Origin of the sequence: Actinoplanes missouriensis 431 (assembly GCF_000284295.1) — a bacterium.
Lineage (GTDB): Bacteria > Actinomycetota > Actinomycetes > Mycobacteriales > Micromonosporaceae > Actinoplanes > Actinoplanes missouriensis.
In genome coordinates, this window is record NC_017093.1 from 4,131,237 (window position 1) to 4,361,922 (window position 230,686).

Sequence of the window (230,686 nt, forward strand, 5' to 3'; positions counted from 1 at the left end):
TCGGTGGCGGGCCGGTGCTGGTGGTCGTCGACGACCTGCACCTGTTCGACCCGCTCTCCGTGCGGATCGTCGCCGCGTTGGTGAACGAACCGCCGCGCGGGCCGGTGATGATCCTGCTCGGCGTACGCCGGCACCGGGCCGAAGGGCTGCTGCCGGCCGGGATCCCGGTGGTGCCGCTGGAACCGCTGCCGGACGCGGCGGCCGCCCGCCTGCTGGCCCGGCAGCCGGGTGCGCCGGCCGGGCGGGAGCGGCTGCGGCTGCTGCGCCTGGCGCGCGGCAATCCGCGGGCGATCGTCGAGCTGGCGCGTTCCGGGGCGATGACCTCGGCGCTGCGCCGGTACGCCGCCGTCACCGCCGACCCGGACGTGCTGTCGCTGGCCCGTCTGGTCAGCGTCGCCGGGGCGCTGCCCATCACGGCCGGGTCCCTGCCTGTCGTCGCCGGGACGCTGCCCACGGCCGCCGGGGTGTCCCCGCAGGTGCTGGCCCGGGCCGTCGCCGACGGGCTGCTGGAGACCGGCGAGGACGGCGTGCGTTTCACCGACCCGCTGGCCGGAATCGCCACCTACTACGCCTGCCCGGCCGCCGAACGCGACGCCCTGCACCGCAGGCTCGCCGCCATCCTGCCGGACGGCGCCCGGCACCTCGCCGCCGTGACGGCCACCCCGGACGACGCGCTGGCGGCCGCGCTCGAAGAACTCGGTCACGACCCGGAACTGCTGGAACGCGCCGCCCGGCTCTCCGCAGACCCGGCCGCCGCGGCCCGCCGGCACACCGCGGCGCTGATGCGGGCCGGCGCGATGGGACAGACCGGCTGGGTACGGGGCCTGTACCTGGCCGCCCCCGACGTCCCGCAGGTCGCCGCCGAGGAGACCGCTCTCGCCCTGTGCCGGGCCGGCCGCCAGCGCGAAGCCATGGACGTGCTGCTCGACAGCGCCCGCCGGCACCCGCCGTCGTCGCGTCTGGACCGGCTGGCCCTGGCCTCGGCGGCGGCCTACGTGGCCCGGCTCTCCGGCCTGGAACAGCACCGGATCACCGCCCGTGGCCTCTACCGGGACGTTCCCGGCGACGACCACCCGGCGATCCGGGCCGCGATCCGCGGGTCCGCCGATCCCTACGGTGACCAGCCGCCGGCGGTGGCCGCGCCCGGCTATGACCGGTCCGCGTTCCGGGCCCTGCTGCTCGCCCACGCCGCCGAGATGGCCTGGCAGTCGTCCGCCGCCGACGCGCTGCGGCCGCCTGCCCGGGACGCGCTGCGCGACCGGGACGACGACGTCGCCGGGATCGCCGAGCTGTGCCTGCCGCTCACCTCCAGCCTGATCGACGCGGGGGAGTGGGACGAGGCGGAACGGCTGCTCGACGACGCGCAGGCCCGGTGCGACCGTGCTGACCTGCCACTGCTCGAAGTGGAGATCGCCGCGATGCGGTCCCGGCTGGCCGGGCTGCGCGGCGACGGCACGGCCGCCCGCGAGCTGGCCGAGACCGCGTGGTCACGGGTCGACCTGCACCAGAACCTGCGGGCGCACGCGCACCTGCGGCAGGCGCTCGGCATCGCGGTCTACGCCGAGGGCAACTACGAGATGGCCTACCAGCATCATCGGAGCCTGTTCGGTGCGGACGGGCGGCCGCTCTACCCGGATTTCACGGTCACCCTGCTGCTCGGGGCAGCGCTCACCGCGTACCGGGCCGGTCGGGTTGCCGAGGTCCGGCCGTTCCTGGCGGCGGCCACCGGGCCGGACAGCCCGCGGCGGCGGATCCGGCTCGCGCACATCAGCGGCCTGCTCGCCGACGCCGACGCGGGCGCCTTCTTCGCGCAGGCCGTCGACGACCCGGCCGGGGACACCTGGACTCTGGAGCGGGCCATGTCGCGGCTCTTCTACGGCACGTGGCTGCGCCGGCAGCGGCGGCCCGCCGAGGCCCGCTCGCAGCTCACCGCGGCCCTGGAGACGTTCGAGCGGCTCGGCGCGCAGGGGTTCGCGGCGAGCACCCGGATCGAGCTGAGCGCGGCCGGTCAGTTCGCCGGGCCGCCGGGCCGGGAGTCGCCGCTGCTCGGCCGGCTCAGCCCGCAGCAGCGCCACGTCGTGCTGCTCGCCGCGGAGGGCCTGCGCAACTCCGAGATCGCCGAGCGGCTGCAGGTGTCGCCGCGCACGGTCGGCACGCACCTGTACAACGCGTACCCGAAACTCGGCATCAGCGGCCGGCGCGAGCTCGGCAGCGTCCTCGCCGGGTAGCGGCGGCCCAGCGCCGTGGGGACCATGGACAATGCCTGGTCAGCTTAGTTGATCACTCCGATGACGTGCTGCTTCGCTCGCCTGGGTGGAACGCCGCCCGGACCGTCGCGTCGACCGGCCGCGCCGCAGTCGCGTGTTCCGGTCCGAGACGCCGCGGCGCCAGCGGCGGCGACGTGGACGAGGCCACACGCAGCGCCGACGCCGCGGGGATGAGGTCACACGCAGCGCCGGCGCCGCATGGACGAGGTCACACACAACGCCGACCCCGCAGGGACGAAGTCACACGCAGTGTCGGCGCCGCATGGACGAGGTCACACACAACGCCTGCGCCGCGGGGATGAGGTCACACGCAACGCCTGCGTGGCGATTCATCAATGCCAGGGCGGGGATGAGGGCACACGAACCGTTTGCGTGCGACCTCATCGCGGCCGGCGTGAGCTTCGGTGTGCCGCCGCCCCCGCGACAGGGCCGCATCGTGAGCCGCCACCCACGCGCGAACTCACCGTGGGCCGCCACCCACGCGCGAACTCACCGTGGGCCGCCACCCACGCACGAACTCACCGGATCCCCCACCCGGGCACGAGCTCACCGTGGGCCGCCACCCACGCACCAGTCCACCGTGGGCCGCCCTCTCGTTCACCGCCCGAACTGGAGATCAACTTACGCCAAGTGGCATGGGGGCCATGGCGATCAGGTTCCCCGGCTCTGGACGACGAGGATTGTTCCGGATGGTTGTCGAGTGGTCACCCGGAGGCCGCCGCCCGGCAGCTTCTCGTGGACCGGGGGTAGTGGGTCGGCATCGACTTCCTCCCTGTTTCCTCGATCATGCGTGATGTTCTCCGGAAACAGGGAGGACGCGATCCTCTCCTCCATTCCTGTGAACACCTGTGTATTGGCATGAACCGGATCGATGACCCATCTGCCTCGGTATTCGACATCTCTGAAAGGATGAGTGACAAGACTTCCGGTGAGACCGCGGAGGGTTGAACTCTCATTCTTCCATCGAGATTGGTCGGCATGGGATTCGAGAATCGCCGAGGTTGATACGGGGATACCGGAAAAGGTGAGCAGGCCGGCGTCTCGAATCAGCGGGAGATTCACCGAGATGCCGTTGGGAGGAATGATTTCCTCAGTGTTGTTGTAATCTGCCAGGGCGGCAGCATCTCGTCGGAGGACATCCTCCCAGAAGAAATAACGGTCTTCAATCGGTAAGCGTTGCGCGAAGGCCACTTCTTCTACGAAACGGCCGCTCGCCAGTGCCGGATGCAGTTCCACCGCGTAGGACCTGAGAACCAGGTTCGTGATCGACGTGGCCACGGCGATGCCCCTATGGAGGTGCTTGGCGACCGAGGGGGTTGCCATCAGTTGCTGGACGGCCCGGGCGAGTTGCCGGACGGAATTTGAGCGCCCACCGACGTTGCCCTTGGCCTCGATCGCGATGACCTGCGGGCGTCCGTTCGCGTTCGTGGTGAAGGTGAGATAGTCGGGTCGCTCCATGCCGAACGCGGGAAGCGGCGCGCCTGATCCTGGAACCGAAACGGCTGTATCGACGTCGACCGTGATCGGCGCTGTGGTCGGGTTGGCCACGTGCTGTTCCACGAGATGGACGGCGAGGGCAATCCCGAAGTGTTCGCTGAACAGCGCACGAGATCGTTTCTTGAGTTCGTCGGTTATTGTCGAGAAGCGCAGTTGCGCAGGGTTCACGCTCGGGGCGTCGAATGCCCACAGGTATCGAATGATCGCCCAGACCGAGGCGAAGTTCAACGCGATATGACCGGAGAGTCCCGCCGCGCCGGCATGTTGCAGCGTCGGCAGATAGCTGGAGACCCGGCCGAGTTTGTGCAGTAGTTCTATCGGCGTCGCCGCCATGGGCGAGGTGGAACCCGGCGCCCAGGTGACCGGCCGCACTGCCCCGATGGGGAGACAGGCACGGTTGGCGACGTCGTTGGCGAGGCTCGGGTACGTAGCGACCGAGAGATCTCCCGCAAGGCCGAGGTTGGCGATACTCACGCCTTCGTTGTACCCCAGTGCGCAGCCGGAGGAAGGAAGACCGGGTGGCTCTCCCTTCCTCCGGCTCGGTCACGCCACGCGGACCCGGACTATCCGGTACGGCGGACGCCGGTCGTCCACCCCGTTGTTGAACAGCGGTGTCCGGGGCAGCTGATTGACGCTCATGTACAGATACCCGTCGGCGGCGAGCGCCAGGGTGTCCGGCCAGAGCGCGTCCGGCGCGTGCAGCACCGTCGACCAGGTGCCGTCGGCGGCCCGGCGGAGCACCGCGCTGTGCTCGTAGGCGGTCGCGTACAGCGCACCGGACGCGTCCATCTCCAGGCCGTCGGAGGCGCCCTTGTCACCGTGGTCGGTCACCTGCGCGGCCACCTGCTCCTCGCTGAGCGTACGGTCGAGCAGCGCCGCCGTGGGAATGCTGTAGAGCCTGCGGCTGGACAGCGGGCAGTACCAGAGGCGGGTGTCGTCGGCGCTCAGCGCGATGCCGTCGGCTCCCACCACGTACCCCTCGCGCACCTCGCCCTGCACGACCGCCCGGAAACCGTCCTCGGCCCGGGTGCTCACGTGCCCCCGCAGCCGTGACCAGCTCTCGCCGGTCTCCAAGTCCACGACGATCAGGGCGCCTTCGGCCTGCGAGTCGGTGACGAAGGCGTACTTTCCCGACCTGTCGAAACGAACATCGTTAAGGTACGTCGTGGGCGTGATCGCCGCCGGCCGGATGACCCGGAGCACGGTGTTCGTCGCCAGGTCCACCTCGACCAGCTTCGGCCCGTTCTCCACCCACGGCGCGAACGCGAGACTGCCGGTGTCCAGCAGCCACAGCCTGCCGCGCGGGTCCACCACGACGCTCTGCACGCTCACCAGGTGCTCGTCGTTGAACTCCCGGCTCGGGTACGGCACCGGCGTCCCGTCGACGACCTCGGCGACCGTGAACGCCACGTCGTCGCCCCACCGGGGGAAGCAGACGAACACCCGCCCGTTCCCGTCGGCCGTGACACCCGTCGGCATCAGGTCGTCGAAGGCGGCCACCGTCTCGTAGTCCGGGGCGGCCCACGCCCCCAGCGGCCGGTTCACTGCTCGTAGTACGGGGTCAGCACGGCACGGGCCAGGGTGTGCCCGCTCAGCGCGAAACCGACGAAGGCCGGCGTCGACTCGCGGTCCACGCCGATCGCGGCGACGCTCTCCACGTCCACGGCGTGCACCGCGACGTAGTAGGTGTGCCGGCCGTCCCCGGCCGGCGGGGCCGCGCCGATGTACCGCCGCAGCCGGGCGTCGTTCGCAACGTGCCAGGCGCCCTCGGGAAGCGCCGCGTCGCCCTCCGCGCCGGCGCTGGTGGCCAGCTCGGTGACCGACGCCGGGATGTCGGCGACCGCCCAGTGCCAGAAACCGCTGCCGGTCGGGGCGTCCGGGTCGTAGGCGGTGACGACGAAGCTCAACGTCTCGGCCGGGAAGCCGCTCCAGCTCAGCTGCGGCGACACGTCCTGGCCGCCGGCGCCGAACACGCCGCTGGCGTGACGCAGCGCCATCGGCTCGCCGTCACGGACGTCGGTGCTGGTGACGGTGAATCCCGGCACCTTCGCGATACGGTCGTACGGGGTGGTCATGGTTCCTCCTCGTTCGTGTTCTGTCCCGAAGCTAGGAGCGATCCCCGCCGCCGCCATGCGTATGACGACTGGCACAGCGCCGGCCAGTCGTTGTACTTATCCCGCGTCCCCGGCGCGGGCCCAGCATCGAGGCATGCGCATTCCCCTCAACACGTTCGCCATCGCGTTCGGCCTGTCCGGCCTCGCCGAGGCGTGGACCGCCGCCGCGCGGGTGCTGTCCCTGCCGTCCTGGCTGCCGCACCTGTTCTGGGCCGTCGCGGCGATCGCCTGGGTGTGGCTGATCGCGGCGCACCTGATCGCCGGCGCCCGCGGCGACCAGCGGCTGCGCGACCAGCTGCGGCACCCCGCCCAGGGCCCGCTCGCCGCTCTCGTGCCGGTCACCGGCATGCTGCTCGGCGCCGAACTGGCGCACTTCCAGCACCGGGCCGGCGAGATCGTGGTGCTCGCCGCGATCACGGTGGCCGCGCTCTTCGCCGGCTGGCTGATCGGCACCTGGTTGGAGGGCCGCCTCACCCTGGAGGCGGTGCACGGCGGCTACCTGCTGCCGACCGTGGCCGGCGGGCTGGTCGCGGCGGACGCGGCAGCGGCGGTGGGTCATCCGATGGTCGGCTGGGCGGCGTTCGGTGTCGGCGTCTTCTTCTCGATCGTGATCACCACGCTGATCCTGCTCCGGCTCGTCGTGCGGCCCAGCCTGCCGGACCCGCTCGTGCCGACCGTGGCGATTCTCCTCGCGCCGCCCGCGGTCGCCGGGCTGGCCTGGTTCGCCCTGGCCGGCGATGCGTTCGGCCCGGTGCCGGCCGCGTTCGCCGGCCTCACGGTCGTGCTGACCCTCGTCGAGCTGGCGTTCCTGCCCCGCTTCCTGCGGCTGCCGTTCTCGCTCGGTTTCTGGTCGTTCACGTTCCCGGCCGGCGCGGTGACCGCGTTCACCGCCGAGGCGAGCGGCAACCGCGCCGTCACGGTCGTGCTGCTGACCGCCCTGACCGCCGGACTGGCCGCCCTCGCGGTCCGGTCGCTGCCGATCGCCGGCCGCCGCCGCGAACGCCGTCACGCTCTGGACACCCTGACCGCGGCCGACGACGCCGACGCCCGCAAGGCGGCCCGGGGTTTGGTGGGGCACTCCGCCGGGTAGCCACGGCGCCGTGCTGACCGTCGGTGTCGAAGAAGAGTTCCTGCTGCTCGATCCGGATACCGGCGCCAACGCCCCGGTCGCCGAGAAGGTGCGGGCCGCGCTGCCCGAGCAGGCGCGCCGGCAGAGCCGGGCGGAGGTGCGCCGCAGCATGCTGGAGATGGTCACCGGCGTGTGCACGGATCTGCGCGACGTGCGCGATCAGCTGGGCTCACTGCGGCGTGCCGCCGCGATTGCGGCCGACGACGCGGGGGTACGCCTGACAGCGGTCGCCGCCACCCCGGTGTCCGAACCCGACCGCAGCGTGCCGGACGACCCCCGGTACCACACCATGATCGACCGGTTCGGCCCGCTCGCGCAGGACCCGGCGCTCTGCGGGATGCACGTGCACGTCGGCGTCGACGACCGGGACCTGGCCGTGCAGGTCTGCAACCACCTGCGGATCTGGCTGCCGGTGATCCAGGCGCTCACCGGGAACTCGCCGTTCTTCGAGGGCGCGGACACCGGGCACAGCAGCTGGCGCAACGTCCAGTTGCGCCGGTGGTTCAGTGTCGCGCCGACCCCGTACCTCCGCGACGCCCGCGAGCACGACCGCACCGTGGACGACCTGATCGCCACCGGCATCATGATCGACGAGGGAATGGTGCAGTGGTACGCCCGGCTCTCCCCGCGGTACCCGACCGTGGAGATCCGGATGGGTGACGTCTGCGCCGACGTCGACGACGCGGTGCTGGTGACCGCCCTGGTCCGGGCCGCGGTCGACACCGCTCTCGGGGAGGCCCGTGCCGGGCGGGCGGCGCCGGACCCGCGGGACGCCGTGGTGTCCGGGGCGCACTGGCGGGCCGCCCGGGACGGTCTCGGCGGTGACCTGGTCGACCTGCGCGACGGCCGGGCCCGCCCGGCGTGGGAGCTGATCGGCGAGTTCGCCGCACTGGTGGACCCGTCCCTGCGGCGATCCGGCGACCGGCAGCTCGTGCGGGACGGGCTGGTCCGGCTGCGCGAGACCGGCTGCGGCGCGGATCGCCAGCGCGCGGTCCACCGCCGAACCGGCGACATCCGGGCGGCGCTGGAGGCAGCCGCCCTGTGGACCCGCACTACCTGACCGGGCGGCCGCAGCCGGGACTCCGGGTCAATGCGCTTCGAGGACGAAGAAGATGAAGGAAAGGAACGCCGTGCGGTCCACCAGGTGTGGAGGCAGCAGCTCGCGCGGAGTGTCCGGAGACATGGGCGGCTCGCTGATGACCGAGATGCGGAAGCCCGCGTCGGTGAACGCATCCGTCATCGCGTGCAACGGCCGATGCCAGTAGGTGAGCTCCACGCGGTGCCCGTCGAACGTGCATGCTTCCGACCAGCGCGCGAGGGCGAAGTAGTCGCCGTCCGGGTGCACGACCTCGTAGGCGATCGGGTGCTTCACCGACAGGAGGAGGCGGCCACCTGGCCTCAGGACTCGTCGCAGCTCAGCCAGGGGCCCGGTCCAATCCTTCAGGTAGTGCAGGACCAGGGAGACGATGACGTCGTCGAAGGCGCCGTCGTCGAAGGGCAGCGGCTCGCTGAGGTCGGCGACCAGCAGCGTGGCGTCCTCACCCAGCCGCCGTTCGGCCAGCTTGACCATTGCGGGGCTGGAGTCGAAGGCGGTGACGACGGCCCCTCGCTCGCGAAGAGCTGCGGACAAGGGCCCTGAACCGCAGCCGGCGTCGAGGACCCGTCGGCCGGTCACGTTCCCGGCTAGCGTGAGCATCGCCGGCCGCTCGTAGTAGCCGTTCATCAGGTTGGATTCGTTGGCCGCGGAATAGCGCTCGGCGAAACTGTCGTAGTGATCGGCCTTCACCAGGGTGTCTCCTCAGCATGCTCCAGGTCGAGCGCACGATCCTGCCATGGAATGCTCCGCGCGTCCGTCTGCGCCGTGCCCGCGGACCGGCGTGGTCGGGACTGTCGGGGATCGGGTCGCCCGCGCGGGTCTCCCCGCGCCCGTCGCCGTAGCCCGCGCAGCGGCCCGGCGTGGGCAGCCTGGTCGCGCGGCTTCTCGGGGACTCTGTCAGGCCGTACTGGAAAAGGTCTTCTATGCGGCCAGGCGGTGGGCCCGGTCGAGGAGGGCGTCGATCTCCTCGGGCGGGAGCGGGCGGGCGAAGTGGAAGCCCTGCGCGTGCCGGTAACCGAGCTCGAAGAGGCGTTGTGCCTGCTCAGGGGTCTCCACGCCCTCCGCGACCGTGCGCAGGCCCATCGTCTCGGCGATGCCGGTCAGCGCGATGGCGATCGCCTCCTGCTGCGGCGTGCCGTTGAGGCCGTCGACGAACGACTTGTCCACCTTGATGGCGTCCACCGGGCAGGTGCGCAGCAGGCCGAGCGAGGAGTGGCCGGTGCCGAAGTCGTCGAGCGCGATGCTCACGCCCAGTGACGACAGCGCGGTGACCGTGTTCAGCGCGCGACCGCCGCCGAACACCGCGGTCTCGGTGATCTCGACGGTGAGCTGCGAGGCGGGCACGCCGTGTCGGGCCAGGGCGGTCGCCACGACGTCCGGCAGGCTCGGGTCGAGCAGCTGACGGGCCGACACGTTGACCGCTACGGATTGCAGCGCGCCGGGGCCGTGGCGGTGCCGCCAGGCGGCCGCCTGCGCGCAGACCGTGTCGATGATCCAGGCGCCCAGCTCGACGATCAGGCCGGTGTCCTCGGCGACCGGGATGAAGTCCGCCGGCGAGACCGTCGCGCCGTCCGGGCGACGCCAGCGGATCAGCGACTCCACGCCGACCATACGGCCGCCGGGCAGCTCCACGACCGGCTGGTAGAGCAGGTGGAACTCGCCGGCGCTCAGCGCGCGCCGCAGGTCCGCGGCGATCGTCGCCCGCTGGTTCAGCCGGCGTTCCAGCGAGGCGTCATAGCGGACCACGGCCTGACCGGGATTGACCGTCGCCTCGCGCAGCGCGATCTCGGCGCGCCGGAACAGGTCGTCGTCACCCTCGGCAACGCCGATGGAGAGGTCCACGATCACCTCGTGACCGTCCGCATGCAACGGCTCGTCACCGATGGTGACCGCGGTGGTGCCGGGCAGCAGCAGCCCGAACTCGTCGCCGCCCAGCCGCGCCACCACGGCGTCCGCGCCGACCAGACCGGAGAGCCGGGCGGCGAACGCGATGAGCAGCGCGTCCCCGGCCGCCGGCCCGAGGCTGTCGTTGATCGACCGGAAGTCCTTCAGGTCGACCAGCATGACGGTGTGCGGGCCGGACGCCTCGGCCACGGCCGCGGTGAAGTACCGGCGGCTGTACAGACCGGTGAGCTCGTCGTGCATCGCGTAGTGGGCGACCGTGTCGAGCAGCGTGGAATTCTCCGACAACGCCATCGCCTGCCGGGCCACCACCAGCAGCAACAGCAGGGTGGTGCCGCCGACCTGGACGGTGCTCAGGTGGCCGGTGCGCAGGTACACGGTCGCGACCAGCACACTTGCGAGTCCGGTGGCGACCAGCGGGACCGCGGTGCTGCGCCGGTAGAACGACGGGTGCAGCGTCGGCGCCGCGTGGCCGCCCGGACGCTGCTGTGCGAACGCGGCGAGCGTGCCGAACAGGCCGACGAACGGCAGCACCGCGGCGCTGCCGTTGAGGTGCGGCCACGAGTTCAGCAGCGTCATCAGGACCGTGGAGATCGGTCCGGCCAGCCCGATCGGCGCGAGCCACCAGAGCGCGGCCCGCGGCACCGGGCTCTGCCGCGCCGCCATGATCTTCACGACCACCACGACACCGGCCACCGCGATCGCCATCATCGCGATGTTTAGCCACCACGCCGAGGTGCTCACCCCGAACCGGTCCATGAACCAGCCGACGTACTCGGACGCCGCGATCCCGGCCGTCACGGCCACCACCGTCACGTCCAGCACGGCCGTGGTCAGCTGCCGCCAGCTGCGCCCGCCGCCGGGCAGCCGCAGCATCGCCGAGATCGCCAGGACCGTGCCGGCCACGTAGAGCAGCAGCGTCCGCGACCCGATCGGCGGCATCCCCGCGGACCGCACGGTCATCACGTCGACGGTCTGGCTCAGCGCCGCGACCAGCACGAACGCCATCGCGACGGTGAGTCGGCGCCAGAACGTGCGCAGCTGCCCGGTGGTGCCGCGAGCGGCGGCGGCGAAGTTCGCCACGGCCATCGCGACGCCCAGAACGGCGGGGACCCAGACGAGGAGATTCGAGAACACGGTACGGGTGCCGAGCACGATCAGCGCAACGTCGGCGACGGCCATCACGACGGCGATGGGGAGGTACCAGGCGCGCCAGCGCGTGACCACAGCCCCTCCTCCCGCGTTGCAGCACCCGTCGCCGTGGACATCGGCGCGCACGCCCGCAAGTTGAGGTTCTATGGTTCGGATCATGATCCGTGCGGTGGCCATCGACGTCGACGACACGCTCTGCATGACCGAGGAGGCGTCGTTCATCCTGGAGAACGAGGTCCTCACCGCGATGGGGCGTCCGCCGATGCCCCGCTCCCTGCACCTGCAGACCTGGGGCGAGCCGCTGCTGCAGGCGATGCCGAAACGCTCACCCGGCCTCGACCTCGACCGTTTCGGCCCACTCTTCCACGACGCGATGACCCGCCACGTGTCGGACGGCCTGCTCGACGTGATCCCGCCGGAGAACCTGCACGCCCTGGATGAGCTGCTGGCCGAGGGCTTCCGCTTGATGCTGCTGACGTCCCGTACCGGCCCGGAGATCCGCCACATGCTCGAGCCGGATCACGCCCTCTCGTCGCGGATAACCGCCGCATACCACCGCGACAACACCCGTTTCGGCAAGCCTGACCCGCGCGCGTTCGACGAATTGCTGTCCCAGGCGGGGCTGGCGCCGCCGGAGTGCGTCTATGTGGGTGACTCGCCGGGTGATGCGCTGGCGGCGGGAGGGGCGGGGGTGGCGTTCATCGCCTGCTTGCAGAGCGGGGTGAGGCGGCTGTCCGACTTCGATCCGCGTTACGTGACAGCGTCGATCTCGGCGTTCCCCGAGGTGGTGCCCACCATCAAAACCCTCCCGGGGTACGGCGGTTAGCCGCCCCGTGCCGCCCCGTGCCGCCCCGTGCCCCGTGCCGCCCCGTGCCGACGCTGTGTACCGGCCGGTCCGGCTGGTACACAGTGCTGTCCGAGACGCTGCTGACAGCACTGCTGACCAGCTCGCCTCGCCCGGCTGGTCAACAGTGCTGTCGCGCGCCCGTTTTGTCCACACTGAGTGCCAGCCGGCATAGGCGTTTCCAAGATCTGCGACTCGGCTGACGCGATACGAACTCCGGCGACGGCGACAGCGACGGCGACGGCGACGGCGACGGCGGGGCGCGTGACGTGACCGCTCAGCCGTCGATCTTTTTGACCGCCTCGCACAGGTCACTCATCGGGTCACGCTCCTGCGCGCTGCACGCCACCCTCTGCAGCAACCCTCGCAGCGTCTCCGCCGCCTCCGGCTCCAGCGACGCCAGCACATGCGCCTCCACGTGCTCCAACGCCGCCCGATGCGCCTCCCGCGACGCCCGCCCGGTCTCGGTCGCCACGATCAGGCGGCTTCGCCGATCAGCCGGGTCCGGGCGCCGCACCACGAGATCACGTTTCTCCAGGTCGTCGATCAGGTACGTGAGGATCGTCCGGTCGATGCCCAGATCCTCGGCGATCGCCCCCTGGTTCCGGGGTGGCGAGCCGACCGCCGCGGTCAGCACCTGATAACCACGCGGCCCGCCGGGCAGATCACGCAGGGCGTGCTCGGCGGCTTTCGCGTACGCGCGGAACACCACGCCCAGCATCCAGCCGAGATCACCTTCGAGGGGGGTCGTCACGTCCGCCACAATACATGACGTCACAGATCTTCTGTTTGACAGAACATCTGTAAAGCGGCACAGTTGGATCATGCCCGACTACGGCCACTCTCTCGAATTCGGCACCTTCATCACGCCCGCCGCCACCGATCCCGACCGTGTGGTCGCCCTCGCCGTGCTGGCCGAACAGGCGGGACTCGACCTGGTCACGTTCCAGGATCACCCGTACCAAGCGGGGTTTCTCGACACCTGGACTCTGCTCAGCTTCGTCGCCGCCCGTACCCGGAATGTGCGGATGTCGGCGAACGTCATCAACCTTCCGCTGCGGCCGCCCGCCGTCCTGGCCCGCAGCGTCGCCAGCCTCGACCTGCTCAGCGGCGGCCGGATCGAGCTCGGACTCGGCGCGGGCGCGTTCTGGGACGCGATCGAGGCGATGGGCGGCGAGCGTCTCACCGCCGGCCAGGCCGTGCAGGCGCTGGAGGAGGGCATCGAGATCATCCGGCAGATCTGGGACGCGGAGACGCGTGGGGGAGTGCGGGTCCACGGCGACTTCCACCGGGTCTCCGGCGCCAAGCGCGGCCCGGCCCCGGCGCACCGGGTCGGCATCTGGCTGGGCGCCTACAAGCCGCGGATGCTGGCGCTGACCGGCCGGCTCGCGGACGGCTGGCTGCCGTCACTCGGCTACCTGAAACCCGGTGACCTGGCGTCCGGCAACGCGATCATCGACGAGGCCGCGCTGGCGGCGGGCCGCGAACCGCGGGACGTGCGGCGGCTGCTCAACCTCGCCGGTCCGTCCCACGGCGCCGAGGAGCTGGCCGAGCTGGCCCTGACCGAGGGGATAAGCACGTTCATCCTGGCCGCGGACGAGCCGGACGTCATCCGGGTCTTCGGGGAGGAGGTCGCCCCGGCGGTCCGCGAGCTCGTGACCGCGGAGCGATCAGGGCAAGCGGCCCAGCTATCAGACAAGGAAACACCGAAGACCCCGATCAAAGCGACGAATCTCGGCGTCACCCCCACCCCCGACACCGGTGTACGGCGTAGCACCCGCACCCCCTGGGACGAGTCCACCCGCCCGACCGGTCCGGCACCCGACCCGGCCCGCACCTACACCCCGCACGAGCAGGCCTCCGGCCGTCACCTGGTCGAGATCCACGACCACCTCCGCGCCGAGCTCGCCCAGATCCACGACCTGATCGACCAGGTCGAGGCCGGGACCATGGACGTCGGCGCGGCCCGTTCGCACATCAACACGATGACCATGCGGCAGAACAACTGGACGCTCGGGACGTTCTGCGAGTCCTACTGCCGGATCGTGACCACCCACCACACGATCGAGGACCGTTCGCTCTTCCCGCACCTCAAGCGCAACGACCCCCGCCTCGCCCCGGTGATCGACCGCCTGGAGCAGGAGCACCACGTCATCCACGACGTGCTGGAAGGCGTCGACAAGGCCCTGGTCGCGCTGGTGACGACCGACGGCGGGGGTACGGCCGGTCTGCGCGCCGCCGTCGACCTGCTCAGCGACACCCTGCTGTCGCACCTGGCCTACGAGGAGCGGGAGCTCGTCGAGCCGATTGCCAGGCTCGGGGTGCAGTAGGCGCGGACCAGTCCCTTGCCGGCGGCCTTGGCCGCGTAGAGAGCGGTGTCCGCCTCGTGCAGCAACTCGTCCAGTGACCGTCCCGGCACCGACGACACGGTCACACCGACGCTGCCGCGCACTGCCGCCCCGGCGAATTCGCGGAGGATCCGGTCACCCACGGCGACGGCGTCGCCGAGGTCCTTCACAGCGGGTACGACCACCGCGAACTCGTCCCCACCGAGACGAGCCGCCGTGTCGCCGTCGCGCAGGGCCCGCGTGATCCGGCCGGCGGCGGTCCTCAGCAGCGCGTCGCCGGCGGCGTGGCCGTGGGTGTCGTTGACCGTCTTGAAGCCGTCGAGGTCGATCAGCAGCACGCCGGTGACCGTGCCCGGCCGGATCGTCGTGAGGGCCTGCTCACCCCGTACCTGAAAGGCGGTGCGGTTGGGCAGGCCGGTCAGCATGTCGTGGTGCGCGAGGTGGTCCAGCCGCCGCCGCTGGTCCTCCAGGTCGAGCACGAGACCGCGCACCACCAGCGAGTTCAGCAGCTGCCGGACGACCGCGAGGACCGACGTGCTGAGCAGCGTGCCGAGCAGCACCGGGCTGAGCGTCGCGTCCCGCACGTAGGGCACGATCACCGACACCAGCGCGACGATCACCGGCAGGTGCGGCAGCGTGCTCCACATTCCGCTGAACTGGCTGCGGGTGCCGCTCTCGTCGGTCTCCAGGGTGCTGCGGCTGGCGACGGCGATGACCAGCCCGGCGATCAGGTAGACCGCGCCGAGCCCGTGCGCGTACCAGGCGTCCCCGTCCGTGTGGTTGTGCACGCTGATCAGCGCGGCGAGCGCGAAGAGGGCGAGTCCGGCGGCGAGCACGCGCATGGCCCGGTACCGGCCGGCGTCGGTCCGGGAGATCAGCATCAGGGCCAGCGCCGCGGCGAGGATCTCGGCGCTCACGGTCAGCCCGAACTGCGCGCGAGCGCCGGGCAGCAGTGCCTCGGCGGCCGGCCGGAGCGCGAACTGCCAGGCCGTCGCGAAGATCGCTCCGGCGACGGTGGCGACATCGATCAGGTACGTGCCGCGGGCCAGCCAGTTCGCGAACGGCGGCACGGCGATCAGGATGGCCGGCACCGCGACGACGGCCGCCGCGATGCTGGTGACCGAGGCCAGTGTGTTCAGGTGAGCTTGGGCGCCGGTCAGCGCGTCCACGGTGTAGAGCGTGTAGGAGACACCGAGCAGCCCGCCGGAGACCGCGCCGAAGGCCATCCCGAGGCGTTGCCGTCCCCGGTGGGAGCGGGTCTGCCGGGCGAACCCGGTGGCGGCGTACCAGCCGGCGGCCGCGATCGGCGCGCAGGCCAGCACGAGTCCGGCGGTCTCGGACAGGTGCGGCAGGAGCAGTTGCAGCACGAGGCCCGCGACGGCGATCACGCCGAGCCTCGTCAGCAACCGGTTCCTCACGGCCTTTCCATCGGCAGCCGGCCGCCGCGATCAACGGTTAGGCGAGGCCGGTGATGCCGACCAGGATCAGGTCGAGGCCGGCGACGAACTGCTCGCGGTCGTCGTGCTCGCGCATCTGCCCGGCGACGTGCCGCAGGAACGGGAAGCCCTCCGGGTCCAGGCCCTCCCAGGCGGCGGCCTGGGTCGCCAGGATCGCGGCCCGGTCGGCGCCGGGCGGGTTCATCCGGGCGTTCGCGGCGTTCTGGCGCGCGGCGCCGAGGATGTAGAGCATCACCGCGGACGCCGCCATGAACTGCTCGGCGCCGGGCACGCCGAGCCGCTGGATCTGCTGCCCGATGCGCTCGCAGATCTGCAGCGTCACCGATCTCCACGGCCCGTCGGAGAGCTGGGCGCCGACCCACGGGTGCTCGTCGATCGCGTCGAAGAGCACCAGCGCGATCGCCCGGATCACCTCCTGCGGCGTGCCGGTGGCGGCCTCGCCGGTCATCCCGCGGGTGAGCACCGCGTCGGTGGCCGCGTCGAGCAGCTCACCCTTGTTCGCGACGTGCCAGTAGATCGCGCCGGGCCCGGTCCGCAGGTGCGCGCTGAGCGCCCGGAAGGTCAGCCCGTCCTCGCCGGTGGTGTCGAGCAGCTCGACGGCGGCCTCGACGATGCGCTCCCGGGAGAGCCGCTCTGTGTTCCGCGTCCTAGTCGCCATGGACCCATCTTGACATGTCTGGAACGGCGTTCCAAGCTGATCCGTGTGGAACGCCGTTCCAGAAAGCGAGGTCCCCCATGACCAGCACCGTTCTCGAGGCGCGCGCGACATCGCCCGCCACCTCCCTGCGGGCCGTGTGGCCCGCCATCCTCGGGCTCTCCGTCGTCTTCCTCGTCGAGATGCTCGACAACTCCGTGCTCACCGTCGCGCTGCCGACCATCACGCGTGAACTCGGCGCCTCCGCCACCGACCTGCAATGGATCACCTCCGGGTACTCGCTGCTCTTCGGCGGCCTGATGATCGCCTTCGGGGCGATCGCCGACCGGTACGGCACCCGCCGGATGATGCTGCTCGGCCTGAGCCTGTTCGCCCTGGCCAGCCTCGCCGTCGTGGCCGTTCGCACCCCGGGCGAGCTGATCGCGGTCCGCGCCGCGATCGGGGTCACCGCCGCGATGACCGCGCCCGGCACCATGGCCCTCTGCTTCCGCCTCTTCGACCAGGAGAACCTGCTGATGCGGGCCACCTCCCTGATCGCCACGGTCGGCCTGGTCGGGATGGCCGTCGGGCCGACCGCCGGCGGCCTGATCCTGCAGGTCCTGCCATGGCAGACGCTGCTGGTGATGAACGTGCCGATCGCCGTCCTCGCGATCGTCTGCATCCGCCGCGGCATCCCGTCCGACGACCCGGCGAAGCGCAACACCACGCCGCTCGACCTGCCCGGCGCCCTGCTCGGCACGGTGACCCTGATCCTCACCCTGTGGACCGCCACGCTCGCCGTCGAGGACGGCTGGGGGCAGGCCGCGCCCTGGCTGGCCGGCGCAGGCGCCATCCTCAGCGCCGCCGCGTTCGTGGTCCGCGAGCGGCGCACCGCCCACCCGATCTTCGACTTCGCCCTGATCAGGCGGCCGACGGTCTCGGCCAGCCTCGCCTACGAGGCCGCGATGGGCCTCGGGATGGCCGCCCTCGCGTACAGCGTCTCGCTCCAGCTGCAGCTGGTCTGGGGCTGGTCGCCGGCGCAGGCCGCGCTCGGCAACCTCCCGCAGGTCGTCGTCCTGCTCGCGGTCGGACCGTTCGTGGAGAAGTTCGCGAAGAGGCTCGGCACCCAGCGGGCCGGCGCCCTCGGCGCGGCGGCGGTCGTCGCCGGCCTGCTCGTCTACGGGCTCCTCGGCCGGTACGACTACGTCTGGATCGCCGTGGCCCTGGCGCTCACCGCGGCCGGCATGCGGGTGGTCTCCACGATCGCCGGCGTCACCGTGATGCGCGGCCTGCCGGAGGACCAGACCTCCACCGGCGCCGCGCTCAGCGACACCAGCCAGGAGGTCGCCGGCAGCATCGGCATGGCCGTGACCGGCACCATCGTGGCCGCCGCCATCGCCGGCTCGCTCACCGAGATCGGCACCACCGGCACCGGCGCCTTCGAGAACGCGGTCACCACCGCCACCCTGGTGCTCACCGCGATCTGCGCCGCGCTCGTCATCTGGGCGGCCCGCCGCGGCAGCTCGGTCAGGGACGCCTCATGAGGGGACCAACGGCCCTTCTTCCCGTGCCTGCGGGGGAGTCTCGTGGAGGCATGGAAGCCACACGTCTCGTCCCGCCGTCGCGTCAGATCCTGCTCGACTGCGTGCGTGCGGCCGCCCGCGCGCCGTCGCTGCACAACAGTCAGCCCTGGCTGTTCCGGGTCGATCCGCCCGCCGTCGAGGTGTTCGCCGATCCGGCGCGCCGCCTTCCGGTGGTCGACCCGGTCGGCCGGGAACAGCTGATCAGCCTGGGCGCGGCCGTCGTCACCCTGCGCATCGCGATGCGCAAGGCCGGTTATCGGGTACGGGCGGAGCTGTCACCCGCACAGCCCGACATGTCCCCGGTCACCCGGTCCGTCGCCTCCCCGGTGACCGGGACCGTCGCCTCCTCGGTCGCTTCCTCGGTCGCCGGGAACGTCGCCTCCCCGGTCGCCCGGATCATCGCCGACCGTCCCGCCCACGCCGACGCGGTCACCGAGTCCCTGGCCGCCGCGATCCCGCACCGGCACACCAATCGCCGGCCGTTCGCCCAGGTCGCGGTCCCCGCCGACGCGATCGCCCAGCTCCAGGACGCGGCCCGCCAGGAGGGCGCCACCCTGACCGTGGCCGACCCGACCGGCCGGGACGCCATCCTCGGGCTGGCCCGGGAAGCCGACCGCTGGCTGCACGAGCGCCCGCACTACGCCGAGGAGATCGCCCGCTGGACCGGCCAGAACGCCCGCCACGACGGGGTGCCCGAGTGGGCAGCCGGGCCGTGGGACGCCCTCGAGGTGATGCCGGTCCGCGACTTCGCCGGTGCCGGCGGGCCACGGGAGCCGTTCGAGCCGTACCCCACGATCGTGGTTCTCGCCACCGACGGCGACACCCCGCTCGACTGGCTGCGCGCCGGTCAGGCCCTGCAGCGAGTGCTGCTCACCGCCACCTGGCTCGGGCTGGCGACCACCCCGATCAGCCAGCCGGTCGAGGTGCCGGCGGTCCGCGCGAAGCTCACCCGGCGACCGGCGCAGATGGTGCTGCGGGTCGGGTACGGCCGGGTGGCCGGCCAGACCCCGCGCCGCCCGATCAGCGAGATGCTGCTCTGACACCGGCCGTGGATTCCCGGACCGCCGCCGTCACCCGGGCCCTGTCACCGACGACGGGAAGGCTTGCTTGACCGCCGCCGTCACCCGGGCCTCGTCGCCGGTGGCGAGCAGGTCCAGCAGCGCGCCACGAAGGACGGCCAGGGCCAGGGTGCGGCGCGCGACGCCCGCGGCGGTGTCCCGCTCGGCCGGCGCCTGACACCCGGCCAGCACGGTGAGCCAGTCGTCGACGGTGGTCTTCGCGAACCCGGCCCACGCCCCGTCCGGCTCGGTGAGCGACCGGGCGTAGGCCTCCGCCCACAACCGCAGCAGCGGCCGGTGCTCCTCGGCGGCCAGCCACGCCCAGATCCGCTCGATCGCGTTCGGCAGATCCTCGGTGGCCTCGTCACCTTTCTTGTCGCCCAGCATTGCCAGCTCGTCCGTGCGTGCCCGGCTGAGCAGCGCCTTGACCAGACCCTCCTTGCTGCCGAAGAGGAAGAGCAGCACCCGCGGGCTGGACCCGATCGCGGTGGCCAGCGGCCGCAGCGAGAGGTCCGCGAGCCCGTTGGCGAGCGCATACCGGTAGGCGGCTTCGAGAAGTTCGGCTTGCCGTGCGCTCATGGCGGTACTCTATCCTGACTGAAACAGTCGTTTCAGTAGGGAGTTCGTGATGTCGCTGCGCAGGGCCGACCAACCCGGTGACCTGGACTGGATAGTCACCGCACACGGCGAGGTCTACGAGAGCCAGTTCGGCTGGGACACGTCGTTCCGGAAGCTGGTCGCCGAGATCGTCGCCGACTTCGCCGCCACCTGCGACCCGTCCCGTGAGGCCGCCTGGATCGCCGAAGCCGACGGCCGGCGTGCCGGTTGCGTGATGCTCGTGGCCGGCGCCGAGCCGGGCGTCGCCCAGCTGCGGGTGCTGCTGGTCACCGGGGCCGCGCGGGGCCTCGGCCTGGGTGGCAAGCTGGTGGCGGAGTGCCTGGCGTTCGCGCGCGAGGCAGGCTATCGACGGGTGACACTCTGGACGGTCGACGAGTGCGTGTCGGCGCGCCGGATCTACGAGGGCGTCGGCTTCACGCTCACGGCGGAGGAGCCCCATCCCGGGTTCGGTCACCCCCTCACCGGCCAGACCTGGACCCTCGACCTCTGACGGCGGGCGTGTTGCCTTCTGGTGCGGAGCGCGCCTCAGCTCCCACGCAGAGCGCTGAATCGGCGGGCGTGCGGAGTTCCGGCGCGGTGACGGCTCCCCGCAGCCGTGGATCGGTGGAGAGTCGCGGGCCGGCTGGTGCTCAGTGTCGTTCCAGCGGCCCGGCGACAGCACTGTGCACCAGCCGGACCGGCTGGCGCTCAGCGCGCTGCACTGGCGACCGGCTGGACCGCCCGGTGCTCAGCGCGGCGGGTGTGGGGAGTTCCGGCGCGGAGGACGGCCCGCACCCCGCGCGCGCGGGAGAGGATGTAACTGTCAGGAACCCGTCCGGATACGCGGTGTTGACATTGAAAGAGGGGTCACGTCTACTTTGACAGCGCCGTTCTCAGCACCCGGGGGGCCTGGTCACACGCTGGGAACGTGCACAGGACATCGCACGAGGGGGAGCGAGTCGATGACCGGAATCGCGAAGCAGCTCACCCCGGCCGATGTGGACGGCGCCGCGTTCCGGCGGGCCGCACCGGGGTCACGTGGGTACCACGAGGGGGAGGTGGACGCGTTCCTCTCCGATGTCGCCGGGGAGATGCGTCGCCTCGCGGCCGAGAACCGGGCGCTCCGCGATCGGCTCGGTCCGGATGATCCCCATGCCCGGTTGCACGCGCTGGAAGCGGAGTGCGCGCAAGCGCAGGAGCGGGTGCGGGCGCTGGAGGCGGAACTCTCCACGATCAGCGAGCCGGGGCCCGGTGCGGCGGGTGTCGTGAAGCTGGCCGCGCGGACCGCCGACGACTATCTCGCCGACGTGCGCCGGGAGGCCGCGGATCTGCTCGGCAAGGCGACCACCGAGGCGGACCGGCTGATCAGCGACGCCGAGCTGCGGGCCTCCACGATCGTGGCGGACGCCCGGCACCGGCACGCCGAGCTGATGGCGGCGCTGCCGGGCAAGCGGGCTGCCGCGCTGGACCGGATCGACGCGCTGCGGGCCGAGGCCGACGAGCGCCGGGAGTCGATCACCGGTGAGGTCAGCGGACGCCTGCAAAATTTGATCGGAGCCTGACCAGCGCCCGCAGAGCCCGATCAGAGTCTGGAACGATCAAGGCCCTCCCGCCCGAGCGGAAGGGCCTTGTCCCGTGCTACCTCTTCTTGACCGACACCTTCACGTCGTCGGTGACCGTGACGTGCCCTGACGAGTCGACCACCCGCGCCTCGATCGACACCTTCTTGCCGGCTTGCTTCGCCGTCGGCGTCCACGAGAACCGGTACGGCGACGTGGCGCTGGTCGCCACCTTCTTGCCGTCGACGACCAGGGTCACCGACGTGACGCCGAAGTCGTCGGACGCCCGGATCACGACGTCCACGCTCCGGCCGGGGCTGGTCGTGCTGGTCCGGCTCGGCGAGGCCACCTCGGCGGACGGCTTGTGGTCGGTCACCCGGCGCACCGAGGTGGGCACCGACTTCGGCGCTGACGACAGCGGCTTGCTGACGATCACCGAGCCGCCGCCGGAGACGACCGGCTTGCCCTTGCCGAACCAGCTCTTCGACACCGTGATCGGGGTGGCGGGGGAGTCGTTCGCGACCGCCTGGCCGCTCCCGGTGAACACGTTGCCGGACGCGGTGACCGGGCCGGCGTCGGCGAGCAGCAGACCCGTCGCGCCGCCGGTGATCCGGCTGGAGCGGACGTGGCCGTCCACCCCGCTGGTGAACTTCACCCCGGTAGACGAGCCGGTCCCGGTCACCACGGTGTCGTCGACGTGACCGTGGTAGCGGATCCCGCTGCGGACCAGGTTCTCCGGGGCGCCGTCCCGGCCACGGGCGCCGTCGAAGAGGATGCCGCCGGACTGGTATCCGGTCACCACGCTGCCGGTCACCGACAGTTCGCTCTCCACGGTTCCGATGCCCGTACCCTGAATGTTGCCGGTTTTGATGATGCCCCAGCCGTGCGGATGCGCGGCCAGCTCGGAGCCGGTGGACGCGGTCTTCAGCGGGCCCACGACGCTGTCGGCGACCCGCCCGGCCGCACCGAAGTACGCGATGCCCGCCTCGGCCCAGACGTCACCCGACGTGACGGTGACACCGGAGATGTCGACGAACATCTCGTTGGTGTCGGTGGAGCCGAGCGACTGGCGGGACACCGTGATCACGTTGCCGCCGCCGTCGCGCAGGTAGGGCGCGGTGCCTTCGAGGGTACCGAGCGACTGCACCGGCTCGATGGTGACCCTGTCCGCCCCCGTACCCTTGATGGTCAGGGGTTTGGTGATGGTGAGGCCGTTCTTCGCGCCGGTCTGCACCGGATTCGCGTTGTGGTTGAGCGGCGTGGATTGTTCCTGGTAAACGCCGTCGCAGACCAGGATCGTGTCCCACGGCGCGGCCGCCTCGACCGCCTTCTGGATCGAGGAGAACTGCGCGTTCGGGCACTGCTGGAGGTCGTCGTCGACGGTCCAGACGTTGCCGGTCGCCGCGGCTGTCGACGCCTTGACGCTGTGGTCGAACCGTCCGTAGCCGGCGCCGTCGGCCTTGAACGTGCCGTCCGACTGGATCTGCTTGCCGGACGCGGACTCCTGGAACCGCACGTCCGCCATCTGGATCGCGCCGGACGCCGGCATGCCCGCGCCACCGAAGCGGAACTCCAGCGAGGACAGCGAGCGGACGTCGACACCCTGCCTCGCGAACTCGGTCAGCGGCACCCGGATCTGGTCGAGCACGATGTGCGTGTTCGGGGTGTTGGTGCCGGTCGACATGTGCAGGGCGTTGCCCCAGCGCGGGTCGCCGGCCTGGACCGTGGCCTCGTTGCCGTCCGTGTCGGTCAGCGCGATCACGAAGTTCTGGCTGGTCGAGGCGGGGTCGTAGGACGTCGGCTTCTCGTTGGGCCAGGCCGGCGAGGCCGGCGTGCCATCAACGGTCGTGTCACGGGTGTTGTCGCCACGGTTGTCGGCACCCGGATTGCGGGTGTCGAAGAAGTTCACCGCGGCGCTCAGCGCGAGCGCCTCCAGGCCGGACATGTCGCGGGAGGCGGCCGGGATCTCCGCGGTCAGCGTCGCGGCGCTCGCCGGCTCCCAGGCGAGGGTGAGCTGCGGCCCGTAGGAGTGGTTGATCGGCGCGTTCTCCCGGGTCCCGTTCTGGCCGCCGAGCGCGGCCGGGGCGGGCAGCGGGCACTGCTTCGCGGCCGCCGGCAGCCCGGTCTTGCCGAGCTGTCCCGGCGCGAAGTCCTGCGGTTCCGGGTTGCACCAGTCGAAACCCTGCGGTGTCGCCGGCGGCTTCGGGGTGGTTCCGCTTGCTTGACGGTACGGGTCAGCGAAGCCGTCCCCGGAGAGCGAGCCACCGAGCGCGTTCATGGTGAGCGGGTTCTCCGGCTGCAGGGTGATCACGTCCACCCGGGCGCCGGCGCCCGCGTAGTAGCTGGTGTTGACCCGCTCGCCGCACGGGATCCGGGCGCCGGACTCGCTGGTCGGGCAGGCCGACGCCGGCACCTGCAGGTTGCCCGGCCGGTTGGCGAGTTCCCCGGTCATGTACGCCTCGAACGCGCCCTCACCGCCGATGTAGCGCCGGAAGAACGCGGCCATCGTGGCGAGACCGAGCTTCTCCTGGTCGCCCATCCGCTCCGGGTCCCCGGAGATCTTCGTGTTGACCTCGGGGTTCAGCGGGTCGGTGTTGCCGATCCGGTAGTTCCGCGCCTCGTCGGTGGAGCTGGCCGCCCCGGACAGGCGCAGGTTGTTCGGGTGCACGTTGTTCGTCGCGAACGGCGCCGAGTTGCCGCACGCCGCGTCGTTGTTCGCCTGGCCGTCCGCGCCGCCGTCGGCGTACCAGACGGTGTTGTACCAGTTGTGGATGGCGCCGAGGTGCTCCACCTGGATCTTCGGGAACGGGTCGTCCGAGTTGATCGTCTGGCCGCGCTCGAACTGGCGGGCACCCATCAGGTTGGACACGTCGCCGTCGCACATCGGCAGGATCGTCATGAACGGCATCCCGTACGGCGCCTTGCGCTCGTAGTCGGTCGGCGCGAGCGAGATGACGCCGCTGATCGGGTAACGCGGCCCGTCGGTGCGGATCCGGTTGTAGTCGATGAAGTTGGTGACCGCGTCACCGCCGCGCGAGTGGCCCATCATGCCGATCCGGCTCAGGTCGAGCCGGCCGGCGAGCGTGGTGCCGATCGTGGTGTGCTCGTCGACCGGCAGACCGGCCTTCCGGTTGGCTGCCGTGATCGCGTCCAGGGTGGCGGCCAGCAGCATGCGGCGGTTGTGCATGCCTTTGCCCTTGGCGTTGTCCTGCCGCATCATCAGCTGGTCCTGGGAGAGGGAGAAGGTGGTGTATCCCCAGGTCGCGAGGTTCTCGGCGAGGTAGGCGTACCCGCTCTCGTTGTGCTTGAACTCGGCGCACGTGAGCGCCGCCGAGTTCTGGCCGGAGTCGCAGGAGCCGTGGTTGCCGTGCACCAGGACGATCAGCGGCGACGGCTTCGTGCGCTTCGCGTAGTCCGGTGTGTAGAGCTGGCCACGGATCTCCACCTGCTCGGCGGCCTGGGCGGTGCCCGCCGTGGGCGCGGTGCCGTCCGAGTTCGGTTCCTGGATCGTGGCGAGGCCGAACTTGGCCTCCTGGATGACCCGGTGACCGTACGGGCCACGGGCGGTCGGGTCGGGAAGCGCCTGTGCCGCCGCCGCTGTCGTCGGGGGTGTCGCGCTCGCCGGGGCGGAGACGCCGACCGGGATCGCGAGCGTGAGGACTACGGAGAGGAGTGATCCGCCTATTTTCATACAACGCTCCCTGGAAACAGGAGTTGAATGATCAACTAGGCGGGGACGCTAAACACCAGGTGTTTCCCAGCTGTTTCTGATCAGATTCCAAGCAGGCATGATCATGGCGTGCGCCCCCACCCCCGTGCCGACTTCTTCGTCGTCGGCGTCGCCGTCACCATCTTCGCGCTGATCATCTTCACGACGCCGGATCCACCCTGCTCAGTGGCGGACGCCTGCGACGCGGAACCCGTCACATCGATCGCGGTGAGCCTGGTCGCCGCCGTCGCCGTGATGTCCTTCCTGCACCGCTGGTCGGCGGTGGCCGCCGCCGTGGCCTGCGTGGTGATGTGGCCGATCGCGGACCGCGTCGACGACGTGGGGATGGGCTGGCGGGTGACGCTTCCGCTCGCGCTGCTCGCCGTCACCGTCGCGGTGGCGCGGCTGCGGTTCCCGCCGTACTCGCCGTCGCCGGATCTCGTCGCCTTCGTCGCCTCCCTCGACGAGGACGTGCGGCCGGCTCTCGTGCCCCCCGCTCCGCCGCGAGCGCCGGCCCGGCCGGTGCTCGGCACGCTGCTGCTCGTCGCCGGTCTCGCCGGGGCCGGGTGGACCCTGTGGCATCAGGCGCGGGTCACCGCGCAGGAGGCGTCCGCCAGCGCCGTCCCCGCCGTGGTCCGGGAACACCGGGAGGACGCCGTGATCGGGGTGGACCTGGTGAACGGCGACTCGTTCTACATGGAGGTGCTGGACGCCGCGGACTATCCGGTCGGCAGCCGGGTCGAGGTCCTCATCGACGACACCCGAATGCGGCAGCTGCGGACCGAGCCGTACGACATCACGATCCTGCTGCTGCCCACGATCACCGCGGCCGGGGCCGGCGCAGCCCTGCTGACCGTCGTTCGGCAGAGTGTCAGGGGTGACAACACTGACCGGTCCTGACAGCCGCGTGGAACTGCGCCGATGGCTGCCGAGCTACCTGGCGCTCGCCGCTATCTGGGGCACCAGTTTCCTGTTCATCAAGGTCGGTGTCCGGGAGCTTCATCCGCTGTGGCTCACCTTCGGCCGGGTCGCCGCCGGGGTGCTGATCCTGCTCGTCGTCCTGGCCGTGACCCGGGACCGGCTGCCGCGCGACCTCCGCCTCTGGGGGCACCTCATGGTGGTCGCGCTGCTCGGCGTGGTCCTGCCGTTCACCCTGTTCGGGTACGGCGAGCAGCGGGTCTCCTCGGTGCTCGCCGGGATCTGGAACGCGGCCACGCCACTGGTCGCGCTGCCGCTGGCGGTGCTGCTGTTCCGCACCGAGCGGATGAGCGCCCGCAAGGCGGCCGGCATCGGTGTCGGGTTCGCCGGGGTGCTCGTGGTGCTCGGCGTGTGGCGGGGTCTCGGCGGCGCGCAGTTCACCGGGCAGCTCATGTGCTTCGGCGCCGCCATGTGTTACGCGGTTGCCATCCCGTACCAGAAGAAGTTCATCGCCGGCCGGGCCGGCAGCGGCGTCTCGATGGCCGCCGCGCAGCTGATCGCCGCTCTCGCCCAGCTCACCCTGGTCGCGCCGCTGCTGGCCGGCGCGCCGCCTAACCCGGCGGATCTCTCCGGTCAGGTGCTGCTCTGCGTGCTGGCGCTCGGCTCGCTCGGCACCGGGATCGCGTTCGTGCTGAACTTCCGGGTCGTCCGGATGGCCGGGGTCAGCACGTCGACCTCGGTGACCTACCTGATGCCGGTGGTCGCGACAGTGGTCGGCGTGCTGGTCCTCGGCGAGCATCTGCACTGGAATCAGCCGGTCGGCGCGCTGATCGTCCTCATCGGTGTGGCGGTGTCCCAAGGGCTGCTGCGGCCTCCGCGACGGTAGCCGGCTGCCAGCGCGGCCGCCGGTCCTTGTCGATGATCTGCGCGCGGATCCCCTCGGCCAGGTCCGGCAGCCGCAGCATGAACGCGCTCAGCCGCAACTCCGCGTCCAGCGCCGCCCGCAGATCCGGCAGCCCCGCCGCCTCCCGCAGCGATCGCAGCGTCAGGACCAGGGACGTCGGAGATTTGGTGGCGATCTCCTTGGCGGCGGCCTGCGCGGCCGGGTGCGGATGGCTCGCGAGCCGGTCCAGGATCACCGCGACGTCGTCACCGGCGTAACACTCGTCGATCCAGGCGCGGTCCAGGTCGGCCGGCGGCGGCGCCTCGGCCACCCGCGTGACGTCACCGTGCTCAAGCAGCTCCGGCAGCCGGCCCGACGGCACGTAGTGGTCGGCCAGCCCGGCCGCGATCCCGTCGCCCGCGCCGACCGCCGAACCGGTCAGCGCCAGGTGGGTGCCGATCTCGCCCGGCGCACGGCTGAGCAGCCACGATCCGCCCACATCCGGGTGGAAGCCGATGCCGACCTCGGGCATCGCCAGCCGGGAACGCTCGGTCACCACGCGCACCGAGGCGTGCCCGGAGATCCCGATCCCGCCACCCATCACGACACCGTCCATGCAGGCGACGATCGGTTTCGGGTACGCCGCGATCGTCGCGTTGAGCCGGTACTCCCGCGCCCAGAAGTCCAGCGACGCCGTCCCGCCGGAGACCGCATCGGCGTGGATCGCCCGGATGTCGCCGCCGGCGCAGAGCCCGCGCTCGCCCGCGCCGTCGATCACCACGGTCCGGATCCGATCATCAGAGACCCACCCATCGAGGGTACGGGCGACGATCGTCACCATCTCCGCGGTGAGCGCGTTGATGGCCGCCGGCCGGTTGAGCGTGAGACGGCCGAGTTGCTTTTGTTGTCTGACGATCACCGATGGTTCGCTCATCCCGTGATCTTGCCGCGTTCCCGGCCCCGGGGGCAGCGCGGCAGTAGATTTACCGATGACGAACCGTGCGCCGCGGTGGACCATGAGTCGCATGATGCGTGAGCGACTCCGGCGCCTCGGGTGGGTGGCTGTGCTGGCCATCGGCCTGGCCCTCTACTTCCTGGTGCTGCGCACCCTGGTGCACACCCAGAACCCCAACCTCGTGCCCGCCGTGATCCTGCTCGGCGCGTGCACCGTGCCGGCCGCGTTCCTCACGTTCGCCCAGGCCCGCACCGGCCAGTGGCAGGTGCCGGCCACGGTCCTGCTGGTCACCGCGTTCTTCGGCGGCGTGGTCGGCCTGGTCGTCGCCGGCACCCTCGAGTTCGACGCGCTGCGCGACCTCGGCACCCTGCCGATGCTCTTCGTCGCGCTGATCGAGGAGACCGCGAAACTGGTCGTCCCGCTGCTCGTGCTGGTCACCATCCTCATCCGGCACAAGCGCCGGCTGCCGTCGGACGGCCTGGTCATCGGCGTCGCGAGCGGCATGGGTTTCGCCGCGCTCGAGACCATGGGGTACGCGTTCACCGCGCTCGTCTCCTCCGGCGGCAACGTCGGCGCCCTCGAGGAGACACTGCTGATCCGCGGCCTGACCGCCCCGGCCGGGCACACCGCGTGGACCGGCCTGACCTGCGGCGCGCTCTGGATGCTGGCGAGCGCCCCGGGCGTGCGCAACGCGGTCGTCTTCCTGCTGACGTTCGCCGGGGCGGTGGCCCTGCACACCGCGTGGGACACCTTCGGGACCGTCTGGGCGTACGCGATCCTCGCGGTCCTGAGCCTCGGCTGGCTGGTGCTGCGGCTGCGCGGGTACCGCGCTTTCCACCCGCTGCCCGCCGAGCCGGCGGCATAGAGTGGTCGCCCACGCCCCGTCCGGCTCTCGTCCCGTCCGCTCTCGTCCCGTCCGCTCTCGTCCCGGCCGCCCTCGTCCCGGCCGCCCACGTCGCGGCCGGTTCTGGTCCCGTCCGGCTCTCGCCCGTGTCCTGCCCACGTCCCGGTCGGCTCTCGTCCCGGTCGGCCGTCGTGCCGCGTCCCGCCCACATCCCGGTTCCGCTCCCTGGATCTTGGAGCGTTCGGGGCCGGCCGGCTCTCAGCGCTGACGCGACAGGCATGCGAGAGCACTCTGAGCCAGCCGGCCGGGACGAGCTGGCTCAGATTGTTGCCCACAGACCGTTTCAGCAGCACTGGGAGCCAGCTGGTCCGGCCGGTCGTCAGTGCCGCCTGGTCAGTGCTCCCGGAACGGTCTGTCCGCCGGCGTCAGGCGAGCCGTAGCCAGCGCAGGGAATCGAGCCCTTGATCACCGGGCTGGGCTACGGCTGGGCCGCTGGCGTTCTACGATCGGCGGGCTCAGGACGCACACAACGGTTGCGTGTGCCCGCATCCCTGCCAGGGCAGCGATGCCGGCACACGAACGGTTTCCGTGCGCCCTCGCCTCTGCTGGCGCGGTCTTGTGTGCCCTCGTCCTGTCGGTGCGGTTGTGCGTGTGCCCTCGTCCCGCGCCGGGCGGCCCGGAGCCGACTCGTCAGAACATCACCGTGACGCCGGCGGCCTTGCACGCCGTGGTCAGGTCGTTGCCGAGTTTGTCGAAGTCGGAGTCGGCCGCGCTGCCGATCGGGTCGGCGGATTTCGCGGCGGCGTCCAGCTCGTCGGCGATCGCCTTGGCGGCGGTGGTGACGTCGCTGGCCGGGGCGAACGCGAGCGCCTCGGTCACCGTCGTGTGGAACGCGATGAACGTCTTCTTCGCGTCGGCGGCCCGGACGCCACCGCCGTCCTGCTGGGCGTTCGTGATGCCGTTGCGCAGCGCGGTCGCCGCCGTGTTCAGCGTCTTGCACAGTGCCTTGTCATCGGGCGCGACAACAGCGGCCGAGGAGCCGGCACCCGCTGCTGAGCCGGCACCCGTCGAGGAGCCGGCGGCGGCCGGGGCAGCGGGCGCGGAGGAGGCCGCCGAGGGGGAGTCGTCGTCACCGCACGCGGCCAGGGTGGCCAGGCAGGCGCCGAGCAGGACGACGGGCAGGATCCGGGAACGCATCACGAGCACGCACGGTAGCCGACGTTCCTGAGCGCCCGCTCTCAGGCCGCCACCGGGCGTCCCCGGCCCGCCGGGCGTCCCCGGCCCGCCGGGCGTCCCCGGCCCGCCGGGCGTCCCCGGCCCGCCGGGCGTCCCCGGCCCGCCGGGCGTCCCCAAGCCCGCAGCCCGGCGCCGGACGTGCGGGAGATCCTTGCCCGCGCAGCTGTTCGTCGGTCATGGTTATCAGAACCGGTCGCGGTGACCGGCCGGCCGTCCGTCAACCGACTGATCGCGAGCGCCCCGGTCCGGCCAGCAGTCGTTTGACGGATGCATGCGTACGCCGCCGCCGCAAGGATCTCGGGGTATGACAGACGCGACAGCGCTTCGGCGCCACTGGGGCAACGCGGAGGACGTCGGCATCCGGGCGGCACGCACGCCGGACGTCGCGATCCAGGATTTCGAGATCGCGGGTCGGGTGCGGGTCCGGCTGGTGCGTCCGGCGGGGGAGGACGGCGTGCTGCCGGTGGTGCTCTTCACCCACGGCGCCGGCTGGATTCTCGGTGAGGATTTCACGTACGACCGGATGACCCGTGAGCTGGCATTGCAGGCGCGGGCGGCGGTGGCGTTCGTGGACTACCACCACTCGGCGGAGAACCGCTTCCCGGCGGCGGTGCAGGAGTGTTACGCCGCTCTGGAATGGCTGGCCGCGCAGGCGGAGCAGCTCGGTGTGGACGCCGGGCGGATCGCGGTGGCCGGTGACTCGGCGGGCGCGGCGATCGCGGTCGCCGTCGCCGTGGCGGCCAAGGAGCGGTCCGGTCCGGCCATCACCGGGCAGGTGCTGCTCTACCCGATGATCAGCAGCAGTTACGCCGGCGCGTCCGCCTTCGACGCGGTGTCGTACCACCGGCGGGCCACCGAGCACTGGATCATGCGGCAGTCCGGGATGTGGTCCACCGGGGCGCGGGCGCAGGTCGCCGAGCCGGTGGTGACGCACCCGGCCGACGAGCGGTTCACCGGGATGCCGCCCACGCTGATCGTCGTGGCCGAGGCCGATGTGCTGCGGGAACAGGGCGAGGGGTACGCGGCGGACCTGCGTGCCGCGGGTGTGCCGGTGATCGTCGAGCGGTACGCCGGGGTCATCCACGATTTCGTGATGGTGGACGCCCTCGGCGACACCGCGGCCGTCCGGGAGGCAACCGGCCACGCCGGACGGTACCTGCACTACGCGCTCGGCTGAAGAGCGAAGTTGACCCCGTACCTCTGAAGTTTGTCCTTGCCTGTGAGCGATCCCTCGGTGACATTAAGTGCGCCGGGCTCTGGGTTTTTCACGCTGTACCGCCTAGCCTCCCTACTGGCGAGTAACAAGCGTTGAACCGACGACCCACGCCTCACGTTGTCTTGGTCAACTTCAAACCGGGAGTCAATGATGATCATCGGTGTACCGCGTGACCCCCAGCCGGGTGAGCGGAGGGTCGCGGCCACACCTGTCACCGTGGCGCAGCTGGTCAAACTCGGCTATGACGTAGTGGTGCAGTCCGGCGCGGGTGCCGGCTCATCCTTTTCGGACGAGGCGTACGCCGACGCGGGCGCCGCGATCGGCGACCCGTTCGCCGCCGACATCGTGTTCACGATCAACCCGCCCCCCGCCGAGCAGCTGGACAAGCTGACGCCCGGCGCGACGCTGATCGGCATGCTGAACCCGCGTCTCGACCGCGAGCTGGTCGGCGATCTCAGCCGCCGGCCGATCACCGCGCTCTCCATGGACGCGGTCCCGCGGATCTCCCGGGCCCAGTCGCTCGACGTGCTGTCGTCGATGGCCAACATCGCCGGATACCGCGCGGTGGTCGAGGCCGCGCACGCGTTCGGGCGCTTCTTCACCGGCCAGGTCACCGCCGCCGGCAAGGTCGCGCCGGCCAAGGTCCTGGTGGCCGGCGCCGGCGTCGCCGGGCTCGCCGCGATCGGCGCGGCCGGCAGCCTCGGGGCGATCGTCCGCGCCACCGACCCCCGGCCCGAGGTCGCCGACCAGGTGCGCTCGCTGGGTGGCGAATACCTCTCGGTCGAGGCCGCCGACGTCGAGGTGTCGTCCACCGGGTACGCCAAGGAGATGTCCGACGACTACAACGAGCGGGCCGCCCGGCTGTACGCCGCGCAGGCCGCCGAGGTCGACATCATCATCACCACCGCGCTGATCCCGGGTAAGCCCGCGCCGCGGCTGATCACCGCCGCGATGGTGGCGAGCATGAAACCGGGCAGCGTGATCGTGGACATGGCCGCCGCGAACGGCGGCAACGTCGAGGGCACGGTCGCCGGGGAGGTGGTGGTGACCGCCGGCGGCGTGACGATCATCGGGTACACCGATCTGCCGGGCCGGCTGCCGGCACAGGCCTCACAGCTGTACGGCACGAACCTCGTCAACCTGATGAAGCTGATGACACCGGAGAAGGACGGCCGACTGGTCGTCGACTTCGAGGACGTGGTGCAGCGGTCGATGACCGTGGTCCGAGACGGTGAGCTGACGTGGCCGCCTCCGGCGGTGTCCGTGTCGGCCGCGCCAGCCCCGTCGGCGGTCGCCGTGGCGTCGCCGTCGGTCGCTGCGCCGGTCGCGCCGTCGTCGCGGAACCCGCTTCCGCTCGTCGGCGTCGCCGCCGTCGCGCTGTTCCTGATCACGGCGCTGGCGCCGGCCGCGTTGCGGGGTCATCTGACCGTCTTCGCGCTGGCCATCGTGATCGGCTACTACGTGATCGGTCATGTGCACCACGCGCTGCACACCCCGCTCATGTCGGTCACCAACGCGATCTCCGGGATCATCGTGGTCGGCGCTCTGCTCCAGATCGGCCACGGCGACGCGGTCGTGACCGCGCTCGCCTTCGTGGCGACCCTGCTGGCCAGCATCAACATCTTCGGTGGCTTCGCGGTGACCCGCCGCATGCTCGCCATGTTCTCGAGGAGCTGACCGATGACCGTGGAGACGTCCGCGCAGGCGGCCTACATCGTTGCCGCGCTGCTGTTCATTCTCGCGCTGGCGGGACTGTCCAGACATGAGACGGCGAAGGCCGGCAACACGTTCGGCATCGCCGGCATGGCGGTCGCGTTGATCGCGACGATCGCGTTGGCGATCACGTCGGAGATCAGCAGCACCGGGTTGATCCTGTTGATCGTCGCAACGTTGATCGGCGCCGCTGTCGGTCTGTACCGAGCCCGCCAAGTCGAGATGACCGGCATGCCTGAGTTGATCGCGTTGTTGCACAGTTTCGTCGGCCTGGCCGCCGTGCTGGTCGGCTGGAACGGATTCCTGCACGTCGAGGCGGATCTCGACGGCGCGGAGGCGGCCTTGCTGCGCGGTGAGGAGATGCTCGGCATCCACAGCGCCGAAGTCGTGATCGGTGTGTTCATCGGCGCTGTCACATTCACCGGCTCGATCGTCGCGTTCCTCAAGTTGTCAGCACGAATCAAGTCAAGTCCATTGATGCTGCCCGGCAAGAATGCCATCAACATTGCTTCAGTCATCATGTTCGTCGTGTTGACTGCATGGTTTGTTGTCAACCCGTCAACATGGATCCTGATCGTCGTCACAACCCTGGCATTGCTGCTCGGCTGGCATCTCGTCGCGTCAATCGGCGGCGGCGACATGCCCGTCGTCGTGTCGATGCTCAACAGCTACTCCGGCTGGGCCGCCGCGGCGGCAGGCTTCCTGCTGGAGAACGATCTGCTGATCGTCACGGGTGCACTCGTCGGCTCGTCCGGCGCCTACCTGTCGTACATCATGTGCAAGGCGATGAACCGCTCGTTCCTGTCGGTGATCGCCGGCGGTTTCGGCATCGAGGCCGGCCCGGCCGGTGACAAGGACTACGGCGAACACCGCGAGATCAACGCCGACGGCGTCGCGGACCTGCTCACCAGCGCCGACTCGGTCATCATCACACCCGGGTACGGCATGGCGGTCGCCCAGGCGCAGCACGGCGTCGCCGAGCTGACCCGCGTCCTGCGCGAACGTGGCGTCACCGTCCGCTTCGGCATCCACCCGGTGGCCGGCCGCCTGCCCGGCCACATGAACGTGCTGCTCGCCGAGGCCCGCGTCCCCTACGACATCGTCCTCGAGATGGACGAGATCAACGACGACTTCGTGGGCACCTCGGTCGTCCTGGTCATCGGCGCGAACGACACCGTCAACCCGGCCGCCACGGACGACCCGTCCAGCCCGATCGCCGGCATGCCCGTCCTCACGGTCTGGGAGGCCGACCAGGTGATCGTCTTCAAGCGCTCGATGGCGTCCGGTTACGCCGGGGTCCAGAACCCGCTCTTCTTCCGGGAGAACTGCGCGATGCTCTTCGGCGACGCCAAGGAGCGGGTCGACGACATCCTCCGTGCGGTCACCGCCTCGGCTCCGGCCGCGGCGGCCCGCTGAGTCCGGGCATTTCGGGGTACGAGTGGAGCCCGCGACCGTGGCGGGGGTGCGAGCGGCTCCACTCGTGGACGCCGGGGTGTGGATCGGCCGGACCAGCGGGGCGTCAGTGTCGCGTCGGATTTGCGAGGTTCACCCTCGCGAACATGACGGCCTATAGCATTAGGGGGCGTTTTATAGCGATGGAAGCGGGAGGTCCTGATCGACTACCGGCTGCTGTTCTGCGCCGCCCCGATCCCGCTCCTCGTCCTCGACCCCGAGCTGACGATCGTGGAGGTCAACGACGCCTATCTCGCGGGCGTGCTGCGTCACCGTGACGAGTTGATCGGACGGAACGTCTTCGACGCGTTCCCGGACAACCCCGACGACCGGGAAGCCGACGGCGTGGACAACCTCCGCGCCTCACTTCACCGGGTGCTCCGCCTCCGGGTCTCCGACGTGATGGCGATCCAGAAGTACGACATCGAGAAGCCGAGCGGCTTCGAGATCCGCTATTGGGCGCCGGTCAACGCGCCGGTTCTCGACCCCGACGGTGAGGTCGAGCTGATCCTGCACCGGGTGGAGGACGTCACGGCGTACGTTCAATCGCAGCAGCCTGAGCTGCACGCGAAGATGGAGGCCGAGGTCTTCGCCCGGCACCGCCTGCAGGAGCGCAACGTGGTCCTCCAGGCGGTGGCCGACAGCCTCGACACCGTCGTGATCGGCTGCGACGCCGCGGGCCGGCCGACGATCTACAACCAGGCGGCGCGCGAACTCGCCGGCGACCGGCTCGACGGCCGTCCCGCCGACCAGTGGCCGCGGCTGCTGCACCTGGAGAACGCCGACGAGCCGCTGCGCCAGGCCATGCGCGGCATTCCGGTACGCGACTCCGAGGTGATCCTGCGCCCGCCGGGTCAGGCCAGGCGGATCTTCCGGATGCACGCCTGCCCGCTGACCGGCCTGCCCGGCCTCGCCGTCGTGGTGGCGCTCGACGACGTGACGGTACGTCGCCGCGTGGCCCGGCTGCAGGCGGGTGAGCTGGAGGTGGCGGACCTGATCGGCCACCCGGAGGGCAACCGTCTCGCCGAGGTGATGCGGACGGTCGGCACCGCGGCAGGCTGGTCGGCCACGGAGTTCTGGACGGTGGACGACGTGACCCGCTTGCTGCACCGGGAGGCGCGCTGGCCCGAGTCAGGCCCTTCGGTACCGCCGGACCCGCCCGCGGAATCCCGACCCGTGCCGTCGGATTCGCCGAAAACGGGCGCGCCTGATTCGCCTGCCGGGAGCAGGCTGCTGTCCGGGCCGGTGACGCTCGCGTCGGGCGAAGGACTGCCGGGGCAGGCCTGGGAGGCCGCCGAACCGGTGTGGACGACGGGTCTGGGGGAGCCGTTGCGGGCGGCCCTGGCGATCCCGATTCCGGCCGGACCGAACCCGCTCGGGGTGCTCGTGTGTTACAGCGACACCGAGGAGGTCCCGGAAGGACTGCGCACCGCGGTGATCACCGGCATCGGCGCCCGGCTCGGCGAGTTCCTGGAGCGGCGCCGCGCCGAACGGCTCGCCGCCGAGCTGGATCGGACCCGTGACGAGTACATCGCCCTGGTGGGCCACGAGTTGCGGACACCGTTGACGAGCATCCAGTCGTACACCGACTTGATGCTCGGCGAGCCGGACCTCGACGAGGAGCATCGCAGCGCCCTGGAGGTGATGCGGCGCAACACCGCCGGACTGCACGGCATCGTGATGCGGCTGCTGGACGTGGCGGGCATGCGCTCGGGTCGCATCGACCTGAGGACGACGTCGGTGGACCTTGCCGAGATCGTGCGCGCCGCCGCCGCGCGACGACCCGGCGTCCAGTTCGACGGCCCGGCCTCGATGATCGTCGACGGCGACCCGGAACGGCTCAGCGAGGTGGCCGACGAACTGCTCGCGAACGCGGCGACCTGGGCGGCCGAAGACTCCACGATCCGGATCGGCCTGCGACCCGGCGACCGCGTCGTCGAGCTGTCGGTCTCGAACACCGGAGAACGAATCAAGGCGCACGAGCAGGCCGATCTGTTCGATCCGTTCTTCCGCGGCGAGTCGGCCCGGCACAACGGCATTCCGGGCAACGGCCTCGGATTGACGGTGGCTCGCGCGATCGTCGAACAACACGGCGGCACCCTGTCCGTCAGCGGTCCCGACGACGACGAGACCACATTCACGGTACGTCTACCGGCGCGTTCACTGGCGAGCACCGGCACGCCGCCGCGAGGCTGACGACCACATGACCGTCATGACCGGACGGATGAGTCGACGTGATGACTCACGTCAACTCAGCGCCCGCGTCAAGGTGACTGCACTTGAGTCAATGCGTCCCTCAGCCGGCTGATCAACGCGTCGCCGACCCGTGCCGTCTCACGTTGGTACGGCGTGTCGGACAGGACGAAATGACTGATCCCCAGCTCGGCATACTTCACCAACGCCGCACTGACCTCGTCCGCCGACCCGACCAGCCATGTCGTCCCGGCGCCACCGCCGCCGTACCGGCCCGGCGCCGTGTACAGGCAACTGTCGAGCACGTCCCCGCGTGCAGCCAGATCAAGCAATCGTTGCTGCCCTATCGCCGGTCCATGTTGATCGAACTGCCGGTCATGCCGGGCCTCAACCTGATCAGCCATGGCGTCAACACGAGCCTCCGCGTCGCGCCACGCTTCCGCGCTCGTCTCCCGCACCACCGTCGTGATCCGCAGACCGAACTCCAGCCCCGGCAGATCCCGATCCAGATCATTCGTCAGCTTCCGCAGCCGATCGATCCTCTCCGCGATCCCCTCCAGCGGCTCACCCCAGAACAGTTGCACGTCAGCCTCGGTGGCAGCGACCTTCTCCGCGGCCGCCGACGCCCCACCGAAATACAGCCGCGGCCCGGTTCCCTCAACCCGGGGCGCCGCCGTCGACCCCTCGACGCGGAAGTGCGAACCCGCGAACGTCACGTTCTCCTCTGTCCACAGCCGCCGGACCAGACGCATGAACTCCTTCGTACGCCCGTACCGCTGTGCTTGATCTCCTTCGACGTCACCGTAAGCGGCGAGATTGTCCTTCCCGCTGACAATGTTGATGAGCAGCCTGCCCCCGCTGAGGTGATCAAGCGTGGCCGCCGCGCTGGCGAAATGGGCCGGCTGCCAATAGCCGGGCCGGATCGCCGCCAGCGGCCGGAACGTCGTGGTCCGCGCCGCGATCGCGGTGGCCACCGTGAATGTGTCGGGCCGTCCCCACCCGGTGCCGATGAGCGCGCCCTCCCAGCCGTGCTGTTCGGCGGTCAGCGCCAGTTCGGTCGAGTGGTCGAGCGTGCCGTACCCGTCGACGGCGTCGTCGCCGCGGTGCCCGGGCTGGACGGTGTTCGGGATGTACCAGAGGAATGTCACCTGTAGCCCCGATCGCGGACTGCTCCCGCGTGGAGGCGGGACGCGGGGCGCGGCAATCCGTAGTGCTCGCGCAGGGTGGTGCCCTCGTAGTCGGTGCGGAACAGGCCGCGCTCCTGCAGGATCGGCACGACCTTTGTCGCGAACGCCTCCACCCCGGACGGCAGCACCGCCGGCATGATGTTGAAGCCGTCGGCCGCGCCGTTCTCGAAGTACTCCTGGATCGTGTCGGCGACCTGGACGGGCGTACCCGTGAAGGTGCGGTGCCCACGACCTCCGCCGAGCCTTCCGATCAGCTCGCGCACCGTCAGGTTTTCGCGCCGTGCCCAATCGACGATGAGCGTGCGGCGGCTCTTCGCGCCCTCGATCTCCTCCTCCGGCGGCAGGTCCTCAGGCAGGGGCTTGTCCAAGTCGAGCGACTCGGCCGGGACGCGCAGCAGGTGGGCGAGGGTGGCGACGGCGTAGCGCGGGGCGATCAGCCGGTCCAGTTCGGCGTCGAGTTCCTGCGCCTCGGCGGCGGTGTCACCGATGATCGGCACGATGCCGGGCAGGATCACCACGTGGTCCGGGTCGCGCCCGGCGGCGGCGGCGCGTTTCTTCAGGTCGGCGTAGAACGCCTGGCTCTCGGCGAGCGTGGGCTGGGCGGTGAAGACCGCTTCGGCCCACTTCGCGGCGAACTCCTTGCCGTCCTCCGACGAGCCGGCCTGCACCAGCAGCGGCCACGCCTGCGGGGAGCGCGGCAGGTTGAGCGGGCCGTCCACCCGGAAGTAGCGCCCCCGGTGCTCGATGGACCGCACCCGGTCGGCGGCGGCGTGCACCCCGGCCCGCTTGTCGGCCAGCACGGCGTCGTCGGCCCAGCTGTCCCAGAGCTTGGTCGACACGTCCAGGAACTCGTCGGCGCGCTGGTACCGGTCGGCGTGCAGCGGCTGGTCGTCGAGACCGAAGTTGCGGGCCGCGTCCGCGCCGGCGGTGGTGACGATGTTCCAGCCGGCCCGGCCGCCGCTGAGATGGTCGAGCGAGGCGAACCGGCGGGCCAGGTTGTAGGGCTCGTTGTAGGAGGTCGACGCGGTGGCGATCAGCCCGATCCGGCTGGTGCTCGCGATCAGGGCGGCGAGCAGCAGCGTCGGCTCCAGCTTGCCGGACGGCCGGCGGCCCGGGTCGGACCAGAGCACCGGGCTGTCGGCGAGGAAGACCGAATCGAACTTCGCGTCCTCCGCGATCCGGGAGAGGCGCTGATGCGCCTCCAAGGACAGATTCGCGTACGGGTCGCTCTCCGGCAGCCGCCACGACGCCTCGTGATGTCCGGTGTCGTGCAAGAACAGGTTCAGATGCAGTTTGCGGGTCATCGGGCCTCCTCAGCCACACCGAGTTCGTCCAGCAGGAACGTCCGCAGCTCGGCGAATCCGGCGTCGGATCGCGAGCGGCGGTTCAGCTCGACGCGGACGTCGGTGCGCACCACCCCGGCGTCGAGCAGGATCACCCGGTCGGCCAGCACGATCGCCTCGTCGACGTCGTGGGTGACCAGCAGCACGGCCGGCCGGTGCGTCTCGCAGAGCTTGCGCAGCAGCGCGTGCATCCGGATCCGGGTCAGCGCGTCCAGCGCCCCGAACGGCTCGTCGGCGAGCAGCAGCTGCGGCTCGCGGACCAGCGAGCGGGCCAGGGCGGCGCGCTGCTGCTCCCCGCCGGAGAGCTGGTAGGGCCAGGCGTTCTCCCGCCCGGCCAGGCCGACCTCGGCGAGCGCCTGCCGTCCGCGCTCGCCGGCGTCACCGGCGCGCAGCCCGAACGTGACGTTGTCGAGCACCCGCTTCCACGGCAGCAACCGGGAGTCCTGGAAGACAACCGACACACTTTCCGGTACGGAGATCTGCCCGTGTCCGCTGACACCCCGGTCCAGGCCCGCGAGCGCCCGCAACAGGGTGCTCTTGCCGGTGCCGGAGCGGCCGATCAGCGCGACGAACTCCCCGGGCGCGATGTCCAGGTCGAGCCCGTTGAGGACACCGCCGTTCCGGCTGAAACTGCGGTGCAGGTTGCGGACCCGGACCGCGGCCGTCGACTGCACCGGGACGGTCAGTCCTCCAGCGTGCGACGCCATGCCAGCACCTTCCTTCCGGTCAGGCGGACGGCGGCGTCGGCGCAGTAGCCGAAGACGCCGTAGATGACGAGGCCGACCACGATGACGTCGGTCTGCCCGTACTGCTCCGCGAGGGTGATCATGTGACCGACGCCGGCCACCGCGTTGTACTGCTCGACGACGACCAGGCCGAGCATCGAGGAGGTGACCGCGAACCGCATGCCGAGCAGGAAGCCGGGCAGCGCGCCGGGCAGCACGATGTGCCGGACGAACGCGCCGCGCCCGATGCCGATCGTCTCGGCGAGCTCGGCGTACTTGCCGTCGATGCTGCGCAGGCCGTTGTGCGTGTGCACGTAGATCGGCACCAGCGTGATCAGCGCGATGGTCAGGACCTTCATTTCTTCACCGATGCCGAACCAGGCGATGAAGAGCGGGATCAGCGCGAGCGTCGGCACCGACCGCTTGATCTGGATCGGCCCGTCGACCAGGGATTCACCGATCCGGGACAGGCCGGAGATCACCGCGAGGGCGGCGCCGGTGACCACGCCGAGGGCCAGGCCCAGGACGGCCCGTTCCAGCGAGGCCAGGATGTTGCCGAGCAGGTCGTGGTTCACCCACTGGTCCTCGAACGCGATCACCACGTCCCACGGCGCGGTGAGGATCGCCGGCGGGATGAGACCGGTCGCCGAGCCGGCCGACCAGATCGCCAGGATGAGCGCCGGGCCGATCCAGAAGGCGAACGGGATTCTCCGGCCTGGACCGAGCCTCCGGCGTACGACCCGAGCGTCCACGGTCGACACGTCCACCGGGGTCTCCACGATCGTGGCGGTCACGCGGCATCACCGCTGACCACCCGGGCGCCGGCGGTCGCCGCCTGCACCTTCTCGAAGCGGCGGTCGACCAGGGTGCTCACGTCCAGCCTGTCGTGGCCCTGCTCGGCGGCGAGCAGGTCGGCGGTCTCCTGCAGCCGCTGGATCGCGTTGTCCCAGGTCGCCGGGACGGCCTTGGTGCCCAGCGTGGCGACCACGTCCTTCGCGTCGCTCGCGGTGAGACCTTCGACGGCCTGGTAGTAGACCTTGGCGTACTCGTCGCGGTGCTCGTTCTGCCAGAGCAGTGCCTTGGTGCGGACCGCCACGTACGCCTTGAGCGCCGCCGCCTTGTCCGCGTCCTCCACCGAGCTGGTGAGGCAGTAGAGCGTGGACGCGTCGTCGCGGATACCGGCGCCGACGGTGGTCGCCCCCGGGTGCTTCGCCTGAAAGACCTTCACCTGGTGGGCGGCGATCGGGGCCACGTCCACGGCCTTGCCGCCGAGCGCGGTCACGTACGAGTCGCCGGTGCTGGTCAGCTCGATGAGCTGGACGTCCTTCCGGGTGAGGCCGGCCTTCTGCAGCACCCGCAGGACCAGGGCGCCCTGTGCCTGCCCGGCGCTGTAGGCGATCTTCTTGCCGCGCAGGTCGGCGATCGAGGAGACGCTGACTCCGGGGGCGACGCCGAGCTTGTAGATCGGGAACTCCAGCGGGTCGACCGTGACCGACTGGAAGACGATCTTCGTGGAAGTGCCGGTCCACGCCGCGAACAGCGACGGGATGTCGGCGACGGCGCTGCAGTCGAGCTTGTCGGCCCGGAACGCCTGGATGCTCTTCGGCCCTCCGCTGATGTTGGCCCACGAGACTGTCACGCCCGCGTCGGCGAGCTCCTTGTCCAGGCCGCTGGCCTGCACGATCGCCTGGATGGTCGGGTCGCCGACGCGCAACTCGGTGCCGCTGGGCACGCTGTCCGGCAGGGCGGCGGTCAGCTCCAGGTTCGCGCCTGCCTGGTCCTTCGCGCAGGCGGCGGTGACGGCGAGCAGGGCGGCGGCCAGCACCGCGACGAACGGTTTCCGGGGTGGTGTGAGCATGACGTCCTTCCTCTACAGGGCGTGGTAGCTGCCGTCGTGGTAGACCAGCGGGCTGCGCCCGTCACCCAGACCGGCCTCCTCGACCCGGCCGATGACCAGGTGCGACTGCCCGGCCGGGTGGCGGTGCTCGATGGCGATCCGCAGCCAAGCGGCCGCGTCGTCGAGCAGCGGCTCGCCGGTGGGCAGCCGCCGCCAGCGGGTCGGCGCGGCGAACCGGTCGGCGCCGCTGGTGGCGAACGTCCGGGCCAGCGCGGTGTGCCGGGCGTCGAGCAGGTGCACGACGGCGCTGCCGGCGTCGCGGATGTGCGGCCACACCGACGAGGTAGCGGTGAGGCTGAACGACAGCAGCGCCGGCTCGGCGGAGAGCGAGGTGAGCGACGTGACGGTGACCCCGGCGGCGCCACGCCCGGCGTCGGTGGTCACGACGGCCACACCGGCGGCGTGCCGCCGGAACACCTGACGGAACAGCGTGGCGTCGACCGGGGCGGGCCGGGAGGTTGCAATAGTCATCGATGGTCCTCCGTTCTGCTCGTGGAGGAGGGCAGGGGGTATGGGCAGGTCAACCACCTTGTCGCCGGCCCAAATCCATACTAAACCGCTAGGATTAAGAGGCAAGCATGCGCCGTGTTGAATTAAGTAACGGCTGGTTACAGCGGCGCGGCGTAGAGCTGGTCGAGCGCCACCGCACCGCCGGCGGTCGCCAGCACGCGGTCCGGGAAACTGGAGGCGCGCACGGTGGCCGCCACGTCCGGGGACAGCTGCGCCCGCACGGTCGCCAGGCACTCCGGCAGCCGGTTCGCGCCGCCCTCGGCGACCACCAGCACCTCCGGGTCGAACAGGTCGTGCAGCAGCGCCGCGGCCCGCCCGACCAGGCGGGCCCGCTCCTGCAGCAGCACGGCGGCGCCGGGACTGCCGGCGCGCGCGGCGTCCACGATCCCGTGGATGTCCGGCCGCTCGATCAGCCCGGCGGCGACGGCCCGGCGCACCAGCACCCGCTCGGAGACCGCGGCCTGCAGGCAGCCGGTCCGCCCGCACGAGCAGGTCTCGCAGCATCCCTCGACCGGAAGATGTGCGATCGCGCCGGCCGCCGACCGGGGCCCCTGGTGGATCACGCCGCCGGTGGAGAACGCCACGTCGACCACGTTGCCGACGAAGAGCAGCACGGCGCTGCGGCGGGCCTGCTCGGTGGACGCGCCGAACAGCTGCTCGGCGCGGAGCAGGGCGCGGGAGTTGGTGTCGGCGAACACCGGGAGCCCGGTCGCGGCGGCCAGCCGTGCGGCCGCGGGCACGTCACGCCAGCCGAGAGGGGGGTGCTCGACGACCGTACCGCTGACCGCGTCCACCCAGCCGCCGGTCGCGAGACCCAGGGCGAGGATCCGCCGCCTCGCGTGCCGGCGCCGCAACGCCGCGACCCGCTCGGCCAGCGCGGTGAGGACGCTCTGCGGGTCACGGGCACCGTGCAGGTCCTGGCGCTGCGCGAGCACCTGCCCGCGCAGGTCGAGCAGCGCCACGGTGGTCCGCGGCACCGCGATGTGCACACCGAGGACCGCGACCCGGCCTGCCTCGATGTCGAGCGGCACGTGCGGCCGGCCGATCCCCGGCGGACCGGCCGCCTCCCGCGCCTCCCGGATCAGCCCGCGTTCCAGGAGCGAAGCGGTAACGCCGCTGACCGAGGCCGCGGAGAGACGCGTCGCCCGGGCCACCGAACTGCGCGCGATCGGGCCGTGGTCGAGGATCGCGCGCAGCACCGCCCCCGCCGAGTCCGGCGGCCGGCGCCGGCCGGGAACCGGCAGATCACCGCGCCGGGTGGTGCGCGCGGGCGGGTGGATCATTCTCGGAGGCTAACTCCCGCTCCCGTCCGGCGCCGCGCGCGGTAACCGGACGTTTCACGGTCGGTAACACTCGAGCGGGTGGTCACGCCTCGCGGGCGGGTGTGGCGTCCTCGAGGGCCGGTTCTTCGTCCTGACGCGAGGAATCCTGGACCGCGGAATCCTGGAGCGCGGGGGGCGGCGCCATGCAGGAGTCGCCCGTGCAGGCCGCGCCCTCGTCGGTGATGAGCTGGATGAACTTCACGCCCGCTCACCCGCCACCTTGGTCAGCACCCCGGCGAACGTCGACGGGTCCTGCGCCCCCGACACCGCGTACTTGTTCTCGAAGACGAAGAACGGGACGCCGGTGATGCCGTACTCGCCGGCGGTCTTGATGTCGAACTCGACCTCGTCCGCGTACTCGCCGCTCTCCAGTGAGCGGACCACGTCGTCGCGGTCGAAGCCCAGGTCCGCGGCGATGTCGGCGAGCTCGCCGACGTGGCCGACGTTGACCCCGTCGGTGAAGTACGCCGCGAGCAGCCGGTCCTTCACCTCGGCCTGGCGGCCGTGCGCCTTGGCGTAGTGCAGCAGCTCGTGGGCCTTGCGGGTGCGGGTCGGCTGGACCGCGTCGTACTTGAACTCCAGCCCGACCGTGGCGGCGAGCGCGGTGGTCTGCGCCTCCATCTGGCGGATCTGGGCCGGGCCGGCGCCGAGCTTCGCGCCGAGGTAGTCGGCGTGGCTGCCGGCGTACTCCTCCGGGGTGTCGGGGGAGAGCTCGAAGGAGTGGTACTCCACCTCCACCGGCACACCGGAGGCCAGGACCGCGGCCTCGAACTTGCGCTTGCCGATGTAGCAGAAGGGGCAGGCGATGTCGGACCAGACATCCACCTTGATCGGGGTGCTCATGTCACCAGTTATACCGTGTTGAAGTTTCAAATTGCCAGGTCGGCTGTGTGCATGGGCCGGGCCGGCGGCGGCACGTCGCTCAGCTCGGTCTCGCGCATCCTCCAGGGCGATCCGTACGCGGTCAGCAGGTCCAGGAACGGCCGGGGCGGGAGCGCCTCGGGGCCGAGCACGCCGGCGCCGGTCCACGCGCCGCTCGCGAGCAGCTCCAGGGCCACGACCGGGTTGATCGCGGTCTGCCAGACGACGGCCTGGCAGTCGTACTCGGCCATCGACCACTCGTTGTCGACCACGTGGTAGAGGTAGACCTCACGCTCGCGGCCGTCCTTGACACCGCGCACCCAGGTCCCGGCGCACGTCTTGCCCCGCATCCGCGCGCCCAGCGTGGCCGGGTCCGGCAGGCTCGCCGCGACCACGTCCCGCGGGCTCACCGTCACCGGTCCCTGCGGGCCCGGGACGATCACCCCTTCGGTCCGGTCCAGGCCGATCTGATGCAGCGTCTTGAGGGTACGGATGAAGTCCTCGCCCAGCCCGTACTTGAAGGTGACCCGTCGCACGTCCACCCAGCGCGGGATGAGCAGCACCTCCTCGTGCTCCACGTTCACGCACTGGACCGGGCCGATGCCCTCGGGGAAGTCGAACGTCTCGGGCTCGCTGAACGGCGCCGTGGTGAACCAGCCCCGGCCGCGCTCCCAGACGATCGGCGGGTTCAGGCACTCCTCGATCGTGGTCCAGATGTTGAACGACGGCGCGAACTCCAGGCCGTCGACGGTCAGGTTGGACCCGTCCCGGATGCCGATCTCCTCGATGGTGTCGAAGAGCTCGTCGGCGGCGTACCGGGCGAACACGTCGGACAGTCCCGGCTCCACGCCCATCCCGACCAGGGCGAGCCGGCCCGAGCGCTCCCACTGCCCGGCCCGGGCGAACTGCTCGTCGCCGAGCATCACGCCGACCTGTTCGTAGGGTCGCTCGGGATGCGGCCGGGACAGTGACATCGCCATGTCGAGATACCCCGCGCCGGCCTGCTGCGCGGCGCTGAACAGCGGCATGACGAACCGGGGGTCGGTGGCGTTGAGCAGGTAGTCGATCCGGTGAGTGGTCAGCAGCGCGGTGACGGCGGCGGCATCGGAGGCGTCCACCCGGGCGGCGCGGAACCGTGGGTCGCCGGTCGCGGCGGCCGCCGCCTGCGCCCGCGCCGGGTCGTAGTCGGCGACGATCATCTCGTCGAAGAAGGGCCGCCGGGCGGCGATCCGGGTGATGGCCGTACCGACGCCGCCGGCGCCCACCAGCAGGATTCGCATCGAGGTTTCCTTTCGCTCTTGCGTGCGGTCCCTCGATCAAACGTTGTTGTCATCGCTATGGTCAACTGCGTTGGCATAAGATGCGCCCATGCCGAAGATCGTGGTGTCCGAGGAGAAACGCCGTCGCCGGCGGCCGACCCGCGGCGGAACGGTCCTGTCCGAGCAGCTCATCGTCGAGACCGCGCTTCGCCTGCTGCGCGAGCACGGCAGCGCCGGCCTGACCGCCCGCCGGCTGGGTCTCGCGCTCGACTGCGACCCGAGCACGCTCTACCGCTACTTCCGCGGGATGGACGAGCTCACCCTGGCGATCGGCGACACCCTCATCGGTCAGGCTCTGCGCGGATGGTCACCCTCCGGAGACTGGCGACACGACCTTCGTACGCTCGGACTGCGCATCCACGGGGCGTACGTCTCGCATCCTCAGGCAGCGGTCCTGACCACCAGCCGCGTGACCGGCCGGGCCAACGAGCTGGCCGCCGACGAGGCGGTCCTGTCGGTGCTCCGCGGCGCGGGCCTGCCGGTGCGCGACGTGGTGGCGGTCTACCACGCGTTCATCGACCAGACCCTGGCCTTCGCGGCCCTGGACGCGGCGTCGCTGGCGCTGCCCAATGCGGCGCTGCGCTCCGACGAGGAGATGTGGCAGTCGACGTACCGCCGGGTCCCGGCCGCGACCCACCCGCACATCGCCGAGGTGGCGCCGCTGCTCGCCCCGGAGATGGTGGCCAGCGCCTACCCCACGGCCCTGGACCTGCTGCTGGACGGGGTGGCCGCCCGCCTGCGGTGAGCCTCAGGTCGGATTGCGCGGCGGCGCGCCCGCCCCGAGCACCTCGGCCGTCTGCTCCCTGGTGTGGTGGAGCCGGAAGTTGACGAAGTAGAGGGCCATGCCGATCAGCAGCCCGATCGCGTACCAGCCGAAAGCGTCGGTGACGCCGTCGACCGGGAAGAGGGCGGTGACCGCGCCGCCGCCGATCGCGGCCAGCACCGCGGCGAGGTCGGAGATCTGCGCGCCCCGGCTGTTGCGAAGCAGCGTCCGGTGGGCGATGTAGCCGGCCACCAGGCCGAAGCAGGCGGCGCCGATGCTCATCACCAGCGGGCTGTAACTCATGGTCGTCCTTTGCGGTCGTCGGTCAGGGTCGAATCGCCGGTCAGGGTTGAATGGCCGGGCAGGGTCAGGAACGCGTCGCAATGCGGGGTGTAGGCCAGGCCAAGCACGCTGCCCGAGCTCAACAGTTGCCAGCGCACGGCTCGCAGCGCGCCACCGGCGGTGTCCCCGGCCCACATCCGGGCGAGGAAGGCCTCCATGGCGTACTGAGCGGCGCGACTCTCCACGGCGATCTCGGTGGCGATGACGCCGGCGCCGCGCAGCGAGTTGACGAACGCGTCGACGAACCCGGCCAGCAGGTCGGAGAGCGTCTCCCCGGTGCCGCAGCCGTTGAGGATGACCAGCGGCCGGCGGTACCGCCATCGCGCCGTCGCCGACCACGACCCCAACCGGCCCGGCGTGATCCATTCCTCGCTGCCCAGTTCGAGCGCGGGTTGCTGGGTCGGCAGCCCGTCCACCACGGCGAGCCTGCCGTGACCGAAGAAGTAGAGGACGTCGGTTCCGTCGGCGGCGGCCGAGCGCAGCTCCCGCCACGACGTCGTGACGTTCAGGTCCCGGCCGCCGATCAGGGTGGACACCCGGCCCAGGTGGCGCTGATGATCGCGGAGCGTCGGGTTCACCGCCACGACGACGCTGGGTGGCGCCGTGGCGCTGGTGGTCCGGGGCAGGATGCGGTCGAGGCTGCTGGGCGGGTGCTCCAGCACGTTGGCCAGCCCCCAGAACCCGAAGGGACAGATGGTTCCCCGGTCCCAGTCGTGTTTCTCCCGGTGCGGGCACCGGGCCGGCGCGTCGGCCACGGCCGATCCGGGACCCCGCTCCCAGACGCTCGGGCACACGTCGGCCGCGTCCGGGCCGTCGACGAGCGGTTCGGTGTAGAGCGCCTGCCACGGGACCGAGACCCGCGACGTGGCGGAGCGCGCGACCTGGATGACCGGGGGTGCGCCGGTCAGCACGACCTCGGTGTCGAGCCAGTGCCGGAGGCTCTGCTCGTTGCCGTGATCGGAGAGAAGCGCCCGATAGACCGTGGCGCCGGCGCCGGCGAGGCGGCGCAGGTCGTGGAGGTACTCCTCGGCGCTCTTCACCGGCTGCCCGTGCGGGCCGTTCCGATGCTTCGGCGTGGCGTCGGTGTGGAACTGTGTGTCGTAGAGGACATGGCGCAGCGCCGCGGCGGCGGTGTCGCCCTGCCGGTCGGCGAAGGAGACCCGGACCGGCCGGTTGTACCCGTTGTTGACCACGAGCGTGTGCCTGCCGTCCGCCGACGGCCCGACGTGGCAGCTCATCCCGCGATGGTCGTGCATTTCCGGATCCCGCAAGTGCGGGTCCCGCGAGTAGACGATCTCGCCCCGCGGTGGATCCGGATCGGCGCCCACCGGGACGACGATGTCGACGGCCTGCAGCAGGACGGCGCCGTAATACACACGCACGGTGATCCGGGCCCGGCACGGCACGCCGGGGGTCTCCGCGGCCAGGCTCAACCACTCCTGCCGGGCGTCCGGCGGGCAGGAGTGCTCGAAGAGGCTGACCGGGCAGTCGCACGACCAGCTGGTGCCGCGCGGGGGCAGGAACAGCCAGCGCGCGCGGTCGTCGATCGCGAGGTCGTCGCTCGTCGCGAGCGCGACGAGGCCCCACCCCCGATCCGTGCGCGGCAGCTGACCGGCGGGGAAGGCGCGGGTAGCCGGGACGACCCCGGCCGGATGCGGGGGACCGATCCGCACCATGAGCCGGAACGGGGAGCCGACCGGCAGGCCACGGTGCCACGGCGTCCCGTCGGGAGATGTCACGACCACACCGAGGAACCGCCGCTCGTCCACCGGGTCGGAGACCTCAGGGGAGGCCCGCCCGAATGCGCCCGGGCCCTCGATGCCACCGGTGGGAGCGCCTCTGCCGGGGACGGCGTTCGTCCCCGGACGCATGCCCGCGGAGGCCGGCGTCTGGACGGGGGAAACGGTCCCGGATCCCGTATCAGGTCTCTGGCGCTGCGCGAGCCCATCCGCGCGGTACATGTCGACCGCCGCTCCCGCCCGTCGGTGATCGTCGGTCTCCGCCGGGGAGGCGACGGCGTCGTCGCCGGAATCCCGCACCCGATAGCCGCGCAGCAGCCTCGCCAGGTCGAAGAAGTCGTCCAGATCGGCGTGCCAGACGATCAGCGACGTGCGGGTCACGGTGACCAACTCGACCAGGGCGGCATCGCCGGCGAGCCGGCGCAGCTCGCGGAGCGGGGCCTGTGCCACGGCGACCAGCTCGCCGCGCGGCAGACGAGCCAGGCCGGCCCGGAGGCTCTCCGGCGTCAGCACGAGCACGGGCGCCGGCGCGCCGATGGACGCGCCGAGGATCACGATCCGGCCGGCCGCCAGCTGTTCGCGGGTGTGATCCAGCCAGGGGGTGCCCGGTGTGTCGCCGAGGACGGGAGCGGTCAGGGACCGTGGCGCACGCCGGCTGAGGAGCGAGCCTTGCGGGACGGGACCGAACGGACCGGACACCAGCACCGGAGAAGCATGACATGGGCAGGAATCGGTCGCGCTCCACCTTTCGGGCGATCGGCCGTCCCGCACACGACCGTCAGAACAGGCGGTCCAGCTGGGCGTCGAGGGCGGCCAGGGCCTGCTCGTCGGTGTACTGGCCGCCGAGCAGGTAGACGCCGAGGCCCTCCATCAGCGCGAGCAGGCCGGTCGCCGCCGCGGTGTCCGCGCCGGGGAGCAGGCTCGCCAGGAAGCCGACCATCCGGCCGGTGTCCTCGCGCAGCGCCGGCACGGCTGCCGGGCGGACCGCGGTGTAGGCCAGGAACGCGAGAGCCACCCGGCCGTCGGCGCGGGACTCCTCGCCGAGCGGGAGCAGGGTCGCGAGGAACGTGCGCAGCAGCAGCCGCGGCTCGGGATCCGGGCCGAGCGCGGCGAGGGCGGCGGTGACGCGGGCCTCGTTGCGGTCCTTCACCACGTCCATCGCGAACGTCATCATCTCGTCCTTGGTGCGGAAGTAGTGCTGCACCATGCCGGCCGAGACCCCGGCCTCGGCGGCCACGTGGCGCAGGCTCACCGCTTCCAGGCCCTGCTGGGCGGCGACCCGCATCAGCGCGTCGGCGATCCGCGTGCGGCGCTCCCGATGGTCCACCTTCTTCGGCATGGCAGCGATCGTGTCACGCCGCCGTGGTCACGCCGGTCCCGGCCGTGTCGCTGCGCGCCGTGCCCGGCTCGGCGGCGGCGGGCGTGACGGTGCCGGCCGCGCCGTCCACGGTGATCAGCTGCCCGTCGGTGATCAGGGTGGTGGCGTCCCGGACGCTGATCACGGCGGGCAGGCCGTACTCGCGGGCCACCGTGGGCCCGTGCGCCATCACCGCGCCGGTCTCGCTGACCAGGGCGCCCGCGGTGAGGAAGAGCGGCGTCCAGGCCGGGTCGGTGGTGGACACGACGAGGATGTCGCCGGGCTCGATCCGGGCCTGTGCCGGATCGTGGACGATGCGAGCCGGCCCGGTCACCCGCCCGGGCGACGCGGCGACGCCCCGCAAGGATCCGGCGTCCCGCGCTGAGCCGGTGCCCCGCGCCCCTTCGCCGTCCGGCGCCGGGCCGGCGTCCCGCGACGCTTCGCCGTCCCGCGACGCTTCGCCGTCCCGCGGCGTGGCCGGGCCGGCCGTGGACCGGGCCAGGAGGGTCTCCACGTCGGTGCCGTCGGAGAGCAGCGCGGCCGGCACGTGCCGCCGCCGGGACTCGGCGCGGTGGGTGGCGCGGCGATCGGACGCCAGCGAGCGGTGGTCGGCGCCGGCCCGCACCGCCTCGGCGGCCTCGTCGAGGGTCAGGAACATGACGTCGGACGGCTCGCCGAGAAGTCCACGATCGACGAGGTCGGATCCGATCAGGAGCAACTGCCCGCGTACGGCCGACAAGCGGTACAGCCCGGCGAACTTGCCGTACTCCCGTAGCCCGGACAGCGCCCGTGCCCGGCGCAGCAGGAACACCGCCAGTGTGCCGCGGACCGGCCGCCGCCACCGGACCCGCCGGGACAGCTCGCGCAGGGCGGTCTCACCGGCCGCGGCGGCACGGGCGAACCGCACGTCCGGTGCCTGATCCGTGTCGGTCACGCGGAGGTAGTTCGCGATCGCCGCGAAGACCCCGGACGGGTCCTCGCTCCAGCGCGGGACGCCGAGGTCGGCCTCGGCGGGGCCGCGGTGGCCGTAGGTCGCCAGGAACTCGTCGAGGCCGATGTCCGGCAGGTCGCCGATCCGGTGGCGGGCGGCCAGGTCGGCCGGTGACGACCCCAGCAGGAGGTCACGGTGAGCCGGTGCGGCGGACCGGGCGAGCCGCCAGAGGGCGAGGTCCATCTCGATCGTCACGTTGTGCGGCACGCCGCCGAGCACGGTGTGGATCTCGGCCGGGGTGGCGACGCCCTTGAGCAGCTCGGCCGGGAGTGCGGCGGCGAGCAGCCCGGCCACGATGGGCCAGGTCAGGTCGTCCGCGGCCCTCGCGTCCGATGCGCCGGTGCCGGGCAGGTCCGCTCTGACGAAGGCGAGCCGGTCCTCGCTGGTCGTCACGCTGTCCGGAACGGCCGCGGCGAGGCGGAGCCGGTCGACGGCGTCGAGGACGCGCCGGCGGGCCGCGGCGGGACTGGTCAGGGCGCGGAGGATGCCGGTGACCGCGCGAAGACCCGTACCCAAGGCTGGTTTTGATTGTTGGTGTCGGGGTGCGGGAGCGGGGGCGAACCGGGGGTCGGCGAGGACGTGTTCCATGACGGCCTGGGCGCGCGGTCCGAAGTCGACGGCCATCATTTTGACCAGGCGTTTCCGGGCTGAGGGGTGGCGGGCCAGGTCGGAGAGGTCGCCGTAGAGGCGGCCGCCGATGTCGACGATCTCGGCCCGGACGCCGAGCGACGCCATCATCGCGGCGATCATCTGCTGGAGACCGGACATGCCCATCGGGGTGACCGGGCGCAGCATGCCCTGGACGTGACCGAATTCGACATAGATCCGGGGCTGCTTGCCGTCGCGCGGCGGCGGCGCCGGGAAGAGCGTGGTGATCGGCCGGGACTGGAGCAGCCACAGGGTGCCCTCGGCGTCGACGGCCCACTCGGCGTCCTGCGGCGACGCGAAACGCTCCTGGAGGCGGCGGCCGAGGGCGTGCAGCGGGGTGCCGCCGGCGGGGACGTGACGCTCGACTGGCGCGGTCCCGTCGACCACCCCGGCGCCGGGACCGTGCGCGGACTCGACGAGCATCGACGTGCGGCAGCCGGTGACCGGGTCGGCGGTGAAGAGCACGCCCGCCGTGGTGGCGGTGACCATCCGCTGCACGAGGACCGCCATCGACGGCTCGGGGAGGTCGTGCGCCTCCCGGTAGGCGACCGCGCGCGGCGTGCGCACCGATTCCCAGCACCGGGCGATCGCCGCGAGCACACCGTCGAGATCGGTCACGTCCAGGACGGTGTCGTGCTGGCCGGCGAAGCTCGCGCCGGGCAGGTCCTCGGCGGTGGCGCTGGAGCGGACGGCGACCGGGCCGCCGCCGAGCCTCGCGTAGGCGGCGGCCACCTCGTCACGCGGGATCGTGCCCCGCCGGTACGCCGCGGTGGTGACCACGAAGCCGTCCGGCACGGTCTCCCCGGCGCGGATCAGCTCGCCGAGCACGGCCGCCTTGCCTCCGGCGAGGTCGCGCGAGGTGGCCTGAGCGAGCGGGACGACGAGCATGACAAGCCTCCAATACGACTGTATTGCCAAACACCGTAGCGGGTTAGGCAATACAGTCGCAATGGATAAGCGGTCAGAGGTGCGCGGCGCACCGGCGGACGGCGAGAACCGCCAGGGTGCGGGTGGTCCGGATCAACTCGTCGATGTCGACCTGCTCGCGCGGCGCGTGCGCGAACCGGACGTCGCCGGGTCCGTAGTGCAGGGTGGGGATGCCGCCGAGGCCGCTGTAGAGGCGCAGGTCGCTGCCGTACGGCGCGGCCGTCGCCGCCACCTCGCGGCCCTCCGCCGACCGGATCGCGCCGGCCACCTCGGTGACCAGCGGATGCGCCGGATCGATGCGCCCGCTGGCGAACTGCCCGCCCGGCCAGCTCACCGCGACCGGGTGATCGCGCAGCCACGGGTCGCGGCCGCAGGCCTCGGCGACGGCGCGCTCCAGGGCGGCCCGGGCCTGCTCCGGCGGCTCACCGAGCCGGACGCCGAGGCGGCCCTCCGCGACCAGCAGGTCGGGGACGCTGCTCGCCCAGTCGCCGGCCCGCAGGGTGCCGATCGAGATCGGGTACGGCAGCGGGTTGCCGTCGAAGACCGGGTCCGGATTCGCGTTCCGCTCCCGCTCCAGCGCGGCGATCGCGGCGTGCACCGGCAGGAACGCGTCGATCGCGCTGTGCCCGGCGAGCCGGGTGCTGCCGTGCGCCGCCCGGCCCGGCACCCGCAGCGCGAAGGTGAGCGCGCCGGCGTTCGCGACCACGATGTTCCCGCTGGTCGGCTCGGTGAGCACGGCCGCCTCGGCGCGGTGCCCGCGCAGCATCGTGGCGAACGCGCCGAGCCCGCCGTCCTCCTCGCTGACCACGGTGTGCACGCCGAACGGCCTCTCCAGGGTCACGCCGGCGGCGACCAGCGCGCGGGCGACGGCGAGGTTCGCGACCACGCCGGCCTTCATGTCGCAGGCTCCCCGGCCGTGCACCGCGCCGTGGCGGATCGTGCCGCTCCACGGGTCGCGGTCGTCCCACTTGTCCAGGTCACCGGTCGGAACCACGTCGACGTGACCCTGCAGGACGAGCGCGGGCACACCGGCCGGGCCGAGGGTGGCGGCCACCCCGTACCCCTCGGTCCGGGGCGCCTCGGTGCCCGGATGGCCCGGGTGGGCGGCGAGCCCGGCCAGGTCCAGCTTCCACGTGTCGACGTCGAAGCCGAGCGCGGACAGCTGACCGGCGTGCCAGTGCTGCAGCTCGGACTCGGCGTCGGTGCCCGTCACGCTGGGCACCCGGATCATCCGGACCAGGTCGGTGACCAGGGATTGTTCGTCGATGGCGCCGACCACGCGGCTCTCGATGGTGTTCACGGCGCTGACGGTATCCCGTTCCCGGCTGAACGATTCGACCAGCGCCGATACGGCCGGCGGGCCCGCGATCACGAAGTCCGAGCCGGACCGGCATGATCGGATCGGTCCGCTGCGGTCGGGCGGGAGCGGGGCGCTTCCGGCGAGGCTGGTGGTCGAAGGGAGGCCGGGATGATCGCGGCACTCAACCGGATCGTCGACCTCGTCGAGGACGGCGACGTCGACCTCGCCGCGGTGGCGCGGTCGGCCGGCACCACCGAGTACCACCTGCGCCGAATGTTCTCGTCGCTCGCCGGCATGCCGTTGTCGGAGTACGCGCGGCGGCGCCGGATGACCGTGGCGGCCGCCGACGTGATCCGCGCCGAGGACGACCTGCTGACCATCGCGGTGCGGCACGGGTACACCTCGGCCGAGGCGTTCGGCCGGGCGTTCCGGGCGGTGCACGGCGCCGGACCCGGTGAGGTACGCCGGGACGGCGGCCCCCTTCGTACACAACCGCAGATCAGGTTCCGCCTGACCGTTGAAGGGAGCACCCCCATGGACACCCGCCTCACCGACCGCCCCGCGTTTCGCCTGGTCGGGCACGCCACCCGCGTGCCGCTGATCCACGAGGGCGTCAATCCGCACATCCAGCAGCACGTCGCCGCGATCCCCGCCGAGGAGCACGGGCGCCTCAAGAGTCTCGGCGACACCGAGCCGGACGGGATCCTGGCGGTCACCGACGGCATCGAGCAGGAGTCGCCGGAGGGCAGCGAGCTCACCTACCTGCACGGGGTCGCGCTGTCGAGCGCCGCCGCCGTGCCGGACGACCTCGACGTGATCGAGGCGCCGGCCGGGCGCTGGGCGGTGTTCCGCAGCAGCGGGCCGTACCCGCAGACCCTGCAGGAGACGTGGGCGGCGACCGCGACCGAGTGGTTCCCGTCCAACCCGTGGCGGATGCGGCCCGGTCCGTCGATCGTCAGCGTGCTCGATCGGGCCGCGGACCTCAGCACCGCGACCTGCGAACTCTGGCTGCCGGTCGAGCCCGCCTGAGCTAGCTAGCTCAGCGCGGTCAGATGGACGGCGGCGACGGTGACCAGGCCGGCGCCGAAGAGGGTGACGCCGCTCGCCGCGAGCACCGGCGTCACCCTCGACGCCCGGGAGAGCAATGCGTGGGTACGGGCGTTGCGGGTGACCAGCGAGCTTCCCGCGACAGCCAGCACTCCGACGCCGAACAGCACCACGGCCATGCCGGCGCCGAACGTCAGCACGAGCAGCAGGGCGAACCCGGCGCGGCCGAGGAACAGCCCGGTGGCGAGCACGAGGAACGCGGCCGGCGACGGGGTGAGCCCGCCGGAGATCCCGAGAAGCAGCAGGCCGGGCCGGCTCGTGTGGCCGTGGTCGTGGCTGTGGCTGTGGCTGTGGCTGTGGCTGTGGTCGTGGGAGTGGCTGTGGCTGTGGTCGTGGGAGTGGCTGTGGCTGTGCCCGTGCAGGTGGCGGCGCAGCATCCAGACGCCGGTGCCCAGGATGAGCACCCCGGCCGCGACCTGCAGCCACGTCGTCAGCGTCTCCATCCGGATCACGTCGGAGAGCGACAGGAACGTCCACGCCAGGCCGATCACCAGCACCGAGAACGTGTGCATGGCGGCCACCGAGCCGCCCAGCCAGGCCGCGTCCCGGATGCGGCCACGGGAGCCCGCCAGGTACGCGGCGGCCAGGGTCTTGCCGTGACCGGGAGTGACCGCGTGCCACGCACCGGCCAGGAAGGCGAAGAGGAACGCCAGGGGAGTGATGCCGGGAGCCTGGATCAGGTCCTGCATCCGGTCGGCGAAGGAGTTCACGCCGCCACCCGCCGGGCCGCTGCCGCTCGCTGGGCCGCTGCCGCTGGCCGGGCCGCCGTCACTCGCCGGGCCGCTGCCGCTCGCCGGGCCAGGAGGGCTACGAGAAGCAGGATCACGAGGCCGCCGAGGACCGCGCCGATCTGCAGCAGCGCGCTGCCGCTGCCGGGCGGGTCGCCGACGAGCGTCCAGTCGTGGGTGTCGTGACCGTTCTCGTACACCGTGCGCTGCCCGCTCGGACCGGTCGCCAGGGTGCGGTACGCCGGGTTGAGGTCGGTGAGCATCCGGACCGCGACGGTGGCCGTGCGGACCGGGGCCGGGCAGGCGAAGTCGACTGTCGCGCCCTTCAGGGCGAGGGCGCGGACCGGCTGGACGGTTCCGGAGCACGGCGTGGCGCCGGTGGTGACGGTGATCCGGTCCAGCAGGTAACCGGTGAACGCGGGCGAGGAGCCGACCTCACCGGCATCGGTGTAGCGGTAGTCGACCGTACCGTCGGATCGTGCTCGGTTTTTGCCGATGACGTCCAGGGACATGCCGAGCACGGTGAGGTCGTCGGGGCCGCCGACGCGCCACCGGACGCTGACGACGTCGGGGCGACGGGCGTCGTGGGTGATCGCCACGGTCTGCGGATCGCCGAACGGGTGCGCGGATGCCGGGCTGGGGACGAGCGCCGCGATCCCGGCGACGGTCAGCGTCACCAGGGCGCGGTGGGAAAGGGACGACACGGGAACTCGCTTCGGTGCTGATGAACTGCGGTGCGGGGTGAACTGCGGTGCGGGTGAACTGTGGTGCGGGTGAACTGTGGTGCGGGTGAACTGTGGTGCGGGTGAACTGTGGTGCTGATGAACTGCGGTGCGGCGGAAGTCTCCGCGCCGAAGATGATCAACAAGCGGCCGCGGGGTTAACGGTTACCAACTGTGACGAACCTCCTTCGCCCCTGAACGGCGGCGATCTTGATCATTAGCCTGGTTGGGGTGACTGCCCGCAAAACGCACCCGCTCCGCAACGCCGGCGTCCTGGTGGTCTGCGGCCTCCTGGCCGCGCTCGTGGTCGCCGCCGCGTCGTTCCCCGCCGCCGCGATCGCCGGACTCGCCGCGAAGGCCGGCTCCGAGGAGTGGGAGGAGCTGCCCTCGGAGCTGATCACGCAGACATCACCCCAGGTGTCGCGGGTCTACGCCTCCGACGGCAAGACACAGATCGCCGTCATGTACGACGAGTTCCGCAGCAACGTGCCGCTCTCCAAGGTCTCGCAGAACATGCAGGACGCCATCGTCGCCGCCGAGGACCACAAGTTCTACGAGCACCACGGTGTTGACCTGAAGGGTGTTGCTCGTGCATTCGTCAACAACAATCAAGGTGGCGGCCGGCAGGGCGCGTCAACGTTGACGATGCAGTACGTGCGGATGGCGCAGGCGTACTCGGCGACCGATCCGCAGGAGGTTGTGAACGCGACGAAGGACACCGTGTCGCGCAAGCTCAGCGAGATGAAATACGCCATCCAGGTCGAGAAGGAACTGACGAAACAGCAGATCCTGGAGCGCTATCTCAACATGGCGCCGTTCGGCAACGGGGCGTATGGCATCAACGCCGCCGCGCAGGTCTACTTCAGCAAGAAACCGGCCGACCTCACCGTCGCCGAATCGGCTCTGCTGGCCGGCATGGTGAAGGCGCCGACCGCGTTCGACCCCACCACCAAGGCCGGATACCCGCAGGCCCTGGCCCGTCGTGACTACATCATCGGCAACATGCTCAGCCTGGGTCAGATCACCGCCGACGAGGCCACCGCGGCCAAGAAGGTGAAGCTGGGCCGCACCACGAAACGGCCGAGCAGTGGCTGCGTCAACGTCGCGAAGAACCAGTGGGGCTTCTTCTGCGACTATCTCTACCGCTGGTGGCTGGGCCAGGCCGATTTCGGCGCCACCTCGTACGACCGTGAGCGGGTGCTCAAGAGCGGCGGCTACCGGATCGTCACCACGCTCGACGTGGACGCCCAGGCGGACGCCCGCAAGGAGATCACCGCCCGGACCTCGGACAAGAACCGCAACGCGCTGATGCTGGCCGCCGTCGAGCCGGGAACCGGCGCCGTCCGTGCCCTGGCCGCGAACCGCAAGTACAAGATTGACAACGCGGACGACCCGGCGAACCCGCTCTCCTCGAACCCGGCGCTCGCGAAACAGGGCGTCCGGGCGACGTACCCGAACACCACCAACCCGATCATCACGGGCAGCGCCGATCTCTCCGGGTACCAGGCCGGCTCGGTGTTCAAGATGTTCACCATGGTCGCCGCCCTGGAGAAGGGCATGGGACTGGACACCACGATCAACTCGCCGGCGCGGTACACGTCGCAGTACCGCGACTCGTCCTCGTCGTCGTGCGGCGGATACTGGTGCCCGAGCAACGCGTCCGCCAGCGAGGCCGGCAACTTCAACATGTGGACGGCGTTCGGCAAGTCGGTCAACACGTACTTCGTGCCGCTGCAGGAACGCGTCGGCGCGGCCAGCGTGGTCGACGTCGCGAAGCGGTTCGGCATCACGTTCCGCAACTCCGACGACGCGAACATGGCGAAGAACTCGGCGAACGACTGGGGCGCCTTCACCCTCGGCGTCTCCGCGTCCACGCCGCTGGACATCGCCAGCGCGTACGCCACCCTCGCCGCCGACGGCATGTACTGCACCCCCACGCCGATCGCGTCGATCACCGACGCGGACGGCAAGGCGGTCGACACCGGCAAGGCGAACTGCACCCAGGCGACCACGGCGGCGGTGGCCCGCAAGGCGCTCGACGCGGCTCGCTGCCCGGTCGGCGACCGGGCCCAACTGGGTACGTGTGCGGGCTCGACGGCCCCGCAGGTGCGCCGCGTGGTCGGTCACCCGGTGTTCGGCAAGACCGGCACCACCGACCATGACAAGACGGCGGCGCTGGTCGTCGGGACCCGTTCCCTGGTGGTTGCCGGTTACCTGGCCAACCCGGACTGGGCGAACCACACCGACCGGATGTCCCACGACATCGTGAACCCGGCGGTCTACCAGACCCTCGCGGATTACATGGAGGGCAAGCCGGTGGAGGAGTTCCCGACTCCCTGACGCGTTGATCGAAGCGGCGGCCCGGTGGCCGCCGCTTCGGCGCGCCGGGCGGTGGGCTGGGACAGCGGCGACGACCGGCCGGACCGGCCGGACCGGCCGGACCACAGTGTCGGGGCGCCGGTCGCGGCTCGTTGCCTTCACCGTATCGCGGGGTGGTGGGCTTGCGGCAAGGGGCGGGTGACGGCGCAGAATCGGCCACCTGGGGGGATTGTCATGATTGACGTGATCATCGCTGGTGGTGGGCCGACCGGGCTGATGCTCGCGGCGGAGCTCCGGCTGCAGGGCGTGGGCGTGGTGGTGCTCGAGCGCGATCCGGAGCCGACGCCGGTGGTGCGGTCGCTCGGGCTGCACGTGCGCAGCATCGAGGTGATGGATCAGCGGGGGCTGCTGGAGCGGTTCCTCGAGCACGGCACGAAGCACGAGGGCGGCGGGTACTTCGCCGGGATCGTCAAGCCGTGGCCGGAACGCCTCGACACCGCGCACGGGTACATCCTCGGGATTCCGCAGACCGTCACCGACCGGCTGCTGGCGGAGCACGCCGTCGCCGTGGGCGCGGAGATCCGGCGGGGCACCGAAGTGATCGGTATCGGTCAGGACGACTACGGAGTCACCGTACAGACGGCCGGTGGGGCGGAGCTGCGGTCCTCGTTCCTGGTGGGGTGCGACGGCGGGCGCAGCGCCGTGCGCAAGCTGATCGGCGTCGGGTTCCCCGGCGAGCCGAGCCGGGTCGACACGCTGCTCGGCGAGATGCGACTGACCGTGCCGGCGGAGTCGCTGGCCGCGATCAACGCCGAGGTGCGCCGGACCGAGCTGCGGTTCGGCGCGATGCCGCTGGGCGACGGGTTCCATCGGGTGCTGGTGCCGGCCGCCCGGGTGTCGGCCGAGCGGTCGACCTTCGAGGAGTTCACCGAGCAGCTGCGGGCGACGGCCGGAACCGACCTGGGGGCGCACGAGCCGCGGTGGCTGTCCCGGTTCGGCGACGCCACCCGGCTGGCTGACCGGTATCGGTCGGGACGGGTGCTGCTTGCCGGCGACGCCGCGCATGTTCATCCGCCGACCGGCGGGCAGGGTCTCAACCTGGGCATCCAGGACGCGTTCAACCTGGGGTGGAAACTGGCCGCCTCGGTACGGGGGTGGGCGCCCGCCGATCTGCTGGACACCTACGAGTCCGAGCGCCGGCCGGTCGCCGCGGAGGTGCTGGACAACACGCGGGCGCAGATGCACCTGCTCGGCGCCGAGCCGGGTCCGCAGGCGGTCCGTCGGCTGCTCGCCGAGTTGATGGACTTCGAGGACGTGACGCGCTTCCTGATCGAGCGGATCACCGCGATCGGGGTGCGGTACGACATGGGCCCGGGACCGTTTCCGATCGGGCGTCGGCTGCGGGACATGCCGGTCGGGCGGGCGCGGCTCTACGAGCTGCTGCGCGGTGGGCGCGGGCTGCTGCTGGACCGGACGGGGCGGTTGTCGGTGTCCGGGTGGGGCGATCGAGTGGACCACGTCGTGGCGCCGGACGCGGAGATCGAGGCGGCGGCGGTGCTGCTGCGCCCGGACGGGCATGTCGCCTGGGCCGGGGATGACCAGGACGAGTTGGGTGAGCGGTTGTCCCGCTGGTTCGGCTACCCGGACTACGGGCTCCCGTGACCGGTGCCGCGCAAGCGATTTACCAGGTAGTGGGCCTGCTGTGATAGCCGTTACCAAACCGGGGGCGGGCGGAAGAACGCGGTCGCGGAGCAACTTGTCGAAGGGGTGGCAGAGACTCGCACCATCACCCCGCCCGACGACGACCTCACACCCGGCGAGCTGCTCCCGCTCGGTCGCCGCTTCCGGATCGTTCTCGTGCTCGGTTTCCTCACCGCGCTCGGGCCGCTCACCATCGACATGTACCTGCCGTCACTGCCGACGATCACCTCCGACCTGCAGACGACCGCCGCGGCGGTGCAGCTCACGCTGACCGGCACGCTGCTCGGCCTCGGTCTCGGGCAGCTGCTGGTGGGCCCGCTCTCGGACGCGATCGGCCGGCGCAGGCCGCTGCTCGCCGGCGTGGCCGTGCACATCGTCGCGTCGGTGCTCTGCGTGGTGGCCCCGAACCTGGCGACCCTCGGCGCGCTGCGGGTGCTGCAGGGCCTCGGTGCGGCGGCGGCCTCGGTGGTGGCGATGGCGATCGTGCGGGACCTCTTCGACGGCCTGGCCGCGGCCCGGCTCTTCTCCCGGCTGATGCTGGTCGTCGGGGTGGCGCCGATCCTCGCGCCGACCATCGGCGGGCTCGTGCTGAGCTGGACGTCGTGGCGGGGCGTGTTCGTGGTGCTGACGGTGATCGGCGTGGCGTTCCTGATCGCGTCGTCGGTGGTGCTGCCGGAGACGCTGCCACCGGCCCGGCGCCGCAGCGGTGGCGTGGCGGGCACGGTCCGCGACTACGGGCGGCTGTTCACCGACCGGGTCTACGTCGGCCTGATCCTGGTGGCCGGTCTGGCGATGGCCGCGCTCTTCGCGTACGTGAGCGGTTCGTCGTACGTCTTCCAGGACGGGTACGGGATGAGCGAGCAGCAGTTCGCGCTGATCTTCGCGGGCGGCGCCGTCGGTCTGATCGGCGCCACCCAGTTCAACGTGCGCCTGCTGCGCCGCTGGACCCCGCAGCAGATCCTGGCCACCTCGCTGCTGGCCGGCCTCGGGTTCGGCCTGGTGCTGCTCGTGCTCGCCGCCACCGGCATCGGCGGCCTGGCCGGCATCCTGATCCCGCTCTGGCTGGTGCTCACGATGGTCGGCCTCGTCATGCCGAACGCCCCGGCCCTCGCGCTGAACCGGCACGGCGAGGCGGCCGGCACCGCCGCCGCGCTGCTGGGCGCCGTCCAGTTCGGTGTGGGCGCCCTGGCCGCGCCGCTGGTGGGGGTGCTCGGCGTCGGCGCGGTCGCGATGGCGGTCGTCGTCTTCGGCGGCATGCTGGCCGCGACGGTGGTCTGCTTCGTGGTGGTACGGCCGCACCGGCTCCCGGTGGAGCAGGGCCGGACCATCGTGGCGGTCGCCCACTGACACGCTCCCGGAAGCGGGCGCGCGGCCGGGCCGGCTGGCGCGTTCCAGCCGGAGCGTCGCGGTGCCGGCCGGAGATCACGGGAGTGTGACCGGTGTCGCCAGGATGGCTGGGCGGCTGCGGGCGATCGAGCGCCACGCGGCGGAAATCACCCGCCGGATGGCAGGGTCACCGCCGGGCCGCCGGTGTTCCGGCCGTGGACTCCCGGACCACCAGATCGCACGGCTGGCGGTGGACGCCGGGGGACGGCCGCCCGCCGAGCGCCGCGACGAGGTGGCGGACCGCTGTCGCGCCGAGCCGCTCCAGGTTCAGGTCGACCGTGGTGAGCGGTGGGCGGCAGTCCGCGGCGAACTCGGTCCAGTTGTCGTAACCGACGAGCGCCACGTCGTCGGGGATGCGGCGGCCCCGCTCACGCAGGGTCTGCGCCACCCCGGCGGCGATCTGGTCGTTGCCGCAGAAGATCGCGTCGGTGTCCGGGGCGGTGGCCAGCAGTTCGTGAGCGGCGTCCCGGCCCCAGCGCTGCGACCACTCACCGTAACGCGGCCGGCCTCCGGCCGGGCGCAGCCCGTGACCGCCGAGGACCGCCAGCAGGCCGTTCGCCCGCGCGCGGGCGGCGCGGTAGGCCGCCGGGCCGGTGAGATGCGCGATGTGGCGGCGGCCGATGGCGACCAGGTGCTCGGTGGCCAGCCGCGCGCCTCCCTCGTCGTCGGCGACGACCGAGGTGTCGGCGTCGTGGTCGGACTCGGTGTAGGCGTAGACCACCGGCACCGGCAGGTCGCGCGGCAGGGACGGCCGCAGGTCGTTGTCGTAGCCGAGCACGAGGAAGCCCTCCACCTGCCGGGCCAGCACGGTCAGCTGGTCCCGCTGCCGGCCGGCGTCGCCGCGCGCGTCGCAGAGCAGCACCGACATCCGCTCGCCGGCGAGCCGCTCGATCGCGGTCTCCGCGCCGAGCAGGATCGGCATGGCGAAGCGGCCGCCGCGCTCGTCGGTGAGCAGCCCGATGGCCGGGGTGCGTCCGCCGGGGGAGAAGGACAGCTCGGCGGCCGCGCGCAGCACGCGCTCCCGGGTGGCCGCCGCGACCTGATCCCGTGCATTGATCGCCTTGGACGCCGTGGCGACCGAAACACCGGCGCGGCGGGCCACGTCGGCGAGCGTCACCGCCTGGCTGCGCCGTCGTCCCATCGCTGCTCCCAGCAGGTCGGCCGTTTACGGGAATCTATTCGTAACACGATGAACACCTTGCCGAAAACCTTTTCGTAGGGCAGCCTCACCGGCAGGCGGAAGCACCACTTGGGGCACAGGGACGGAGCCCGCCCGGCGATCTCGCACACCCCGATGTCGGCGGGCGCAATCTCATCCAAGACATCGATAGATGTCGATCAAGGAGGTTCCGTGAGGATACGCGTCATGATCGCCGTACTGCTGGCGGTCGTCATGGTCCCGGCCGCCGCACAGGCCGCGCCGCCCACCTGGAGCCCGCCGTCGAACCTGGTCACCCCGCTGCACCAGGTCTGGCAGCACCAGGAGCAGACCTACAACAACGGCAATCTGTACGGATTCCGCAACTACGGCTGGGACCAGATCATGGCCAACCGTGGCTACGTCAACTACTGCGTGCGCTGGGACTCGGCGGCGACCGTGACGGCCGCCCAGCGTGACGCCGTCCACGCGGCCCTGGCCCGGCAGCACAAGAAGTGGATGGACGAGCTGGTCGGGCACAATGCCTGGCCGTACACCGATGTGCCGGTCCGGGTCGTCGGCTGGGCCGTGCGCAACCGTTCCCAGCTGCAGTGGAGCGACACGTCGGTGGACATCTACGTGAACGACATCAGGGAGAACGCCCCGCAGTGCTCGGTGCCGTGCGGGCGCTTCTTCAACCAGAACGGGCAGTACCCGAACTGTCCCGGCGGATACACCCGGCACTACGACCAGTCACTGTGGCTCACCGACGGCTTCGGCGGCGGCGCGGGCGGCGACTGGGGTCAGCGGATGGGCCGCGAGTACTTCATGAACAACATCAACGCGGCGAACATGACCATCCTGCTGCACGAGATCGGTCATACCTGGGGTCTGGACGACTTCTACGACTGGACCCCGAGCGGCGTCAGCAACTTCATCATGCGCGCCGGCAGCTCACCGTCGATCACCGAGTTCGACGCCTGGATGCTCCGGGACTGGTGGCGGCACCTCAAGAGCCGCTACGGCTACTGACCTGTTTCTCCGGGCCCCGGTTCCGGCCGGGGCCGACCCGGTCCGTCGTTTCGTTGTTAAGGAGCGCCATGTCGGTCAGAAAGTGGCTGGCCGGCGCGTGCGGGGTGATCACGGCGATCGCCGTGGCCGCCGTGCCCGTGCACGCCGCCAATCCGATCATCACCAGCATCTACACCGCCGACCCGGCGCCGCTCGTGGTCGGCAACATGATGTACATCTACGCGGGCCGGGACGAGGCGCCGGCCGGCACGAACAACTTCGTGATGCGCGAATGGCACGTGCTGTCGTCGACCGACGCGAACACGTGGACGCATCACGGCGCGCGGGCGAACATCGCGACGTTCCCGTGGGCGGGGGCAGACGCGTGGGCCAGCGAGGTGGAGCCGCGCAATGGCCGGTACTACTGGTACACGTCGGTCAACGGCAACGGGCCCGGCTGGATGAACATCGGCGTGGCGGTCGGTGACTCGCCGCTCGGGCCGTTCACCGACGCCAAGGGCGGGCCGCTGATCAGTGACAGCACGCCGAACTCGTCGGGACTCAACATTGATCCGACGGTGTTCGTCGACGACGACGGCCAGGCATACATGTACTGGGGCGGATATTGGGTGCCGCGTGCCGTCAAGCTGGCCGCCAACATGATCGACACGGTGGGCTCGGTCGTGACGCCGCAGGGCCTCACGAATTACTGGGAGGCGCCGTGGATGTTCAAGCGCAACGGGCTGTACTACATGATGTACGCCGCGAACGACACGAACGGCTGTGTCGTCAACACGAACTACGCGTGCCAGCGGTATGCGACAGCGACGAATCCACTGGGGCCGTGGACGCATCGCGGGATCGTGCTCGGTCAGGTGTCGTCAACGACGAATCACGCCGGGATCGTCGAGTTGAATGGACAGTCGTACATCGTGTACCACACGGCTGACGCGCCGGGTGGCGGTGATTTCCGCAGGTCGGTGGCGGTCGACAAGCTGAACTTCAACGCTGACGGGACGATCCAGCGCGTCGTGCCGACGACCGGCGGCGGCGGTAGTGGTGGCAGTGGCACGAACATCGCGCCGGGTGCGACGTCGTCGACGTCGTATGTATCGCCGTGGGAGAGTCTGGCGGCGATCAACAACGGTGGGACGCCGGTCAATTCGCAGGACCGATCAAGTCAGGTGTACGGCAACTGGCCGCAGCAGGGCACGCAATGGATCGAGTATCAGTGGCCGTCCGCACGGTCCATCAATAGATCGTCGGTCTACTGGTTCGACGACAACCAGGGCATTGACTTGCCGGCATCGTGTCAACTGCAGTATTGGAACGGCAGTCAATATGTAAACGTTGCCGGCCAGTCGACATGTGGAACGACTGCACATGTTGACAACGTGATTACGTTCAACACCGTCAACACCACACGTCTTCGGCTCCAGATCACCGCGCGCAGTGGCTACTCCACGGGCGTGCTCGAGTGGAAGGCGTTCCAGGCATGAACGCGCGATCACTCCGCACGGCCGGTCGCCGGCTCGGTGCGTACACCACCGGTCTGCTCTTGATCGTCGCCGGTCTCACCGTCGCGTCGTCGCCGGCGCAGGCGGCCCAGACGATCGGCTATCCCACGTTCGGCAATGCCGGATCGATTCCGGCGCCGCCGGTCGGCTACTCGACCGGCGACACCATGCGAGCCATCTACGACGCCGAGTCCTCCGGCACCGACTTCTGGATGGACCGCCTCCTCGCCCGCACCGGCAACGACCCGGCCGGCACCTGGCTCATGACGCGCGGCCGCGCCGCGTTCATGTACACCCACAACCCCGCGGTGATCGGCTTCGGCGGCAATGCCGCGTACTGGGACAACATCAGCAGCCAGAACGCGTACGCGATCACTGCCTCGCCGGGCACGTTCACCGAACAGGTCGCGCAGCGACGCCAGACGCCCAGCCACTGGCGCAGTGTGCACACGAGCGGATCAATACGTCTCGACGTCACCAAGTTCATCACCGACAACAACGTGTTGATCACCAATATCGCCGTCGTCAACACGGGCACGGCGTCGGCGACGATCAATATGAACGCGACGTCGCCGTATGCCACCACGGTGAGCGGCAACGAGTTGACCGGCACCCGAGCCGTCAAGAACAACCTGACGACCCTCTACCCGCGCCTGTCCGGCGACGGCTTCACCGCGGCGAGCGGCGCGCTGAGCCGTTCCGTCACGGTGGCGGCCGGGGCGACGGTCACCGTCAAGGTCCAGCTCGGCATGATCACCAACGAGATACCGCAGTCGCGGACCGAGTACGACGCGTACCGGGCGCGGACGGCGGCCGACGCGTTCGCGACGCACGTGCGGGCGTACAACAAGTGGTGGGCCGACAACGTGCCCTACATCGACGTGCCGGACGCGGCGATCAAGAAGAACATCTACTACCGCTGGTGGCTGATGCGCTTCAACCACCTCGACGCGGACATCCCCGGGCAGGACTTCCAGTTCCCGCAGTCGATCGAGGGCGTCACCGGCTATAACAACGCGATCGCGCTGACTCAGCCGATGCACATCGACGACCTGAAGTATCTGCGCAGCCCGGAGTACGCCTACGGGCCCTATCTCGCGGTCGGCCAGTACTCCGCGAACGGCCGCTTCGTCGACAACCCGGGCGACCCGGAGAACTGGTCGAACTCGTACACGCAGTACATCGCGGAGGCGGCCTGGCGGGCGTACCAGATCCATGGTGGACAGCCGGCCATGCTGACGAACTTCGCCCGGTACGCCGAGGGCGACGCGAAGGGGCAGCTCGCGACGTACGACACCAACAACAACGGGGTGATCGAGTACAACTGGGGCGCGATGACGGGCAACGACGCCGACGCGGTGTCGTTCCACTGGCGGGAGGGCAACCTCGACCGGGCCGAGACCGCGTACGTGTGGAGCGCCGCCAACGCCGCGCGGGACGCCTACACGCTGCTCGGCAACACGACCAAGGCGACCGAGATGCAGACCCTCGCCGACCGGATCCGCAACGGCGTGATCACCACGCTGTGGAACCCGTCGCGGCAGCTCCTCGAGCACAAGCACGTGGCGACCAACACGCACGTGCCCTGGAAGGAGATCAACAACTATTATCCGTACGCCGTCGGGCTGATGCCGAACACCGCGCAGTACCGCGAGGCGCTGCGGCTGTTCGCCGATCCCGCGCAGTACCCGATCTTCCCGTTCTACACCGCGAACCAGGTCGACAAGGCCGCCGCGGCCGCCGCCGGGAACCCGGGCAGCAACAACTTCTCGACGATCAACTCGACGGTGCAGTTCCGGCTCTACTCGCAGGCGCTGCGCACGTACCCGAACTCGTGGATGACCGCCGAGGACTACAAGAAGCTGCTCTACTGGAACGCCTGGTCGCAGTACGTCGGCGGCAACACGGCCTGGCCGGACGCGAACGAGTTCTGGGCCGACTGGAACGGCAGCGCGATCAATTACCGCTCGTGGATCCACCACAACATCCTCGGCAGCAGCAACTGGACGATCATCGAGGACGTGGCGGGCCTGCGGCCGCGCAACGACGCGCAGATCGAGCTGTCGCCGATCAACATCGGGTGGTCACACTTCGCGGTCAACAACCTGCGGTACCGCAACGCCGACCTGTCGGTGGTCTGGGACGACCCGGCGGACGGCGTGGCCCGGTACGCCGGAGTGCCGCAGGGCTATTCGATCTTCCTGAACGGGACGCGCGTGGCGACGGTCAATCAACTGGTGCCGTTCACCTACAACCCGGCGACCGGCGCGGTCACCACGAGCGGAACGGTGTCGTACAGCGCGGCGTTCGCCGGCCTGCAGCCGCCGCAGAACGTGGTGCAGAGCAGCGCCCGGGTGGTCGACGTGTTCCGCAAGGCCGGTGTCGACCTGACGTCGACCACGGCGAACCTGGCGTCCGGCGCGACGGCGTCCGCGTCCTACACGGCGTCCGGCACGACGACGGCCGGCGCGATCGACGGGTTGCCGACCACGTCGCCGCTGTGGGGCAGTTACGGCAGCACCAACGCGACCGACTGGTATGAGATCAACTTCGGTACGACGCGAACTGTTGACGAGGCGTGGGTGTACTTCCGCAACGATCGGGCCGGCAATCGATACCGGCCGCCGACTGCGTACACCGTGCAGTACTGGAACGGCTCCGCATGGGTTGACTCGTCAACTCAAGTCAAGTCACCGGCGGCGCCGCAATCCAATTTCAACAGAGTCAACTTCACCGCTGTCACCACGTCGCGGCTGCGGATCGTGTTCACCCAGCCGTCCGGCAGCGCCAAGGTCGGCCTGACCGAGGTGAAGCTGTACAACCGGGGCACCGTCGCGCCGCCGAACCCCAACGTCGCGTCGTCGGCCACACCGAGCGCGTCGTACACCTCGGCGTGGGAGAGCGTCGCGGCGATCAACGACGGCATCGACCCACCGTCGTCCAACGACACCGTCAACCCGCGGTGGGGGACCTGGCCCAACACCGGCCAGCAGTGGGCCGAGCTGACCTGGCCGTCAGCGGTCACGCTCCAGCGGGCGCAGATCTACTTCTTCGACGACGGTCAGGGCATCGACCTGCCGGCGTCCTGGAAACTGCAGTACTGGAACGGCAGCGCCTATGTGGACGTGCCGTCGCCCAGCGGCTATCCGGTCGCCGCCAATCAATACAACGCCGTCACGTTCGGACGGATCAATACGACCCGCCTGCGGGTCGCGCTGACCAGCGGCAGCGCATCCGTCGGACTGCTGGAGGTCAAGGCGTACGCCAGCTGAGACAGCGGCACTCGTGGGCCGGGGGCGACCCCGGCCCACAACGCCGGGTCACGACCCCGGCCCACAACGCCGGGTCACGGCCCTCGGCCCGACGGGCCGGGTCACGACCCCCGGCCCACGGGCTGCGTCACGCCGGCGAGGTCGTCATCGCCAGCTCGCCGTCCGCCGCCGTCACATAGACCGTGTCCCCGGCGGAGATCGCGCCGGCGAGCAACTTCTCCGACAACTCGTCGTCGAGCAGCCGCTGCACGGTCCGGCGCAGCGGCCGCGCGCCGAACTGCGGCTGGTGACCACGCCCGGCGAGCAGGTCGATCGCCGTGTCGGTCAGCTCCAGGTCGACGTGCTGGGCGCGCAGCCGGGCCCGGCTCTGCTCGACGAGCAGCGTCGTGATCTGGCGCAGCTGCGCGGTGTCGAGACCCTGGAAGAGGATGATGTCGTCGATCCGGTTCAAGAACTCCGGGCGGAACCGCTGACCGAGAAGGCCCATCAACTCCTCGCGGAGATCCTCCACGGACAGCCCGCTCGCGGTCGCGCTGAGGATGCGGTCGGCGCCCAGATTGCTGGTCATGATCACAACGGTGCTGGCGAAGCTGACGGTGCGTCCCTGACCGTCGGTGAGCCGGCCGTCGTCCAGGAGCTGCAGCAACGTGTTGAAGACGTCCGGATGCGCCTTCTCGATCTCGTCGAAGAGCAGCACACTGTACGGCTTACGGCGTACCGCCTCGGTCAGCTGACCGGCGTCGGCGTAGCCGACGTAGCCGGGCGGCGCACCCACCAGGCGGGAGACCGTGTGCCGTTCCTGGAACTCGCTCATGTCGAAACGGATCATCCGGTCCTGGTCGCCGAAGAGCGCCTCCGCCAGGGTGCGGGCCAGCTCGGTCTTGCCGACCCCGGTCGGGCCGAGGAACAGGAACGAGCCGTCCGGCCGCCGCGGATCGGCCATCCCGGCGCGGGCCCGGCGCACCGCCCGGGCGACGGCGCCGACCGCCTCGTCCTGCCCGATGACCCGGCCGTGCAGGTGCGCCTCCAGCGTGAGCAGGCGTTCCTTCTCCTCCCGGCTGACCCGGGAGACCGGGATGCCGGTGCGGCGGGCCACCACCTCGGCGATGTCGACGGCGGTCACCTCCGGCACGATCCCGTCGTTCTCGTCGGCGATCCGGGACAGCTCGTTCTGCGCGATCTCCAGTTCGGTGGTGATCCGCGCGGCGCGGTCGTAGTCCTCCGCGGCCACCGCGCTGTCCCGGTTGCGGCGCAGCTCCGACAGGCGATCCTCGACGCGTCTGGCCGCGGGATCCGGGGTGCGGGCCTTGAGGCGTACCCGTGCTCCGGCCTGATCGATCAGATCGATGGCCTTGTCCGGCAGGAACCGCGACGGGATGTATCGATCGGACAGTTCGGCGGCGGCGACCAGCGCCTCCTCGGTGATCCGCACCTGGTGGTGTGCCTCGTAACGGTCCCGCAGGCCGCGCAGAATCGCCACCGTGTCCTCGACACCCGGCTCGGCGACCAGGATCGGCTGGAAGCGGCGCTCCAGGGCCGGGTCCTTCTCGATGCCGGTGCGGTACTCGTCGACGGTGGTGGCGCCGACGACGTTCAGCTCGCCGCGGGACAGGGCCGGCTTGAGGATGGTGCCGGCGTCCATCGAGGAGTCGCCGGCCGCTCCCGCGCCGACGATCGTGTGCAACTCGTCGACGAAGAGGACGACGCCGGACTCCCGTACCTCGTCGATGACCTTCGTGAGGCGTTCCTCGAACTCACCGCGGTACTTCGCGCCGGCCACCATCCCGGCCAGGTCCAGGGCGACCAGCCGCCGGTTCGCGAGGGTCCGCGGCACGTCGCCGGTCACGATCCGCTGGGCGATCCCCTCGACGATGGCGGTCTTGCCGACACCCGGATCGCCGATCAAAACCGGATTGTTCTTGGTACGCCGGGACAGCACCTCGATCGTCTGTTCCACCTCGTCGGCACGGCCGATCACCGGGTCCAGCGTCCCGTGCCGAGCCTCCTCGGTGAGGTCGCGGCCGTACTCGTCGAGCGTCGGCGTGGTGCTCGGCCGCTGCGGCGCCCGGCTCAGCGGCAGCGTCCGCGGATCGGCGCCGACCAGCCGCCGCAGGATCCGCCCGGCCGGGGTCTCCGGGTTCGCGGCCAGTCCCAGCAGCACGTGCTCGCTGCCGATGTACGTGGAACCGGCCTCCCGTGCCTGCCGGTGCGCGTCGAGCAGCGCGCGTTTCGCCGCCGGGGTCAGGGACAGACCCGGCCCCGCCGCCCGCGCCGGGGTCAGATACTGCCGGACTTCGTCGACCAGCCGGTCCGGGTCGGCGCCGAGCCGCTGCAGCAGTTGCCGGCTCCCCGGCAGCTGCGCGGCCGCGGAGAGCAGGTGCTCGGTGCCGAGGTCCGGGTTGCCGGACTTCGCGGCCTGCTCGGCGGCATGGTCCACGAGATCCCGGGCGTCGCTGGAGAGCAGCCGGGTCAGATCCACCCGCTGAACCGGGCGCTCCGCGCCGAAGAACCGGCTGAAAAGATCATCGAATCCGCTCATCGGAGACATCGACATGGCACTTCCCTTCCCGAAGCCAGCCTCTGCGATCGAGGCTGCCCACCCGGGCCGGATCCGCCATCAGTCGGTTTACTGCTCTGCTCCGATCATCGCGGCGATCCGGGCGGCGTCGCCCCAGGAGAGGGTGAAGCCGGCGCCGCCATGGCCGTAGCAGGCGAAGACCGGACGGCCGTGGCCGGGGACCGGTTCGACGCGGACGCTGGACCGGCCCGGACGCAGACCGGCGGCGCGGGACAGGATGGGCTGGCCGGTCAGCTCGGGGACCAGGGCCCGTGCCCGGCGGAGAATGGCCTCCTCGGTCGCCGGGTCGGGCCGGGTGCTCCAGTCGCCGTGCTCGCCGGTGCCGCCGCAGACCACGTCGTCGCGGCGGGGGACCACGTAGGTGAGGCCGTCCGGGTTGTCCTCGTCGGTGATCCAGTCGGTGAGGCCGGGGTTGGCGAGCCGGACCACCTGGCCACGGATCGGGAAGACGCCGGTGTCGCCGAGGAGTTCGGCCGACCGGATGCCGGCCGCCACGACGACCACCTCGTCGTCGGGCACCGAACGCACGGTCGCGGTTCGGACCCGTACCCCGAGATCGTGAATTGCCGTGCGCAGCCAGGTGAGATAGACGTCGGTCTGGATCAGGGGCACCACGCAGCGCACCCCGTCGGGCCGGATCGTGTGGCCGGGGACGGCGCTGGTCCACGACAGATCGGCGTCGGGGCGGCGGGTGATCACCGTTCCGGTGCGCATGTGGACGCCGGTCTCGGGCACGGCGGCCAGCCGCTGGAACCGCTGGTAGGCGACGGACGCCGACTCCAGGACCGCGGGCGAGCGGCGCACGTCGTGCGGGAACCAGATCGCCGCGGCGACCGCGGACACCCCGGCGGTCGCCGGCTCCGAGGCCAGGATCCGCACGCGGTGGCCGGCCGTCGCCAGCTCGTGCGCGATGCTCATGCCGACCACGCCCGCGCCCACCACCGTTACGCTGCTCACAGGCACCAACCATAATGGTCGATGGGGGTGACGAGATTACCGGCGATCAGCTGCGGCGCATCGAAGCGGCGATCCTCGATGCCTATCGCAGTACGGATGATCTTGAGCGTCTCCTGCTCTTCTTCCTCAATCGGCGGCTGTCGCACCACGCCGACCTGCGCCGGCCGCTGCCGATGGTCGTGTTCCAGCTGATCCAGGCGGCGGAGAGCGAGGGCTGGCTGCGGTCGTTGATCCAGTCGGCGGTCGCGGACCGGCCGGGGAACGGGATGATGCAGGCGCTGGCCGAGCCGAGCGGACCGGCGGCTCCGGACGACCACCGGATGCTGGACACCGCGTTCTTCGACCTCGACCCGATCAAACGCGCGATCGTGGCGGCGAAGCGGCGCGACCGCGGACGGGTGCTCGGGTTCGGGCTGCACAGCGCCGAGGAATCGGTGGTCCGGAAACTGTGCTCGTGGTTGCCGCACTGCCTCGGCGAGACCGAATGCAAGTACTGGCTCAGCCTGCGCCCCGACATGGGCACCGTGGACTACCAGCTCAAGCAGATCCTCGACTACCGGCCCGACCTGGACCTGGCGAACGTGGTCTGCCCGATTCTGATCGACGGGGCGAGCGCGCCGGCCGTCGCCGCGTTCTGGGACGGGATCCGCGGGCACTTCGGGGCGCACGAGTTCACGTTCGTCGCGTTGTTCGTCAACGTGGGCGGCCGGCCGGGCGACTATCCGGACGGTGTCGTGGCGCTGCCGGCCCCGGCCGCCGACGAGACCGACCTGACGCTGTGGGCCCAGCAGATCGTGTCCCGCAAGGGCTGGCCGCCGATGCTCGCCGACTTCTGGGCCACCAAGATCGCCGGCCAGTGCGCCAGCGGCGACGACCTCGACATGCGGCGGCTGTTCGAGGCGATGGACCGTTCGATCCGTGACTTCCGCCGGGCGCCGGTGGAGTTCAGGCAGCACCTTGAGGAGTGGGGGAGCCGTGCAGACCCGTCACCGTGTTGACACCTCGTTGTGGTTCAACCCGGACGAGACGCTTCCGCCGTCCCGGACCGTCCAGGGTGTCACGGTCGAGCAGGAGCCGTACCGGTTCACGCCGCAACTCGCCTCGGCGGTGAACCTGGCGATCAGTCTCGGCCGGCCGCTGCTCGTGCAGGGCGATCCCGGTGTCGGGAAGACGCGGCTGGCGCACGCGATCGCGTACGCGCTCGGGCTGCCCCTGGAACAGGCGCACATCAAGTCCACCAGCAGGGGACGGGACCTGCTCTACCAGTACGACGCGGTACGCCGCCTGCACGACGCGCAGCTGCGCCGGTGGGGCGGCAAGGGGAACGACGCCCGGGAGTACGTCCGGCTCGGCCCGCTCGGGCGGGTGATCGCCCGCGCCCACGAGGGCCACCGGTCGGTGCTGCTGATCGACGAGATCGACAAGGCCGACCTGGACTTCCCGAACGACCTGCTGCGCGAGCTCGACGAGCTGGCGTTCACCGTCGACGAGGTTCCCGGCTGGGGGTACGCCGTGCCACGCGACCGCCCGGATCTGCGGCCGATCATCGTGGTCACCAACAACGAGGAGAAGGCGCTGCCCGGCGCGTTCCTGCGGCGCTGCGTCTTCCACTACATCGAGTTCCCGGACGACCCCGCCGACCTGGACGCGATCCTCACCCTGCACGAGGTGACCCGGCCGGACCTGCGGGAGGCGGTGATCGACATGATCGGCCGGCTGCGGCAGATCGACTTCGCGCGGCGGCCGGGGCTCAGTGAGCTGCTCGACTGGGCCGGGTTCCTGCAGGCCGTCGGGATGCCGGCCGAGGAGGTGGCCGGGCTGCCCTACCCGGAGGCGCTGCTCAAACAGCGCGCCGATCAGGCGCGGGCGGCGGAACGGCTCGGCCGGCGGTGAGTGAGCCCGCGGCAGCGCCCGAGTTCGTGCGGCAGCTCGTCGTGCGGCTGCGGCGGCGCGGGCTGCCGATCGGCGTCGACGACTGTCTGACGCTGCGGGCGGCGCTCTGCGCGGGCTTCGGGATCGCGTCGGCGCGCGAGTTCGAGGTGCTCTGCGTCAGCCTGTGGGCGAAATCGGTCAGCGAGCAGGAGACGATCCGGGCGGTGCTGGCCGCTGTGGACGTCCCGCGGTGGGACGACGTGGTGCCGGTGGAGGCTCCCGGCGCGGTGGCCGAAACCGTGAATGCCGGCAAAGACGCGCCGTCCGAACCGATGGCCGAGACCCCGGTGCCCACCGACACGCCGGCACCCCGCGACCTCCCGACCGTCCACCGCATGACCGGCATGTCCCTGATGCCCCCGAGCACCGGACAATTCGACTCCGGGCTCACCGTGGCCCCGCAGTACCCCCTGACCGCCCGGGAGATCGCCCAGACCTGGCGGCGGCTGCGGCGGCCGGTCCGCTACGGCGCCGCCACCGAGGTCGACGTCGATGCCACGATCGACGGGTACAGCCGTACCGGCGTCTTCACCGGACCGATTCTGATCCCGCCGCGCCGCAACACCGCACGGCTGATGCTGCTCGTCGACCGGAACGGCTCGATGACGCCGTACGGGAACTTCGTTCAGCACCTGGTCCGCGAGATCCACCACGCTGGCCGGCTCGAATCCATCGCCACCTGGTATTTCCACAACCTGCCGAGCACCCGCGCCGACACGTCGCTGCTGCGGGAGCTGCCCGACCCGTTCAGCCCGGAACTCGACCCGATCCTGGCGCGGATCGCCCCGTCGGCCGCGGGACGGCTCTACGCGGACCCGGAGCTGACCGAACCCCGTACCCTCGCCTCGGTGTTGGAAGTGACCCCGCCCGGCACGGTGGCGGTGATCATCAGCGATGGCGGGGCCGCCCGCGGCACGCTGCAGACCGCGCGCCTGGTCGGCACGATCGCCATGATCAAGGCGCTGCGCTGCCCGGTCGCCTGGATCAACCCGGTGCCGGCCCATCGATGGCCCGGCACGACCGCCGAGCAGATCGCCCGGCACGTGCCGATGTCCGAACTCACCGCCGAGGGCCTGCACCGGGCCGTCGACGCGCTGCGCGGCCAGCCCCGCCGCACGGAGCGACCGCTGTGAGCACGTGGACCGGCGCCTCGCCGTCGACGAGCCTGCTCTACCAGGCCCGGACCGCGCTCCCGCCGGGCGCCCTCGACCTGGCCTGCCACGCCGCCGTCCCGGCCGTCCTCGACGTCGGGCTGCTGCACCTGCTGAGGATCAACTTCTTCGTCGACCCGCCGACCGTTCTCGGACACGACGTCGAGGCCGAGCTGCTCAACTCCGCGCTGTTCGCCCCGGCCGGCCCGGGCCTCTACCAGGTCGATCCGCAGCTGCGCGGCCTGCTCCTCGCCGGGCTCGACGCGGCCTACGGCATCGACCGCCTGCGGAAGGTCGCGCTACTCCTGGAGCAGTACACCAACCAGGCCGACCCGTGGCAGCCGCGCGAACTGGAGTACGCCCAGCGCCTCACCGCGCTGAGCATCGTCGAACCGTCACGGGCCGCCGACTGGCTGGCGAACGCGCAACAGCAGGCCGCCGGCCGCGAGACCTTCGGCCAGGACTGGTTCGTCGCCATGCGCGAACGCCTCACCGAGTCACCCGGCGACATGGCCGAGACCTACGCCCGCCTCCTCGATCAGCAGCCGACGCCGGACACCGTCCGCGCCCTCGGCCAGCTCGGCCTCCTGCCGGGCGCCCCCGTCGGCGAGATCGTGGAACGCCTGCGCCACCTCGCGGAGAGCGGCGATGCCGCTGTCGCGGCGATGGCGGTCGAGGTCAGCGACACCCTGCGGCCCCTTTTCCGGTACGGGGTTTCACCCGTCCCGCAGAACGAGGACCGTCACGTCAGCCTCCTGAATCTCCTCGCCCTCGATCCGATGGCATTGGCAGACGTGGTGGGCACCGCCTGGCGCCCGCGCACCAACCGTGACTTCCTCCGCGTCCCGATCGGCGAGACGCCCGCCGGCAAGCCCGTGGACCTCGACCTCAAGGAGGCCGCGCAGCGGGGCATGGGCCCGCACGGCCTGGTGATCGGAGCGGGCGGGTCGGGGCGGCACGAGCTGCTGCGCACGATCGTGACCGCGCTGGCGCTCACGCACACCCCGGACCGGGTGAACTTCCTGCTCGTCGACAGCCGCTGGAACACCACCTTCGGCGCGCTGGCCGACTTGCCGCACACCGCCGGCACGGCCACGGCGCTGATCCCCGACCCGTACCTGATCGATCGTCTGGTGGAGGCCCTCGACGGTGAGCTGAACCGTCGCAAGGACCTGCTCCGGGAGGCGGGGAACTTCGCGAGCGCCCAGGATTACGAGCGGTCGCGGCGGGCCGGGCGGGAGCTCGAGAAGCTGCCGACCCTCGTGGTGATCTGCGACGAGTTCACCGAGCTGCTGTCGGCCGGCCCGGAAACCCTCCGGCAGGTGTTCCGCCGCATCGGGCGCACCGGCCGGGCACTCGGCGTCCACCTGATGCTCTCCGCCCGCCGCCTGACCGAGGAGCAGCTCGGTGACCTGGCGACGTACCTGTCGTACCGGATCGCGCTGCGGACCGACGCGGCGTCGGAGTCCCGCCTGGCGCTGGGGACGACTGAGGCCCATGAGCTGCCGGACGAGCCCGGCACCGGGTATCTCAACGCCGGGCCCGGACCGGCGATCCGCTTCCGGGCCGCCCGCCTGACCGGCCCGATCGCGGATTCCCTGGATACGGTCGTCGACATCCTCCGGAACTCCGGACCGCCGGCCCGGCCGGTGTGGCTTCCGCCGCTGACCCGGCAGGCCGCCCTCGACGAGGCGCTCGGCTCGCTCCGCGTGACATCGGAGCACGGGCTGCACGCCGGCGGGCTGCATGGCGAGCTTCTGCTGCCGATCGCGGTGTACGACCAGCCCCGTCAGCAGCGTCAGGACCTGTTCTGGATCGACCTGTCCGGCGACCGCGGCCATGTCGCGGTGGTCGGCGCGCGCCTCGCCGGGAAGTCGCCCGCCATCCGGACGCTCGTCTACGCGCTGGCTCTCACGCACACGCCACGAGAGATGCAGTTCTACTGTCTCGGTGACCTGGCCGGGTCGGCCGGGGAACTGCGCGCCCTGCCGCACGTGGGCGGGGTGGCCGACGACTACGACACGCACCAGGTGCGCCGGACCGTCCTGTTCCTCGAACAGCTGGTGAGCCAGCGGCAGCACGATCGCGACGACGGCGCCTTCGGGATCGTCTTCCTGATCATCGACGACTGCGCCCTCTTCCGGGAGCGGTTCCCGAACCTCCGGGACGCGGTCGCCGGCCTCGCCGCGGAGGGAGCGGGATACGGTGTCCACCTGATCGTCGCCGCGCGGGACTGGGCCGAGTTCTGGCTGCCCGTGGATGACTTCGGATCGCGGCTGGAACTGCGCCTCGACGACCCGACCACGTCGATCCTGGACCCGCAGGCTGCCCGGAGGGTGCCCCGGCAGGTCGGTCGTGGCATCGTCGCCGCGCCGTCCGGTGCGGTCGTGGACTTCCTCGCCCTCCGACCCGGCCTGAGCGGCGACCAGTGGCCGGACCCGCCGGCCAGGGCGGTGGCCGACGCCTGGACCGGCTCACCGGCGCCGCCGATCCCGATGCTGCCGGATGTTCTGCCCTACTGGATGATCCCGGGCGGCTTCGAACGCATGCGGGTGCCGATCGGCATCGGCGACGAGCGGCTCCAGCAGATCCACATCGACTTCCGCCTGAGTCCGCACTTCCTCGTCACCGGTGACCCGGGCCGGGGCAAGACGTCGTTCCTGCGAGCCCTGGCGGCGACCCTGACCCGCCAGGTCCCGGCCGAGGCCGTCCGTGTCATCCACATCGACCCCATGAACGGCAACGCCGCGCGTCTCATCGCGTCCACGATCGGCATCGTCGAGGAACGGCTGCCCGGCCCCGACGGGAGCCGATATCAGCCGGGTCCGGAGGTGTTCGTCCTCGTGGACGACTACCACGTCCTCGCGGGCGAGCGCAGCCCGCTGCGCCCGCTTGTGCAGCACCTGGTGCACGGCCGTGACATCGGGCTGCACCTGGTGATCGCACACAGGTACACCGACCGGTCCGCGGCCGACCCGGTCCTTCTGCGGTTGCGGGAGCTGAACTCCGCCGCCATGGTTCTCCCCGGACCGAGGACCGAGATGTCGATCTCGGCGGGCTTCGCCGGCCCGATGCCGCGAGGCCGGGGCATCATCAGCGTCCGTGACGAGGAGGTGCAGCTCATCCAGCTCTACCTCCCGCCGACCGGCGAGGATTCGGAGACGTGACGTGGCCATCGACGGCGTGACCGCCCGCCTGCTCAGCGAAGCCCTGCTCGACGCGTTCCTGCCGGACCGCCTCGACCAGATGCTGTTCTACCGGCTCGGCAAGCACCGTCATCGGATCACCATGAAGGCCGACCACGAGTCGATCATCTTCGACCTGATCATGGCGGCCGATGCGGAGGGCTGGCTCCCGCGCCTGGTCACGGCGGCCCGTGAGTCCCGTCCCGCCCATCCGGGCCTGGTGGTGGTCGCCGGGCGCCTGCACCTCACCGCCGACACCGGCGGCCATCTGGAGAGCATCCTCGACACCCGCGCCCCGGACATCCACCCGGCGCGGTTCCGGGCCGCGCTGGGCCTGCTCGAAGGTCAGATCTGCCGGATCGAACGCCGCACACCGACCGGCCCGGCGCCGCTCGGTACCGGCTTCCTGATCGGCCCTGATCTCTGCATGACCAGTTACCACGTGGTACGCCCGCTGATCGACGGCCGGATCGGCAGCGATGACGTGGGGCTGCGGTTCGACTACAAGCACACCGCCACGGCGCTGCCCGGCACGGTCTTCGCGCTCGCCCGTGACTGGCTGGTGGCGTCCGCGCCGAACAGCTCCTTCGAGGACCGTGACGGCGAGTCCGCCGAGCTTCCCGAGCCGGGCGAACTGGACTTCGCGGTCCTCCGGGTGGCCGGTGAACCGGGGGAGCAGCCGATCGGCGTGGACGCCGAACCGGGCGCGGCCCGGCGCGGCTGGATCGAGGCCGTGCACCGCGGCCCGTTGCGCGCCGGCGACGACCTGCTGGTCTTGCAGCACCTCATGGGTGAGCCGTTGCGGCTGGCGTTCGGGCGGGTGTCCGAGCTGAACGGCAACGGCACCCGGCTCAAGCACACCGCGAACACCGAGGCCGGCTCGTCCGGCTCGCCGTGTTTCACTCTCGCGCTGGAGCTCGCCGCGATCCACCAGGCCGGCGACCCCAACCGGGAGTCGTGGCACGTGCCGACCTACAACAGGGCCGTCCCGGCCGCGCCGATCTTCACTGCCTGGCGGGGTTGACCAGTGTTGTCAATACGTCGCGTGTCAACACTGGCTCGTCGATATCGGGATTGACAACAACCCGCATCAACACATCCGGCAGCCGCGGTCAACGTTGTCAACACTTGGCAACGGTGACCACCCGGGCCACCCCGGCCAGCGGAATCGTCTCCAGAGTGCCGTCGTCGGCCCGCCGCACCCGCATCGACCCGTCAGCACGCGAGTTCAGCAGCGTGCCGCAGATGATCGTCTCCTCGGCGGTCGACACCTTGACCAGCGGCGCCGCCGGTTTCGCCTCCGGCAGGAACCAGAGCAACCCGGCCGCCACCGTCAGCAGAGCCAGCGCCACACCCGCCATCCGCACAGCGGTCCGCAGCCGGTCGGCCACCGCCGCGGGCAGCGCCTGCTGATCGGCATGCCAGGCCAGAAGCGCCGTGTCGTCCGCGATCGATCGTTGACGAGGCCAGCCGTAGGCGGCCCGATAGGCGAGGGCGATCGCGACGGCTCCGGACAGGATCGCGAGGGCGACCACCGTACCCAATGAAATGCGTCCGGGAACGCCCAGCTTGCGCACCTGCTCGGCGCCGAACCCGATGCCCGCGACACCGAGAACGCCGAGCAGGGCCGTGATCCCGGCGATCCATTTCTCGGCGGCGCCCCGCAGCCGGTCGAGCTGTCCGGTCTGCGCCACGCGGAACGCCTCGGCCGCCTCGACGAGCTGCGGATCGTCGACCGGCGCCAGGCTCACCGCGCCGTCGTCGCCGACCGTCACGGTCGCCGACCAGCTTCGCCCGCAGCCCTGGGGTGGCTCCGGCGGCTGGCCGCGATGCTCCTTGCCGCAGTTGCAGACGAACGCGACGGTCAGCCCGGTGGCCGGCTCGAACCCCTCCAGCGACGTGCTGGTCAGCGACGCGACCACCCGGGTCGGGTGCCGGCAGGCCGGGCACGGGCCGTCGAGCCGCACGGTCGTGCCGACCCTGGCGCCGCGCCACCCGCCCAGCTGCCCGGACGAGACCGGGACACGATCCGATCGATACGGCAGCTGCGCCATCGTCCTCCCTCGTCGCGATGCATCGACAGCCTACTAAGGCTTGCGGGCCCGGCCCGTGTCCTGAGCGACCAGGGGCTATCGCGCGGTCGCCCGGTCCGGGCGTGCGACGACCGTGAGATCTTCAGGAGGCAGGCCGTGACACTCTTTCGGGGCGGCGGTCGGGGCGACCGGATACGCGGGCGGCCGCAGGCCGTCCTCTGCAAACCCAGTCGTTCGTGGACTTCCTGGTCAACGTGCCGAGCGCCCGCTCGTACACGATGACGATCGGGTACGCGAACGGCACCGGCGCCACGGCGACCCACGGTCTCGCGTACAACGGCGGGGCCTGGCAGACCGTGAGCTACTCGCCCACCGCGGCCTGGGGGGTGTTCGGGTCCACGGTGAGCATGAGCGTCACCCTGCGCGCCGGCTGGAACATGATCCGCCTCGCGAAGGGTTCACCGAACTTCGCCGGCGGAACCGGCTACGCCGAACTTGACTACATCAACCTGTCATGACGTCAATCAACCTGCCGTGACGCATTGATCAACCTGTCGTGCAATATTGACGGCGCCGGGCGGTGAGCCCGGCGCCGTCAATGTTGTCAGGCCTTGCAGCCCTTCTTCTTCTGGTACGCCTTGACCGCCGCGACCGGGCTCTTCTGACCGCCCTTGCGCCACGACGTCAGGTACTTCGCCGGCCACACGACGCCCCGGCGGACCTTCCAGTCGCCGGCCTTCTTGCACGTCGGCGAGATGCCGTAGTGCACGTGGCAGACGTTGCTGGCGTTGCCGGTCTTGCCGACCTTGCCGAGCTGCTGGCCGGATTTGACCCGGACGCCCTTCTTGATGCCCTTGCTCACCGAGCTCAGGTGCGAGCCGTAGTAGCGGACACCGTCGTCACCCTTGATGGAGACGAACTTGCCGCCGTTGTACGGCCCGTCCTTCATGCCCTTCTTGTACTTGTCGACCCGGCTCACCTCGAGCACGACGCCGCTGGTGGTGGCCACGAACGGCTTGCCGCAGGCGGCGAAGATGTCGGTGGCCGGGTACCCGGCGTGTGTCTTGTGGAAGGACACGTTCTTCGCCTTGACCGGGAAGGCGTACTTCACCTTCACGGCCGCGGCGACCGGTGTCATGGCCACCGGCTGGACCACCTGGATCTGTTCGACCGGCGCCGGACCTGCCGCCACCGTTGCTCCACTGCCCCCGAAGCCGGTCAGGGCGACGGTCACGGCCGCCACCCCGGAGAGGCTCTTCAGATATCGCATCGGGACACCCTAGCGGGGGTATCGATCGTCCAGGATCCGGAGTGCCAGCTCGCCCCAGCTGATGTTCTCCCGCTCGAAGCTGATGCCCCGCTGCAGCGTCAGGTACGGCCCGATCCGGTTGCCGGTGCGGACGAACTCGGCCTCGCTGCGAGGGCCGAGGATCTCGGCGAGCGAGCTCTGGTAGGCGGCCAGCCGCTCACGGCTCTGCGCGATCTGGGCCGCGATCGACGCCCGGACGCTCGGCACGTCCGCGTGGGCCAGGGCCTCCACCTGCACGAGCAGCTCGTCGCGGACCGTGGTCGGCTTCGGCTCCCGGCGGGTGAACGCGTGCAACGCCGCCCGGCCCTTCTCGGTGACCGAGAAGAGTCGCTTGTCGGGGCGCCGCTCCTGCTTGACGACCCGTGCCGCGAGCAGGCCGTCGGACTCCATCTTGTCCAGCTCGCGGTAGAGCTGCTGCGGCGTGGCCGTCCAGAAGTTGGCGACCGACACCCGGAACTTCTTCGCCAGGTCGTACCCCGAGGACTCCCGGTCGATCAGCGCCGCCAGCAGGGCGTTCCTCAATGCCACGGACGCATCCTACGGGCCCGTGGCCGGAACTGAGGGGTCTGCTTCTTCATCACGGCGCGGCGCAGGATGCCGGTGTTCGGCAGCGCGAGCAGACGGATCTGCTCGCGGCGTTCCCGGCCGAACGTGCGCCGCGCGCTGCCGGTCAGCGCGCCGTCGACGAGCCGTTTCGCGGCGGCGAGCGCGTCCGGGGAGCGGTCCAGCAGGCTCTCCGCGAACGCGGTGGCGGCTTTCACCGGGTCGTCGGCCAGCTCGGTGACGAGGCCCAGCCGGTGCGCCTCGGTGCCGTCGAACCGCTCGGCGGTCATCATGAGTCGCTTCGCGACGTCCGGGCCGACCACCTCGGTGAGGCTGCGGACGCCTGTCATGTCCGGGATGATGCCCCACTTGCCTTCCAGGACCGACCACTGGGAGTCCGGCGTCGCGTACCGGAAATCGGCGGCCAGGGCGATCTGGATGCCGCCGCCGTAGCAGTGACCGTGCACCGCGGCGATCACCGGGACTCCGATGCGCCGCCAGGCCCAGCAGGCCTCCTGGAAACGGTTGGTGCCGCGGAACGGGTTCGGCAGGAACGCGCGCACGACACCGGCGGGCCGGCGCAGGGTGGCGGCGATGTCCAACCCGGAGCTGAACGACGCTCCCTCGCCCGAGATCACCACCGCCCGGAGGGTACGGTCGCGGCGCAGTCCCGCCGCGACGGCGATCAGCTCGTCCAGGGTTTCCAGGGTGAGGGCGTTGAGCTTGTCGGGACGGTTCAGCCGTACCCGGGCGATGTGGTTCTCGATGTCCAGGGACACGTATTTCACGGGACGTCCTTCAGAGGCGAGCGGCTAGTTCGGTGGCCTGTTTGATGGCGCGTTTGGCGTCGAGCTCGGCGGCCACGTCGGCGCCGCCGATCACGTGGACGCGCACGCCCGCCTCCCGGAGCGGGGCCGCGAGATCGGTGACCGATTCCTGCCCGGCGCAGAGCACCACGGTGTCCACCGGGATCACTCCGGTCGCGGTGTGCAGGCCCGCGTCGTCGATCCGCTCGTAGGTGACGCCGCGCAGCATCGTCACCCCGGCGTCCTGCAGCGTCGCCCGGTGCACCCATCCGGTGGTCTTGCCGAGACCCTTGCCGAGCGCGGTCTCCTTGCGTTGCAGCAGGTGGACCTGGCGGCGCGCGGGCACTTTGACCTTGGTGGTGAGCCCGCCGGGCGCGGTCTGCGGGTCGGTGACGCCCCAGCGGCGCATCCAGTCGGCGAGCGGCTCGTCCGGTTCGTGCAGCAGGTACTCGGCCACGTCGAAGCCGATGCCGCCGGCCCCGATGATCGCAACCCGTCCGCCGGCCGGCTCACCTGCCAGCAACTGCTGGTAGGTGAGCACGCTCGCATGGTCGACGCCGGGGATGTCCGGAATCCGCGGGCGCACGCCCGTCGCGAGGACCACCTCGTCGTACCCGGAAAGGTCCTCGATCGTCGCCCGGCGGCCGACGTGCAGGCGGACGCCCCGGATCTCGATCATGTGCTGGTAGTAGTCGAGCGTCCGCGCGAACTCCTCCTTGCCGGGGATCCGCGCCGCCAGCCGGAACTGGCCGCCGATCGCGTCACCGGCCTCGAAGAGGTCCACCCGATGTCCGCGTCCGGCGAGCTCGATCGCTGCCGCCAGCCCGGCGGGGCCGGCGCCGGCCACGGCGATTGTCTTCCGGGTACGGGTCGGAGCAAGCACCAGTTCCGTCTCGTGACCGGCACGCGGGTTGAGCATGCAGGTGGCCCGCTGGTTCCGGAACGTGTGGTCGAGGCACGCCTGATTGCACGCGATACAGGTGATGATCTCCCGCTCCCGGCCCTGCTGCGCCTTGGCGACCCACTCCGGATCGGCGAGCAGCGGCCGGGCCATCGACACCAGGTCGGCCTCACCGGCGGCGAGGATCTGCTCGGCGGCCTCCGGCCGGTTGATCCGGTTGGACGCGACGACCGGAACGTCGGTGTGCGCGCGCAGCTTGGCGGTCACCCAGGTGAAGGCGCCCGGCGGCACCGACGTGACGATCGTCGGGACGCGGGCCTCGTGCCAGCCGATCCCGGTGTTGAAGATCGTGACGCCGGCGTCCTGCAGGGCGAGCGCCAGCTCGACGGTCTCCTCCCAGGTCTGCGCGTTGTCGACCAGGTCGAGCAGGCTGATCCGGTACTGCACGATGAAATCCGCGCCGGCCAGCTCGCGGGTGCGGCGCACGATCTCGATCGGGAACCGCATCCGCTTCGCCGCCGAGCCGCCCCACGCGTCGGTGCGGTCGTTGGTCCGGGCCGCCAGGAACTGGTTGATCAGGTAGCCCTCGGAGCCCATGATTTCGACGCCGTCGTACCCGGCTCGCCGCGCCAGCGCCGCGGCCCGGGCGAAGCTGGTCGCCGTGCGGTCGACCTGCCGGGACGACATGGCGCGCGGGGAGAACGGCGTGATCGGCGACTTGGTCGCGGACGCGCCGAGGCTGAACGGGTGGTACGCGTACCGGCCGGCGTGCAGCACCTGGAGCAGGATCTTCCCGTCGTGCTCGTGCACGGCGTCGGTGACGACCCGGTGCGCGTCCGCGTGCCGGGCGCTGGTCATCTGGCTGCCGAGCGGCGCGAGCCAGCCCCGCCAGGTCGGCGCATAGCCGCCGGTCACCATCAGCCCGACGCCGCCACGCGCCCGCTCGGCGAAATAGGCGGCGAGTTTCGGCAGGTCACGGGCGCGGTCTTCGAGCTTCGTGTGCATCGACCCCATGACCACCCGGTTGCGCAGCACGGTGTGGCCGAGATCGAGCGGGCTCAGCAGCGTCGGATACTCCACGTGTTGCATAGTAAAAAAATTTACTAGTGTTTACAAGTACAGTTAACAGTCCTAATAATTAGCCATGCGTCGATCCCTGATCCTCGCCGTGGCGGCCGGTCTCGCTGCGGCATGCTCCACCGTCTATGTGGCGACCACGGCCAGCGCGGCCGTGGCCTGCGCTCCGGCCTGGTCGGCCGGTGCTGTGTACGTCAAGGACAGCGTCGCCTCGAAGGGCGGCAACAACTACACCGCGAAGTGGTGGACCCAGGGCGAGGACCCGGCCGTCAAGTCCGGGCAGTGGGATGTCTGGGTCAACAACGGGGCCTGCGGGGGAGTGGTGAACCCGTCACCGTCGGTCTCCGCATCCACCTCGGTCTCGCCCTCGACGTCTCCCTCAGTGTCTCCCTCGGCGTCTCCCTCGAGGTCCTCTTCGGCGTCTCCTTCGACGTCCACGACCCCGATCCCGGTCGGCGGGCTGCCCAAACACGCCCTGATCGGCTACCTGCACGCCAGCTTCGCCAACGGCTCCGGATATCTGCGGATGGCCGACGTCCCCGCCGACTGGGACATCATCAACCTGGCGTTCGGCGAGCCGACCAGCGCCACCTCCGGTGACATCCGGTTCAGCCTCTGCCCGGCCACCGAGTGCCCCGGCGTGGAGAGCGAGGCGGAGTTCCTCGCCGCGATCAAGGCGAAACGGGCGGCCGGCAAGAAGGTGCTGCTCTCGATCGGCGGCGCGAACGGTCAGGTGCAGCTCACCACCACCGCGGCCCGGGACACCTTCGTCCGGTCGGTCAGCGCGATCATCGACAAGTACGGCCTGGACGGCGTCGACATCGACTTCGAAGGGCACTCGCTCTCGCTCAACACCGGCGACACCGACTTCCGGAACCCGACCACCCCGGTCATCGTGAACCTGATCAGCGCGGTGAAGTCGCTGAAAGCCCGCTACGGCGCCGGCTTCGTGCTCACCATGGCGCCGGAGACGTTCTTCGTCCAGCTCGGATACCAGTACTACGGGTCCGGGCCGTGGGGCGGGCAGGACCCGCGGGCGGGCTCGTACCTGCCGGTGATCCACGCCCTGCGGGACGACATCACGGTGCTGCACGTCCAGGACTACAACTCCGGCTCGATCATGGGCCTGGACAACCAGTACCACTCGATGGGCGGCGCGGACTTCCACATCGCGATGACCGACATGCTGCTCGCCGGCTTCCCGGTCGCCGGCAACACCGCCAACATCTTCCCGGGGCTGCGCGAGGACCAGATCGCGTTCGGCGCGCCCAGCTCGGTCAGCGCCGGCAACGGGTACGTCGCCCCGCCGGGCGTGCAGCAGGCCGTGACGTGCCTGGTGAAGGGCACGAGCTGTGGGGGGTACACGCCGCGCAGCGGGACCAACCCGAGCTTCCGGGGCCTGATGACCTGGAGCATCAACTGGGACAAATTCTACGGATGGGAGTTCCGGAACAGCCATGAGCCGTTCCTGAACGCGCTCGGCTGACGGGCGTCGCCTGAGCAGGCGTCCGCTGAGCAGGCGGGCTGACGCGTCAACGGATCACTGTTGGTGAGTGGCCGAGTCTCACCCCGTACCCGTGGAGGGAGCGCACGCGGGCAACCAGGGTGAGGAAGTCACACTGACGGTGCAAAAAACTTCGGCTGGTGGGCAACCGTCCGGCCGTCCTCTCCGTACTTCAGGGCAACGGTCCTATTGGCGGATAGGGAGAGTTCGATGAACAAGCGACGTAAGCGGAACGTGGCGACGGTCGGGATCTGCGCGGCGGTGGTGGCGGCTGGAGCCGTGATCACGCCGCAGGCCTTCGCCGGGACGTTGTTCGGTGGGAGGGCGACGACTGCTGCCGGTGACTGTTCCGATGTGGAGCTGGTGTTCGCGCGCGGCACCGGGGAGCCGCAGGGCCTCGGCATCGTGGGGCGGCCGCTGGCCCGGGAGCTCGCGGCCGCGCTGCCGGATCTGGCGGTCGGGTCGTTCGCGGTGGTGTACGCCGCGGCGGGCAACCAGCGCAGCGCCGGGCCCGGCGCGACCAACATGAGCCGGCACATCACCGAGGTGGCGGGGGAGTGCCCGGACACCCGGTTCGTGATCGGGGGCTATTCGCAGGGCGCCAGCGTGACCGACATCGCGATCGGGATCCGGGGCGCGGGCACGGCCGGGGAGGCGATCCCGGAACGGCTCGCCGACCGGGTCGCGGCGGTCGTGGTCTTCGGCAACCCGCTCGGCCTGCAGCGGCGGACGATCGCCGGGAGCAGTGCGGTGTTCGGCCCGAAGGCGAAGGAGTTCTGCAACACCGGTGACCCGGTCTGTGGTGGGGGCGGCAACTTCGCGGCTCATCTGGCCTATCCGCGTAACGGCAGTGTCCAGCAGGCCGCCGCCTTCGCCGCTTCCAAGATCGCCGGCTGACGAGGGCGGCACGTCAGCCGCTTTCGCGGCGCCGGCCCACGTGCGGCCGCGTCTGCGGCGCCAGCTGACGGAGTGGCGCCGGCTGGCGGGCCGGCGTCTCGGTTGAGGGTCCGCGTGGGCCGGCGTCTCGGTTGAGGGTCCGCGTGGGCCGCGTCTCGGCTGAGGGTCCGCGCGGCCCTCAGCCGACCGGCCTTCGCAGATTCGCCACCAGCAGGTCGCGCGTCGCCTCCAAATGGGCGCGCATCGCACCCTCCGCGGCCTCGCCGTCCCGGGCGAGGACCGCGGCCACCACCGGCTGGTGCTCGGCGTGGATCTCCCGCAGCGTGCGGCCGCTGGCCGTCGTCGGCGGCCCGAGCAGCGCGGTCGTGCCGCGCAGCCGCTCCACGATCCCGGCGGTGCGCGGTTTCCCGGCGGCGTGCAGCAGCAGGTCGTGCAGGCTCCGGTCGGCGGCCCAGAACGACGCCTCGTCACCCGAAGCGACGGCGGCCGCCATCGCGTCGAGGGCCGCCCGGATCGCGGCGTGCTGCTCGGCGGCGCCGTGCACGGCGGCCTGCCGGGCGGCCGGCGGCTCCAGGGCCAGGCGGATGCCGATGATCTCCTCGATGTCCTGGGCCTGGGGCGGCAGGACCCGGAAACCACGGTTGCGCCGGATCTCCACGAGGCCCGCCTCGGCGAGGCGCAGCAGGCCCTCACGGGCCGGGCTGCGGGACACTCCGAGCAGGTCGGCCAGCTGGTAGACCGAGTATGTCGTGCCGGGCGCCAGCTCGCCCGTGGCGACGCCGTCGCGGACCGCCTGGGCGACCGCGTCGGCGAGGGAGGGGGCATCCGCAGGGAGCACGAGCTTCGGCATGGGTAACATGTTACTCATGAGCGAGCAGTCGAGCGGTGTGGTGGATGCCCTGGTGAAGGCCGGGCTCGAGGTGCGGTCCGACCCGGGCACCCTGGGGATGTACGCGTCCGACGCCTCCCTCTACCGGATCCCGCCGCTCGCCGTCGTCCGTCCCCGGCACGTCGACGAGCTCGCCGCCGCGCTCGCCGTCGCCCGCGCGACGGGGGTGCCGCTGACCTCGCGCGGCGCCGGCACGTCGGTGGCCGGCAACGCGGTCGGCCGGGGCATCGTCCTCGACTTCTCCCGCCACCTGAACAGGGTGCTCGCCATCGACCCGGAGGCGCGCACCGCCGTGGTCGAGCCCGGCACGGTGCACGCGGTGCTGCAGAAGGCCGTCATGCCGTACGGTGTCCGCTTCGGCCCCGACCCGTCCACCCATCCGCGCTGCACGATCGGCGGGATGATCGGCAACAACGCGTGCGGGTCGCGCTCGCTGGCCTATGGCCGGACCTCGGACAACGTGGCCGGGCTGGAGCTGCTCACGGCGTCGGGGGAGGCGTTCAGCACCGGATACGACGAGACCGGCAGGCCGTACCAGAACGGTCTTGATCTGTCGGGCGTCAATGAGGTCATCGGGAAGAACCTGGCGACGGTCCGGACCGAGTTCGATCGGTTCGGGCGGCAGGTCTCCGGCTATGCCGCGCACCACCTGCTGCCCGAGCGCTTCGATCTGACGCAGGCGCTCGTCGGCTCCGAGGGCACCCTCGCCGTGATCACCCAGGCGACCGTGAAACTCGTCGTCGACTCACCGGTCCGGGTCGTCGTCGTGCTCGGTTTCCGGGACATCGTCGCGGCCGGCGAGGCCTCCCCGGCCGTCGTGGCGCACGGGCCGACCTCCTGCGAGGGCCTGGACTCGCGGCTGCTCGACGTGCTGCGCGCGCGCCGCGGCCCGGACGCCGTCCCGCCGCTGCCGCGCGGTGGCGCCTGGCTCTTCGTCGAGCTCGCCGGCCACGACGCCGGTGAGGTGCTGGACCGGGCGCGGAAGCTGGCCGCCGACGGCATCGGCGAGGACGCGCTGGTCGTCGAGGATCCGGCGACGCAGGCCCGGCTGTGGCGGATCCGCGAGGACGGTGCCGGTCTGGCCGGTCGCGCGCCCTCGGACAAGCCGGCCTGGCCGGGCTGGGAGGACGCGGCGGTGCCCCCGGAGAAGCTCGGTGCCTACCTGGCCCGCTTCGACGAGCTGGTCGCGTCCTACGGCATGACGTCCGCGCCGTTCGGCCACTTCGGCGACGGCTGCATGCACGTACGCCTCGACTTCCCGCTCGACGCGCCGGACGGCACGTCGGTGATGCGGTCGTTCCTGATCGATGCGGCGAAACTCGTCGGCGAGTTCGGCGGGTCGCTCTCCGGGGAGCACGGTGACGGCCGAGCCCGATCGGAGCTGCTGCCGCACATGTACTCCGCCGAGGCGATCAATCTGTTCCGTCAGATCAAGCACGTCTTCGACCCGGAGGATCTGCTCAACCCGGGCGTGCTCGTCGACCCGGACCCGGTGGACGCGGACGTGCGGGCGGCCGGGACCTTCCCGCTGAAGCGGCTCGCGATGGCGTACCCGCACGACGACGGCGACCTGGCGCAGGCCGTGCACCGCTGCACCGGTGTCGGCAAGTGCCGCGCGGACAACTCCGCGGCCGGTGGCGTGATGTGCCCGTCGTTCCTGGCCACCCGCGAGGAGAAGGACTCGACGCGCGGCCGGGCCCGGGTGCTGCAGGAGGTGGTGCGCGGCGAGCTGCCGTTCGCCCACCCGTCCGTGCACGACGCGATGGATCTCTGCCTGGCCTGCAAGGGCTGCGCGTCGGACTGCCCGACCGGCATCGACATGGCGACCTACAAGTCCGAGGTGCTGCACCAGACGTACTCCGGCCGGCTGCGCCCGCGCTCGCACTACTCGCTGGGCAAACTGCCGATGTGGGCGCGGCTCGCCGGCTGGGTGCCGCGCCTGGCGAACCTGGGCACCCGCCTGCCCGGCCTGCGCGGCATCGCCCTCTGGCTGGCCGGGGTCGACAAGCGGCGGTCGGTCCCGGCGTTCGCGAGACGCCCGTTCCGGCGGACGTTCACCCCGGCGGCGGCGTCGGCGCGTACCCCCGTGGTGCTCTTCGCGGACTCGTTCTCGGACGCCTTCTCGCCTGAGGTGGCCGAGGCGACGGTCCGGGTGCTGCGCGCCGCCGGATACGAGCCCCGCCTGCCGTCCGGGAAGGTCTGCTGCGGCCTCACCTGGATCACCACGGGTCAGCTCGATGCCGCCAAGAAGATCCTTTCCCGTACGGTCGAGGCCCTCGCGCCCGATGCCCGCGCCGGAATCCCGATCGTCGGCATCGAGCCGTCCTGTACCGCCGTGCTCCGCTCCGACGTGCACGAGCTGCTTCCCGGCGACGAGGACGCGAAGCTGGTGGCCGGGTCGGTGCACACTCTCGCCGAGCTGCTCGCGAAGACGCCGGGCTGGACCCCGCCGGACCTGTCCGGGGTGGAGGTCGTCGCCCAGCCGCACTGTCACCACCACGCCGTCCTCGGCTGGAAGACCGACGCCGACCTGCTCGCGGAGACCGGCGCGACGGTGAAGCGCCTGGCCGGATGCTGCGGCCTCGCCGGGAACTTCGGGGTCGAGCTCGGGCATTATGAGGTGTCGGTGGCGGTCGCCGAGCAGAACCTGCTGCCGGCCCTGGACGCCGCGCCCGGAGCGGTGGTCCTGGCCGACGGGTTCTCCTGCCGCACGCAGGTCGCTGACCTGCGGGATCGTCCCGCGGTGCATCTGGCGCAACTGTTGGATAGGTGACCGGCGACGGGGTGAGTCGTTCATCTCTGGGAGTTATGTCCGGTTTATTCTGTTTTTTATGAGGAGCGACATGACCTTGGAGCACCTGGATGTCCTGATCATCGGGGCCGGGATCTCCGGCATCGGAGCCGGTCGCTACCTGAAGACCGAACTGCCGGGTAAGAGCTTCGCCATCCTGGAGGCGCGGCCCGCGCCGGGTGGCACCTGGGATCTCTTCCGCTACCCCGGCATCCGCTCCGACTCCGACCTGCACACCTTCGGGTACGAGTTCAAGCCGTGGCGTGACAAGGAATCCATCGCCGACGCGCCGCGGATCCTCGCCTACCTGCGCGAGACCGTCACCGAGAACGGTCTCGACGACCACATCCGTTACCACCATCGGGTGGTCGCCGCGTCCTGGTCCACGGCGGACGCCCGGTGGACCGTCGAGGTCGACGCCGGCGGGCAACGGACCCGGCTGACCTGCCGCTGGATCTTCTCGGCCAGCGGCTACTACCGGTACGACCAGGGCTTCACCCCCGAGTTCCCCGGCCGGGAGCGGTTCTCGGGGCCGGTCGTCCACCCGCAGCAGTGGCCGGACGACCTCGACTACGCCGGCAAACGGGTCCTGGTGATCGGCAGCGGCGCCACGGCCGTCACCATCGTCCCGGCGATGGCGGGCACCGCGAGCCACGTGACGATGCTGCAGCGCACGCCCTCCTACATCCTCCCGGTGCCGCGCCGGGACGGGCTCGCCAACGCGCTGCGCAAGCACTTCGGCCCCGAACGCGGCTTCGCGCTGACCCGCCGCAAGAACATCGCCCAGCAGCGGGCGATCTGGTCGTTCTGCCGGCGCTACCCGAAAGCCGCCCGCCGGGTGATCCGCTGGGTCAACGCCCGCCAGCTGCCGCGCGGCTATCCGGTCGACGAGCACTTCAACCCGCCGTACGACCCGTGGGCGCAGCGGCTGTGCGTGGTCCCCGACGGCGACCTGTTCCGGGTGATCCGGGACGGCGCCGCCTCGGTGGTCACCGGCCGGATCGCCTCGTTCACCGAGACCGGGGTGCTACTGGAGTCCGGTGAGGAACTCGCGGCCGACATCATCGTGACCGCCACCGGGCTGAACGTCCAGGCGTTCGGCGGCGTGCCGCTGAGTGTCGACGGCGAGCCGGTGCGGCTGCCGGACACCGTCTCGTACAAGGGCATGATGCTCTCCGGGGTGCCCAATCTGGCGTACGCGATCGGCTACACGAACTCGTCCTGGACGTTGAAGGTGGGCCTGCTCTGCGAGCATTTCTGCCGGCTGCTGCGCCACATGGACGATCACGGGTACGAGATCTGCCGCCCCGAGGTGAGCGATTCCGCCATGCCGACCCGTCCCTTCCTGGACTTCGAGGCGGGTTACATCAAGCGGGCGGTCGCGAACCTGCCCCGCCAGGGTGACCGGATGCCGTGGCTGACCTCGATGGACTACCTGTCGGACGTGAAACTGCTGCGGGCCGAGGACGTGACCGACCGGGAGCTGCACTTCTCCCGGGCCGCGACGCCGGCGATACCGGAGGCCCGCTCTGCCGCGCCGGGGTCCCGCTCCGCCCAGCCGAAGTCCCGCTCCGCCCAGCCGGAGTCGGGCCGACGGCTTTGACCTAGCCTCCTAGGACGACTTTCGGCGAGTGTCCCGCGGCAAACGCGTTCTCGGCGGGACGAGCCGCACACCGCTTCGAGCGATCGTCGTAAGCCGCTCCCAGCAGCGGAAACGTCCCGCATCGGCCGGATAGACGTTCGACACAACCGGGTCTGTGCGTGAGCTGTGCGCCGTCCGGAGATCGGTGGCGGCATGGAGCAGACACGGTTGACCCGCCCGCCGATGTCGAGACGAGCCGTCGCCCGCCTCGTCCAGGCGGCCGGCGTCCTCGACATTCTCACCGCCGTCGTGCCGCACCGGCCGCGCATGACGGCGACCCTGGACGTCATCCCGGTCGCCGGCGTGCTGTCGGCCCGGGCCGCCACGGTCGTCGCCGGCCTCCTGCTGGTCTACCTCGGCGCCGGGCTGCGCCGCGGCAAGCAGCGGGCCTGGCAGGTCGCGGCGGGTCTCGCGGCCGCCTCGATCGCGCTGCATCTGCTGCGCGACTTCAGCCTGGTGGCGGCCGGACTCGCCACCGCTCTGCTGATCGTGCTGCTGGCGACGCGGGACCGGTTCACCGCGCTGCCGGAGCCGCGCAGCCGGTGGCGGGCGCTGACCGCGCTGATCGGATTCGGCTCGGCCGGGTTCGTGCTCGGGTTCATCGAGATCGCGATCCGGGCGAACCGGCTGGTCGGCAGCCCGGGGGTCGCCGCCTGGGCGAAGGAGTCGGCGCTCGGCCTGATCGGATTCGACGGGCCGGTGCACTTCCAGCATCGGTTCGGCGCGGACGTCGTCGCGTACACCACCGGGGCGTGCGGCCTGCTCGCCGCCGGCACCGCGCTGGTCCTGCTGCTGCGGCCCGGCTCGCGCCGGGCACAACGCCCCGCCGAGAGCGAGGAGCGTCTGCGCGAGCTCCTTTCCCGGTACGGAGGGAGCGACTCTCTGAGCTACTTCGCGCTCCGCTCCGACAAGTCCCTGATCTGGTCGGGCAACCGGGCGGCCGTGATCGCCTACCGGGTGGTGAACGGGGTGAGCCTGGCGGCCGGTGACCCGATCGGACCGGCGTCGGCCTGGCCGGAGGCGATCGGCGCGTGGCTCACCGACGCGGAGCGGCACGGCTGGACACCGGCGGTGCTCGGATGCGGCAATGCGGCCGGTAAGGCGTACCGGAAAGCGGGTCTTGACGTCGTCGAACTGGGGGACGAGGCGATCGTGGAGACCGCCGCGTTCTCGCTGGACGGCCGGCCGATGCGCGGGGTGCGGCAGGCCGTCGGCCGGATGCGGCGGGCCGGCTACCACTGCCGGGTGGTGCGCCAGCGTGACCTGGGCGCGGATGAGCTGCGGGCGGCGATCGAAGCGGCCGACGCGTTCCGGGACGGGCCGGTCGAACGGGGTTTCTCGATGGCGTTGTCCCGGCTCGGCGACCCGAGCGACGCGGACTGCCTGCTGGTGCTCTGCTACGACGAGGGGGAGCGGCTGCGGGGGCTGCTCCAGTTCGTGCCGTGGGGCGCCGACGGGCTGTCGCTGGATCTGATGCGCGGCGACCGGACCGCGGAGAACGGGCTCACCGAGCTGATGGTCACCGCCGTCCTGGAGGCGGCGCCGAAGCTGGGTGTGCGCCGGGTGTCGCTGAACTTCGCGGTGCTCCGGTCGGTCTTCGCCCGGGCCGAGGAGCTGGGGGCCGGTCCGGTGCTGCGGCTGTGGCACCGGCTGCTGCGGGCCGCGTCGCGGCTGTGGCAGATCGAGTCGCTCTACCGCTCGAACGCGAAGTATCTGCCCAGCTGGACGCCGCGGTACCTGTGCTTCCCGGCGGCGCGGGACCTGCCGCGGATCGCGCTCGCCGCGCTGCGGGCCGAGGCGTTCCTGCCCGAGGTCACGGTGCCCCGCCTGCGGGGACGGCAGAATGCGGACGCCGAGGTGGCGGCGTGACTCTCACCGGGACACCGCTGATCCTGCTGGCCGGGGGCGCCACGATCGCGGTCGCCGTGCTCGCGGTGCGGGGGTGGCGGCGTGGCGGGAGGCTGCGGCCGGTCACCCGTACCCTCGGGATCCTGATCTTCGAAGTGCTGACGGTGACGACCGTGGGGCTGATGGTGAACCGGCACGAGCAGTTCTATCCGACCTGGCAGGCGCTGCGCGGGGACACCGGGACGCTCACCGTGACGTCCCCGGTCCGCGCCGGTGAGCTGGGGGACGACGTGCCGGCCGGGCCGTTCGCGTGGCGGCCGGCCGGGGTCGCCGCGTGGCAACTGGCCGGGCCGCCGGTGGTGACGCTGCCGGAGGACTACGCGGCACGGGCCGGCGTGGCGTTTCCGGTGGTCGTCGCCCTGGTCGCGCCGGGGGCGGATAGCCGGCGTACCCCCGGGGCGGTGACCGTGACCATCGCGCCCACCGCGCGCACCACGGTGTCCGCGCTGCTCAGCCTGCCCGCGGCGCTCGGCCGGGACGTGCGGGTCAGCGGCAGCGGCTGGGACGTGACGGGCGGCGGCGCGCTCGGGGTCGCGTTCGTGGGCGCGCTGCCGGCCGGGTTCGCGGAGCACGACCGGCCGCTCGACGCGCTGCCGCCCGCGCTCGCCGCCCCGGTGACGCTGCCGTCATGATCACGAACCTGCTGACCCTGAGCGTGGTGCTCCTGACGGCGGTGCTGCTCGCCGTCTCCTGGAACCGTTTCCGGATCATCGGGCGGTCGCTGCTCGTCCTGGCCGCCGTCGTCAGCGTGGCGGCCGCCACGTTCGTGCAGGTCAACCGGGTGACACAGCTGGTGGCGGCGCCGCCGGAACCGTCGTCGCCGCGTTCCGGCAGCCAGCTGCTGACCGTCACCGTTCCCGGTCGGCTGACCCTTCCCATGTACGTCTATCTGCCGGCCGCCTACCGTACCGGCGAGGGTCGTTTCCCGGTGATCGAGGCGCTGCACGGATTCGTCGGGACACCGCAGTTCTGGATCCGGTCGCTGCACGTGCAGTCGACGCTGGATCGCGAGATCGCGGCCGGCCGGATGGCGCCGACCGTGGTGCTGTTCCCGACGCAGACACCGCAGCGGCTGCTCGACACGGAATGCACCGATCTGCGCGGCGGCCCGCAGGCGGAGACCTATCTGACCGTCGACGTGCCGGCGTTCGCCCGCGCGCATTTCCGGGTCCGCGGCGACCGGGAGTCCTGGGGGCTCACCGGCTATTCGGCGGGCGGTTTCTGCGCGACGAATCTGCTGCTGCGGCACCCGGACCGGTACGCGGCGGCGGCCGGCATGTCCGGATACGCGTCGCCCGGAATCGCGGTCGGCGACGGTTCGGAGAAGACCACCAACAATCCCGGCTGGCGGCTGCGACACCTGCCGCAGCCCTCGGTGGCACTGTGGCTGGGCTGGGCCGACGACGACGCCGCGCCGGCCCGGGACTCCCGGCTGCTGGCGTCGGAATGCCACAGCCCGCTGGCGGTGACCACCGCGGAGGTCGCCTTCGGCGGGCACAGCGGCGCGGTGTGGCGGCAGATGGAACCGCCCGCCTTCGACTGGCTCTCCGCGCATCTGGCCCGGCCGTCGTCGTGAGATTCCCCTTGGCCCCGGCGGCTCTTCTCATGCTGTTGCTGGCGGGATGCGGTGCGGCGGACGCGCCGCGCACGGTGGTGACCCTGGGCGATTCGGTCCCGGCCGGAACGGCGTGCTCGTGCTCGGCGTTCCCGGCGCTCTACGCGCGGGCGCAGCACGCGACCGACGTGAACCTGGCCGTTCCCGGAATGACGGCCGCCGACCTGCTGTCCGCTCTCCCCGCCGCACGGCACGCCCTGTCCACGGCCTCCGAAGTGGTCATCATGGCCGGCGCGAACGACATCGCCGGCGTCGTCGGCCGGCCCGCCGCCTACGCCTCGGTGGTCTCCGCGGTGCAGGACGACCTGGTCGCCACGGTGACCGCCATCGAGAAGATCCATCGGGTACGGGTGGTGGTGCTCGGCTACTGGAACGTGGTCGAGGACGGTCAGGTCGGCACCGCCGCCTACGGCCCGGACGGGATGCGCGACGCGGCCCGTGCCACGGCGGCGCTGAACACGGCGCTGCGGGACGCGGCCGGGCGGACCGGGGCGGTCTTCGTGCCCACGGAGGCGGCGTTCCACGGCACGTCCGGCGACCGAGACCCGACCGGGCTGCTGGCAGCCGACGGCGACCACCCGAACGCGGCCGGGCAGGCGGTGATCGCGGCCCTGCTGCCGCCGCTGCCGTGACTGATCGCGTCCGGTCGCGGGTACAGCGCCGGCATGACCCACAGGATTCGCGTGATGACGTGGAACATCTGGTGGCGATTCGGGCCGCACTGGCAGGACCGGTGGCCGGTGGGGGAGCGGACGACGCGGTCACGTTGCCGTCGACGCATCCCTCGGCGCCGCTGAGGGCCGGGCCACAGCTGATCGACCAGCGGATCGACCAGCGGATCGATCACGTGCTCTCCGGGCGGGGCGGGAGGATCAGCGGGTGATGGTCGAGGGGGTGCGGCTCGCGGGTGATCCGGTCGGTGGAAGCGGGCCGGTCGGGACCGGTTCGGGCGACTGGCGCCGGAGCACTGGTGACCGGCTGGTCCGGCTGGCCCCAATGCCACTTGACTTACGTTGATCATTACGATGACGTGCTGCTTTGTTTGGCTGGGTGGAGCGCCGTGGATCGTCGCATCGACCAGCCGCGCCGCGGTCGTGGGGCCCGGCCGACACGCCGCAGCGCCAGCGGTGGCGGCGGCGTGGCGTGGTGGCGGCGTGGCCGTGGCGGCGTGGATGAGGTCACACGCAACGCCGATGCTGCATCGACAGGGTCACACGCAACGCCGGCGCCGCGAGGACGAGGTCACACGCAACGCCTGCGTGGCGATCCATCAACGCCAGGGCAGGGATGACGGCACACGAACCGCTTCGGTGCGGCCTCATCGCGGCCGGCGCGAACGTCGGCGCGCCGCCGGCTGTGCGGCATCCTGCGAACGGGCTGAGCAAATCCCGCACCCCGCGACGAACAGCCGCAGCTCACCCTGATGATCAACTTAAGCGAACTGGCATTGCGGCCGTCCCGGCTGGCCCGGCTGGTCATGAGTGTTGTCGCGCTGGTGGCCGGCTGGTTGTGAGTGTTGTCGCCTTGTGGCCGCTGGCGGTGAGTGTTGTCGGGGCGCTGGCGGGGAGCACTGGTGACCGGCTGGTCCGGCTGGTGGTCAGTGGTGTTGGAGCGCCGTCCGAGAGCACCGGTGACCAGCTCACCAGGACGAGCTGGTCACCAGGGCTCTCGCGCGACCGTTCCGGCGACGCTGAGGACCAGCCGGCCTCGGGCGCTCCACGATCCACCCCCCCGGAACCGGGCACCCGGCCCTCAAGCCACCCCGCCGCCGCCCAGAAAGTCCTCGATCACCGCGCGGAACAGCTCAGGCTGCTCCACCCACGGACGATGCCCGGACTCGGCGAACACCTCCAGCCGGCTGTCCGGATACATCTGGTGAATCAGCCGCGCCGGCATCGTGCCGATCAACCCGTCCGACGCACCCGCCATCACCAGCACCGGGCACCGGACAGCAGCCAGCCGCCCCAACCGCCCCGGCAGCGTCTCCGCGGTCGCCGACCCCGCGTAGAACGCCGCCCGCAACCACGGCAGCGTCGTCGCATGGCCGGGAACATACTCGGCCCGGCGCCGCTCCGGCGTCCACCGATGCCAGGAGAACGGCACCAGCCGGGCCCGCCCGAGTGGCGACTGCTCGTCGGCCCCGGCCGCCTGCGGGTACCACGGCTCGTCCCGGCGGGCGGCCCGCAGCGCCGCGACCTCGGCCGGATCCGCCTCCCGCCCGGCCCGGCCCACCGGGGTGACGAGGACAAGGCGGCGGACACGGTACGGGTGGACCGCCGCGTACTCCTGCGCCGTCAAGCTTCCCGCCGAGTGGGCGAGCACGTCCAGTGTCTCCAGCCCGAGGTGCCGCCGCAGCTCCTCGACGTCACGGGCCTGCTCCACGAACGACACGGTCGCCGGGTCGGCCGGCACCTCGGAGCGACCGGCCGCCCGGGCGTCCACCCGGATCAGGCGCCGGCCGGCGGACAGCCCGCCGAGGTCCCGCAGGTAGCGCACGTCGGTGCCGGGGCCGCCGGGCAGCACGACGAGCGGCGGACCGTCGCCGACCTGGTCGTAGTGGAGGCGCAGTCCGTCGTAGGAGGTGAAGAAGGGCACGCGGAAGAGTATCGGGATAGTCTCGCAGGCGTGTTCTCGCCGAACGGCCCGTCGCTGCGGGAGCTGTGCGTGCAGGCGCTCTCCTCGGTCGAGCGGGGCTACGACCTGCTGGCGCCCAAATTCGACCACACACCGTTCCGTACGCCGGATCGGATCCTCGAGGTGACCGCTCGCGGGCTGGCGAGCGAGGGACCGTTCCATCGAGGGCTGGACGTCTGCTGCGGGACCGGCGCGGGACTCACCGTCCTGGAGCGGCTGTGCCGGGAGCGGGTCGCCGGTGTGGACTTCAGCTCCGGCATGCTCGGGCAGGCCCGTCGCGCCTGTCCGGAGGCCGATCTCGTCCGGGCCGATGCGCGGGCGCTGCCGTTCCGTGCGGGCTTCGACCTGGCGGTCACGTTCGGGGCGCTCGGGCACTTCCTGCCACGGGAGCGGCCGGCCGTGTTCGCCGGGGTGTTCCGGGCGCTGCGGCCGGGCGGGCTGTTCGCGGTGCCGGTGGGGGAGCTGCCCCCGGTCACGTCGGCGGCGCACTGGGCGGCGCTCGGGTTCGACGTGGTGATGCGGGTGCGCAACGCGCTGATCCGGCCGCCGTTCGTGATGTATTACCTGGTCATGGATCCGGTCGCGGTCCGGCGTGACCTGGCGGCGGTGGGGTTCACGGTGGAGACCCGGGCAGGCATCCAGCTGGCGCGTAAGCCCGGATAGGACTTTGGTCCCGGACGGGACGGGACCTGGTGCCGCTGTCCCCGGCTGATCAAGGGACGAGGGTGAGGGAGCCACCCCGAAGCAAGGAGCGACTCCCGTGTCACTTGAACCCCTCGCGCCCCTGCTTGCCACCCGGCGATTCCTGACCAGGGAGACCGTCGGTGACCACGGCCGCACGGTGCACCAGGTCCGCAACGAGGACTGGGACGCGTTCTACCGTGACCGGTACCGGTACGACAAGGTGGTGCGGTCCACGCACGGCGTGAACTGCACCGGCTCCTGCTCGTGGAACGTGTTCGTCAAGGACGGCCTGATCACCTGGGAGCACCAGGCGACGGATTACCCGACGACCGGGCCGGACGCGCCGGACTACGAGCCGCGCGGGTGCCCGCGGGGAGCGTCGTTCTCCTGGTACGAGTATTCCCCGTCCCGCGTTCGTCACCCGTACCTGCGCGGTGTCCTCGCCGAGATGTACCGCGAGGCGCGGCAGCGCCTGGGTGACCCGGTGGCCGCGTGGGCCGAGATCGTGGAGACGCCGCTGAAGGCGCGGGCCTACAAGGCGCAGCGGGGACGCGGCGGTTTCGTGCGGGCGAGCTGGGACGAGGCGATCGAGATCGTCGCGGCGGCGCACGTCTACACGACGAAGACCTACGGGCCGGACCGGGTGGTCGGGTTCTCGCCGATCCCGGCGATGTCGATGGCCTCGTTCGCGGCGGGCACCCGCTATCACGCGCTGCTCGGTGGCACCCTGCTCAGCTTCTACGACTGGTACGCGGACCTGCCGATCGCCTCCCCGCAGATCTGGGGCGACCAGACCGACGTGCCGGAGGCCGGGGACTGGTGGAACGCGACGTACCTGATGATGTGGGGTTCCAACATCCCGGTCACGCGGACTCCGGACGCGCATTTCCTGGCGGAGGCCCGTTACAAGGGTACGAAGGTGGTGGCGGTCAGCCCGGACTACGCGGACAACGTGAAGTTCGCCGACGACTGGCTGGCGCCGCATCCGGGCACCGACGGGGCCCTGGCCATGGCGATGGGTCACGTCGTGCTCAAGGAGTTCTTCGTCGACCGGCAGACGGACTACTTCACCGACTACGTCCGCAGATTCACGGACATGCCGTTCCTGGTGACGCTGCGCAACACCGGGAAGACCTGGGCCGCTGATCGTTTCCTGACAGCCGCCGATCTCGGGCAGCAGGACGGCGAGCACAAGACCGTCCTGATCGACGAGCGCACCGGCGAGCCGGTCGTCCCCAACGGATCGCTCGGTTTCCGGTACGGCGAACCCGGCCACTGGAACCTCGACCTCGGCGACGTGATCCCGGCCCTGGGCATCACCGGCGACGAGAGCGTCGTGGTGGACCTGGCCCGCTTCGACACCGGCGACACCGAGGGCGGCTCCACGATCCGCCGGGGCGTGCCGATCCGCTGGCTCGGCGGGCACCCGGTCACCACCGTGTTCGACCTGATGATGGCCCAGTACGGGGTACGCCGCGGCGACCTGCCCGGCGACTGGCCGACCGGGTACGACGACGCCGATGCGCCGAACACCCCGGCCTGGCAGGAGCGGATCACCGGCGTGCCGGCGAAGCTGGCCGCCCGGATCGGCCGGGAGTTCGCCCGCAACGCCGAGCGCAGCCGCGGCCGCTCGATGATCGTCCTGGGTGCCGGCGCGAACCAGTGGTTCCACTCCGACATGACTTACCGGGCGTTCATCTCGCTGGTCACGCTCACCGGCTGCCAGGGTGTCAACGGCGGCGGCTGGGCGCACTACGTCGGCCAGGAGAAGGCCCGCCCGGTCACCGGCCAGCAGCACATGAGCTTCGCGTTCGACTGGCAGCGGCCGATGCGGCACCAGGCGTCCACCCCGTTCTGGTACCTGCACACCGACCAGTGGCGCTACGAGCGGGTGCCGGCCGACGAGCTGGCGTCCCCGCTGGGTACCGGGCGGTTCGCGGGCATGTCGTTCGCGGACACGGTCGCGGCGGCGCAGCGGATGGGCTGGACGCCGGGTCACCCGTTCTTCAACCGCAACCCCTTGGACCTCGGTGACGAGGGCGTCGAGGCGGTGATCGCAGGGCTGAGGAGCGGTGAGATCAAGGCCGCCGCCGAGGACCCCGACGACCCGGCCAACTTCCCCCGGGCGCTCACCCTGTGGCGCTGCAACCTGCTCGGCTCCTCCGGCAAGGGCAACGAGTACTTCATGCGCCACCTGCTCGGCGTGGCGAGCGACGCCACCGCGTCCGAGTGCGAGCCCGGCCAGCGCCCGCGCGACGTGACCTGGCGGGACGAGGCGCCGATCGGCAAGCTCGACCTGCTGACCACGCTGGACTTCCGGATGACCAACACCGGTCTGCACTCCGACCTGGTCCTGCCGGCCGCCACCTGGTACGAGAAGAACGACATCTCCACCACCGACATGCACCCGTTCGTGCACGCGTTCAGCCCGGCCGTCGAGCCGCCGTCGGACGCGCACACCGACTACGACGCGTTCCTGGCCCTGGCCGACAAGGTCAGCGAGCTCGCGGTCACCCACCTCGGGGTCCGCACCGACGTTCTGGCGGCGCCGCTGCAGCACGACACCCCGGACGAGCTGGCGATGCCGGGCGGCCGGGTCCGGGACTGGAAGTTCGGCGAGTGCGAGCCGGAGCCGGGCCGGACCATGCCGAAGCTGATCACGGTCCAGCGGGACTACACGCAGATCGGCCGGAAGATGCGCACGGTCGGGCCGCTGCTGGACAAGCTCGGCACCACGACCAAGGCGATCACGGTGGACGTCAACGACGAGATCGCGTACCTGAAGCACCAGAACGGTGTGATCGACGGCCGGCCGTCGCTGGCGACCGCGGACCGGATGTGCGAGGCGATCCTGGCGCTCAGCGGCACCACCAACGGAGCGCTCGCGCTCAAGGGGTTCGAGGAGCTGGAGAAGCGCACCGGGCAACGGTTCACCGACTACATCGAGGGCCACGAGAAGGACCGGATCACGTACGCCGAGACCCAGGACGCCCCGCAGCCGGTCTTCACCAGCCCGGAGTGGTCCGGCTCGGAGAAGGGCGGCCGCCGCTACTCGCCGTTCACGATCAACGTCGAGCGCCTGAAGCCGTGGCACACGATCACCGGCCGCCAGCACTTCTTCGTCGAGCACGACTGGGTCGCCGAGCTCGGCGAGCAGCTCCCGGCGTTCCGGCCGCCGCTGAACATGGCGCGGCACTTCGGCAAGCCCGGCGACGCCGTCGACGGGGGAGTCACCGTGCGGTTCCTGACCCCGCACGCCAAGTGGTCGATCCACTCGATGTACCACGACAACGAGCTGATGCTCGCGCTCTCCCGCGGCGGCCCGGTGATCTGGATGTCCGTGCAGGACGCTTCCAAGATCGGCGTCAAGGACAACGACTGGATCGAGGCGCACAACCGCAACGGCGTCGTGGTGGCCCGTGCGGTCGTCAGCCACCGGATGCCGGAGGGCACGGTCTTCCAGTACCACTCGCCGGAACGCACGGTGAACGTCCCCAAGGCGGAGAAGTCCGGCAAGCGCGGCGGCTACCACAACTCGATGACCCGGCTGCTGATCAAGCCGACGCATCTGGCCGGCGGGCACGCCCAGCTCACCTACGCCTTCAACTACTACGGCCCGATCGGCAGCCAGCGCGACGAGATCACCGTGATCCGCCGCCGCATGCAGGAGGTGGAGTACTGATGCGCATCCGCGCGCAGGTCGCCATGGTGATGAACCTGGACAAGTGCATCGGCTGCCACACGTGCTCGGTGACGTGCAAGCAGACCTGGACCAACCGGGACGGCACCGAGTACGTCTGGTTCAACAACGTCGAGACCAAGCCCGGCATCGGCTACCCGAAGGGCTACGAGGACCAGGAGAAGTGGAAGGGCGGCTGGAAGCTCGACAGCCACGGCCGCCTGCAGCTGCGGTCCGGCGGGCGGCTCAAGCGGCTGTCCCGGATCTTCGCGAACCCGGACCTGCCGACCATCGACGACTACTACGAGCCGGCCACGTTCGACAAGGACATCCTGGTCAACGCGCCGGCCGGGCGGACCGACACCCCGGTGAAGCAGCCCTACTCGCAGCTCACCGGCGAGCCGATGAGCGTGGTCTGGGGCGCCAACTGGGAGGACTCGCTCGGCGGCGCGACAGGCCTGGACGACCCGAACCTGCGGGCGGTGAGCGACAAGGTCAAGTTCGAGTTCGAGAAGACCTTCATGTTCTACCTGCCGCGGATCTGCGAGCACTGCCTCAACCCGGCGTGCGTCTCCGCCTGCCCGTCCGGCGCGATGTACAAGCGCGAGCAGGACGGCATCGTCCTGGTCGACGAGGACCGCTGCCGGGGCTGGCGGATGTGCGTGTCGGCCTGCCCGTACAAGAAGGTCTACGTCAACCACGCCACCGGCAAGGCCGAGAAGTGCACGTTCTGCTTCCCCCGCCTGGAGGCGGGCCAGCCCACCATCTGCAGTGAGACCTGCGTCGGCCGCCTGCGCTATCTCGGGATCGTCTGGTACGACGAGGACGCCGTGCTCGCCGCCGCGTCGGTCCCCGAGTCCGAGCTGCTGGACGCGCAGCGGTCGGCCTTCCTCGACCCGTTCGACCCGGCGATCCAGCAGGCCGCCCGCGACGCCGGGCACCCCGAGGAGTGGATCGAGGCGGCGCAGAGGTCGCCGGTCTGGAAACTGATCAGCGAGTACCGGATCGCGCTGCCGCTGCACCCGGAGTACCGCACACTGCCGATGGTCTGGTACGTCCCGCCGCTCTCCCCGGTCCTGGACGCCGCGGGCGCCGCCGGCCGCGACGACACCGACGCCGACGACATCTTCCACACCATCGACGACCTGCGGATCCCGGTCGAGTACCTGGCGTCGCTGTTCACCGCCGGGGACACCGCGGTGGCCGGCGGGGTGCTGATGAAGCTCGCCGCGATGCGCTCCTACATGCGCGCCCGCACCCTCGACGGCAGCGTCGCGCAGGAGTTGCTCGACGGCATCGGGATGACCGGCGAACAGGTCGAAGCCATGTACCGGCTGCTCGCCATCGCGAAATACGACGAGCGTTACGTGATCCCGGCCGCGCACGCGCGCGACGCGGCGGCCCTCGAGGCACAGGCCGCCGCGCAGACCGACTGCTCCCTCGACTGCGAAGGAGGCCCCGGCATGTCCGACTTCCACCTCCCGCAGCAGCCGACCCGCCGCCGCCTGCCGATCAACCCGATCCGGGGCCGGTCATGAGGGCGAGACTGTTCCAGCTGGTCTCGGTGCTGCTGACCTACCCCGACGACGAGCTCTTCCAGGCGGGGCCCGGCCTGCGGGAGGCCGCCGCCGGCGTGGAGCCTCCGGAGGTACGGGCCAAAGTGGTCACGTTCCTCGACTGGTTCCTGACCGTCACCCCGATGCAGGCACAGCGGCACTACGTCGAGACCTTCGACCTGCGCCGCCGCAGCGGGCTCTACCTGACGTACTACCTGCACGGCGACACCCGCAAACGGGGGATGGCGCTGCTCATGCTGAAGCAGCGGTACCGGGCACACGGCCTGCGCCTCGCCGACGGGGAACTGCCCGACCTGCTGCCGATCGTGCTGGAGTTCGCGGCGGTGGCCGGCCCCGGCGACGGCGAAGCCCCGCTGCGCCAGCACCGGCAGGGCATCGAACTGCTCCGGGCGGCCATCGAGGAGTCCGGCAGCCCGTACCGGATGCTGGTGGAAGCGATCGTGGACGTCCTGCCGCAACTCGGCGACCGAGATCGCGAAGCGATCGAGGCTCTCGCCTTCGACGGGCCGCCGGACCTGGAAACCGTCGGCCTCGGACCTGATCTCATTGAGGTGTCCCGATGAATACCCTGCTCTGGATCGTGCTGCCCTACACCTGCCTCGCGGTGTTCGTGATCGGACATGTGTGGCGCTGGCGGCACGACCAGTTCGGCTGGACCACGCACACCAGCCAGCTCCTGGAGAACCGGCTGCTGCGGCTCGGATCCCCGCTGTTCCACCTCGGGGCGTTCGGGGTGATCGCCGGGCACGCGATGGGCCTGCTCATACCGGAATCGGTCACCTCGGCCCTCGGCGTGTCCGAGCACGCCTATCACCTGGTCTCCGTGACCGGCGGCGTGATCACCGGGGTGATGCTTGTCGTCGGGCTGGCGCTGCTGATCGCACGGCGGTTCGTCAGCGGCCGGATCCGGCGGGTCACCACGACGATGGACAAGGTGCTCTACGTCGCGCTGACCGCGATGGTCGTCCTCGGGATGAGCGGGACCGTCGTGATCAACCTGTTCGGGGAGGGGTACAACTACCGGGAGAGCCTGGCGGTGTGGTTCCGGCAGATCTTCTACTTCCAGCCGGACTCGTCGCTGATGGCGGGGGCGCCGCTGGTGTTCCAGTTGCACGCGCTCGGCGGGTTCCTGTTCCTGGCGTTGTGGCCGTTCACGCGGCTGGTGCACGTCTGGTCGGCGCCGCTGGCGTACCTGTCCCGGCCGTACGTGGTGTACCGCCGCCGTCGCGGCCCGGTCCCGGCCGCCCAGCCGACCCCGGCAGCGGTCCGGGACGCGGGACGCCGGAGGGCCGCGGGCGGCGCGGGTGAGCCCGCGCGCGTGGGCGGGGCGACTCGTGTGGATGGGGCGGCTCGCGCAGACGCAGCCGGCAGATCACCGGTGAGCCGGTAGCCGATCATCCGCTGCCCGGTGCCCGCCGCCCGCTGCCCGCCCGCCGCCGCCCGCGGATCAGCGGGTGGCGGGCGCGGCTGGATCGAGGTGAATTGTGGTCGCGAGGCAGGCACAGCTTGTCAAGATCGGGTCGTGGGCCGGGGCGATCCGCGCACACGGTGGGCGGTGATCGGGGCGGTGAGCGCACACCGATCGGCTCTGCGTTCGTTCAGCGCCGCCTGGTGGGCGGTCAGCTCACACGAACCGCATGTGCGTGAGCTGACCGCCCGCGCCACCGGCTTCCGCGTGCGTTCATTAGCGGCCGTGGAAACAGCGGACGCCGTGCGTGCGATGGCAAGTCGCCCGAGGGCGATGGATGGCGTGTCTTCTGGACGGTTTCCGGCCGGCGTCTGTAGCGATGTGACGGGGTGACGGCGGCCGTGCTGCAATGATCGAATTCCGAACTGGCGTAGACGCAACGTCGTATGTCAATCGATCGCTTCTCGGGAGGCTGTGGATATTGTAGAATCGTGCGTCCATGCGCGCTCCCGGGAATCCCGCACCCAGGACACCATGATTCAAATTAGGGAGCCTGGCGTTGGAGAGTGGGTATGCAGAGGTCAGCTTCACCCGGCGCGGAGGCAACTCGTACGTTGTTCGGATCCGGACGGAGCTGGGCTCGGCAGAGGAAGAATTCGAACTACCCACGCCGGAAGAGCTCGAGGACAAACTGATCGCGGTCGAGTCCGCCATCACTCTGTCGAGTTCGCCGCCGGTACGGCGTGGTCGGCCGACCGCTGTCGAGGTACCAGCTCGCCGGTTCGGTGAATTTCTGTTCAAAAAGGTCTTCAAAGGATCAGTACACGCGCACCTGGAATATTTTCTGCAGCAGGCACGCGACAATGACATCGACGTGATGCTCGGTATTCAATCGTCGAGCACGTACGCTCAGCTCGCCTGTCTTCCGTGGGAATTGATGTTCGATCCCGGGGCCGGTGATTATCTGATCTTCAAAGCCGATATCGTACGTTATCTGGGTGCTGCGGCGGCGCTCCAGTCCGCTGCGGTAGAGCTTCCGTTGCAAGTGCTGGTCGTCGTGGCGAGCCCGTCTGACCAGCAACAGTTGAACGTGGAACGGGAGCGAGCCTCACTGGAGTCGGCCCTGTATCCGCTGGTCGACGAGGGCTTGGTCGAGCTGTCGTGGCTGGAGGAGCCGGACTGGGATCAGCTCAACCGCAAACTCGATGAGCGCAAGTGGCACGTCTTCCATTTCATCGGCCACGGCGGGCACGACATCAGCCGCGGCGAGGGATACATCTACTTGGTCAACGCCGCGACTGGCCGGTCCGACCGGATCACCGCGACCGATCTCGGGCGGCTGCTGATCAAGCAACGGCAGTTGCGTCTTGCGGTTCTCAACGCCTGCGATACCGCGCGCAGTGAACCGGAGGAACACCAGATGAGCGTCTCTGAAACGCTCGTGCGTAACGGTGTGCCCGGGGTGGCCGCTATGCAGTACCCGATCAGTGACAGCGCCGCCAAGGCGTTCACCCAGGTCTTCTACGCTGAGGTGTCGGCAGGTCGACCGGTCAACCGGGCGATGAGCGCGGCGCGGCTGGCGCTTACGAGGCACTACTCCGGAACTCTGGAATGGGCGACACCGGTTCTCTATCTGAAGCATCCGACCTCGGCGGTCTTTTCGTTGCGGCCTCGCGAGCCGGTGAAGATGGAGATCGACCCTGACGAGCCTGAGGTCCCCCGCCCTCGTCAGCCGGTCGAACGCGGCGCGCCTGAACCGGACTTCCTCACAGAGGTGACCCGGTGGTTGGAGCACGACAAGGTCGAGAAGGCGATCACAGTCGTTGGTCGTAACAAGAAGTCGTGGGCCGGCTACGAGCAGGAGGTCGCCGCGCTGTTGGTGCAGGCCGCCGAACGGGCCGCCGGACCTGGCAACCATGTGCTGGCCGAGCGCGCGTATTCCCTCGCGTTGCAGGCCGACCCGCGCGACGTCCGGCTTCGATCGGCGCGCGATCGCGCCCGTCCCAAAGCTGAGGCCCAGCAGCGAGAGCGCGAGGATTTGCTCAACACTGCGGCGCAGGCGGCGCGAGACGGCGACGAGGAGACGGCAGTCCGATGTTACGAGAGAATTTACGCCGTCAACAGCGCCGACGCAGAGGTGGTGGGCCTGCTCAGCGCCGCCCGGATCCGCTTGGCCGTGGCCAATGTGGTAGCCCGCGTAGAAGTCGCGTTCCGGGATTCTGACTGGATGACGGTGATCGACGAGCTGTCGAAGATCCAGTCTCGGAGGAACGTCCCCTGGGACATGGTCGGCAAGCGCGTTACCAGGATTTTCGGCCGTTCAGTCAGCGACCTCGTCAGCGATGCCCGGATGGGACTTCTGCGCGAGAACAAACTACCGCTGAGGCTGCGCTACACAACGGCCGCCCATGGGGCCGAGCGTCTGGTCTACTCACCCGACAGTGAGTGGCTGGCCACCTGGGGACCGACCGGCGAAGCGCGCCTGCTGTACTCCGACGGCAACCTGCTGCGACGCCTGCGGCATCGTAGGGGGTTTCAACGCCCGGTGCTCGCCTCCCTGGCATTCGAGTACAACACTCTGTGGCTGGTCACCGCTTACGGGAAGCCCGAGCTCTCGTGCTGGCGGGTGGTCGGCGGTGTCGCGCGGGTGTTCTCGACCGACCGGACACCTTCGGTGCTCGCGACGCTGATCCATCCCCTGACGGCCGTCAGTGCCGGCACCGTCGTCGATGTGTGGGACGTGGCCGCAGGAGAGCGCGTCCATCGGGGCTTCAAACATGAGCGACGTGTTGTGGATATGGTGACCGCAGGCTCGAGCCGGGAAATCCTGCTGACTGCGACCGAGGACACGGTACACCTCTGGAGTGTCCCTCAGGTGGAGGAGCTGATTACTCGACGCGTGCCCGGCGCGATTGTGCGCCTCGCGGTGGACAGTCAGGCACGGGTAGTGGTGGTGGTTCTGGCCGACGGCCGGGTGGCCTACTGGACAGCGTTTGAACGCGAGACACAGCCGCGTCTGCTGCCGGAGGTGTCGGAGGCCGCCGTCGCCGATGTCAGTCCGGATGGCCGGTTGCTGGCTGTCCTGGATGGCGGCGTGGCCCGACTCTGGGATATCGCCCGTGCCGAGGAGTTGCCTCGGCCGCCTTTCCCGGAAGGCCTCACCGACATTCGTATCGGCCCGGATGGCTGGCACCTGGCCATGGTGAACGCTGAGAATGTGACCGTCTATACGTGTGAGACGCCTCGAAAAAAGTCCCCGATCTCCTTGGAGGATTTGTGAGCCTTTTCCGGCGATCAGCGGTCCCGGTGCTGCCCGACGGTGACTTCCTGCCGGTCGCCATGCCGACCACCGGATTGCGAGCTCTGCAGGTGCTGATCCGCACCGGGCAGGTGCTGCGCCGTTACGGTGAGTTGGAGTCCGTCCTGACCGGTGGGCAGCGGGAGGCTGCTCCACGGGTGTTGGCTGACGAGCGGACCGTCGATGTGCACGGGACGGCGACACGCCGAACGCAGCTCGGAGTGGGACTGGGGATCGTCTCCGCCATCATCCAAGCACTTGGCGGGGAGGCGAACCTGTCGCTGGGTTCCACGACCGCGACGGCCGTCGAGTTCGTCTACTCCGACATGGCCGTTGACCGGGTGGATCTGTCGACGCTGGACCTATGGCTGACGGGCGCTCGGTTTCATCCGCGGCTGCGCAACCTTGCCGAATTACTGGTGGCTGATCACGTGTACGTCGTGGTGGCAGTTCTCAAGGCGAAAGCGGTCCGGATGAGACTACTCGACGACCGCTCGTACGACGTGGCCGTCGATGTGCCAGCGATCCAAGCGTTGCTCGGAGCCTCGGTCACCGTTGAGTCGAGTCGGGGCTCGGACACCTGGCTCACGATCTCCGGCAGCCAATCGATCACCGTTGCTGCTAAAGCGGCTCAGATGCACGTCGATGAGTCGGGATTCTGGGTCTCTGAGTTACCCCGGACCAGCGGCGAGATCCGTAGCATCACTGGCGCCCAGTTCCTGACCGGACACGAGCTGCGAGTCGAACCGGCATGGCCAGTCACGCCCTCATAATCGGCTGCAACAGCTATCGGAGTCTGCCGGGCGGTGACCTCAAGGGCGCTGTTCCCGACGCTATGGCGATCGCTGACTGGCTGACCCGGCCCGGCGGCCCGGTGGCGCCGGAGAACCTCACGCTCCTGGTCTCCGACGTCTACAGCCTCACGCCAGGCAGCCGGGTACACGGCGAGGCCAGCCGACCGCAAGTGGCGACAGCCGTCTTGAGCCTGGTGGAGCGCCGGGACGTTGACGCACGGGACCGGCTCTACGTCTATTTCGCGGGGCACGGGCTGCGGACGGACCCGCTCAACGAAATCTTCTCGCAAGATGTGCTGGCGCTCACGGACTTCACGGCTGCCGACCCGGCGGCGACGACCGTTGCCGTGCACGACCTCGTCAGCAAGCTGCGCCTGTCCTGGTTCGGGATTGTCGTCGTCATCACCGATGCCTGCCGCGATCTGCGTTTTCGACGGCCGTTCCGGCCGGGCACCCTCGGCTTCGATCCGCTGCAACCGGAATACCGCGAACACTTTCCCCGCGTCTATCTGCTGCAGGCAACCGTGCCGGGCGGCGTCGCGCACGGCTCGCAGACCAATGGCCTGGTCCGCGGCGACTTCACCTCGGCGCTGCTCAACGGGTTGCGCGGGGATGCAACAGCGAAGACGTTCGACGAAACCCGGCCGCAGCCTTACGTGGTGCGCTGGTCGACGTTGACCGAATACGTCGAGGCCGCCGCCGCACACCAGCGCCCTCGGCCTTACGGCGAGGGCGACTTCGTTCTCGCATCCTTCCCGGACGGCTGGTTCGACGACGTCACACTGAGCATCACTGCAACGGGCAACGGAGACGGACCGTTGTCGGTCAACGCCCACTATCGTGTTCCGGCGAGCCCGGTTGACGGCGCAGCGTGGGCCACGGGACCGGCACCACTGAAGGTCAGCGTCCCGCCGCGCCGGCACCGGGTCGTCGCCAGCGATGGACACCATAGGGGCTGGCGTTTCGTCGATGCGTACACCGACATGGACATCACAGTGGACCTCGAACCTGAAGCCGCCCCGGGCGGCACGGTGTCGTGGGGGCCGATCCGGCGGGGATCCGGCAGGGGGCAGGTGGAGTTCTACAGCGACGATCCCGCCGACGTCGGCCAGATTTTTTCGATGTCGGGCAAGCAGGTCGGCCGCCTCGTCAGCGGGACTCGCCTGGTCATCCCCGCCGGATCATACTCGGGAGTCTGGCTAGGCCTGGCCGGCCGGCACCGGCAAACGGCGATCGAGGTAGACAGCGGCGACGTAATCGTGTGGCGGCCCGACGCGGAACCCGTAGGGCAGCGACTCAGCGCCGCTGGACTGCTCGTCCGCTCACAGCGCCAAAGGATGGCGCAGCGCTCCGGCGGCGCACGGCTGTGTCTGTCGGGGGCTACCGCCGCTCCACCGGACACGGTGACCGTGCACGGAGCCGAAGGTGAATGGCAATCCGTGCCGTTGCATCGCGATTCGGCCGCCGGAGGTTGGATCGTGTCCGCAGATACTCTGCCCGCCGGGCGCGTGAGCTTCCTTCATGAAGGGCACCGCGTGGTCGTGCCGGTGATGGCCGGGGTGGTCACCGCGGTGGCGCTGGGCCAGACGATTTGCGTTGGACTCTTTGACAAAGCCGTAGTGAGGGCGGACGGTCGTGAGCTCCTGCTGATTGACCGGGTTCAGCGGCTGGTTGCGGCGGGATACCCGGAGGCGGCCGACCTGCTGCTCAGCCAGATCGACCACGGTGTTCAGCGTATTGTGCCGTCCGCCCTGCACGGTGCTGGCGACCTCGCGGACCGGGTTCCACTGCGGGACCGGCCCTACCTGCTAGCCGCCCGGCCGTGGGCGGTCTTCCTGGACCACCCAGCCAACGTCACAGGGTAGTCATCGCACCACGGGGATCAGATCATCGCTGGCGTCACCTTGTTCTTCTGCGCTGGCCGGCCATCCACTGCCAGTAGTGGCGGTCGTTGCGGGCCACGTAGATCCACGACCAGTGGCCGGGGAACTGGTGACCGTCCCGGATCACGTGGTCGTAGAGCGTCACCCGCGCGCCCGGGATCACCTCGGCGGCGTGCACGGTGTTCGGCTGGGGCCCGACGGTGTCGTCGTCGAGCGAGGTGACGAGCCAGGACGGCGTGCGGATGCCGGCCAGCTCAGCGTCGGAGATCAGCCCGGTGACGATGCCGCAGATCGGGATCGAGGAGGCGAAGAGCGACGGGTACGCCACCGTCATCTTCATCGACATGTACCCGCCGTTGCTGCAGCCCACCACGTGGATCCGGCGCGGGTCGACCGGATGCCGGCGGGCCACGTCGCGGATCACCTCGCGGATCAGCGGCGCGAACCGGTCGCCGTCCTCCATCCAGTACGAGAAGCTCTGCGGCGCCACCACGTACGCGTCGTCGAAGATCTGCTGGGCCTCTCGCGTGGCGAAGCCGAGCGCGCCCCGGTTGGCGCGCAGCGTGGTCTCGTTGTCGTAGTAGCCGTCCGGCAGGGACGCGCCCTCGCCGCCGCCGTGCAGCCAGACGACGAGCGGGCGCCGGCCCCGGCCGCGCGGGGCATACAGGCGATATTTCATCCCGGATGCGGATTCGTGGTAGCCGAACGCGTCGACCTCCGGATTCAGCAACCGGCCCTGCGTGAACCCCGGGAATGTCACCGGACGCCCGCCGCGGAGCACAAGAGGCGTGTTCTGCGTGATGGTGTAGACGAGGTCGAGCCGGACATTGCGCCCCCGGCTCAGGACGTACCCGAGCGTGCCGCCGCCGACCTGCCCCTCCCCGTGGGCCAGCTCCAGGACGATGTTGCCGCGCCGGTCGAGGCGGGCCGCGGTGACCGTGCGGTCCACGTCGTACACGCCGAGCGCCGGAAACGGGCTGGTGGCACGGGCGTGCACGGTGAACGTGCCGGGATTGACGCTCGCCGGGTCGACGCCGCCGAGCCGGGCGGTCCGCAGGATGACCGCGGTGACCTGCTCACCGCCGTCCAGCGTTTCCGCGAAAAGATCAAAACCCGCATCATCGGGTACGGGCGACGCGCTCGCAGAAACACCCAGGCCGGCGCCGATTCCGGCCCCGATCCCTGCTCCGAGGCCGGCGGCGAGCGCGGTGCGACGACTGATCGGCATGGTAACCCCCACGGACGGCAAGGAATCGACGAGCATCGCTGTCTGCAACGTACTGTCGGGGAAACGCCCTCGCAACAGCACCGAAATCGCTTACGATCGCGGCCGGGGGGTATACGCAGATGTCGATTCGCCGCGCCGTCGCCGTGATCCTGTCCACCGTTCTCGCCGGTACCGCCGGAACGCTGGCGGCCCCGCCCGCGTACGCCGGAGGGGGTCATCTGCCCGCCCGGCACGCGCTGCGCGGGCCGGTCACCGACGAGAACTTCTACTTCGTGATGGCCGACCGGTTCGCCAACGGGAGCACCGCGAACGACCGGGGCGGGCTGCCCGACGATCCGCTGGTGAGCGGGTTCGACCCGACGCGCAAGGGCTTCTACAACGGCGGTGACCTCAAAGGGCTGCGGGACCGGATCGACTACATCCGGGGCCTCGGCACCACCTCGATCTGGCTCACCCCGAGCTTCACGAACAAGCCGGTGCAGCTGGAGGACGGCCCGTCCGCCGGGTACCACGGTTACTGGATCACCGACTTCACCCGGATCGACCCGCACCTGGGCGGCAACGAGGACCTGCGGGCGCTGGTGGACGCGGCCCACGCCAAGGGCATGAAGGTCTACTTCGACATCATCACGAACCACACGGCCGACGTGATCGGTTACCAGGAGGGCGCACGGCAGCCCTACGTCAGCAAGGATCAGAAGCCGTACCGTACGGCCGGCGGCGCGCCCTTCGACGACCGTGACTACCCGAGGGTGTTCCCGCCGCTGCAGTTCCCCTACACGCCGGTGCTCGACGAGTCGGAGAAGAACCTCAAGAATCCGGCGTGGCTCAACGACGTCAGCCTCTACCACAACCGTGGCGACACGACGTTCACCGGCGAGAACTCGTACTACGGCGACTTCTTCGGCCTGGACGACCTGTTCACCGAGAACCCGCGCGTCGTCAACGGGATGATCGACATCTACAAGACGTGGATCGCGGATTTCAACATTGACGGTTTCCGCATCGACACGATGAAACACGTCGACGACGCGTTCTGGCAGCGGTTCGGGCCCGAGGTGCTCTCCTTCGCCCGCGCGCAGGGCAAACGCGAGTTCTTCATGTTCGGCGAGGTCTTCGACACCAGCCGCAGCTTCACCTCGCGGTACACCACCGCCAACCGGATGCAGGCGGTCCTCGACTTCCCCTTCCAGGAGGCGGCCCGCGACTTCGCCTCGCGCGGCCACGCGACGAGCGAGCTGCAGGACTTCTTCGCCGGTGACGACTGGTACACCGACGCCGACTCCAACGTCTACGAGCTGCCCACCTTCCTCGGCAACCACGACATGGGCCGGATCGGCAACTTCGTGGTCACCGACAACCCGGGCGCCGGGGACGCCGAGTGGCTGGCCCGGGACCGGCTCGCCCACGAGCTGATGTACTTCTCCCGCGGCAACCCGGTCGTCTACTACGGCGACGAGCAGGGCTTCACCGGACCGGGCGGCGACCAGGACGCCCGGCAGACGATGTTCGCCAGCAAGGTCCCGGAGTACCTCGACGACGACCTGCTCGGCACGAGCGCCACCCACGCGCAGGACAACTACGTCGCGTCGCATCCGCTGTACCGGACGATCAGCGGGCTGGCCTGGCTCACCCGCCGGCATCCGGCGCTGCGCGACGGCGCCCACCAGCACCGGTACGCGTCCGCGGGTCCCGGCGTCTACGCCTTCTCCCGGATCGACCGCGACCAGCAGCGCGAGTACGTGGTGGCGCTGAACAACAGCGAGCAGCCGGCCACCGCGGCGATACCCACCTACGCCGACCGTCAGGCGTTCACCCGGGTCTACGGCGAGGGCCCGGCGAGCCTGCGGACGAGCGGGAGCGATCTGACCGTCACGGTTCCGCCGCTGTCGGCCGTGGTCTACGCGTCGGCGGGGCGGATCCCGTACTCGAAGAAGGCCCCCGCCGTCGCGCTCGGCGCGCCTGCCGCCGCGGCCGAGACACCGAGCCGGATCCGGGTCGACGCGAACGTCGCCGGGACGTCGTTCTACGAGGTGACGTTCTACACCCGCAGCGGCGGCGGCCCGTGGAAGCTGATCGGCACCGACGACACCGCGCCCTACCGGGTGTTCCACGACGTCAGCGGGCTGCGGACCGGCGCCGGTGTGGAGTACAAGGCGGTCGTGCTGGACAACCGCGGGCACACCGCGACCAGCGCGGCGCGTGGCACGCGCGTCCCGGCGCCGCGGCTGACGATCGAGGCGCCGGCCGAGGGCAGCAACGTGCGCGGACGCCTCGAGGTGCGCGCGGTCGCCGACCCGGAACGCGGCAGCCACGTGGTACGGATCGAGCGCAGTGTCGCCGGTGGCGCGTGGACGACGGCCGGCGTCGACAGCTCGTCGCCCGCGTACACCGTCGTCGATGATCTGACAGCCCTGAATCTGACAACCGGCACGCCGATCCGGTACCGCGCGGTGCTGAACGGGCGGGCCGGCGAGGTGCGCACGGTCCGGTACGCCGGGCCACCGGTCGAGGTCGCCACCCTGCGCTACCAGCGGCCGGCCGGCGATTACGCCGGATGGGGCCTGCACCTGTGGGGAGACGCCGTCGACCCGGCCCTGCTGGCCCGGATCACCTGGGACAAGCCGATGCCGCCGACCCGGATCGGCGACGACTGGGCGGAGTACGACATCCCGCTCGCCGACGACACGAAACCCGTCAACTTCATCATGCACCTGCCGAACGGCGACACCGTCCCGACCAGCCGGGAGCCGGGCGGCGACCGGTCGTTCCTGCCGATCGACAGTCCACAAGTGTGGATCAGGCAAGGCGATCCGGCCGTGTACACCAGCCCACCGACCGGAGGATGAAAGAGCTGGCGATGAACCCCTAAGGTCGGTGTCGTGACAGCGGACTACGGCCTGGGCATCGATCTCGGCACCACCCACACGGCAGCGGCCGTGAACACCGGGGGGCACGTCGAGTCGGTCCGGCTGGGCGCACGCCGGATGGAGATCCCGTCCGCGGTCTTCGTCAAGGACGACGGCGAGCTGCTCGTCGGCGAGGCCGCCGAGCGGCGCGGCCGGGACGAGCCCGGCCGGCTGGCCCGCGAGTTCAAACGCCGGCTCGGCGACCCGGTGCCGATCCTCGCCGGTGGGATGCCGTTCTCCGCGCACGCGCTCACCGGCAAGCTGCTGCGGTTCGTGCTCGACACGGCGACCCGCGCCCAGGGCGGTCCGCCCGCGCGGGTGGCGCTGACCTACCCGGCGCACTGGGGACCGTACAAACGGGAGCAGCTGGACCAGGCGATCCGGCTCGCCGACGCGGGCCCGGTGCGGCTGCTCAGCGAGCCCGAGGCGGTGGCCCGCCGGCGCGACGTCGCGTCCGGGCGGACGGTGGCCGTCTACGACCTCGGCGGCAGCAGCTTCGACGTGGCGGTGCTGCGCCGCGAGGGGGACGCGTTCACGCTGCTCGGCACGCCCGAAGGTGTCGACCAGCTCGGCGGCGGCGACTTCGACGCGGCCGTCTACGCCCACGTGCTCGGCGCCCTCGACGGCGTCGACCTGGACGATCCGGAGACCGCGCCCGCGCTGGCCCGGCTGCGGCGCGACTGCGTGGAGGCCAAGGAGTCGCTGTCGTTCGACACCGAGGTGACCGTGGCGGTCGCGGTTCCGGGCCGGCACACCCGGGTGCCGATCAGCCGTGCCGTGTTCGAGGGCCTGATCGCGCTCGCGGTCCGGGACACCGTCGACGCGACCCGGCGAGCGCTGCGGTCGGCGGGCGTGGCCGCGGGCGATCTCAGCGGGATCCTGCTGGCCGGCGGCTCGTCACGGATTCCGCTGGTCCGGCGTGTCCTCGAGGAGGAGTTCGGCCCGCTGGTCGCCGCCGACGCGCATCCCGAGCTGAGCGTCGCGCTGGGCGCCGCCGCGTTCGCCACCCCATCGGGTACGGGGGAAGCCCTCGCACCCGGGTCATCCGGGAAGCGTGTCCCCGCCTCGCAGGGGAGTGCGGCGACCGCCGGTGCGGCCTCGGAGATCTCCCGCCGCGAGTCGGCGGTCGTGGCGCCCAGCGGCGGCCCGCGCACCGAGACCGCCGCCACCGAACCGGCGGGCGGCGACGTCCCGGCCTTCCCGGGCGCGACCACTGTGCCGGCCGGGCAGGGGTCGCCGTTCTCGGTGGAGTCGGCCGCCGGGGCGCCGGATCGGCCGCGGTCGCCGGCGGAGCGTCTCGGGCTGTCGATGCGGGCGCCGGAGAAACTCGACTTCACCGACCTGCGCACGCCCGCTGACCCGTGGGCCGCCGCCGAGGCCGAGGCCCGCGCGGCGGAGCACCCGTTCGACGGGTTGGCCGGGGACGCTGCTCCGGCCGTACCCCCGCAAGCGGTTGCCTTTGAATCTGAGCCGCAGACCCAGGTGATCGCGCCGGCCCGGCCGACGCCGAAGCCGGTGATGGGGAAGGCCGGGTTCGCCGTGATGATCGTGGTGGCGGCGGTCGCCGGGGTCGTGGGCTCGTCGCTGTTCGACCCGGACGAGAAGAACGAGGGCGCCGCGCCGGCCGCGTCGGCGAGCGCCGCCGGACCGGCCGGGATCCCCGACGCCAACCTGGTGATCCGGGTCGACACCGGCGGCCCGTTCGCGTCGGCGGCGTGGAAGCCGACGATCCAGACGCTGAACCCGGCCACCGGCAAGCGGGAGCCGCTGGCCGGTACCGAGCCCGGCGACACCCTGCCGCGCTGGTCGAACGACCGCTCGATGATCGCGTTGACGCACCGGAACCCGAAGGGGACCAACGAGATCGTCGTGATGGACCGCGACGGCAGCAACCGCCGCAAGCTGGTCGGCGGCGTCACCGGCGGCCGGGTCGTGTGGGCGCCGGACAACCGGACACTCGCCTACATCAAGGACGAGGACGGCGTCCCGCAGATCTTCACGATGCCGATCGACGGCGGCCGGGCCGAGCAGATCACCGTCTCCGGCAACGACAAGGACGACCCGGTCTGGACCCCGGACGGCAAATCGATCATCTACTGGACGAAGGTGGACGGCGTCCGCTCGCTCTGGAAGATCTCGGTGAGCGGCGTCTCCGACAACCGCGCCATCACCAACCCCGACCTCGGCGACGCGATGGACCCGGCGATCTCCCCGGACGGCCGCCTGATCCTGTTCACCCGCAAGATCGACAACAACTACGACATCTGGTCGGTCGAGCCGGACGGCTCCGACGCCAAGCCGGTGACCAGCGCCGCGGACCGCGAGATGGACCCGACCTGGTCCCCGGACGGGGCGTGGCTGGCCTACGTGCGCGGCGACCTGAACCATCCGGCGGTGGTCATCGAACGGGCGGACGGCACGGGCGAGCAGACGCTCACCAAGGGCGGCGCCCGCGAGGGCCATCCCTGCTGGTTCTGACCCGGACGGGCGCTGCCGGTCCCCGTACCCGGGGGGAGTCCGATTGCCGGAGGCCCGGCGCGAACTTGGCACCGTCGAACCTTTCGCCTGGCGTGCGGATCGGCGTCACGGTCACGCTGATCGGAACGTATGGGGCGATCGAACACGGGATGCGCCGTTAGGGCGGACTGCCGTCTCACCGCTGCGAGCACCAGCCGCCTGCGCGTTTCTCGTGGAGGGCCGCGCAGGTCGTTCTGCCGATTTCCATTAGCCGAACAGGGCGACTATGAGTGGCCCTCGGCAAGGCGCAGTTTCCACATTTCCGGAGTCCTTTAGCCGGTGGTTCCGGTGGCCTGGAATGCGGACCCTTCGTCCTGCGCCTTCTGTGCCGACCGGGGTTTCGCGCTGCACGGTCCGGCACGAGCACGTCACCTTCCCCGGCAGCGCACTGATCCGCCCTGGCCAAGACCGCATCGACCGAGCCGTCGCTGGGCTCACTCGCGCTGCCGAGCGGTGCTTCACCATCGGGTTGCGAGGCCCCGCACGGTGGCTCGGCGCGTTCCTCGGCCTGTCGTAACTGGCGCAGGCGCCGGGCGTGGCGTTGAGTGAGACCCCACGAACGGTGCCGCTCATGCTCCCGCCGGAACTCCTCAGCCGCCGGAGAATGATTGCGGCGCAGCGTCCGATCCCGAAGATGCCGGGTGGGAAACAAGGAAAGCTGCGCGTCCATGAAACCGCCGGCGTCCCCCATCGACAGGCCGGTGTCGGCTCGTGCTGGGAGCGCGCCTCGCAGGGTCCGGAGCGGCGGGTTCTGATGTTCGCCTACCTCAAGCGCCGGCGTGCTCGACCATGCTGTGGTGAGGCCGACTGAGTGGGCCAAGGCGGCGCGCGAGTATCTGGTTCCGAAGCTACCCGGCGCATGGGGGCACCGGAACGCCCTGCTTTACCAGCAGCCGATTGACTGGCTGCTCTGTTCCGTGGTGATGCAGACACGGCAGGGGTCCCGGAGTTTTCAGATGTCGGCGGGCGTCCAGCTTCTGTGCGAGCCCGCCGAATACTTGATCGCTGACCTGTCGTTGGACAAACGGGTCACCCGGCTGGGGGAGTTCCGGGATCTTCCGGAGGACTTGGCGCTGGCCGAGCCCGATCGTGTCGCAGCGATCGCCGCCGCTGCTCGACGTGACCACGCCGAGGCCGTCGCATTGCTGAGCGGCCAGGCTGCCTGGAGTCGCACCAAACTCCGCCTGCCGCGGAGCGGGTGACCGAAGAGGCCGGGAAGGTGAACGGCGAGTTAGGCGGCGGCCTTCTGGCGCAGGGGTTCGCCGACCTCGTGCAGGTAGCGCAGGGCCTGGCGGTAGGACTCGATCAGGCCGGTCTCCGCGTAGGGGACGCCGAGCTCCGCGCAGTACGCCCGCACGATTGGCTTGGCGCGGCGCAGGTTCGGGGTGGGCATCGCCGGGAACAGGTGGTGCTCGATCTGGTGGTTCAGGCCGCCGAGCGCCGCGTCGATCAGCCGGCCGCCCGTCACATTGCGGGAGGTCAGCACCTGTTTGCGCAGGTAGTCCTCGTCGCCGGTGGGGTGCGGCATGCCCTTGTGGTTCGGGGCGAACGTCATGCCGAGGTAGACGCCGAAGACGCCCTGGTGCACGACGAAGAACGCGGCTGCCTGCCACGGGGTCAGTACCAGCGCGAGCGCGCCCAGGTAGGTGACCGCGTGCAACGCCAGCAGGCCGGCCTCCAGCCCGCGGCGTCGCATGCCCGGCTTGCGCAGCGCCTTCACGCTGGAGATCCGCAGGTCGAGGCTGAGCAGCGTCAGCAGTGGGAAGAAGAAGCCGGCCTGGTGGCGGTTGATGAACGCGCTCAGCCCGCGCCGCCCGAGCGCCGAGTGGGTGGCCCAGATCAACACCTCCGGTTGTACGTCCGGATCGAGGTCGTCGTGGTTGGGGTTGTTGTGGTGGCGGGTGTGCTTCTCCTGCCACCAGCCGTAACTCATGCCCACCGCGACGTTCCCGGCGATCCGGCCGACCAGGCAGCTGTAGCGGCGGGTGCGGAACACCTGGCCGTGCGCCACGTCGTGCGCCAGCAGGCCGACCTGGGAGAACGCGACACCCATCAGTACGGCGACGGCGAGCTGCCACCACGACTCGCCGAGGATCACGAAGGCCGCCCAGGCGCCCGCGAAGATCGCCGTCACGACCGTCATCCGTACCGCGTAGTAGGCCGGTCGGCGGTCGAGGAGCCCGGCCTCGGCGATCCGCCTGTTCAGGGCGGCGAAGTCGCTGCCGGACACTCGGGGCCGTTTCATCGCGGACGTCATGATATGTGTGACTCCCTCGCCGGGCGGTCCTGCGACCCTAACGACGCAGACAGCTCGGAGGGTACGGCCTGAGCCCGCTTCGCGCCCGGCGAACGCGATTTCGGGTCACGCGGTGGCACGCAGGACGGCGGCGAGGCTGGCGGCGAGGACCGAGCGGTCGCGGCCGGCGGTCCAGCGGGTCACGCCGCCGGCGCGGTGCTCCAGCAGGGTCAGGGCCTCGCTGTCGCTCCCGGCGCCGATGCTGGTCTGGTGCAGGCTCAGCACGTCGACGGTGATGTCGCCGGCAGCCAGGGCCTCCACCAGCGCCTCGACCGGGCCGACGCCCTCGTGCGTGCTGGTCCGCTCGGTCCCGTCGACGCGCAGGGTGACGGTGGTGCCGGTGTCGGACGTCTGGTACCCGGCCAGGGTCACGGCCGGCTCGCCGGTGAGGTAGGTCGCCTCGAACAGCGCCCACAGGTCCGCGGCGGTGACCTCGTCGCCGGTGGTGTCGGTGTGGCGCTGGACGTGGCGGGCGAAGTCGATCTGGAGGCGGCGGGGCAGCTCGACGCCGTACCCGGTCTCCAGGAGGTAGGCGATGCCGCCCTTGCCGGACTGCGAGTTCACCCGGATCACCTCGTCGTAGCCGCGGCCCAGATCGGCCGGGTCGATCGGCAGGTACGGCACCTCCCACTCGCCGGGGCGGTGCGCCGCGAAGCCCTTCCGGATGGCGTCCTGGTGGGTGCCGCTGAACGCGGTGTGCACCAGGTCGCCGGCGTACGGGTGACGGGGCGGGACGTCGAGCCGGGTCGCGTACTCGACGGTGCGGCGTACCTCGTCGATGTCCGAGAAGTCGATCATCGGGTCGATGCCCTGGGCGTGCAGGTTGAGCGCCAGGGTGGCGATGTCGACGTTGCCGGTCCGCTCGCCGTTGCCGAAGATGCAGCCCTCGACCCGCTGGGCGCCGGCCAGGACCGCCAGTTCGGCGCAGGCCACGCCGGTGCCGCGGTCGTTGTGCGGGTGCACCGAGAGGATCACGCTGTCCCGGCGGGCCAGGTTGCGGTGCATGTGCTCGATCTGGTCGGCGTACACGTTCGGGGTGGCGACCTCGACGGTGGCGGGCAGGTTCAGGGTCACCGGGCGGTCCGGGCTTGCCTCCCAGAGCTCGGTCATCGCGTCGCAGACCTCGAGGGCGTACTCCGGCTCGGTCAGGTTGAACACCTCGGGGGAGAACTGGAACCGCACGTTCGGCAGGTGTCCGGCGAGCTTCAGGATGTGCCGGCCGCCCTCCAGGATCAGCTCCTTGAGACTCGCCCGGTCGTGACCGAGAACGACGCTGCGCCAGAGCGGGGCGGTCGCGGCGTACATGTGAATCACCACGTCGTTGGGGATGCCGGCGATCGACGCGACGGTCTGCTCGATCAGCTCGGGGCGCGCCGGGGTGAAGACGACCACCGTCACGTCCGGCGGCGCGATCCGCTCGTCGGCGATCAGGCGTACGAAGTCGTGGTCGGTCCGCGACGCCGACGGGTAGCCGACCTCGATCTCCTTGTAGCCCATCGCGACCATGAGCTCGAAGAAGCGGCGCTTGCGGGCCGGGTCCATCGGCTCGGCCAGCGCCTGATTGCCGTCACGCAGATCGACGGGCACCCACAGGGGTGCCTCGGTGAGGCGCCGGGACGGCCACATGCGGTCTTTCAGGGGTACGGCGACTCGGGCGTACACATCGTGATATTTGTGCGACGGCATGGGGGAGGGCTGTTGCCGATTCCAGTTCATGGTCGCCGACCGTAGCAACTCCTCAGACAAGTAGACAAGCTAAGGTGGCTGCATGGAACAGGTCCGCAGGGAGCCGCTGGCCGACCAGGCCGCCCGTCTGCTGCTCGAGCGCATCCGGTCCGGCGAATGGACTCTCGGCGAGAAACTCCCTGGTGAGACCACTCTCGGGCCGCAGCTCGGGGTGGGCCGCTCGACCGTGCGCGAGGCGATCCGCCAGCTCGCCGGCCAGGGCGTGCTCGCCACCCGGCAGGGCGCCGGCGTCTTCCTCACCGCCCTCGACGTGACCGAGGACTGGGACGCGGTGCTGCGCCGGGCCGACATCGTCGCCGTGATCGAGGCGCGAATCGCGATCGAGGTGGAGGCCGCGGCTCTCGCCGCCGAACGCCGTACGCCCGGTGATCTGGCAGCCATCCGCGCGGCGCTGGAGGAAAGGGCGGCCCGCCGGTCCACTGCCGAGGAGCACGTGGACGCGGACATGGCGTTCCACCGGGCGGTCGTCGCGGCGTCCGGGAACGCGCTGCTCGTCGAGCTGTTCGACAGCTTCGTCCCGCGCAGCCGCGCGTCGATGGTGGACATGCTGGGGTTGAAGGGGGAGTTCGGGGGAGCGGACGACCATGACGTGCACGCGCGGGTGCTGGCGGCGGTGGCCGGCGGGGACGTGAAGGCGGCTGCCGATCTGAGCCGGGCCCATCTGCTGTCCATCAAGCGGTGGGTGGTTCAACGCTGACGCGAGAATCACCATTCGTTTGTCCCCGGCACCGACCGGAGACCGTGCTGGTCAGGGAGGCGGTCACCGCCACCTACTGATCGCCGTTGCCGCCGCTGCTGGTCACGCGCGGGCGACGATCCCCGTCAGGTCGAGGCCGGCCCCGAGCGCCCCGTACTCCAGACTCCGATCCGGCCCCAGCCGCGCCGCCACGAAACCGTCCGCGACCGCCGCCGGGGCCTCGCGGATCAGCACCGCCGCCTGCAACCCGAGCGCCAGCGACTCCACCAGCCGCCGCGCCTGCCCGGCCGCCGCCGACGGATCCGCCGGGAGCCGCCCGATCAGCCGGCGGGTGGCCCGGACGTGCTGGTCGTAGGCCGCGTGCACGCCCATCGCGGAGGCCAGCTCCCGGTCCACCGCGTCCACCGAATCCGGCTCGCGTGCCATCGCCCGCAGCACGTCCAGGGCGATCACATTCCCCGAGCCCTCCCAGACCGCCATCACCGGCTGCTCCCGGTAGCGCCGCGCGAGCGGGAAACTCTCCGTGTACCCGTTCCCGCCCAGGCACTCCAGCGCCTCGTAGGCGTGGTTCGGCCCCCGCTTGCACACCCAGTACTTCGCCACGGCGGTGGCGAGACGGCGGAACGCGACGGCCTCCCGGTCGACGCAGTCGTAGGCGGCGGCCAGCCGCAGCGCCGTCCAGGTGGCCGCCTCCGCCTCCAGCTGCAGATCGGCGATCACCGACGTCATGGCCGGCTGGTCGATGAGCAGGTCCCCGAACGCGCGCCGGTGCCGTACGTGCCAGGCGGCCTCGGCCACCGACTGCCGCATCCCGGCCGCGCTGCCCAGCACACAGTCCAGCCGGGTCTGCGCGACCATCTCGATGATCGTGCGCACGCCCCGGCCCTCCTCGCCGAGCAGCCACCCGGTCGTGCCGTCCAGTTCGATCTCGGACGACGCGTTGGACTTGTTGCCGAGCTTGTCCTTGAGCCGCTGGATCCGGAAGACGTTGCGCTCGCCGCCGGGCAGCACCCGCGGCACCAGGAAACAGGAGAGGCCGCCGGGCGCCTGCGCGAGCACCAGGAACGCATCGGACTGCGGCGCCGAGCAGAACCACTTGTGCCCGGTCAGCGACCAGGTCCCGTCCGAGCCGGCGACGGCGCGAGTGGTGTTGGCCCGTACATCGGAACCGCCCTGTTTCTCGGTCATGGCCATGCCGAAGATCGCCGAGGTCTTGACCGCGGGGTCGTGAAGGTGCGGGTCGTAGACCCGTGCATACACCTTCGGGAGCCACTGCTCGGCCAGGTCGGGGGTGAACCGCAGCGACGGTACGACAGCGTGCGTCATGCTCACCGGGCAGGCATGACCGGGCTCCACCTGGGCGAACAGCATGAACGTGGCGGCCCGGGCGACATGCGCGCCGGGTTTCGGGGCCGACCAGCAACTGGTGTGCGCGCCGTGCTCGATCGCCGCGCCCATGATCCGGTGGTAGGCGGGGTGGAACTCGACCGCGTCGACCCGGTTGCCCCAACGGTCGTGGCGGGCGAAGACCGGCGGGTGGATGTTGGCGAGTTCCGCGTCGTGCTGGAACCCGGGCTCGCCGACCAGCGCGCCGACGTCGCTGAGCTGCGGTGACGCCCACTGCGCGTCGTAGCGTTTCACCGCCTCGGTCAGTGCCGGGTTGATCAGGTACTCGTTGAGCCCGGCGCGCGGCGGAGCCTGGTTGACAACCTCATGAGTCATGACTGGCCCCCAAAGCCCGGAAACAGAAACGCTGAATGCCATCGATGACGCTCGGATTGACGACGCTCGGATTGACGCCGTCCATGTTGATGCCGTCCATGTTGATGACGCTCGGGTTGACGACGCCCGGGTTGATGTCGGCCATCTTGATGCCGTCCATGTTGACGACGCCCGGGTTGATGTCGTCAATGTTGATGTCGGCTGGATCGACTGGGTCCGGTGACGGTCGCAGCGACCCGACGAGGGCCTCGGAGATCGCCCCCATCACGGCCGACGCGGCCAGCCCGGGATCCTCGGCGACGAACTCGCCCCGGTCCAGGCCATCCCGCACGATCTGTTCGACGATCTCGGTGTACGCCCGGCGGTAGATCAGCCGCTCCTCCTCGACGGCCGGGCTGACCGGCTCGAACAGCAGCGCCCAGGCCATCCGGCGGCCCCGCAGCGCGCGCCCGCTGAACACCCGGATCAGCGCGCCGAGCCGTTCGGCAGCCGGCTGCCCGTGGTCGGCGGCGGCCTGCCGGACGACGTCGAGCTCGTGCCCGGCCGCGCTGCGGAACACCTCGGCGAGCAGCCGGTCGCGGCCGTCGAAGTACGAGTACACGGATCCGACGCTGGCTCGCCCCTCGGCCGCGATCGCCGCCACGGTGGCCGCCGCGAATCCGCCGGTGGAGACCACGGTGCGCGCGGCGCGCAGCAGGGAGTCCCGCTTGTCGGAAGCGTTCTTCCTGGTCAGGGCGGTCTGCCGGTATGCCATGGAAGGATTGAACCACGATTCAGTTCATGGCGGCAATCACCTGCAGGACGGACCCGCGCAGGTGGCGAGCCGGTGCAGTTGCTCGTGCAGCTCGGTGACCCGCTCCGGGTCCAGGCCGTCCGCCAGGTTGAGCAACTGATCCGGATCGGTACGCCGGTGGTAGTACTCGCGTGACCCGTCGACGTACTCCACCCAGGTGACGTCGGCGGTCCGCAGCGCCGTGTACGACGGCGGGACGTTCTCCGACTCGCTCTGGTAGTCCGGGTCGGCCGGGTCGGTGGCCGGATCGCTGTGCTCGATCAGCGCCCCGGTCCGCCACTGCGACGGCGTCAGCCCGCCGAGCAACTGCCGCACGCTACGCCCGTCGACCTCCGCCGGTGGGCGTACGCCGGCCAGGTCGGCGAACGTGGGCCGGAGGTCGATGTTCTCGACGAGCGCGTCGACGACATGACCGCGGCGCACCCCGGCGCCGACGACGACGAGCGGCACGTTGACATCGACGTCGAAGGCAGTCTGCTTGCCGGGGTTGAGCCGGTATTCGCCCATGTGATAGCCATTGTCCGAGCTGAACACGATGACGGTGTTCTCGGCGATGCCGGCTCTGTCGATCGTGGCGCGCAGGTCGCCGATCATCCGGTCGATCGACTGGATCGACTGGACACGCTTGCGGAAACCGCGATCCATGTGCGCGATCTGCGCGGCGGTGAGAGGTGAGTGCGGCGCGAGCCAGGCGGGTGCGTTCTTCGGGACCTTGCCGTACGCGTCACCGCGCGGCGCGATCAACCCGGGGAATGATTGAGCATCACGTGGGGCGGGCGGATACGGCAGGTGTGGTGTGTACGTTGATATCTCGATGAAGAACGGCTTGACTTGAGTTGACTTGATCAACCCTTGCTCATGTGAACCCGTCCTGATCCAGTCCTGCGCTTTCGCGGACAGTACATCCGTCAAGTAGTCCGACGGCTCACTGCCGTATCGCTTGACCGTGCCGTTCTCGTTCAATGTGTAGTTGACGTTGTCGTAGGCGTTCCCGCCCGCCATCCACTCGTCCCACCCCGGCGGCACATAGCCGCTCTCCGGCAGGTACTCGTTGAGATACTTGCCGAGGAAAGCCGTCCGGTATCCCGCGGACCGCAGATCCGTGGCGAGCGTCGACTTCTCCTCACCACGACTGCGGAACAGCAGGAAACCGCCGTCCGACCCGTGGTTCTTCACGATGCCGGTGTTGTGCGGATACTGCCCGGTGAGGATCGACGCCCGCGACGGGCAGCACAGCGAGTCGGTGACCGTGTAGTTCGTGAACGACGTCCCGTCCTCGTGCAGCTTCAACACGTTCGGCATGTACGGCACGAGGTTCAACGACAGGTCGTCGACCAGCACGAACACGATGTTCGGCCGGTTCGAGACGGGGGTGGGCAGGGGCGGGCCGAGAGCGACGGGTGTGGGCAGGGGCGGGCCGAGAGCGGCGGCCATCAGCGCGAGAACCGTGACGAGGCGGATCATGGTGCCGCCCAGGGTACAAATTCAGCTCACCAGCCGGGCGGCGGCCCACATCTCGACGATCTTGTCAGCCGGCACCGGACGGGAGTACAGGTAACCCTGCCCGTACTCGTACCCCAGTTTCTTGATCATTTCTTGCTGTTCCACCGTCTCGATGCCCTCGGCCACCGACGAGAAGTCCAGGGCGTTCGCCATCTGGCTGACCGCTGTCGCGACCGCCGACTGCCGGCCCACCGTGGTGATCGACTCGACGAACGAACGGTCCAGTTTCAGCGTGGTCACCGGGCAGGTGAGCAGCAGGCCGAGCGACGACGCGGCGGTGCCGAAGTCGTCCAGGGCCAGCTTCACACCGAGCGCCCGCAGCCCGATCATCGCCTCGTTCGACTCCTCGTCGTCGAGGACAGCGGTCTCGGTGACCTCGATCGTCAGGTTCGCCGCGGGCAGGCCGGTCTCGGCGAGCACCGCTGCCACGTCGGCGACGAAGCCGGGGGTACGCAGCTGACGGCCGGCCACGTTGACACCGACCGACATGTGCTCGGCCTCCGGGTGCTCGCGCCGCCACGCCGCGCCCTGCCGGCAGGCCGTGCGCAGCGCCCACAGCCCGATCGCCACGATCTGCCCGGTGCGCTCGGCGACCGGGATGAACTCGATCGGCGACACCAGCCCGCGCACCGGGTGATTCCAGCGGATCAGCGACTCCACACCGGTGATCCGCTCGTCGCAGAGGCGCACGATCGGCTGGTAGAGCAGCGCGAACTCCTCGTTCTCGATGGCCTGCGCCATCTGGCGGATCAGGACCGCCTCGGCGCTGACCCGCGCGCCCATGTCCTCGGTGTAGTGCACCCACATGCCCTTGCCGCGCCGCTTCGCCTCGTACATCGCGATGTCGGCGGTGCTGAGCAGCGCGGACGGCTCGTCACCGGGCCGGGCCGGCGCGATGCCGATGCTGGCCCGGGTGACCACGGTGTGCTGCTGGATCTCCAGCGGCTGGGCGAGCCGGCGCAGGATCTCCTCGGCGATCAGCGCGGCGTCGTCCGGTCCGGCGCCCGGCAGCAGGATCGCGAACTCGTCGCCGCCCTGCCGGGACACCAGGTCGCCGGGGCGCACCGCCGCGCGCAGCCGGTCGGCGACCGCGACCAGCAGGGTGTCGCCGGCCGCGTGGCCCATCGTGTCGTTGATCTCCTTGAAGTCGTCGAGGTCGATGTGCAGCATCGACGACTCCCGGGTCAGCAGGCGGGGGATCTCCTCGCTGAAGTGCGTGCGGTTCGCCAGCAGGGTGAGCGCGTCGACCGAGTTCGCCTCGTCCAGCCGCTCGATCAGCGCGATGTTGTCGTGGAACGCGACGAGCTGGCGTCCCGCCACCAGGCAGGTGATCACGACGACGCCGATGGTGGCGCCGATCAGCTGGGACGACGCCGTGTCGGGCAGCATCAGGAAGAACACCACGAACGTGACGGCGATCATCCCGTACGGAAGAAGACTGTAGGGTCGTCGTTTCGGCTGCTCCTGCACCGCGCCGATGGTGATCAGGACGACTTGGATCCACGGTCCGACGGCGATGCACACCGACGGCAGGAGACGGATCACGAAGACGTACGCGTGCTCGGTGCTCTGAAAATCGCCGGGCAGGAACGTGCTGACACCCTGGATCATCGCGGCGCTGACCATCGGCCAGGCGGCGATCCGCGCCATCGGCGGCTTCTTGATGAGCGCGACCTTGGTCGCGGAGAACGTCGCCACCAGGACGAGCGCGGCGGTGACGCTGGCGTTGACCCGGTCGACGTGCACGCTGGAGATCGGGTTGAACGCGAAGCACCAGGCCACCACGCCGCCGCCGACGAGCACGGTGGTCGCGTCCAGCCAGAAGACGAACTTCTCCCGGCCGTTCCGCAGACCCTGCGGGAAGATCAGGCAGGCCACGACGTTGCTGCTCATGCCGATCGCGAAGAACACGGTCTGCACGTCGCCGCCGGTCATCGACGGCGCACCGGGTGCGAAAAGGGTGTGCAGGAACTGGTACGTGTCACCCACGGTGAACGACGCTCCGGCGAAGGCGATGATCGACCAGAACCGGCGGTACCGCTGGTGGGCGAGGCCGCGCAGCTTCCAGCCACCGAGCGCCAGGGCCGCGTCCAGCGGCACCTGCACACCCCAGTAGATCCGCGTCTGCAGGTCCGGGTTGCCGGAGAAGACGAAGAACAGCGCACTTCCGATCAGGGTGATCCCGATCAGGGTGAGCAGAACCGGGTCCCGCCGGAGACTGTCGAAGGGGCGCACGTGGAGTAGATCGGTCCGGCCTTTGCGATTCCAAGTGTTTGACGTGCCGGGATTCTTAGCCCGGCCTTATCGATCACACAGCGCGCCCATAGCCGTCGCCGGGCGATCGTGAAGTCACCTCTAGACGGAAGGCTTCACTGATGATCACGAAGACGAAGGCCGGTGTGGTTCTCGCGGCGGGCACGCTGGCTGCCCTGGGTGTGGCCGGGACGGCGCTGGCGATGGAGAGCCCGAGCCCGTCCGGTCCCGCCTCTTCGACCGGCGTGCCCTCCGGTGTCCCGTCGTCCGCTGTTCCGTCCGGGGCCGCGTCGTCCGGGGCTGCGTCGTCCGGGGCTGCGTCGTCGGGTGGCTCGTCCACGGGGTCGGAGATCACTGAGGCTCGGGCGCGGGAGATTGCTCTGGCGGCGGTCGCGGGCGGGACCGTCGACGACGACGTGGAGCGGGAGACCGAGAACGGGCGGCAGGTCTGGGACGTCGAGGTCAGGGCGGGGGCGGTCGAGCACGAGCTGGAGATCGACGCCGCGACGGGCGAGATCCTGCGCAACGACGCCGAGAAGGACGACGCCGACGACGCCAATGACGACGCGAATGACGCGAATGACGACGCGGACGACGCGGATGACGACGCGGACGACGCGGATGACGACGACGGCGACGACGACTGACGCCTGATCAGCTGGCAGTAGGAGCGGGAGGGCGGCCGGAGCGGTAGTAGCCGGCCCGCTCCCTCCCGCAGACGCTCCAAGATCGGCAGGGCTCAGCGTGGACGCGGGCACACGGAACGCCTGCGTGCGCCCGCATCCACGCCAGGGCCGCGACGTCGGCACACGCAGAGCTTGCGTGTGCCCTCACCCACGCCAGCGTGGGCTTGCGTGTGCCCTCGCCCACGCGGACCCGGCCTGCGTGTGCCCTCACCCACGCCGACCCGGCCTGCGTGTGCCCTCGAACGGCGGCGGCGGATCACCCCGCAGCACCGGGCAGCCCCAGCCGCACCTCAGCCCCGCCCTCAGCGGCCACCCCCACCTCGAACGACACCGCCACCCGCCGCGCGATGTCCAGCCCCAACCCGGTCGACCCGCCCTCCGAGACCCCGCGCCGGGCCGCCGACTCCGCGAACCCCGGCCCCGCATCCGCCACCGTCAGCACTGCCCCACCGGCCGCCCCACCCTCCGGGCGAGCCTCCAGCGTGACCGCGAACCCCGTCCCCTCCGGCGTGTGCGCGAACACGTTCCCCAGCAGCGCGTCCAGCGCCGCTCCGAGATCGTCCGCAGCCACCCCCACCGGCACCTCCGCCGCCGGGACCGACTGCGTCAGCGCCCGGCCGGTGTCCTCCGCGAGAACGGCCCAGAACGCCACCCGGTCCCGTACCACCGCTGCCGCGTCGCACGACGCCGCCGCGACCGGTGGCCGCCGCGCCTGCTGGATCACCGCGGTGACGGCCCGCGCCAGCTGGTCCGTCGCCGCCGCCACCCGGGCCGCCTCCTCGGGGTCCCGCAGCGACTCCGCTTCCAGCCGCAGCGCGGTCAGCGGCGTGCGCAGCCGGTGCGACAGGTCGGCGAGCTGTTCCCGTTCCGCGGTCAGCAGTTCCTGGATCCGCCCGGCGAGATGGTTCAGCGCCCCGGCCACCTCCCGCAGCTCGCGCGGCCCGGACGGCGCGGCGCGGGCGCTCAGTTCGGCGTTCGCCAGCCGGTGACTGACCGAGGACAGTTCCGTGATCGGGCGGGTGATCGACCGCGCCAGCCGGTCGGCGACCAGCAGCCCGAGCAGCACCAGCGCCAGCCCGAGCCCGGCCAGGGTCAGCCACGCGCGGGTCACGCCGTGGGTGAGGGCCTCGTCGGTGACGAGGGTGCGTACCACGGTGGTCCGGCCGCCGCTGACCACCGGGACCACGAGCTCGCGGCCCTCGTCGGTGGTCACGGTGAGCGCGCGCCCGCGGGCCGCGGCCAGGCGGACCGCGGGGGTGGGCGCGGCAGGCGCGCCGAGAGCGCTTCCGTCGGGGAGGAACACCGTCACCGGTACGGCCTGAGCCGTCACCGCCCGCCGCAACCCGCCGACGTCACCGACGAGCGGGACGATGGTCTGCACCGCGTCCCCGGCACGGCTCAGCGCCCGGTCCTCGGCGAAGTCGCGGACCAGCACGGCGAGCGGTACCAGGAAGGCCAGCAGGACCAGCACGGTGGTCCCGGCGACGAGCAGCGCCAGCCGTTTCCTCACGCGGGCTCGCTCAGCCGCACGCCCACCCCGCGGACGGTGTGCAGGTAGCGCGGCTCCTGCGCGGTCTCCCCGAGTTTGCGGCGCAGCCAGGACAGGTGCACGTCGACGGTCTTGTCGGCCCCACCGTACGGCACCTGCCACACCTCGCTGAGCAGGTCCCGCTTCGTCACCACCTGGCCGGGCCGCTGTGCCAGATGATGCAGTAGGTCGAACTCGCGCGGGCTGAGCTCGATCGGGGCGCCGTCCAGCGTGACCGTCCGCGCGCCGACGTCGATGCTCAGCCCGCCGACCGTCAGGACCGGGCTCGCCAACGGCCCCGCTCCGCGCCGCAGCACGGCCCGGATCCGCGCGTCCAGCTGCGCCGCGGTGAACGGTTTCACCACGTAGTCGTCGGCGCCGGCGTCGAGCAGCCGTACCATCTCGGTCTCCTCGTCCCGTGCGGTCGCGATGATCACCGGGATCCGGCTGACGGCGCGCAGCATGCGCAGCAGCTCCCGGCCGTCCAGGTCGGGCAGCCCGAGATCCAGCACGATCAGATCCGGTCGCTCGGCCAGGGCGGTCTGCAGTCCGTCCATGGCGGCCGGTGAGGCGGCCACCGCATGCCCGCGCTCCCGCAGGGCCCGCAGCAGCGAGCCCCGGATCGCCGGGTCGTCCTCGATCAACAGCAGTCTGGCCACGGGCTGCACGGTATCCGCGTTTCCTGGAGATCCGGCGCTCCTTAACGTCGTCTTATCCGTGTCGGGCGCCGGCCTTAGCGATGCCTGGCGCATAGTTGCCCACGTGGGAGAGCGACGGGGACGGCGGCCACTGGTGATCGCCGGCGGCTGGCTGGTGGCGGTGGCGCTCGCCGTGCTGGTCGGGGTGGTCGGGATCAACCTGGTCGGCAGCGGCCTGACCGGCGAGCGGGCCGCGCCGATGACCGAGGACGAGGTCTCCCGCGAGCTTCGTGCCCTGCCCGCCACATCCGGCGCGGCCGGCGCTCCCTCGGAAACGGCGCCCCCCGAAGCCGCCGGCACCTCGTTCACCACGCCGGGCGGCCTGGTCGTCGCCGACTGCTCCCGGATCCTGTCGATGGCGCCGGCGCAGGGCTGGTCGGTGGCCGAGAAGGACGATGACGAGGGCGAGTTCCGCTCGGCCGGCGACCCGTCCGTGGTGCTGGAGGTCGACCTCGAGTGCGTCGGCGGCCAGCCGCAGGTCAGGGTGACCGCGGGCGACTGACCGGCCCGGGCTCCACCCCGTCGCCTCCCCGGCGGGATGAAGCCTCGAGGGGCGCAGGTGCGCCCCGGGTGGGCGGATCAGGCAGCTGCCGCGGCCGGGTCGTCGGTGGCCGATTCGGCGATCCGGGCTATCTGCTGCAGTGCGTCGTGCGGGTCGGCTTCCGGGTCGGCGGCCAGCTCGGCCACTTCGCGAAGCAGGTCCTGGTAATCGGGACCGTTCTGGTAGTCGGGACCGTTCTGGTAGTCGGGATGGTGGGGGACCCGTTCGGCCACGCGCAGGAGCGCGGTCAGGTCGTTGATGGTGGTGCGTAGCCGGTCGGGGTTGAGACCTCCGATGACCACCGGTTGCAGGTTCGGCTCGTCGGTCGTGCGCAGGATGCCCAGGCGGAACGCGATGGCCACCGCGTGCGCCTGATCTCGTGCGCCCAGTTGCTGGTAGAGGGCCTTCAGGCGGGATTTGACGGTATTCGGCGAGATGAACAGCCGCGCCGCCGCCTCGCGCGCGGTTTCACCGACCGCCAGGGACTCGACGATCTCTTGCAGATGAGGCGCCAACACTGGCCTGATCGCAACGGGCCCAGCGTGGCTTCGATGCGTATGCAGTGACATATCCCGCAATGTAGATCTTCGAATTCACAATCGACGGTTGCCTATCGTGCCAGGTCGGGCTATGTTTGGGAGCGCTCCCAATCCCCAGGAGAGGTGTCATGTCCCGTATCCCCCTCGCCCTCGCTGCTGGCCTGCTGATAGCCACCGGAGCTGTCGCTTTCGCCGGGAACGCGTCCGCCGGAACCATCAGTGGTTCGCTATATCGTGAACCGGACACGTCAGTTTCCCGATGGGTGGCCGCTAATCCCGCGGACTCCCGAATGCCCGTCATTCGCGACCGGATCGCGAGCCAGCCGGCGTCCCATTGGCTGTCGAACTTCAATCAATCCACGATCAGATCCGAAGTTTCCGGATATGTCGGTGCGGCGAATGCGGCCGGGCAGATTCCGGTTCTGACCGTTTACGGCATCACGAACCGCGACTGCGGCGGCGCCAGCTCCGGCGGCGCCCCCGACCTGACGCAGTACCAGACCTGGATCTCCAATCTGGCCGGAGGTCTCGGCAACCGGACCGTCGTGATCATCCTGGAGCCGGACTCGATCGCCCTGCAGACCTGCCTCAGCGGCGCCGACCTGGCCGCCCGCAACCAGGCGCTGCACACCGCGGTCCGCACCCTGAAGTCGGGCAACCCGAGTTCCAAGATCTACCTCGACGCCGGGCACTCCACCTGGAACAGCGCCGCCGAGCAGGCCCGCCGCCTGATCGCGGCCGGCATCGCCGACGCCGACGGCTTCTACACCAACGTCTCCAACTTCAACCCGACGAGCGGCGAGGCGTCCTACGGGCGCTCGATCATCAGCTCACTCTCCGCGCAGGGCGTGTCCGGCAAGCGCCAGGTGATCGACACGAGCCGTAACGGCGGCGCGAGCGGCGACTGGTGCGGCGACGACAACACCGACCGCCGGATCGGCCGTTACCCGACGGTGGCCACCGGCGACGACAACATCGACGGATACCTGTGGGTCAAGCCGCCGGGCGAGGCCGACGGATGCCGTTACGCGGCCGGCTCCTTCCAGCCCGACCTCGCCTACAGCCTGGCGAGCAGCGCCACCAACCCGCCCTCACCGTCCCCGTCGAACCCCTCGTCAAGCCCCTCGTCAAGCCCGTCTTCGAGCCCGTCGGGCAGCCCGTCCGCCAGCCCGTCGGCGAGCCAGCCGACCGGTGCCTGCTCCGCCACGTTCCGCGTCACCGGCTCCTGGCAGGGCGGCTTCCAGGGTGAGGTCACCGTCACCGCGGGCACCGCAGCCCTCTCCGGCTGGTCCGTCTCCTGGCCGCTGAGCGCCGGCCAAACCATCACCCAGGCCTGGAACGGAACACTCTCCGCAACCGGCTCCACCGTCACCGTCCGCAACGTCTCCTGGAACGGCGCCCTGGCACCACGAGCCACCGCCCAATTCGGCTTCCTCGCCAACGGCGCCGCCACCACACCCACGCTCACCTGCGCCGCGGCCTGACCCCCATCCGGTACGGGCGACCCCGCCCTCAACCGCACCAACCCCGTCCCCGAGAGTCCGCGCGACCTCGCTGCCGGGTCCGGGCCGTCCGGCGACCATCGCTACCGGTGGGTGGTCGCCGGACGGCTTCTTCCGTTCATCGGAGAAAGTCGATTAACCTACCCGTGTGGTCAGCGACCGGATCAACGGCTTAGCCGCCATCCTCGCCGCCGTGCGCGCCGGCGCCGGCATCACCCAGCCGCTGCTCGTGGAGCGCGTCGGCCTCGGCCGTTCCGTCGTCGCGCAACGGGTCGCCGAGCTGGAGGCCGCCGGCCTGGTCGAAGGCGCCGGCTTCGGCCCCTCGTCCGGCGGCCGGGCGCCCCGCCGCCTGCGACTGTGCGCCGGCCGGGGCGTGGTCCTCGGCATCGACGTCGGCGCCACCGGCCTGATCGTCGGCGTCGCCGACCTGACCGGCCGGATGCTCGCCAGCCGGCAGCGCGCCATCGACGTCGCCGCCGGCCCGAAAGCCGTGCTCTCCCTGGCCGAAAGCCTCGCCGCCGAACTGCTGGAGCCGCGGCGCATTCCGGTGTGGGCGGTGGGCGTGGGCGTACCCGGGCCTGTCGAATTTCGCACCGGGCTGCCGATCGTGCCGCCGATCATGCCGGGCTGGGACCGGTACCCGATCCGGCGGCGGCTACGGGCCCGGTTCGGGGCGCCGGTCTGGGTCGACAACGACGTGAACCTGATGGCGCTCGGCGAGCTGCACGCCGGAGGAGAACCGGCCGGGCACATGCTCTACGTGCGGGCCGGCCTCGGCATCGGCGCGGCGATCGTGATGGACGGCCGGCTCTACCGGGGCGCGAACGGCTCGGCCGGCGACATCGGCCACGTCGCCATCCCGGAGGGCGGCGCGATCATCTGCCGGTGCGGCAACATCGGCTGCCTCGAGGCGGTCGCCGGGGGAGCGGCGCTGGTTCGCGAGGGACGGTTGCGCAGCCCGCGGCTCGCCGCGATCCCCGGCCTGCGCCCGCATCACGTGGTCGAGGCGGCAGAGAACGGCGACACCGCCGCCCGGGACCTGCTGCACCGCACGTCCGCGCTGCTCGGGGGCACGCTCGCCACGCTCGTCAGCTTCTACAACCCGAACCGGCTGATCCTCGGCGGCAGCCTCGCCCCGGCGCGCGACCACGTGCTCGGCGCGATCCGTGAGGCCATCCACAAGCGGGCGCTCCCGCTGGCCACCCGTGACCTGCGGATCGAGGTCGCGACGCTGCCCGAGGAGGTCTCCGGTGTGACGGGGACGGCGCACCTGGCGCTCGACGAGGTGTTCTCCCCGGCGAACCTGGAGATCTGGCTGCCCGCCGGCTCACCCGATCAGGTCCCGCAGAACGTCTGGTAGCACGCGCCGAAGCTCTCCGGCGCGGGCTCCGCGTACCGCTCCAGGCCGGGCCGCTCGGTGAACGGGTCGCTCACCGCGTCCAGCAGCGTCTCCAGGTCTCCGCCGGCGAGCGCCTCCTCGACCAGGTGATTGCGCGGGATGTAGATCGGGTTCACCCGTTTCGCCGCCTCGGTGTCCGGCTCGTAGGACCGCCAGCGGGCCAGCCAGTCCTGATCGGTCACCGTCGCGCCGAGGTCACGGAACGCCGACGTGTAGTCGAGCCGCCGGTCCCGCAGGTGGGTCAGGAGAGCCTGCGCCAGACCCCGTACCTCATCGTCGGTGGTTGTGGGGGAAAGCCCCAGCTTGGCGCGCATGCCGCCGGTCCAGGCCGCGTCGTAGGCGGGGCCGAACGCGCCGAGCGCCTCGGTCGCGAGCGCGACGGCCTTGTCCTGGTCGTCGTCGAAAAGGGGCAGCAGCGACTCGGCCAGCCGGGCCAGGTTCCAGTGCGCCACGGGCGGCTGGTTCCCGTACGCATAGCGGCCCCCGGTGTCGATCGAGCTGAACACCGTCGCCGGGTCGAACACGTCCAAGAAGGCGCACGGACCGTAGTCGATGGTCTCGCCGGAGATCGTCATGTTGTCGGTGTTCATCACGCCGTGGATGAAACCGACGAGCATCCACCGCGCGACCAGCTCGGCCTGCACGGTCAGGACCGAGGAGAACAGCGCGAGGTACGGCCGGTCGGCCTCCCGCGCCGCCGGATGATGCCTGTCGATCGCGTGGTCGGCCAGCCGTTTCAGCAGGCCCAGGTCGCCGGTCGCCCGCGCGTACTGAAAACTGCCGACCCGCAGGTGACTTGCCGCGACCCGGGCCAGCACCGCGCCCGGCAGGTTCTCCTCCCGGCGCACCTGACGGCCCGTCGTGATCACCGCGAGTGAGCGGGTGGTGGGAATGCCGAGCGGGTGCATGGCGCGGCTGACGACGAACTCCCGCAGCATCGGCCCGACCGCCGCGAACCCGTCACCGCCGCGCGCGAACGGCGTGCGGCCCGAACCTTTCAGATGCAGGTCACGCAGCACGCCGTCGGGCCCGGTGAACTCGCCGATCAGCAGCGCCCGCCCGTCACCGAGCCGGGGCGAATAGCCGCCGAACTGGTGACCCGCATAGGCCTGCGCCACCGTCGTGACCCCCGGCGGCGCCTCGGTCCCGGCGAGCAGCCGCAGACCGGCCGGCCCGCGCAGCCACTCCGGGTCGAAGCCCAGCTCGGCGGCGAGCCGCTCGTCCAGCACGAGCATCGCCGCGCCGGGCGAATCCAGGCCCTGCCACGGCACCGCCATCTCCGGCAGCTCACGGGCGAACCGGCTGTCAAACGAGGGCATCTCCACCCAGCAACCGTACTCGCCGGGATTCGCTGTCGTAGCTGCGCGCCGCCACGCAGGCCCCGCCGAGCCGCGGCCGGCGGGCGAGCAGCGCGAGCGCCCGTTCATGCTGATCAGCGGGCATCTTCAGGGCCAGGCTGACGTGCGGGACCCAGTTCTGCGGCGCATACATCGCCGTGGGCTCGCCGAGCGCCGCCCAGACCCGCGCCTGCACCGCTCGCAACTCCGCCGACTCCACCGCCAGAACCGCAGCACGACCAAGAACAAAAGCGGGTCCGATCCGTACGGGGACAGGCAGCCCCAGCTCCGGCGCCCCGTCCACGGCATCAGTGGTCGCGAGCGTCACGTGCGGCCGGTTGGTCGGATGGGTGTGCGTCGCCAGGCTGCGCAGTCCCGCCGCGTGCAGCTCGTCCCACAGGCCCCGCACCGCGCGGTCCAGCTCCGGGTCGAGCAGCAGCTCCACGGTCTGCACGGGTCAGCCCTCGACCGCGTAGGCTTCCAGCCGCTCGGCGAGCTCCCGGGGACGGCTCAGCGCCGGGGTGTGGCCGCCGGGGATCTCGTCCGGGACGACGCCGAGCCGCTCCCGGGCGACGCGCCGCACGAACGCCGGTGGCAGCAGCCGGTCATCCCGGCAGAGCAGCACCCGGGTCGGGACGTCCGGCCAGGCCCGCAACGGGGACGGTTCGCTCAGGCGTACCTCGGATTGGGCCCGGTCAGCGACGAGCGGCACGACGAAGCCGCCGAGGGACTGCCCGGCGATGACCAGGGCGCCCGTCCGTGCTGTCTTCTCCACGGCGGTGACCACGGTGTTCGCGTACTCCGGGAGGCCCGCCGTGTCGTCGTCGCACGGCAGATCCGGCGCGACGGTGCGATGGCCGCGCGCCCGCAGCTCCGCCTCCACGAGATGCCAGTACCACCCGACGTCACCGGCACCGTGAATCAGTACGAATGTGGCCACACGGCCCACACTATCGCCGACGCGCTCCGCTCGGCCGTGCGGCGCGTAGCCTCGCGGGATGACGACGATCCTGGTGCCGTACCACCACGACGAGCGGCTCGCCGACGACGACATCCCGGTCCGGGCCGACCACATCGTCCACGTGCCGGCCGGCGGGGTGGGGGACCAGTGGCAGCGCAACGCCGTGGTGGGCCGGGCCGCGGCCGCCGCGGTGGCGCCGGTGGTCGCTTCCGGTCAGGTGCCGGTGGTGTTCTCGGGTGACTGCCTGGTCGCGGGGGCCACGGTCGCGGGCGTGCAGCAGGCCGGTGTGGACCCGGCGGTGATCTGGTTCGACGCGCACGGCGACGTGCACACGCTGGAGACGACCGGTTCCGGTTATCTGGGCGGGTTGTCGTTACGGGTCGTCACGGGCGCCCACCGGGAACTCTATGCCGATCTGATCGGGTTGCGGCCGGTGGCGCCGGAGCGCGCCGTGCTGGTCGACGGCCGGGATCTGGACCCGGCGGAGGCGGATTATCTGGCGGTCAGCCCGACGCGTCGCATCCCGGTGTCCGAGGTCGCCCCGGAGACGGTCCCGGCGGGACCGCTGGTCCTGCACGTGGACCTGGACGTGATCGATGCTGGGGAGTTCCCGGGTTTCCGGTTCCCCGCCGATGGTGGTCCCTCCGCGGAGGCCGTTCTGTCGGCGTGCCGGCGCGTCTTTGCTACGGGGCGGGTGGTGGCTTTCGACGTGGCATGCCCGTGGTGGCCGGCGGTCGGGGACCAGGCTAGGTCGCGGGAGCAGCTGGTCGCCGCGATGCGGGCCCTGCTCACGGCGTAGTCGCAGCCCTGCCGACCAGCCGGTCCAGCCGGTCCAGCCGGTCCAGCCGGTCCAGCCGGTCCACAGTGTCGCCTCCACCGCACTGGCCGCCAGCCGGTCCGGCTGGTCCCCAGTGTTGTCGCCGCTGCACTGAGCGCCAGCCGGTCCGGCTGGTTGGGAGTGTCGTCGCCGTGCGGGGTTCCACGATCGGGCCCACGGCCGAGCCGAGCCGTAGTTCAGGCTGGTTGAGCGCGGTTTTGACCTGCTTCGGCTACGGCTGGGGTGGGCGGGCCGTAGTTCAGGCTGGTCAATCGCGGTTTTGACCTGCTTCGGCTACGGCTGGGGTGAGCGGGCCGTAGTTCAGGCAGGTCAAGCGCGGTTTTAGCCGGTGCCAGCTACGGCTGACTCGCTGCGGCGCTTGGCTGACGTGCCGACGCGTGGCGGAGCTCGTCGCTTTCGGTTCGGCTGTGGCTACGGGCGGGGCCGTGAGCGCGGCCCCGCCCGTACCCGATGGTTATGCGCAGTTGATGGGGGTGGGGGGTGTGTTGGTGCTGCCGGAAGTGGCGGTGAAACCCCAGCTCGTCGACGCGCCGGCGGCCAGTGAGCCGTTGTAGGCCGCGTTACGAGCCGTGACCGTCTCCCCGGAGGTGGTCACCGTGGCGTTCCAGGAGTTGGTGAACCGCTGGGCGTTCGGCCAGGTCCAGCTGACGGTCCAGCCGCTGATCGGCGCCGCGCCGGCCTTGACCGTCACGGTGCCCTGGAAACCGCCCGGCCACGAGTTGTTGATCGTGTAGGTGGCGGTGCACGAACCAGCAGGGGTGGACGGCGACGTGGAGGGCGAGGGGGACGACGAGGACGGCGGGGGCGACGACGGCTGCTGGCCGCCGAAGACGGACGCCTCGACCGCGGTCGCCTTGATGCCGTTCGCGCCGTTGAAGATCCGCTGGCCCCACGTGGTCAGCGCCGACGGGTTGAAGTCGGTGACCATGTCGAGGTATTCGACGCCACCCCCGTTGCCGCTCCACGACCAGCCCAGATAGCCGATTCCGCGGGCCTGCGCGGTGGCCAGGATGGTGTCCTCGTCGGGGTTGCCGTCGGAGTGGTCGAAGCCGAACTCGCCGACCACGATCGGCAGGCCGGCGGTCTGGAACCGGCCCAGGTAATCGGTGATCTCGGCGGCCGTGTCGAAGACCCCGTACATGTGGATCGAGAAGACGGTGTTGCGGTTGGGGTCGGCGGCGAAGACCGAGGCGGCGTTGTCGCGCATGATGAACTGCCAATCCTGACCCCAGTTCGGCGCGTCGACCATGATCTGGTGCTGGAATCCGGCGGCGCGCAGGCGGCTGATCGCACTCTTCGTGTCGGCGGTCCATTTCGACGCGGCGCTACCGTTGCCGTAGGGCTCGTTGCCGATGTTCAGGATGACGTAGGACTCCTGGCCCTCCAGCGCCGACTTCACGGAGATCCAGTAATCGACGGCCTGTGCCAGGGTTGCGGCGCCGGACTGCTCGCCGTAACCCGTGGTGTCGTGCACTTCGAGGACGCAGATCAGCCGGTTCGCCTTGCATTGACTGATCACGTTGGTGACGTCGGACGCCTCGTTCTTGGTCCAGCGCTGGCCGCTCGCGAGGACCACGCGGACCGTGTTGGCGCCGAGCGCCTTGATGCCGGACAGTGACGAGTTGAGCTGTGACGGATACCAAGTGTGAGCATGGTTGACGCCGCGCATCACGAACGGTTTGCCGTTCGCGTCGACGATCGTGGTGCCCGACACGCTGAAGCCGGTGGCGGCCTGGGCGGGCTGGGCGGCGACGAGGACGGCCGCCGCACCGCAGAGCAGGGCGGCCAGGCCACCCCACCATTTCGATCTCATGGGGGATTCCTCCTGGGGACGATTCACTACCGGGAGCGCTCCCAAGATGCGCCGTCGCATCCAACTCTGTCAACGTCCTGAACGGACATTCTTAAGTAATTTAAAATTCTCACCCCATCAGCTGTACGGGTGGAGCGCCGCCGCCGTGAGGCCGCTGGAGAGATAGCCCCCGAGCGTGTGGAAGTCCACTTTCCCCAGGTGGGCCGTGTCATGAAGGTCGACCGGGAACCGCCCGCCCAGTTCGGCGGGGAGCGCCACCAGGTCACCCGGGTCCGCGATGTTGACCCAGCGCCCCACCCCGCCCGGCCGCACGCCCCGCCCGTCCACCGGCTCCGGAACCAGGCTGTCGAAGACCGCGCCGGTCAGCCCGAGTGGCGATCCGAGCGTCAGCAGCAGATCGATCTTCCGGTCCGGATGGGCGCAGAGCGCCTCGTACGCGACCACCGACCCGAGCGAGTGCGCCACGACGACGCGCGCTCCGGTCGCGTCGATCGCGTCCATGACGATCTGACGACACCGGTCCCGTACGCCCGGGCGGGTCAGATAGACGTACACCTCGCGCAGCAGCGCCGTCATGATCCGGCCGACCGTCCGCGCGCCCGGGTCCCAGTGCCGGGCCAGCCAGTCCAGGCCCTCCTGCAGCGGATAGGTCACCGGGCCCTGCGCGGCCTCGGCCGGAACGCCCGCCTGCAGCATCCACTCCCACGCCCAGGCCTGCTCGGCGGGGGTCAGCGTCTCCAGATCGTCGGCGCCCTGTGACTGGTCGTCGAGCAGGTGCGCGTAGTAGGCCGTCGCCAGCCGGGGCGCAGGATCGGTCAGCCCGGCGTCGCGGTACCCGGCGGCCAGCTTGTCGCTCCACCGCACCGCGAGGAGCTCGGCCGCCTCGGCGGGGGTGACGCCGGACTGGCGGTTCCAGATGCCGTGCACAGCGACGACGGTCATGACGTTCCTTCGTGGACGGTGATGACGGAACGCTATCCGACGGCGACCATCCGTGACCAGTTGGTCACCCGGCGGCCTGGCGGAGCGCGACCACCACCGTGCCCAGCAGAGCCACCCCCGAGCCGACACCCGCGACCAGCGCGATCGTCGCATCCGAGCCGCCCGATGCCGCGATCATGAACCCGGCCAGCCCGAGCGCCGTCATCACCGCGCCGAGACCGTGGAAGAGCGGCAGCCGCCACGCCCACGCCAGCCCGAAGAAGTGCAGGCCGACCACGGTGGCGACCCAGGCGATCGCTAGTTCGGGCCGCTCCCACACGCTGTTGATCAGGTAGAGGCCACCGAAGAGCGCGACCACCTCGGCCGCGACGATGATCCAGTACCGCCGGTCGGTGAAGCCGTTGATGTCCGCTGCGCCGCCTGCTTTCGTGGGGGTTCGCGCTTGCCGGAACAGCGCCACCAGCAGGACCGCCGCGGCGAGCACCCCGGCCACCCGGATGATCAGCGGCCACGGCGTGGGCAGTCCGCCGCTGTTGACCATGATGAACACGGTCCCGAACGAGATGGCGATCAGGCTGCCGGTCACCATGCCGCTCGGTTTAACCACATTCCCCGTCGATGTCATGCGCCGATCCTAGAGACGCCCGCCCGGCCCGGCGTGCCCCGCCGGAGCGCCCGAAACCACACGCGAGGGTGGGGTCAGTGGCGCAGGTGAGGCTGGAGGACCAGGGCGGCGGCGCCGGTCGCGGAGGCTGTCGCGGCGGCCAGGGAGACCGTGACGGTTACCGCGCGGTGCCAGGTTCGGGCGTCGGCGGGGGCTATCCGGCGCTGGATCGCCGGGCCGTAGACGAACGACGCCGCCGCGAAGCCTGCCCCGGTCAGCACGACGAGATCGAGGTCGAGCAGGTTGACGACGGATTCGGCGGCGGCTGCCACGTAGGTCGCCGATTCCTCCAGCAGGGCGAGGCAGGCCGGCGCCCCCGCGCGGGCAGCACGCGCCACGGCCGCGAAGTCGGCGGCAACCCCGCGTGAGCCGGCGGACTGCGGTGATCCGGCGGACTGGCGTGATCCGGCGGGCTGGCGTGATCCGGGAGGGAACCCGCGCGGCCCGGGGGCGGGGTGCGGCGACGCGGCGGCGGGCGACAGAGGTAGCTCGGCTTCGGCTGCTGCCTGCGGGTTTGCGCTGGCGGCGGCCACCACGGCACGGGGGCCGGCCACCGCCTCGAGGCAGCCGCGGGCGCCGCACCAGCAGGGTGGGCCGTCCACGCGTACGCAGAAATGGCCGAACTCCCCGCCTCGCAGCGCCTGACCGCCCACCACGATGCCGGCGCCGATGCCGCTGCCCATGTGGAGCGCGGCGAAGGACCGTTCCGGGCCGAGCCGGGCCACCCAGTATTCGCCGATCGCGGCGGCCGTCGCCTCGTTCTCGACCAGCACGTTCATGCCGGTGGCCGCGGACAGCTCGCCGCCGAGGGTGACCGGCAACCCGGAGCCGGCGAGGCCGATGCCGGCACACCGTGCGGCATCCACCCCAGACCCGGCGAGCAGCACGACGACCCCGGCAGCCAGCTCATCCGCCGAGACCGCCGAGACCGCCGCGCCGGAAGGAGTCGAGGACAGCGGGCGGGCCAACCGGGAGATGATGCCGCCGGTCTGGCCGGTCAGCACGAACGTCGCCCGTCCCGCATCCAGGTAGACCCCGACCGCGATCCGCGCCGCCGGGTCGAGCCGCAGCAGGGTGCGCGGCTTGCCGGCCGTCGGGGTGCGGCCGGTCTCGACGACCAGGCCTTCGTCGAGCAGGCGGCGCACCGTCATCGATACCGACGCCTCGGTGAGCCCGGTCGCCGCCGCGATCTCCACCCGGCTCAGCGGCTCGGCGGCCCGGATCGCGTCGAGGATCGCCTCCCGCGCCCGCCCTCGAGCAGAACGCACCGGCCCCTGAGCCGATTCCGCGGGCCCCTGGGCGGAACGCGCCGTTCGTCCCACCGCGGCCCCCTTCGTTGACGGGCTTAGTTCAGCAGCTTAAGAATATGGTCATGCGCAAGACCGAGCTGCACAACGGGTGGACCGTCCGAGCGACCGGCGGCCCGGTCCCACCGGAGATCGCCGACGTCACCGTCCCGGCCACCGTGCCGGGCACCGTGCACACCGACCTGCTGGCGGCGGGCCTGATCCCGGACCCCTACCTCGGCGAGAACGAGGCGGCGCTCGCCTGGTTCCATCGGTCCTCCTGGCGGTACGACACGGTCCTGCGCGCCGCGCCCGCCGAGCCGGGGGAGCGGGTGGAGCTGGTCTTCGACGGCTTGGACACGGTGGCGTCGATCGAACTGGACGGCGTGGAGCTGGGCCGGACCGCGAACATGCATCGAAGCTTCCGGTTCGACGTGGGCACCCTGCTGACCGGGGAGGATCAGACCCTCACGGTACGGTTCGAGCCCGCTCTCGACTACGCCGAAAAGGTGCAGCAGGAGATCGGTGAGCGGCCCCGGCCGTACCCTCATCCGTTCAACGCGGTCCGGAAGATGGCCTGCTCGTTCGGCTGGGACTGGGGTCCCGACCTGCAGACCGCCGGGATCTGGAAGCCGGTGCGGCTGGAGCGCTGGAGTGTCGCCCGGCTCGCCGCGGTCCGTCCGCTGGCCACCCGCACGCACCTGAGCGTGGCCGTCGACGTGGAGCGCCCGGCCGACGCGACCCTCGCCCTGGAGGTGCTGGTCGGGGAGGGCATCCGCCGCCGGCATCCGCTGCCGCGGACCGGCCCGGCCACCGCGACCGTCGAGATCGACGTGCCGGACGCGCCGGTCTGGTGGCCCGCCGGATACGGTGAGCAGACGCTCGTGCCGATCACCGTGAAACTGCTGCACCAGGGTGACACCCTGGACCGCCACGATTCCCAGGTCGGGTTCCGCGACGTGCGGCTGGACGAGTCGCCGGACGAACACGGGACCGCGTTCACCCTGGTCGTCAACGATCAGCCGATCTTCGTCCGCGGGTTCAACTGGATCCCGGAGGATCATCTGCTGACGCGGATCACCCGTACCCGATTGGAACGTGCGGTGGACCGTGCCGCCGCCGCCAACGCCAACCTGTTGCGGGTCTGGGGTGGCGGGATCTGGGAAAGCGACGACTTCTACGACGTCTGCGACGCCCGGGGCATCCTGGTCTGGCAGGACTTCCCGCTCGCGTGCGCGGGCTACGCCGAGGAGGAGCCGATCCGCTCCGAGATCCTCGCCGAGGCCCGGGAGAACGTGACGCGTCTCGCCCCGCACCCGTCGCTGATCCTGTGGAACGGCGGGAACGAGAACATCTGGGGGTACGAGGACTGGGGCTGGAAGGCGGCCCTGAACGGCCTGACCTGGGGCGCGAGGTACTACTACGAGGACTTCCCGGCGCTGCTGGCCGAGCTCGACCCGACCCGCCCCTACCATCCGGGCAGCCCGTCCAGCCCCGGCCAGGACGCGCACCCGAACGACGACAGGCACGGCACCCGCCACGAGTGGGAGGCCTGGAACCGCGAGGACTACACGTTCCACGACCGTTTCGTGCCCCGGTTCTGCTCGGAGTTCGGCTGGCAGGCGCCGCCGGCGTGGTCCACGCTGACCGAGACCTTGGAACCGGGTGACCTGCGCAAGGACTCGCCGGCGTTCCTGCTGCACCAGAAGGCGGAGGACGGCAACGGCAAGCTGGACCGGGGACTGACGCATCACATGCGGGTGCCGTCCGATTTCGATGACTGGCACTGGGCGACTCAGCTGAACCAGGCGCGGGCCACCCGGCATGCGGTGCTGCATCTGCGCTCGCACGCGCCGCGGACCATGGGCAGCATCCTGTGGCAGCTCAACGACTGCTGGCCGGTGACGTCGTGGGCGGTGGTCGACGGGGCTGAGCGGCTGAAACCGGCGTGGTACGCGGTGCGGTCGGCGTATGCGCCGCGGGCGTTGGGGTTCGTGACCCGGGACGGTGGGTTGATGCTGGTCGCGATCAATGACACCGCTGAGGCGTGGACGGATGCCGCCGCGCAAATCCGGCAAATCGGCTTTGACGGAAAAACCATTAGTGAGCGTACGGCGGATCTGGACGTCCCCGCCCACGGGGTGAGACTGATTCCGATCGGGGAGCTGGCGGTCGCCGATCCGACCCGTGAGGTCCTCGTCGCCGACGCCGGAGGCCTGCGCGCCACCCATCTGTTCGCCGAGGACCACTCCCTCGCCTTCGACCCGGCGCCTCCGGCGATGGACGTGCGGCGCGTCGGCACCGGATACGAGGTGACCGTGACCGCGACCGCGTACCTGCGGGATGGCGCTCTTCTGGCCGACCGGGTGGCGCCCGACGCGACGGTGGACGACATGCTGATCGATCTGCTGCCCGGGGAGAGCCACACATTTTCGGTCACGACCACCGCGACGGTCGACGACGCGGCCTTCCTCGCGGCGCTGCGCTCGGCGAACAGCCTGGCCGGCTGAGATGGGCGGCCTGGTCGGCCTGCTCCTCACCGGCGGCGCCGCCCAGGTCGGCGTCGAGCCGTTCTTCCTGGAGCTGATCGACGGTATGGAGGAGGTCCTCGCGCCGCAGGGCGTCACCGTGTTGCTGCTGGTGGCACCCGACCTCGAGGCGGAACTCGACACCTACCGCCGCTGGTCGGCCGACCACACCGTCGCCGCGGTCATCGTCGTCAACCTGGTCCACGACGACGTGCGCCCGCGGCGCCTCGCCACCCTCGGCCTGCCCGCCGTCCTGGCCGGCCGCGGCGACCCCGGCTTCCCGCGTGTGCTCACCGAGGACGCGGCCGCCATGACGGCAGCCGCCCAAGCCCTGATCGCCCTCGGTCACCGCACGATCGGCCGCGTCACCGGCCCGCCGGCTCTGGTGCACACCGCCGAGCGTTCCGCCGCGCTCGCGGCGGCGGAGCACCACCATCCGGGGGTACGGGTGATCGAGACCGAAGGCGACTACGGCGCCGAATCGGGTGTCCGTGGCATCCACACGCTGCTCGCCGCCGACCCACCGCCCACCGCGGTCATCTTCGACAACGACGTGATGGCGGTCGCCGCCGCCCAGGAGCTGTCCCGCGCCGGCATCACCGGCGTCAGCCTGCTGGCCGGCGACGACTCGCCGCTCTGCGAGCTGGCGTCACCGCCGCTCTCCGCCCTGAGCACCAACGCGCACGCCCACGGCCGCATCCTCGGCCGGGCGGTCGCCGAGCTGCTCGCCGGTGCCGCCCCGCGCGACCACGCCGGCCCGGCGAGCGGGCTGCGGCACCGCGCCACCACGGCCCCGCCTCAGAGCTTGGGCAGCCCAGGGTCGTAGATCCGGTAGTGGTCCGCGCACATCCAGAGGAAGTCGCCGGACTCGGAGACCACCCGGCGCAGACCGCCGAACTGCCGGGCCGGATCCAGCTGAAGGAGCAGCTCGCGAACCGCGCGGAACCCGCTCACCTCGTCCGATACACCGGCCGGGGTCTTGTGTTCGCCGGCAGTCGCGGGCAGCAGGTTCGCCGTCGCTCCCATCAGATCGATTTCGGCCTTGAGCCGCTTCATCTCGTTCGTCCGTCCGGTATCGACCACACCGAGCAGACCCGCCATCGCGCCGGCCATCGGCATGATGCGCAGGATCGTGGACAGCCGCACGAGGTAGGGCTCGGCCCGGACGAACCACTCACGGGTCTGCTCGAAGCGGTATTCACCGTTGTCGCAGCGATGCTGGCTCTCCGGGAACTCGCACCACAGGCTGAGGACGAACCGCTGGCTGAGCAGGCGCGCGGGATTGAGCCGGGCCCGGTTGATCGGCGCGATGCTGATCAACGCCGGACAGTCCGCCACCTCGGTGGCGAGCATCCGCCGTACCGTGTGGAGCATGAGCGCGGTCTCGCTTGCGATCTCCTCGACCTGGCTCACCGAGGCCGAGACCTGCGAGATGCTGCGGGCCAGGGCGTCGATGCGATGCTCCTGGCGGCTGAGGATGGTCGGCCCGGACTCGTAGGTGTCCGGGAAGCCGATCAGCACCGAGGTGAGCGCCATTTCGCGCAGGCAGGTGTGGCAGGTCACCACCTCCCGCCCGTTCTGGAACAGACCGTCCAGCGTCGACAGCGGGAAGGTCCCGGTGCAGGGCGCTCCCTTGAGCGAATTCGGACAGGGTACGAGGAGCTGGTAGCGCAGCCCTGGCCATCGGCTCCGCAGGAGATCCTCGATCGCGTCCCGCATGATGCTGAAGAAGTAGATCGGCGACGGCCCTTTGACGATCAGCGACAGGCGTTTGTCGTCGATCAGCTCGATCAGCGCCTCCAGGTTGTAGGCGCTGTGCCGCAGGAATACGCCGCGGCGCCAGTGGAAGCCGGTGGAGAACCGGAAGTTGCGGACGGTGAGCCAGGCGACCAGGCCGGGCACCTCGTCGGCGAGTTCACAGATCAGGCTCACCTCGCTGGTCCCGCCGGGCACCAGCGGTGTGGTTCGCCACTTCAGCTCGGGCCGCTCGTACGGCACCAGCTGCGCGACCAGGCTCTTGTCCGAGTCCGGGAGCCGATAGGAGACGTCGAACTTCTCCATCAGCCGGAGGAAGTACGGGTGATGCTCGGCGGGGTACTGCTCACGGGACGGGTCGGGTGACTGCCAGATCTCGCGCAGCCGGGCATGGTCGAGAACTCCGCCGTCGGCGCGGGTCCGGCGGTCCTCCAGCACGTACCCGATGGCCTTGGTCAGCCACTCCGGCTGCAGCACGATGATGTCGCGGAGCCCGTCGATCTCCGAGAAGTGCACGACGTTCCCGAGGTCGTGCAGAAGCTCGATCAGAGTCCGTTCGGCTTCCGCGTCGAGACTGTGCTCCTGGCAGATCTCGTGGTAGCGGCGGTAGGGGATCTGCGGTTCGTCGAGGAACGCGAGGCTGTCCCGTACCGCCACCCAGCGTTTGCTCAGCCGGCGCCCCATCTGCGGGTATCGGGAGGCCTGCAGCGCCAGCTCGCGCAGGATGTCCGGCATGCCGGAGCCGGAGGAGTTGTCGACCACCCACTGCCCGATCAGGGACGGCGCGAACTTCGCCCGCAGGTGCGGCAGGTCAATCTCGGGCTGCCGCTCGTCGCCGTGGGTCGCCACGATCATGACCTGCGCGTCGCGGCCGAGCCGAAGCCGGATCAGCCGGAGCCAGAACTCGATCGCGTTCTCCTCCTGGCCCTGCCGCGGTTTCCAGACGAGCAGGTACAGGGACCGCCGGGAGAAGAAGAACTGATGCGTGATCCGGTAGACCTCCTGGCCTCCGAAGTCCCAGAACCGCAGGGTGATGTCGACGTCCGGGAGCTCCGGATGGGGAAGCTGCAGAGTGCTCAGTTCGATGCCGTGGGTGGTTGGCCGGCCAGTGATGAACGGTCGGCCCTGGAACGAGTCGACGAGCGAGCTCTTGCCGACCTCGCCCTCGCCCACGAGCAGCACCTTGATCTCGTAGAGCGGAACGCCATCGCGGCCCTCGTCGCGCAGATAGGAGATCAGCGCGTGCAGCCCTCGGCTGTAGAGATCTCCCAGTGGCTCCGCGAGCGCCTGCGGGCGCAGCCGCAGGGTGTGCAAATGGGGTAGATCGGCCAGCTCGGTCGGGAGGTCGGTGACCACCACGGCGGTCAGGTCGAGCTCCCGCAGCCGCGTCAGATCACCCACCTCGGCGGACAGGTGCAAGGGGCCGCCTCCCACCACCGTCAGCCGGGCCAGATTCGGGAGCTTGAAGACCTGTGGGGGCAGAGTGCCGTCCGCGGACGGCGGCAGGGTGAGAACCGTCAGCCTCGGCAGCGACGAGAAACCCCGGGGCAGCCAGTCCAGCCGGCAGCTCGCCTCGATGTCGAGCCGGGTGAGGTTGCCGAGCTTCTGGATGCCGGGCGGCAGCTGGCGGAACCGCCCGCCGAGGGCCAGCACCTGGAGTGACGTGCAGTCCCACAACTCCTCGGGAAGCTGCTCCAGGGGGCAGCCCTGCACGTCGAGCCTTTCGAGCTTCCGCAGCCTTCCGATCTCCGGAGGAAGTGTCCGCAGCCTGCTCTCGTGCGCGTTGATCCCCTCCAGATCGGAGAGTTCGCCGATCTCCGGCGGGAGCGCCTGAATGCTGCTGTTGTGAATGTCCAGGGACTTCAGATGGCGGATCCGGCCGATCTCCGGCGGCAGCACCGTCTCCCTGGTCCCTGCCAGCGACAGCATGGTGCGGTCCAACGCGGCAGCCTGGTGGATGAGGTCCAGGACGGATCGTGGCATGCTGCGATTCCTCACGCTCGGTGGGTCGTGGGCCTCCGATCCTTCAGGCCCGCGCCGGGCGGAACAAGTACAGCAGGCAGGGTGACGACACGTCCTGCCGCCGGAAGATCGACGCGCACCGTGATCTATCGCGTCCTCGACATCAACGGGAGACGATCCTCGCCGCCCACGGGGGACGGCTGAGGGGAGTAGGGTGCCGCGCATGGCGGGCGAGTTGACTCTTCAGGTGTACGGGCACGGTGTGGACGCGGAGGAGATCGACCGCCGCACCCGGACGCTGCTGGCCGAGATCCGTGAGACCGATGTGGACCGGGTGGTGCCCGGCGGCGGGCCCGTCCCGCCCGGCGCGAAACCGGGCGAGGCACTGGCCGTCGGCGCGCTCGTGGTGACCCTCGCCCCGATCGTCGTGCAGTCGCTGATGGACATCGTGGCGTCCTGGGTGAGCCGCCAGCCGAACGAGTTCTCCGTCAAGATCGGCGACTACGAGATCCGCGGCTCCAACGTCACGAAGGCCGAGCGGGCCGCGCTCGTCGCCGCCCTGGTGAAGCGGCTGGACGGCGAGTCGTGACGCTCGTCGACGAGTCGTTCGCCGTCCCGCAGTCGTACTCCGCCGGCGGTTTCCGGCTGGAGCTGCTCGGCCCGCAGCACAACGAGGCCGACCACGCCGCCTGGATGTCCAGCATCGAGCACATCAGGTCCACGCCCGGCTTCGGCGGGGACTGGCCGCCGCCCGGCGGGATGACCCTGGCGGAGAACCTCGCCGACCTCCAGAGCCATGCGGCCCGCTCGGCGGCACGGGCCGACTTCGCGTACGCGGTGCTCGACCCGGCGACCGGGGAGGTGATCGGCTGCGTCTACCTGAAGCCCGGCCCACCCGGTGACGTGCGGGTGTCCTCCTGGGTGCGGGCCGACCGGGCTCACGCGGATGAGGCTCTGACCGTCGTGGTGACCCGCTGGCTGGCCGAGAAGTGGCCGTTCCTCATCATCACGTACCGCTGAATGGATTTGCGCTGGTCCTGTGCCGGTTGCAAGCTACCCGGCATGGAACCACCCGAGATGATCAATGCCGGTGACCTCGTCCTGAAACGCTGGGAACCGGAGTGGGCGCCCGAGGCCACCGCCGCCGTCCGCGAGTCGCTGCCCGAGCTGAAACCGTGGATGCCGTGGGCGAACGACGGCTACGACCTCGCCGCCTCACGGTCCTACATCGACCGCTCGGTGGAGAGCTGGGCCGCCGGAACCGAGTTCAACTACGCGCTGTTCACCACCGTCGGCGACGTGATCGGCTCGATCGGCCTGATGACCCGGGTCGGCCCGGGCGCGCTGGAGATCGGCTACTGGATCCGCACCCCGTGGGCCGGCCGCGGCCACATGACCGCCGCGGTGCGCGTGCTGACCCGGGTGGCGCTGACGCTGCCCGGCATCGACCGCGTGGTGATCCGCCACGACGCGGCGAATCTCGCCTCCGGCCGGGTGGCCGAGAAGGCCGGCTTCGTCGAGACCGAACGCCTCGCCGTCGACCCGACAACCCCGGCGGGCTCGGGCACAGAGATCCTGCGTGAGTTCAAACCCTGAGACGCGTGCGCAGTCCCGGGCGTGCGCAGTCCATAGCGTGCTCCGTCCATCGCGTGCGCGCCGTACCTGGCGTGCGCCGTCCCCTGTGCGTTGGCTGCCCGGGCGGGGCGACTTATCGGATTTAGGCGTTAGAACGGGCGCGGCGTGGCGGACGGCTCCGCGCTGGTGCTTGTAGATCGTGGATCGCCGCTGGCCGGCTGGCGCTCAGTGTCGCCGGGACAGGCGTGCGGGAGCACTGAGCGCCAGCCGGCCGGGACGACCTGGTTGCCAGTGCTGTCGGTGGGCGTTCCAGCAGCGCTGTGCGCCGGCCGGACCGGCTGGTCGTGAGGGCTGTGGTGGCAGCGCTGTGCGCCGGCCGGACCGGCCGGACCGGCTGGACCGGCTGGTTGTGAGGGCGGTGGCGACAACATTCTGCGCCGGCTAGACCAGACGGCACGGCACGGCACGGCACAGCGCGGGGCGGCACGGGCGCGGGACGGCGCGGGGCGGGGCGGGCAAGGGCGGCGGCTACCGCGCGATCACGACGGGTGCCGCTTCGGGGTTGCCAGCAGGGCAAACACCGCTAGCGCCCCTCCCGCCACCGCGCCGGCCGCGATCACGAAGCCTCGGTCCATCCCGCCCGGCGCCAGCGCCCATCCCGCGCCCGCGGCCGCCGCCGCGCCGGCCAGCATGCCGATGCGGGCGGCGCGCGGGTGGCCCAGCATCACGGCGAGCGACCCGGCGACCCCGGCCACGCCGGCGATCAGGAACGGCGCGCCCAGACCGGCCGCACGGTGGGCCAGCAGATCCACCCCGGATCCGATCATCAGCAGGAAGACCAGCACGGCGAACCCGTGCCGGACCAGCCCTGCTCGTGTCATCCGGCCAGCGTGCCAGACCACGACGCGGCCATCCACGGATTTAAATGATACGTTTGCACCATGAAAACGATCAGCGCCTTCACCAGCGACCGGGCCCGGGAGCGGTTCGACGTGGCGTACCGGGCGGCGCTGGCCCGGCTGCTGCCCGGCGGGACCGCGCCGATCCGGGTCACGACCGGGTTCGGGGAGGCGGTCGCCTATCGCAGCGGTGAGGACACCGGCACCCCGGTCGTGCTGCTGCCCGGCGCCGGGGGGAACGCGGTGACCTGGTACCACTACGCCGAGCGGCTCGGCCGCCGTCGCCCGGTGATCGCGCTCGACCCGATCGGTGAGCCCGGGGCGGCCCGGCAGACGCGGGCCCTCACGACCGAGCGTGACGTCGTGACCTGCCTGGACGAGACGCTCGACGGGCTCGGGCTGGACGGCGCGCACCTGGTCGGCATGTCCTACGGCGGGTGGGCCGCGCTCCGGTACGAGCTGGAGTTCCCCGGCCGGGCCGCCAGCCTGACACTGCTGGATCCGGGTGGGTTCGGGGCGATCGGGCTGCGGTTCTGGGTGTGGCTGTTCGCCGGTGGGCTCGCCGGGGTCAGCCCGCGACCGGTCGGCCGCCGGCTCGCCGGGGTGGTCCGCAACGCCACGCTGCGTGACGACGAGCTGATGCCGCTGCTGCCGCTGACCATGTCGTTCCGGCGCCGGCTGCCCCTGCCGGCCGCGATGTCCGACGCGGAACTGGGCGCGGTGACCGTACCCCATCTGGTGTTGCTCGGCGAACGCAGCGCGCTGTATCGGTCGGCCGACGTCGCGGAGCGACTGCGGCGTGTCATGCCGGCGGCGCGGGTGGAGATCGTGCCGGGCGCGTCGCACGACCTGCCGGTGCACTCGCCGGACCTCGTCGCGGACCGGATCGAGGCGTTCCTGGACGCGTGCGAGACCGGCCGGCGATGACGGCCATGCACGACGCCCGCGTGACCGGCCGGCGATGACGGCCATGCACGACGCCCGCGTGACCAGCTGGCAATGACAGTCATGCACGACGCCTGCGTGACTCCGCCTGCCACACTCGTACATGATCGCGAAGTCGTTCGGAGCGGGGGAGAACATGACGTCGGCGAGCCATCGGCACCTGGCCAACGAACTGCTGGCGAGCGTCGCCGGGAGACTGCCGGGCACCCCGGCCGTGATCGCCGCCGCGCACGCGCACGCGGTGCTGGCGCTCGCCGACGAGGTGGCCGCGCTCCGGCGGGTGCTGCAGACGGGCGCCGCGGGTGACGCTCCGCGTCAGCCCTGACGCAGGGCGGGCAGGATCGCGATCTCGCTGTAGAAGTTGTTGATCTGGCGCACCGCGGCCTCGAACGACTCCAGGTCCATCGGCTTGGAGACATACGCATTGGCGTGCTTCGCGTAACTCGCGGTGATGTCCGGTGCGGCGGTCGACGTGGTCAGCACGACGATCGGGATGCTCTTCAGGTCGTCGTCGGCCTTGATCTCGTTGAGCACCTCGTGGCCACCCATCCGGGGCATGTTGAGGTCGAGCAGCACCAGATCGGGGCGGGGCATGCCGGCGTACCGGCCGTGCCGGCGCAGGTAGTCGAGCGCCTCCCGGCCGTCCTCGACCGTGTGCACGACGGGCGGGGTGGCGACGCCGAGCAGCGCTTCCTCGATCATCATGGTGTCCGCGGGGTCGTCGTCGACCACCAGGACGTGCTGCAACCGCGAGAGCCCCGACATAGCCGCCAACAATACTGCAGGGTGATCACCTAGGATTGCCCGCCATGGCGCCCGAAGTTCTGCCGATGCGGCCGATGACCGCCGGGGAACTCCTCGACGCGGGCGCCGCTCTGCTGCGCCGGCGCGCCTGGCCGTTGCTGGCGATCGCCGCGCCGCTGGTGGCCGCTGAGCAGCTGATCCTCGCCGGGCTGCGGGACCGGGCCGGGCTGACCCCGCCGGCGTTCCTGCCCGACTTCGGTGACCTGGGCGGATGGTGGCTGGTCGTGGCGGCGGGGTTCGGCATGGAGGCGGCGATCGTCGCGCTGCTCGGCGGTTACGCGGGCGTGGCGGCCGGGTCCGCGCTGACCGGCGCCCGGGCGCGCCTGCTGAGCCGTCCGGGAGCGGTCCTCGCCACGGCGACGGTCGCCGGGGTGGTGTCGGCGTTCGCCGCCTATTTCGGGTTCGTGCCGTGGCTGATCGTCTACGGGCTCATCGGGATGGCCACCCCGGCGCTCACCCTCGGCCGTGCCCGTCATCCGTTCCGCCGGTCCGCCCGGCTCGCCACCCGTGACGGACTGCGACCGGCCCTGATCAGGCTGCTCGGCTACGGCAGCTGGTTCGTGGTCCGGTTCGCGCTCGGGACCGGCTGGGTCGCGATCGCCTCGCAGATCGGCTGGACGGTCGACGACGGCGTGGTGGCCTGGGTGGTGCCGATCGCGTGGGGCCTGGCGAACACCGTCGCCTACCCGGCGCTCGCTTGCCTGGATGCGGCGATGCTGGTGGAGACGCGGATCCGCAGTGAGGGTCTGGACATCGAGATCGGGCGGGAACGCGCCCGCGGCGGCGACGGTTCGGCGGCCCTGGTGGACGCGGCATGACCCGTGCCTACGACGAGTGGGTGGCCGCCGTCTTCGATGTGGTGCCGGCCCGCCTGGTCCTGCTCGGACTGTTTCTGATCACCCTGGTCGGCGCCCTCCTGTGGTACTCCTTCCCGGTCTGGGTCCCGCGCCGCTGGCCGCACCTGCGGATGCCCCGGATCGACCTGCGCCTCCCGCGCCGCCGCACCCGCCGGCGTCCCGCCACCCGGGGCGCCGAACCCCACGATCACCTTCACCAGCCCCATCGGGTACGGGACCACGCGTCACCCACCGAGCCGGACGCCGACCGGCTCGCGGCCGAGGGCCGTTACGCCGAGGCCATCCGCCAGCGCCTGCGCGACACCGTCACCGACCTGACCCGGGCCGGCGTGGTGACCCCGCAGCCCGGCACGACCGCCGCCGAGCTCGCCGACGCCACGGCCGGCGCCCGCCCCGGCGTCGCGCCCGCCATGGACGAGGCCACCGCGCTCTTCTCCGAGGTCTGGTACGGCCACCGCCCGGCCGCCGCCGAGCATGACGAGCGGATGCGCCGGCTCACCGACGAGATCCGCGACGACGTCGGAGGCCCGCGATGAGGCGCCTGCTGAGCGGCCTGAACCCGCGCACCCACCGGCGGATGCGGATCGTGCTGCCGTTCGCCGCCCTGCTCGGCCTGATCCTCGCCACGCTGCTGGCGCACGCCCTGGAGCAGCCCGATCCGGGTGATCCCGGCTATCTGGACCCCGGCGCGAGCGGCGCCGCCGGCAGTGCCCGGCTGGCCGCCGCGCTGCGCGCCGGCGGCACCGAGGTGGTCCCGGTGACCGGCACCGAGGAGGCCCTCGATCGGGTACGGGAGAAGCCCGGCGTCACCCTGTTCGTGCCGGCGCCCTCCTTCGTCGACCTGCAGAGCCTCAGCAACTCGACGGGCCTGCCGCCGGACACCCGGATCGTGGTGGCCGGGGCGGAGCTGCGGGACATCGAGCGGACCGGCTGGCAGATCGGCCACGCCGGCACCCGGTGGGCCGCCAAGGCGGTGACCAAGGACTGCGAACTGCCGCTGTTGCCCGGCCCGGCCGCCGTGCTGCGCCAGAAGTACACGGCACCGGACGGGGTCGTCTGCTACGGCGGCGGGTTCGTGGCGTGCGACGACGGACCGGTCACGGTGATCCTGGTCGGGGCCGCCGACCCGTTCCGCAACGACCGGATCGGCGAGCACGCCAACGAGGCGTTCGCGACGGCCCTGCTCGGCGGCGACCGGGTCGTCTGGCTGGACCTGCACGAGCGGGAGAACCGGGTCGCCGAACCCGAGCCGTCCGAGTCCACCGCGTCGTCACCGGTCGAGCTGCCGAGCGAGGAGCAGTCGCTGCCCGCCCCGCCGCCGGGCCCCGCGACCGGCACCCCCGGCGCGCCACCGGACGCCGGAGGCCGGCAGGCCGCGCGGCCGCCGCTCACCGACGCGTTCCCGGCCGGGTTCTGGGCCACCCTGGTGCTCGCCGCGCTCGCGCTGCTCGCCCTGGCCGCGGCCGCCGCCCGCCGGCTCGGCGCCCCGGTCGCCGAACCGCTGCCGTCCCGGGTGCCCGCGCACGAGACGATGCTCGGCCACGCCCGGCTCTACCAGCGGGCCCGGGCGCGCGAACCGTCCCTGGACGTGCTGCGCGCGGCGGCCCGGCGCCGTCTCACCGAGCACCTCGGGCTGCCGCGCGACGCGAGCCTCCCCGAGATCGCCGGGCGGGCCGGGCTGTCACCGGACCACGTCCGTAGTGTGCTCGGCGGCGACCCGCCGGAGACCGACGCGGAGCTGGTGGCAGCCGCGCAGAACATGCAGACACTGGTGCGTGAGGTCACGCACCGGACGGGTGAAGGAGAATCGTGACCGCCGAATCCGAACAGGCCCGCCACGCGCTGAGCCGTCTGCGCGCCGAGGTCGGCAAGGCCGTCGTCGGGCAGGACGCGGTCGTCGGCGGGGTCATGGTGGCGCTGCTCTGCGGCGGGCATGTGCTGCTCGAAGGCGTACCCGGGGTGGCGAAGACCTTGTTGGTGCGGGCCGTCGCCGCCGCGCTCAACCTGGACACCAAACGGGTGCAGTTCACCCCGGATCTGATGCCCGGCGACGTGACCGGCTCGCTGGTCTACGACGCACGCACCTCCGCTTTCAACTTCCGCCCCGGACCGGTCTTCACCAACCTGCTGCTCGCCGACGAGATCAACCGGACGCCGCCGAAGACCCAGGCCGCGCTCCTCGAGGCGATGGAGGAACGCCAGGTCAGCGTCGACGGCACGCCCCGGCCGCTGCCGCAGCCGTTCCTGGTCGCGGCCACCCAGAACCCGATCGAGTACGAGGGGACGTATCCGCTCCCGGAAGCGCAACTCGACCGTTTCCTGCTCAAACTCTCCGTCCCCCTGCCCGAACGCGACGACGAGATCGGCGTGCTGCGCGCCCACCACCACGGATTCGACCCGCGCGACCTGAAGGCCGCCGGGATCACCCCCGTCGCCGGGCCCGCCGACCTGGCCGCCGGGCGCGCCGCGGTGCAGCGGGTGGCCGTCGCCGACCCGGTCCTGGCGTACGTCGTCGACCTCTGCCGGGCCACCCGGCAGACCCCCGCGCTGGAACTCGGCGCGTCCCCGCGCGGTGCGACCGCCCTGCTCGCCGTCGCGAAGGCGTACGCCTGGCTGTCCGGGCGCGACTACGTGGTGCCGGACGACGTGAAGGCGTACGCGATCGCCGCCCTGCGCCACCGGGTGCGGCTGCGCGCCGACGCCGAACTCGACGGCGCGACGGTGCCGGCGGTCCTCGCCGGGGTGCTCGCCGCCGTGCCCGCCCCGCGCTGATGGTCACCCGCCGGTTCGCGCTGATCCTGCTCACCGGGCTGCCGCTGCCGGCGCTGCTGCCGTCGCCCTGGACCGGTCTGCTGATCGTCCTCGGGTTCGCGGTGGCGGTCGCGGCGATCGACGTCGCGGTCGCCGGGCCGCTGACCGCGGTACGGCTGTCCCGCGCCGGTGACCGGACCGTGTGGCTCGGCGGCACCGCGACCGTCACGCTGACCGTCACGAACACCGGCCGCCGGCCGCTGCGCCTGCACGTGCGCGACAGTTGGGTGCCGTCCGCCGGGGCGTGGCCGTCCCGGCACGACGTGTGGCTGCCGCGGGGCGCGCACGAGGCGCTGACGATCAAGCTCAATCCGGTACGGCACGGTGACCGGCCGGCGGTCCACGTGATCCTCCGCTCTCTGGGGCCGTTCGGTGTCGCGTACCGGCAACGGGGCCGGCGGTGGAACGCCGCGATCTCCCCGCCCTGGGTGCTGCGTGTGCTGCCGCACTTCCCGTCGCGGCGGATCCTGCCCGAGAAGCTCGCCCGGATGCGCGTGATCGAGGGCTCGTCGGTGACCCGCGGGCGCGGGCACGGCACCGAGTTCGACGCGCTGCGCGAGTACGTGATCGGCGACGACGTCCGCTCGATCGACTGGCGGGCCAGCGCACGCCACAACGACGTGATGGTCCGGACCTGGCGGCCGGAACGCGACAGGCGCGTGGTGTGCGTGATCGATACCGGTCGTACGTCCGCGGCCCGGGTGGGGAACGCGCCCCGCCTGGATGCGGCGATCGACGCGGCGCTGCTGCTGTCGGTGCTGGCCGTCCGTGCCGAGGACCGGGTGGATCTGATCGCCCTCGACGCGGTGGTGCGGGCCCGGGTGGCCGGGGCCGCGGCGTCGGCGTCGAAGCTGGAACGGCTGATCGACGCGATGGCGTCGCTGGTGCCGTCCGCCGTGGAGACAGACTGGGCGGCGCTCGCCACGTCGCTGCTGCGGCGTGACCAGAAGCGGTCGCTGGTGGTGATCTTCACGGCTCTGGAGCCGGCGCCGATCGTGGAAGGGCTGCTGCCGCTGCTTCCGCGCCTCGCGGCGCGCCACCAGGTGCTGATCGCGGGGGTACGGGACCCGGCCGTCACCCGGCTCGCCGAGGTGCCGCCGTCGGCGTCGGTGTCGGACGTGCACACGGCGGCGGCGGCGCAGCGGGTGCTGAGCGAGAGGGATCGGGTGCGGGAGGTGCTCGGCCGGCACGGGGCGATCGTGGTGGACGCCGATGCGGGGGCGTTCGCGGGTCAGGTGGTGGACGTTTATTTGCTGCTCAAGGCCACGGGGCGGTTGTAGCGGTTGGTGGGTCCGGCCGGTGCTCAGCGCTGCTCCAACGGGTCAGTGGCAGCACTGGGAGCCAGCTCGACTCGGCCGGCTGGTTGCTGGTGCTGTCGGGCGTCCGGTTTGTGAACACTGAGCGCCAGCCGGCATCGACGTTTCCACGATCCCCGGCCTCTGCTCCGCCGAGGGCGATCAGCGCACGAGCATGGTGATCGCGTGCACCTACCGCCGATGGGCGCGCGATCAGCCCGGCGCGCTCCGAGCGCACACGAACGGCTTACGTGTGCGCTGATCGACCCTGCGAGCCGCTCCGGCGTCCAGCTGACCGGCGACGGCTGGACTGGGCGTAACCGGGCGCCGGCCGGGTAACCACTGTGGATGTTCGACGGCTTTCGGCTTGACCACATCGACCTGGGCGACGTCTCGCTGCGCGTCCGGCACGGCGGCTCCGGCACCCCGGTCGTGCTGCTGCACGGCCACCCGCGCACCCACACCACCTGGTACGCGGTGGCGCCCCGCCTCGCCGCCCGGCACACCGTTGTCGCGCCCGACCTGCGCGGATACGGCCGATCCACCCTCCCGCCCGAGAGGTCCGGCCAACCCGAGGGGTCCGGCCACCCCGACGCCCCCGACGCCCCCGGCCACCCCGGCCGGCCTGACCACGCGCAGTCCAGCAAGCGCGCCATGGCCGGCGACGTAGTCCGACTGATGAACCGTCTAGGTCACGACCGGTTCGCGGTGGTCGGCCATGACAGGGGCGCCCTGGTCGCGTTCCGGACCGCCATGGATCATCCGGAGGCGGTCACCCACCTGGTCGTCATGGACAGTCTCCCGGTGATCGAGCACCTGGAACGTACCGATGAGGTGTTTGCCCGGGTGTGGTGGCACTGGTGGTTCCTGGGGCAGACCGACAAGCCCGCCGAGCGGGTGATCACCGCGGACCCTGACGCCTGGTACACCACGCCCGGCCCGGAGGTGATCGGCGCGGAGAATCACGCCGATCTGTGGGCGGCGCTGCGGGATCCGGCCGTGGTGCACGGGATGTGCGAGGACTATCGGGCGGGTCTCGGTGTGGACCGGGAGCACGATGCGGCGGACCGGGCGGCCGGTCGTCGCGTCGAGTGTCCGGCGATGCTGCTCGAAGCGGTCCGCGACGACCTCGACATCCACGGTGACCCGGCGAAGATCTGGGCGCCGTGGCTGCGCCGCCCGCTGCGTCACCGGCTGATCGACAGCGGACATCACCAGGCCGAGGAGGCCCCGGAACAGGTCAGCGCGGAGTTGATCGACTTCCTCCGGGACGAGGCCCCATAATGCCTCCGTGAATCGGATATCTGTTGCCGCCGCGCTCCTGCTGGTTTCCGCGGTGGCGCTGGCCGCGCTGTCCTGGGTGCGGGTCGGCGGCAGCGTGGAGCAGGTTTTCCAGCCGGGCGCGCCGGCGGTGCTGGACGTGCCCGGCGGGGAGTTCATGGTGTGGTCGGCCGGCGCCGTCGACGTGCGCTGCGAACCGGCCGACATCGAGGGACCGTGGTCGGCGCGGTCGGTGCGGGACGAGGATCTCACGGTGGAGGGCGAGGGCCGGACCTGGCGCGGCGCGCTGCTGGTGACCGCCGAGCCGCCCGGCACCTATGAGATCACGTGCACCGGGGACGCGGCACTCGCGCTCGGCGACCCGCCGCTGATCCACGACTTCAGCACCCAGCTGTACCTGCGGTTCGGCGCCGCGCTGCTGGCACTCGCCGGCATCGTGACCGGGCTGGCCGGGGCGATCACGGCGGCACGCCGCCGCAAACGCGTGGCAGCCTGACGCCGGACGTGAAACAGGGCCGCGCCTCCCGTGAGAACGCGGCCCCCGAGGCTCAGCGGGCGATGTACCCGCCGTCCACGAACAGCTCCGCGCCCGTGATGAACGACGCGTCGTCGCTCGCCAGGAACACGATCGCGGCCGCGACCTCCTCCGGCCGCCCGACCCGCCCGAGCGGCGTCGTCGCCACGTACGGCTCCTGGTCGGTGTCGCCCATCATCGGGGTCTCGATGAAACCGGGGTGGATGCTGTTGACCCGGATGCCGAGGGGCGCCCACTCGACGGCGACGTTCTTGGTCAGCGTACGGACGGCGCCCTTGGCCGCGTGGTACGCCGGTGACGTCCCGAATCCGCCGGACGCCCCGAAGATCGAGCTGATGTTGACGACCGCGGCGGCGGGGGAGGCCTTGAGCAGCGGCGCGAACGCCTTCGTGCCGAGGAAGACGCTGGTCTGGGTGACCGCCACGACCTTCTCGTAGAGCGCGAGCGTGGTCTCCTCGAGGGTCTCCGCGTGGCCGAGGCCGGCGTTGTTGACGAGGATGTCGAGGCCGGCGAACCGGGACTGCACCTCCGCGACCGCGGATGCCCACGCGGCCTCGTCGGTGACGTCGAGGTGCAGGTAGAGCGCCGTGCCACCGGTCTTCTCGATCGCGGCCGCCACCTCGGCGCCGGGTCCGTCCTGCACGTCGGCGACCACGACCGTGGCACCCTCGGCCGCGAGCCGCAGCGCCGTCTGCCGGCCGATGCCACTCGCTCCGCCGGTCACGAGCGCGGTCCTGCCATCGAATCGAGCCATCGTCCTGCTCCTTCATGTGGTGCGGCTTTGATTCGTTTACGATACGTCTCGTATCGTATTCTAAGCCCTGTGATCTGCGTCGCCCGGGACTGCCGGAGAATGGACGTCATGTCCGTCGGAGGAGCCAGGCCCGGAGCCGGCCGCAAGCGAGACCCCCAGGCCCACGCGGCGGTCCTGACCGCCGCCGAGGAGCTGCTCAACGAGATCGGCTATCACCGGGTCACGATGGAGCGGATCGCCGAGCGGTCCGGCGTGGCCAAGATGACGCTCTACCGCTGGTGGCCGAACAAGGCCGCGGTGGTCACCGATGCGGTCCGGTCGCGGCTCGCGCCGCTTTCCACCCCCGACCTGGGTACGGTGATGGCCGACGCCCATACCCAGCTGGAGGCCATGCTCGGCACCCTGACGAAATACGGTGACGCCAGCGTGGTGGCCGGCGCGATGAGCTCCCGCGGCGAGGCCGGTGTGGCCGACCTGCGCGACATCCTGCACCCGTGGTTCGAGGGCCTGGCGGAGATCCTGGAACGCGGGATCCGGAGGGAGCAGCTTCCGCCCGGCTTCCCGGTGACGGTGACCGCCCACGCCTGGATGGGGTACCTGGTCTACCGGGTCGTCTTCCTGCAGGAACAGATTTCCGGTTCGGACCTGAGAGTCCTCATCGGGCAGACAGTGGATCAACAGTCCTAGACTGCGGCGGTGGCATTGGACCGGAGGACGTACCGTACCGTCGACGGCGAGCGGATCGAGGGCACGTGGCGGCCGATCTTCATTCGTAACGGCCGTAACTACTTTCTGACCGATCTGCTGATCTTCGCGGACGGCGCTCTCTACTGCTGGGAGTGGGTCGACCTCGACGGGCTGCGGAGCAAGCTGGAGAGCGGCTGGGTGGCGACGGCGCTCGAACCGGGCGTGACCGCGTCGGCCCATCACCTCGCGTCCTGGGTGCTGACCGATCCGATGACGGCGGTGTCCGCCGAGGACCTGCTCGGCGAGGTCGCCGACGAGATCGACCAGCTCAACGGCCGGCCGGACTCGACGAGCCGGTGCATGGCCGCTCTCGACAGGTACCTGGCGAGCCGCGCCGAGGAGGACCGCGAGGCGCTGCGCCGGGCGTACCTGGCGATCCCCGAGCACCTGCGGGTCTACGCGCTCGGCGACATGGACTACCGGGACTGGCCGCTGCAGGTGCTGAGCGCGCCGCTCGGGCCGGACGACGAGCCGGTCACCGAGGAGGACCGGGCCGAGGCGTTCGCCTACTTCGACGGCCGGGACCAATCAGCGGGGGAGTGGGCGGAGTCGAGGCCCCTGGACGGCCCGGACCAGCCGGAACACCCGACCGTGAAGCTGGCGGTGCTGGGCCGCTTCCCCGACGAGCCGGACGTGGTGTGGCTGCGCAACGAGCGGCCCACCCCGATCGAGATGGGCGGGCGGACGTACCCGAGCGCGGTGCACGCCTACTGGGCGCTCGCCGTCACCGAGGACGCGGCGCGGGAGGCGATCCGGGACACGGTCACCCCTTCCGACGCGGAGGCGGCGGCCGGGCAGGCGACGATCCGCGCGGACTGGCCGGAGGTGCGGCTCGCCGCCATGCACGCGGTGCTGCGGGCGAAGTTCGGCCAGCACGATGACCTGGCCGAGGTGCTGCTCGGCACCGGGGACGCCCGGATCGAGTACAACCTGAGCTCCGCCTACTGGAGCGGTGGCAGCGAGGGACGCAACTGGATGGGTCGCCTGCTGGAGCTGGTCCGCGCCGAGTTGCGGGCCGAGCGGGCCGGATTCCTCGGGGAGCGGGCCATGACCCGTACCGGAGATCAGGCGGAAGGAAGCTCGTAGGCCGCGCTCTCGTCGGGAACGCCGCGTGACTGGGCCGCCCGGCCCAGCAGCAGTGCGTAAGCGAGAAAACCCAGCCAGACCACCGCGCCGACGCCGACCCGCGCGGCCGGCGGCAGCGGGGACGGCGTGATCCAGGCCTCCAGCGCGCCGGCGACCGCGAGAACCGGCACGAGTCCGATCGCGATCAGCATGCCGGAGCGCGCACGGTCGGTCAGCGCCTGCCGGCGGGTGCGGCTCTCGCCGGGGGCGATCCAGGCCCAGCCGATCCGCAGGCCGGCCCCCGCGCCGACGATCACGCAGGTCAGCTCGAGCAGGCCGTGCGGGGCGAGGAACGTCAGGAAGGTGCCGCCGAGACCCGCGCCGGTCAGCACGCCGCCGGCGAGCGCGATGTTGAGCAGGTTCACGCCGAGCAGGTAGAACACCGGCAGCACGAGCACGCCGGCAGCGATGCACTGCGCGGTGAGCACGGCGTTGTTGGTCCAGACCTGGCCGGCGAAGTTCTGCGGCTGATACTTGCTGTAGTAGCCGACGAAGTCGCCGCCGACCATCCCGGCGATCTGCTGCTCGGTGAGGAAGTGCGCGGCCACCTGCGGATAGCTGGCGATGTACCAGGTCAGAGCGATGCCGGCGGCGAGCAGCAGGGCGCCGAGCGGGAGCCACCAGTGGCGGGCCTGATACACCTCGGACGGGAAGGTCCGCAGCAAGAACCGGGGGATCGAGCGCCAGGCGAAACCCTGACCGCGATTGATCGCGGCGCGACCGGCCATCAGCTGCTCGGAGAGACCGGCCAGGACGACCGGGTCGGGGGCGCGCCGGCGCAGCACGGAGAGGTGCGTGGCGGCCCGCTGGTAGAGCATGACCAGCTCGTCGGCCTCCGCCGCGGTGAGCCGTCGCCGCCGCGCGAGGTTCGCCATCCGATCCCACTCGCCGGCGCGTTCCAGCACGTACGCGTCGAGGTCCACCGTGCGCCTTTCGTGTTTACTGTCCGGGTGACTGTGCTGGGTGCGGGGCGGGTTGTCAACGCGGAGGCGGTGGCGCTCGACGTGCGCCCGGCCCGGCTCGGCTCCCGGGCGCTCGCGCTCGCCCTCGACATCGCCGTGCAGGCCGTGCTCGTGCTGTTCCTGCTGCTGCTCAGCTCGCTCACGCTGCGTGCGCTGCCGCCCAGCCTGGTCGACGAAGCGTTGTTCGACACATCGTTACGCCTGGTGATCGTGGTCGTGTTGATCGGCTATCCGGCGGTCGTCGAGACGGTCACCAACGGCCGCAGCCTCGGCAAGGCGGTGGTCGGCCTGCGGGTGATCCGCGAGGACGGCGGGCCGATCCGGGCGCGGCACGCGTTCACCCGGGCGCTCGTCGGATTCGCGGTGGAATGGCCCGGTCTGCTCCTGCCGCTGGTCACCTGGGTGGTCAGCCTCGGCACGATGCTCGGATCGTCGCGCGGCCGCCGGCTCGGCGACATGGCAGCCGGGACGATGGTGGTGCACGTGCGCCGCCCGTACTCCTGGCAGGCGGTCCCCCCGATGCCGCCCGCGCTCGCCGGGTGGATCTCCGTCGCCGACCTCTCGGCGATCGACGACCGCCTCGCCCTCGCCGCCCGGCAGTACCTCTCCCGCGCCTACCTGCTGCGCGAGCCGCAGCGCTCCCGGCTGGCCCACGAGCTGGCCACCGAGGTCGCCGGCCGGGTGCGTCCGGCGCCACCGCCCGGCACGCCGCCGGACGCCTACCTCGCCGCCGTCCTGGCCGAGCGCCGCCGGCGCGCGGAGGGGTCGCTCCCGGCGGCCCGGTCCCTCTCCGAACAGATCAACACCACCTCCGAGGGTACGGGGGTAGCGATCCGCTCCGCCGCCCCCGGCCCGGGCAGTCCCGCCGGATGAAACGGCGGCCGTGGAGCGTCGGCAAGGTGGGGTCGACCGGCCATCACCTCAACGTCTAGCACTCCGTGGTGGCCCCGGATCCTCGGGGAGACCACCAGGCCGCCGCCCGCTGCAGGACCGGACCACGTCTTGCCGGCCACCGTGACGGTCAGGATCCGGCCGGTCACCGCGACGGCGAACGGGTGCCTGCCCGCGCCGTCGAGGGTGCCGACCCCGGTGTAGAGCGCCGACGTGCCGAGGACCACCGCGGGTCCCTGACGGGTCGCCTCGAAGACCCGGCCGTCCGGCAGGCGCAGCCAGGTGCCGCCGCCGTAGGCGCCGCCCTTCGCGACGAACGCGAAGTCCGGGCCGTTCCTCAGCCGGCCGCCGCCGGCCACCTGCCCGCTGCCGGCGACATAGGTGACGACGTGCGGCAGGGAGACCGTCGCCGTGGCGCCGTCGTCGTCGGTGACGGTGACCTGCGGGCGGTACACCCCGGCGGCCGGGTAGGCGTGGCTGATGGTGCAGACACCGCCCGCCACCGTGCCGGTGGTCTGCGAGCCGTCGCCGAACGACGCGGTGCAGGTCAGTGCGTCGCCGGCGCCGGGGTCGCTGACCGGCAACCGGCGGGTCACGGTGGTCCCGGTGGCAATCGGTGCGACGGGTGCGGGACGTCCACCCGGAGCGGTGATCACCGGTGCCGCGTTGCCGACCGTGACGATCGTGGTGTCATGACTGGCGCCGGCGGTCAGCGTCAACTCGTACACCCCGTCGTCAACACAGGTCACCGTCGTTGACGGGTCATGTTGATTCGCGACGGTGCACGACGTGGTGTTGACAGTCCATGCGGGGCGATTCGCGGTGTTCGACACCGTGCCGGACAGGGCGATCTTCGCGCCCTCGATGCCGGCGGTGTCGGGTCCGGCTGACGCGACGGTGACCGGGTTGACGCTCTCCAGCGTCGGCGTCACCGGGTTGATCGAGCCGTCCGGTGCGAACGTCAACCTGTCGATGGTGGCCTCTCGATGAGTGCCGTCGCCGCCGGGGATTTTGAAGCGATGATAGGCGATGTACCAGTCGTCGCTGTTCGGTAGCTGTACCACCGAGTGATGACCGGTGCCGAGGATGCCGAGCGCGGGATCCTTCTGCAGGATCACGCCGACCCGATCATTCCACGGACCGAGTGGGGACGTGCCCGTCGCATAGGCGATCCGGTAGTCGGCGCTGCGCGTGTCGTTCTCCGACCACATGAAGTAGTAGGTGCCGTTGCGCTTGACGACGAAACTGCCCTCGTTGTAGTTGACCGGCCGGTACGTCTTGACTTGACTTGATTCGAATGAAGTCATGTCGTTTTTCAACTTGACTTGATATGACGACCCGTTGCCCCAGTACAGATAAGACGACCCGTCGTCATCAGTGAACACGGCCGGGTCGATCATCTGTCCGCTGTACGTGCCGGCTGCGACCAGTGGCTTGCCGAGCGCATCGGTGAACGGCCCGGCCGGCGAGTCGGCCACGGCCACACCCAGATGCTTCGCCGTGTTGCCGGTCGCCATGCCGCCACTGAAGTACAGGTAGTACTTCCCGTCGCGCTGGGCGAACGCGGGCGCCCACGCGCTGTTGTCCGCCCACGTCACGTCCGGACCCAGATCCAGCGCCACACCGTGATCGGTCCAGTGCACGAGATCCTTCGACGAGAACGCGTGGATCCGCGTGCCCGACCAGCCGTCGTACCCGTCGGTCGTCGGGTGGATCCAGAACGTGTCGCCGACGACGCTGATGTTCGGATCCGCGTACAGGCCGGGCAGCACCGGGCTCTTCATCACCAGCGCCCGGACGGTCCAGTCCCGCTCGCTGCCGTCCGGTGAGCTGATCCGGTACGTGACGGGCTTCGTGAAGTCCCGTGCGATGCCGGACGCCGGCGTGATCGTCGAGCCGGCCGCCAGTGTGAACTTCGGCGCCAGCGCCGTCACGCCGGTACCCTCGGCGACCGGCAGCTTGATCACCGCAGCGGCGTCGTCGATGATCGCGTCCACTTTCAGCTGCGCCAGACTCACGGCGCCGACCGATGTGCCCTTGCCGGCCAGCGCGAGGATCTCCCCGGCGGACAGGGCGGTGTTGTAGATCCGGAAGTCGTCGACCTCCCCGGCGAAGTACGGATCACCGGCGTAGAGCGATCTGCCGACGTACCCGCTGTACGTCTTCGCCGGGTCGTACAGATCGGACGGCTTGATGGTCACCCCGCCTGCGGACGCGATCCTCACCCCGTTGAGGTACATCGCCGCGGTGCCGCCGTCGACCGTGACGGCGAGATGCTGCCAGCTGCCGCCCGGCAGGGGAGCGGCCGACGGCAGTTTCGACTCGGCCGACCACGAGCCGCCGGTGATCGCCGAGTAGAGCACGTTGCTCCCGTTGCGGGGGCTGCTGAACAGGTACTTCGTGCTGTCCGGGCCGAGACCGTAGATCCACTGGTTGACCGTGGTGGACGACGGCCACTTCACCCACGTGGACACGGTCGCCGCGGACGCCTGCCGGAGCACGCCGTTCGGGATCGTCACGTAGGGCGAGTCGCTGCCACCTGCCATCGCGAACGACCGGCCGGACACCCCGGCGCCCCACGCGGGAGTGCGGTGGTAGACGCCGTCGAACCCGTTGCCGGAGCTGTCCTTCGCCACGGTCCCGGTCGTCTCGTCGAACTCGTACCGCAGTCGTAGCCCGCGGGCCGGGGCCGGCTCCTCCCAGCGGGCGGAGAGCCGGTCGTACTCCGCCTTCGTCACCGGCAGGACCGTGCCGTGGCGCGGCCGCGACGGCAGGCTGTACTTCGTCTCCGGCGTCCACACCCCGGAGTCCAGGTCGGTCGTGGAGAACGGGACGTAGCCCCGGCCGCCGTACTCGTCGATGAAGAGGTACCACTTGTCCTTGCCGTCCGGGGACGGGGTGTTGGACTTGAAGATCAGCGGCCCCTCGCCCCGGCTGAGCGCCCCGCTGCCGATGCACTCGGCGACGAAGGAGTAGTCCCGCGAGAGCAGGTCGGTGGACTTTTCCTGGATGAGGAACTTGCTGCACGGCGACGACGAGGAGTTGTTCCGCTCGTCCTTGGTGATCCGGTGGTAGACGCCGTCGTGCTCGATCACCGTCGAGTCGATGACGGAGTAGCCGGGGTCCTTCCACACCTTCGGCTCGCTGAACGTGTGGAAGTCGCGGGTCGTCGCGTACATCATCCGGTTGTAGGACGACCCGGTGTGCGCGGTGTCCGACTCCGCGTAGAGCTTCGAGGCCCAGAAGACGACGTACGCCCCGAGCGGCTCGGAGTAGAAGGCCTCCGGCGCCCAGGTGTTGCCGGCGGTGTCGGGTGACACCCGGACCAGGCGCTGGTCGGTCCAGTTGACCAGGTCGGTCGACTCCCACACCATGATCGACTTGCTGCCGGTGCGTTGCGAGGCGTCCCAGTCCCCGTTGCCGTAGATCTTGAGGTCGGTGGCGATCTGGTAGAACTTGTCGCCCTCCGGGGAGCGGATGATGAACGGGTCGCGCAGGCCCTGCGTGCCGAGCGTCGACGTGAGCACCGGCTGACCGTTGTTGATCTCGCGCCAGCTCAGCGGGTCGTTGCCGTTGGAGAGGGCGTTGTAGACCTGCTCGCCGTTGGCGTAGCCCTCACCGGTGAAGTAGCTGAACAGGTAACCCTCGTAGGGGGCGGCGGCGGGCAGCCGCGGGACGAAAGCGGAAAACTCCCGATTCACCGTGACCGAACCCGACGTCACGTGAGCCGTCAGAACGACTGTCTCATCGGACGCGGCCGATCGGTGCACGACGCCGGAGCTGGAGATCACCGACGGGGAAGCGGACGACCATGACACGGTCGAGCCGGACGAGCCGGCGACCGGCAGGGTGAGATTCCCCCGGACGTCGTCCAGGTTGGTCACCGTCAGAGCGGCAGCCGCCGCCTCCGCCGTCTCCCGGTCGCCGTACTCCGCCCGTACCGTGATCGGAAAGGTCTTGCTGCCGGCCGCCTCGCCGCGCCGCAGGGTGGCGGTGAGCGTGGCCCGGCCGTCGGGCGACCCCCGCGCCGGACGGGTGACCTTGCCGGTGGCGGTGACCAGGCCGGGGTCGCTGGTGGACCAGGTGATCGCGGAGCCACCGGCCGCCGTGGACGGCAGGGTCAGGTCGGCGATGACCCCGGCGGTGTCGCCCAGATCGAGGGCCGCGGTGTCCGCCGCGACCGCCTCGGTGTTCGCGGGTGCGGCGAGGGCGCGAGCCTCGTCGGCGGTGAGCGCCCGGTCGTAGACGCGGAAGTCACGCATCCGCCCGGCGAAGTACCTGTCGGAGGTGTAGAGCGACCGGCCGATGTAGTTCGCGGTCGTCGTGCCGCCGCCGATCGCGCTCGGCAGGATGCTGATCGCGGTGTTCGTGGCGACCGCGACGCCGTCCTCGTAGAGCGTCCCGGTCGTCCCGGCCTGCGTGTACGTGAGGTGCTTCCACGCGCCCCGGGCCAGCGCGCGGCCGTCGGCGGGGCGGATGTTCTGCTCGCCTGCCCAGTTGCTCAGCGAGATCGACGTGCGCAGCGTGTTGCCCGTCGCGAAGAGGTACCCGTTGCCGTACCCGGTGCCGGCGTCGGTGTTGCCGAAGCCGTAGAGGAAGTACGGCGTGGCCTGCGCGGGGTCGATCCGCACGTCGAAGGCGACGCTGATCGCGGCGCGGTCGCGCAGCACGCTGTCCGGCATCCGGACGTAGGTGTTCGTGCCGTTGAAGCCGAGTCCCTGAGCGCCGTCCCACGCGGGAGTCCCCAGGACGGCGCCGTCGCGATGGTTGCCGGACGCGTCGGCGGCGACCGTGCCGGAGGTCTCGTCGAGCCGGTAGTGGAGCAGAAGGCCGTCGTCGGGCGCCGCCTGCGCGGGGGAGCCGGCGACCAGAACGGACAGAAACATGAGGAGCGCTAACACACGCGGCATGTGATCTCCCGTGACGGAGGCGTTGCCGAAGTGTTAACGCTCACACAATCGATGTCAAGAACTTCTATGTATCAGCGGCTACTTCCCGTTGATCTCCCCGCATGCGCTGGAGAGGTTCAGCCACGCCTGCGCCATCGCCAGGTTCAGCTTCTCCGGCGGCTTCGGCGCGGCGGCCGCCACCGCGGCGCTGGTGTCACGCACCGTCCCGGCCGCCGTGCGGATCGACTCCTGGGTCGCCTTCGCCGCGACCTCGGCGGCCTGCCCGGTCCGCGCCGGATCGAGGTGCGCCTTCGCGGCGTTCACGTCGTTCACCGCGGCGCAGGCCGCCTTGTCGGCGTCCGCGGACGCCGGTTCACCCGCGGCCACCGGGGCGGCCGCGGGCTCCGCGCCACAACCTGCAAGAGCCAGCACGAGTACGGGGAGGAGAAGCGCTCTACGCATGCCGTGCCCAACGACGACACCGGCGATCCGGCCTGCCCTGCCACCCGTGCGAGGGACTGCTCGCCGGTCAGGCCAGGACGAACGTGTAGCCCTTGGCCTTCAGCTTCTTGATGGTCTTGTCCAGCGCCGCGACGGTCTGGCTGCGGTTGCCGCCGCCGTCGTGCATCAGGATCACGCCGCCCGGCCGGGTGTTGCCGACCGCCCGGCTGACGATCACGCTGGTGCCCGGCCGCGACCAGTCCCGCGTGTCGACGGTCCAGCCGAGGATCCGCAGCCCCTGGTCACGGACGACCTTGCGGGTGCGGGAGTTGCTCGCCCCGTACGGGAAACGGAAGACCTGCGGGCTCCGGCCGGTCACGCTCTTGATCTTCTTCTGGGTCCAGACCACCTGCGAGCGCGCCGAGCTGGTCGACAGATCGGTGAAGTCCGGGTGGTTCCGGCTGTGGTTGCACAGACGATGTCCCTCGCGGACGATCCGCTTCGCGGTCTTCTGGTACGGCCCCACGTTGTTCCCCAGCATGCAGAACGTCGCCTTCACGTTGTTGCGCTTGAGGATGTCGAGAACCTGCGGGGTGTACTTCGACGGGCCGTCGTCGAAGGTGAGCGCGACGGTCTTGCGCTTGGCCTTCGCGGCGGCGGAATAGGCCACCTCGAGGGTGCGCACCCGCAGCGCGGCCGCCTCGGCGGCCTGGACCTGCCGGGCGGCGCTCGCGGCCGGCGCGGCGGCGGTCACCGTCGCGGGCGCGGCCTGCCCGGCCTGCGGTGCGGCGCCCACCACCAGTGAGCCGGCCACCAGGCCGACGGCGAGCTGCGCGCCGATCCGGCGGCGTGAACGTCCCTGTGCGACTGACCTGTCACCGGTCGCGGACTGTTTGTTGACGAATTCCGTCATCGCGAGAATCCCCCTGTGCTTTCGCGGAGCGCTCATCGTTGCGATTGACCGTTTTCACCGTCAACTCATTGGCCTACACCGTGATGATCAACACCAGAACAACAGCGCAAATGCGACACCGGAAACGCCGGAATGTGACGCCGCTCGCTGTGATAAAGCGCGGCGGTGATCGAGAATGCGCGCTATTGCACGCGGTTGCTATGCTCCCCGCCAATAAGCATTGATCGCTGACATTGTCACCGCGCGCATCGGCTCAATGCCGCTCGGCTCAAGTTGGTGTCGGGGGGCTGGCCTGGTGGGTGATCGGCTTTGGGTGCGTGGACCGCCTGCCACACTTCCGGTTTATCAGCTTTGTCCGGCTGTTCGGGCGACCCGCATCGACACGGTCACACACAACGCCGGCGCCGCGGGGACGAGGTCACACGCAACGTTTGTGTGGCGATCCATCAACGCCAGGGCGGGGATGGAAGCACACGAACCGTTTAGGTGCGACCTCATCGCGGCCGGCGTGAACGCCGGTGCGCCCTCGCCCCGGCGACAGGGCCGCATCGTGAGCTGCCACCCCCGCGTGAGCCCACCGTGAGTCGCCAGCCGGGCACGAGCCCGTGAGTCGCCACCCGTGCACCAGCCCACCGTGAGTCGCCAGCCGGGCACGAGCCCACCGTGAGCCGCCCTGGCGTTCACCGCCCGCACTGGAGATCAACGAGGGTTGAGTGGCATTGCGCGCCGGCTTCGCCGGGGTCCGGGGAGGTGACGGGCGCGACGGTCGGCACCCTCTGGGGCACGGGTTTGCCGAACCGGACGTGCCGGTGCACGGCGGCGACAAGAATCAGCGACATGGACAGGTCGGCGCCGGCGATGGAGATGGCCGCCGGCGGCATGACCCGCTCGGCGGCCGACCGGCTCGCCGCGCTCACGGCCCGTGGCGCGCATGCCGCCTGCGGGGTCATCCACCTGATCGACGGGCGGAACCTGCGGCTGGTCGGCGGGCACCATCTGCCGTCCGGGTTCGAGGCGATGCAGCAGGTCCCGGTCACGGCGACGGTCGCCGGGGTGATCCTGCGCACCGGATTCCCGGTGGTGATCAGCGACGTGGACCGCGACGACCGGGTGCCGCCGGACGCCCCGGTGCGCGCGGTCGGCCTGCGCTGCTTCGCCGGCTACCCGGTGCGGGACCCGAACGGCGCGATCACCGGCACCTGCTCGGTGATGGACTACCAGCCGCGGCAGTGGACGCCCGACGAGCTGACCGCGCTCGACGACGGGGCACAGGCGTGCACCGCGTTCGTCGCCGAGCTACGCGCCCACGAGACCGAGTACCGGCAGCGGATGTTCCGGGACACCCTGCTGGAGAGCCTCGACACCGGGGTGGCGGCCTGCGACGCGGACGGCCGGCTGGTGCTGGTCAACCGGTCCCTGCGCGAACGGTTCGGCACCGAGCAGGTGCAGGGCACGGTCGAGCAGTGGGCGCGCGGACTGCCGCTCACCACGCCGGAGGGCGCCCCGATCGACGTGACCCGGCTGCCGCTGCTGCTCGCCCTCGGCGGCGCCGACGCGCGTGGCGCCGAGTACGTGCTGCACCGCCCGGACGGCACCCGGCGCCGGCTGATCGTCAACGGTCACCCGATCACCAGTGGGCGCGGGCGCAGCCTGGGCGCGGTGGCGGTCGTGCACGACGTGACCGAGGCCCGCCGCGCCGAGCAGCTGCAACGGGAGCTGGCCCGCAGCAAGGACGAGTACCTCAACCTGGTCGGGCACGAGCTGCGCACCCCGGTGACGATCATCGGCTCGTACCTGGAGCTGCTCGGCGAGAGCGACCCGGAGAGCCCGGCCACGGAGCTGCTGCCGATGATCGCGGCCGCCCGGCGCGGCAGCGAGCGGCTGCGACGGCTGGTCGAGGCGCTGCTGGACCTGTCGGCGTTCGACGCCGGCCGTAACCCCCTGCAGGTGACCGAGATCGATCTGGCGGGGCTGGTCGCGAGCGCGGTCGGCGACACGGCGTCCCGGGCCGTGGTGAAGAACCTGGCGGTGCACCGCTCGGGGCCCGATCGGCTGCCCCTGCGCGGCGACCCGCGGCGGCTCACCCAGCTGGTCACGGCGGTGCTGGACAACGCGATCACGTACACCCCGGGTGGCGGGACGATCACCGTGACCGTCGCCGCGAGCGCCACCACGGCCTGCCTCGACGTCGTCGACACCGGGCTGGGGATCCCGGAGCACGAACGCCCGCACGTGTTCGACAGGTTCTTCCGGGGCGCGGTCACCACCGAGCTGGCGATCGCGGGCGCCGGCCTCGGCCTGTCGATCGCGAAACTGATCGTGGAGCGGCACCAGGGAGTCATCACGGTGACGCCGAACGAGCAGCGGCAGGGCACGCGCGTGCACATCGAGCTGCCGCGCTGGCCGTCCTGACCGTGCGAGCGGCCGCCCTGAGCCGGTGGGTGACTGTGACCTTCAGGGAGCCATGGCTTCCGCCGGCCCGGGCGTTCCGCTCACCTCCACCATCGGCGCGCCCGGGGGACATCTGAGGGCCGCGATCATGTACGCACGGGGAGGACGCCGGCGGATTCCGGGGTCGGTGTCCGCCCCGTGGGATTGATCGGTGGTTGAACGGGCAAGCAGACATCATGCGAGCTTTGACGTGGCAGGGGACGAGCAAGGTCTCGGTGGAGACCGTGCCGGACCCGAAGATTCAGGAACCGACCGACGCCATCGTGCGGATCACCTCGACCGCGATCTGCGGATCCGACCTTCACCTCTACGACGTGCTCGGCATGTACCTCGACAAGGGCGACGTGCTCGGCCACGAGCCGATGGGCATCGTCGAGGAGGTCGGCGCCGGGGTCACCCACATCAAGCCCGGTGACCGGGTGGTGATCCCGTTCAACATCTCCTGCGGGCACTGCTGGATGTGCCGGCGCGGGTTCTTCGCGCAGTGCGAGACCACCCAGGTGACCGATCAGGGCAAGGGCGCCGCGCTGTTCGGCTACACCAAGCTGTACGGCCAGGTCCCCGGCGGTCAGGCCGAGTACCTGCGGGTGCCGCAGGCCCAGTTCGGGCCGATCAAGGTGCCGGACGGCCTGCCCGACGAGCGCTTCCTCTTCCTCTCCGACGTGCTGACCACGTCGTGGCAGGCGGTCAAGTACGCGGACGTGCAGCCCGGCAACACGTTCTTCGTCACCGGCCTCGGCCCGATCGGGCAGATGACCGCGCGGATCGCCCGGCACCTCGGCGCCGAGCGGGTGATCGCCTCCGACAACGTGCCGGAGCGCCTGGAGATGGCCCGCCGGCACGGCATCGAGACGCTGAACAGCGACGACGTGGACGTTCCCGCCGCGGTGTACGACCTGACGTCCGGCCGGGGCGCCGACAGCGTGGTCGAGTCGGTCGGCATGGAGGCCCACGGCTCGCCGGTGCAGGCGGCCGCGGTCAAGGCGGCCGGGATGCTGCCGGACGCGCTGGCCCGCAAGGCCGTGGAGACCGCCGGCATCGACCGGATGGCCGCGCTCACCACGGCGTTCGCCGCGGTCCGCCGGGCCGGCACGGTGTCGATCATCGGGGTGTACGGCGGGAACGCGGACCCGATGCCGATGATGGACCTGTTCGACAAGGGCGTGACCCTGCGGATGGGCCAGGCGCACGTGAAGCGCTGGGTCGACGACATCCTGCCGCTGGTCAGCGGGGACGACGACCCGCTCGGCGTGGACGATCTGGTGACGCACCGGCTGCCGCTGGAGGAGGCGCCGCACGCGTACGAGATCTTCAAGAAGAAGGAGGACGGCTGCATCAAGGTGGTGCTGAAGCCGTAACGGGGCAGGGGCCGGGAACAGCCGTCTCGTCAGCGCAGCTCTGCGTAGAGCCAAGCGGCGAAGCAGAGCGCGATCCAGCCGCCGATCGCGGCGGTGAAGGCGGCTGATCCCGGCCTCTTCCACTTGCGGACCAGGTACCAGCAGAGGGGCACCGAGACGAGCAGGCTCGGGGAGGTCCAGAGGACCACGGTGCCGAAGATGTCGCTTGCCTCGATCACTTTCGGACAGCCCCAGTCGCCTTCGCACGACCGGACCGCGCCGGACACCTCGGTGTACCCGGGATTGTCCGGGTGCTCCTGGAAGAGCAGGGCAGGCACGGTGGCGGCCGCGAGGTACCAGCCGAGCAGTGCCAGATAGGCCCTCGTGATCATGGACGGGAGCGTAGACCCCGCCGTCCACGCAGCGACCGGACGGCCGGGATCGCATCGGTCGCGCCGAGCGCCCACGCCACCAGCAGCGGCTGGAAGAAGAGCCGCACGAACCGCTTCGTGTCGGTGTCCAGCCCGAAGCCGTCCTTGTGCTCCAGCCACTGCGCCACGTTGCCCGGGAAGATGACCACGAAGAAGGCGCCGGCGGCCGCGCCGACCAGCCCTCGGTACGGCTGCTTCCAGGTCGCCAGCAGCGCCGCGCCGAGCCCGATCTCGGCCACTCCGGAGGCGAGCACGACGAAGTCCGTGTCGATCGGGAACCAGTCCGGCACCTGCGCCTGGAACTCCTCGCGGGCGACGGTCAGGTGGGTGGTGCCGGCGAAGGCGAGGGTCGCGCCGAGGGCGGCCTGCAGGATCTTCTTCATACTGGGAACGTTAATCAGTTCTGATGAGATCATCAACTTGGCGGACGGCTTAGGATCGGGGCATGACGCCGAACCGCCTCGACCAGCGCCGCGCCCGCACGCGCGCGGCACTGCTCGGAGCGGCCCGTGACCTGCTGGTCTCCCGGGTGCCCGCCGAGGTGTCCATCCAGGAGATCACCGATGCTGCGGACGTGGGCTTCGGCAGCTTCTACAACCATTTCGAGTCGAAGCAGACGCTCTTCGATCAGGCCATCGCCGAGGTCGCGGGCGAGCATCGGGAGATGCTGGAAGCGGGTACGGCGGGGCTGACCGATCCGGCCGAGGTGCTGTCGGTCGCGGTGCGGCTCACCGTGCTGCTGGCGCAGACCGGGCCCGGCATGGCGCGGGTCATCGACCGGGCCGGGCTGGGCTATCTCGACGCGCTCGCCCCGGCCGGGTTGCGCTTCCTGCGTCGTGCCCACGCGGTGGGGCGGCTCTGTTTCGACGATGCCGAGGTGGCGTGGTCGTGCGTCGGGGGTGCCACGCTGGGGACGCTGCGGCGTGCGCTGGAGTCGTCGCCGGCGGAGACCGGTCAGGCCGGTCGGCAGGCGGCGCTCGGTGTGCTGCGCCTGTTCGGGGTGCCCGAGATCGACGCCCGGCGGATCGCGGCGCGGACTCTCCCCGCCTGATCCCGCCGCGTGCCGCTGCGCGGGCTCCAGCCGAACGGCCGTACTGTGCCAGGCATGCGAGCAACTGGAACGTTCGACGTAGTCGACTTCACCGCGGCACCCGTGCCGCCTTCCGAGATCAAGACCGGTCTGCCGGTCGGGTTCGCCACCATGCGCAAGGCGTTCACCGGCGAGATCCAAGGTCGGTCCGAGACGCTCTTCACCTCTGCCTTCGACCCCGCGAGCAACACCGGCACGTACGTCGCGATGGAGTCGTTCGAGGGCCGCATCGCCGGCCACACGGGGACCTTCAACTTCGTGCACTCCGCCACCACGACCGGTGGGGGCCGGCAGGACGAGTCTCTGGTGATCGTTCCCGGGAGCGGTACCGGCGGGCTGACCGGCGTCCGCGGCAGCGGCGGGCTGACCGTCGACGAGGACGGCACCCATCGGATCTGGTTCGACTACGAACTGTCCTGAGATTCGTCGACCGGTCGCTTGTCGAGCGGACGCCGGTTCGCTTGTCGCGCGGACCTCAGTCGGCGAACACCTCGTCGGACGGGTCGAAGGGGAGCGTGTCGGGGACGGCGGCTGAGCTGCCCGGCGCGGGCGTTCTCGGACAGTGCGCGCGAGCTCGCTTACCCAACTCCTCGGCCGGCGCCTCGACACCGCCGCACGTCACGCCGCCCACGGTCAGCTCGGTCCACGCCGTGAACGTGCCGGACACCGGTGTTCCGCCGCAGTCGACGCTGAAGTCGGCCGTCACCGTCTCCACGCCCTCGTAGAGCAGCGTCTCGGGAATGGTCGGATCGTCCTGGGGGCCGGTGAGCAGCGAATAGCCGCCGTCCTGGGCGACGGCAGGGCCATTGCGGAGGGTACGGCCGGAGACCGCGCTCAGCGAGGTGGCGAGCGCCGTGGTCCAGTCGTCCGGTGCGGTGAGCCGGGTGATCGACGTGGTGAACGGCTCGGTGAGGACGGGCTGGCCGGTCGGGGAGACGGTGGCGCGCTCGCCGAAGACGGTGACGCGGGTCAGCCGCGAGGCGAAGGACGGCTCCGACCAGCGGACTCCGGCGGGGGAGCAGCCGGCGGGGACGGCGGGGGTCTCCGCGTTCGTCCGGTCTTCCCCGGGGGTGGCGCAGGCGGCGGGCAGCGCCGCCACCAGGAGCGCGGCGAGCACGCGGATGATCATCGCGACATCCTCCTCGAAGATGACGGATGTTGTCACGGCGGTGTTATGCGCGTCGCTCTACGTTGGTGGCCATGCGTAGACATGGCGATGCCCCAGCCGCAGGGGGATCGGCTGGGGCATCGCTTCTTCCTCGGCTCAGGGGGTCAGTAGCCGAAGTCCTGGGTGTAATAGGGAGCGCCGCTCTTGCTGTAGACAGCGCCGACGCCGACCTTCTTGGACTTGCAGTTCAGGATGTTGGTGCGGTGACCCGGGGACTTCATCCAGCCGTTCACCACCTGCGCGGCGGAGCGGTAACCCCAGGCGATGTTCTCCGCGGAGGGCTTGGCGTAACCGGAGGCCTTGGTGCGGGCCACGAAGTTCGAGCCGGACCGGCCGGTGTGCGAGAACGTGCCGGTCTGGGCCATCCACGCGCTGTGGCCGCGGGCCGCGGCGGTGAGCTTGGCGTCGACCTTCAGCGCCGCGCAGCCGTGCGAGGTGCGCTGGACGTTGATCAGGCGGTTGATCTCGGTCTGCAGGGCGGTCTCGCTGGACTTCGCCGGCGCGGCTTCCGCCGGGGACGCGGTCATCGTGATGCCGACCGCGGCCGGGGCGATGAGGGCGGCCAGGGCGAAACGGCGGAGAAGCTTGCGCAAGAGCGGTCCCTTTCGTCGGTCTTACCGGAGCGGTTCGTGCTTGCGCTGTTCTGTTCGGCGCGAGCGCGGGCGACTCGATCACTGATGCGGTGCGTGATCGTCGCCGTACGGTTGCGAGGTTCCGGGGGTGTGCGAGAGTTCTGGCGTGCCGAAGCGGGTCGACCACGACGAACGACGACGACAGATCGCCGGGGCGGTGTGGCGGATCGCCGCCGGGCGCGGGCTGCCCGCCGCCACGCTGCGGGAGGTGGCGGCCGAGGCGGGCGTGTCGATGCGGCTCGTGCAGTACTACTTCGGGACCAAGGAGCAGCTGCTCATCCACGCGTTCGAACTGGGCGCGCGGGCGGCGGGCGAGCGGATGCGGCTGCGGTTCTCCGCACTCGGGCATCCGCCGACGCCGGAGGAGGTGGTGCGGATCTGCCTTCTCGAACTGCTCCCGACCGACGAGGACAGCCTGCTGCTGGCGCGGGTGCACGCCGCCTACTACGCGGCCGCGCTGACCGATCCGGCGCTGGCCGGCGCGGACGCCACGAACCCGCAGGACCAGCTCGAGTCGGTGATCGTCACGCAGTTGCGCGCGGGGCAGGAGGCCGGCGTGGTCCCGGCCGGGATCGACGCGCGGGTGGAGGCGCGCGGGCTGGCCGCGCTGGCGGCGGGGCTGTCGTCGACGGTGCTGGTCGGAGTGCGGTCGGCGGCGGAGGCGGTGGAGGTGATGGAGTACCAGCTGAGGCGGCTGTTCCCGGGGTGACGTGTCGCAGATCGCGTGCGGCGGTGGTCGGGGCGGGGGTATTGCAGCGGCGGGTGCGGCCGCTTCGCGGCGCGCTGGGTTGCCGTGAGGCTGCTTCGCGGCGGGCTGGGTTGCGGCGGGGCTGCCGTGCGGCGGGCTTGGTTGCGGTGGGGCTGCTCTGCGACGGGGTTGATTGACGGGTCGGACTGCGGGGGGCGGCATGGGTGGGGACGGCGTGCGGGGCGGCGAGGGGCGGCCGGCTCTGCGGCATGCGGTGGCGGTGCTGGCGGGCGCGCTGGCGTTCGGCATGATCGCCGCGCTGATCAAAGGCGACCGGTACGGACTGCGCGACACCATCGGCAACCTGAGCACTCCGTGGCTGCTCGTCGCGTTTCTGCCGGCCCTGCACACCCGTGATCCGCGGCGCGGGGCGGTGACCGGGCTGGCGGCGACGCTGACCGCGCTGCTCGGCTTCTACCTGGTCGTGGCCGTGACCACCGACGACCACATGCCGACCCTGCAGACACATCTGGAACACGTCCTGCGCAAGAACCGGCTCTGGCTGATCGCCGGAGTGTTCAGCGGCCCGGTCATGGGCGCTCTCGGCGCGCTGGTCCGGGGGAGCGCTGCGGACGTGTGGCGTGCCGCGCTCCGGGTCACCGGGCTGCTGCTCGTGCTGGAACCCGTCGTGATCGTCGCCGCCCGTGTGGTCCCGGGCTGGCGGGAGGTGATCCACTGGACCCTCGACGCGGCCCCTTACCTGGTCGAGGCCGTCCTCGGCGTGATCATCCTCGTGGCGACGCTCCCCGGCCGTCGAGGTGGCACGGCCCGGCTCTTTGGGCGCCAGCAGTCAGCCCGCGATCCACTTGACTGAGCCCGACCCGCGGGGGCGGGGCGCGGCCGGCGCGTGGAGTGGGGGTGTGGCGGGGACCCGACTCCGGGCGCGGGGGTGGCGGGACGGGGCTTCGGGCGTACCCAATGATGGGTTTATGGATGTTGGTTTTGTGTTGGGGTTGTTCGATCGTCAGATGCGGCGGGAAGCTCGGCCGGAGACGCCTGGGGCGCGGATCGAGCGGTCGGAGCGGGTGATCAGGCACATCGGCGGGGAGGGTGACTGGAATGCGGTCATCTGGTCCGATCTGGAGGAGTCCACGGCTGATGCGGTGATCGCCGAGCAGGCACAGATGGGCGCCGGCTTCGAGTGGAAGCTCTACGGGCATGATCGGCCGGCCGACCTCGCTGATCGGCTTCGGACAGCGGGGTTCGAGGCTGAGGAGCCGGAGACGCTGATGGTGGCGGCGGTCAGCGAGCTGCGGCTTCAGCCCCGACTGCCCGGCGGGGTACGGGTGGAGGAGGTCACCGACCCCGCCGGAGTCGAGTTGATGGTGGACGTCAGCGAGCGCGCGTTCGGTGCGAGCATCCCGTGGCTGCGGGCGCGGTTGCTGGCGCAGGTGGGTTCACCGACCACGCAGATGCTGGTGGCGATGGCCGGGGACGAGCCGGTGTCGGCGGCGCGGATGGATCTGCATCCGGGGACCGCGTTCGCGAGCCTGTGGGGCGGCGGGACGCTGGAACAGTGGCGGGGGCGGGGGATCTACCGGGCGCTGGTGGCGCACCGGGCGCGGCGAGCGGCAGAGAAGGGCTTCGATTATCTGCAGGTGGACGCGACTGATCAGAGTCGGCCAATTCTGGAGCGGCTGGGGGTCGGCGCGCTGACCACGACGACGCCGTTCGTGCTGCCGGGATAGCGGCGACCGGGTGCTCGGCGCGACGGTCGTCGTTCGCGGCCGGATCTCCGACGGCGTGCGCTCGCCCGGCGGGTGAGTCTGGGACCATGAGCGCGCTCGCGACGCCGGCCGTCTCGGCGAGGCAGGCGAGGAGGAGGCTGCTGTTCGCCCATCACGCCGACCTTGTCTACGAGCTGACGTGCGGCCGCGGGCACCTCACGATCCGGGCGGCGCCGCAGATCGTCCGGGCGGTGCGGCGTGCGTCCGGTGACCGGGCTGACCTCGGCTGACGGGGGCGTGCGGGACCCGGACGTGACGGGTGTGCGCGACGCGTACACCGATTCCGGGAGCGCCGTGGCGCTTGTCACCGAAGCTCGGCTCTTTGCCGGCCGGTCCACCAGCCAGCTCACACCGGCCAGCATGATCACCATGAGGCCGGCGAGGACGTCGTTGAGCGTGGCGCGTTGCGCGGTGTCGGCGAAGCCCTGCACGAACGGCGCGGCGATCAGTACGGCGCCCAGCGCGACGTTGACCAGGTTCAGCCACGCGGCGGCCCGGTGGCGCAGCCGGATCGCGGCCAGGATCACCAGGGCCGTTCCGACGGTCACATCGGTGATCCCGGCGAACGCGACGCCGGCGGCGGCGTGATCGAGGATCAGCGGCGCCGCGACCACCCAGCCGCCGATGACCATCACGAACACTGGGGGCCGCTGGACGACGAGCTCGGCCCGGTTCGGCTCGGCGGTCCCGTCCGGCGGGTAGGGCTCCGTGTCAGGCATCGCGTCTCCCGCTCCGCGCGGTGGGTCTCCCGCTCCGCAAGGTGGACGGCAGGGCCAGAGCCGTCATCACCACGGCGATCACCAGTGCGCTGAGACCCACCAGAACCAGCCAGCCGGTGGTGGTCACCGCACCGGCCACCGTCAGAGTCAGCCCGGTGACGGCCAGGCCGACCAGGAAGAATCGCATGATGTCACTCCCCGGGTCGTCGGATGGAGGCTGTTTCGACCCTGGCGCGGTGATGTGACGATCGGCGCGCGGTCGCGCGCCAGCCAGATGACAGATTCGTGTCCCCGGCACAGGCGGCGACGTCTTCGTGGACCGGCCGATGTCACCCTGATCCGGGAGGCCGGCCGGGTGCTCAGCCGTGGCGGTGGTGCTTCTTCACGAACGTGTAGCCGGGCTCGAGGGGCTCGTCGATCTGCGCGGTCTCCATCGCCTTCTGGTGCAGCGACAACTGCCGCTCCGACGCGTGCGCGCCGGGCGGGAGCTTGCGGACGAAACCGCTGACCCAGTGCTCGCGGCGCTCGCCACCCCCGTCGCCGCCGAATCCCTCGGCCAGCGGGGCGGGCTCCACCAGGGGCGCATAGAAGAGCATCTCGGCGGTCTCCTCGCCGTCCATCGGGGGATAGGACGGGTGACCGGAAGCGGACAGGCTGCCGGTCACCCGGGTCACGTAGCCTTCCCGGATCAGCTGGTCGACGGCGTTCTTCAGCAGGAACGCCCCCTTGGCGCCGCGACCGAGACCGCTGGCGGCGGCGAGGCCGGACTCGGCGAACAGGGCGCTGCCGTCCTCGTAGACGCGGCCCTGGCGGCGTACCACGTTCAGCACCCGTCCGCGGTTGGAACGGCCGGGGTCGAACTCCTGGGTGACGGCGATCGGGTCGTACTCGTGGAAGTAGTCGATGCCGTCGATGCGCAGCGGCTCGTCGAGGGGCATGGTGCGCAGGTGGATCTCGTCCTTGGCGGGCTGCCAGGAGATCCTGATCAGGGTGCCGGGGTGGATGTCCGGGGGCCACGGGATGCCGCTGAGCTGCCACCCGCCGTGGTCCTCGGTGAGGCTGCTGACGACGGAGTCCCCGGCGGGCGGGCCGCCGTGCGGGCGGTGGTCGAGGACGACCGTGACGGCGTCCGGGTGGGGGATGCGCGGGGCGAGGTCGTCCGGCACCGGGCAGAGGGCGTCGGTGAGCTGTGCCCGCGTGAGGGCGAGCCGGCGGTTGACCGTCCGCATGGCGACCTCCTTTTCGCAGATGAAGATACCCGCACAGGCATTATCCTATCTTCCTAGGACGCCTCAGGGGTTATGTGCGTCCTCGCGCGCCGGCGAAACAGCATCAACTTCCGGCGTACGCCTCTCGGCCGAGCCTGATCAGATCGGGCAACTGGGCCGGCGGGTCGTCGCGCCACCAGGCGAGCCACACCTCGATCTTCGGGACGGCGCGGAGCATCCGGTACGCGACGCCGGGTCGCGGGTTCTGGTTGGCGGTCGCCTCGGAGGTGATGCCGACGGCCTGACCGGCGGCGATCAGGGTGAGCCACTCGTCGACGCCGTGGGTGGAGCGGATCGCGGCCGGTCCCTGGCCGGGCGGCCAGAGCCCCGGAGTGGTGGTGCCGGTGCGGGCGTCGATCGCGACGGTGTACCGGGTGAGGTCCTCGACGCGCAGGGTGCGGCGCCGGGCGAGGGGGTTGTCGGTGGCGATGGCGGCGCACCGGTTCTCCAGCCCGATCAGCGCGGTGCCGAAGCGGGGGTCGGCTAGGGGCGGGCCGAGGGGAGTGGCGAGCTGATCAGCGGGTGTCCCGGAGCCGGGGCCGGAAGACGCGCCGGGACCGGAAGACGCGCCGGGCCCGGAAGGCGCGCCGTCCCCGGCGACCGCGAGCAGGCCGCGGCGGAGCACCGCCACGTCGGCGGCGCCTTCGCTGAGGCCGGCGGTCGCGGTGTTGGACTGCACGAAGACCAGCGGCGCCCCGGTCCAGGCCCGCTGCAGGCGGCGGGTGTGTTTGCCGAGGGCGGCCCAGGCGTACCCGACACGCAGTTCGCTGCGGGACTGTTCGGCGACGCGGTGCAGGTGGGCCGTCTCGGCGAGGATCCGGCGGGCGCCGGCGAGGATCTGCTCGCCGGTCGGGGTGGGTGCGAGGTGCCGGGTGGTGCGCTGCAGGATGCGTACGCCGAGCGCGGTCTCCAGCGCGGCCACCGAGCGGGAGACCGCCGCCTGGGAGGTGCCGAGTTCGGCGGCGGCGTCGGTGAACGTGCCGGTGTCGACGACGGCGACCAGGGCGCGCAGGTGCCGCAGCTGTACATCCATGCGCTGAGCGTATAAGTCGGCCGTCTCGCGTATTTCCGTGCGCGGGTCGCCGGTGACCAGACTGGCGGCTGTGAGCGCGGATGTTCTGGAGCGGACGGCGGCCCGGCCGCGGTCGGGCCGGTCGCTGGCGGCGGGCCTGGCGACGATGGTGGGCAGCGCGGCGTCGAATCAGGTGGGCGCGGCGGTGGGCGCGCACGCGTTCGGCGTGATCGGGCCGGCCGGGGTGGTGGCGGTACGGCAGTTCGTGGCCGCGGCGGTGCTGCTGCCGGTGGCGCGGCCGAACCTGCGGCGGTTCACCTGGGCGCAGTGGTGGCCGACGCTGCTGCTCGGGCTGGTGTTCGCGACGATGAATCTGAGCCTGTACACCGCGGTGGACCGGATCGGGCTGGGGCTGGCGGTGACGCTGGAGTTCCTCGGTCCCCTCGCGGTGGCGCTCGCCGGGTCGCGGACGCGGCTGGACCTGGCGTGCGCGGTGGGCGCGGGTGCGGGTGTCTACGTGCTGGTGCTGCCGGGTGGCAGCAGCGACTGGTTCGGCATCGGGTCGGGTCTGCTCGCGGCGGTGTGCTGGGCCGCCTACATCCTGCTGAACCGGATGCTGGGCGCCCGGCTGCCGGGTCTGCAGGCCCCGGCCGCGGCGACGACGGTGTCGGCGCTGATGTATCTGCCGGTGGTCGTGGCGCTGGTCCTGCGGGGATCGTGGTCGTGGACCGCGGTGGCGTTCGCGGTGGGGGCGGGTGTGCTGAGCTCGGTGGTGCCGTACGCCTGCGATCTGGTGGCGCTGCGGACCGTACCCCCGCAATTTTTCGGGGTGGTGATGAGCGTCCACCCGGTGTTCGCCGCGCTGGCCGGGCTGGTGTTGCTGGGTGAGGTCCTGGCCGCGCACGAATGGACGGGCATCGCGGTGGTGGTGGCGGTGAACGTGGTCGCGGTGGTCGCCCATCGGGCGCGGTCGTTGTAGGTGTCGTTCGTGACTGCCGGGTCGGCCTTGGGCCATTACCGAGTGGGGCACCCGGCCGACGTTTGATCCGCCGGCGGGGTGGTTCCACAATCTGGTGGCGCAGCCGCGGGTGACCGTGGAGGACGGCGCGTTCACCTATGAGGCGACGGCCGCGGTGCTGACCGGGACCGAGCGGGACACGGTGTTCGCCCGCGCGGTGGAGCAGGACGCCGGGTGGGCGCAGTACGAGCGGGCGTCCGGCCGGGTGCTGCCGGTGGTGGCGCTGACCGCGATTCCGGGTCCGCCGCGGTTCAACGCGTCGACGCCGGGCGGCATGTTGCGGGTCGTGCACGACTGACCGGGCCGGTCTGGCGGTGCAGGTGGATCAGTTGATCGCCGAGCTGGAGTCGCATCTGGAGCACGAGGAGCGGGTGCTGATCCCGGTGCTGGACGGCTAAAGCCGGGGAAACTCGGACATATAGGGGCGCGGCGTGCGAGTATCCGCTGGTCTTCTGAGGAGGTCCCGTGCGGAAACCACGCCGTGCCCCGCTGCGTACCCGGCTCGCCGTCGTCGCCGGGAGCCTGCTGTTGCTGCCGGCGCTCGCCGCCGCGCCCGCCGTCGCCGGGCACGCCGAGATCGACGGGCCGCTGAACGTGCTGCTCGCCGGCATCGACCCGCGCGGCTCGCACCAGGCGCCGCTCGCGGACACGATCATCGTGCTGCACGTGCCGGCGAACCGGCAGGGGGCCTACCTGTTCTCGCTGCCTCGGGACCTGGTGGTGCGGATCCCGGCGTTCCCGAAATCGGGCAGCACCGCGCAGCGCGCAAAGATCAACGCGGCGATGCGGCTGGGCGCGCAGGCCGGTGCGGGCCGTTACGATCCGGCGCAGGGGCTGCAACTGCTGTCCACGACGGTCGGCCAGGTCACCGGGATCGGCGCGTTCGACGCCAGCGCGGTGATCGACTTCGGCGGGTTCAAGAACGTGGTGGCGGCGCTCGGCGGAGTCAGCATGGTGATCGACCAGCGGGTGGCGTCCGAGCACCGCAAGCCGGACGGGTCACCGCGCGATCGGGTGCCCCAGTGTCAGGGGCACGACGACTGCGCCCGGCCGTACACCGGACCGCAGAAGGTGTATCCGCCGAGCTCGACCCCGGTGCGGCTGCGCGCGTGGGAGGCGCTGGACTACGTCCGGCAGCGGTACGGCCTGCCGCACTCCGACTACGACCGGCAGCGGCACCAGCGGCAGTTCCTGACGGCGGTCGCCGGTCAGCTGCACGGGGCGGGCGCGGCCCGGCTGCGGTCGGTGCTGGGCGCGGCGAACGGCTCGCTGCGGTTCAACGGCGGCCGGCACACCCTCGCCGAGTGGGTGGCCGAGCTGCGCGAGATCGATGTGGCAGCGGTGACGACCGTCGGCCTGCCGGGGCGGCCGGTCTTCGAACGCGGGAAGTACCTCGGTGAGCGCCTCGACGCCTCCGGCTTCTTCACCGCGGTGAAGAACGACCGGGTGGCAGCGTTCCTGCTGGACCACCCGGGCGCCGTCACCCTGGACCGTTAGTGGCAGGGCACGCCGAGCAGGTGGCGGCCGTCGTGCATGAGCTCGTGCAGGTACATGCCGGACTGCGACAGGGCGCCCTGGTCGAACGCGACCAGGTAGGCCATCAGCAGCATGACACCGGTGACGGTGGCCGCGGCGGCGACGAGGCGCGGCGAGACGGCCGGAATGGCGGCGGTGGTGGGCGCGGATGCCTTGGGCACGGCGAATCAACTCCTACGGGATGACGCGTCCCGATCGATGGGGCCTGCGACGCGTGAGCGTCCTGACTCACGGCACCCTGGGCGGATGTCGTTCACAGTGGCGCGACCGCACCGGGTTCTCACCGGTTTCCCTCGCGACGCCGCAGTTTCGGTTCCCTCAACCTAGTGTCCGCGGCGTCCCGCGCACAACCACGGCGGTGGGCACGCCAGGCGTTCCGCACCCGCTGCCCCTGGGGTACGGGTGAGCCAGTGCCCAAGTTCTCCTCGTGCTCGGGTTGGCGTCTCGCGCTCCCCGGGGTTCGCAGATCTTGGAACGGGGCTGCCGCGTATGCGAGTGCTCAACTGCGGCGTGCCCGGCGTACCGAGGGCATGCCCCCCGTCCAGAGCTGACGCGGCTCAGGCGAACCAGGTGAGCGCCTGGCCGTGCGGGCGGGCCCAGCCCTTCGCGGCGCCGTCGAGGGCGACGACGTTGTGCAGGGCGCCGTCCGGTGGCGCGGGGAGCTGACCGAGAGGGATCACGCCGGGCGCCTCCACCGAGATCCAGTGGCCGGGGAGGTCGCGGACCAGCGCGGCGAACCGCTCCCGGCGCGGCGGCGGGACCTGGTAGAGCACCGATGTGTGGAAGACGACCAGGGTGGCGTCCCGCGGCGCCTGGGCGGCCAGGGCGGGCAGGTCGTCGACGAGGTCGCCGCGGGTGAGCGGGGGCTGCGCGGCGAGGGCGGCGGCCTGGTGCAGGCGGTCGCGGCGCTCGTGGTGTTCCGGCCAGATCAGCGCCTCCAGCCAGGCCCGGTCGTCCGGGTCGGTGATGGTCAGCGGATTGCGGTCCAGGCCGGCCCGCCAGGCGATCTCGGGCAGTCGCCGCGGGGCGGGTGTTCCGGTGAGCGCGCAGGTCAGCACGGGTTCGTCAGCGCCGATCCGGTGACCGTCGTAGTCGTAGCCGTACCGGTCGGGGTAGAGGTTGAGGCCGGCCGACGCGCCGACCTCCAGCAGGGCGAGCGGCTGCGGCAGGGCGGCCAGGATCGGCAGCAGCAGCGCGCAGCGGCCGATCTCGTTGGTCTGGGTGGCGCGGGTCAGCAGACCGGTTCGGATCGCCGGCCAGTGGGCGACGGCGTAGTCGTGGAACGCCGCCGGGTCGCCGACCGGGCCGCCGAGCCGGCGCACCACGGCGAAGAGCAGGTTCGGCTGCCGTTTCGCCGGCGGGACCGTGCCGAGCAGCTCCAGGATCTCCGGGTCGGCGGCGACAGCGGTGGCGAGGCGGTCGTAGGCGGGGGAGACCCCGCGGGCCTCGCGGGCGGCGAACTCGGCATAGATCGACGGGGTCGTCACCCCGGTGATCGTGGCACAGGGCCACAATGGCCGGATGCGGATCCGAGCGGCCCACGACGGGGAACTGGCGGCGCTGCGGGAGATCGAGCAGGCCGCCGGGGAGGCGTTCCGGGAGATCGGCATGCCGGAGATCGCCGACGACGAGCCGCTGCCGGTGGCGGTGCTCGCCGGGTATGCGGCGGCCGGCCGGGCCTGGGTCGCCGTGGACGACGCGGACCGGCCGGCCGGCTACCTGATCGCCGACGAGCTGGACGGGCACCTGCACATCGAGCAGGTGTCGGTGCATCCGGCGCACGCGCGCCGGGGGATCGGCCGGCGGCTGATCGACCACCTGCCCGGGACGCTGACGCTGACCACGTTCGCCGCCGTCCCGTGGAACGCGCCCTATTACCGGCGGTGCGGGTTCGTCGTGCTGGCCGACGGCGAGCTGACCCCGGCGCTGCGGGCGGTCCGGGAGCGGGAGGCGGCGCACGGCCTGGACCGCTGGCCGCGGGTCTGCATGCGCCGCTGATCAGGTCGCGGCGGGGTGTGGCGTTCGCATCCGCCGGACCGCGAGGATGATCACCGGCACCAGCACGAGGTGGCAGATCGCCAGGGCCGCCGTGCTGGCCGTGTCGAAGTCGGCGGCAAGCGTCATGAGCGGGACCGTGGCGACCGCCAGGAACGGGCCGGCGATCAGCGCGGCCGTCGCCACCCAGCCGGCCCGGGGTGCCAGCAGCGCGACGACCGACAGGCCGAGCAGCAGGGGCACCGCGCTGAACCCGGCCACGGTGAGTGCGTCAACCTCGGCCGGCTCGCCCCGCGAGGTGAACCGGTAGGTGGCGCCGGCGGCCCGGCCGATCGCGTACACCACGAGGTTGAGCGCGACCGCGGCGGTGACGCCGAGCGCGACCACCGCGGCCCGTCGCGGCTCAGGCATCGGTCCGAAGAGCGTCGGTCCGCTGGGCATCCCGGGTCCGGCGGGTCAGGAACGCCTCGATCCGGTCGAACGCGCCGGCCCAGACCTCGCCGACGAAGAAATCACGGACCTCCGGTACGGGGAAGCCGCTCTGCACCACCGTCATCAGCGTCCCGCCGTCCCGGGCCTCGAAGGTGATCTCGATGCGGGTCTGCATGGTCATGCCGTCCGGGCTCGACCCGGTCGAGTCCGTGACCAGCCGGTGCGGGCGGTCGATCTCGACGAACGTCTGCGTCTCCCGGAACAGCGCGTCCGGGCTGGGACCCCAGACCGCCGTCTGGGTGCCGCCGACCCGCAGGTCGACCTCGATCTCGACGATGCCGGGCTCCTCGTCGAGGATGCTGAACCAGATCTTCTGCTTCTCGGCGTCGGTGTACGCGTCGAAGACCTCCTCCGGTGTGGCCGGCAGCTGCCGCGTCATCCGCATGTCGAAGCTCATTCCCGGGGTCCTTTCGGGTCGTCCGATGGGTGTGTCTCGTCCTGCTGCGGTCCGCCGCGGAGGGTGAGGAAGACGTCGAGACCGTCCAGCCGGCGGGCCCAGAGGCGCTGGTAGAAGGCGATCCACGCCATCGCCTCGTCGAGCGGCGCGGTGGCGAGGCGGCACATTCGGGTGCGCCCCACCTTCTCGGTCACGATCAGGCCGGCGTCCTCGAGGACGCGCAGGTGTTTCGTCATGCCGGTCAGGGTCATGCCGGTCGGCTCGGTGAGCTCGCCGACGCTGGCCGGGCCGTCGCCGAGGCGGATCAGGACACCGCGGCGGACCGGGTCGGCCAGGCACGCGAAGACCCGATCGAGAGTGTCTTTCTGAACCATAAGGTTCAGCATATGACACTGAGCCGACGGGTTCAATGTCATGGGAGAAAACGGCGGGGCCCGCGATCGGGCCCCGCCGGCGTTGCGGTGACTACTCCGGTTCCCAGGCGATGAGCTGGTCGATGACCCGGCGGTCACCCTCGACCTTCAGGGCGTCGAGCGGGATCCGGCAGTAGAAGAGCAGCACGATGTCGCTGGCCGTGCCCTCGACGGACGCGTCGGCCGCCTCGGCCGGATGGCGGGTGCTGTCGGTGTTGCGGGCGCCCTCGGCGGAGAGGAACAGTCGCCAGGACCGGCCCTCGGTGGCGTGGTGGTCGACCGTGGCCGGCTCGTGCGGCCAGGGGACGGTCGTCGCGGCGCAGGTGGCGAGGAACTCGTCGACGCCGTCGAGCGCGACCTCCTCGGGCAGCGGCTGCGGCGCGCCCGCGGTGAGCTGCGCGTCGTAGGTGTGCACCGCGATCTCCTGCAACTGGTGGCGGGCCGCGGCGCCGGTCGTCTCCGGCGACTGCGATCGGCCCCACCACGACCAGCAGCCGCGGTCCGGGCCGGCCTCGCGCAGGGCGTCCACCAACTGCCGTGCCGACGCGTCCCACCAGTCCAGCAGCGCCGCGCGGTCCCGCGGGGCCGGGCTCTCCCAGACCGGCTTGGACGGGGGAGCGCCGGCCGGGCCGGCGGCGACGATCGCGGCCCACTTGCGGCGGCCCTCACCCAGGTGCTGCGCCAGGTCGAACAGGGTCCACCCGGGACAGCTCGGCACCAGCGCGTCGAGGTCGGGGGCGGCGGCGATCGCGGCCCGGAACGCGGCGGCCCGGTCGTCGATCAGCCGGAGCACGTCAGAGTATTCCATCGGGGCTGTCTACCACCGGCCGTCGACATCGGACAGCGAATTATCGGGGCCCGTCCGCTCTCCGGGCCCGCAGCACGCAGGTCAGCATCGGGAGGGTGAACTCGCCGTCGGCGGTCTCGGGGCGGCTCGCCAGGAACGCACGGATCCGGTCGAGGGCGGCCTGCCGCTCGTCCGCCGGCATCACCAGCATCCCGGCCCGCGTCCCCAGCGTCGCCACCAGGGAGTCCGCGGTGCGCGGCTGTCCGTGCTCGAACGTGGCCTGCTCCGCCGCCGTGAACAGCTCGCCGGGCAGCGCGATGCCGGCCGCCTCGACCCGCCAGCTGTCCGGCGTGTCCCGCGGGCCGATCGCCGCGCTGCCGCTGACCCGGGCCAGCCCGGCCACCCAGTCGATCCGGTCGTCCACGACGTTCCAGAGTCCGGCCACGACACCGCCGGGCGCGAGGACGCGGGCGATCTCCGGCCCGGCGGTGCCCATGTCGAACCAGTGCATGGCGTTGCCGGCCAGCACCGCGTCGACCGAGCCGTCCGGCAGCGGGATCGACTCCGCGCCGCCGGCCAGCGCCGGCACGTCCGGCAGCTCCCGGCGCAGCTCGGCCAGCATCGCCGGGTCCGGTTCGACGGCGGTGACGGCGCCGCCGGCCGCGCGGATCGTGGCGGTGAGCTTGCCGGTGCCCGCCCCGAGATCGAGCACGCGCGCGCCCGGCGCGGTGTCGAGGATCCAGCGCACGGCGGCCTGCGCGTAGTCCGGGCGGTGTGCGGCGTAGGCGGTGGCCGCCCTCCCGAAGGAGGAGGCCAATTCCTGTTCGTCCCGTTTCATGCGGTCACCCTAGGGTCGCGCCGCAAACCTGCCGCCGTTCTTCGGCGCGCCTATCCGGTCGGGGACGGTTCTGGGGGCGTACCCCGGTGGAGGAAGCGCAACCGGACGCCGTGCTGGACCAGACCGGCGAGGCGGGCCGCCGCCAGGGGTCGCGTCGCGGCCGGAATCCGCTGCCAGCGGGGAGGGACCGCGGCGTGGTAGAGCGTCGGACCGCCGAGCGCCGCGTGCGCGGCCCGCAGCAGGTCGGCGCCCACCTGCGGATCGGCGTCCAGATCGAACCACTCCAGCCAGGGGCGGCCGGCCGCGCCCGGCGGCAGCACCCAGGCGGCGCGGCCGACCACCCGATCGCCGCGCAGCGCGACCCAGGTACGCTCCGGGTGGTAGCCGCCCGTGGCGACGCCGTCGAGGTAGCCGGTGCGGGGCAGCTCGGGCAGCGGGTCGGGCATCGACGTGAAGAGACTTTCCTCGCCCGCGGTAAGCGGGCGGATGACCAGATCGGACATGGCGGGAACCTCCGGCAGCGAGCGCCCCGGTCAGACCCGCGAGGACGCCGGGACGCGGGAGGGGCGCAGAACATCGGACATGGTGTTCTGACCTCCTTCCGGCTCACGGCGTGCCCCGGAACCTATCCGACGAGAGCTCGCCCGAGCAATCGTGCGATGGAACGCGCGCGTGTTCTGCTTGGCCCGGGCGTCCGGCGTGCCTAGTCTCAGTCGGATGTCCACACAGATCAGCGACCTGCTCGACATGGCCGCGCCGGCGGTGAGCCCGGTGGTGCACGGGGTTCGCGACGAGCAGTTGCCGGCCGCGACGCCCTGCGCCGACTTCACGGTGCACGCCCTGCTCGGCCATCTGCTCCAGGTGACCACCAACTTCCAGGCCCTGGCCCGGCACGCGGACGCCGACTGGAGCCCGGGACCGGACCGGGTGACCGGCGACTGGCGGGACGGTTTCGACCGTGACCTGGCCGCGCTGCGTGAGGCGTGGTCGGTGCCGGAGGCGGTGGAAGGGGTGTCGGCCGGGATGGGGCTGCCGCAGCGCACCGTCGGGCTGATGCTGGTGGTTGACCTGGTGGTGCACGGCTGGGATCTGGCGGCCGCGACCGGGCAGAGTCTGCGGGTGCCGGGACCGCTGCTCACGGTGACCGGGGAGTTCCTGGAGCAGATGGCGGACAAGGGGCGGGCGATGGGGGCGTTCGGTCCGGCGGTGACGCCGCCTGACGACGCGGACGAGTGGGAGAGGATGCTCGCGATGACCGGCCGGGATCCGCGCTGGAGCGGTGCCGCTTAGCGTGTCGTTCCACCGGGCGATTTCTCGCCTGAGAGCGGGACGCGCGCTCACGGCTCAGCGCATCCGACCGTCCTCGGAGCGCCATGCCGTGACGCTGGTGATCAGCACTGTGGACCGGCTGGACCGGCCGGCTGTCAGGGCTGTCCGAGCACCCTGCTGACAGCACTGGTAGCCGGCTCGTCTGGTCCGGCTGGTGACCAGTGCTGTTGGGCGTCCGCGTTGTCCGCGCTGAGAGCCAGCCGGCATCGGCGCTTCCAAGATCCGCGAGCGCCGGGGCCGGCTGAACCCGACCGCGATGTGTCAGGGATAGATTTTCTCCTTGTTCGCCAGCATCGCGACGAATTTCTCGATGCGCTGGGCGCGCGTCTCGGCCTTTTTCGCGCTCTGGACGCGATAGAGCACCGCGTACCGGTTCTTGCTGTCCAGGGTGGCGAAGAACTCCGCCGCGTCCGGGTCCTCGTCCAGGGCGGCCTGCAGGTCGTCGGGCACGGTCATCTTGCTCTGCGACGCGTACGCCGCCTCCCACCGGCCGTCCGCCTTGGCGGCGTCGACCTCCCGTTGCCCGGAGGGGTGCATCAGGTCCGCCGCGATCAGCCGCTCGACACGGTCGCGGTTGGCCTGGGACCAGGGACTGCGCTTGGTACGCGGGGTGAACCGCTGCTGCCAGTACTGGTCGTCGATCTTGTCGCGCTGGCTGTCGATCCATCCGAAGCAGATCGCGCCGTCCAGCGCTTCGGCGTAGGTGATGCTCGATACCTCGGTCGCCTTCTTGGCGATCTTGACCCAGACGCCGGGGCTGTTCTCATGATGCTCAGCCAGCCATTGACGCCACTGGCCGGCATCCTGGAAGAAGACAACGGGCTCACTCATGGTGCCGATCAAAGCAGATAGCCGCCCCGCCACGCAGGAGCCCGTCTCCACTTTCGATCGCCCTCCCATGGCGCTCCGTCACATAGCGGCACGTCAACATCGTGCGCCGGCGCGTAGCCCTGTCCCGATGCACCGTCCACTGTCGGAAGGTGTACAGCCGACCGATCGCGCCGCCCCCGCCAGCCGGTCCGGCGGCACCAATGCTCACTCGGTGGGGGCCGAGGTGCCATCGAGGGCCGTAAGCGTTTCCGAGGACGTCGGATAAACGCGTCTGGCCCATTCTTAGCGTCGCCGCGATCTCCGTTTCCATAGGCTTGTCACAACGACGCCCAGCAGGAGCAGAAATCGCTGTGAACGGCACAATCATGCCGCCAGATGGACCGGCCGGCCGGCAAATTGCTCCACTCGAGTGATCCCGGCGCCTGACCCCGCGACGAGAGATGCCCCGCCCGGTTGGCTGGGCGGGGCATCTCTCGTCAGGGCGGATCAGCCCATCGTGGTGATGCAGAACGGGTAGCCCGCCGGGTCGAGCAGAACCGTCCACTTGCCCGCGCCGGGCTGCTCAGCCGGCTTGGTCGCACCCAGGGCGAGCAGTTCCGCCTCGGCCTTGTCCAGGTCGGCGACGCTGAAGTCGACGTGCACCCGGCTGTCCGCCTGGGGCCACGACGGGGCCGCGAAATCCTCGGATTTCACAAATCCCATTCGCATTCCGTTCTGGCCGCCCAGATAAGCGGCGGTCTCGCTGCTGAACAATTTCTGCCAGCCGGTCGCCTGGGCGTAGAAATCGGCCAGCGATTCCGGGTCCGGGCAATTGAACGTGATGGCTCCGGGCTCAGCGATCGCGGTCATGTTTCACCTCTCGCGTGATACTGCTACGGACTGATGCCCACCTTTGCATATCGGCGGCGGCCGTGCAGCCCGGTGCCGGTGCCGATTCGCGCCCACGACTTCAGCCGCAAGCCGGCGATCTTCGACGCCGCCCACAGCGCGGTAGCCCAATCAGTCGCCGTCCGGAAGCCCTTTTCCTAGAGTCCTAGGATGCCTTACGAGCAGTGCGGCAAGCCGCACCAAGAACCCCGGAGGACGGCTACGCCGACCAGACCACGGAGCCGTTTGAACGTCACTGTGGGCACGCGTGGTCGACGGTGGATTTCGGGTCCGCGAGTTTCGACACCACTGCGCCGAAGCGCCCGGATCTACGGCTATTCGCGGTGAACCTGTTCCAGGTCGAGGAGGTAGCCGACGGTGGTCCAAGCGGCGTTGTAGCGGAGGTCGGCGTACTGGATGACCGCGGCATCTTGGCCACGCCCCTGGATAAGGCGGCCTTTGCCTGGTTTGCCGTCCAGACGGACGGCCCGGCGGACAAGCCATGTTCGTACGGCGTGGCGTAGCAGGTCAGCCTCAGGTTCATAGGCCCCGGTCTCGTACGGTTCAGCGATGCTGAGCTGGCCGCGCACACGCGTCCAGGTGCCCGGCTCCGGAACCGGTGCAGCTGGATCCGAGGCGCCTTCCCGGTACACCCCGGAGGTCGGGAGGCCGGGCGGCGGCCCGGCGTCAGCCTCGCTGACATAGATTCCGAGACCGTCGACGTCGAGCATCCATCCGGCGGACCAGACGGTGCTTTCGATGGCGACAGCCTGGCCGACCAGGTCGTAGACGCTGCGGTTATCGGGGTGTGTGTGATCACCAGGCGTTGAGGTCACCGATGGCCGATGGTCGCCATCCTTGCTCACTTGGCTACGGAACCGGCAGAACAGGGCCAGAGGCATCTCGACCATGCCGCCGACCTCGGCGGTGAATCCGTCGCTTGCCACTACGTGGTCGGGAACGAAGACATCGCGCCACAGCATGTTCACTCTGCGATCTTCCCGCGTCGTGTCAACGGAGATCGAAGCCGGCCTCCTGCGGTTCTCGCAAGGTTGCCCCCTGGGAGCCGGTCAGCGACCGGCCCGCTGTCGCCCTCGGTACAGTCCGCGGATGCCGCTCGTTGACGAATTGGTTCAGGTCGCCGCGACATCAAGCGGTTCCCTCGTCCGCCTGAGTGTGGGCCGAGACCGGTATGGCCCGGTTGCGGCGCTGCTGCTCGCCAACGGCTGCGTCAGCGTGCGCGATGGCTGCGATCACGGCTATGAGGTGACCATCTTCGGGGGAGAAGAGATCGTCGCGGCGGGGCGCACCTCGTACCCGGCGGACATAGCCGGCACGATGCTCGACTGGCAGGAGGGACTGTCGGCGCACGATCTATGCCGGCGTTACCGATACCTCCACGCCGTCGACCTGCCAGGCAACGCCGAGGCGATATGGCATCTGCTGATCGACCACGGCGAGGAGTATCTCCGTCCGCTGGTCAACGCAGCCCGGCGGAATCCGACACTACGCGGTCTGCGCCCATGGGTCAGCCACGGAACTTTGCATCTGCTCTCGCCCCGAGAACCCTTCGACGCCGTCCACCATGGCCTTGCCTTCCATCCGTACAGCGACAACCTGTTCCAGCTCAACGTCTACGACGGCCCTCTGGGCCCTCCTGAGTCGCTGGCGGCCGTGGTCGCCCGGGCCGCTACCGCAGCCGAGACCTGGTGAGTGTCGATGCCCGACGCGGCGGATCCGGACGCGACTCGACAGCGATGAGAGACTGCTGCGGAGCCGGGCCAGGGGCCGTCGCTCCTGCATTCAGGTCGACGACGTGGACGCCAGTTACCGAGCCGCCCAACCGGCGACTGACCATCGCGCGCGAGCCGTGGCGGCGTTCTGCGGCCGAGGGGCCGGGCGCCAAGCCCGACCTGGTCGGCGCTGCCGGGTGGCGGGCACAGCTGAGTTCCACTACGTCGCTGATGGCCCGGACCGTCCTTTATCCTAGAATCCTAGGATGGCTTACGGGCAGTGCGGCAAGCCGCACCCGAAACAGAAAGGACGGCTTCGCCGACCAAACCATAGAAACCCGGCCTGAAACTGTCGGTGCCGGCCGCTACGGTGTGCGGCCATGAAGGACCCCCACGAATTCATGGCCGCGTTTCGCGGTACGGCGCTCGACGGGCACATGGTGGAGGAGGGGCCGGCCGGCATCTTCGTCGTCGAGGGCCTCGACAGCACCGCCTTGCTGCCGCTGTGGCATGCGGCCAGGGCGGCGGTGCCGGTGACGGGTCGCTGGCCGGTCATCACCGGCCTCGAAGACACGGTCGACCTGGACCGCGAGCCCGCGCCGGAGGAGTGCGCGGCGTTCGCGGCCGCGGCGCAGACCTTGGATCCGTGGGCGGTCTTCTCCGAGCGCCCCGACTTCGAGGCGTGGCAGGTCAGCAGTTACCTCGACGCCTGTCTGGGCCCGGATGCGGGACGGCGCGACGATCCGCGGCTGGGCGGGATCACCCGGCGCGGACTCGACCGCTGGGTCTACGACCAGATGCTCGCCGACCCGGTCCTGGCCGGCCGGGGCATCGCGCGCGGGGCGATGCTCACCAGCACACGGGGCTGGCACGCGGAGACCGACGCCCAACTGGTGCTGCTGCCGACGCCGGCGCAGTGGCTCACCCCGCTGTGGCTGAGCTATTACGGGGCGGGCCGTGACCGCGAGTCGCTGGGTGCGGCGATCCTGGAGTGGGAGCAGCGCTGGGGTGCGCAGCTGGTGGCGTCGTGGGGGACCATGCTGCAGTTCCTGGCCTCGCGTCCGCCGTCCGATTCGGAGGATGCGTGGGGGCTCGCCGGTCAGTTGATGGCTGTTGGCGGGAGCCTGCAGCACGAGCAGTGGGAGCTGGCGCTGGCTTTGCCGCGCGGTGAAGCCTGGTTCCTCCACTGCCGCCCGTGACTTCGCCGGCCCGAACGCCGCGTGCGACCCTGGGTCGCCGTTGTCGGCGACGAGAAAGACGGCCCGCACGCCGTCGATCGCCGGAAGGCCTGCGCGGGCCCCAGCCCAGACGGCGAGCGGTCAACCTTCCATGCTCGAACGTGAGGAAGCGCTCCGGATCTGTCACGTCCCCAGGATGCCGGACCGATCGGCGGCCGGGAGACCGGTCATGACGGTTGCTGGGGGTTCAACGCGCCGTGCAGGAGGAGGTCGACGAGTTGTTCGACCGTGACGGTGGTGTCGCCGGGCGCGGTGTGGCGCGAGCGGCCGAAGAACAGGTTCAGCACCGCGTCGGCCAGGCTGCCGGCCGGCAGCCTCAGCTGGTCCTGGTCGGGTTCGATGAGTTCCAGCACGGCCTGCCGGGTAGCCGCCTGGGCCGCGTCGCGCCCGCGCGGCCGGGAGCCGGCGGCTGCCGGGGCCGGCCGGCTGGTGCCGCCGGTTGCCCGGCTGGTGCCCCCGGTGGCGTGGAGGGCGCCGATGACCGCGCCCATGCGGGTCAGGTGTGCGTCGAGGGCGTGCACCGCGTCGGTGAGGCGGTTGGCCAGCGGCTGCTCCAGGGGGATGGAGTGCAGTTCTTGCAGCACTTGAGAGGGATCCATGGCTGCGGTGACGCAGGCCTGCAGGACGGCGTTCTTGTCGTCGAAGACGCGGAAGATGGTCGCTTCGCCGATGCCTGCGGCTCGGGCGATCGTGGCGGTCGTGACGGCGGCGCCGAGTTCGGCGACCAGCGGCAGTGCCGCCTGCACGATGGTGTCGCGTCGTTGGTCGGGGGTCATGCCGGGCGCGCGGCGCCGGTCCGGTGTCGTGGTCATACGCCGCACGTTACGGAGTGAGTGCTCACTCCGTCAATGGGAGCTGATTGCCGCCATTGAGGACGGGAGGTGGCCTGAACTGTTCCTAGCGTGGTCCACATGACGAACAGCGAACCGTTCCGTGTCGACATCCCGCAGTCGCAGCTGGACGATCTGACGGCCCGTCTGGCGAACACCCGCTGGCCGGACGAGTTGCCCGGGGTGGGGTGGAGCCGCGGTGTTCCGGCCGGGTATCTGCGGGAGGTCGCGGAGTACTGGCGTGACGGCTTCGACTGGCGGGCGCAGGAAGCGGCGATCAACGCGTACCCGCAGCATCTGGTCACCCTTGACGGGCAGAACCTGCACTTCCTGCATGTGCGCTCGCCGGAGCCGGATGCCACGCCGCTGCTTCTGCTGCACGGGTGGCCGGGTGGGGTGGTGGATTTCCTCGACGTGATCGGCCCGCTGACCGATCCGCGCCGTCACGGCGGTGATCCGGCGGACGCGTTTCATCTGGTGATCCCGTCGCTGCCGGGGTTCGGGTTCTCGACGCCGCTGGCGGGACCGGGGATGAACGCGTACCGGATGGCCGGGATCTTTGCGCAGTTGATGGCTTTTCTCGGGTATGGCCGGTACGGCGTGCACGGCTACGACTGGGGGGCGTGGATCGCGGCGCGGGTGGGCCGGCGGGATCCGGGGCGGGTGGCCGGAGTGCATGTCGCGGCGCTGGTGACGGTTCCGGTGGGCGAGGCCGGTGAGCTGGACGGTCTGAGCGCGGTGGAGCAGGGCCGCTGGGAGCGGATGCAGAACCACAACGACGCCTACTTCCAGTGCAACAGCAAACGACCACAGACCATCGGGTACGCCCTGACCGACTCCCCGGTCGGCCAGCTGGCGTGGATCGTGGAACTGTTCAAGGAGCTCACGGATCCGGTGGAGGGGCTGCCGGAGCAGAGCATCGACCGTGACCGGATCCTGACCGACGTGTCGATCTACTGGTTGACGGGCACCGCGGCGTCGGCCGCGCAGGTCTACTACGAGGAGATGTCGGCGGGCTCGCCTGCGATGAACGGGCGGGGGAGCGTACCCACCGGGGTGCTCGTCTCCGCCCACGACGTGACGATCCGGCGGTGGGCCGAACGCGACCACCACGTCGTGCACTGGTGCGAGCTGGGCCGGGGCGGGCACTTTTTGGCGATGGAGGCCCCGGACGCGCTGGTCGCCGACATCCGCACGTTCTTCGCGAAGGTGCGTCAGGGGTTCACGGTCAGTGTCGACCGGGCCAGTTCGTAGGCGGGCAGCACGTCGGCGTAGTCCTTGGTGGTGAACGGCATCAGCACGACGATGACGGTGCCTTTCGGGGTGTCCAGGGAGAACGCCGTGTACCGGGTGCTGGCCTTGGTGGCGATGGTGCGGCGGTTCCAGGTCACCTCGGCGGCCGGCGTCCCGGCGATGGTCAGGTCGCGGTATTTCGCGGCGCGGACCTCGTACTTCACCTCGTCGAGCGGGCCGAGGGTGTCGGTGTGGACGTACACCTTGAGGTTGTCGCGCGGGTTGCCGGCGCCGATGTCGGAGAAGTAGACGCGGACGAACCCGTCGACGCCGGCGGGTTTGCCGTTCACCGAGCAGATCGTGTCGAACGGGCCGGTGCGGAACATGCCGGCGAGCACTTTGTCGCTGATCGTGGAGACGTCGATGGCCTTGGTGGTCCAGCCGTCGGCGATGTCGAACGTGACCGGGAGATCGCACTGGCTGTCGTCGCCGGGCGGCGCCGTGGAGGGGCCGGCAGCAGAGGGGCCGCCGGCCGGAACCGACGTGGCCACCGCGCGCTGGGCCGGCGGCCCGGCGCTGCACCCCGTCACAAGCATGATCATCAGGGCGGCGCCGGCGGTCTTCATATTCACAAGGTCCGAAGTGTAGACAGCCTTCGCATCGCCGTGTGGACGGCCGCCTCGGCGGCGGGCAGCAGCGGCAGCCGGACCGCCGGGCTGGGGATCCGGCCATGCGCGTGCAGCACCCCCTTGATCACGGTGGGGTTCGGCTCGGCGAACAGGGCGGCCGACAGCCGGGCGAGCCGGTGGCTCGCGACCGCGCGTGGCCGTCCCGCCAGGCGGCGGCGAGCGCGGCGAACTCCTCCGTGGCCAGATGCGCGGAGGCCGCGACGGCGCCGTGCGCGCCGAGTGCCAGCATCGGCGCCAGCAGCGTGTCGGTGCCGGCGAGCACGGCGAACCCCGGTGGCGGGTCGGTGAGCAGGTCGACCGCGTCGGCGTCGAGGGCCTCGGGGGCGTATTTGATCCCGATGACGGCGTCGATCGCGGCGAGCCGGCGGATCGCCGCGGCGGACAGCTGCTGCCCGGTGCGCTGCGGCACGTGGTAGACGACCAACGGCACCGGGCTCACCGCCGCGAGCGCGGCGAAGTGGGCGATCACGCCGTCCTCACCGGGCCGCACGAACGGCGGCACCAGGCACAACGCGGCGGTCACCGCAGGGAATCCGGCGAGCGCCCGCAGCTGATCGGCGGTGGTGGCGCCGGCCACGAGCGGCACGTCCTGCCGCAGGCACACCGCGTTCAGCACGCCGAGCACGGCATCGCGTTCGGCAGCGTCCAGCGCGCCGGCCTCGGCGGTGGTGCCGAGAGCCACCACCCCGGCAGCGCCGGCACGCACAACCTCAGAAGCAAGTTCCTTCAGTACGCCGTGAGCCACCGCCCCGGCCGGGTCGAACGGAGTGATCAACGGGACGTGCACACCGGTCAGCATCATGACCCTCAGCCTGCCGAGGGGAAACCGTAAGATCCAGTTCCGATTCCTTCGCCTGTCCGTAAGGGAAGCTGATGCTCGACGTCCGGCGGCTGCGGCTGCTCACCGACCTGGACCGGCTCGGCACGATCGCGGCTGTCGCGGCCGTCCACGCGTACACGCCGTCGGCGGTGTCCCAGCAGCTGGCGGCACTGGAACGCGAGGCCGGGGTGGCGCTGCTGCAGCGCACCGGCCGCCGGGTGCGGTTCACGGCGGCCGGGCGGGTGCTGGTCCGGCACGCCGCGGTGGTGCTGAACGCCATGGAGGAGACCACCGCGGCGCTGGCCGCGGTCGCCTCAGAACCGACCGGCCTGGTACGCGTCGGCGCCCACCCCACCGCTGTCCGTACCGTGCTGCCGGCGGCGCTGGTCGCCCTCGGCCGCGACCATCCCGGGCTGGAACTGTCGGTCAGCGAGCTGGATCCGATCGCGGTGCCCGCCGCGCTGCGCGACCGGCGGCTCGACGTCGCGCTGGTGCAGGACTACGACGTGGCGCCCGCCGCCGCCGACCCGATGCTGGAGTCGGTGGCCCTGCTCGACGAGCGGGTGTACCTGGCCGTCGCGGCGGACGCGCCGATCAGCGACCTCGCCGGCACGCGCGACACCGCGTGGATCCTGTCCACACCCGGGACGCTGTGTCACGAGGCCGCTCTGCGGGTCTGCCGGGCCGCCGGTTTCATCCCGCGAGCGCGTCACCACATCGACGACTTCGACGCCGTGCTCGCCCTGGTCGCCGCCGGCCAGGGGGTCGCGCTGGTGCCCGAGCTGGCAGCGGCGCCGAGACCCCAGGTCAGCCTCATCGACGTGCCGACCCGGCGGCGCACCCGCATCGGGTATCGCCGGGGCGCCGCCGCGCACCCCGCGGTCGCGGCCGTCGTCACCGCACTACGCGCATCCGCCGCGGCGTTCGAGCTCGTGCAGGTTTCGGTCCGACCGCCGGTCAGCTCTACAGATATCGCCGGCCGGCCTCGGTGATGTGGGCGACCAGGTGAGCGTGAGAGGCGTTGGAGGTCCATCTCTCGACGCGTCGGCTCTCAGCAAGAAGTTCGTCACCCCGAACGGGTCGGCCCCGTTCCCACGGTTCCGGCCAGCTCTCGAAACGCCGCACCTCGATGAAGCCGCGGGCTACCAAGGAGACAAGGCCCGCGCCGCAGACCTCGGCAACCCGCTGCCGTGAGGGCGCCTCGGGCCATCCGATCTCCCCGAGGGGCAGGGGGGAGTCCTCCAGGTCTTCGAGCACGATGTGTTCCCCGACGTCGAGTCCCTGATCGTCCATGGCGTGATTCTGCCGGGCCTGAGCCACCCTGACGTGGGTCTTGTCCGTCGTTCAGGGAGGTGAGGCGCCGGCCAGGTTGTCGGCGATGTTGATAGCCGGGTCAGGTGGAGGGGTTGTGCCAGGGCATCTGCCCGGAGTCCGGGCCGGACGCCCGGTGGCGTGGCTCCGAAAGGGGCGTCCCGGATCCGGAGCCGTGGGCGAAATCCCAGGAGAATCGTTCTGACAGAACCGTCAGTCGCCGAAGCGGCCGGCCAGTAGATAGGCGCCGTGGTTGTCGAGCTGGTCGCGGCGGCGGTCGTAGCGGCGGGTGGTGCGCGGGTCGGCGTGGCCGGCGAAGTCCTGGGCGCGGCGCAGGTCGCCGCCGGTGGCGTCGAGGATCTCGGTGATGGCGGTGTGCCGCAGGGAGTGCGGGCTGAGCGCGCTCGCCGAGGCCAGGCCGGCGCGGCGGGCGAGCCGGCGGATCAGCCGGTGCACGTAGAGCTCGTAGAGCGGCAGGCCGGTCGGGGTGAGGAACAGCGGGCCGTCGGCAGGGGTGCCGCGTTCGGCGAGCATCTGGTCGATGGCGTGCGACAGCGCCGGGGGCAGCGGGACGCGGCGGCGGCGTCCGCCCTTGACGGTCAGGTTGAGGACCCGGTGGCCGCGGTCGGCGCCGAGGTCGGTGATCCGGGCGCCGATCGCGGAGCCGACGCGCAGGCCGGCGACGAGCAGCAGCAGGATCAGGGCGTGGCTGGTGAGGCCGTCGGCGCGGGCTTCGGCGAGCAGCCGGTCGGCTTCGGGGCGGTCGAGGCCGACGGTGCTGCTGTCGTCGGGGTCGATGCGGGGCCGGGCGGCGGCCTGGGCCGGGTTGTAGGCGATCAGCGGTTCCGGGTCGGCGGCGGTGTTGACAACCAGGTAGTCGTACCAGGACGCGACGGCGGACAGCCGGCGGGCGATCGTGGACTCGGCGGCGGGTTTGCCGCGGGCACCGGTGGCGCGCTGCTCGACGATCCAGGCGTCGAGGTCGGCGGGGCGGGCGGTGAGCGGGTTGCGGCCGGTGGCCGCGCACCAGTCACCCCATTGCCACAGATCCCGGCGGTACGCGGTGCGGGTGTGGACGGACCGCTGCCGGCTGAGCCACATGGTGGTGAGCTCGGCGAGCCGGGTCGGCATCGGTGTCGGGAGCGCCGGTGCCCAGGTCGTTTCGGCCACGACGAGTTCGTCTGTCACGCTGTTCTGGCTCCGTGAGGCTGGCAAAGGTTCAACTCTCCGAACTGGGGTTCGCCAGTTGCTGGTTCGGGCAGCGCTGCGTCTCCATGGATGACCTCCACGTTCCTTGCCCCAAGCAGCCTACAAGCGCGGCGAGTGGGCGATCCTGTACGCCTGCCTGAAGTGCTGGGCGTGGTGAACGGGAGGCGATGAGCATGTCGGATCATCTGATGAAGGCACTCTGCGGGACGGCACTCGCCCTCATCGCCGGAGCATGGTTCGGTGCGGTCGCGGGCGCGCTTTCCTGGCACCTGAACGCGCCCGCCCTCCCCGATCGGGCGTGGGGGCAGCAGTTCGCCTCCGAGATCTTTCCGGAGGCTCAGCAGGTGCGGGTCGATCTCATTCCTGAGGTCGCCCAGTACGAAGAGGCCGGAACGCAGGAGGAGCGTCTGGGTTTCTTCCTCTTCGGCGGGGACGACTACTATCCCGGACAACTGATCGTGACAGCCCGGGTGAATGCGCCGCGCGAGGTCATCGCCGGTGTCGGTCCGCTCCTGCAGCGGGCCGGGTGGACGGTCGGCTCGCACACACCCGGGGAGGATGTGACCGCGGCGTCGGACGACCTGACGCTGTGGGTGACCGACGTGCAGCCGGACGGGGTCGAAGTCTCCGTCTATCGCCAGACGCCGGCGGCCGTGCGGTGGGCCACCGGAACGGCGTGGCTGACCGGAGTCCTCCTTGGCGCTCTGCTCGGTGCGCGCCGGGGCCGGAAGGCACGGGCGCGTTCCCGGGCGACGTCGTTCTTCGCCCTGGGTGCGGCGCTCTCCCTGCCGGCGGCGATCATCACCTCGGCAACCCTGGTGGCGCACGTGTTCACCGCAGACGACACGTACCCGCTCATCCCGTGGGAGGCGTACATGTACGCCATCCTCCGGCCACTGGCGATACTCGGCTTCGCGGCGCTCTGCGTCGCAGCAGTGTTGATCGTAAAAGAACGCGGAAAAGCCCGGACGGCTCCCGCTGAACCCATGGTCACGAACTGACGGACGCCGCCTGCGAGGCCGGGAGAGACACCCTCTGCCGGCCTGGTATCTCGCCGTGGTGGCCTCCCTCCGCACGGAACCTGTCCCCACCTGCTTCACGGTGTTATTACGAGTTGCCCATGACGCAATCGGCGGCGCTGGGGGCCGGGCGAATGCCTCGCGCCGCACCAGGTGACGAAGCGCCGGAGGTTGCCGGTGCAGGCGCGGCTGGTGCGCTCTCGGGCACCGCTCAGCGCAGCCGGTCCCGGGGCGTTCGACGATAGCTTCCACCGCGGAACCCGGACAGCCACGACGAGCTCGTCTGTCACGCCGACAATCCGGGTTGAAGGATAACGGTCATTATTTTACGCCCCGCTGAGCGGCCGTCCGACCGTACCGATTAATGGTTTGTAATTATCAGTAATTCGATAATTAACGGGGGCGACCGTCCGGGCAGTGCGTCGTTTGCCGGGTAGTCCGTATCCGGCGAAGGAGTGTTCCCTGTGTCGTCCCCCCGTCTCGCTGCCGTCACCTGGCCGCTGTTCCGCGTCGTCGTCGGCCTGCTGTTCGCCTGCCACGGTCTGGCCGGCCTGTTCGGCGTGTTCGGCGGCAGCCACGGCACCGGCCACGGCGTGCCCGTCGGTGCCTGGCCCGGCTGGTACGCCGCCGTGATCCAGCTGGTCTGCGGCCTGCTCGTGCTCGTCGGGCTCTCCACCCGGCCGGCCGCGCTGCTCGCCTCCGGCTCGATGGCGTACGCGTACTTCGTCGTCCACCAGCCGGGCGGGCTGCTGCCGATCGAGAACGGCGGCGTCACCTCGGCCCTGTACGCGTGGGCGTTCCTGCTGATCGCGGTCTCCGGCGCGGGCCGGTGGTCCGCCGACGCCCTGATCGCCGCCCAGCAAGACAGGCCCGCGGAAGACAAGACCGCGGGAGACAGCACCGCGGGAGACAGGACTGCGGAAGACCGGACCTCCGTGACCACGACATCGGTGAAAACGAGATCCATTTGAGTGAGGGGGGACATGCGCGGGTAGTCGGCATGCACGACAATGAGCGCTACCCGAACCTGGAAGGACCTTTTCGTTGAGCGCTGGACTTGCAGCCCTGCTGGACGACGTGGCGGTGCTGGCGCGCGCGGCAGCCGCGTCGGTCGATGATGTCGGGGCGGCCGCCGCGAAAGCCGGCGCCAAGGCGGCGGGCGTCGTCATCGACGACGCCGCCGTCACCCCTCAATATGTACGTGGCCTGGCCGCTGAGCGGGAGATCCCGATCGTCAAGCGGATCGCGCTCGGGTCGCTGCGCAACAAGTTCCTGATCATCCTGCCGGTGATCCTGCTGCTCAGCGAGTTCCTGCCGGTGCTGCTGACGCCGCTGCTGATGGTCGGTGGCGCCTACCTGTGTTACGAGGGCGCGGAGAAGGTGTGGGCCAAGCTCGCCCACCACGACGCGCACGGTGACGAGGACAAGCCGCAGGACGAGAAGACGCTCGTCTCCGGGGCGATCCGCACCGACCTGATCCTCTCCGCCGAGATCATGGTGATCTCGCTGAACGAGGTCGCCGACGAGTCGTTCTGGTCGCGGCTGGCGATCCTCGCCGTCGTCGCCGTGATCATGACGGTGCTGGTGTACGGGGTCGTCGGCCTGATCGTGAAGATGGACGACCTGGGCCTGAAGCTGGCCGAGGGCTCCAGCCCGGGTGTGGTCAAGTTCGGCCGGGGCCTGGTCAAGGCGATGCCGAAGGTGCTGACGTTCCTGACCGTGCTGGGCACCATCGCGATGCTCTGGGTCGGCGGGCACATCCTGCTGGTCGGCGTCGACGAGCTGGGCTTCCACCCGCTGTACGAGTTCGTCCACCACTTGGAGGAGGGCGCGCACGACGCGACCGGCCCGGTCGGCGGGATCGTCGGCTGGCTGGTGAACACCCTGGCCAGCGCGATCCTCGGCCTCATCGTCGGGGCGGCGATCGTGGCGCTGCTGAGCGTGACCCTGCACCGCAAGAAGGCGCACGACGGTGACAAGCACAGCGGGGACAAGCACGGCGAGGCGGAGAGGCCCGGCGCGGAGGTGAAGCTGGGCAGCCACAGCGAGACGGCCCCGGCGCCCGCCGCTGAGCCGGCGCAGACGCCGGCACCGGCTCCCGAGCGTCCCGCCGGCGAGCCGGGAGCGTCCGACCGGGCGTAACCAGAGGAACAGGCACGAAGCGGCCCGGGTAGCTCGACGGCTACCCGGGCCGCGCTGTCGTCGCCAGGCAGAGTCAGTGTCGCGGGATGCCCTGGGTCACCAGCAGGTCCTCGTGCAGCTGGAACCAGATCACGTGGTACGACGAGGTGTCGTCCGCGACGAACCGGCCCTCGCCGGCCGTGGCCCGCGCCAGCGCCGTGCCGAGCCGGTGCTCGTAACGCCCGAAGCGGGGCAGCGCCGCCGTCAGTTCGCCGCACACCGCGAGGGCACGGTCGTGGAAGTCGCCGAGGCGGTCCAGCACGCGGGCGTCGTAGCCGGGGTCGGTGTGGTCGTTCGGGGTCATCACGCCGTCCACCGTGCGGGTCTGCCAGGCGGTGCAGAGGTCGAGCAGCTCGGGGTTGAGGACCAGGAACGTCTCGAAGGCGGCGGCCACCGCGGCGCGGGCGCCGGCCTTGTCCCGTTCGGCGGCGGCGCGCTCGGCGTCGGCGGCGCGGCCGGCGTCGGTCAGGCCCCACCCGCCGAAGTCGCCGGGAACGTGGGACACGAGCTTGTCGACGCCGAGGTCGATCAGCTCGGACTGGGCGTCGGAGGCGGAGAGCCCGGTCGCCTCGGCGATGCGGTCGAGGGTGGTGAAGCCGAGGCACCGCAGCGTGTGGAGAACCAGGAAGTTGACGTCGGAATCGGAGAGGTCCGGCACGCCGACATGCTATCGCGCGGGTATCGTCGGGCGGCCGATCGGGACCATGCACAGGGGACGGGGGGCCTGGGGTGACGGATTCGCCAGCAGTGTCGCAGCGCTGGATCCAGCCGGTGGCGGCGGAGGTGGACGCCGACCCGGCCGTGCTCGGCGGCAAGGGGAGCGGGCTGGTGCTGATGCGCCGGCTCGGCCTGCCGGTGCCGCCGGCGTTCGTCATCGGCACCGCGGCGTGCCGCGCGTTCCTGCGCGACGGGCGTTTCCCGGACGGGCTCGACGAGGAGCTGGCCGCCGCGGTGACCCGGCTCGAGGCGGATACCGGGCGCCGGCTCGGCGGGCCCGTCCGGCCGCTGGTGGTGTCGGTGCGCTCGGGCGGCGCGGTGTCCATGCCCGGCATGATGAGCACCGTCCTCAACCTGGGCCTGACCACGGAGGCCACCGCGGCGCTGGCTTCCGAGACCGGGGATCCGCGCTTCGCCTTCGACTCGCGGCTGCGGTTCCTCACCAGCTTCGGCGCCGCCGTCGCCGGGCTGGACGCCGACCGGCTGGAGGCCGTCGCGGGCGGGCACGGCGACCGGCTCGACGCCGCGGCGCGGGCGGTCGAGGAGCTGATCCGGGAGAAATCCGCAAGCCCGGTCCCGGATCGGGCCGGCGAGCAGCTGCGGGCCGCGGTGCGGGCGGTCTTCGCCTCGTGGAACACGCCGCGGGCGAGGACGTACCGTGCGCTGCACGACATCGGGCACGACGCGGGCACGGCCGTCACGGTGCAGGCCATGGTGTTCGGCAACCGGGACGGGCACAGCGGCACCGGGGTCGCGTACAGCCGCGATCCGAACACCGGGGAGCGGTCGCCGTTCGGGGAGGTCCTCATCGGCCGGCAGGGCGAGGACGTGGTGTCCGGGCGGTCGATCACCGATCCGCTCGCCACCCTCGGCGAGCGGGAGCCCGCGGTGTGGGCGCGGCTGACGGCGGCGCTCGCCCGCCTGGAGGGCCACTACCGCGACGCCTGCTACGTCGAGTTCACCTTCGAGTCGGGGCGGCTGTGGCTGCTGCAGGTCCGGCCGGGCCGTCTCGTCGGGCGCGCCGCCGTCCGGGTCGCGGTGGACCTGGTGGGCGAGGCGGTCATCGACCGCGGCGAGGCGCTGGCGCGGGTGTCGCCGCACCACCTGCGGTACACGAGCACGCCGCGGCTGGCGATCGGGGAGGGGACCGATGTGCTGGCGCGCGGGCTGGGCGCCTGTCCCGGGGTGGCGTCGGGCCGGGTGGCGACCACGGCCGACCGGGCGGCCCGGATGGCTGCGGCAGGCCCGGTCATTCTGGTACGCCCGTACACCTCACCCGCCGACATGCACGGTCTCGCGGCCGCCGCCGGCGTGGTGACCGCGCGGGGCGGGCCGGCCAGCCACGCCGCCGTGGTCGCCCGGTCGATGGGCAAGCCCGCGGTCGTGGGCGCGACCGCGCTGACCGTGGACGAGGCCGGGGCGTCGGTGCGGGTGGGCGGGCGCACCCTCGCCGAGGGCGAGCTCGTCACGATCGACGGCACCGGCGGTGAGGTCGTCGCCGGCCGGGCGCCGGTCGCCGCCGCGACCACCGACGCGAGCCTGCACCGGCTGCTCGCCTGGGCCGACGAGGTCTCCGGCCGGACCGGCGGCACCGACCGGGAGCGTCTGGAGGCGGCCCGGGAGAGGGTGCTCGGCGGCCGCTGACATCGACGCTTGCCCTTCCGGGCGCCGTGCCTCTATGGTTCATTAGTAGAGTAATGAACCAGTGAAGGGCGGGTCCCGTGTTCGACGACCACAGCCCGATCTACCGGCAGATTGCCGAGCAGATCAAGGCGGACGTGCTCCGGGGTGTGCTCAGCGCCGAGGAGCAGGTGATGTCCACGAATCAGTACGCGACGCACTACCGGATCAACCCGGCCACCGCGGCCAAGGCGTTTCAGCAGCTCGTCGACGAGGGCGTGATCTACAAGCGGCGCGGCGTCGGGATGTTCGTCAGCGCCGAGGCGCCGCAGCGGCTGCGCGACGAGAAACGCGAGCGGTTCTTCACCGACGTGCTCGACCCGATGGTGGCGCAGGCCCGCACGCTGGGCATCCCGGCCGCCGACATCGTGACCCGCATTCAGCATCTGATGGACCAGGGGGACGCCCGATGACGCTCTCGATCCAGACCACCGGCCTGCGGGTGCGCTACGGCGACACCGACGCCCTGCACGGCCTCGACCTCGACCTGCCCGGCGGCAAGATCTACGGCCTGCTCGGGCGCAACGGCGCCGGCAAGAGCACGCTGCTCGGCGCCCTCGCCGGATTCCGCAAGCCGGCGGCCGGCACGGTGCTCATCGGCGGCCGGCCGGTCTTCGAGAACCCGGCGGTGACCTCGCAGATCTGCCTGATCCGCGAGGACGGCAGCGTCGGCGACCCGACCGACCAGCTCGGTGACATCCTCGACATGGCCCGGATCCTGCGGCCCACGTGGGACACCGCGTACGCGAACGATCTCATGGACCGGTTCGCGCTGCCCCGCAAGCAGACGCTCAACGCGCTGTCGCGGGGGCAGCGCTCGGCGTTCGGCGTGGTCGTCGGCCTGGCCTCGCGGGCGCCGCTGACCATGTTCGACGAGGCGCACCTGGGCATGGACGCGCCGACCCGGCAGATGTTCCTCGACGAGCTGCTGCGCGACTACCTGGCGCGGCCGCGCACCTTCGTCGTCTCCACCCACCTGATCGAGGAGCAGAGCCCGCTGTTCGAGGACGTCCTGGTCATCGCGGACGGCCGGCTGCTCGTGCACGAGGAGCTCGACGAGTTGCGCACCCGGGGGGTCTCGGTCACCGGCCCGGCCGAGCTGGTCGAGGAGTTCGTCGCCGGGCTGACCGTGCTGGGGCGCCAGCGCCTCGGCCCGACCCTGCAGGCGATGGTCTACGGGGTGCTCGACGACGACCACCGGCGCCGGGCCAAGGCGCACGGCCTGGAGCTGGGCCCGGTGGGCGTGCAGGACCTGTTCATCCACTTGACCGGGGGAGAGAAATGAACCGCTGGCCGATCGCCCGCTATCTGCTCGGCAGCCACACCGTCTTCCTGCTGATCGTGCTGGCCGGCATCTACGTGTTCGCACTGCTCGTGGTCGGCGCGGTCTCGTTGTTCACCGACATCCGGCTCAGCAGCGTCGACGTGGTCGGGCAGGCGCTGCCGTGGGTGGCGTTCGGCTATGGCGCCGGCACGTCGGGCCTGCTCACGACGGTGCTCGTGCACGGGCGTACCCGCCGCGAGTTCCTGCTGCAGCACCCGGTGTTCCAGGTGATCACCACGCTGCTCGCGGCCGCGCTGATCACCGGTGCGTTCGCGGTCGAGGGGCTGGCGTACCGGGCGTTCGGATGGACGCAGAAGGTGCAGGAGCAGCGCGCCTACGACACGGCCGGCGACCTCGCGACGATCTTCGGGGTGCACTGGAGCATGCTGCTGATCTGGCTGATGCTGGGCGTCTTCGTCGGCGTGGCGTTCTACCGGTGGGAGGCCGCCGGAGGGCTCTGCCTGGTCCCCGCCGGTCTGCTGGTGCTCTGGACCGGAGGCGTCAACGGGTTCTTCAGCCTGCCGTTCGCCCGGACCGGCATGCCGCTCGTGCCGGTCACCCTGGCCGCCGTGGTGATCGCCTACGGCCTGTTGTGGTACAGCGCCCGCGACGTCTCCGTGCGCACCCGGGTGGCATGAGGTCTGCTTGGCATGAGACCCGGATGGCATAAGGTCTGCCGATGCGCATTCTGATCACCGGGGGAACCGGGTCGCTCGGCCGTCGCGTGGTGGCCCGCGCGGCGGCCGCCGGCGCCGAGCCGGTCGGCACCTATCTGTCCGCGCCGCCTTCGGCGATCGGGCCGGCGACCGCGTCGGTGCGGCTCGACGTGCGCGACCAGGCCGACGTGCGGCGAGTGCTGCGCGAGGTCCGTCCGGACGCGGTGGTGCACGCGGCCGCCGGCCGCGATCGCAACGATTGGCCGGCCAACGCGGACGGTGCGGCCAACGTCGCGGTCGCGGCCGCCGATTGCGGGGTACGCCTGGTGCACGTCTCCAGCGACGCGATCTTCTCCGGCCGGGCGGTGCACTACGCCGAGGACGCCGTGCCCGATCCGGTCTACGCCTACGGGGCGGCGAAGGCCGCGGCCGAGACGGCGGTCCGGGCGGCCGTCCCGTCGGCGGCGGTGGTGCGCACCTCGCTGATCCTCGGTGACGGCAACGGCTATCACGAGAAGCTCACTCACGACCTGGTCGCCGGCCGGGTCACCGGCGCCCTGTTCACCGACGAGATCCGCACGCCGGTGCACGTCGACGACCTGGCCGACGCGCTGCTGGAGCTGGCCGCCGGCGACTACGCGGGCGTGCTGAACGTGGCCGGCGCCGACCCGGTCAGCCGGTACGAGCTGGGCGTCCTGGTCGCCCGCCGTGACGGCCTGGACGTCTCCCGGATCCCGGCCACCACCACCGCCGAGATGGGTCTGCAGCGGCCTGCCGACGTGCGGCTGGTGATCGACCGGGCGGCCGAGGTGCTGAAAATTCGGCTGCGCGGGGCGCACGAGTTTGTCGATACTGGCGCGCGTGACCGATAAGCGCTCCATCCGCGTCACCGTGCGCGGATCCTTCGACAACCTCACCGCCGATCAGAAAGCCGAGCTGCTCGCGGCCGGCCCGGACCACGCCGACATCCTCGCCGTGCAGTACACCGAACAGGGCCATCTCACCTACGACCTCGCGGCCCGGCCGTTCTTCACGTTCCGGTTCGGCGCGCAGGTCACGGACGAGAAGGACATCCCGAAGGTGACGGCGCAGGCGGAGGCGAAGGCGGCGGCCTGGATGACCGAGCGGGGCTACGGCTTCAAGCGGATCACCTCGCAGACGGTCGACATGTCCGAAGTGCCGCTCGGCCCCCGCGGTCGCCGTCAACAGTAGGTTGACGCTGGTCATGCCGTCAACCTACTGTTGACGGCATGACCTCACCCGTACGCCTCGACGATCTGATCCAGGCCATCAACAAGACCAGCCCCGACTCGCCGATCGACCGGCTCAGCGACGCCGTGCTGGTCGCCGACCACCTCGGCGAGCTCGCCGACCACCTGATCGGCCACTTCGTCGACCAGGCCCGCCGCTCCGGCGCCTCCTGGACCGAGATCGGCGCCGGCCTCGGCGTCTCCAAGCAGGCCGCGCAGAAACGCTTCGTCGGCAAACTCGACCCGTCGCAGGGCTTCCACCGCTACTCCGACGCCGCCCGCTCCGCCGTCGTCGGCTCGATGAGCCAGGCCAAGGCCCTCGGCCACCCCGAGATCGCCCCCGGCCACCTGATGCTCGCGCTGCTGGACGTACCGGACGGCCTGGCCGCCCGGGCGCTCACCGCCCAGGGCCTCGACCGCGACGCCGTGCGCTCCGGCGCCACCGCGTCGCTGCCCGCGCCGGCCGGCGACGTCCCGGCGCTGATCCCGTTCGACGCGCACGCCAAGAAGGCCCTGGAGCTGAGTTTCCGCGAGGCCCTGCGGCTGGAGCACGACCTCGTCGGCACCGGGCACATGCTGCTGGCGCTGCTGGAGGAGGAGGAACCCGAGGGCGGTGTCCTCGGCCGGCTCGGCATCCACAAAGCCGCCGTCGAGCGGACCGTGCTGGCCGGTCCGCAGGAGTCCGGGTCGGCGCAGCAGCCCGGATAGATACTCGGTGCGGACCGGTCGCCGTGCCCCCGTGGCCCTTCGCCGCGTTGACCCCTCGCCGAAGGAACTGGGGAGAACGGCTCCCCGATGCTGAGGACGGTGTGTTTCCGCGATGCTGCGTAGTCTGCTTCCCGCTCTGGCGCTGGCCGCCGGGGTGCTGTCCGGCACACCGGCGATGGCGTCCGGCGACGCGCCGATGCGGATCATGCCGCTCGGCGACTCGATCACCGCGGGCGTCGGCGTGCCCGGCAAGGACGGGTACCGGCTCGCGCTGCAGCGCGCCCTGGAACGCGCCGGCGAGCGGGTCGACTACGTCGGCTCCCAGAAGGGCGGCACCGACGGCGACATCGACCACGAGGGCCACGGCGGCTGGACCATCGACCAGCTGGCCGAGCAGACCACGGGCTGGGTCACCACGTACCGGCCGGACGTGGTTCTGCTGCACGCCGGCACCAACAACATCACCCTCGGCGAGGAGCCGAGCGCGGTCGCGGGCAAGCTGTCCGCGCTGATCGACCAGGTCCGCGCCGCCGCGCCGGCGGCCCGGGTCTACGTCGCCACGATCGTCGGCACCACGGTGGCGTCGGAGGTGGCGGCGAACCGGGCGTACAACGCGCTGATCCCCGGTGTCGTGGCGGGCAAGGGCGCGCTGGTGCGGCTCGTCGACCAGTCCGCGGTCGACGGCCTGTCCATCTACGACCGGCATCACCCCAACGCCTACGGGTACGCCCGGATGGCGTACGCCTGGTACGAGGGCCTGCGCGCCACGATCGGACCGGCCTGGCGGATCGCCGCCGACCCCGACGACACCGCGTTCGCGTACCTCTGCCACTACTACACGGTGCGCGACTGCCGCTGGTGGCAGCGCCGGCCGGTCACCACGACCGTCGACGGCGCCACCGTGACCCGCGTGCAGTGGCAGACCCGGCGCTACGTCCCGAAGATCGTGGAGGAGACCGTCCCGGGCCACTACGAGACCGTGACGAAACGGGTCTGGGTGAAGGGCCACCACGAGACCCGCACCGTGAAGAAGGGCACCAGCAAGGTCTGGGTCAAGGGCCGGTACGTGGACCGGTTGGTCCGCACCTGGGTGCCGGCCACCACCGTGAGCACCACCCGCCCGGTGCCGACCTGGGTGAGCAGCTGACGGTTCAGCGCGTGACGGTTCAGCGCGTGACGGGTCAGCCGAGGGGGAAGTCGGCGAGCGTGTGCCACGGCTCGCCGGCCTCCGGGGCGCCGGCCAGCAGCCGCAGCGCGGTGACCCGGGCCCGGATCGGCAGCAGCGGCTCGACCTCGGCGGCGGCCGCCCGCAGCGCGGCGACCGGCCGGCCGTGCCCGATCGTCAGATGCGGGACGACTTCGGCGAACTGTTCGCCGTAGGGCTGCGCCGCCGGGAACCGGGCGGCGATCCGGTTGGTCAGCTCCCGGAACGGCTCGGCCGGGTCCGGTGCCAGCCACAGCACCCGGTCGCCGAACCAGGCCACCCGGTCGAAGCTGACGAAGAAACCCGGCACCCCGGCGGCGACCAGCTGCACCGCGGCCAGCACCTGCGGGGTGAGCTGCGCCGGCGGCAGGAACGGGGAGAGCACCGTGACGTGCGCGGGGACGCCCTGGGCGGCGAAACTGTCGAGCCGGTCCCGCAGCCCGGCCACCGCGGGCTCGGCCTCCGGGACGGACACGATCAGAGCGCTCTGCGTCGGTTCCACCGACGCAGTCTCGCATCGATGACGGATGTCATGGTCTCCTCGTGACGCATAGCTCAGGTGTGTCCACTGTCGCCGGAGCAGTCTTCTTCCCATGAAAGCCGTGGAACTGGAAGGCGTGGTCAAACGGTTCGGGACGGTCACCGCGGTGGCCGGGCTCGACCTGCGGATCCGCCCGGGCGAAGTGGTCGCCCTCCTCGGGCCGAACGGCGCCGGCAAGACCACCACCATCGACATGCTGCTCGGCCTCACCCGGCCCGACGCGGGGACGGTCCGGGTGTACGGCCACGCGCCGCAGGACGCCGTGGCGCTCGGCCTGATCTCGGCCGTGATGCAGACCGGCGGGCTGCTCAAGGACTACACGGTCGGCGAGACCGTGCGCCTGACCGCCGTGCTGTTCGGCAAACCCCGCGCCGCCGTCGACAAGGTTCTGGAACGCGCCGGGATCAGCGACATCGCGGACCGGCTGGTCGGCAAGTGCTCGGGCGGCCAGCAGCAGCGGCTGCGGTTCGCCATGGCGCTGCTGCCCGACCCCGAACTGCTGATCCTCGACGAGCCGACGACCGGCATGGACGTCGGCGGCCGGCACGACTTCTGGACCGCGATCCGCCAGGACGCCTCCGGTGGCCGCACGGTCGTGTTCGCCACCCACTATCTGGAGGAGGCCGACGCGTACGCGGACCGGGTGGTCTTCGTGCGCCGCGGCCGGATCGTCGCCGACGGCACCGCGTCGGAGGTGAAGGCACTGGCGTCCGGGCGGACGGTCCGCGCGACGCTGCCCGGCGCCTCCACCGGCGACCTGACCGCGATTCCCGGCGTGGAGTCCGCCGAGGTCCGCGGTGACTCCGTCTACCTGCACGGGCGCGACACCGACACGATCGCCCGGCACCTGCTCACCGCGACGCCCGCCCGCGACCTGGAGATCACCTCCCGGAACCTGGAAGAGGCGTTCCTGACCCTCACGGCGGATGCGTCATGACTGTTCTGGACCGGACCCTGCCCCGCTTCGGCGGCTTCAGCCTCGGCATGATCGGGCTCGAGCTGCGCCGGATGCTCCGCAACAAACGCACGATCATCTTCACGCTGGTGATGCCGGCCGCGTTCTTCCTGCTCTTCGGCAGCAGCGCCGAATACAGGACCGAGCGGGTCGGCGACGGCAACGTCACCGGGTACGTCCTGGTCAGCATGGCGGTCTACGGCGCGATGCTGGCCACCACGTCCGGCGGCGCCATGGTCTCGATCGAACGCGCCGCCGGATGGAGCCGGCAGCTACGGCTCACCCCGCTCAAACCGCTGGCCTACGTCGCCGTGAAACTCCTCCTCGCGATGATCATCGGGGCGGTGTCGGTGGCCGTCGCGTTCGCCGTCGGCGCGGTCGGCGGCGCCGAGCTGCCGCTGCGGGCCTGGATCGGCTGCGGCCTGCTGGCCTGGCTGTGCTCGCTGGTCTTCGCCGCGTTCGGCCTGTTCATGGGATACCTGCTGCCCAGCGAGAACGTCATGCAGATCCTCGGTCCGGCCCTCGCGGTGCTGTCCTTCGCCGGCGGGCTTTTCGTCCCGGTCGACCAGCTAGGCTCCACGTTCGCGACGATCGCCACATTCACCCCGGTGTACGGCGTCGGCGAGATCGCCCGCTACCCCCTGGTCCAGGACGGTGACCTGTGGGTCGCGGCCCTCAACGTGATCGTCTGGACCGCGCTCTTCTCGGCCGGCGCGATGTGGCGGTTCCGCCGCGACACCGCCCGCGTCTGATGCTCTCGGTACCGTGACGGACATGGTCGACGAACGCCCCGCCCCGAAATACGGCTGGGTGTTCGCCGCCGTCTGGCTGTTCTACCTCGGCGAGAACCTCACCGCCCTGCTGAGGGCCGACCCCGGCTGGCAGCGCAGTGTCGGGCTGGCCGCGCTGGCCGGCTTCGCCGTGGTCTACGTGCTGGTCCTGGCCCAGGTCCGGCACTTCCGGGGCCTGACCGCCGGCGCGGTCACCGCCACCAGCCGGGAGCAGCTGATCATCGGGACAGCGCTGGTGCTGATGACCGGGCTCGGCGCGCTGCAGGTCCCCGGCGCCGGCCCGCACGCGCTGACCTGCCTGGTCTACGTCGCCGCCACCGCGATGATGGGCCTGCCGCGCCGGCAGGGCATCACCGTCGCGGTCACCCTGGTGATTCTCGCCGAGGTGCTGCTGCGGACCATGCCGGGCTGGAAGACCGCCGGGCACGGCTACAGCCTGGCGATCGTCCTCGCGGCCGTCGCGACCGGCGGCATCCGGCTGGCCCTGGACCGCCAGCGGCGGCTGCGCGAGGCCCAGCACGAGATCGCCGAGCTCGCGGTCGCCGACGAGCGGGCCCGGATCGCCGCCGACCTGCACGACATCCTCGGGCACTCGCTGACCGTGGTCACCCTGAAGGCCGAGCTGGCGCAGCGGCTGCTCGACGTCGACCTGGACCGGGCCCGCACCGAGCTGCGCGACCTGGAGTCCCTGGCCCGCGACGCGCTCGCCGACGTGCGGGCCACCGCCCTGGGCATGCGCGGCATCTCGCTGCCCGGCGAGATCGCCGCCGCCCGGCAGGCCCTGGCGGCGGCGAACGTCGAAGCCGACCTGCCGGGCGCCGCCGACGACGTGCCGACCCGCAACCGGGAGCTGTTCGCCTGGACCATCCGGGAGGCGGTGACGAACATCGTGCGGCACAGCGCCGCCCGGCACGCCGCCGTGCGGCTGTCGCCGGGACAGGTCGAGATCGTCGACGACGGGACCGGCGTGACCGGCCCGGACCGCGGCGGGCAGGGCCTGGCCGGGCTGCGCCGGCGGGCCGGCGAGGCGGGCGCACGGCTGACCGCCGGCAACCGCGACGACGAACCCGGGTTCCGGGTGCTGATGGAGGTGCCCGAATGATCCGACTGCTGCTCGCCGACGACCAGGCCCTGGTCCGTGGCGCGATGGCCGCGCTGCTCGACCTGGAACCCGACCTGACCGTGGTCGCCGAGGTGGGCCGGGGCGACGAGGTGGCCGCCGCAGCCGCCGACCATCGGGCCGACGTGGCGCTGCTCGACGTGCAGATGCCCGGCCTCGACGGGATCAGCGCCGCCCGGGTCCTGCACGAGCGGGTGCCGTCCTGCCGGGTGCTGATGGTGACCACGTTCGGCCGGGCCGGCTACCTCAAACAGGCGATGGCCGCGGGTGCCGACGGGTTCATCGTCAAGGACACTCCGGCCCGGCAGCTGGCCGACGCGGTGCGCCGGGTGCACCAGGGGTTGCGGGTCGTCGATCCGGCACTGGCGGCGCAGTCCCTGGCCCACGGCGACTCCCCGCTGACCGAACGCGAGAGCGACGTCCTGCGGGCCGCTCGCGACGGCGGAACGGTCGCTGACATCGCCCGTGAGCTGCGGCTTTCCGAGGGTACGGTGCGTAACCACCTCTCCAGCGCGATCGGCAAGACCGGTGCCCGGACCCGGGCCGAGGCGGTGCGTCTCGCCGTCGAAGTGGGGTGGCTGATTCCGTAAACAGCACTTGAGGAGAAATTCGCAGTGCAACCGAGCAGCAACCGAGAGTGCCTGCTCCTTGCACCCGTAGCGGCGAAAAGTTCCCCCTGTCAGCAGGACACAGGGGGGAACCGAAATGACCGCGACCGTTCAGATAACTGTCACCCGTGAACAGGAAGACCTGATCCGGGACAACATGGCACTGGTCGGCCACATGGTTCGCGAGATGCTCTTCAAGGTGCCGCCGCACGTGCACCGTGACGACCTCGCCTCGGCCGGGTACGCCGCGCTGGTCACCGCCGCGCAGTCGTTCGACGCCGAGCGCGGCATCCCGTTCGGCCGGTTCGCGGCGGTCCGCGTCCGCGGCGCCCTGCTCGACGAGCTGCGCAGCATGGACTGGGCGAGCCGCTCGGTGCGGGCCCGGGCCCGCCGCGCCGACGTGGCCCGCGAGGAGCTGACCCGCCAGCTCGGCCGCACCCCGACCGCCGAGGAGCTGGCCGAACTGCTCGGCGTCGCGGTGGGCGAGCTGAGCAGCGTCGACGACGACGTGCAGCGCGCCGCCGTGCTGTCGTTGCAGGGTTTCGCCACCGGCACCGCCGAGGACCTCGTCACCGAGACCGCGATGAACCCGGAGGAGCTGCTGCTGCACCGTGAGCGCCTCGGTTACCTGCACGACGCGGTCACGGTGCTGCCGGAGCGTCTGCGGTACGTGGTGGAGGCGTCCTTCCTGCAGGAGCGCCCCCTGTCGGAGGTGGCCGCCGAACTGGGCGTGACCGAGTCCCGGGTGTCCCAGCTGCGCACCGAAGCGCTCGCCCTGCTGCGCGACGGCCTCACCACGCACATGGAGCAGAAACGCGTCCCGGACGCCAAGGACGGCTGCGTGGCCCGCCGCCGCGCCGCCTACGCCGCGCAGATCGCCGCCCGCAGCACGATGACGACGCGCCTCGGCGCGACCGACGCCCAGGGCCTGCGTCTCTCCGACATGCCCGCCGCCGCCTGAAACACCTCATCGGGTACGGACGACCCCGTCCCGCACCGATCCGACCAGTCCCGCCGAAGGCGGACACCTGCCGGTCCATGCCCCGGCGCGACCCGCCGCCGGCTCCGGCGGCGGGTCGCCCGGCCGGAGCCCTGCCGCCCGGCGTGCGGTCAGCGCCCGCCTGCCCGGTGGTGGCCGGCTCATGGGCGTCCGCTCACCGCCCCCGTGGCGGCCGCCTGCCCGGTGGCGGCCGGCACATGCGCGTCCGCTCACCGCCCCCGTGGCGGCGTGCGGATCGTCGACGGCACCGAGCCGGCGGGTGATCACCGAAGCCGCTCCTCGACACCGGCCCGCCCAGATCTCGGCGGGTGACGGCTGCGCTCCGGGCATCACCTGCCAAGATCGCACTGTGGGGTGCCGGACGGGTCAGCTGGGCTGTGGCTGCGTGCTTGCTGCCGGGACGGCGGGGTGGCGCGTTGCGGTGAGGGCCACCGCCGCGACTCCCAGGGCGAGGCCTGTGGCGAGCAGGGCCAGGTTCAGCCAGAACGGGCCGAACGGCCAGTACGGCCCCAGCTTGAACGCGCTGTGCACGGTCCGGACGTGCCCGGGGATGCCGGCGGACTCGACGGCGCGGATCACGTTGCCGTAGAGCGCGACCACCGGCAGCGCCAGGACCAGCACCGCGGCCGTGCTCAACGTGGTCACCACCCGCGCCCGGCCGGCCGGCAGGCGGCGCACCCGGCGGGCCGTGGCCGCCGCGACCAGCCAGCCCGCGACCAGCCCGAACACCCCGCCGGCCGCGATCGCCGGCACCAGCGCAGCGCTGCCGGCCGCGGCCACGGTCGTGGTCACTCCGCCGTCCGCCGGGCTGTAGCCGTCACTGCCGATCAGCCGGGCGGTGACGTCGAGGCGCACGCCGTCCCGGTCGGCGGTGAACTCCCAGCCGGCGACCGACCGCTGCAGCACCTCCCCGGAGCCGTCGCTGATCATGTCGGTGATGCCGCGGGCCGGAGTCGCCTCGCTCAGCGCCCACCCGTCGGCCGCGAGCCGGTGCCGGGCGGCGTCGGCATCCCACGCGGCGATCGAGGTGCTCCAGCCGACCGCGTCGGTGCCCCACGGTGAGGAGACCGGGTCCCACTCCACGGCCGTCGTGCCGGTGCCCCCGGCGCCGACCACCGTGCGGTGCAGCGCGGCGGCGGCCTGCCCGTCCGGCGCCGGCAGGACCGCCTGCTCGACCGCCCAGGAGCCGGCGGCCGCGCCGAAGGCCCCGCCGATCAGGGTGACCAGCACGGCGGCGACCCAGGCCAGGGGCCGCCCGGCCGGGAGCCGGAACCGGTGGCGCAACCCGCTGACGATCAGGTGCCGGGCGTCGGCACGGTCCGGCCGCCGCTGGCCCGGCGCGGCCATCTCCAGCAGCGTCGTCACGACCTCCGCACCGTGACGGCGCCGGTAGTCGCGGGGATAAGCCCGCAGCAGCCGGTGGTAGGCGCGCTCCAGCCCGGGGTCGGCCTGCGGCCAGTCGCTCGTGGTCACGCGAGCCCTCCCAGGACAGCGTCGTCGCCCCGGAGAGCACTGCCCCGGAGAGCATTGCCCCCGAAAGCATTGCCCCCGAAAGCATTGCCCCCGAAAGCATTGCCCCCGAAAGCACTGCCCCGGAAAGCACTGCCCCGGAAAGCACTGCCCAGGGAAGCACCGCGCGACAGGCCGGGGACGATGCCGGGACGCCGCCGCAGCTGGGTCTCCGCGGCCGACGCCCGCTTGCGCAGCCGCTCGACCTCGGCGGCGAGGGTGGCCGCGCCGTCGTCGCTGAGCCGGTAGTAACGCCGGAGCCGGCCCTCGACGGCCTCCTCCCGCTCGACCTCGATCAGGCCCTGGTCGGCGAGCCGGTCGAGAGCGCCGTAGAGGGTGCCGGCCCGCAGTTTCACCTCGCCGCCGGAGAGGTCGAGCACCGACCGCACGATGCCGTAACCGTGCAGCGGCTGACCCGCCAGCGCGGTGAGTATCAGGAATGTGGGTTCTTGCATGCCGCGACAGTACGGCACCCGCTATATATCGGCAACCGAGCTATTAAAACCGGTTGCGGTCCGGTCCGGCGTGGGGGAGTGTGGAGCCGGACCTGCCGCCGGAGCCGAGGAGCACCCGCCGATCATGTGAGAGCGAGACCGACCCCTGAGTTGTCCTGTCGGTGTCGCACGCTTGCGGAGGCCTCCTTGCCCAGTAACCAACCGAAGTCCAGCACTCAGCAGAAGTCCATCCAGCACAAGTCCACCCAGCAGAAGTCCGGCCAAGGGAATTCCGGCAGCGCCCACCTCAAAGCCGCGGGCCTCGCCGCCACTCACGACGGTGACCTGCTCTTCTCCGGTCTCGATCTGGTGCTGCGCGCCGGCGACCGGATCGGCGTGGTCGGTCCCAACGGGGCCGGCAAGACCACCCTGCTGCGCGTGCTGGCCGGCGAGTTACCGGCGTCGGCGGGAGCGGTGTCGGTGGCGCCTGGCGCGCGGCTCACCCACGTACCCCAGCAATGGGCCGGTGACGCGGAAAGCGTCGGCGCCTTTCTGCGCGGAGGTCTCGGGGAGCTCGCGGCAGTTGATCTGGCGCTGCGTGCGCTGGAGGCGCGGCTGGCCGCCGGTGCGGACGTGCTGGACGAGTTCGGGACCGTGCAGGAGCGCTGGACCGCCCTCGAAGGGTGGAACGCGGACGCGCGGCTGACCGAGATCCGGCAGCGCCTCGACATCGAGCACCTCGCGGACGACCTTGCGATGAGCCAGGTCAGCGGGGGCGAGCAGGCCCGGCTGCTGCTGGCTCGCGCGCTGCTCGGCTCGCCGGATCTGCTGCTGCTGGACGAGCCGACGAACCATCTCGACGCCGAGGGCGCGGCGTGGCTGCGGACCTGGCTGCGCGACTTCGACGGCGGGGTGCTCGCGGTCAGTCACGACCGGGCGTTCCTCGACGAGTTCGCGACCCGGATCATCGAGCTCGACGGCATCGACGAGCAGCCGCAGGACTATCCGGGCTGCGGCTACACCGCTTACCGTGCGGAGAAACAGCGCCGGTGGGAGAAACTGCTGCTCGATTTCGAGGCGCAGGAGAAGGACCGGCTGCGCTGGGAAGCCGACATCGAGAAGACCAAAGGGTACGCCCGGGGCGTCGAGTCCTCCGTGCGATCCGGCGTGACCGCTCCCCACCTGCGCCGGGTGGCCCGGCTCGTGGCCCGCAAGGCGAAGGTCCGGGAGCGGCGGCTGCGCCGGCAGATGGCGTCGGTGACATGGCTCGCCCAGCCCCGCACCCGGCCGCCGCTGACCCTGGCGTTCCCCGGCGACGACACGGCCGACGCGGAGATCGTGCTCAAGGCCCGCGGCCTGACCGTCGCGCACGGCGACCGGGTGCTGCTGGACGCGGTCGACCTGGACGTGACCCGCGGCGATCGGATCCTCATCACCGGGCGCAACGGGGCCGGCAAGACCACCCTGCTGCGCGCGCTGGAGAGTCCCGACGTGGCGGTGCTCCCGCAGACCGACGAGGGCCTGCGGACCGCTACCCCGGTGATCGACTTCTTCCGCTCGCGGGTCCCGGTCTACGTCGACGACGCGGAACGGCTGCTCGCCGGCCACCAGTTCGAGGATTCCCAGTGGTCGGCGCCGGTGCGCGACCTGTCCGCCGGTGAGCTGCGGCGGCTGCTGCTGGCGGTGGTCGTCAACAGCCCGTCGCGGATCCTGCTGCTCGACGAGCCCACCAACTTCCTCGACTTCGAAGCGCTCGACGTCGTGGAGGAGGCGCTGCGCCGGTACCGCGGGACGCTGCTGTTCGCCAGCCACGACAGGTATTTCGCCGATGCCGTCGGGCACACCCGCCACTGGCACGTCGAGGGCGGCCGGGTGATCGAGAACTGACACGGCCCCCGGCCCGTGCCCGGCGCAAGCCCGCCTGATCCGTCCCCCTATGCTCTCAAGCTGGCTAGGGGAAAGCGGGATACTTTGAGTTCGGATATGAGCATCGTGGAAGCGGTGATCCTCGGCGCGGTCGAGGGTGTCACCGAGTTCCTTCCGGTGTCCAGCACGGGTCACCTGACGATCCTGGAGAAGCTGTTCGGGCACACCATCGACGACCCGGACATCACCGCCTTCACGGTGATCATCCAGTCGGGTGCGGTGCTCGCCACCATCCTGTTCCTGCGCAAGGACATCGCGCGGGTGGTGCCGGCGTTCTTCCGGGGGCTGTTCAACAAGGCGTACCGGGACCACCCGGACTTCCGGTTCGGCTGGGCGGTGCTGCTCGGCTCGATCCCGATCGTGATCGCCGCGCTGCTGTTCAAGGACGCCATCGAGACCACGCTGCGCAGTCTGTGGTTCGTCGCCGGGGCGCTGATCCTGTGGAGCGGTGTGATGGCGTTCGCCGACCATGCCGCCACCCAGGTACGGGGGGAGAAGGACGTCACCTGGAAAGACACGCTGATCATCGGCACCGTGCAGTGCATGGCGCTGATCCCGGGCATCTCCCGCTCCGGGGCGACCATGTCGGCGGGTCTGCTACGTGACCTCGACCGGGTCACCGTGACGAAGCTGTCGTTCTTCCTGTCGATCCCGGCGCTGACCGGGGCGTCCATCCTGCAGGGCGTCGGCGAGGCGGACCGGATCTCCAGCGGCGTCGGCTGGACGAACACGATCGTGGCGACGGTGGTCAGTTTCGTCGTCGCGTATGCGTCGGTGACGTGGCTGCTGAAGTTCGTCTCGAAGCACTCGTACAGCATCTTCATCTTCTACCGGCTGGCGCTCGGGTCGCTGCTGTTGCTGCTGCTGGCGACGGGCACGATCTCGGCGAAGTAGCGGGTAGGCTGCCGCGCATGACAGACGACCGGGCCGCGGCCCGGTCGTTGTCGTCTGACGGGTCCCGCCGGCGGCCCGTCGTTGTCGTTCGACGGGTCCCGCAGGCGGTCCGGTGAGGTGAGCCTGCGCGCGCTCGCCCATGTCCGTTCCCGGGGTACGCCCGGCCGTGTCCCGGATGCACCGATCACCGTCAACTTCCACCCCGACCGGCTGCTCGACGACGGTCGTACCGTCGTGCGGTGCCTCGCCGCCGCCAGTTCGAGACGCGGATCTCCAACGGCGGCCTGCTGGCGTATCCCGGCGGCGACCGGGATCGCTGGGAGCACGACATGTTCGGCGGCGCGTACACCGGTGTCATCGGCCGCCCGATCTACGGCGCGCTGAACCTGGCCGGGCACCCGGACGGCGCCGCACCCCGTTTCGGCAGCTGCCATCTGGTGCTGGCCGCCGGTGTGCCGGCTCGATCCACGTTCTGCCACGGTGACAGCCATCTGGGACCTGCCGCCGTGGGCACCGCCGATGCCTTCGGCGCGATCCGCGCGGCCCTGATCGACGAGGTGGCGCGCACCGGGCAGGCACTCGGCGTCCCCGCGCCGACGGTCGGCTCCCCGCCGGGCTGGGAGACCGTCCTCGCCGCCCGCCGAGCAGCACTCCAGCACAGCCTGGACGACCCGTCACGTCACCCGCTCCGCGGGCACGCCCCGGGCCGCACCCTCGACGACTACGTCGAAGCCCAGATCCACGGCGGCCTCACCCTGAGCGACGACGTCACCGCCATCGTCGCCGACCCGTCCTTCCAGGGCACACCCACCGAAGCCCACCTCGCGTCGCTCGGCATCCCCCTGCACTGGCACGCCGGCTTCACCCTGGCTGCCGCCGACGTCCCCGCCGACCTGCGCGGCCCCGAGGTCCCACCCCTGGCCCGGCGCATCGCCACCCGTCACCGCCGGCCGGACCTCGACGCCGAACTGATCGGCCGGGCAGCCCGCGCCGCCGCCACCGATCCGCACCGGCTCCAGCTGATCAAATACCTATGGCACCTCCTCGTGCTCCTCGGGCGCCCCGCTCACCAATCCCGCCACTGATCCGTGAGCTCACTGCGGTGCCGGCCCCGGCGCCCCGTCAACGCCACCACGTCGACACCGGTGCGGGTCAGAACCACATCGACGTACCCCGCGAGATCTTCTCGTTCCCCGGTCTCGATGTGACCGCCGTCGGCCTCGTTGAGCCCCACCACGACCCGCTCCACGGCGGCCCAGATCTGCTCGTCGGAGGGCGACCGCCACCCCGCGACCTCCTGCTCGTAGGCCTCCAGCACCGCGTCGACCGCGGCGATGAAACCGGCCGGCCACAACTCGTCCGCATAGGCTTCCTCCGCCGCGAGCGTGCCCGCCGCCACCTCGGCACGCTGCTCCTCGACCGCACGACGCCACACCGCGGTGGGGCGCTCCCTCAGATCCGCAACCATGGCGACAAGCTAGTCCCACCCTCCGACAATTCTGCGAGCCGAGGAAGCGCGACACCCGACCATGACGATGCGGGTGAGATCGTCCCCGGCATCGAGGCGGTCAGGGCGGTCGACGCCGCTCTGCTCTCCAGACAGGGCCCTGCACCAACATGCGCACCGCCACCAACTGCCACTCACGCTGGCTGTTCCCCGGCCGCCGCGCCGGCGAACCGCTGCAGCCCAGCACCCTCTGGACACTGGTCCAGGCCCTCGGCGTCCCGTCCATCACCGCCCGCGCCGCCGCGATCCGCCAACACGTCCTCGACCTACCGGCCCCAATCGTCGCCACCGCACTCGGCTACCACCAGGTCACCACCGCCCGCCTCGCCGCCGAGGCAGGGCACCACCTGGTCCAACTACGCGCCCGGTGATCACAGAAGTGGCTAGTCCAAGCCCCTGTCATCGCCCCTACGCCGCCGGGACAGGCATGCACGGCGACGATCTAAAGTCGCAGTGTGCTGATCGAGGGGAATGACGGCGTCACCGTGAGTCTGCGCCCGGCGCGCTGGCAGTTCCCGGCCGACGCCGGAGCCTGGGACGACCGGTGGCTGGTCATCGACGGCACCGTTAACCTCGGCGACAAAGCCTGGTCGTTCACCGATCCCTGTCTGCTCATTGAAGAGGCCCACGAGCTGGCAATCTGGCTCCGCAACGCTGCGCAGGACCGGATCGCGTCAAGCCAAACGGCGGCCGGCGAGCAGGTAGAACCGTCGTTGTCGTTCATGGAACCGCTACTCGGCTTCTCCGTCACAGCGCACCGCGACGACGAACTCGTCCTCCACGTCGAGCTTGCCGCCGAGGCCGCACCACCCTGGCTGCATGTCGCAAATCCACATTCCGACCAATACACGGTTGAACTGCGCCTGCGATCCGACGAACTACTCGCTGCCGCCACAGCCTGGAGCCAACAACTGGACGCCCTCCCCAGCCGGACGTTCGCACGCACCGACTGACTGTCCGGCGCTACCACGCTCGGCTATCACCACCTCGCTGCGGCCGCGAGCGCCACCTGGTCCATGCAACGCCGGCCGATCACAACGAGTAGCCAGGCCACCAAGCCAGAGCGCTCCGCAAACCGGAATGAGTCGAGAACTCGCGACAGTTGATAGGCGATCTCACCAGTATTCTGACGCCCGCCCGCGGGGCAGGTGGTGCGGCGGGCTGACGCGAATCCGCTGGTGCGATCAATGGAGGCTTGGCTACGCTGCGCCGCAATGGCGAACCTGGTGCACCTGACTCCCGAGGACCGGGCGCGGCGAATCGTCCGCTCCGGCGTTGCAGCGCGTAGTTCCGGCGGGGCCGGTGAACGGGGCGTCTACTGCATGCCAGTGCTCACCTCCTACATGCTCACCCACCAGTGGGTACGCGAGCTGCGGCGCTGGCACCCGGGCGTACTCGCCGCCGTGGACCTGCGCATCTCCGACGACGAGCCGGTCCAGGTCGGCCGGTACAACCGGGAGCCGGAGCGCTGCCCGGCTGCAAGGGCCGTTGCCCTGGTGCGCGAGGCGGCCGATCCGCGTGGCTTCGAGATCTTCGTGCCCCGCGCGATCTCGGCTGGTGAAGTGCGTGGAGTCCGAAGCGTGGCGCAGAGCATCGGGTGGCGGCACAAGCCGGACGCGCATGGCGTCCGGCCGTGTCCCTGTCCGGCCTGCATTCAACCCGGCACTCCCAAGGTGGCCCGGTTGCGTCGCCGTTTGCCGGGCGAGGACTTCCGGCCCCGGAGGACCAAGCCGGAGCTGATGGCGCAACTGCGCGGCGCGGCGACGGCGGAGGACGTCTGTGACGCGCTGTGGGGGCTCGGAGCGCGCAGCCGGGGCGGCGCCGAAGAGCTCGAGTTCCTTGCCGACCACCCCGACCCGGACTTACGCGAGCTGCTCTACGAGGTGCTGGAGTCCTATCGCGGCAAGGCCGCCCGCGAGTTGCGGGCCCGGCTGCTCAGTAAGGCCGACTGGCTCTGACCCACCACGACCTCCACGTCGGCGAACAAGCGCACCACTGCAGTGTCACGACGCCGCAGTGGACCTCGGCGATCGCCTCCGTGATTCGAGCTCGGTCACACAACGTAGTCAGCTCGGCCAAACACGGGCGAGGATCCGCAACAGTTGAATAGGCGCTCTCACCAGTATCAAGGGCCGACAGCAGGTCGCGACCATGACGGGGCCGCGCGTTCGACGGTAGGTACGCCGAGTACACGGTCGTCCGGCGCGACCAGGTGGCCCTGTTCCGCTCGGCTCTGCCGTTCCCGAACGGATCATTTCCAGCGCTCATACCTGGTATGAGAAATTCTGCTGGCTACGACCAAAAAGGCGAGGAACACTGTCCCCATGGCGCAGCTTTCCTTATTCCCGACACGGCATTTGCGGCAACCTGCTGCGCGTCGCAATTATTCACCCGATGCCGAGAATTTCCGGCGCGAGCACGAGCGGCATCGAGCGTGGGGCCTCAGACAGCGGCACGCCAGGCGCCTGCGCCAGTTGCGTGACCAGGAGGAGTGTCCCCAGGTCCCGCCACCACCTTGCTCCGCAAGCACCCTCACCTGCACCACTGCCAGCGGAAACGCCACCGTCACTCGCCTCACCGCCGTCCACGGTGACGCTAGATCGATCAGAGACGTCGACCACCGCGGACGCACCGTCACACGTTCCGTCCGAAGCCGACACGGGCCACCGGGTCCGGCCTTCCAAAATTCGAATCTCCAAGATCCGAAAGGGGCAGACTGAACAGATATTGAATTCCAGCCGAAACGACATTTCGCACCCACTTCCGATATCTCTATCGGTCGGCGAATATGCGCAGTGTCCAACATTGCACCACCCCGGAAAAGGGAGAGCGCCTCCCGCGCCGTGTGCTCCGGGATGAACTCGACGCCGGCTCCCACCCACAGCTCGCCGGCGCGGGCTACACGAGACTCGCGCTGTTAGCCTGCGCGCATGTCGGATCTGGGACCCGTCGTGCCCTGGCCGCCTGAGCCGATCAGGACCGAGCGGCTCGTGCTGCGGGCGTCCGAGGCGCGGGATCGTGCGGGGTTCGTCGAGCTGTTCGCCTCGGCGGAGGTTCACACCTACCTCGGTGGTCCACGCTCGCGCGGCGAGCTCGAGCGCGAACTGCCCACGGTGCCGGAGCAGTGGCCCGGCAGCTTCGTCGTCGAGCTCACCCCGCCAATAAGCGACCGGGCGGCGAGCGACCAGCCGATGGGCGACCGGGCGACGATCGACCAGCCGATGGGCGGCAGAGCGGCGAGCGACCGGGCGGTCATCGGCCGGGCGACGAGCGATCACTGCCTGGCCGGCCAGCCAGGGCCAGGTCAGCGAACGGCAGACTCGGCGATGATCGGCCAAGTGCTGCTCAGGCGAGCGACCGCGCACCGCCGCCCGGCCGCGGCAGGCAGGGCCGACCTCGGCTACCTGTTCCTGCCGTGGGTGTGGGGGCGGGGGTACGCCGCAGAGGCCTGCACGGCGGTGCTGGCGTGGTTCGACGCGGTTCTTCCCGGCGAGCCGGTGGTGCTCACCACCCAGAGCGCCAACGTCGCCTCGATGCGCCTCGCGGCGAGGCTCGGGTTCACCGAGGTGGAGCGGTTCCACGCCTGGGACGCCGAACAGTGGCTCGGCCTGCGGCCCTCGACCGCCGTTCCACGGTATCCGGCCACCCGGCCGCGGCCATAAGGGCCGGCACCTCGCCGACAGGTCCAGCTAGCGGCTGAGCAGCCGAGCCGTTGTCTGCGGCTAAGCGGCCGAGCCGTTGTCTGCAGGCTGCGGGCTGCAGGCTGCAGGCTGCAGTTGAACACGTCACCCAACCCGCTCGCCTGATTGTTGATGCGGGACGTCAACACCGGTTCGATTTGCCGTCCGCCCGCGAACCGTAGCGTCGCTGGTCATGAACCTTCGACTCGCCTTGCTGCTGGGGCTGGTGGGGCTGGGGCGACCTGTGCTCAGCATCATCGGCGCTTACGACGGCGGGCCGCTCGCCAAGCCGGTCGGCCCGCT

The 230,686-nt window shown here is 71.1% G+C and carries 204 protein-coding genes, 2 pseudogenes and 1 riboswitch (2 of these 207 only partly in view); of the genes and pseudogenes, 113 read left to right on the plus strand and 93 right to left on the minus strand.

Translation table 11 applies throughout. The features are described 5' to 3' along the window. Positions 1–2,228 carry the 3' portion of a LuxR C-terminal-related transcriptional regulator gene (locus tag AMIS_RS19345; RefSeq protein WP_014444046.1) on the plus strand. Its footprint begins 319 nt before the window's first position, so 2,228 of the gene's 2,547 nt are visible here — the last part of the coding sequence; the start codon falls outside the window, past its left edge; its stop codon occupies positions 2,226–2,228. 690 nt (positions 2,229–2,918) lie between these two features. Here the strand turns inward: AMIS_RS19345 and AMIS_RS42775 are convergent. From AMIS_RS42775 to AMIS_RS19360, 3 genes are all read right to left on the minus strand, one after another. After that, a complete protein-coding gene (locus tag AMIS_RS42775) occupies positions 2,919–4,238 on the minus strand; it encodes a hypothetical protein (RefSeq protein ID WP_014444048.1) in 1,320 nt (439 codons plus the stop codon). Positions 4,239–4,307: 69 nt separating this feature from the next. Next, a complete protein-coding gene (locus AMIS_RS19355; RefSeq protein ID WP_014444049.1) occupies positions 4,308–5,309 on the minus strand; it encodes an L-dopachrome tautomerase-related protein in 1,002 nt (333 codons plus the stop codon). After that, complete coding sequence (locus tag AMIS_RS19360; protein WP_014444050.1) at positions 5,306–5,839, minus strand: YbhB/YbcL family Raf kinase inhibitor-like protein; 534 nt, start codon at positions 5,837–5,839, stop codon at positions 5,306–5,308. The genes AMIS_RS19355 and AMIS_RS19360 overlap by 4 nt, the downstream gene beginning before the upstream one ends. Before the next feature lie 133 nt (positions 5,840–5,972). Between AMIS_RS19360 and AMIS_RS19365 the strand changes: the two genes are divergently transcribed. Both AMIS_RS19365 and AMIS_RS19370 read left to right on the plus strand, forming a co-directional pair. After that, the gene (locus AMIS_RS19365; protein WP_014444051.1) at positions 5,973–6,968 is read left to right on the plus strand and encodes a TDT family transporter; all 996 of its coding nucleotides are present in this window, start codon (positions 5,973–5,975) and stop codon (positions 6,966–6,968) included. A 10-nt stretch (positions 6,969–6,978) separates the two neighbouring features. Beyond that, positions 6,979–8,067: a carboxylate-amine ligase gene (locus AMIS_RS19370; RefSeq protein ID WP_014444052.1), complete on the plus strand. Its 1,089-nt coding sequence runs from the start codon at positions 6,979–6,981 to the stop codon at positions 8,065–8,067. 27 nt (positions 8,068–8,094) lie between these two features. Here the strand turns inward: AMIS_RS19370 and AMIS_RS19375 are convergent, their stop codons facing one another. Together AMIS_RS19375 and AMIS_RS19380 are read right to left on the minus strand one after the other, a co-directional pair. Next, positions 8,095–8,793, minus strand: a complete 699-nt coding sequence (locus AMIS_RS19375) for a class I SAM-dependent methyltransferase (protein WP_014444053.1) — start codon at positions 8,791–8,793, stop codon at positions 8,095–8,097. A 231-nt stretch (positions 8,794–9,024) separates the two neighbouring features. Beyond that, positions 9,025–11,232, minus strand: coding sequence for a putative bifunctional diguanylate cyclase/phosphodiesterase (locus AMIS_RS19380; protein WP_014444054.1), 2,208 nt, complete (start codon positions 11,230–11,232; stop codon positions 9,025–9,027). Between the two features lie 82 nt (positions 11,233–11,314). Here AMIS_RS19380 and AMIS_RS19385 point away from each other — a divergent pair, with 82 nt between their 5' ends. Beyond that, positions 11,315–11,983 carry an HAD family hydrolase gene (locus tag AMIS_RS19385; protein ID WP_231859350.1) on the plus strand — a complete coding sequence of 223 codons (669 nt, stop codon included), beginning with the start codon at positions 11,315–11,317 and terminating at the stop codon, positions 11,981–11,983. A 295-nt stretch (positions 11,984–12,278) separates the two neighbouring features. On the opposite strand, the gene AMIS_RS19390 is transcribed toward AMIS_RS19385, so the two are convergent. Then, positions 12,279–12,755 (minus strand): MarR family winged helix-turn-helix transcriptional regulator, encoded by a 477-nt coding sequence (locus AMIS_RS19390; RefSeq protein ID WP_231859351.1) that lies wholly within the window; start codon positions 12,753–12,755, stop codon positions 12,279–12,281. Positions 12,756–12,825: 70 nt separating this feature from the next. Between AMIS_RS19390 and AMIS_RS19395 the strand changes: the two genes are divergently transcribed. Beyond that, positions 12,826–14,331, plus strand: coding sequence for an LLM class flavin-dependent oxidoreductase (locus tag AMIS_RS19395; protein ID WP_014444057.1), 1,506 nt, complete (start codon positions 12,826–12,828; stop codon positions 14,329–14,331). Here AMIS_RS19395 and AMIS_RS19400 read toward each other — a convergent pair. Both AMIS_RS19400 and AMIS_RS19405 read right to left on the minus strand, forming a co-directional pair. Beyond that, the gene (locus AMIS_RS19400) at positions 14,280–15,767 is read right to left on the minus strand and encodes a GGDEF domain-containing protein (protein WP_014444058.1); all 1,488 of its coding nucleotides are present in this window, start codon (positions 15,765–15,767) and stop codon (positions 14,280–14,282) included. The genes AMIS_RS19395 and AMIS_RS19400 overlap by 52 nt on opposite strands. 37 nt (positions 15,768–15,804) lie before the next feature. Beyond that, entirely contained in the window at positions 15,805–16,464 is a 660-nt protein-coding gene (locus AMIS_RS19405) for a TetR/AcrR family transcriptional regulator (protein ID WP_014444059.1), read from the minus strand. 77 nt (positions 16,465–16,541) lie between these two features. On the opposite strand from AMIS_RS19405, the gene AMIS_RS19410 reads away from it, so the two are divergent. Both AMIS_RS19410 and AMIS_RS19415 read left to right on the plus strand, forming a co-directional pair. Continuing rightward, positions 16,542–17,984, plus strand: coding sequence for an MFS transporter (locus AMIS_RS19410; protein ID WP_014444060.1), 1,443 nt, complete (start codon positions 16,542–16,544; stop codon positions 17,982–17,984). 50 nt (positions 17,985–18,034) lie between these two features. Further along, complete coding sequence (locus tag AMIS_RS19415) at positions 18,035–19,063, plus strand: Acg family FMN-binding oxidoreductase (protein ID WP_063711161.1); 1,029 nt, start codon at positions 18,035–18,037, stop codon at positions 19,061–19,063. A gap of 30 nt (positions 19,064–19,093) precedes the next feature. Here AMIS_RS19415 and AMIS_RS19420 read toward each other — a convergent pair whose 3' ends face one another. Next, positions 19,094–19,660, minus strand: coding sequence for a TetR/AcrR family transcriptional regulator (locus AMIS_RS19420; protein ID WP_014444062.1), 567 nt, complete (start codon positions 19,658–19,660; stop codon positions 19,094–19,096). Between the two features lie 49 nt (positions 19,661–19,709). Here AMIS_RS19420 and AMIS_RS19425 point away from each other — a divergent pair, with 49 nt between their 5' ends. Then, positions 19,710–20,189: a GNAT family N-acetyltransferase gene (locus AMIS_RS19425; protein WP_014444063.1), complete on the plus strand. Its 480-nt coding sequence runs from the start codon at positions 19,710–19,712 to the stop codon at positions 20,187–20,189. A gap of 451 nt (positions 20,190–20,640) precedes the next feature. Beyond that, a complete protein-coding gene (locus AMIS_RS19430) occupies positions 20,641–21,240 on the plus strand; it encodes a DivIVA domain-containing protein (protein ID WP_014444064.1) in 600 nt (199 codons plus the stop codon). 76 nt (positions 21,241–21,316) lie between these two features. Here the strand turns inward: AMIS_RS19430 and AMIS_RS19435 are convergent, their stop codons facing one another. Continuing rightward, complete coding sequence (locus AMIS_RS19435) at positions 21,317–24,928, minus strand: Ig-like domain-containing protein (RefSeq protein ID WP_014444065.1); 3,612 nt, start codon at positions 24,926–24,928, stop codon at positions 21,317–21,319. A gap of 108 nt (positions 24,929–25,036) precedes the next feature. Here AMIS_RS19435 and AMIS_RS19440 point away from each other — a divergent pair, with 108 nt between their 5' ends. After that, a complete protein-coding gene (locus AMIS_RS19440) occupies positions 25,037–25,846 on the plus strand; it encodes a hypothetical protein (RefSeq protein WP_014444066.1) in 810 nt (269 codons plus the stop codon). After that, entirely contained in the window at positions 25,824–26,750 is a 927-nt protein-coding gene (locus tag AMIS_RS19445) for a DMT family transporter (protein ID WP_083888662.1), read from the plus strand. Before AMIS_RS19440 ends, AMIS_RS19445 begins: the two co-directional genes overlap by 23 nt. On the opposite strand, the gene AMIS_RS19450 is transcribed toward AMIS_RS19445, so the two are convergent. Further along, positions 26,701–27,681, minus strand: coding sequence for an enoyl-CoA hydratase/isomerase family protein (locus AMIS_RS19450; RefSeq protein WP_014444068.1), 981 nt, complete (start codon positions 27,679–27,681; stop codon positions 26,701–26,703). The genes AMIS_RS19445 and AMIS_RS19450 overlap by 50 nt on opposite strands. Before the next feature lie 91 nt (positions 27,682–27,772). On the opposite strand from AMIS_RS19450, the gene AMIS_RS19455 reads away from it, so the two are divergent. Then, positions 27,773–28,567 (plus strand): PrsW family intramembrane metalloprotease, encoded by a 795-nt coding sequence (locus tag AMIS_RS19455; RefSeq protein WP_231859352.1) that lies wholly within the window; start codon positions 27,773–27,775, stop codon positions 28,565–28,567. Between the two features lie 669 nt (positions 28,568–29,236). On the opposite strand, the gene AMIS_RS19460 is transcribed toward AMIS_RS19455, so the two are convergent. Then, entirely contained in the window at positions 29,237–29,746 is a 510-nt protein-coding gene (locus AMIS_RS19460; protein WP_157434936.1) for a hypothetical protein, read from the minus strand. Between the two features lie 340 nt (positions 29,747–30,086). Here AMIS_RS19460 and AMIS_RS19465 point away from each other — a divergent pair, with 340 nt between their 5' ends. From AMIS_RS19465 to AMIS_RS19480, 4 genes are all read left to right on the plus strand, one after another. Further along, positions 30,087–30,959, plus strand: a complete 873-nt coding sequence (locus AMIS_RS19465; RefSeq protein ID WP_051042067.1) for an alpha/beta hydrolase — start codon at positions 30,087–30,089, stop codon at positions 30,957–30,959. A 189-nt stretch (positions 30,960–31,148) separates the two neighbouring features. Continuing rightward, positions 31,149–32,675 (plus strand): Re/Si-specific NAD(P)(+) transhydrogenase subunit alpha, encoded by a 1,527-nt coding sequence (locus AMIS_RS19470; RefSeq protein WP_014444072.1) that lies wholly within the window; start codon positions 31,149–31,151, stop codon positions 32,673–32,675. A 3-nt stretch (positions 32,676–32,678) separates the two neighbouring features. Further along, on the plus strand, positions 32,679–34,127 hold the full coding sequence (gene pntB / locus AMIS_RS19475) for a Re/Si-specific NAD(P)(+) transhydrogenase subunit beta (protein WP_014444073.1): 1,449 nt from the start codon (positions 32,679–32,681) through the stop codon (positions 34,125–34,127). Between the two features lie 231 nt (positions 34,128–34,358). Further along, entirely contained in the window at positions 34,359–36,359 is a 2,001-nt protein-coding gene (locus AMIS_RS19480; protein ID WP_269447730.1) for a sensor histidine kinase, read from the plus strand. Between the two features lie 68 nt (positions 36,360–36,427). On the opposite strand, the gene AMIS_RS19485 is transcribed toward AMIS_RS19480, so the two are convergent. From AMIS_RS19485 to AMIS_RS19525, 10 genes are all read right to left on the minus strand, one after another. Further along, complete coding sequence (locus AMIS_RS19485) at positions 36,428–37,504, minus strand: LLM class flavin-dependent oxidoreductase (RefSeq protein ID WP_014444075.1); 1,077 nt, start codon at positions 37,502–37,504, stop codon at positions 36,428–36,430. Continuing rightward, complete coding sequence (locus AMIS_RS19490; RefSeq protein ID WP_014444076.1) at positions 37,501–38,847, minus strand: LLM class flavin-dependent oxidoreductase; 1,347 nt, start codon at positions 38,845–38,847, stop codon at positions 37,501–37,503. The genes AMIS_RS19485 and AMIS_RS19490 overlap by 4 nt, the downstream gene beginning before the upstream one ends. Beyond that, on the minus strand, positions 38,844–39,593 hold the full coding sequence (locus AMIS_RS19495) for an ABC transporter ATP-binding protein (RefSeq protein ID WP_041829910.1): 750 nt from the start codon (positions 39,591–39,593) through the stop codon (positions 38,844–38,846). The genes AMIS_RS19490 and AMIS_RS19495 overlap by 4 nt, the downstream gene beginning before the upstream one ends. Beyond that, positions 39,569–40,405 carry an ABC transporter permease gene (locus AMIS_RS19500; RefSeq protein WP_014444078.1) on the minus strand — a complete coding sequence of 279 codons (837 nt, stop codon included), beginning with the start codon at positions 40,403–40,405 and terminating at the stop codon, positions 39,569–39,571. Before AMIS_RS19500 ends, AMIS_RS19495 begins: the two co-directional genes overlap by 25 nt. Then, positions 40,402–41,469 carry an ABC transporter substrate-binding protein gene (locus AMIS_RS19505; RefSeq protein ID WP_014444079.1) on the minus strand — a complete coding sequence of 356 codons (1,068 nt, stop codon included), beginning with the start codon at positions 41,467–41,469 and terminating at the stop codon, positions 40,402–40,404. The genes AMIS_RS19500 and AMIS_RS19505 overlap by 4 nt, the downstream gene beginning before the upstream one ends. Before the next feature lie 12 nt (positions 41,470–41,481). Beyond that, complete coding sequence (locus AMIS_RS19510; RefSeq protein WP_014444080.1) at positions 41,482–41,979, minus strand: flavin reductase family protein; 498 nt, start codon at positions 41,977–41,979, stop codon at positions 41,482–41,484. Between the two features lie 137 nt (positions 41,980–42,116). Further along, positions 42,117–43,301, minus strand: coding sequence for an ROK family protein (locus AMIS_RS19515; RefSeq protein ID WP_014444081.1), 1,185 nt, complete (start codon positions 43,299–43,301; stop codon positions 42,117–42,119). 82 nt (positions 43,302–43,383) lie between these two features. Continuing rightward, complete coding sequence (locus tag AMIS_RS42780; protein WP_014444082.1) at positions 43,384–43,542, minus strand: hypothetical protein; 159 nt, start codon at positions 43,540–43,542, stop codon at positions 43,384–43,386. Further along, positions 43,539–44,183, minus strand: coding sequence for a DsbA family oxidoreductase (locus AMIS_RS19520; protein WP_014444083.1), 645 nt, complete (start codon positions 44,181–44,183; stop codon positions 43,539–43,541). The genes AMIS_RS42780 and AMIS_RS19520 overlap by 4 nt, the downstream gene beginning before the upstream one ends. A 26-nt stretch (positions 44,184–44,209) precedes the next feature. After that, positions 44,210–45,481: a saccharopine dehydrogenase family protein gene (locus tag AMIS_RS19525; protein WP_014444084.1), complete on the minus strand. Its 1,272-nt coding sequence runs from the start codon at positions 45,479–45,481 to the stop codon at positions 44,210–44,212. 88 nt (positions 45,482–45,569) lie between these two features. Between AMIS_RS19525 and AMIS_RS19530 the strand changes: the two genes are divergently transcribed. Further along, positions 45,570–46,265, plus strand: a complete 696-nt coding sequence (locus AMIS_RS19530) for a TetR/AcrR family transcriptional regulator (protein WP_014444085.1) — start codon at positions 45,570–45,572, stop codon at positions 46,263–46,265. A gap of 3 nt (positions 46,266–46,268) precedes the next feature. Here AMIS_RS19530 and AMIS_RS19535 read toward each other — a convergent pair whose 3' ends face one another. The 5 genes from AMIS_RS19535 to AMIS_RS19555 form a co-directional block, all read right to left on the minus strand. Beyond that, a complete protein-coding gene (locus AMIS_RS19535) occupies positions 46,269–46,586 on the minus strand; it encodes a hypothetical protein (protein WP_014444086.1) in 318 nt (105 codons plus the stop codon). Beyond that, a complete protein-coding gene (locus tag AMIS_RS19540; protein ID WP_014444087.1) occupies positions 46,583–49,069 on the minus strand; it encodes a CHAT domain-containing protein in 2,487 nt (828 codons plus the stop codon). Before AMIS_RS19540 ends, AMIS_RS19535 begins: the two co-directional genes overlap by 4 nt. Positions 49,070–49,142: 73 nt before the next feature. After that, positions 49,143–49,703 carry a TetR/AcrR family transcriptional regulator gene (locus AMIS_RS19545; RefSeq protein ID WP_014444088.1) on the minus strand — a complete coding sequence of 187 codons (561 nt, stop codon included), beginning with the start codon at positions 49,701–49,703 and terminating at the stop codon, positions 49,143–49,145. 13 nt (positions 49,704–49,716) lie between these two features. Then, on the minus strand, positions 49,717–52,248 hold the full coding sequence (locus AMIS_RS19550; RefSeq protein WP_014444089.1) for a PEP/pyruvate-binding domain-containing protein: 2,532 nt from the start codon (positions 52,246–52,248) through the stop codon (positions 49,717–49,719). Positions 52,249–52,321: 73 nt separating this feature from the next. Next, positions 52,322–53,587, minus strand: a complete 1,266-nt coding sequence (locus AMIS_RS19555; protein WP_197538041.1) for an ArgE/DapE family deacylase — start codon at positions 53,585–53,587, stop codon at positions 52,322–52,324. 168 nt (positions 53,588–53,755) lie between these two features. Here AMIS_RS19555 and AMIS_RS19560 point away from each other — a divergent pair, with 168 nt between their 5' ends. Then, complete coding sequence (locus AMIS_RS19560) at positions 53,756–54,616, plus strand: AraC family transcriptional regulator (RefSeq protein WP_014444091.1); 861 nt, start codon at positions 53,756–53,758, stop codon at positions 54,614–54,616. A 5-nt stretch (positions 54,617–54,621) separates the two neighbouring features. Here the strand turns inward: AMIS_RS19560 and AMIS_RS19565 are convergent, their stop codons facing one another. Together AMIS_RS19565 and AMIS_RS19570 are read right to left on the minus strand one after the other, a co-directional pair. After that, complete coding sequence (locus AMIS_RS19565) at positions 54,622–55,404, minus strand: HoxN/HupN/NixA family nickel/cobalt transporter (protein ID WP_014444092.1); 783 nt, start codon at positions 55,402–55,404, stop codon at positions 54,622–54,624. Further along, positions 55,401–56,126, minus strand: coding sequence for a hypothetical protein (locus AMIS_RS19570; RefSeq protein ID WP_014444093.1), 726 nt, complete (start codon positions 56,124–56,126; stop codon positions 55,401–55,403). The genes AMIS_RS19565 and AMIS_RS19570 overlap by 4 nt, the downstream gene beginning before the upstream one ends. A gap of 249 nt (positions 56,127–56,375) precedes the next feature. Between AMIS_RS19570 and AMIS_RS19575 the strand changes: the two genes are divergently transcribed. The 3 genes from AMIS_RS19575 (at position 56,376) to AMIS_RS19585 (ending at position 61,511) form a co-directional block, all read left to right on the plus strand. Next, entirely contained in the window at positions 56,376–58,484 is a 2,109-nt protein-coding gene (locus AMIS_RS19575) for a transglycosylase domain-containing protein (RefSeq protein WP_014444094.1), read from the plus strand. Between the two features lie 213 nt (positions 58,485–58,697). After that, positions 58,698–60,125, plus strand: a complete 1,428-nt coding sequence (gene rox / locus AMIS_RS19580; protein ID WP_014444095.1) for a rifampin monooxygenase — start codon at positions 58,698–58,700, stop codon at positions 60,123–60,125. A 105-nt stretch (positions 60,126–60,230) separates the two neighbouring features. Then, the gene (locus AMIS_RS19585) at positions 60,231–61,511 is read left to right on the plus strand and encodes a multidrug effflux MFS transporter (RefSeq protein WP_014444096.1); all 1,281 of its coding nucleotides are present in this window, start codon (positions 60,231–60,233) and stop codon (positions 61,509–61,511) included. A 166-nt stretch (positions 61,512–61,677) separates the two neighbouring features. On the opposite strand, the gene AMIS_RS19590 is transcribed toward AMIS_RS19585, so the two are convergent. Beyond that, on the minus strand, positions 61,678–62,691 hold the full coding sequence (locus AMIS_RS19590; protein ID WP_014444097.1) for a LacI family DNA-binding transcriptional regulator: 1,014 nt from the start codon (positions 62,689–62,691) through the stop codon (positions 61,678–61,680). A gap of 210 nt (positions 62,692–62,901) precedes the next feature. Between AMIS_RS19590 and AMIS_RS19595 the strand changes: the two genes are divergently transcribed. From AMIS_RS19595 to AMIS_RS19605, 3 genes are all read left to right on the plus strand, one after another. Next, entirely contained in the window at positions 62,902–63,720 is an 819-nt protein-coding gene (locus tag AMIS_RS19595; protein ID WP_231859353.1) for a hypothetical protein, read from the plus strand. 104 nt (positions 63,721–63,824) lie between these two features. After that, the gene (locus AMIS_RS19600) at positions 63,825–65,198 is read left to right on the plus strand and encodes a family 43 glycosylhydrolase (RefSeq protein WP_197538043.1); all 1,374 of its coding nucleotides are present in this window, start codon (positions 63,825–63,827) and stop codon (positions 65,196–65,198) included. Then, the gene (locus AMIS_RS19605; RefSeq protein ID WP_014444100.1) at positions 65,195–68,488 is read left to right on the plus strand and encodes a discoidin domain-containing protein; all 3,294 of its coding nucleotides are present in this window, start codon (positions 65,195–65,197) and stop codon (positions 68,486–68,488) included. The genes AMIS_RS19600 and AMIS_RS19605 overlap by 4 nt, the downstream gene beginning before the upstream one ends. A gap of 127 nt (positions 68,489–68,615) precedes the next feature. Here AMIS_RS19605 and AMIS_RS19610 read toward each other — a convergent pair whose 3' ends face one another. Both AMIS_RS19610 and AMIS_RS19615 read right to left on the minus strand, forming a co-directional pair. Next, positions 68,616–71,042 carry an ATP-dependent Clp protease ATP-binding subunit gene (locus tag AMIS_RS19610; protein WP_014444101.1) on the minus strand — a complete coding sequence of 809 codons (2,427 nt, stop codon included), beginning with the start codon at positions 71,040–71,042 and terminating at the stop codon, positions 68,616–68,618. 72 nt (positions 71,043–71,114) lie between these two features. Next, positions 71,115–72,023, minus strand: coding sequence for an NAD(P)/FAD-dependent oxidoreductase (locus AMIS_RS19615; RefSeq protein WP_157434937.1), 909 nt, complete (start codon positions 72,021–72,023; stop codon positions 71,115–71,117). Between the two features lie 14 nt (positions 72,024–72,037). On the opposite strand from AMIS_RS19615, the gene AMIS_RS19620 reads away from it, so the two are divergent. Genes AMIS_RS19620 through AMIS_RS19640 form a run of 5 tightly spaced genes read left to right on the plus strand, consistent with a single transcriptional unit; the run spans position 72,038 to position 79,315 of the window. Further along, positions 72,038–73,021, plus strand: coding sequence for an effector-associated domain EAD1-containing protein (locus AMIS_RS19620; protein ID WP_014444103.1), 984 nt, complete (start codon positions 72,038–72,040; stop codon positions 73,019–73,021). After that, positions 72,999–73,916: an AAA family ATPase gene (locus tag AMIS_RS19625; protein ID WP_157434938.1), complete on the plus strand. Its 918-nt coding sequence runs from the start codon at positions 72,999–73,001 to the stop codon at positions 73,914–73,916. The genes AMIS_RS19620 and AMIS_RS19625 overlap by 23 nt, the downstream gene beginning before the upstream one ends. Continuing rightward, positions 73,913–75,088 carry a VWA domain-containing protein gene (locus tag AMIS_RS43415; protein WP_014444105.1) on the plus strand — a complete coding sequence of 392 codons (1,176 nt, stop codon included), beginning with the start codon at positions 73,913–73,915 and terminating at the stop codon, positions 75,086–75,088. Before AMIS_RS19625 ends, AMIS_RS43415 begins: the two co-directional genes overlap by 4 nt. After that, a complete protein-coding gene (locus tag AMIS_RS19635; RefSeq protein ID WP_014444106.1) occupies positions 75,085–78,273 on the plus strand; it encodes an FtsK/SpoIIIE domain-containing protein in 3,189 nt (1,062 codons plus the stop codon). Before AMIS_RS43415 ends, AMIS_RS19635 begins: the two co-directional genes overlap by 4 nt. Position 78,274: 1 nt before the next feature. After that, on the plus strand, positions 78,275–79,315 hold the full coding sequence (locus AMIS_RS19640) for an effector-associated domain EAD1-containing protein (protein WP_014444107.1): 1,041 nt from the start codon (positions 78,275–78,277) through the stop codon (positions 79,313–79,315). Between the two features lie 97 nt (positions 79,316–79,412). On the opposite strand, the gene AMIS_RS19645 is transcribed toward AMIS_RS19640, so the two are convergent. Further along, complete coding sequence (locus AMIS_RS19645) at positions 79,413–80,345, minus strand: hypothetical protein (protein WP_014444108.1); 933 nt, start codon at positions 80,343–80,345, stop codon at positions 79,413–79,415. A gap of 215 nt (positions 80,346–80,560) precedes the next feature. Between AMIS_RS19645 and AMIS_RS19650 the strand changes: the two genes are divergently transcribed. After that, on the plus strand, positions 80,561–80,842 hold the full coding sequence (locus AMIS_RS19650) for a carbohydrate-binding protein (RefSeq protein ID WP_014444109.1): 282 nt from the start codon (positions 80,561–80,563) through the stop codon (positions 80,840–80,842). 86 nt (positions 80,843–80,928) lie between these two features. Here AMIS_RS19650 and AMIS_RS19655 read toward each other — a convergent pair whose 3' ends face one another. The 4 genes from AMIS_RS19655 to AMIS_RS19670 are packed head-to-tail and all read right to left on the minus strand — an operon-like array spanning position 80,929 to position 84,963. Next, positions 80,929–81,594, minus strand: coding sequence for a M23 family metallopeptidase (locus tag AMIS_RS19655; RefSeq protein ID WP_014444110.1), 666 nt, complete (start codon positions 81,592–81,594; stop codon positions 80,929–80,931). Between the two features lie 9 nt (positions 81,595–81,603). After that, entirely contained in the window at positions 81,604–82,161 is a 558-nt protein-coding gene (locus tag AMIS_RS19660) for a PadR family transcriptional regulator (protein ID WP_041829912.1), read from the minus strand. Then, the gene (locus AMIS_RS19665; protein WP_014444112.1) at positions 82,152–82,964 is read right to left on the minus strand and encodes a crotonase/enoyl-CoA hydratase family protein; all 813 of its coding nucleotides are present in this window, start codon (positions 82,962–82,964) and stop codon (positions 82,152–82,154) included. The genes AMIS_RS19660 and AMIS_RS19665 overlap by 10 nt, the downstream gene beginning before the upstream one ends. 10 nt (positions 82,965–82,974) lie before the next feature. Then, positions 82,975–84,963 carry an NADPH-dependent 2,4-dienoyl-CoA reductase gene (locus AMIS_RS19670; RefSeq protein ID WP_014444113.1) on the minus strand — a complete coding sequence of 663 codons (1,989 nt, stop codon included), beginning with the start codon at positions 84,961–84,963 and terminating at the stop codon, positions 82,975–82,977. 64 nt (positions 84,964–85,027) lie between these two features. Between AMIS_RS19670 and AMIS_RS19675 the strand changes: the two genes are divergently transcribed. Both AMIS_RS19675 and AMIS_RS19680 read left to right on the plus strand, forming a co-directional pair. Then, positions 85,028–86,446 (plus strand): glycosyl hydrolase family 18 protein, encoded by a 1,419-nt coding sequence (locus AMIS_RS19675; RefSeq protein ID WP_014444114.1) that lies wholly within the window; start codon positions 85,028–85,030, stop codon positions 86,444–86,446. A gap of 228 nt (positions 86,447–86,674) precedes the next feature. Next, the gene (locus AMIS_RS19680; protein ID WP_014444115.1) at positions 86,675–87,361 is read left to right on the plus strand and encodes a cutinase family protein; all 687 of its coding nucleotides are present in this window, start codon (positions 86,675–86,677) and stop codon (positions 87,359–87,361) included. Positions 87,362–87,539: 178 nt separating this feature from the next. Here AMIS_RS19680 and AMIS_RS19685 read toward each other — a convergent pair whose 3' ends face one another. Next, positions 87,540–88,211, minus strand: a complete 672-nt coding sequence (locus AMIS_RS19685) for a GntR family transcriptional regulator (protein ID WP_014444116.1) — start codon at positions 88,209–88,211, stop codon at positions 87,540–87,542. 16 nt (positions 88,212–88,227) lie between these two features. Here AMIS_RS19685 and AMIS_RS19690 point away from each other — a divergent pair, with 16 nt between their 5' ends. The 7 genes from AMIS_RS19690 (at position 88,228) to AMIS_RS19720 (ending at position 97,089) form a co-directional block, all read left to right on the plus strand. Beyond that, positions 88,228–91,023: an FAD-binding and (Fe-S)-binding domain-containing protein gene (locus tag AMIS_RS19690; RefSeq protein WP_231859354.1), complete on the plus strand. Its 2,796-nt coding sequence runs from the start codon at positions 88,228–88,230 to the stop codon at positions 91,021–91,023. Between the two features lie 58 nt (positions 91,024–91,081). After that, the gene (locus AMIS_RS19695) at positions 91,082–92,644 is read left to right on the plus strand and encodes a flavin-containing monooxygenase (RefSeq protein ID WP_014444118.1); all 1,563 of its coding nucleotides are present in this window, start codon (positions 91,082–91,084) and stop codon (positions 92,642–92,644) included. A 222-nt stretch (positions 92,645–92,866) separates the two neighbouring features. Further along, a complete protein-coding gene (locus AMIS_RS19700; protein ID WP_231859355.1) occupies positions 92,867–94,552 on the plus strand; it encodes a phosphatidylglycerol lysyltransferase domain-containing protein in 1,686 nt (561 codons plus the stop codon). Further along, on the plus strand, positions 94,549–95,223 hold the full coding sequence (locus AMIS_RS19705; RefSeq protein ID WP_014444120.1) for a hypothetical protein: 675 nt from the start codon (positions 94,549–94,551) through the stop codon (positions 95,221–95,223). The genes AMIS_RS19700 and AMIS_RS19705 overlap by 4 nt, the downstream gene beginning before the upstream one ends. Further along, complete coding sequence (locus AMIS_RS19710; RefSeq protein ID WP_014444121.1) at positions 95,220–96,167, plus strand: alpha/beta hydrolase; 948 nt, start codon at positions 95,220–95,222, stop codon at positions 96,165–96,167. The genes AMIS_RS19705 and AMIS_RS19710 overlap by 4 nt, the downstream gene beginning before the upstream one ends. A 29-nt stretch (positions 96,168–96,196) precedes the next feature. Continuing rightward, positions 96,197–96,838: an SGNH/GDSL hydrolase family protein gene (locus AMIS_RS19715; protein WP_157434939.1), complete on the plus strand. Its 642-nt coding sequence runs from the start codon at positions 96,197–96,199 to the stop codon at positions 96,836–96,838. Between the two features lie 59 nt (positions 96,839–96,897). Continuing rightward, positions 96,898–97,089, plus strand: a complete 192-nt coding sequence (locus AMIS_RS19720; protein WP_041829914.1) for a hypothetical protein — start codon at positions 96,898–96,900, stop codon at positions 97,087–97,089. An 869-nt stretch (positions 97,090–97,958) separates the two neighbouring features. On the opposite strand, the gene AMIS_RS19725 is transcribed toward AMIS_RS19720, so the two are convergent. Further along, positions 97,959–98,801, minus strand: coding sequence for an alpha/beta fold hydrolase (locus tag AMIS_RS19725; RefSeq protein ID WP_014444123.1), 843 nt, complete (start codon positions 98,799–98,801; stop codon positions 97,959–97,961). Between the two features lie 30 nt (positions 98,802–98,831). On the opposite strand from AMIS_RS19725, the gene AMIS_RS19730 reads away from it, so the two are divergent. From AMIS_RS19730 to AMIS_RS19765, 8 genes are all read left to right on the plus strand, one after another. Then, positions 98,832–99,503, plus strand: a complete 672-nt coding sequence (locus AMIS_RS19730; RefSeq protein WP_014444124.1) for a class I SAM-dependent methyltransferase — start codon at positions 98,832–98,834, stop codon at positions 99,501–99,503. Positions 99,504–99,624: 121 nt separating this feature from the next. Next, positions 99,625–103,206 (plus strand): nitrate reductase subunit alpha, encoded by a 3,582-nt coding sequence (locus AMIS_RS19735; RefSeq protein WP_041831045.1) that lies wholly within the window; start codon positions 99,625–99,627, stop codon positions 103,204–103,206. Continuing rightward, positions 103,206–104,741, plus strand: coding sequence for a nitrate reductase subunit beta (gene narH, locus AMIS_RS19740; RefSeq protein ID WP_014444126.1), 1,536 nt, complete (start codon positions 103,206–103,208; stop codon positions 104,739–104,741). Before AMIS_RS19735 ends, narH begins: the two co-directional genes overlap by 1 nt. Then, on the plus strand, positions 104,738–105,343 hold the full coding sequence (narJ, locus tag AMIS_RS19745) for a nitrate reductase molybdenum cofactor assembly chaperone (RefSeq protein ID WP_014444127.1): 606 nt from the start codon (positions 104,738–104,740) through the stop codon (positions 105,341–105,343). The genes narH and narJ overlap by 4 nt, the downstream gene beginning before the upstream one ends. Continuing rightward, positions 105,340–106,170, plus strand: a complete 831-nt coding sequence (gene narI / locus AMIS_RS19750) for a respiratory nitrate reductase subunit gamma (RefSeq protein WP_014444128.1) — start codon at positions 105,340–105,342, stop codon at positions 106,168–106,170. Before narJ ends, narI begins: the two co-directional genes overlap by 4 nt. 577 nt (positions 106,171–106,747) lie before the next feature. Then, positions 106,748–109,468: a CHAT domain-containing protein gene (locus tag AMIS_RS19755; RefSeq protein WP_014444129.1), complete on the plus strand. Its 2,721-nt coding sequence runs from the start codon at positions 106,748–106,750 to the stop codon at positions 109,466–109,468. Next, positions 109,465–110,259, plus strand: coding sequence for a gasdermin (locus AMIS_RS19760; RefSeq protein WP_014444130.1), 795 nt, complete (start codon positions 109,465–109,467; stop codon positions 110,257–110,259). The genes AMIS_RS19755 and AMIS_RS19760 overlap by 4 nt, the downstream gene beginning before the upstream one ends. Next, positions 110,238–112,145, plus strand: coding sequence for a caspase family protein (locus AMIS_RS19765; RefSeq protein WP_041829916.1), 1,908 nt, complete (start codon positions 110,238–110,240; stop codon positions 112,143–112,145). Before AMIS_RS19760 ends, AMIS_RS19765 begins: the two co-directional genes overlap by 22 nt. A 34-nt stretch (positions 112,146–112,179) precedes the next feature. Here the strand turns inward: AMIS_RS19765 and AMIS_RS19770 are convergent, their stop codons facing one another. Beyond that, the gene (locus tag AMIS_RS19770; protein ID WP_041829917.1) at positions 112,180–113,391 is read right to left on the minus strand and encodes a prolyl oligopeptidase family serine peptidase; all 1,212 of its coding nucleotides are present in this window, start codon (positions 113,389–113,391) and stop codon (positions 112,180–112,182) included. 119 nt (positions 113,392–113,510) lie between these two features. Here AMIS_RS19770 and AMIS_RS19775 point away from each other — a divergent pair, with 119 nt between their 5' ends. The 3 genes from AMIS_RS19775 to AMIS_RS19790 all read left to right on the plus strand — a co-directional run bounded on the left by AMIS_RS19775 (position 113,511) and on the right by AMIS_RS19790 (position 120,019). After that, a complete protein-coding gene (locus AMIS_RS19775; RefSeq protein ID WP_014444133.1) occupies positions 113,511–116,240 on the plus strand; it encodes an alpha-amylase family glycosyl hydrolase in 2,730 nt (909 codons plus the stop codon). Positions 116,241–116,273: 33 nt separating this feature from the next. After that, the gene (locus AMIS_RS40660) at positions 116,274–118,778 is read left to right on the plus strand and encodes an Hsp70 family protein (RefSeq protein ID WP_014444134.1); all 2,505 of its coding nucleotides are present in this window, start codon (positions 116,274–116,276) and stop codon (positions 118,776–118,778) included. A gap of 836 nt (positions 118,779–119,614) precedes the next feature. Further along, positions 119,615–120,019 (plus strand): hypothetical protein, encoded by a 405-nt coding sequence (locus AMIS_RS19790; protein WP_157434940.1) that lies wholly within the window; start codon positions 119,615–119,617, stop codon positions 120,017–120,019. A gap of 29 nt (positions 120,020–120,048) precedes the next feature. Here AMIS_RS19790 and AMIS_RS19795 read toward each other — a convergent pair whose 3' ends face one another. Then, the gene (locus tag AMIS_RS19795; RefSeq protein WP_014444138.1) at positions 120,049–121,074 is read right to left on the minus strand and encodes a fatty acid desaturase family protein; all 1,026 of its coding nucleotides are present in this window, start codon (positions 121,072–121,074) and stop codon (positions 120,049–120,051) included. Positions 121,075–121,179: 105 nt separating this feature from the next. Continuing rightward, positions 121,180–122,829, minus strand: coding sequence for a 2-isopropylmalate synthase (locus tag AMIS_RS19800; protein WP_051042069.1), 1,650 nt, complete (start codon positions 122,827–122,829; stop codon positions 121,180–121,182). Between the two features lie 52 nt (positions 122,830–122,881). Between AMIS_RS19800 and AMIS_RS19805 the strand changes: the two genes are divergently transcribed. After that, positions 122,882–123,556, plus strand: a complete 675-nt coding sequence (locus AMIS_RS19805; RefSeq protein WP_014444140.1) for a FadR/GntR family transcriptional regulator — start codon at positions 122,882–122,884, stop codon at positions 123,554–123,556. 102 nt (positions 123,557–123,658) lie between these two features. Here the strand turns inward: AMIS_RS19805 and AMIS_RS19810 are convergent, their stop codons facing one another. The 4 genes from AMIS_RS19810 to AMIS_RS19825 are packed head-to-tail and all read right to left on the minus strand — an operon-like array spanning position 123,659 to position 129,809. Beyond that, a complete protein-coding gene (locus AMIS_RS19810) occupies positions 123,659–125,278 on the minus strand; it encodes an acyl-CoA dehydrogenase family protein (protein ID WP_014444141.1) in 1,620 nt (539 codons plus the stop codon). Continuing rightward, the gene (locus AMIS_RS19815; RefSeq protein WP_014444142.1) at positions 125,268–126,032 is read right to left on the minus strand and encodes a TetR/AcrR family transcriptional regulator; all 765 of its coding nucleotides are present in this window, start codon (positions 126,030–126,032) and stop codon (positions 125,268–125,270) included. Before AMIS_RS19815 ends, AMIS_RS19810 begins: the two co-directional genes overlap by 11 nt. A 36-nt stretch (positions 126,033–126,068) precedes the next feature. Then, entirely contained in the window at positions 126,069–127,535 is a 1,467-nt protein-coding gene (locus AMIS_RS19820; RefSeq protein ID WP_014444143.1) for a sulfatase family protein, read from the minus strand. A 21-nt stretch (positions 127,536–127,556) separates the two neighbouring features. Next, positions 127,557–129,809, minus strand: coding sequence for a putative bifunctional diguanylate cyclase/phosphodiesterase (locus AMIS_RS19825; protein ID WP_014444144.1), 2,253 nt, complete (start codon positions 129,807–129,809; stop codon positions 127,557–127,559). A 140-nt stretch (positions 129,810–129,949) separates the two neighbouring features. Here AMIS_RS19825 and AMIS_RS40665 point away from each other — a divergent pair, with 140 nt between their 5' ends. Next, positions 129,950–130,474 carry a PepSY domain-containing protein gene (locus AMIS_RS40665; RefSeq protein ID WP_014444145.1) on the plus strand — a complete coding sequence of 175 codons (525 nt, stop codon included), beginning with the start codon at positions 129,950–129,952 and terminating at the stop codon, positions 130,472–130,474. A gap of 295 nt (positions 130,475–130,769) precedes the next feature. Here the strand turns inward: AMIS_RS40665 and AMIS_RS19835 are convergent, their stop codons facing one another. After that, positions 130,770–132,023, minus strand: coding sequence for a HAMP domain-containing sensor histidine kinase (locus AMIS_RS19835; protein WP_014444146.1), 1,254 nt, complete (start codon positions 132,021–132,023; stop codon positions 130,770–130,772). Then, positions 132,020–132,700, minus strand: coding sequence for a response regulator transcription factor (locus AMIS_RS19840; RefSeq protein WP_014444147.1), 681 nt, complete (start codon positions 132,698–132,700; stop codon positions 132,020–132,022). Before AMIS_RS19840 ends, AMIS_RS19835 begins: the two co-directional genes overlap by 4 nt. 103 nt (positions 132,701–132,803) lie before the next feature. On the opposite strand from AMIS_RS19840, the gene AMIS_RS19845 reads away from it, so the two are divergent. Continuing rightward, on the plus strand, positions 132,804–133,241 hold the full coding sequence (locus tag AMIS_RS19845; RefSeq protein ID WP_157434941.1) for a hypothetical protein: 438 nt from the start codon (positions 132,804–132,806) through the stop codon (positions 133,239–133,241). A 77-nt stretch (positions 133,242–133,318) separates the two neighbouring features. Here AMIS_RS19845 and AMIS_RS19850 read toward each other — a convergent pair whose 3' ends face one another. Beyond that, positions 133,319–133,798: a helix-turn-helix domain-containing protein gene (locus AMIS_RS19850; RefSeq protein WP_231859356.1), complete on the minus strand. Its 480-nt coding sequence runs from the start codon at positions 133,796–133,798 to the stop codon at positions 133,319–133,321. 311 nt (positions 133,799–134,109) lie between these two features. Between AMIS_RS19850 and AMIS_RS19855 the strand changes: the two genes are divergently transcribed. Further along, entirely contained in the window at positions 134,110–135,303 is a 1,194-nt protein-coding gene (locus AMIS_RS19855; protein WP_014444150.1) for a glycoside hydrolase family 6 protein, read from the plus strand. Positions 135,304–135,469: 166 nt separating this feature from the next. Then, positions 135,470–136,681 carry an ROK family transcriptional regulator gene (locus AMIS_RS19860; RefSeq protein WP_014444151.1) on the plus strand — a complete coding sequence of 404 codons (1,212 nt, stop codon included), beginning with the start codon at positions 135,470–135,472 and terminating at the stop codon, positions 136,679–136,681. Here AMIS_RS19860 and AMIS_RS19865 read toward each other — a convergent pair. Genes AMIS_RS19865 through AMIS_RS19875 form a run of 3 tightly spaced genes read right to left on the minus strand, consistent with a single transcriptional unit; the run spans position 136,657 to position 138,997 of the window. Continuing rightward, positions 136,657–138,039 (minus strand): protein adenylyltransferase SelO, encoded by a 1,383-nt coding sequence (locus AMIS_RS19865; protein WP_014444152.1) that lies wholly within the window; start codon positions 138,037–138,039, stop codon positions 136,657–136,659. The two genes, AMIS_RS19860 and AMIS_RS19865, sit on opposite strands and share 25 nt — an antisense overlap. Beyond that, positions 138,026–138,511 (minus strand): 2'-5' RNA ligase family protein, encoded by a 486-nt coding sequence (locus AMIS_RS19870; protein ID WP_014444153.1) that lies wholly within the window; start codon positions 138,509–138,511, stop codon positions 138,026–138,028. The genes AMIS_RS19865 and AMIS_RS19870 overlap by 14 nt, the downstream gene beginning before the upstream one ends. Positions 138,512–138,514: 3 nt before the next feature. Next, on the minus strand, positions 138,515–138,997 hold the full coding sequence (locus AMIS_RS19875) for an alpha/beta fold hydrolase (RefSeq protein WP_014444154.1): 483 nt from the start codon (positions 138,995–138,997) through the stop codon (positions 138,515–138,517). 58 nt (positions 138,998–139,055) lie between these two features. On the opposite strand from AMIS_RS19875, the gene AMIS_RS19880 reads away from it, so the two are divergent. Continuing rightward, positions 139,056–139,817, plus strand: a complete 762-nt coding sequence (locus AMIS_RS19880; RefSeq protein ID WP_014444155.1) for an arginase family protein — start codon at positions 139,056–139,058, stop codon at positions 139,815–139,817. Between the two features lie 493 nt (positions 139,818–140,310). Here AMIS_RS19880 and AMIS_RS19885 read toward each other — a convergent pair whose 3' ends face one another. The 4 genes from AMIS_RS19885 to AMIS_RS19900 all read right to left on the minus strand — a co-directional run bounded on the left by AMIS_RS19885 (position 140,311) and on the right by AMIS_RS19900 (position 144,543). Next, positions 140,311–141,669: a cellulase family glycosylhydrolase gene (locus tag AMIS_RS19885; RefSeq protein ID WP_014444156.1), complete on the minus strand. Its 1,359-nt coding sequence runs from the start codon at positions 141,667–141,669 to the stop codon at positions 140,311–140,313. Between the two features lie 117 nt (positions 141,670–141,786). After that, on the minus strand, positions 141,787–142,611 hold the full coding sequence (locus AMIS_RS19890; protein ID WP_014444157.1) for a hypothetical protein: 825 nt from the start codon (positions 142,609–142,611) through the stop codon (positions 141,787–141,789). A 64-nt stretch (positions 142,612–142,675) separates the two neighbouring features. Next, positions 142,676–143,236: a hypothetical protein gene (locus AMIS_RS19895; protein ID WP_014444158.1), complete on the minus strand. Its 561-nt coding sequence runs from the start codon at positions 143,234–143,236 to the stop codon at positions 142,676–142,678. Between the two features lie 74 nt (positions 143,237–143,310). After that, positions 143,311–144,543, minus strand: coding sequence for an ROK family transcriptional regulator (locus AMIS_RS19900; RefSeq protein ID WP_014444159.1), 1,233 nt, complete (start codon positions 144,541–144,543; stop codon positions 143,311–143,313). 104 nt (positions 144,544–144,647) lie between these two features. On the opposite strand from AMIS_RS19900, the gene AMIS_RS19905 reads away from it, so the two are divergent. Continuing rightward, entirely contained in the window at positions 144,648–147,071 is a 2,424-nt protein-coding gene (locus AMIS_RS19905; protein WP_041831052.1) for a glycoside hydrolase family 2 protein, read from the plus strand. A gap of 1 nt (position 147,072) precedes the next feature. Then, on the plus strand, positions 147,073–147,915 hold the full coding sequence (locus AMIS_RS19910; protein ID WP_014444161.1) for a LacI family DNA-binding transcriptional regulator: 843 nt from the start codon (positions 147,073–147,075) through the stop codon (positions 147,913–147,915). Here AMIS_RS19910 and AMIS_RS19915 read toward each other — a convergent pair. Next, entirely contained in the window at positions 147,888–150,827 is a 2,940-nt protein-coding gene (locus tag AMIS_RS19915) for a COR domain-containing protein (RefSeq protein WP_014444162.1), read from the minus strand. The genes AMIS_RS19910 and AMIS_RS19915 overlap by 28 nt on opposite strands. Before the next feature lie 202 nt (positions 150,828–151,029). On the opposite strand from AMIS_RS19915, the gene AMIS_RS19920 reads away from it, so the two are divergent. The 3 genes from AMIS_RS19920 to AMIS_RS19930 are packed head-to-tail and all read left to right on the plus strand — an operon-like array spanning position 151,030 to position 152,402. Then, complete coding sequence (locus AMIS_RS19920; RefSeq protein WP_014444163.1) at positions 151,030–151,395, plus strand: hypothetical protein; 366 nt, start codon at positions 151,030–151,032, stop codon at positions 151,393–151,395. After that, positions 151,392–151,826: a hypothetical protein gene (locus AMIS_RS19925; RefSeq protein WP_014444164.1), complete on the plus strand. Its 435-nt coding sequence runs from the start codon at positions 151,392–151,394 to the stop codon at positions 151,824–151,826. Before AMIS_RS19920 ends, AMIS_RS19925 begins: the two co-directional genes overlap by 4 nt. Positions 151,827–151,868: 42 nt before the next feature. Beyond that, on the plus strand, positions 151,869–152,402 hold the full coding sequence (locus AMIS_RS19930; RefSeq protein WP_041829922.1) for a GNAT family N-acetyltransferase: 534 nt from the start codon (positions 151,869–151,871) through the stop codon (positions 152,400–152,402). 518 nt (positions 152,403–152,920) lie between these two features. Here AMIS_RS19930 and AMIS_RS19935 read toward each other — a convergent pair. Next, positions 152,921–153,262, minus strand: coding sequence for a hypothetical protein (locus AMIS_RS19935; protein WP_014444166.1), 342 nt, complete (start codon positions 153,260–153,262; stop codon positions 152,921–152,923). A 60-nt stretch (positions 153,263–153,322) separates the two neighbouring features. Between AMIS_RS19935 and AMIS_RS19940 the strand changes: the two genes are divergently transcribed. Next, on the plus strand, positions 153,323–154,207 hold the full coding sequence (locus tag AMIS_RS19940) for an alpha/beta fold hydrolase (RefSeq protein WP_014444167.1): 885 nt from the start codon (positions 153,323–153,325) through the stop codon (positions 154,205–154,207). A 121-nt stretch (positions 154,208–154,328) separates the two neighbouring features. Further along, positions 154,329–154,550 (plus strand): hypothetical protein, encoded by a 222-nt coding sequence (locus tag AMIS_RS19945; RefSeq protein ID WP_014444168.1) that lies wholly within the window; start codon positions 154,329–154,331, stop codon positions 154,548–154,550. On the opposite strand, the gene AMIS_RS19950 is transcribed toward AMIS_RS19945, so the two are convergent. Beyond that, entirely contained in the window at positions 154,541–154,990 is a 450-nt protein-coding gene (locus tag AMIS_RS19950; protein WP_014444169.1) for a response regulator, read from the minus strand. The two genes, AMIS_RS19945 and AMIS_RS19950, sit on opposite strands and share 10 nt — an antisense overlap. A 44-nt stretch (positions 154,991–155,034) precedes the next feature. Here AMIS_RS19950 and AMIS_RS19955 point away from each other — a divergent pair, with 44 nt between their 5' ends. The 7 genes from AMIS_RS19955 (at position 155,035) to AMIS_RS19985 (ending at position 161,769) form a co-directional block, all read left to right on the plus strand. After that, complete coding sequence (locus AMIS_RS19955) at positions 155,035–155,847, plus strand: hypothetical protein (protein ID WP_014444170.1); 813 nt, start codon at positions 155,035–155,037, stop codon at positions 155,845–155,847. Continuing rightward, positions 155,844–156,422: a DUF4129 domain-containing protein gene (locus AMIS_RS19960; RefSeq protein ID WP_014444171.1), complete on the plus strand. Its 579-nt coding sequence runs from the start codon at positions 155,844–155,846 to the stop codon at positions 156,420–156,422. The genes AMIS_RS19955 and AMIS_RS19960 overlap by 4 nt, the downstream gene beginning before the upstream one ends. After that, entirely contained in the window at positions 156,419–157,699 is a 1,281-nt protein-coding gene (locus AMIS_RS19965) for a DUF4350 domain-containing protein (RefSeq protein ID WP_014444172.1), read from the plus strand. Before AMIS_RS19960 ends, AMIS_RS19965 begins: the two co-directional genes overlap by 4 nt. After that, the gene (locus tag AMIS_RS19970) at positions 157,696–158,658 is read left to right on the plus strand and encodes an AAA family ATPase (protein WP_014444173.1); all 963 of its coding nucleotides are present in this window, start codon (positions 157,696–157,698) and stop codon (positions 158,656–158,658) included. Before AMIS_RS19965 ends, AMIS_RS19970 begins: the two co-directional genes overlap by 4 nt. Then, entirely contained in the window at positions 158,658–159,977 is a 1,320-nt protein-coding gene (locus tag AMIS_RS19975) for a DUF58 domain-containing protein (protein WP_014444174.1), read from the plus strand. The genes AMIS_RS19970 and AMIS_RS19975 overlap by 1 nt, the downstream gene beginning before the upstream one ends. Positions 159,978–160,340: 363 nt before the next feature. Beyond that, positions 160,341–161,276, plus strand: a complete 936-nt coding sequence (locus AMIS_RS19980; protein WP_014444175.1) for an alpha/beta fold hydrolase — start codon at positions 160,341–160,343, stop codon at positions 161,274–161,276. Positions 161,277–161,283: 7 nt separating this feature from the next. Next, positions 161,284–161,769 (plus strand): hypothetical protein, encoded by a 486-nt coding sequence (locus AMIS_RS19985; RefSeq protein ID WP_014444176.1) that lies wholly within the window; start codon positions 161,284–161,286, stop codon positions 161,767–161,769. Between the two features lie 52 nt (positions 161,770–161,821). Here AMIS_RS19985 and AMIS_RS19990 read toward each other — a convergent pair whose 3' ends face one another. Further along, positions 161,822–162,562 (minus strand): SDR family NAD(P)-dependent oxidoreductase, encoded by a 741-nt coding sequence (locus AMIS_RS19990; protein WP_014444177.1) that lies wholly within the window; start codon positions 162,560–162,562, stop codon positions 161,822–161,824. A 108-nt stretch (positions 162,563–162,670) separates the two neighbouring features. Here AMIS_RS19990 and AMIS_RS19995 point away from each other — a divergent pair, with 108 nt between their 5' ends. Next, entirely contained in the window at positions 162,671–163,249 is a 579-nt protein-coding gene (locus tag AMIS_RS19995; protein ID WP_157434942.1) for a TetR/AcrR family transcriptional regulator, read from the plus strand. Positions 163,250–163,258: 9 nt separating this feature from the next. Further along, the gene (locus AMIS_RS20000) at positions 163,259–164,395 is read left to right on the plus strand and encodes an NADAR family protein (RefSeq protein WP_014444179.1); all 1,137 of its coding nucleotides are present in this window, start codon (positions 163,259–163,261) and stop codon (positions 164,393–164,395) included. Here the strand turns inward: AMIS_RS20000 and AMIS_RS20005 are convergent. Beyond that, positions 164,374–165,357 (minus strand): stage II sporulation protein M, encoded by a 984-nt coding sequence (locus AMIS_RS20005; RefSeq protein WP_014444180.1) that lies wholly within the window; start codon positions 165,355–165,357, stop codon positions 164,374–164,376. The genes AMIS_RS20000 and AMIS_RS20005 overlap by 22 nt on opposite strands. A 27-nt stretch (positions 165,358–165,384) precedes the next feature. Between AMIS_RS20005 and AMIS_RS44165 the strand changes: the two genes are divergently transcribed. Beyond that, entirely contained in the window at positions 165,385–166,269 is an 885-nt protein-coding gene (locus AMIS_RS44165; protein ID WP_041829925.1) for an RDD family protein, read from the plus strand. A 434-nt stretch (positions 166,270–166,703) separates the two neighbouring features. Here the strand turns inward: AMIS_RS44165 and AMIS_RS40675 are convergent. The 3 genes and pseudogenes from AMIS_RS40675 to AMIS_RS20025 all read right to left on the minus strand — a co-directional run. Continuing rightward, positions 166,704–171,197, minus strand: a pseudogene (locus AMIS_RS40675) (family 43 glycosylhydrolase); the annotation flags it as partial. A gap of 78 nt (positions 171,198–171,275) precedes the next feature. Further along, a complete protein-coding gene (locus tag AMIS_RS20020) occupies positions 171,276–171,638 on the minus strand; it encodes a hypothetical protein (RefSeq protein WP_157434944.1) in 363 nt (120 codons plus the stop codon). Between the two features lie 67 nt (positions 171,639–171,705). Then, the gene (locus AMIS_RS20025) at positions 171,706–172,530 is read right to left on the minus strand and encodes a polysaccharide deacetylase family protein (protein WP_014444184.1); all 825 of its coding nucleotides are present in this window, start codon (positions 172,528–172,530) and stop codon (positions 171,706–171,708) included. Positions 172,531–173,367: 837 nt separating this feature from the next. Between AMIS_RS20025 and AMIS_RS20035 the strand changes: the two genes are divergently transcribed. Together AMIS_RS20035 and AMIS_RS20040 are read left to right on the plus strand one after the other, a co-directional pair. Next, on the plus strand, positions 173,368–174,942 hold the full coding sequence (locus AMIS_RS20035; RefSeq protein ID WP_231859357.1) for an ATP-binding protein: 1,575 nt from the start codon (positions 173,368–173,370) through the stop codon (positions 174,940–174,942). A 215-nt stretch (positions 174,943–175,157) separates the two neighbouring features. After that, the gene (locus tag AMIS_RS20040) at positions 175,158–176,339 is read left to right on the plus strand and encodes a zinc-dependent alcohol dehydrogenase (protein ID WP_014444186.1); all 1,182 of its coding nucleotides are present in this window, start codon (positions 175,158–175,160) and stop codon (positions 176,337–176,339) included. Between the two features lie 29 nt (positions 176,340–176,368). Here AMIS_RS20040 and AMIS_RS20045 read toward each other — a convergent pair whose 3' ends face one another. Continuing rightward, positions 176,369–176,710: a hypothetical protein gene (locus AMIS_RS20045; RefSeq protein ID WP_014444187.1), complete on the minus strand. Its 342-nt coding sequence runs from the start codon at positions 176,708–176,710 to the stop codon at positions 176,369–176,371. Beyond that, positions 176,707–177,132: a DoxX family protein gene (locus AMIS_RS20050; protein ID WP_014444188.1), complete on the minus strand. Its 426-nt coding sequence runs from the start codon at positions 177,130–177,132 to the stop codon at positions 176,707–176,709. The genes AMIS_RS20045 and AMIS_RS20050 overlap by 4 nt, the downstream gene beginning before the upstream one ends. 62 nt (positions 177,133–177,194) lie before the next feature. On the opposite strand from AMIS_RS20050, the gene AMIS_RS20055 reads away from it, so the two are divergent. Together AMIS_RS20055 and AMIS_RS20060 are read left to right on the plus strand one after the other, a co-directional pair. Beyond that, the gene (locus AMIS_RS20055) at positions 177,195–177,800 is read left to right on the plus strand and encodes a TetR/AcrR family transcriptional regulator (RefSeq protein WP_014444189.1); all 606 of its coding nucleotides are present in this window, start codon (positions 177,195–177,197) and stop codon (positions 177,798–177,800) included. 54 nt (positions 177,801–177,854) lie between these two features. Further along, a complete protein-coding gene (locus AMIS_RS20060) occupies positions 177,855–178,259 on the plus strand; it encodes a DUF3224 domain-containing protein (RefSeq protein ID WP_041829927.1) in 405 nt (134 codons plus the stop codon). Between the two features lie 55 nt (positions 178,260–178,314). On the opposite strand, the gene AMIS_RS20065 is transcribed toward AMIS_RS20060, so the two are convergent. Together AMIS_RS20065 and AMIS_RS20070 are read right to left on the minus strand one after the other, a co-directional pair. After that, entirely contained in the window at positions 178,315–179,004 is a 690-nt protein-coding gene (locus tag AMIS_RS20065; RefSeq protein ID WP_014444191.1) for a hypothetical protein, read from the minus strand. Between the two features lie 107 nt (positions 179,005–179,111). Beyond that, positions 179,112–179,534 (minus strand): CAP domain-containing protein, encoded by a 423-nt coding sequence (locus tag AMIS_RS20070; RefSeq protein ID WP_014444192.1) that lies wholly within the window; start codon positions 179,532–179,534, stop codon positions 179,112–179,114. A gap of 211 nt (positions 179,535–179,745) precedes the next feature. Here AMIS_RS20070 and AMIS_RS20075 point away from each other — a divergent pair, with 211 nt between their 5' ends. The 3 genes from AMIS_RS20075 to AMIS_RS20085 all read left to right on the plus strand — a co-directional run bounded on the left by AMIS_RS20075 (position 179,746) and on the right by AMIS_RS20085 (position 182,075). Continuing rightward, positions 179,746–180,348, plus strand: a complete 603-nt coding sequence (locus AMIS_RS20075) for a TetR/AcrR family transcriptional regulator (RefSeq protein ID WP_014444193.1) — start codon at positions 179,746–179,748, stop codon at positions 180,346–180,348. Between the two features lie 199 nt (positions 180,349–180,547). Further along, a complete protein-coding gene (locus AMIS_RS20080) occupies positions 180,548–181,201 on the plus strand; it encodes a DUF6518 family protein (protein WP_014444194.1) in 654 nt (217 codons plus the stop codon). A 154-nt stretch (positions 181,202–181,355) separates the two neighbouring features. Next, a complete protein-coding gene (locus AMIS_RS20085) occupies positions 181,356–182,075 on the plus strand; it encodes a GNAT family N-acetyltransferase (RefSeq protein ID WP_231859455.1) in 720 nt (239 codons plus the stop codon). Here AMIS_RS20085 and AMIS_RS20090 read toward each other — a convergent pair. The 4 genes from AMIS_RS20090 to AMIS_RS20105 all read right to left on the minus strand — a co-directional run bounded on the left by AMIS_RS20090 (position 182,000) and on the right by AMIS_RS20105 (position 185,134). After that, positions 182,000–182,833 (minus strand): SPW repeat domain-containing protein, encoded by an 834-nt coding sequence (locus AMIS_RS20090; protein WP_014444196.1) that lies wholly within the window; start codon positions 182,831–182,833, stop codon positions 182,000–182,002. The two genes, AMIS_RS20085 and AMIS_RS20090, sit on opposite strands and share 76 nt — an antisense overlap. Next, positions 182,826–183,020: a hypothetical protein gene (locus tag AMIS_RS20095; protein ID WP_014444197.1), complete on the minus strand. Its 195-nt coding sequence runs from the start codon at positions 183,018–183,020 to the stop codon at positions 182,826–182,828. Before AMIS_RS20095 ends, AMIS_RS20090 begins: the two co-directional genes overlap by 8 nt. A gap of 172 nt (positions 183,021–183,192) precedes the next feature. Then, positions 183,193–184,062 (minus strand): hypothetical protein, encoded by an 870-nt coding sequence (locus AMIS_RS20100; RefSeq protein ID WP_014444198.1) that lies wholly within the window; start codon positions 184,060–184,062, stop codon positions 183,193–183,195. Positions 184,063–184,165: 103 nt separating this feature from the next. Then, the gene (locus AMIS_RS20105) at positions 184,166–185,134 is read right to left on the minus strand and encodes a LysR family transcriptional regulator (RefSeq protein WP_014444199.1); all 969 of its coding nucleotides are present in this window, start codon (positions 185,132–185,134) and stop codon (positions 184,166–184,168) included. A 70-nt stretch (positions 185,135–185,204) separates the two neighbouring features. Between AMIS_RS20105 and AMIS_RS20110 the strand changes: the two genes are divergently transcribed. The 3 genes from AMIS_RS20110 (at position 185,205) to AMIS_RS20120 (ending at position 187,628) form a co-directional block, all read left to right on the plus strand. Then, entirely contained in the window at positions 185,205–186,092 is an 888-nt protein-coding gene (locus AMIS_RS20110; protein WP_014444200.1) for an EamA family transporter, read from the plus strand. Between the two features lie 34 nt (positions 186,093–186,126). Next, the gene (locus tag AMIS_RS20115; RefSeq protein WP_269447731.1) at positions 186,127–186,429 is read left to right on the plus strand and encodes a nitroreductase family deazaflavin-dependent oxidoreductase; all 303 of its coding nucleotides are present in this window, start codon (positions 186,127–186,129) and stop codon (positions 186,427–186,429) included. Between the two features lie 167 nt (positions 186,430–186,596). Beyond that, positions 186,597–187,628 (plus strand): LCP family protein, encoded by a 1,032-nt coding sequence (locus AMIS_RS20120; protein ID WP_014444202.1) that lies wholly within the window; start codon positions 186,597–186,599, stop codon positions 187,626–187,628. On the opposite strand, the gene AMIS_RS20125 is transcribed toward AMIS_RS20120, so the two are convergent. Together AMIS_RS20125 and AMIS_RS20130 are read right to left on the minus strand one after the other, a co-directional pair. Further along, positions 187,625–187,828: a CbtB domain-containing protein gene (locus AMIS_RS20125; RefSeq protein WP_014444203.1), complete on the minus strand. Its 204-nt coding sequence runs from the start codon at positions 187,826–187,828 to the stop codon at positions 187,625–187,627. The two genes, AMIS_RS20120 and AMIS_RS20125, sit on opposite strands and share 4 nt — an antisense overlap. A gap of 57 nt (positions 187,829–187,885) precedes the next feature. Next, a riboswitch (cobalamin riboswitch) is annotated at positions 187,886–187,959 on the minus strand. Between the two features lie 265 nt (positions 187,960–188,224). Beyond that, positions 188,225–189,154 (minus strand): DUF2332 domain-containing protein, encoded by a 930-nt coding sequence (locus AMIS_RS20130; protein ID WP_014444204.1) that lies wholly within the window; start codon positions 189,152–189,154, stop codon positions 188,225–188,227. A gap of 34 nt (positions 189,155–189,188) precedes the next feature. On the opposite strand from AMIS_RS20130, the gene AMIS_RS20135 reads away from it, so the two are divergent. Beyond that, a complete protein-coding gene (locus tag AMIS_RS20135) occupies positions 189,189–189,665 on the plus strand; it encodes a GNAT family N-acetyltransferase (protein ID WP_014444205.1) in 477 nt (158 codons plus the stop codon). Here the strand turns inward: AMIS_RS20135 and AMIS_RS20140 are convergent, their stop codons facing one another. The 6 genes from AMIS_RS20140 to AMIS_RS20165 form a co-directional block, all read right to left on the minus strand. Then, positions 189,666–190,073, minus strand: coding sequence for a DUF6069 family protein (locus tag AMIS_RS20140; protein WP_014444206.1), 408 nt, complete (start codon positions 190,071–190,073; stop codon positions 189,666–189,668). It lies immediately after the preceding gene. Continuing rightward, complete coding sequence (locus tag AMIS_RS20145) at positions 190,066–190,551, minus strand: SRPBCC family protein (RefSeq protein WP_014444207.1); 486 nt, start codon at positions 190,549–190,551, stop codon at positions 190,066–190,068. The genes AMIS_RS20140 and AMIS_RS20145 overlap by 8 nt, the downstream gene beginning before the upstream one ends. Continuing rightward, positions 190,548–190,925 (minus strand): ArsR/SmtB family transcription factor, encoded by a 378-nt coding sequence (locus AMIS_RS20150; RefSeq protein ID WP_051042077.1) that lies wholly within the window; start codon positions 190,923–190,925, stop codon positions 190,548–190,550. The genes AMIS_RS20145 and AMIS_RS20150 overlap by 4 nt, the downstream gene beginning before the upstream one ends. Positions 190,926–191,016: 91 nt before the next feature. Continuing rightward, positions 191,017–191,772, minus strand: coding sequence for a maleylpyruvate isomerase family mycothiol-dependent enzyme (locus AMIS_RS20155; protein ID WP_014444209.1), 756 nt, complete (start codon positions 191,770–191,772; stop codon positions 191,017–191,019). 40 nt (positions 191,773–191,812) lie between these two features. Beyond that, positions 191,813–192,589 (minus strand): class I SAM-dependent methyltransferase, encoded by a 777-nt coding sequence (locus tag AMIS_RS20160; protein ID WP_014444210.1) that lies wholly within the window; start codon positions 192,587–192,589, stop codon positions 191,813–191,815. 50 nt (positions 192,590–192,639) lie between these two features. Next, on the minus strand, positions 192,640–193,092 hold the full coding sequence (locus AMIS_RS20165) for a hypothetical protein (protein ID WP_014444211.1): 453 nt from the start codon (positions 193,090–193,092) through the stop codon (positions 192,640–192,642). A 214-nt stretch (positions 193,093–193,306) separates the two neighbouring features. Here AMIS_RS20165 and AMIS_RS20170 point away from each other — a divergent pair, with 214 nt between their 5' ends. Then, positions 193,307–193,879, plus strand: coding sequence for a TIGR03086 family metal-binding protein (locus AMIS_RS20170; protein WP_014444212.1), 573 nt, complete (start codon positions 193,307–193,309; stop codon positions 193,877–193,879). 300 nt (positions 193,880–194,179) lie between these two features. Here AMIS_RS20170 and AMIS_RS20175 read toward each other — a convergent pair whose 3' ends face one another. From AMIS_RS20175 to AMIS_RS20185, 3 genes are all read right to left on the minus strand, one after another. Beyond that, a complete protein-coding gene (locus AMIS_RS20175) occupies positions 194,180–194,749 on the minus strand; it encodes a YdeI/OmpD-associated family protein (protein WP_014444213.1) in 570 nt (189 codons plus the stop codon). Positions 194,750–195,235: 486 nt separating this feature from the next. Continuing rightward, entirely contained in the window at positions 195,236–195,598 is a 363-nt protein-coding gene (locus AMIS_RS20180) for a VOC family protein (protein ID WP_014444215.1), read from the minus strand. Between the two features lie 353 nt (positions 195,599–195,951). After that, positions 195,952–196,605 carry a hypothetical protein gene (locus AMIS_RS20185; RefSeq protein ID WP_041829930.1) on the minus strand — a complete coding sequence of 218 codons (654 nt, stop codon included), beginning with the start codon at positions 196,603–196,605 and terminating at the stop codon, positions 195,952–195,954. 121 nt (positions 196,606–196,726) lie between these two features. Here AMIS_RS20185 and AMIS_RS20190 point away from each other — a divergent pair, with 121 nt between their 5' ends. Continuing rightward, positions 196,727–197,329 carry a hypothetical protein gene (locus tag AMIS_RS20190; RefSeq protein ID WP_014444218.1) on the plus strand — a complete coding sequence of 201 codons (603 nt, stop codon included), beginning with the start codon at positions 196,727–196,729 and terminating at the stop codon, positions 197,327–197,329. 400 nt (positions 197,330–197,729) lie between these two features. Next, positions 197,730–198,548 carry a DUF4253 domain-containing protein gene (locus AMIS_RS20195; protein WP_014444219.1) on the plus strand — a complete coding sequence of 273 codons (819 nt, stop codon included), beginning with the start codon at positions 197,730–197,732 and terminating at the stop codon, positions 198,546–198,548. Between the two features lie 206 nt (positions 198,549–198,754). Here AMIS_RS20195 and AMIS_RS20200 read toward each other — a convergent pair whose 3' ends face one another. Beyond that, positions 198,755–199,399, minus strand: coding sequence for a TetR/AcrR family transcriptional regulator (locus tag AMIS_RS20200; protein ID WP_014444220.1), 645 nt, complete (start codon positions 199,397–199,399; stop codon positions 198,755–198,757). Between the two features lie 99 nt (positions 199,400–199,498). On the opposite strand from AMIS_RS20200, the gene AMIS_RS20205 reads away from it, so the two are divergent. After that, positions 199,499–200,671, plus strand: coding sequence for an epoxide hydrolase family protein (locus AMIS_RS20205; RefSeq protein WP_014444221.1), 1,173 nt, complete (start codon positions 199,499–199,501; stop codon positions 200,669–200,671). On the opposite strand, the gene AMIS_RS40680 is transcribed toward AMIS_RS20205, so the two are convergent. Continuing rightward, a complete protein-coding gene (locus AMIS_RS40680) occupies positions 200,632–201,276 on the minus strand; it encodes a lipoprotein (protein WP_014444222.1) in 645 nt (214 codons plus the stop codon). The two genes, AMIS_RS20205 and AMIS_RS40680, sit on opposite strands and share 40 nt — an antisense overlap. A 127-nt stretch (positions 201,277–201,403) precedes the next feature. After that, complete coding sequence (locus tag AMIS_RS20215; RefSeq protein WP_014444224.1) at positions 201,404–202,141, minus strand: dihydrodipicolinate synthase family protein; 738 nt, start codon at positions 202,139–202,141, stop codon at positions 201,404–201,406. A 71-nt stretch (positions 202,142–202,212) separates the two neighbouring features. Here AMIS_RS20215 and AMIS_RS20220 point away from each other — a divergent pair, with 71 nt between their 5' ends. Then, positions 202,213–203,151 (plus strand): LysR substrate-binding domain-containing protein, encoded by a 939-nt coding sequence (locus tag AMIS_RS20220; protein ID WP_014444225.1) that lies wholly within the window; start codon positions 202,213–202,215, stop codon positions 203,149–203,151. Here the strand turns inward: AMIS_RS20220 and AMIS_RS20225 are convergent. Together AMIS_RS20225 and AMIS_RS20230 are read right to left on the minus strand one after the other, a co-directional pair. Then, entirely contained in the window at positions 203,123–203,452 is a 330-nt protein-coding gene (locus tag AMIS_RS20225) for a hypothetical protein (RefSeq protein ID WP_157434946.1), read from the minus strand. The genes AMIS_RS20220 and AMIS_RS20225 overlap by 29 nt on opposite strands. A 231-nt stretch (positions 203,453–203,683) precedes the next feature. Further along, positions 203,684–204,658: a tyrosine-type recombinase/integrase gene (locus AMIS_RS20230; protein WP_014444227.1), complete on the minus strand. Its 975-nt coding sequence runs from the start codon at positions 204,656–204,658 to the stop codon at positions 203,684–203,686. A 365-nt stretch (positions 204,659–205,023) separates the two neighbouring features. On the opposite strand from AMIS_RS20230, the gene AMIS_RS20235 reads away from it, so the two are divergent. From AMIS_RS20235 to AMIS_RS20245, 3 genes are all read left to right on the plus strand, one after another. Continuing rightward, the gene (locus AMIS_RS20235) at positions 205,024–205,680 is read left to right on the plus strand and encodes a hypothetical protein (protein ID WP_157434947.1); all 657 of its coding nucleotides are present in this window, start codon (positions 205,024–205,026) and stop codon (positions 205,678–205,680) included. A 482-nt stretch (positions 205,681–206,162) separates the two neighbouring features. After that, positions 206,163–206,669: a DoxX family protein gene (locus AMIS_RS20240; protein WP_014444229.1), complete on the plus strand. Its 507-nt coding sequence runs from the start codon at positions 206,163–206,165 to the stop codon at positions 206,667–206,669. A 73-nt stretch (positions 206,670–206,742) separates the two neighbouring features. Next, positions 206,743–207,840: a DUF808 domain-containing protein gene (locus AMIS_RS20245; protein ID WP_014444230.1), complete on the plus strand. Its 1,098-nt coding sequence runs from the start codon at positions 206,743–206,745 to the stop codon at positions 207,838–207,840. 73 nt (positions 207,841–207,913) lie between these two features. On the opposite strand, the gene AMIS_RS20250 is transcribed toward AMIS_RS20245, so the two are convergent. Continuing rightward, entirely contained in the window at positions 207,914–208,537 is a 624-nt protein-coding gene (locus AMIS_RS20250; protein WP_014444231.1) for a hypothetical protein, read from the minus strand. Positions 208,538–208,608: 71 nt separating this feature from the next. Here AMIS_RS20250 and AMIS_RS20255 point away from each other — a divergent pair, with 71 nt between their 5' ends. From AMIS_RS20255 to AMIS_RS40685, 8 genes are all read left to right on the plus strand, one after another. Beyond that, positions 208,609–210,240 carry a pyruvate, phosphate dikinase gene (locus AMIS_RS20255; RefSeq protein ID WP_197538047.1) on the plus strand — a complete coding sequence of 544 codons (1,632 nt, stop codon included), beginning with the start codon at positions 208,609–208,611 and terminating at the stop codon, positions 210,238–210,240. Between the two features lie 77 nt (positions 210,241–210,317). Beyond that, positions 210,318–210,689, plus strand: a complete 372-nt coding sequence (locus AMIS_RS20260; protein ID WP_014444233.1) for a GntR family transcriptional regulator — start codon at positions 210,318–210,320, stop codon at positions 210,687–210,689. Continuing rightward, a complete protein-coding gene (locus tag AMIS_RS20265) occupies positions 210,686–211,561 on the plus strand; it encodes an ATP-binding cassette domain-containing protein (protein WP_014444234.1) in 876 nt (291 codons plus the stop codon). Before AMIS_RS20260 ends, AMIS_RS20265 begins: the two co-directional genes overlap by 4 nt. Then, positions 211,558–212,238, plus strand: a complete 681-nt coding sequence (locus AMIS_RS20270; RefSeq protein ID WP_014444235.1) for a hypothetical protein — start codon at positions 211,558–211,560, stop codon at positions 212,236–212,238. The genes AMIS_RS20265 and AMIS_RS20270 overlap by 4 nt, the downstream gene beginning before the upstream one ends. A gap of 41 nt (positions 212,239–212,279) precedes the next feature. Beyond that, a complete protein-coding gene (locus AMIS_RS20275; RefSeq protein ID WP_014444236.1) occupies positions 212,280–213,128 on the plus strand; it encodes a sugar nucleotide-binding protein in 849 nt (282 codons plus the stop codon). Then, complete coding sequence (locus AMIS_RS20280; protein ID WP_041829932.1) at positions 213,118–213,468, plus strand: DUF6204 family protein; 351 nt, start codon at positions 213,118–213,120, stop codon at positions 213,466–213,468. The genes AMIS_RS20275 and AMIS_RS20280 overlap by 11 nt, the downstream gene beginning before the upstream one ends. Positions 213,469–213,506: 38 nt before the next feature. Next, entirely contained in the window at positions 213,507–214,214 is a 708-nt protein-coding gene (locus tag AMIS_RS20285; RefSeq protein WP_014444238.1) for a Clp protease N-terminal domain-containing protein, read from the plus strand. Between the two features lie 112 nt (positions 214,215–214,326). Continuing rightward, positions 214,327–215,361: an SGNH/GDSL hydrolase family protein gene (locus AMIS_RS40685; RefSeq protein ID WP_014444239.1), complete on the plus strand. Its 1,035-nt coding sequence runs from the start codon at positions 214,327–214,329 to the stop codon at positions 215,359–215,361. A gap of 34 nt (positions 215,362–215,395) precedes the next feature. Here AMIS_RS40685 and AMIS_RS20295 read toward each other — a convergent pair whose 3' ends face one another. Then, a complete protein-coding gene (locus AMIS_RS20295; RefSeq protein ID WP_014444240.1) occupies positions 215,396–215,920 on the minus strand; it encodes a 2'-5' RNA ligase family protein in 525 nt (174 codons plus the stop codon). A gap of 91 nt (positions 215,921–216,011) precedes the next feature. Here AMIS_RS20295 and AMIS_RS20300 point away from each other — a divergent pair, with 91 nt between their 5' ends. From AMIS_RS20300 to AMIS_RS20320, 5 genes are all read left to right on the plus strand, one after another. Beyond that, entirely contained in the window at positions 216,012–216,896 is an 885-nt protein-coding gene (locus AMIS_RS20300) for an ABC transporter ATP-binding protein (protein ID WP_014444241.1), read from the plus strand. After that, entirely contained in the window at positions 216,893–217,666 is a 774-nt protein-coding gene (locus tag AMIS_RS20305; RefSeq protein ID WP_014444242.1) for an ABC transporter permease, read from the plus strand. The genes AMIS_RS20300 and AMIS_RS20305 overlap by 4 nt, the downstream gene beginning before the upstream one ends. 22 nt (positions 217,667–217,688) lie before the next feature. Continuing rightward, entirely contained in the window at positions 217,689–218,807 is a 1,119-nt protein-coding gene (locus AMIS_RS20310) for a sensor histidine kinase (protein WP_014444243.1), read from the plus strand. Beyond that, positions 218,804–219,415, plus strand: coding sequence for a response regulator transcription factor (locus AMIS_RS20315; protein WP_014444244.1), 612 nt, complete (start codon positions 218,804–218,806; stop codon positions 219,413–219,415). The genes AMIS_RS20310 and AMIS_RS20315 overlap by 4 nt, the downstream gene beginning before the upstream one ends. A gap of 115 nt (positions 219,416–219,530) precedes the next feature. After that, complete coding sequence (locus AMIS_RS20320) at positions 219,531–220,394, plus strand: sigma-70 family RNA polymerase sigma factor (RefSeq protein WP_014444245.1); 864 nt, start codon at positions 219,531–219,533, stop codon at positions 220,392–220,394. A gap of 405 nt (positions 220,395–220,799) precedes the next feature. On the opposite strand, the gene AMIS_RS42785 is transcribed toward AMIS_RS20320, so the two are convergent. Both AMIS_RS42785 and AMIS_RS41775 read right to left on the minus strand, forming a co-directional pair. Continuing rightward, complete coding sequence (locus AMIS_RS42785; protein ID WP_014444246.1) at positions 220,800–221,906, minus strand: hypothetical protein; 1,107 nt, start codon at positions 221,904–221,906, stop codon at positions 220,800–220,802. 164 nt (positions 221,907–222,070) lie between these two features. After that, a pseudogene (locus AMIS_RS41775) lies at positions 222,071–222,397 on the minus strand (PadR family transcriptional regulator); the annotation flags it as partial. A gap of 186 nt (positions 222,398–222,583) precedes the next feature. Between AMIS_RS41775 and AMIS_RS20335 the strand changes: the two are divergent. The 3 genes from AMIS_RS20335 to AMIS_RS20345 all read left to right on the plus strand — a co-directional run bounded on the left by AMIS_RS20335 (position 222,584) and on the right by AMIS_RS20345 (position 226,281). Further along, positions 222,584–224,263, plus strand: coding sequence for an ABC-F family ATP-binding cassette domain-containing protein (locus AMIS_RS20335; RefSeq protein ID WP_014444248.1), 1,680 nt, complete (start codon positions 222,584–222,586; stop codon positions 224,261–224,263). A 96-nt stretch (positions 224,264–224,359) separates the two neighbouring features. Continuing rightward, complete coding sequence (locus AMIS_RS20340; RefSeq protein WP_014444249.1) at positions 224,360–225,196, plus strand: undecaprenyl-diphosphate phosphatase; 837 nt, start codon at positions 224,360–224,362, stop codon at positions 225,194–225,196. A gap of 239 nt (positions 225,197–225,435) precedes the next feature. Then, positions 225,436–226,281, plus strand: a complete 846-nt coding sequence (locus tag AMIS_RS20345) for a DUF3626 domain-containing protein (RefSeq protein WP_014444250.1) — start codon at positions 225,436–225,438, stop codon at positions 226,279–226,281. Here the strand turns inward: AMIS_RS20345 and AMIS_RS20350 are convergent. Next, positions 226,263–226,664, minus strand: a complete 402-nt coding sequence (locus AMIS_RS20350; protein WP_014444251.1) for a hypothetical protein — start codon at positions 226,662–226,664, stop codon at positions 226,263–226,265. The two genes, AMIS_RS20345 and AMIS_RS20350, sit on opposite strands and share 19 nt — an antisense overlap. A 149-nt stretch (positions 226,665–226,813) precedes the next feature. Here AMIS_RS20350 and AMIS_RS20355 point away from each other — a divergent pair, with 149 nt between their 5' ends. The 5 genes from AMIS_RS20355 to AMIS_RS20375 form a co-directional block, all read left to right on the plus strand. Continuing rightward, positions 226,814–227,074 carry a hypothetical protein gene (locus AMIS_RS20355; protein ID WP_014444252.1) on the plus strand — a complete coding sequence of 87 codons (261 nt, stop codon included), beginning with the start codon at positions 226,814–226,816 and terminating at the stop codon, positions 227,072–227,074. 84 nt (positions 227,075–227,158) lie between these two features. Further along, on the plus strand, positions 227,159–227,656 hold the full coding sequence (locus AMIS_RS20360; RefSeq protein ID WP_014444253.1) for a WapI family immunity protein: 498 nt from the start codon (positions 227,159–227,161) through the stop codon (positions 227,654–227,656). A gap of 261 nt (positions 227,657–227,917) precedes the next feature. After that, positions 227,918–228,661, plus strand: coding sequence for a hypothetical protein (locus AMIS_RS20365; RefSeq protein ID WP_014444254.1), 744 nt, complete (start codon positions 227,918–227,920; stop codon positions 228,659–228,661). A gap of 972 nt (positions 228,662–229,633) precedes the next feature. After that, entirely contained in the window at positions 229,634–230,365 is a 732-nt protein-coding gene (locus AMIS_RS41780) for a GNAT family N-acetyltransferase (protein WP_014444255.1), read from the plus strand. A 211-nt stretch (positions 230,366–230,576) separates the two neighbouring features. Further along, positions 230,577–230,686, plus strand: the 5' portion of a protein-coding gene (locus tag AMIS_RS20375; RefSeq protein ID WP_014444256.1) for a hypothetical protein. Its footprint extends 280 nt past the window's final position; only the first 110 of its 390 coding nucleotides appear in the window; the start codon lies at positions 230,577–230,579; its stop codon lies off the right edge, out of view.

Bases quoted from the DNA above. Each gene is read 5' to 3' on its own strand.
- AMIS_RS19360 (WP_014444050.1), bottom strand. From the start codon at position 5,839: ATGACCACCCCGTACGACCGTATCGCGAAGGTGCCGGGATTCACCGTC.
- AMIS_RS19365 (WP_014444051.1), top strand. From the start codon at position 5,973: ATGCGCATTCCCCTCAACACGTTCGCCATCGCGTTCGGCCTGTCCGGC.
- AMIS_RS19385 (WP_231859350.1), top strand. From the start codon at position 11,315: ATGATCCGTGCGGTGGCCATCGACGTCGACGACACGCTCTGCATGACC.
- AMIS_RS19395 (WP_014444057.1), top strand. From the start codon at position 12,826: ATGCCCGACTACGGCCACTCTCTCGAATTCGGCACCTTCATCACGCCC.
- AMIS_RS19405 (WP_014444059.1), bottom strand. From the start codon at position 16,464: ATGGCGACTAGGACGCGGAACACAGAGCGGCTCTCCCGGGAGCGCATC.
- AMIS_RS19410 (WP_014444060.1), top strand. From the start codon at position 16,542: ATGACCAGCACCGTTCTCGAGGCGCGCGCGACATCGCCCGCCACCTCC.
- AMIS_RS19415 (WP_063711161.1), top strand. From the start codon at position 18,035: ATGGAAGCCACACGTCTCGTCCCGCCGTCGCGTCAGATCCTGCTCGAC.
- AMIS_RS19420 (WP_014444062.1), bottom strand. From the start codon at position 19,660: ATGAGCGCACGGCAAGCCGAACTTCTCGAAGCCGCCTACCGGTATGCG.
- AMIS_RS19425 (WP_014444063.1), top strand. From the start codon at position 19,710: ATGTCGCTGCGCAGGGCCGACCAACCCGGTGACCTGGACTGGATAGTC.
- AMIS_RS19430 (WP_014444064.1), top strand. From the start codon at position 20,641: ATGACCGGAATCGCGAAGCAGCTCACCCCGGCCGATGTGGACGGCGCC.
- AMIS_RS19435 (WP_014444065.1), bottom strand. From the start codon at position 24,928: ATGAAAATAGGCGGATCACTCCTCTCCGTAGTCCTCACGCTCGCGATC.
- AMIS_RS19450 (WP_014444068.1), bottom strand. From the start codon at position 27,681: ATGAGCGAACCATCGGTGATCGTCAGACAACAAAAGCAACTCGGCCGT.
- AMIS_RS19455 (WP_231859352.1), top strand. From the start codon at position 27,773: ATGATGCGTGAGCGACTCCGGCGCCTCGGGTGGGTGGCTGTGCTGGCC.
- AMIS_RS19465 (WP_051042067.1), top strand. From the start codon at position 30,087: ATGACAGACGCGACAGCGCTTCGGCGCCACTGGGGCAACGCGGAGGAC.
- AMIS_RS19470 (WP_014444072.1), top strand. From the start codon at position 31,149: ATGATCATCGGTGTACCGCGTGACCCCCAGCCGGGTGAGCGGAGGGTC.
- pntB (WP_014444073.1), top strand. From the start codon at position 32,679: ATGACCGTGGAGACGTCCGCGCAGGCGGCCTACATCGTTGCCGCGCTG.
- AMIS_RS19490 (WP_014444076.1), bottom strand. From the start codon at position 38,847: ATGACCCGCAAACTGCATCTGAACCTGTTCTTGCACGACACCGGACAT.
- AMIS_RS19495 (WP_041829910.1), bottom strand. From the start codon at position 39,593: ATGGCGTCGCACGCTGGAGGACTGACCGTCCCGGTGCAGTCGACGGCC.
- AMIS_RS19505 (WP_014444079.1), bottom strand. From the start codon at position 41,469: ATGCTCACACCACCCCGGAAACCGTTCGTCGCGGTGCTGGCCGCCGCC.
- AMIS_RS19510 (WP_014444080.1), bottom strand. From the start codon at position 41,979: ATGACTATTGCAACCTCCCGGCCCGCCCCGGTCGACGCCACGCTGTTC.
- AMIS_RS19515 (WP_014444081.1), bottom strand. From the start codon at position 43,301: ATGATCCACCCGCCCGCGCGCACCACCCGGCGCGGTGATCTGCCGGTT.
- AMIS_RS19520 (WP_014444083.1), bottom strand. From the start codon at position 44,183: ATGAGCACCCCGATCAAGGTGGATGTCTGGTCCGACATCGCCTGCCCC.
- AMIS_RS19525 (WP_014444084.1), bottom strand. From the start codon at position 45,481: ATGCGAATCCTGCTGGTGGGCGCCGGCGGCGTCGGTACGGCCATCACC.
- AMIS_RS19530 (WP_014444085.1), top strand. From the start codon at position 45,570: ATGCCGAAGATCGTGGTGTCCGAGGAGAAACGCCGTCGCCGGCGGCCG.
- AMIS_RS19535 (WP_014444086.1), bottom strand. From the start codon at position 46,586: ATGAGTTACAGCCCGCTGGTGATGAGCATCGGCGCCGCCTGCTTCGGC.
- AMIS_RS19545 (WP_014444088.1), bottom strand. From the start codon at position 49,703: ATGCCGAAGAAGGTGGACCATCGGGAGCGCCGCACGCGGATCGCCGAC.
- AMIS_RS19550 (WP_014444089.1), bottom strand. From the start codon at position 52,248: ATGCTCGTCGTCCCGCTCGCTCAGGCCACCTCGCGCGACCTCGCCGGA.
- AMIS_RS19560 (WP_014444091.1), top strand. From the start codon at position 53,756: ATGATCGCGGCACTCAACCGGATCGTCGACCTCGTCGAGGACGGCGAC.
- rox (WP_014444095.1), top strand. From the start codon at position 58,698: ATGATTGACGTGATCATCGCTGGTGGTGGGCCGACCGGGCTGATGCTC.
- AMIS_RS19590 (WP_014444097.1), bottom strand. From the start codon at position 62,691: ATGGGACGACGGCGCAGCCAGGCGGTGACGCTCGCCGACGTGGCCCGC.
- AMIS_RS19605 (WP_014444100.1), top strand. From the start codon at position 65,195: ATGAACGCGCGATCACTCCGCACGGCCGGTCGCCGGCTCGGTGCGTAC.
- AMIS_RS19610 (WP_014444101.1), bottom strand. From the start codon at position 71,042: ATGTCGATGTCTCCGATGAGCGGATTCGATGATCTTTTCAGCCGGTTC.
- AMIS_RS19620 (WP_014444103.1), top strand. From the start codon at position 72,038: ATGGTCGATGGGGGTGACGAGATTACCGGCGATCAGCTGCGGCGCATC.
- AMIS_RS19645 (WP_014444108.1), bottom strand. From the start codon at position 80,345: ATGGCGCAGCTGCCGTATCGATCGGATCGTGTCCCGGTCTCGTCCGGG.
- AMIS_RS19655 (WP_014444110.1), bottom strand. From the start codon at position 81,594: ATGCGATATCTGAAGAGCCTCTCCGGGGTGGCGGCCGTGACCGTCGCC.
- AMIS_RS19675 (WP_014444114.1), top strand. From the start codon at position 85,028: ATGCGTCGATCCCTGATCCTCGCCGTGGCGGCCGGTCTCGCTGCGGCA.
- AMIS_RS19680 (WP_014444115.1), top strand. From the start codon at position 86,675: ATGAACAAGCGACGTAAGCGGAACGTGGCGACGGTCGGGATCTGCGCG.
- AMIS_RS19685 (WP_014444116.1), bottom strand. From the start codon at position 88,211: ATGCCGAAGCTCGTGCTCCCTGCGGATGCCCCCTCCCTCGCCGACGCG.
- AMIS_RS19690 (WP_231859354.1), top strand. From the start codon at position 88,228: ATGAGCGAGCAGTCGAGCGGTGTGGTGGATGCCCTGGTGAAGGCCGGG.
- AMIS_RS19695 (WP_014444118.1), top strand. From the start codon at position 91,082: ATGAGGAGCGACATGACCTTGGAGCACCTGGATGTCCTGATCATCGGG.
- AMIS_RS19700 (WP_231859355.1), top strand. From the start codon at position 92,867: ATGTCGAGACGAGCCGTCGCCCGCCTCGTCCAGGCGGCCGGCGTCCTC.
- AMIS_RS19710 (WP_014444121.1), top strand. From the start codon at position 95,220: ATGATCACGAACCTGCTGACCCTGAGCGTGGTGCTCCTGACGGCGGTG.
- AMIS_RS19715 (WP_157434939.1), top strand. From the start codon at position 96,197: ATGCTGTTGCTGGCGGGATGCGGTGCGGCGGACGCGCCGCGCACGGTG.
- narH (WP_014444126.1), top strand. From the start codon at position 103,206: ATGCGCATCCGCGCGCAGGTCGCCATGGTGATGAACCTGGACAAGTGC.
- narJ (WP_014444127.1), top strand. From the start codon at position 104,738: ATGAGGGCGAGACTGTTCCAGCTGGTCTCGGTGCTGCTGACCTACCCC.
- narI (WP_014444128.1), top strand. From the start codon at position 105,340: ATGAATACCCTGCTCTGGATCGTGCTGCCCTACACCTGCCTCGCGGTG.
- AMIS_RS19765 (WP_041829916.1), top strand. From the start codon at position 110,238: ATGGCCAGTCACGCCCTCATAATCGGCTGCAACAGCTATCGGAGTCTG.
- AMIS_RS19770 (WP_041829917.1), bottom strand. From the start codon at position 113,391: ATGCCGATCAGTCGTCGCACCGCGCTCGCCGCCGGCCTCGGAGCAGGG.
- AMIS_RS19775 (WP_014444133.1), top strand. From the start codon at position 113,511: ATGTCGATTCGCCGCGCCGTCGCCGTGATCCTGTCCACCGTTCTCGCC.
- AMIS_RS19795 (WP_014444138.1), bottom strand. From the start codon at position 121,074: ATGACGTCCGCGATGAAACGGCCCCGAGTGTCCGGCAGCGACTTCGCC.
- AMIS_RS19800 (WP_051042069.1), bottom strand. From the start codon at position 122,829: ATGAACTGGAATCGGCAACAGCCCTCCCCCATGCCGTCGCACAAATAT.
- AMIS_RS19805 (WP_014444140.1), top strand. From the start codon at position 122,882: ATGGAACAGGTCCGCAGGGAGCCGCTGGCCGACCAGGCCGCCCGTCTG.
- AMIS_RS19810 (WP_014444141.1), bottom strand. From the start codon at position 125,278: ATGACTCATGAGGTTGTCAACCAGGCTCCGCCGCGCGCCGGGCTCAAC.
- AMIS_RS19815 (WP_014444142.1), bottom strand. From the start codon at position 126,032: ATGGCATACCGGCAGACCGCCCTGACCAGGAAGAACGCTTCCGACAAG.
- AMIS_RS19820 (WP_014444143.1), bottom strand. From the start codon at position 127,535: ATGATCCGCCTCGTCACGGTTCTCGCGCTGATGGCCGCCGCTCTCGGC.
- AMIS_RS40665 (WP_014444145.1), top strand. From the start codon at position 129,950: ATGATCACGAAGACGAAGGCCGGTGTGGTTCTCGCGGCGGGCACGCTG.
- AMIS_RS19855 (WP_014444150.1), top strand. From the start codon at position 134,110: ATGCCCGTCATTCGCGACCGGATCGCGAGCCAGCCGGCGTCCCATTGG.
- AMIS_RS19865 (WP_014444152.1), bottom strand. From the start codon at position 138,039: ATGCCCTCGTTTGACAGCCGGTTCGCCCGTGAGCTGCCGGAGATGGCG.
- AMIS_RS19880 (WP_014444155.1), top strand. From the start codon at position 139,056: ATGACGACGATCCTGGTGCCGTACCACCACGACGAGCGGCTCGCCGAC.
- AMIS_RS19885 (WP_014444156.1), bottom strand. From the start codon at position 141,669: ATGAGATCGAAATGGTGGGGTGGCCTGGCCGCCCTGCTCTGCGGTGCG.
- AMIS_RS19890 (WP_014444157.1), bottom strand. From the start codon at position 142,611: ATGACCGTCGTCGCTGTGCACGGCATCTGGAACCGCCAGTCCGGCGTC.
- AMIS_RS19895 (WP_014444158.1), bottom strand. From the start codon at position 143,236: ATGACATCGACGGGGAATGTGGTTAAACCGAGCGGCATGGTGACCGGC.
- AMIS_RS19905 (WP_041831052.1), top strand. From the start codon at position 144,648: ATGCGCAAGACCGAGCTGCACAACGGGTGGACCGTCCGAGCGACCGGC.
- AMIS_RS19910 (WP_014444161.1), top strand. From the start codon at position 147,073: ATGGGCGGCCTGGTCGGCCTGCTCCTCACCGGCGGCGCCGCCCAGGTC.
- AMIS_RS19915 (WP_014444162.1), bottom strand. From the start codon at position 150,827: ATGCCACGATCCGTCCTGGACCTCATCCACCAGGCTGCCGCGTTGGAC.
- AMIS_RS19920 (WP_014444163.1), top strand. From the start codon at position 151,030: ATGGCGGGCGAGTTGACTCTTCAGGTGTACGGGCACGGTGTGGACGCG.
- AMIS_RS19930 (WP_041829922.1), top strand. From the start codon at position 151,869: ATGGAACCACCCGAGATGATCAATGCCGGTGACCTCGTCCTGAAACGC.
- AMIS_RS19935 (WP_014444166.1), bottom strand. From the start codon at position 153,262: ATGACACGAGCAGGGCTGGTCCGGCACGGGTTCGCCGTGCTGGTCTTC.
- AMIS_RS19940 (WP_014444167.1), top strand. From the start codon at position 153,323: ATGAAAACGATCAGCGCCTTCACCAGCGACCGGGCCCGGGAGCGGTTC.
- AMIS_RS19945 (WP_014444168.1), top strand. From the start codon at position 154,329: ATGATCGCGAAGTCGTTCGGAGCGGGGGAGAACATGACGTCGGCGAGC.
- AMIS_RS19950 (WP_014444169.1), bottom strand. From the start codon at position 154,990: ATGTCGGGGCTCTCGCGGTTGCAGCACGTCCTGGTGGTCGACGACGAC.
- AMIS_RS19955 (WP_014444170.1), top strand. From the start codon at position 155,035: ATGGCGCCCGAAGTTCTGCCGATGCGGCCGATGACCGCCGGGGAACTC.
- AMIS_RS19960 (WP_014444171.1), top strand. From the start codon at position 155,844: ATGACCCGTGCCTACGACGAGTGGGTGGCCGCCGTCTTCGATGTGGTG.
- AMIS_RS19965 (WP_014444172.1), top strand. From the start codon at position 156,419: ATGAGGCGCCTGCTGAGCGGCCTGAACCCGCGCACCCACCGGCGGATG.
- AMIS_RS19975 (WP_014444174.1), top strand. From the start codon at position 158,658: ATGGTCACCCGCCGGTTCGCGCTGATCCTGCTCACCGGGCTGCCGCTG.
- AMIS_RS19980 (WP_014444175.1), top strand. From the start codon at position 160,341: ATGTTCGACGGCTTTCGGCTTGACCACATCGACCTGGGCGACGTCTCG.
- AMIS_RS19990 (WP_014444177.1), bottom strand. From the start codon at position 162,562: ATGGCTCGATTCGATGGCAGGACCGCGCTCGTGACCGGCGGAGCGAGT.
- AMIS_RS19995 (WP_157434942.1), top strand. From the start codon at position 162,671: ATGTCCGTCGGAGGAGCCAGGCCCGGAGCCGGCCGCAAGCGAGACCCC.
- AMIS_RS20020 (WP_157434944.1), bottom strand. From the start codon at position 171,638: ATGCGTAGAGCGCTTCTCCTCCCCGTACTCGTGCTGGCTCTTGCAGGT.
- AMIS_RS20025 (WP_014444184.1), bottom strand. From the start codon at position 172,530: ATGACGGAATTCGTCAACAAACAGTCCGCGACCGGTGACAGGTCAGTC.
- AMIS_RS20035 (WP_231859357.1), top strand. From the start codon at position 173,368: ATGGACAGGTCGGCGCCGGCGATGGAGATGGCCGCCGGCGGCATGACC.
- AMIS_RS20040 (WP_014444186.1), top strand. From the start codon at position 175,158: ATGCGAGCTTTGACGTGGCAGGGGACGAGCAAGGTCTCGGTGGAGACC.
- AMIS_RS20045 (WP_014444187.1), bottom strand. From the start codon at position 176,710: ATGATCACGAGGGCCTATCTGGCACTGCTCGGCTGGTACCTCGCGGCC.
- AMIS_RS20050 (WP_014444188.1), bottom strand. From the start codon at position 177,132: ATGAAGAAGATCCTGCAGGCCGCCCTCGGCGCGACCCTCGCCTTCGCC.
- AMIS_RS20055 (WP_014444189.1), top strand. From the start codon at position 177,195: ATGACGCCGAACCGCCTCGACCAGCGCCGCGCCCGCACGCGCGCGGCA.
- AMIS_RS20060 (WP_041829927.1), top strand. From the start codon at position 177,855: ATGCGAGCAACTGGAACGTTCGACGTAGTCGACTTCACCGCGGCACCC.
- AMIS_RS20070 (WP_014444192.1), bottom strand. From the start codon at position 179,534: ATGACCGCGTCCCCGGCGGAAGCCGCGCCGGCGAAGTCCAGCGAGACC.
- AMIS_RS20080 (WP_014444194.1), top strand. From the start codon at position 180,548: ATGGGTGGGGACGGCGTGCGGGGCGGCGAGGGGCGGCCGGCTCTGCGG.
- AMIS_RS20085 (WP_231859455.1), top strand. From the start codon at position 181,356: ATGCGGCGGGAAGCTCGGCCGGAGACGCCTGGGGCGCGGATCGAGCGG.
- AMIS_RS20090 (WP_014444196.1), bottom strand. From the start codon at position 182,833: ATGCCTGACACGGAGCCCTACCCGCCGGACGGGACCGCCGAGCCGAAC.
- AMIS_RS20095 (WP_014444197.1), bottom strand. From the start codon at position 183,020: ATGCGATTCTTCCTGGTCGGCCTGGCCGTCACCGGGCTGACTCTGACG.
- AMIS_RS20100 (WP_014444198.1), bottom strand. From the start codon at position 184,062: ATGCGGACGGTCAACCGCCGGCTCGCCCTCACGCGGGCACAGCTCACC.
- AMIS_RS20105 (WP_014444199.1), bottom strand. From the start codon at position 185,134: ATGGATGTACAGCTGCGGCACCTGCGCGCCCTGGTCGCCGTCGTCGAC.
- AMIS_RS20135 (WP_014444205.1), top strand. From the start codon at position 189,189: ATGCGGATCCGAGCGGCCCACGACGGGGAACTGGCGGCGCTGCGGGAG.
- AMIS_RS20140 (WP_014444206.1), bottom strand. From the start codon at position 190,073: ATGCCTGAGCCGCGACGGGCCGCGGTGGTCGCGCTCGGCGTCACCGCC.
- AMIS_RS20145 (WP_014444207.1), bottom strand. From the start codon at position 190,551: ATGAGCTTCGACATGCGGATGACGCGGCAGCTGCCGGCCACACCGGAG.
- AMIS_RS20150 (WP_051042077.1), bottom strand. From the start codon at position 190,925: ATGGTTCAGAAAGACACTCTCGATCGGGTCTTCGCGTGCCTGGCCGAC.
- AMIS_RS20155 (WP_014444209.1), bottom strand. From the start codon at position 191,772: ATGGAATACTCTGACGTGCTCCGGCTGATCGACGACCGGGCCGCCGCG.
- AMIS_RS20160 (WP_014444210.1), bottom strand. From the start codon at position 192,589: ATGAAACGGGACGAACAGGAATTGGCCTCCTCCTTCGGGAGGGCGGCC.
- AMIS_RS20165 (WP_014444211.1), bottom strand. From the start codon at position 193,092: ATGTCCGATCTGGTCATCCGCCCGCTTACCGCGGGCGAGGAAAGTCTC.
- AMIS_RS20170 (WP_014444212.1), top strand. From the start codon at position 193,307: ATGTCCACACAGATCAGCGACCTGCTCGACATGGCCGCGCCGGCGGTG.
- AMIS_RS20175 (WP_014444213.1), bottom strand. From the start codon at position 194,749: ATGAGTGAGCCCGTTGTCTTCTTCCAGGATGCCGGCCAGTGGCGTCAA.
- AMIS_RS20180 (WP_014444215.1), bottom strand. From the start codon at position 195,598: ATGACCGCGATCGCTGAGCCCGGAGCCATCACGTTCAATTGCCCGGAC.
- AMIS_RS20190 (WP_014444218.1), top strand. From the start codon at position 196,727: ATGCCGCTCGTTGACGAATTGGTTCAGGTCGCCGCGACATCAAGCGGT.
- AMIS_RS20195 (WP_014444219.1), top strand. From the start codon at position 197,730: ATGAAGGACCCCCACGAATTCATGGCCGCGTTTCGCGGTACGGCGCTC.
- AMIS_RS20200 (WP_014444220.1), bottom strand. From the start codon at position 199,399: ATGACCACGACACCGGACCGGCGCCGCGCGCCCGGCATGACCCCCGAC.
- AMIS_RS20205 (WP_014444221.1), top strand. From the start codon at position 199,499: ATGACGAACAGCGAACCGTTCCGTGTCGACATCCCGCAGTCGCAGCTG.
- AMIS_RS40680 (WP_014444222.1), bottom strand. From the start codon at position 201,276: ATGAAGACCGCCGGCGCCGCCCTGATGATCATGCTTGTGACGGGGTGC.
- AMIS_RS20215 (WP_014444224.1), bottom strand. From the start codon at position 202,141: ATGATGCTGACCGGTGTGCACGTCCCGTTGATCACTCCGTTCGACCCG.
- AMIS_RS20220 (WP_014444225.1), top strand. From the start codon at position 202,213: ATGCTCGACGTCCGGCGGCTGCGGCTGCTCACCGACCTGGACCGGCTC.
- AMIS_RS20225 (WP_157434946.1), bottom strand. From the start codon at position 203,452: ATGGACGATCAGGGACTCGACGTCGGGGAACACATCGTGCTCGAAGAC.
- AMIS_RS20265 (WP_014444234.1), top strand. From the start codon at position 210,686: ATGACGCTCTCGATCCAGACCACCGGCCTGCGGGTGCGCTACGGCGAC.
- AMIS_RS20270 (WP_014444235.1), top strand. From the start codon at position 211,558: ATGAACCGCTGGCCGATCGCCCGCTATCTGCTCGGCAGCCACACCGTC.
- AMIS_RS20275 (WP_014444236.1), top strand. From the start codon at position 212,280: ATGCGCATTCTGATCACCGGGGGAACCGGGTCGCTCGGCCGTCGCGTG.
- AMIS_RS20285 (WP_014444238.1), top strand. From the start codon at position 213,507: ATGACCTCACCCGTACGCCTCGACGATCTGATCCAGGCCATCAACAAG.
- AMIS_RS40685 (WP_014444239.1), top strand. From the start codon at position 214,327: ATGCTGCGTAGTCTGCTTCCCGCTCTGGCGCTGGCCGCCGGGGTGCTG.
- AMIS_RS20300 (WP_014444241.1), top strand. From the start codon at position 216,012: ATGAAAGCCGTGGAACTGGAAGGCGTGGTCAAACGGTTCGGGACGGTC.
- AMIS_RS20305 (WP_014444242.1), top strand. From the start codon at position 216,893: ATGACTGTTCTGGACCGGACCCTGCCCCGCTTCGGCGGCTTCAGCCTC.
- AMIS_RS20310 (WP_014444243.1), top strand. From the start codon at position 217,689: ATGGTCGACGAACGCCCCGCCCCGAAATACGGCTGGGTGTTCGCCGCC.
- AMIS_RS20315 (WP_014444244.1), top strand. From the start codon at position 218,804: ATGATCCGACTGCTGCTCGCCGACGACCAGGCCCTGGTCCGTGGCGCG.
- AMIS_RS20320 (WP_014444245.1), top strand. From the start codon at position 219,531: ATGACCGCGACCGTTCAGATAACTGTCACCCGTGAACAGGAAGACCTG.
- AMIS_RS20340 (WP_014444249.1), top strand. From the start codon at position 224,360: ATGAGCATCGTGGAAGCGGTGATCCTCGGCGCGGTCGAGGGTGTCACC.
- AMIS_RS20350 (WP_014444251.1), bottom strand. From the start codon at position 226,664: ATGGTTGCGGATCTGAGGGAGCGCCCCACCGCGGTGTGGCGTCGTGCG.
- AMIS_RS20355 (WP_014444252.1), top strand. From the start codon at position 226,814: ATGCGCACCGCCACCAACTGCCACTCACGCTGGCTGTTCCCCGGCCGC.
- AMIS_RS20365 (WP_014444254.1), top strand. From the start codon at position 227,918: ATGGCGAACCTGGTGCACCTGACTCCCGAGGACCGGGCGCGGCGAATC.
- AMIS_RS41780 (WP_014444255.1), top strand. From the start codon at position 229,634: ATGTCGGATCTGGGACCCGTCGTGCCCTGGCCGCCTGAGCCGATCAGG.